Origin of the sequence: Bradyrhizobium denitrificans (assembly GCF_013179005.1) — a bacterium.
GTDB classification, from domain to species: domain Bacteria; phylum Pseudomonadota; class Alphaproteobacteria; order Rhizobiales; family Xanthobacteraceae; genus Bradyrhizobium; species Bradyrhizobium denitrificans.
In genome coordinates this window covers 1-229,148 of record NZ_JABFDP010000009.1, presented here as the reverse complement: position 1 = coordinate 229,148, position 229,148 = coordinate 1, and the positions used below count along the sequence as shown (strand labels likewise).

Below are 229,148 nucleotides of genomic sequence, written 5' to 3'. Positions count from 1 at the left end.
GCTGATCGTCGGATGCGCGATGAGGTCGTGGCTCAGGATGGGCTCCTGCGGCACGACCTAGCGGTCGCCATCGCCGTGGAGACGCGCTGGGGGCCCCGGACTCCGATCAGGACTGGCGGAAGGGGTGGGATTCGAACCCACGGTACCCTTGCGGGCACGCCGGTTTTCAAGACCGGTGCCTTAAACCACTCGGCCACCCTTCCATCCTGTGCTGGTCCGGAACAGCGCGATCGCATGCGTCGCCGCGCACCAGCCTGACCACGCTTGTTTAGGGTGTTGCCTTGCGGCTCGTCAACGGCGCTGCATCAGAGATGCGCGCCATCATGCGTTGCGGAATTCGTTCTGAACCAGGCCCGGTCGAGGCTGATGGCGACCGGGGGCGATCATTCGGCCGATGTCAGGCCGGCAGGGCATGGCGCCGCTCTCGCGCGGGCCGTACCGAGGCCTCCTCACCTGAACGCAAGGGCGACCAGGCCAGAGCACAGGATTGCCGTGCTCACCGCTGCCAGGGCGAGAAATCCGCCCGAAAGCATATCTTGATGTTGCATCCGCCACCGCCTGCGTTCTGCCGCTGTCACGCGCGCGCTCGGCGGCTGGAGAAAGGCAATGTGCAAACGGCCAACTTGCAGAACTGCTGCTTCAAGCCGTCTCTGAAGCAGCGCGGCCCGTTACGCGGGCCCGTTCGACATCAGGCCCGGAAACGCACGCCCTCAAAGGCGTGAGCGAGGAAGATCCCGGCGCCAACCAAGCCCATCACTGCGGTAACTGCTTCGATCATAGCGAACACATCCTGTTGCGCCCCGCGAGAAGGAAACGACGTGCAGCCCTGCACAGTCAAAATGATTCAGGTCCCGGAAAATGAGATCAGACTGAGCTGAGGATTTCGAGCAACATATGTGACCAAAAAGGTGCACTCGAAACACGATCGTGCTGTCTGGGTGGGGGACGAGAGCGGCCTTCTCGTCTCAGTTGCAGTCGGAAAGCTCCGGTTAACCACGGCGAGCCCACCCCATTTCCGCCGTGTTCGGGTTGCGTTATCCTTACTTGATGAGTTGCGGGGATGCGACTCGGGGACAAGCCGGGACGATTCGAGCCTGATCGCGTGTTCAGGCGCTGCCGGCGAAGTGGTAATTGGGGTCGATGGGGATTGGTCAAACACATCCGGTCGAGAGAGCGGTGCGTAGCGCTGTCGCCGTCCTCGCCTGCCTGATGGTCGCGAATTGCGCCTCGTCGAACAAATTCGCCAGCAAGGTCGATCCGAAATACGGCGTGTCGTCGAGCCCGCGCGTGGTCGGCTTCGGCGAGCCGGTGCCGAAGGGCGGCGGTGTCTACCGGGTCGGCAAGCCCTATACCGTCGCCGGCAAGACCTATGTGCCCGAAGAAGACACCAATTATCGCGCCGAAGGCATGGCATCCTGGTATGGCGATGACTTCCACGGGCGCCTGACCGCCAATGGCGAGGTGTTCGACATGGCCTCGCTGACGGCGGCGCATCCGACCCTGCCGATGCCGAGCTATGCCCGGGTCACCAACCTCGCCAATGGCAAATCACTCATCGTCCGCGTCAACGATCGCGGCCCGTATCATGCCAACCGGCTGATCGACGTCTCCAACAAGGCGGCTGACCTGCTCGAGTTCAAGGGCACCGGCGTCGCCCGCGTGCGCGTCGAATATGTCGGCCGCGCCCCCCTGGAGGGGTCCGACGACGTCCAGCTGATGGCGACCTTGCGCACGGGCATCCCGGCGCCGGCTCCGTCCCTGGTCCGCGTTGCCTCGGCCAAGCCGTTCGTGCCGGACGTCGGCGCGGGCCGGCCGATTCGCGGCGAGGTCCCGCTGCCGGAGGGCCGTCCCTATACGCTGGGCAACGGCTCGGCCGACCTGGCCTCGATCGCCGCAACGTCGGAAATGTCGGCGTCCAGCAGGACGCGGGGGCGGAGCCTCGATAATCCGCGCGCCGTCTCCTATGATCAGAACGGCCGCTACGCCGCGCAGGGCAGGGCAGAGGCCAATGATGGCGCCGACGAAGCCCGAGACATCATGAGCGGTCGCGGGCTGTACTGATTAAGGTCCGCTGACATCGACGAAGCGCCTCGCGTCGGCTGACGCGGCCGGCTTGGCGCGACCAGTTGCGCCCCCATTGTCGAGGACATCCGCTGTCGAGCGCGGCCAGGGATAAACCGGCAGGGATAAACCGGCTCGCAAAAGGCCAGGGCTTCGCCCGCGCGCTCGATCCGGGATTCGGTGTTACCGTGCCGGCCTTCAGGCCGCATCGGGAGGCTGTGCATTCGTCGCTGAGTTCCACCGTGACGGCCCGCAGTCGATGTCATGTCGACGGCCGGCAGTGGATCGGCTAGCTAGGCATCCGCGATAGTCGCGGATGCACCGGCGTGATTCGCCATTGTTCAAAAGCCATCGGCGACCCCGACAATGTTTTCGAGCACATTATCGACCTATATGAACCTCGTGCGCGGGATCGCAGCCATGGCTGTGGTGCTGTACCATATCCGCGACAACGGACTGAGCCCCGTCTGGCTCCGCCCGTGGCTCCCGCCGAACGGCCAGGCCTATGTGATGATCTTCTTCGTCATCAGCGGCTTCGTCATCGCGCATCTGGCCGACCGCAAGACCGCCTCGGAGTTCGTCACCGATCGAGCGGTTCGGATCTTTTCGGTTGCGCTGCCGACATTGGTGATCTGCGCGCTGCTGTCGGTTCTGCTTCCGGGCGCCTCAACGAAATATCCTGAAGCGCTCGCGCATCCTTTCGCAAGCTTTGCGCTATGCGCCGTATTCCTCAACGAATCGGTGGCATTGGACATTCATCCATTTCTGGATGGACCATATTGGTCGCTGTCGTTTGAAGTGTTCTACTACCTGATTTTTGGCCTGTGGATCTATGCGGACCGTTTCAAGCTGCCGTTGACTGCGCTGGCCTGTGCGGCCGCCGGTCCGAAGATCCTCTTGCTGTTTCCGTGTTGGCTCGCCGGCGTCGCCGTCCACCGCGCGACGCGGATCAGCAATGACAACGCGCTGCTGACCTGGACCGCCGTCATCGTCGTTCCGCTGCTCTTGCTGGCCCTGCTTGGCATCAGCAAGCAATCCTTGAACGTCGTGTCGCGCGACCTGGTCGGCTATGTCGAGCACTCCGGAGAATTCCTGCGCAATTGGCTGGTCGCTGCCGCCTTTGCCGTTCACCTGTGGGGCGTCTCGCGTCTGCATGCCCGCATCCCGGCGTTTCTTGCCGACGCCGCGAACCGCTTTGCGGGCATGTCGTTCAGCCTGTACCTGCTTCACCTGCCGATTCTGCTCGCGGTGTTCGCGCTGCTGAGGGATCAACAACAAGCCGACCAACCGGGCATCGGCGTCGTCCTGATCGCACTGTCGGCCGCCGTGGCGGGCTCATTCATGTTTTCACAGGTGACCGAGCAGCGTCGCCATGTCGTCCTTGCGTTCGTCCGTCGGCAGTTGGTGCGCGTGCGCGCGACGTACGCTGCCGTTCCGAGCGGGAGTTGAGATGCCCCAACGGTGGGACCGGCTCGCGCCCCCATGACGAGCGTTAGCTCTGCGGCGCCACCTCGCGCAGGAATGCGATCAGCGCCGCGTTCACTTCGTCGGGCCGTTCCTGCTGGATCCAATGCCCCGCGCCGGCGACGATCAGCTTGCGCCGGAGATCGGGAAGCACGCGCTCCATGTCCTGGACGCGCTTGGCGCCGATCAGTCCGGTCACGACCGCGTCCTCGCCGCCTGCGATGAACAGCGACGGTTGTCGGATCTGCGCATCCTGCCAGGGCGCGGTGAGCTCCCAATTGCGATCGATATTGCGGTACCAGTTGAGGCCGCCGCGAAAGCCGGAGGCGCGATAGGCGTCGACAAAATAGGCCAGGTCGTCCGCGCTGAGCCACGCCGGCAAGGGCAGGTCGGGATCGACCTCGCCGAGGAAGCCTTTATCTGGCGTGACGAACAGCGACTGCGGATCGGAGAAGCCGCGGGCCAGCATCGTGCGCATCGTCAGCGCGATGTCGCGTTCGAGCTCCGCCTCGGCGACACCGGGCGCCTGAAAATACTGCCAGTAGAAGGTTTCGATGCCACCAGCCCGCAGCATGTCGAGCGGCCGGGCGCGGCCGCGGAACGGGGGAGGGACGCTCAGGCCTGCCACGGCCTTGAACAGGTCCGGCCGGAACAAGGCGGCGTGCCAGGCCACCGGCGCGCCCCAATCATGGCCGATGATCACCGCGTCCTGCGCTCCGAGCGCGCCCACCAGCGCGACCATGTCGCCGACGATGTCGAAGATCGAATAGGCGCCGATCTCGGCCGGCGCCTGCGAACCGCCGAAGCCGCGCATGTCCGGGGCCACGACGCGATAGCCCGCGGCGGCGAGCGCCGGGATCTGATGCCGCCAGGAATAGGACAGTTCGGGCCAGCCGTGGCACAGCAGCACGAGCGCACCTTCGCCTTGCTCGCGCACGCAGAGTTCGATGCCGTTGGCCTTGATCATCCGCGTCGATGACATCGCTTCCCCTCTCGATTGATTGATTTTTGATCGCGCTCCCGGAATGCTATCGCACCCTGCGCGAGGCGGCGCAAATTCCGGGACAGCGGCCGCCTCCGCAGGACTGCCGTGTTGTTTGCGCCGCAGCCAGCTGTTAGAAACGGCCCGCGCGCTCCAGGGCTTGGCCGATGGCTTTCATGACCTCACCGTTCCGCCGCTCCGGTTTCATGACCGGGCGGACAACCCGCGCGATCGTGGCCTTGACAGCGGCCGTGGCGATCGGCTGGAGCGGGATGCTCTACGCCGCCAATCAGAGCGTGCAGGGCGCGCGCAAGGAGGAGGGCGGCTTCGACGGCGACGCGCCGACCGCGATCCTGATGGAGGCCAATAGCGGCAGCGTGCTGTTCGAGAAGAATGCCGACGAGCTGCGCGCGCCGTCCAGCATGATGAAGCTGATGACCGCGGAGGTGGTGTTCAACGCCGTCAAGGAAGGTACGATCAAGCTCAACGACGAATACCGGATCAGCGAGAATGCCTGGCGCCGGGGCGGCGCGCCGTCCGGCGGCTCGACGATGTTCGCGGCCCTCAACAGCAAGGTCTCGGTCAGCGACCTCCTGCATGGCGCGATCATCCAGAGCGGCAACGACGCGTGTATTGCGCTGGCCGAGGGCATGGCGGGCAACGAGAAGATCTTCGCCGCCGACTACATGACCAAGCGGGCGCGCGAGCTCGGTCTCACCAAATCGACCTTCGCCAATTCCAACGGGCTGCCGGATCCCGGCAACAAGATGACCGTCCGCGAGCTGGCGATGCTCGCCCGCCACATCATCCTCGACTTTCCCGAATTCTATAAGATCTTCGGCGAGAAGGAATTCACCTGGAACAAGATCCGGCAGCAGAATCGCAATCCGCTGCTGAATGCGATGGAAGGGGCCGACGGCCTGAAGACCGGCTTCACCAAGGAGGGCGGCTACGGCATGGTCGGCTCTGCCGTGCAGAACGGCACCCGGCTGATCGTCGTGGTCAATGGCCTCGAGGATCCCGAGGACCGCGCCACCGAGGCCAAGAAGATGCTGGAATGGGGGTTCCGCAATTTCGAGACCCGGACCCTGTTCGCCGCCGACCAGCCGATCGGCTATGCCAAGGTGTTTGGCGGTGAGAGCCGCTCGGTCAAGCTGTCGAGCCCGGTGCCCGTCAAGGTCATGGTGCAGAAGAATGGCGGCGACAAGCTGATCGCGCGCATCGTCTATAGCGGGCCGGTGCGCGCGCCGGTCGAGCCCGGACAGAAGGTCGGGGTTGTCAGGGTCTGGCGCGGCCCCAATATCGCCATGGAGGCGCCCGTCTATGCCGCGGAGGCGGTGGAGAGAGGATCGACGATGCGGCGCGCGATCGATGGGGCCAGCGAGCTCGTGATCGGCATGTTCCGCGCCGGGGCCGAGAAGCTTTAGAGAGATGGCGGATGTAGCTTTGAAACGTGGTCCTGGCCGCGGCCGATTCGTCACCTTCGAGGGCGGCGAGGGCGCCGGAAAGTCGACCCAGATCAAGATGTTGGCGGCCCGCTTGGAGAGCGAGGGGATGCGCGTCGTGCTGACCCGCGAGCCCGGCGGATCGCCCGGCGCCGAGATCATGCGACACCTCGTTTTGTCGGGCATGGGCAAGCTGCTGGGCGCGGAAGCGGAGACCCTGCTGTTCGCCGCCGCGCGCGACGACCACGTCCGCAACGTGATTCTCCCGGCGCTGAGCCAGGGCAGCTGGGTGCTGTGCGACCGCTTCTTCGACTCGACGAGGGCCTATCAGGGTAGCCTGGGCAAGGTCGCCCCCGACGTGCTCAATGCGATGCAGCGGGTTACGATCGGCGACCTCAAGCCGGACCTGACCCTCATCCTGGATGTGCCGGTCGAGGTCGGCCTGAAGCGGGCCGCGGCGCGGCGCGGCGCCGGAGCGCCGGACCGGTTCGAAGCCGAGGACATCAAGTTCCACAAAGGGCTGCGCGACGCCTTCCACAAGATCGCCGCCGACGATCCCAAGCGTTGCGTGCTGATCGATGCGACCGCCGGCCCGGACCCGGTGTCGCTGCTCGTCTGGGACGCGGTCCGCGAACGCCTGTTCACGGCCGTGGCGGCGGCGTCATGAGCGCGCGCAAGGTCGAAGCCGAGCTCGCGGTCCGCCATCCGCGCGAGACCACCGCACTGTTCGGCCACCGCGACGCCGAAGCCGCGCTGCTGGCGGCCTATCGCAGCGGCCGGATGGCACATGCCTGGCTGATCGGCGGCCCGCAGGGGATCGGCAAGGCGACCTTGGCCTACCGCATGGCGCGGTTCGTGCTGACGCATCGCGATCCCAGCTCGCCTGCGGTGCGCGCGGCCACTTCGCTGCATGTCGAACCGGATGACCATGTCGCCCGCCTGATCGCCTCGGAAGCCCATGGCGGGCTGCTCACCTTGGAGCGCTCGGCCAACGACAAGGGCGTGCTGCGGACCGTCATTACCGTCGACGAAACCCGCGAGACCATCTCGTTCTTCGGCTCGACCGCGGCGGTCGAGGGCTGGCGCGTGTGCATTGTCGACACCGTCGACGAGCTCAATCCGAATGCGGCGAATGCCTTGCTCAAGATCCTCGAGGAGCCGCCGCAGCAGTCCCTGTTCCTGCTGGTCAGCCACGCGCCGGCACGCGTACTCGCCACCATCAAGTCGCGCTGCCGGCGGCTTGCGCTGCGGGCGCTGTCGACCGACGATGTGATCAGCGCCGCCGCCGAGGCCACCGGCATGGCGGCTGGAGATCCCGCGCTCCGCGACGCCGCCCGGGCGTCCGAAGGCAGCGTCGCGCGCACCCTGATGCTGATGGGCGGCGACGGGCTGCAACTGCAAAGCCGGACGACGGCGCTGCTGGCGAGCTTGCCGCGAATAGACCCCGGCGAGCTGCATGCGCTCGGCGATGCGCTCGGCACCAGCGACCGTGTGGCGCTTGCAAGCTTCCTCGACAGCATCGAGCGCTGGGTCGCGGAGCGGCTCCGGACTTCAGATCCCAATGCGGAACTGCCGCGCCTTGCACGGCTGGCGGAGGTATGGGAAAAGATCGTCCGCGCCGCGCGCGACACCGAATCCTATAATCTGGAACGAAAACCGCTGGTTTTCTCGGTGTTCGGGATGCTCGCCGAAGCCACGCGGTAACCGCGCCGACCATCATCCCGGGATCGCCAGGATCAATCCGTCGACCGACGTCGTCAAAGAGGAATTTGCCGTGGCCAAGGCCAGCAAGACCACCGTGAAGAAGGGCAAGCCCGCGAGCGCCGCGAAGAACAAGGCTGCCGCCAAGTCGCCCGCAAAAGCCAAGTCGCCCGTGAAGGCCGGCGCCAAGACCAAGGCGAAGGACAAGGACGCCAAGGACAAGGCCACCAAAGCAAAGGCTGCCAAAGGCAAGGCGGCCAAGACGGCGCCGGCCAAGGCCAAGACCAAGGCCAAGAGCAAAGCCCCGAAGGCCAAGGCGACCAAAGTCGTCGCCAAGCCGGCCGCAACTGCAGCCAAGAAGCCGGCCGCAACGAGCAAAGCCGCGCCTGCGAAGAAGCCCGCGGCCAGCAGACAGCCGGCCGCGCCGAAGGCGGCTGCGCCGGCCGTTGCAGACGTGCCGAAGCCGCAGCGCGCCGCCAAGCCGAAAGCGCCGCGCAAGCCGAAGGTCGAAGCTGCCGAGACCGTTGAGATCGAGACCGTTGAGATTGAGGTTTTTGAGATCGAGGCCCCTGAGAGCGAGGCTGCCGAGGGCGAAATCGCTGAGACCAGCGCACCGGAGGAGGTGAGCGCCGCGGCGCCCGCCGCAGTCGCGCCCGCAGACAACAACACGTTCTACGTCACGACCGCGATCGCCTATCCGAACGGCAATCCGCATATCGGCCACGCCTATGAGGCGATCGCGACTGATGCGATCGCGCGCTTTGCGCGGCTCGATGGCAAGGACGTGTTCTTCCTGACCGGCACCGACGAGCACGGCCTGAAGATGGTGCAGACCGCGCAGAACGAGGGCCTGACGCCAGGTGAGCTCGCGACCCGCAATGCCGGCCGCTTCCGCGACATGGACGAGCGGCTGAATGTCTCGTTCGACCGCTTCATCCGCACCACCGAGCCGGCACACCACAAATCGGTGCAGGCGATCTGGAATCGCATGCTCGAGAACGGCGACATCTACGCCGACACCTATGCCGGCTGGTACTCGGTGCGCGACGAGGCCTATTACGCCGAGGACGAGACGGTCGTCGGCGAGGACAATGTCCGCCGCGGTCCGCAGGGCACGCCGGTCGAATGGGTCGAGGAGAAGAGCTACTTCTTCCGCCTGTCGGCCTATCAGGACAGGCTGCTGGCGCTGTATGAGAGCCAGCCGGACTTCATCGGTCCGGATGCGCGGCGCAACGAGATCATCAGCTTCGTCAAGGGCGGTCTGAAGGACCTGTCGATCTCGCGCACGACGTTCGACTGGGGCGTCCGCGTGCCCCATGACGACGAGCACGTGATGTATGTCTGGGTCGACGCGCTGACCAACTACATCACCGGCGTCGGCTTCCCCGACGAGAACGATGCGAACTGGAAATACTGGCCGGCCGACGTCCACGTCATCGGCAAGGACATCATCCGCTTTCACGCGGTGTACTGGCCGGCCTTCCTGATGTCGGCGGGCGTGCCCGTGCCGAAGCGGGTCTATGCCCACGGCTTCCTGTTCAACAGGGGCGAGAAGATGTCGAAATCGGTCGGCAATGTCGTCGATCCGTTCAATCTCGCCGACCAGTATGGCGTCGACCAGCTGCGCTATTTCTTCCTGCGCGAGGTGCCGTTCGGCCAGGACGGCAACTACAATCACGAGGCGATCGTCGCGCGCATCAATGCCGACCTTGCCAATGACCTCGGCAATCTCGCGCAGCGCTCGCTGTCGATGATCGCAAAGCAGCTCGGAGGCCAGCTGCCGGAGCCCGGTGAGTTCTCGGCCAACGACAGAGCGATCCTGGCGGAGGCCGATGCGATGATCGGCGCCGCGCGGAAAGCCATGGCGACGCAGCAGATCCACCAATGGCTCAACGCCGTCTGGTCGGTCGTGGCCGAGGCCAACCGCTATTTCGCCGGCGAGGCGCCGTGGGCGTTGGCCAAGACCGATCCGAAGCGCCAGCACACCGTGCTCTACGTCACCGCGGAGGTGATCCGGCAGGTCGCGATCCTGACCCAGCCGGTGATGCCGACCGCGTCCGCAAAGCTGCTCGACAGCCTCGGCATCCCCGAGGATGAGCGCAACTTCGCGCGGCTCGGCGGCGAGATCCGGATTGCCGCCGGCACGCAGTTGCCGGCACCACAGGCGGTGTTCCCGCGCTACATCGAGCCGACGGCGGCGTGATGCTGGTCGACTCTCACTGCCATCTGGATTTTCCGGATTTCGCTGAGGATCTGGATGGCATCGTCGCGCGCGCCGCCGCTGCCGGCGTCGGCCGCCTGGTGACGATCTCGACCCGGGTACGCCGGCTGCCCGAGTTGCTCGCGATCGCCGAGCGGTTCGAGAACGTGTTCTGCTCGGTCGGCACCCATCCGCACAATGCGGATGAGGAGGACGGCATCCCGGCCGCGGAGCTGATCGCGCTGACCCGGCATCCCAAGGTGGTCGCGCTCGGCGAGGCCGGGCTCGACAATTTCTACGACCACGGCTCCAGGGACGCCCAGGAACGCGGGTTCCGCGCGCATATCGCAGCCGCGCGCGAGACCGGCCTGCCGCTGGTGATCCACACCCGCGAGGCCGATGACCAATGCAGCCGCATCCTTGAGGAGGAAATGGCGCGCGGACCTTTCAAGGCCGTGCTGCATTGCTACACCGGCGGACGCGAGCTGGCGATGAAGGCGATCGATCTCGGACTGCACATCTCGTTCACGGGCATCGTGACGTTCAAGAAGTCGGAGGCTTTGCGCGCGCTCGCCGCCGAGGTGCCGGCCGACCGCATCATGGTCGAGACCGACGCGCCGTATCTGGCGCCGGGCAAGTTTCGCGGCAAGCGCAACGAGCCGGCCTATGTGGTGGAGACCGCGAAGGTGCTGGCGGAAACCCGCGGCGTCTCGCTCGATGAATTCTCGCGCCAGACCACCGAGACCTTCTTCAAGCTGTTCTCCAAGGTGCCGCCGCCAAAGGAGGCTGCATGACGCTGACGCTCACCATCCTCGGCTGCGGCTCCTCGGCCGGCGTACCGCGCCCGGCGCTGGGGTGGGGCGCCTGCGATCCCAACAATCCCAAGAATCGCCGCCGGCGCTGCTCGCTGCTGGCCGAGCGCCGCGCGGCGCATGGCGTGACGCGGGTGGTCATCGACACCTCGCCCGATCTGCGCGAGCAGCTGATCGACACCCAGGTCGATCACATCGATGCGGTATTTCTCACCCATGAGCATGCCGACCAGACCCATGGCATCGACGATCTGCGTTCTGTCGTCATGCACCAGCGGCGGCGCATTCCGGTCTATTTGAACCAGTCGACCGCCAAGGACATCATGCACCGGTTCTCCTACTGCTTTGTCTCGCCACCGGGCAGCGACTATCCGCCGATCCTGACCCAGCATGCGATCGAGGCCGGCGAGACCCAGGCGGTGGAAGGCAAGGGCGGCGAGTTGAAGCTGACGGCCTTCCTGGTCCAGCACGGCAACATCCCCGCGCTCGGCTACCGCATCGGCAATGCCGCCTACACGCCTGACCTCAACGACATTCCCGAGGAAAGCTGGGGCGCGCTGGAGGACCTCGATGTCTGGATCGTCGACGGGCTGCGCCCGGCGTCGCATCCGAGCCATTTCTCGGTCAACGACGCGCTCGCCTGGATCGAGCGTTTCAAGCCGAGGCGCGCCGTCATCACCAACATGACCGCCGATCTCGACTACGAGGTGCTGCGCCAGAGCCTGCCCGACGGCGTGGTGCCGGCGTATGACGGCATGCGGCTGGAAGTCGGATAGGGCATTCGTCCGTCGGTCGGCCAAGGCCGTCATTGCGAGGAGCCAAAGGCGACGAAGCAATCCAGAGTCGTCGGAATGACTCTGGATTGCTTCCACCTTCGCTCTACGAGCTACGGCGGACAAGTCGCCGCGCTCGCAATGACCATCATGCGCGGCCGGCTGCGATGGCCACCGCGTTTGAAGTTCAGCCGACGTCCAATAATACGGAGACGCTGCCATGCTGTCGCTGTTCTTCGAGGTCGAGGTCAAGCCGGGCCGGCTCGATCAGTATCTGCAGCTCGCCGCCGCGCTGCGGCCGGAGCTCGATGCGCTCGGCGGCTGCCTGTTCCTCGACCGTTTCCGGAGCCTATCGCGCGACAACCTGATCCTGTCCTATCAGATCTGGCAGGACGAGGGCGCCATGACCGCCTGGCGCGTCCACGCCCATCACCACGACATCCAGACGCTCGGCCGCGACAAGGTGTTCTCCGACTACCGCCTGCGCGTCGCCGAGATGGCCCACGAGGTAAAGCCAGGGCATGCGGCCTGGCAGCCGGAGCGGCGAGGCACCTACAATGATCCGAAGCGGCGTGCGCCGACCTATGTGCTGGCCGTCGAGACGGCGGCCCCGCAATTGAGCGGCGTGAAGGACCTGCCGGTCGCGAGCTTCTCCAGCGTCTACCGGGAAGGACGCTTCGCGCATCTCGTCGAATTGCCGGACGAGCCGACCGGCCTCGCGCTGAGCACGCAGCTGCTCGCCGAGCCCGACGTCGACAACATCCGCGTCGTCGAAGTCACCCGCGACTACGGCATGTACGACCGCCGCGAGGCGCCGCAATTTTATCCCGAGAAGAGCAGGGATATCTAATTTAGTCTCCGCCATTGCGAGCGCAGCGACTTGTCCGCCGTAGCTCGTAGAGCGACGGTGGAAGCAATCCAGGGGCTCAGCAAGGATTCTGGATTGCTTCGCTCCGCTCGCAATGACGGCTTGGCTGGTATCGCGCCCCGCTTAAGCCGAGATGGCCTTGGCCGAGTTCACTTCGTTGCGCAGCAGGAACTTCTGGATCTTGCCCGTCGACGTCTTCGGGATCGGGCCGAACACGACCACCTTCGGCGTCTTGAATCCGGACATGTGGCTGCGGCAATAGGCGATGATCTCGGCTTCGGTCGCTTGCGCGCCGTCCTTCAGCTCGATGAAGGCGCAGGGCACCTCGCCCCATTTCGGATCGGGTTTGGCGACGACGGCGGCGAACAGCACGGCGGGGTGCTTGTAGAGAATATCCTCGACCTCGACCGAGGAGATGTTCTCGCCGCCGGAGATGATGATGTCCTTGGAGCGGTCCTTGATGATGACGTAGCCGTGCGCGTCGAGCACGCCGAGATCGCCGGTGTGGAACCAGCCGCCGGCAAACGCGTCCTGCGTCGCCTTCTCATTCTTCAGATAGCCCTTCATGACGATGTTGCCGCGGAACATCACCTCGCCGATGGTCTCGCCGTCGCGCGGCACCTCCTGCATCGTCTCTGGATTGAGCACGGTGACGGCTTCCTGCAAGGGATAGGGCACGCCCTGGCGGCGCTTGAGCTGCGCGCGCTCGGCCGGCGGAAGATCATCCCAGCCAGGCTGCTCGGCGCAGACGGAGGCGGGGCCATAGACCTCGGTCAGGCCGTAGACATGGGTCAGCTTGATGCCGATGTCCTCGGCGCCTTCGAGCACCGCGACCGGCGGTGCGGCGCCGGCGATCAAGCCAATGACGGGGGTCTCGCGCTTGCCCTTGGGCGCATCGGGCGCGTTGATCAGCACGTTGTAGACGATCGGCGCGCCGCACATATGGGTCACGCCGTGGGTCTTGATCAGCTCGAAGATTTTCGTGGGGTCGACCTTGCGCAGGCAGACATTGATGCCGGCGGCGGCGGCCATGGTCCAGGGAAAGCACCAGCCGTTGCAGTGGAACATCGGCAGAGTCCAGAGATAGACCGGATGCTGACCGAGCCCTCCCGCAAGGATGTTGCTGACGGCGTTGAGATAGGCGCCGCGATGATGGGTGACGACGCCCTTGGGGTTGCCCGTGGTGCCGGACGTGTAGCTCATCGCGATCGCGTCCCACTCGTCAGCGGGACGGCGCGGCTCGAAGCCGGGATCGCCGGCGGCGACCGCGACCTCATATTCGATCTCGCCGATACGGCTGCCACCGGCATAGGAGGCATCGTCGACGTCGATGACGAACGGCTTGGGGCCGCTCATCAGCTTCAGCGCCTCGCTGATCACGCCGGAGAATTCCGGGTCGACCAGGATGATCTTGGCCTGGCCGTGATCGAGCTGGAACGCGATCGACGCCGCGTCGAGGCGGATGTTGAGCGTGTTGAGCACCGCGCCGGTCATCGGCACGGCAAAATGGGCCTCGTTCATCGCCGGGATGTTCGGCAGCATCGCCGCCACGGTGTCGCCCTCGCTGATGCCGCGGCCCGCGAGATAGGACGCGAAGCGCCGGCATCGCTCATAGGTCTGGCGCCAGGTGAAGCTGCGGCCCTCATAGACCGTGCTGACATGGTCCGGATAGACGGCCGCGCTGCGCGCCAGGAAGCTGAGCGGGGTCAGCGGCACGTAATTGGCCGCGTTCTTGTCGAGTCCGAGCTGATACTGGTTCGTGCTCATCGTCACCCTCCGTCATCGCCTGAAGAGTTTACAGGAACCCGATCGAAATCCACGGAAAAATCGCAACGATGATGAGGCCGATGAGAAGCGCCAGCAGGTAGCCCCAGATCGGGCGGATGCCCTCGGCGGGATCGACCCGGCCGATGGCGCAGGCGGCGTAATATCCGACCCCGAATGGCGGCGCGAACAGGCCGATTCCCATCGCCAGGATGATCACCATGGCATAATGCACCTCGTGTACGCCGACGGCCCGGGCGATCGGAAACAGCAGCGGCCCGAACAGCACGATCGCCGGAATGCCCTCCAGCACGCTGCCGAGGATGGTGAAGGCCACGATCGAGACCGCGATGAACGTCGCCGGGCCGCCCGGCAAGCCCGTCATGGCCGCTGCCAACGCGCGCGAGAAGCCGGACTGGGTCAGGCCCCAGGCCATGCCGGTCGCCGTGCCGATGATCAGCAGGATCGCGCCGGACAGCGCCGCCGTCTCGATCAGCATCGGCATCAGCCGACGCCAGTCGAAGCGGCGATAGACCAGGAGGCCGGCGAGCACGCCATAGACGATGCCGATGGTCGAGACTTCCGTCGCTGTGGCGATGCCCTCGACCACGGCGGCGCGGATCACGAAGGGCAGGGCCAGGGCAGGGAGCGAGATGATGAACGCCTTGCCGATCTCGGCGCCGGTCGCGCGGCGCACCCCGCTCATGTCCTCGTGGCGATAGCGCCACCACACCAGCGCGCACAGCGTGACGGCCAGAACCACGCCCGGCAGCAGGCCGCCGGTAAACAGCGCCGCGATCGACACGCCGGTGACCGAGCCGATCGTGATCAGCACCAGGCTCGGCGGAATCGTCTCGGTCTGCGCGCCGGTGGCCGCGAGCAGGGCGACGAGATCGCCGGGACGGGCGCCGCGCGCCTTCATCTCCGGAAACAGCACCGGCGCGACCGCCGCCATGTCGGCCGCCTTGGCGCCGGAAATCCCCGAGACGAGATACATCGCGCCGACCAGCACGTAGTGTAGCCCGCCGCGGACATGCCCCAGCAGGCTCGCCAGGAACGCGACCATCGCCCGCGCCATGCCGGTCATCTCGATCAACAGGCCCAGGAAGACGAACAGCGGCACCGACAGCAGGATGAGGTGACTCATGCCCTCGTCCATGCGCCCGACCAGCACCATCAGTGGCGTGCGCGTCGTCAGAGCCAGATAGCCGAAGATCGCGAGCCCGAAGGCAAAGGCGATCGGAACGCCGGCGAACACGCAGAAGCCGACCACGCCGACGAAGAAGATCACGAGATTGAGGTTGCCGAGCGGCTTCAGCACCGGCTGCGCCACCCAGAACAGCGCCACGATGGCCGCAATCGAAAACACCGCCAGCAGCATCGTGCTGGGACGCGCGGCGCGGGCGAGGCGGATCAGCGCGAACAGCGCCATCAACCCGACGCCGACCGGCAACGCCGCGGCGCGCCAGATGTTGGCGATCTGCAGCGCCGGCGTCGTGATGTAGCTTTCCTCGTAGGCATACTCCCATGACGGCCAGGCGATCATGACCAGGAAGGACAATGCGGCCGCCGTCGCGACGAGATCGAGAAAAGCGCGCAGGCCGGGACTCGCGCGCGCCACCAGTGCCGTCATGCGCATGTGCTCGCCGCGGCGGAACGCGACCGCCGCGCCGAGCATCGCGAGCCACAGGAACAGGATCGAGGCCAGTTCGTCCGACCAGATCAGCGGCTTGTGCAGCACATAGCGGGCAACGACGCCCGCGAACAGGATGACGATCTCGGCGACCACCAGCAGCGCGGCCGGAATCTCCACCAGGAGACCCAGCCCCGCCTCGAGCGTATCGAGAAAGGATCGGCGGCGAGGGGTCTCGATGACCACCTCGCTGATCGCAATTTCCGTGAACTCGGCATGCGCCATGACGTCACCCGAACGCGCCCTACGCAATCATTGTCCAGGTTACGACAGCTTGCCGACGGCCTTTTCGAGCAGCGCCCAGGCCTCGTCGCCATACTTGCCCTTCCACTCGGCGTAGAAGCCGGCGGTGCGCAGCTTGTCGCGGAATGGCGCCACGTTGGGCTGGTTGAAGGTCAGGCCCTTGGACGCGAGTTCCGCTTGCAGGCCGGCATTCAGCTTGGCGACGTCCTCGCGCTCCTTCACGGCGGCGGCGTTGATGTGTTTGGCGACGATCGCGCGCATGTCGGCCGGCACGGCCTCCCAGGCGCGACGGTTGGCCAGGAACCAGAAGCCGTCCCACATGTGGTTGGTCAGCGAGCAGTATTTCTGCACCTCGTAGAGCTTGGCGGTCGAGATGATCGCCAGCGGGTTTTCCTGGCCCTCGACGACCTTGGTCTGCAGCGCCGAATAGACCTCGCTGAAATTGATCGAGGCGGGCGCGGCCTCGAACGCCTTGAACATCGATGTCCACAGCGGCGAGACCGGCACGCGGATCTTGAAGCCCTTGAGATCGTCGGGACCATTGATCGGCTTGGTCGACGACGTCGTCTGGCGGAAGCCGTTGTCCCAGATCTTGTCCATGACCATCAGGCCGGCCTTGTTGATCTGGCCGCGCACATAGGCGCCGAGATCGCCGTCCATGGCCTTCCAGACCGTGTCGTAATCCGGGAAGGCGAAACCGATGCCGTTGATCGAAGCGGCCGGCACCAGCGTGGCCAGGATCAGCCCGGACAGCGTGAAGAACTCGACGCCGCCGGAGCGAATCTGGCTCAGCATGTCCGTGTCCGAGCCGAGCTGGTTGTTCGGGAAGATCTGCAGGTCGAACTTGCCGTTGGTCTCGGCCTTGATCGCTGCCGCCATTTCCTTGGCGCGGACGTTGAGCGGATGCGTGTCGGGCAGGTTGTTGGCGTATTTATAGGTGAACTCGGCGCTCTCAGCGCGCGCGACATGCGGGGCCGCAATCCCACCCAGGACGGCCGAAGCCGCTGACATCCTCAACAGCGCGCGTCGTGACAGGCTCATTCTCGTTTCTCCCTGAGAAGCTTCTTCTTGTTGCATCGGACGCCATGACAGCGCGGACGAATCCGGCGACGCTATCGACGTCATCTGCGCTTATTGCAGCGATGAGCCGCAGCAGCAATATCGGCGTTCGCTGCACGCGCTCCGGCACGGCCGTCCAGCGGGAGGGAGCAGCCGCATGGTCCGGGGCACAGGCCGCACCAACCTGAACCTGCCGCATATCCAATTCGCATAAGGTATATTATGGAATATTTATATGACCAGGAGAATCATGGGCTTGCGGCCAAATGTTCGGAATTCAATCCAGCCGTAAGCGTCCGGCCGCGAATCCAGCGCCATGCCGGCGGCGTCCCGGCCGCTGTGCCAAATCGCCTCTCGCTTGTCACCACCCAGTCTTGGTTTGGTCAAAGCCCTTGGGTCAAAGCGCTACCCGAGGTTTGGGCACGGGCGTATCGCGAATGGGACCGAGGACATGCCAGTTCAGTCGGCGCCGAAGGAAGTTGATCCGGGTGATGTCGCGCTGTCGCCCGATCATGAGATCTGCGAGGAGATCTATCAGCGCGTCCTGACCGAGGTGCGCGCCCGGATCGATCAGCGGATTGCCGATATCGAAGCCCAGGCGGTGTCGCTGCCCGTGGAAGCCGGCGATCCGGCCGAGGACGGCGAGCCCCGCGGCCTGCAACAGCCGCCCCGCCGACGGCCGTTGTTGCGAGCCGTCGTGACGCTGGTGGCGTCCGCCGGCCTGGTCGGGGCTGTCGTCACCTTGGCGCGAGACCATCGGGAGACCATCCATTCGGTCACCGAGCGGATCGATGCGGCTGTCCAGGCCGTGCGCGACAGCTTTCCCAAGGCGGCGTCAGGCGCCGGGCCGGAGGTCGCCACCAGCGCAACGACCGCCGCCGTCGTCGCGCAGCCGGCTGCGGTCGCGCTAGCACCATCGACAGCACCATCGACACCTGCCCCCGAGCCCCCGACGACGCGGTCGAGCGATCCATCCTCCGCGATGGCGGAGGCTCCTCCGGACCGAGACACGCCGCCTGCGCCGGAGCGCGATCTGGTGCCCCTGCTCGACAAGATCGCGCGTGACGTGACGGATCTGCAGACCGGGCTTCGCGAACTCAAGGCCAGCCAGGACCAGGCCAGCCGCGATCACAGCAAGGCGATCGAACAGCTGCAAGCCAGCCAGGATCAGCTCGCACGGGCGTTCCAGGCCGCGAAGAACGACGCCGTTGGTGCCGCGACCCCGGCACGCCTGCCACCGCGACCGCCTCCGCCGCGCTCGCCTCGATTTCCCTGAGGCCAGGGGCAGGGTGGCAGAGACTACCCTGCCCCCCTGGCCCGTCTCACTTGTCCTGCCTCACAGATAGGTCGCCGCGGCCTCGGCCTCGAACCGGTCTGGCGGCCCTTCCCAGACGATCTTGGCATGATCGAGCACGTAGACGCGGTCCGCGTGCGGCAGCGCGAAGGTGACGTTCTGCTCGCCGAGCAGCACCGTGATCTTGGTGGTCTCGCGCAGGCGATCGAGCGCCTTCGACAGCGTCTCCAGGATGACCGGCGCGAGGCCCAGCGTCGGCTCATCGAGGATCAACAGCTTCGGCTTCATCATCAGCGCCCGCGCGATCGCCAGCATCTGCTGCTCGCCGCCGGACAGCGTGCGCGCCAGTTGCGGCTGCCTGGTCCTGAGGATCGGAAACAGGCCGAACAGCCATTCGAGCCGCTCGGCGCGCTCGGCATCGGACAGCGCATTGCCGCCGAGCTCGAGATTTTCACGCACACTCATGTCGCCGAACAACTCGCGCGTCTCCGGGCATTGTACGATGCCCGCGCGCGCGATCGCCGCCGCCGTGCCGCCGGCGAGGCTGCGCCCTGCCCATTTCACGTCGCCTGAATAGGGCACGAGCCCGGAGATGGCGTTGAACAGCGTCGTCTTGCCGGCGCCGTTGAGGCCGACCACGGAGACGAACTCGCCCTCATGGACATGCAGCGAGACGTCCTGCAGCGCCTGCGCCTTGCCATAGAGCACGCCGACCTTGTCGACCTGCAGCGCCGGTGTCACGTCCTTGAAGCTCGCCTCGGGACGCGCGGTCGACACCAGGGCGCCGCCGAGATAGACGCGGCGCACCGTCTCGTCCTGCATCACCTCGCTCGCTTTGCCCTCGGCAATCCGTTCGCCGAGATACATTGCGAGCACGCGGTCGACCAGCGCCGACACGCTCTTGACGTTGTGGTCGACCAGCAGCACGGCGCGGCCGTCATCGCGGAATTCGCGGATCAGGTCGGAGAAGTCGGCGACTTCAGACGCCGTGAGGCCGGCGAAGGGCTCGTCGACCAGCACCAGTTTCGGGCTGCGCGCCACCGCCTTCGCAAGCTCGAGCCGGCGCAGATCGGCGAAGGCCAGCGTCGGCGGCCGCCGGTCGATCACGCCGCCGAGGCCTACGCGCTCGGCGATCGCCCGCGCTCTGGCGTCGACATCCTTGTCGGCGAACAGCCGCGTCAGCTTGTCCGGCAGCAGCGCGACCTTGATGTTCTCCAACACGGTCTGGCGCGCCAGCGGCCGCGAATGCTGAAACACGAGCCCGACGCCCATGCGTGCGATGCGGTGCGACGGCAGGCCGGCCAGCTCCACGCCGTCGAGCTTGACCGAGCCCGCGGTCGGCCGCTCCACGCCCATGACGCTTTTCATCGCCGTCGATTTGCCGGAGCCGTTCGGCCCGATCAGGCCGAGGATCTCGCCCGGCCGGATCGAGAAGCTCAGATTCTTCACGGCGACGAGGCCGCCGAAGCGCTTGGTGAGGCCGCTGACCTCCAGCATCGGCGCGCCGCTCATGGTCTCGCTCATGCTTTGGCCCCTCCCCTGATGATGCCGAGGAAACCGTCGGGGAAGAACAGGATGACCACGAGCGCGATCACCGACACGATCAGCGTGGCAAGCTCGCCGAGCGGCCGCAGCAGCTCGCCCATGCCGATCAGGAAGATGGCGCCGATCGCGGCGCCGATCACGGTGCGCCGGCCACCGAGCACCGCGGCGATGATGATCTGCACGCCGACGCCGACATCGACGAAGGTCGAGACCGAGGCGGTGCCCATGTAGAACACCATGAGCGCGCCGGCGAGGCCGGAGAAGAACGCGCTGACGACGAAGGCGGCGAGCTTGTGCTTCGTCACGTTGAAGCCGAGGGCGCCGGCCTGGATCTTGTCCTGCCCGCTCGCCTGCAGGATCAGGCCAATGGCGCTGCGCGACAGGCCGAACAGGATGGCTCCGCTCACCAGCATGAAGCCGAGCGCGATCCAGTAGTTGGTCTTGGCGTCGATCGAGATGACGTCAGGCACCGCGAGGCCGATCTCGCCGCCGGTCAGCCCTGCCGCGACGACGATGAAATTCTGCAGCATCAGCACCGCAACCAGGGTCGTCAGGCCGAAATACGGCCCGCTGACGCGGAGCGCTGGGAGCGCCAGCACGACACCGCCGACCACGGCCGCCAGCGCGCCGGCGGCGATGCACAGCCAGATCGACAGGCCCGGCGAGAAATGCGCGTCGAGAATGCCGGCCGTATAGGCGCCGACGCCGATCAGAAAGGTCGGCCCGAAATTGACCTCACCGGCAAAGCCGAACAGCAGGTCCCAGGACATCGCAAAGACGGCCGTGTAGTACGCGACCGTCAAGAGCCCCAGGACGTAGCCCGAGACGTAGGTCGGCAGCACCAAGGCGACGATCACGGTGAGAGCGCCGATCCAGAACAGCCGCGAGGTGACGAAGCTCGGCATGCTCACCTCCGCCCGAACAGCCCTTGCGGGCGCAGATACATGACGACCACGAGCAGCAGCAGCGCCGGGATCGTCCGGTAGGCCGGCGAGATCAGATAGGCCGTGCCGGTCTCGAGATAGCCCACCACATAGGCCGCGATCAGCGAGCCGGAGACGCTGCCGAGGCCGCCGAGCACGACGATCGAAAACGCGCTCGCCGTCAGCGGCCCGACGCTGTAGGAGCTGACGCCCAGGAACATCCCAAGCAGGATTCCCGCGACGCCGGCCAGCAGCCCGTAGATCGCCCAGACCGTGAGGTAGATCGACGACAATTCAATGCCGAGCAAGGTGACGCCACGTGGGTTCATCGAGGCGGCCATGACGGCCTTGCCGCGTCGCGTGCGGTTGACCAGGAACCACAACAGCCCGATCGCGACCCAGCAGATCACGGCGGTGAAGTACTCGTTCCGCGGCGTCCGCACCCCGAACACCGTGGTGACACCCTCGACGATCGGCAGCACGGTCTTGGCGTTGTTGGTGAACAGATAGGCGATCGCCTCCTGGATGATGATGCCCCAGAGCAGCGTCGCGGTCAGGATGAAGATCTCCTTCTCCGACTCGGCGATCGCCTTGGAGCGCTGGATCGGCCTGACGGCGATGAAGTAGGTGGCGAAGGCCAAGATGAAGCCGGCGAGGATGCCGATCAGCGCGCCGGTGTAGGGCCCGACGCCGAATTCGCTGGCGGCCGCCCAGGCTGCGACCGCGGCGCCCACCATGATGGCGCCGTGAGAGAGGTTGAGCACGCCCGAAACGCCGAAGATGAGCGTGAAGCCGGTCGCGCCGAGCGCATACAGCGCGCTGATGGCGAAGCCATCAATCAAGATCTGCCAGAACAGCATTGAAAACCCAAAACGTCGGACTGAGGCACCAGAAAAATGGGCCGCCCTTTCGAGCGGCCCCGCGATGCGTCAGTTGCTGGCCGCCTTGAGCTTGATGAAGGACGGCCAGGTGATCGTGCCGGCCGCGAGCTCCTTCGGCCAGACATTGACCTGCTTTCCGCTCTGCCATTGCAACATGAGACCGGTGATGTAGCCCTTGCCGGTGCGCAGCGCGTGCGGGTTTGGATCGCCCTTCGGCTTGAACGCGATGCGGCCGATCGTACCGACATAGTCGGTCGCCTCCATCGCCTCGACCATCTTGTCGGGATCGGTGCCGCCGGCCCGATGGATCGCGTCCGCAATCATGTAGACGTCATCATAGGACGTGTAGCCGGCATAGGACGGGAAGTTGCCGAACTTCTTCTGAAAGGCCTCGACGAAGGGCAGCGTCTTCGGCGTCACCGCAACGCCAGGGCCCGACACGGCATTGTAGAACACGCCTTCGACAGCGCCATTGGTGTCCTTCCAGAACGTCGAGTTGGTGGCCTGCGAGGAGATGCCGAACATCGGGATCGGCACTTGCTGGCTCTTCCATTGCACGGTCGGCTGGGTGCCGACATGGGAGATGCCGGTGATCATCACGTCCGGCTTCAGGCCCTCGATCTTGTTGAATATCGGCGTAAAGTCGGTGGTGTCGGGCGACATCCGGATGTGGTCGACGACCTTCAATCCGATCTCCGGCAGGCACTTCTCGTAGCCGGCATCGAGCGGCGTCGTCCATGCGGCGTCCTCGCTCATGATCACGGCTGTCTTCATCTTGTACGGCTCGACCAGCAGATCCTTGGCGGCGTCACAGACCAGTCCGGCCAGCGAGGTCGAGGTCAGATAGCCGTGGAAGGTGTATTTCAGCTGGTCGTAGTTCTTGGCGATGTTCTGGGTGATCACGTCGGACGCCGCACCCGGCGTGATCATCAGGGTCTTGAGGCGCCCTGCCCACGGCTCCAGCGCAAGCACGACTTCGGAGATGTAGCTGGCGATGACCGCATTGACCTTGTCTTCGCTCACCGCGCGCTGGAACGCACGCACCGATTCCGCCGAGGACGAATGATTGTCGTAGACGACGATCTCGATCTTGCGACCGTCGACACCGCCCTTGGCGTTGATCTCCTCAGCGGCGAGCTGCGCTGCAGGCGCGATCGACGAGCCGGCGACGGCTTGGGCCTCGGCGATGACCCCGATTTTGATCGGATCAGCAGCCCATGCGGCCGAAGACATGAGCGCAGTCGCGCAGCTCGCAAGCAAGAATGACTTGAGCGAAAACATGAGACCTCCCGATTCCTTATGCCTCTGACGGGCACCGGGACTTTGGTCTCCCACATGCCACGGAGCAAGGGCGCACTCCCACTCCTGCTCTGCGTTCAGTGCAATGTGATGGAGCGCCGCGCTCATGGCTGCATAAAGTCTCATGAGGCAGTGAGGTTCCTTGTTGCAACGCGTAACACACGCTGCATTGCAGCGGCACAGACACGCGCCTGCACTCATGCGTAGCATGCCAACTACGTCGAACTACGCGGAACCTGCTGAGGCTGGCGGTCGGCTGTGAGTCTTTGCGTTAGACAGCGCAGCTCGTCGTCATCAACGGATTGGCGGGAATCAGCGCGGCGCTGATCTTTCGACCCCGGTCGAGCAGTGGAATATTACCGCGAGCCCTCATCCCTCCAGCACGATCAAATCTGCGCCGGACGCTCGATCGCGGGCCGCGCCAACGGGGAAGATTGTCCGAAAAGGCCCCCTCCTCGTCACGACGCTGTCTTGCTTTCGGCCAAAGCGGCGGGTCGAGTCACGTTTGAAAATTCAAAGACAAAACAGCGTCGGCGGCGGGCGTTTAGGGTTTGGGGATCACCAATGCAGTCCACACAGAATGTGCAACAGATCGATCCGAGCGAAGTCGGTCTCGCCCCGGAGAAGCCGGGCAAGGCCAGCTACGATCAGCTGTATCGGCGGGTCCTGCGCGAGGTCCTGACACGGATCGACACGCGCTTGGCGGCGATCGAAAGGCCTGGCGTGGCGGCAGATGCTGCGGCGGCCGCCAGCACCGCGGAGGCGACCAGCGCCGAGGGCGGGCGCTGGGCCCGACTCAAGGTCAAGATTCCGCTGGGCAAGCTGCGCGGTCGCACCGGCGTGGGTCTCGCTCTGTTGGCCCTGTTGGTCGGCGGCTCCGTCGCGTGGTCGCAACGCGATGCCACCACGTCGTTGATGGATCGCTGGATGCCCTCCTCGGCCGAAGCCTCGCAGGATGAGGCCTCCGGCCAGGGCCATGAGGACGGTATGATGTCGAACGCCTCGTTGAGAGGATCGGATGACGGAGCCGCGAGCGGCGCGGGTGGCGCCACGATGATGCAACGCATGGCCCGCGACATCGCCGAGCTGCAGCAGGGCATCGAACAGATCAAGGCGACGCAGGACCAGGCCAGCCGAGACCACACCCGCGCCATCGAACAATTGCAGGCCGGCCAGGATCAACTGATGCGCCTGGTCTCGCGGATGTCGAACCAGGCCGCACAGGCGCGCGGCACGGCACCGCCGCAGCAGCAGATCATCGTCAACCCGCAGCGCACCACAACGGGGCTGGCGCGACCGCAGCCCGCTCAGCCGCAGCAGCAGGGATCGACGATCGGCACGTTCCTGACCCGCAACACGTCAGGCATCCAATCGCCGATGCCGCGCTGATCTGTCGACCAGTCGCGGCTGGCGACATCGCGCCACGATACGTCGCGCTATGAGCAGCTGTGGACGCGCCCGTCATAGCCGCGATAGGTGCCGCTCTCGGCATCATAGGTCCGGTAGGTCTTGCAGTTGCCGCTGCTCCGCCGCTTGCTGACGTGGTGCTTGCGCCGCGGGCGGTCGTCCTCATGCGCATGGTGCCGGTGCGCGTGAGCCTGTTTCTCGGGCTTGGCTTGGTCCCCGCCCGCTTTCGCGCTCGATTTGTCCTGCGCGGCAGCTGGCGCAGCGGCTGCAGCCGCCGGCTCGGTCGTCTTGGGCTCGGCGGGCGTCGGCTTCACGTCCGCCGCGGCGGGCGCGGCCATGGCAGGCTTGCTCTCGTCCGTCTTCCCTTCGGCCTTGTCCGGGGCCGGGGCGTCCTTGGCGACGACTGGCTGGGCCGCCGGCTCCGCTGGTTTCGTCTCGGTCACGGCCGGGGTCTGCGCCGCGGCGGCGTCGGACTTGGTGTCAGATTTCGCATCGGCCTTTGCCTCGGATTTGGCCTCCGATGGTGCGTCGGACGTCGCGCTCTCCTTGACCTCGGCCGGCTTGGTGTCGGCAGCCGGTTCCGCCGAAGCCTTGGCGGGGATCGCCGGCGTGTCCGGGGCCTGTGGCTTGGCCTCGGCTTCGCCCGGCTTGGCCTCCTCGGCGGCGGCAGGCTTCGGCTGGGGGTCGGCAGGCTTGTCGGCTGGCGCCGTGGCGGATTGTTCGGTGGCGGGCTTGGCCGCATCGCTTGCGGCGCTCTGGGCCCAGGCGCTTGGGCTCGCGATCGCGCCGACGACGCAGAACAGGATGCCGGCGCGCAGGACGACGGCAGACGGACGAACAACGAACAGGGGCATACGGAAGATCTCGATTGAGGGACCGGCAGATGGCCGTTTACGGCAAATCCCCGGGGCTTTCCGCTGCAAAACAGCGCGCGCGCAAAAGAGTCGCACGCGGTGTGCTTTCCTCACCATGCCCTTGCAATCGGCGGGTGAAGATCGGGCGAAATCAATCAAACCCGGCGCCGCATCCCACCACATCCGAGATCACGCACTCACGGCATTGCGCGTGATGACGTGACGATAATAGGACGCGCTGAGCTTGGGTGTACGCAGCTGGGTGTCGAAATCGACATGATAGACACCGAAGCGCTGCTTATAGCCGAACACCCATTCGAAATTGTCCATCAGGCTCCAGAGGAAATAGCCCTTCACCGGCACGCCTTCCGAGGTTGCGCGCTGCAGCTGCGCGAGATAGTTGCGCAGATACATCACGCGATCGAGGTCATGAACCTTGCCGTCCGCCGTCACCTTGTCATCCGACGAGGTGCCGTTCTCGGTAATGTAGATGGTCTTGAGGTTCCAGATCTTGGCCGCGAGCTTCGGCACCCAATAGGCGGTCTCGGGTCCGACCAGCAGCCAGGGCGAGCTCATATGCGGGAACGAGGACGGCATCGGCAACACGTCGAACCCCGGCGCGCGCTCAGACGCCACGACATAGGCCTGCGGCGCGTAGATGTTGAGGCCGACGAAATCGACCGGCGTGGAGATCGTCTTGAGTTCGTCCGCGGTGAATGTCGGCGCATCCTTGCCCGACCAGGCCAGGAACGCGTCGGTGTAGCGGCCCTCGAGGATCACGTTGAGGAAGCCCGCATTCATCTCGCGCGTGGCGATCTCGGCGGCACGGATGTTCTCCGGCGTATCGATCGCGGGCAGGCAGGCGGTGATGTTCTCGGCCATGCCGACGCGCGTACCTGCCCTCCCCTTGGCACGGATCGCCTGCACCGCGAGGCCATGCGCCAGCGCCACGTGATGGCGCGCCTGGTTGACCTCCTGCTGCGGCAGTTTCAGCCCGGGCGCATCGATGCCGAGACCATAGCCGAACGGAATGAACCGGCCGCATTCGTTGATCGTGAAGATGGTCTTGACCCGGTCGCTCAGAGTCTGGGCCACATATCCGGCATAATGCGCGAACGCCGCTGCGGTCTCCGCCGAGCGCCAGCCGCCGACGCGGTCCTGCAGCGCCTGCGGCAGATCCCAATGATACAATGTCGCATAGGGCTCGATGCCGTTCGCCAGGAGCTCGTCGACGAGGCGGCTGTAAAAGTCGAGCCCCTTCGGATTGGGGGTCAACCCGCCGTCGGGAAACAGCCGCGGCCACGCAATCGAGAAGCGATAGGCGCGGCAGCCAAGCTCCTTGATCAGCCGCACATCGTGCTTGTAGCGATCGTAATGATCGCAAGCGACGTCGCCGGTGCTGCCGTCCTCGATCTTGCCGGGGGTGTGGGTGAAGACATCCCAGATCGATGGTCCGCGGCCATCGGCGGTGGCGCCACCTTCGATCTGGTAGGACGAGGTGGCCGTCCCCCAAACGAAATCAGAGGGAAAACGACGCCCGGCATCATCCGTCACCGCAGCCTCCTCCGCGTGCGCGGGTCCGGCCGCCGCCCCCATGGCAGCCAGTCCGGCCAGCTTCGCAAGATCACGGCGGGAGACGTCGTTCGGCATTGATGGACCTCAATCATGTGGTGCTTTCGCCTCGCATTGGCAGGCGAGCGTCGCAGGGAACCATATCCGGGCGCCGATTTGAACAGGGGGAACCGGGCCGAATTGAAGCTCCGCCCAGGCCCACGCCGCGCCGTCCGCGGCCGGACCACACGCCTTGCTCGACAACCCCCCAGGGTCACCCTTATTTTGATCGGATGACCGACCACCACCACGATCATCATCACCACGATCACTCGGAATTGTCCGAGACCGACCTGCGCGTCCGCGCCCTCGAGAGCATCCTGACCGAAAAAGGGTATATCGATCCGGCCGCGCTCGACGTGCTGATCGAAACCTATGAAAGCAAGGTCGGCCCGCGCAACGGCGCCCGTGTCGTCGCGCGCGCCTGGACCGATCCGGCGTTCCGCGCGCGGCTGTTGTCCGACGCCACGCCCGCGATCGGCGAGCTCGGCTATGCCGGTCGCCAGGGCGAGCACATTGTCGCCGTCGAGAACACGCCGGAGCTGCACAACATGGTCGTGTGCACGCTGTGCTCCTGTTACCCCTGGCCCGTCCTCGGCCTCCCGCCGGTGTGGTACAAATCCGCGCCCTACCGCGCCAAGGCCGTCAAGGATCCGCGCGGCGTGCTGCAGGATTTCGGCTTTGCGCTGCCGGCGACGACAAAAATCCGGGTCTGGGATTCGACAGCCGAGATCCGCTATTTCGTGGTGCCGATGCGCCCCGACGGCACGGAAGGCTGGAGCGAGGATCAACTCGCCGAGTTGGTCACCCGCGACAGCATGATCGGCACTGGCCTGGCCAAGCGGCCCGACGAGGTGACGCGCTGATGGACGGAGCGCACGACATGGGCGGTGCCGCCGGATTCGGCCCGGTCCGTCCCGAGCCGAACGAGCCGGTGTTTCACGCGGCGTGGGAACGTCGTGCCTTGGCCATCACCTTGGCCATGGCGATGCCGGGCGGCTGGAACATCGACATGTCGCGCTTCGCGCGCGAGAATCGTCCGCCGGCCGACTATCTCGGCATGAGCTATTACCAGGTCTGGCTCGCCGGTCTGGAGCGCCTGATGCAGGAGCGTCATCTGGTCGAAGCGGATGAACTCGCCGCCGGCAATGCGCTGCATCCGGCCCGACCTGTCGCCAAGATCCTCACCGCCGACGGCGTCGCCCCGATGCTGCGCCGTGGCGGTCCGACCGAGCGAGCCCAGACCAGGCCGGCGCTGTTTGCGGTCGGCGATCGCGTGCGCGCCAAGACCATGCACCCGCCGACGCATACGCGACTGCCGCGCTATGTGCGCGGTCATGTCGGCCGCATTGACGCGATCAGGGGCATGCACGTGTTTCCCGACAGCAATGCGCATGGCCAGGGAGAAGACCCGCAATGGCTCTACACCGTGTCCTTCAGCGGCACGGAGCTGTGGGCCGATGCCCCCGATCCGCTCCTGGAAGTGACCGTCGATGCGTTCGAGCCGTATCTGGAGCGCGCATGACCGCTCCCGATCGGCACGCCGCCTTGGCAGCAACCCGCGCTTTGCCCGGCATTCCGGTCGACCAGGACGGGCCGGTGTTTCGCGAGCCTTGGGAAGCGCACGCCTTCGCGATGGCGGTGACGCTGCACGCGCGCGGCCTGTTCACCTGGCCCGAATGGGCGGCTGCGCTCGCCGAGGAGATTTCCCGCGCCCAGGAGGCAGGCGACGCGGATTGCGGCGACACCTATTACCGGCATTGGCTGGCGACATTAGAGCGGCTGGTGGCGGAAAAGGGCGTGACCACGCCGGCCCATCTCGCGCGCTACCGCGACGCCTGGGATCACGCCGCCGATCGCACCCCGCATGGCAAGCCGATCGAGCTGCGGCCTGAGGACTTCGGCGGTTGAGCGCCTGCGGCCAGTGACATCGTTAAATTCGCGTGACCGGTTTGCGAGGCATTCGATGATCCCGTCTTAACGGGCAGGTATTCATGATGCGAAGAGCCGTATTTGTTCGAAATTGAACGTTCATCAGTGCGCCCATAGCGTCCCGCATGCTTTCTGAGGAAGTTGAGGGGACGTCGTAATGCCTGCGCCTGAGTCTTTCGCTTCTATCGTCGACACGCTCGCCGGCGTGCGTCGGGACTATCACGAGAAGCTCAAATCGATCCCGCAATATGAGGCCTTCCTGCTGATCGAGAGCTCGACCGAGAAGGCCGCCGGCGCGCTGCACGGCACCGAGGCCTCAGGCTCCAGCATTGCCGCCGACGTGATCGACTCGCTGCAATATGCGCGCAACCGTTTCGAGCAGCACATGACCTCGATTCCGGAATACCGCGTGCTGATGGCCATCGACAAGGTGATCAAGGAGATCTCGCAGCATCTCGGACTGGCCACCAATGATGACGCGGCAGCCGAACCGAGCAGCGCGGCGGAATCGGAGTCACAAGCGCCGGAGACCGCGGCAGTCGCGCCCAGCGCACAAGCCGATGACGCCGAACTGGAGGCTCCGGCAGAAGAGCTCGCTTCCGCCGAGCCGGACATCGAGACCGCATCGGTGAGCGACGCGGACGCGGCCGTCGAGGCTGAGGTCGCGGATGAAGACGTCGCCGAGCCGGAAGAAGCTGGCGCACCGGCGCTGCGCGTCGTCGAAGCGGCCGTCGAGTCGCCCTCGATCGTTCCCGTCGATCATGACGCCGAGGCCGTCCATGACGATGACATCATCGTGCTCAACGCGCCGGCCTGGGAAAAGGCCGGCCGCGACGGCAATGACGACATCACGGCACGTCTCGCCGCGAAGGCCGCGTCCGCTGCTGCGAACGATGTCGACGATGGTCACGACGTTGCAGACAACGATCTCGTCATCGTCAGCCAGCGCGAGCCGTCGGACCACGAGGCAGCCTGAGTTCAACCGCCAATCACGCCTACGCTGGGCCTCCTGGCCCGCGTCGGGTCAGGACTGTGCGCTCCCTGCGATGTATTCGTGCCATCCTCTGGCGCGCAGATCGCAAGCGGGGCACGCACCGCAGCCATAGCCCCAATCGTGGCGCGCACCTCGCTCACCGAGATAGCAGGTGTGTGACTGATCCCGGATCAGGTCGACCAGATCTCTTCCGCCGAGATCATAGGCCAGCTGCCATGTCGCCGCCTTGGAGAGCCACATCAACGGCGTGTGCAGCTCGAAGGGGCGCGCCATGCCGAGGCTGAGCGCACCCTGCAGCGCCTTGATGGTCTCGTCGCGGCAGTCGGGATAGCCGGAATAATCCGTCTCGCACATGCCGCCGACAATGTGGCTGATGCCGCGCCGATAGGCCAAGGCGGCGGCGAAGGTCAGGAACACCAGGTTGCGGCCTGGGACGAACGTATTGGGCAGGCCATCGGCGCCCATCTCGATCGCGACATCGCGCGTCAGCGCGGTCTCGGAGATCGCTGACAGCGTTGGAATCTCCAGCGTGTGACCATCGCCGAGCTTACCGGCCCATTCCGGCCGCAGCTGCGCAAGTCCGTCCAGCAGACGGGCCCGGCAATCGAGCTCGATCGCATGGCGCTGACCGTAATCGAAGCCGATCGTCTCGATGCGTGCGAAGCGGTCGAGCGCCCAGGCCAGGCAGGTCGTGGAATCCTGCCCGCCCGAGAACAGCACCAGGGCCGTCATGTCATGCGTGTCGCTCATCTGCATCGCTTAGCACCATCGCCTGGTGCGGCCAACCCGCTGTCCTGCGGCGTTGCATCGCCTTTTCGCTGGGAGCTGCGGAAGGGTTGAGGCATACAGGAGCGGAACGACAGCTGCTTCAGGACCTGCCATGCCCCCTTCCCGCGACATCTCACGCCTGATCGAGATCATGGCGGCGCTGCGCACCCCCGTGACCGGCTGTCCATGGGACGTCGAGCAGACCTTCCAGACGATCGCACCCTACACGATCGAGGAAGCCTATGAGGTGGCGGACGCGATCACGCGCAACGATCTCGACGACCTCCGCGAGGAACTCGGCGACCTGCTGCTGCAGGTGGTCTATCACGCCCGCATCGCCGAGGAGCAAGGCGCGTTCGCGTTCGGCGACGTCGTCGAGGGCATCACCAAGAAGATGATCCGCCGCCATCCGCATGTCTTCCCGGACAAGGATGGCAACGTCACCCAACCGACCAAAGGCACCTGGGACCGCATCAAGGCCGAGGAGAAGGCCGAGCGCGCCGCGCGTCGGCCGCCCGAGGAGCAGACCGGCAAGGCCTCGCTGCTGTCGGGCATCAAGGCCGGACAGCCGGCGTTGGTGCGGGCGATGGAGCTGCAGCGCAAGGCGGCGACCGTCGGATTCGACTGGAAGGATCCGCGCGCCGTGCTGCAGAAGATCCGCGAGGAGGCCGACGAGATCGAGGCCGCGCTCGACAAGAGAGATGCGACGGAGCTGAGCGCAGAGACCGGTGATCTCCTGTTCGCCCTGGTCAATCTCGCCCGTCATGCCGACGTCGATCCCGAGACCGCCTTGCGGGGCACCAACGCCAAGTTCGAACGCCGCTTCGCCTTTATCGAGCAGACACTGGCCGCGAACGGCCGCACGCTGGAGGAAGCCTCGCTCGACGAGATGGACGAGCTGTGGAACGAGGCGAAGCGCCTGGAGACCTAGCGCCGCCGCTCCGCGGCGGCATCAGCCAGCCTTGTTCGAGAGGAGGTCTTTTGCGATCTCCACAAAGCGCTGTGCGGCCGGCGACAATCCAAAGTCGGCGCGGCTCAGCAAGGAGACGTGTCGATAGATCGTCGGCTGCGACAGGGGGACGGCGGCCAGCGTCGGGAATTGTGCCTTCGGCAGCATGTGCCCGGGCAGGATGCTGATGCCAGCCCCTTCGGCAGTGAGCGCCAGCGCGGTCGTGATCAGCGACACTTCCCACGCAGGCTTCAGCGCTCGCCCGGTCTGTGCCAGCGCCTCGTCGATCTGACGGCGGATTCGCGTGCCATGGCGCATCATGATCACGTCCGCGCTCATGATGCCGTCCCATGTCAGACGACGTTGCTGTTCGAACTCGCCATCCTTGATCCCGATGGCCGACAGCGGACTTCGCATCAGCGTTTCGACACGCGCCTCCGGCACCCCCTCGTCCTCGACGCTGCCGAGGCCGAATTCGGCACGCCCATCCATCACGACAGCGAGCAGTTCGTCGGGCGCGACGTCGAGCAGATCGATGCTGACCTCCGGATGGCGCGAGCGAAACGTCGAAAACACCCGGGGCAGCAGCGCCGAAGCGACGCCGGCTGATACGGCGATGGAAATCCGCCCGGCCTTGATCTCGGCAAGATCGCGCATCCTGCGCGACAATCCCTGCGCCCCCGCCAGGATGCGCTCGGCAGCCATGATCGCTTCCCGGCACGCTGCCGTCGGATGCAGGGCGCGCGTCGTCCGGTCGAACAGCTTGAGCTGAAAATTCTCCTCGATCTGCCGGATCAGCAGGCTGATGGCCGATTGCGTGACGCGCATTTCGGCGGCGGCCTTGGTGATGCTGCCGAGCCGATACACCAGGACCAGCGCCTCCAATTGCCGCAGGCTCGGGGGCATTAGCTTTCCTCATGAATGAATGAGAATTTTGTGGCTAATCGAAAGAGTTTGATCATGCAACATATTTGCAAAACCGCCTGTGCCGCGACGGGCGGGACGGTTGCAACAACAACGCAACGGGGGAGGAACACTTGACGCAAGGGATCAATCTCACGCGCTACGTCGACGAACGACCGCTGTCGGCATTTCAGATTCGTGTCGTCTGCCTGTGCGCGCTCGTGGTCGGGCTCGACGGCTTCGATGCCCAGGCGCTCGGCTTCGTCGCGCCCGCGCTCAGCAAGGACCTGCATCTCGCGCCGGGCGCGCTCGGTCCGGTGTTTGGCGCATCCCTGTTCGGCGTGATGATCGGCTCCTTGGTGTTCGGCGCCCTCGCCGACTATCTCGGGCGCAAATGGCTGGTGATCGCCGGCGTTCTCGTCTTCGCGCTCGGCTCGCTGGCGACGACCCAGGCGACCAGCGTGTCCGACCTCGTCATGATCAGGTTCGTCACCGGCATCGGGCTCGGCGGCGTCCTGCCCAATACGATCGCCCTGACCGGCGAGTATTCGCCGCAGCGTCGCCGGACCCTGTTGATCATGCTGATGTTCATGACGGTGTCGCTGGGGTCGGCGATCGGCGGCGCGGTGGCGGCCCGGCTCATCACCGCCTATGGCTGGCAGGTCATCTTCCTGATCGGCGGCGCTCTGCCACTCATTCTCTGTCCGATCCTGATCATCTGGCTTCCGGAATCGTTGTCGCTGCTCGCGCTCGACACCAGCAAGAGCGATCGCGTGCGCACCTTGCTGATGCGCATCGATCCGTCGGCAATGCTCCCCGCCGATGCGCGTTTCACGATCGTCGAAGAGAGCGGCAAGGGTTTTCTCCTGCCGCAGCTGTTCACCAAGCGGCGGCTGCTGCCGACCCTGCTGCTCTGGATCATGTTCTTCATGAACATGATGGACATCTATTTCCTCAACAGCTGGCTGCCGACGTTGACGCATGGTGTCGGGCTCGACGTCCAGGCGGCGATCGCCGTCGGCATCGCGTTCCAGCTCGGTGGGATGCTGGGCACGATCGGACTCGGCCTGCTGATCGAACGGTTCGGCTTCGATCGCGTGCTGTTCGCGACCTACGTCGCGGGCTTCCTCTCGATCGTCACCATTGGCATCGCGGGCGCATCATTGCCGATCCTCGTGCCGGCCGTCTTCATCGCCGGCGTGGCGGTGATCGGCGGACAGATCGGCTGCAACGCCTATGCCGCGCGCATCTACCCCACCTACATCCGCGGCACCGGCATCGGCTGGGCGCTGGGCATCGGCCGCTTTGGCTCCATCCTCGGCGTCACCCTGGGCGGCTTGATGCTCGCCGCGCATTGGGATGTTGCCGCGCTGTTCCAGGCCAGCGCGGTGCCGCAGCTATGTTCGGCGCTGGTGATCCTCGGCCTCGCCCTTCTCGGCATGCGCGGCCGTCTTCCATCCTCCGACGACGCGCAACCGGGTGTGCTCTCCACACCTGAGCGGGCCTAGATCCAAAGCAAGAGAGACTGACATGAAGACGATTCAAACCCAGGTCCTCATCGTGGGCGCCGGTCCGGTCGGACTGACCGCCGCCATGGACCTTGCCTCACGCGGCATCGACGTCGTGGTCGCCGAGATCAGGCGCGCCGGCGAGCCGCCCAACGTCAAATGCAACCACGTTTCCGCGCGTTCGATGGAAGTGTTCCGCCGTCTCGGCATCGTCCGGGAGGTCCGGGAGGGCGGCCTGCCGGCCGACTTTCCGAACGACTGTGCCTATCGCACCGCGGTCGTCGGCCGCGAACTGACGCGCATTCCGATCCCATCCCGCCAGGACCGCTACACGGCGACGGGAGGACCGGACACCGATTGGCCGACGCCGGAGCCGCCCCACCGCATCAACCAGATCTATCTCGAGCCCATCCTGTTCGCCTGTGCGCAGGCGCAACGCGAGATCCGAATTCTCAACCGGGTCCAGCTCGATCATTTCGACCAGCGCGACGACGGCGTGATCGCGCGGGCGCGCGATCTGGACGCCGATCAGGAGATCGTCATCGCCGCCGATTATCTGATCGGCTGCGATGGCGGCCGCTCCACCGTGCGCAAGCTGATCGGCTCACGCCTCAGCGGCACCGACGTGGTGCAGCGGGTGCAGTCGACCTACATTCACGCCCCGGCGCTCAAGGAGCTGATCACCCAGAAGCCGGCCTGGATGACGATGTCGCTCAATCCGCGTCGCTGCGGCACCACGGTCGCGATCGATGGCCGCGACAACTGGCTGATCCACAACCATCTCGCGGCGGAAGAGGTCGAGTTCGACAGCGTCGATCGCGATTGGGCGCTGCGCACCATCCTTGGCGTCGACGACCGCTTCCAATATGACATCATCAGCAAGGAGGACTGGATCGGCCGCCGCCTGGTCGCCGACCGCTTCCGGGATCGCCGCGCCTTCATCTGCGGCGATGCTGCACATCTGTGGATTCCCTATGCCGGCTACGGCATGAATGCCGGCATCGCCGATGCGGTCGATCTGTGCTGGATGCTCGCCGGCGTCATCAGCGGCTGGGCCAGCCCTGCCCTGCTCGACGCCTATGAAGCGGAGCGGCAGCCAATCACCGAACAGGTCTCGCATTTCGCGATGAACCACGCGCTCGCCGTCATGAGCCAGAGACGCTCCGTGCCGGCCGAAGTCGAGATCGATGGTCCGGTCGGCGATGCGGCGCGCAGCAAGGTCGGCCAGGCCGCCTATGATCTCAACGTGCAGCAATATTGCTGCGCCGGCTTGAACTTCGGCTACTACTACGACCGGTCACCGGCGATCTGCTACGACGGCGAAACGCCGCCGCCCTACGGCATGGGTCATTTCACCGCGTCGACGGCACCGGGCGCCCGCGCACCCCATGTCTGGCTGCCCGATGGGCGCTCGCTGCTGGACGCGCTGGGGCCGGCCTACACGCTGGTCCGGTTCGACCCGGCCGTCGATGTCGCAGGCCTGGTCGATGCGGCTGCCCGCCACGGCGTCCCGCTGGCGCTGGTCGACGTCGATCGCGCCAGAACTGGCTATGGCTTTGCGGAAAGCCTGCTCCTGATACGGCCGGATTCGCACATCGCCTGGCGCGGCATGACCGCACCGCATGCACCCGGACGCCTGTTCGATCGCCTGCGCGGCAATGCCAACGAACTGGGGACCACGCACCGTGACGAAGCTGCCCTTGCCTGATCCGCAGTCCCGCGCCACCACGCACCATCGCACCGCGCATTACTTCCTCGAAGCCCTCATCGATCTCGGCGTGGAGTACATCTTCGCCAATCTCGGCACCGATCATGTCTCGCTGATCGAGGAGATCGCGCGCTGGGACAGCGAAGGTCGACGGCACCCGGAGGTGATCCTGTGTCCTCATGAAGTGGTCGCGGTGCACATGGCGATGGGCTACGCGATGACGACCGGCCGCGGCCAGGCCGTCTTCGTTCACGTCGATGCCGGCACCGCGAATGCCTGCATGGCCATTCAGAATGCGTTCCGCTATCGGCTGCCGGTGCTGCTGATTGCGGGACGAGCCCCGTTCGCGATCCATGGCGAATTGCCGGGCGGACGCGACACCTATGTTCACTTCGTGCAGGACAGCTTCGACCAGGGCAGCATCGTGCGTCCCTACGTGAAGTGGGAGTACACGCTGCCCTCGGGCGTGGTCGTCAAGGAGGCGCTGACCCGCGCCGCCGCGTTCATGCACAGCGACCCGCCCGGGCCGGTCTCCATGATGCTGCCGCGCGAAGTGCTGGCCGAAGCCTGGGACGACGACGCGATGCCGGCCTATCCGCCCGCGCGCTATGGCAGCGTCAGGGCCGGCGGCGTGGAGCCGGAGCGCGCTCAGGCGATCGCTGACGCGCTCATGACTGCGGAGAACCCGATCGCCTTGACCGCCTATTTGGGCCGCAGCGCCGAAGCCGTTTCGGTACTGGATCGACTGGCGCTCGTCTGCGGCATTCGGGTCGTCGAGTTCAATCCCGTTACGATGAACATCTGCCAGGACTCGCCCTGCTTCGCCGGCTCCGACCCGGCGATGCTCGTCGCAGACGCCGACCTCGGGCTGCTTATCGACATCGACGTGCCGTTCATTCCACAGCTGCTGAAGTCAGCCGATCGGTTGCGCTGGATCCAGATCGACATCGACGCCCTCAAGGCCGACATCCCGATGTGGGGATTTGCGACCGACCTTCGCATTCAGGGCGATTCCGCGGTCATCCTGCGCCAAGTGCTGGAGATCGTCATCGCCCGAGGCAACGATTCCTACATGCGGAAGGTGCGTGATCGGATCGCCAGCTGGAGGCCTGCGCGCGAGGCCGCACAGGCCAAGCGGATGGCCGCCGCTGCAAACAAGGGATCCCCCGGCGCAATCAACCCGGCCTATCTGTTCGCGCGGCTGCAGGCATTGCTGTCGGAGGACGACATCGTGGTCAACGAGGCTGTCCGCAACGCGCCGGTGCTGCAACAGCAGCTGCGCCGCACCAAGCCCATGACCTATGTGGGCCTCGCCGGCGGCGGGCTCGGCTTCAGCGGCGGCATGGCGCTCGGATTGAAGCTCGCCAATCCCTCGCACCGCGTGGTGCAGATCGTCGGCGACGGCGCCTTCCATTTCGCTGCCCCGGATTCGGTTTATGCCGTGTCGCAGCAGTACCGGTTGCCGATCTTCTCCGTGATCCTCGACAACAAGGGTTGGCAGGCGGTGAAGGCGTCGGTGCAACGCGTCTATCCGGACGGCGTCGCGCAGCAGACGGATTCGTTCCTGTCCCGGCTCGCCACCGGCCGCCAGGACGAGCAGCGGCGGCTTGTCGACATCGCCCGCGCCTTCGGCGCCCATGGCGAGCGGGTCGACGATCCTGATGAGCTCGATGCTGCCATCCGGAGCTGCCTTGCAGCCTTGGACGATGGCCGCGCCGCGGTGCTGCACGTCAACATCACGCCGTTGTAGCTGCATCTGCAGGGAGAGCAGAAAAAAGGGCAGCTCACGCGACCCTGGGCACGCCGTGATAGCGCTCGACGACGATATCGCGCTTGGTCGCATCCACACGCACCGTCATGTCGTAATGCCCCTCGTGCAGCTCCTTGCTCAGCACCTCGGCGTTGCGATGGAGCCAGGAGATGCCGGCGCCGTCGGCGGCGTCGATGGTCAAATCGAGCGTGGTCCGGGCCGCGGCAAGCCGGTCCTCGATGGCCTGCAGCAGCGCGTCGACGCCCTCCCCGGTATGGGCAGACACCAGCAGGCATGGCCGCTCCGGCGGCCGGCGGCTCGCGATGTTGGCGAGGTTCTCGCGTGCCGCCTCGTCAAGCCGGTCGATCTTGTTCCAGACTTCGATGATGGTGTCGGTCGCTTCGGGATCGATGCCGAGCTGACCGAGCACCAGCTCGACATCATGCTGCTGCGCCTCGGCGTCCTCATGCGACATGTCGCGCACGTGCAGGATCACGTCGGCCTCCAGCACCTCCTCGAGCGTGGCGCGGAATGCCGCGACGAGCTGCGTCGGCAGATTCGAGATGAAGCCCACGGTGTCCGACAGCATCGCCTTGCCGCCATGGGGCAGCGTGATCGCCCGCAAGGTCGGATCGAGCGTTGCGAACAGCATGTCGGCGGCCTGCACGTCGGCGCGGGTGAGGCGGTTGAACAGCGTCGACTTGCCCGCATTGGTGTAGCCGACCAGCGCCACCACGCGATACGGCACGCGCTGCCGTCCGGCGCGGTGCAGCCGCCGCGTCGCTTGGACCTTCTTCAGCTCGTTCTCGAGCCGGGTGATGCGGTCGCCGATCAGCCGGCGGTCGGCCTCGATCTGGGTCTCGCCCGGACCGCCCATGAAGCCGAAACCGCCCCGCTGGCGTTCGAGATGGGTCCAGGACCGTACCAGGCGGCTGCGTTGATAGTTGAGATGCGCGAGCTCGACCTGCAGCGCGCCTTCTTTGGTCTTGGCGCGGCGGCCGAAGATCTCAAGGATCAGCCCGGTGCGATCGAGCACCTTGGTGTTCCAGGCCTTCTCCAGGTTGCGCTGCTGGATCGGCGACAGCGCGCAATCCATCACGACGAGCTCGGCCCCCTGCCCGGCGATCACGCCCGCGATCTCGTCAACCTTGCCTTTGCCGAGATAGGTCGCGGGGCGGATCTGTGCGATCGGCGCGAGGATCGCCTCCGTGACGGTGAGATCGATTGCTCGCGCCAGGCCGGCGGCCTCGTCGATTCGGGCTTCGAAATCACGCATGTCGGCGTGGCTCGCTTGCGCGCCATCGTCGCCGCGGCGCGCTCGCAAGTAAGGGCCGACCACGACGACCAGCCCGCTCCTCTTGTTGTCATCTGGCCTCGCGAGGCCGATGGTCCCTTCGCGATCGCGGGGTTCCAATCAGGTCACTCTCACGCAGAAGCGTCCTCGCCGCCCTCGAACAGCTGGATCGGCGCGCCGGGCATGATGGTGGAGATCGCATGCTTGTACACGAGCTGCGAGTGACCGTCGCGCCGGAGCAGCAGGCAGAAATTGTCGAACCATGTGACAATCCCCTGCAGTTTCACGCCATTGACCAGGAAGATCGTGAGCGGCGTCTTGGTTTTGCGAACATGGTTGAGAAAGGTGTCTTGAAGGTTCTGTGCGCGGTCTGCCGCCATCGTTGTTATCTCGCAGTCTTGTGCTTTTTCTTATTGATCCCATGACGCTCCGATTGCAGGTCTCGGAACCGCCGCGGTGGCCCATGATCCATTGAGATCCCCCTCGAGGGATCATGGGACGTTGGATTAGAAGACAGGCGAGCATATTAGGCAAGCCGAATGCAGGGAAACCGGTTCCAAAAGACCCGGATTCGTCCGTAAAACTTCGGGGCCGGACGATTTTTCCAACGTAAATTCGTCCCGCCCGGCAAGTTTGGCCGACCTGGAACCGTCAGCCCACCCCAAGGGCCTTGAGCTTGCGATGCAGCGCTGATCGCTCCATGCCCACGAACTCGGCAGTGCGCGAGATGTTGCCGGAGAACCGGCTGATCTGCGCGATCAGATAGTCGCGCTCGAACACTTCGCGCGCCTCACGCAGTGGAAGGCCCATAATGTGCTCGCCATTGTTGCTGGTGGGCATGGCCGGCACCATCGACCCCACATCCGGCGGCAGCATGTCGGCGGTGATGATCACCTCGGGCCCGCCGGCCGCGAGAATCATCACGCGCTCGACATTGTTGCGGAGCTGGCGGACATTGCCAGGCCAGACATGCGACTGCAGCACCGCCATCGCATCCTGGCCGATCTGCCGCTTCGGCAGTCCGGTCGTGACCGAAATCTGGTCCATGAAATAGTCGATCAGCTCGGGAATGTCCTCGCGCCGCTCGGACAGTGGCGGGACGCGGATCGGGACCACGGACAGGCGGTGATAGAGGTCCTCGCGGAAGCGGCCGGCGGCGATCTCCTCCTCGAGATTGCGCGCGGTCGACGAGATGATGCGCACGTCGACGTGCACTTTGGTGGTGCCGCCCGCACGCTGGAAGGTCTGGTCGACCAGCACGCGCAAGATCTTGTTCTGCGTCTCCCGCGGCATGTCGGCGATTTCGTCGACGAACAGCGTGCCGCCATGGGCTTCTTCGAGCGCGCCGGTCTTGCGCGACTGCTCGCCGTTCGACTGCTCGACGCCGAACAGCTCCTCCTCCATCCGCTCCGGCGTGATTGCCGCAGCGTTGATGACGACAAAGGGTCCCTCGGCGCGCGGCGATTGGGCATGCAACGTGCGCGCGGCGAGCTCCTTGCCGGAGCCGGGCGGACCGACGATCAGAATGCGGCTGTTGGCCTTCGCGGCGCGCTCGATGGTCTGGCGCAATTGGTTCATCGACGGCGAGCGGCCGGTCATCGTGCTCGCGGTCGGTGCCAGCTGCTTCAGCTCGCGCACCTCGCGCTTGAGCCGCGACGTCTCCAGCGCGCGTGTCGCGACCAGGATCAGGCGGTCGGACTTGAACGGCTTCTCGATGAAGTCATAGGCGCCGCGCTTGATCGCGGCGACTGCGGTCTCGATGTTGCCGTGACCCGAGATCATCACGACCGGCAGGTCCGGATGATCCTTCTTGATCTGCTCCAGCAGCTGCAGGCCGTCGAGCTTGGAGCCCTGCAGCCAGATGTCGAGAAACACGAGGTTGGGTCGGCGGCCGGCGATCTCGGCCAGTGCCGAATCGCTGTCGCGAGCGGTTCGCGTCGTGAAGCCCTCGTCATCCAGGATGCCGGCTACCAGCTCCCGGATATCGGCTTCATCGTCGACAATCAGAATATCACTCGCCATGGTCACGCCTGTCTCGTCAGCCGCGTGTTGCGGCCTGGATTTTTGGTTCGCTATTGGTCGTTTCAACCGGGCCCGCGGTTTCCCCCGCGGACTCATTTGTTGGTGCGCCGTCGGTTGCGGCGATTGCAGCGGGCTGCTCCTTGGCACCCGCCTTGGCGGCCTGTCCCGACACGGCAAAGCGCAGCCGCATCCACGCGCCGCGCTGGCCAGGACGGAAATCGGCGGCGTCCTTCAGCTCCAGCCGGCCGCCGTGATCCTCCAACACACGACCGACGATCGCGAGGCCGAGGCCGGTGCCCTTTGCCCGTGTCGTGACATAGGGCTCGAGCAAACGCTGCCGTGCCACTTTCGGCAGGCCGATGCCGTTGTCGATCACGTCGATCGTCACATCGTCGCCCTCGCGCGACGCGACGACGTCGATGCGGCCCTTGCCCAGCTCCTCTTCCGGCACCACCTCGATCGCCTCGGTCGCGTTCTTGATGATGTTGGTCAGAGCCTGCGAGATCAGGCGCCGATCGAATTGCGCGCGCAGCGGGTCCTGCTTGATCTCGGTCTCGATATCGATCTCGGGATGCGCGACCTTCATCAGGAAGACGGCCTGGCGCACCGTGTCGGCGACGTCCTCGCCCTCCATCACCGGCTTCGGCATCCGGGCGAAACGCGAGAACTCATCGACCATTCGCCTGATGTCGTCGACCTGCCGCACGATCGTCTCGGTGCACTGCTCGAATACGGCCTTGTCCTCGGTGATGACCTTGCCGAATTTGCGGCGAATCCGTTCTGCGGAAAGCTGAATTGGCGTGAGCGGATTCTTGATCTCATGGGCGATGCGCCGCGCGACGTCGCCCCAGGCGGACGTGCGCTGCGCCGAGACGAGTTCGGTGATGTCGTCGAGCGTGATGATATAGCTGTCGCGGGCCTGATTGGTCTGCTCGGCGGTGACACGCACCGACAGGTTCCGCTCATGGCCGTCCCGCTGGATGGTGATCTGCCCCTGCACCAGGCGCTGCTTGCCCTCGCGCGCGGTCTTCATCATGTCGTCGAGCTCGGGCAGCACCTCCGACAGCGGATGATCGAGCACCTCCTGCTCCGCATGTCCGATCAGCTTCTCGGCCGAGCGGTTGAGGATGCCGACACTGCCCGAGGCATCGACGCCGATGATGCCGGCCGAGGCCGACGACAGCACCGCCTCGATGAAGCGGCGCCGGCTGTCGATCAGCTCGCTGGCGCTGACCAGTTCGTCGCGCTGCGTGCGCAGCTCCTGCGTCATCTTGTTGAAGGTCTGGCCGAGCTGGGCGAGATCGCCTTCCGAGCGGTGCACGGGAACCTGGACGTTGAGATCGCCGGTCGAGATCACATGCGCGGCATTCATCAGCTGGCGAATCGGGGCGACCAGCCAATTGGCGAAGTTCAGGCCGATCAGCACCGAGGCCATCAGAATGGTCAGCGCGATCACCGCGAACATCAATGCGAAGGCGACCTGGATGCCGAACCGCCGCGCCTCGACCTGGGCATATTCGGCGACCGACAGCTCGGTCTGTTTGAGCTGGTCGACGACCTGCGGATCGAGCGGGCGCGCGACATAGAGGAAGGTATCGTTGAAGGCGCGCAGCCTGATCACCGCTGCGACGTAGTTGGACTCCGGCAGAACCGCGATCTCCGGCTCCTGCTCGCCGACATTGTTCAGGAATTCGGGCGCCGGCGGCGAATAAGCCAGCTGCACACCGCCGGTCTCCGCCCACACGATCGGGTTGGTGTTCTTGTCGATGATCATCGCGCCCGGCAGGTTGCGCGAGGCGGCGCTGGCGGTCAGCAGCTCGCGGAAGCTGGCGCGGTCCTGGTCGAACAGCGGCCGGGCCCGGGCGATGTCATTGGCCATGCCGAGAATGTCGCCGCGGATGAACTGCGCATGCTCCTGCATATAGGCGCGGGCGATGGTCAGCGAATTCTGGATCGCGACCTTGGCCGGCCCGGAAAACAGCCGATCCAGGCCGCGGTCGATGGTGACGTTGGCGACGACGGCGACCAGCACCGCCGGCAGCACGGCGATGACGGAGAACAGGCTGACGATCTGGACGTGCAGCCGCGCTGCCGCCCGGCCCCGCCGGCGGGCCTGCACGACCTGCCAGACCTCACGGATGATGATGCCGACCAGGATCAGGATCGTGCCGGCATCGATCAGATAGAAGGTTTTGACCACCTCGGTCGTCGGCTCGATCGGGCTCAAGCCCACCAGCACGATGAAGGTGAGGAAGCCTGAGGACAGCGCGACAGCCACCGCCACCGGCGCCAGCCAGGTGCGCCAGGTCCAGCGCCGCCCCTCAGGGGGCGAGGCATCGAAAGGGGTGGCCGAGGTGTCTGCGCTGGTCATTCCGGCAATTGGTGATGGTGGCACGTCCGAAGGAATCGGACTGATGCATTCCTACCACGCTGTTGCCAAATTGCGACAATTCCGCGGCGCACAGCCACGCCGCGGATTTGTCTACACAAATTCTCAAGTCCGGCGGTATCGCGGCCTGCCCGGAGGGCTATAATACCGCTCTAGCCGCCACTGCGGTAGACCTGGATATCGAGGTCGCGAATCTTCTTGCGCAGCGTATTGCGGTTCAGGCCAAGCAGATCGGCCGCGCGGATCTGATTGCCGCGGGTGGCCGCCAGGGCGGCCGTGAGCAGCGGGATCTCGATCTCCTTGAGAATGCGGTGATACAGGCCCGGCGGCGGCACGCCGTTCGGGAAGCCCTGGAAGTGCGAGGACAGATAGGCCTCCACGGCGCCGCCGAGATTGTCGATCGAGGTCGGCGTGCTGGACCCGGTCGTGACCGCCGGCGGCGCCAGCTCGCCATCGATCACCGAGGCCGTGATGACGTCCTGCGGATACAGCGCGGCGAGGCGGCGGGCGAGATTTTCCAGTTCGCGGACATTGCCCGGCCAACGGTGCTGCTTGAGCCGCTCGAGCGCGGCGGCGTCGAGCTTCTTGGGCGGCAGCCCGTCCTTCTCGGCGAGCGCGAAGAAGTGCCGGACCAGGTCCGGCAGGTCCTCGATGCGCTCGCGCAACGGCGGCAGCCGCAGCGGCACGACGTTGAGGCGGAAGAACAGGTCCTCGCGGAACAGCCCCTGCTGGATCAGGATGCGCAGGTCCTTGTTGGAGGCCGCGACGATGCGCACATCGGTCTTGATCGGGGTGCGGCCGCCCACGGTGGTGTATTCGCCCTGCTGCAGCACGCGCAGAAGCCGCGTCTGCGCCTCCATCGGCATGTCGCCGATCTCGTCCAGGAACAGGGTGCCGCCCTCGGCCTGCTCGAAGCGCCCGGAGGCTCTCGTGTTGGCGCCGGTGAAGGCGCCGCGTTCATGGCCGAACAGCTCGGATTCGATCAGGTCGCGCGGGATCGCCGCCATGTTGACCGCGACGAACGGGCCGTTGCGGCGCTTGCCGTAGTCGTGCAGCGCGCGCGCCACCAGCTCCTTGCCGGTGCCGCTCTCGCCCGAGATCATCACGGTGAGGTCGGTCTGCATCAGACGCGCCAGCACGCGGTAGATTTCCTGCATCGCCGGCGAGCGGCCGACCAGCGGGATCGATTCGAACTCGTTGTCGTCGGGTTGGCTCGCCGCCCGCTCCTTCGGCTCCGCCAAGGCGCGGCCGACGATCGCGATCAGCTCCTTCAGGTCGAACGGCTTCGGCAGATATTCATAGGCGCCACGCTCCGAGGCCCGGATCGCGGTCATGAAGGTGTTCTGCGCGCTCATGACGATGACCGGTAGGTTGGGCCGCATCTTCTTGATCCGCGGCAGCAGGTCGAACGCGTTCTCGTCCGGCATCACCACGTCGGTGATGACGAGATCGCCCTCGCCCTGACTCACCCAGCGCCACAGGGTGGCGGCATTGCCGGTCAGCCGCACCTCATAGCCGGCGCGTGACAGCGCCTGGTTCAGGACCGTGCGGATGGCCGTATCGTCGTCGGCAACGAGAATGCTACCTGCAGGCATAGATGGTCCTCAATTTGATCCCTGTGAGGCATGCAACGGCGTTCCCGAAACGTCATCGCCATGGCTGTTCTTTGGGCTTTGGTCTGGTTGTTTGGTTGCGCTGTACATCGGCATCAGCACCCGGAAGGTCGTCTTGCGCGGCTGCGACTCGCATTCGATGATCCCGCCATGGTCGCCGATGATCTTCGCGACCAATGCAAGACCGAGGCCGCTTCCGGTCGGCTTGGTGGTCACGAACGGATCGAACAGATTGGGCATCAGGTCTTCCGGCACGCCGGGGCCGTTATCCTTGACGCAGAACTCCAGCGGCAGCGATACGCGGGACTTCTTGCCGGGCACCGACAGCCGCACGCCCGGGCGGAACGCGGTGGTGAGCTGGATCTCGGCGTCGGCGCCGAGGTCGACGACCGCTTCCGCGGCGTTCTTGACCAGGTTCAGGAACACCTGAATCAGCTGATCCTGATTGGCGAGCACCGGCGGCAGCGACGGATCGTAATCCTCGATGAAGCGGATGTTGCGGGCAAAGCCGGACTGCGCCAGCCGCTTCACGTGATCGAGCACGGAATGGATATTGACCGGTCCGCGCGCCACCGGCCGGTCGTCGCCGAACACCTCCATGCGGTCGACCAGCGTGACGATGCGATCGGCCTCGTCGCAGATCAGCCGCGTGAGCATGCGGTCCTCGGAGGAGGCCTGTTGCTCAAGGAGCTGCGCGGCGCCGCGGATGCCCGACAGTGGGTTCTTGATCTCATGCGCGAGCATCGCGGCCAGCGCGATCACCGAGCGCGCGGCGCTGCGATGGGTCAGTTGGCGGTCCATCTTGTCGGCGATGGTGCGCTCCTGCAGCATCACGACGATGGCGCCGGGCCGTTCGGGAAGCGGAGCGACATGCAGGTCGACGAGGCGGTCGGCGCCGGTCCGCGGCGTCCCCAGGTCGACCTTGTACTCGTTGACCGGCGCGCTCGTGGTGCGGACCTGATCGATCAGCGCCAGCAGCGGCGAGCCGAACGGCACCAGCTTCTTGAGCGATTGCCGCTGCAGAAACTGGGTCGAGGAATCGAAGAACGATTCGGCCGCCATGTTGGCGTCCATGATCATGCCATCCGGGCCGATGACGAGGACCGGATTCGGCAAGGCGTTGAGGATGGCGTCGCCATCCGATGGAAGTCGCTTGCGCTGTTCTGCGGCTGAGCTCATGCGGCTGCACTCCAGGCAAAATCGTCGAACGCGTCTCGCAGCGCCCCCTGCACCAGAGCCGGCTGCTCCGACGTCAGGATACGCTCGCGCCAGGCCTTCAGTTTTTCAGCCGGCGCCTTGGCGTGCCGGGCGGCCACGTCCAGCCCCCAGCTGAGATGTTTGCGGGCGTGGCGCAGGCCGACACGCTCGCCATAGTGGCGGCAGATCTCGTCATAGAGGGCCGCCAAATAAGCGTGCTGCTGTGACAGCGCGGGCGCGCCCTCTTCCGCGCCGCCGTCGAGCCGACGGCCGATCTGGCCGGGCAGCCAGGGCTGCCCCTGCGCGCCGCGGCCGATCATGACGGCGTCAGCGCCGGAGGCGTCGAGCGCCTCGCGCGCATCCTCGTAGCTCGTGATGTCGCCATTGACGACGACCGGCAGGTCGACCGCCTGCTTGACGGCGCGCACCGCGCTCCAATCGGCCTCGCCCTTGTAGAACTGCTGCCGCGTGCGGCCATGCACCGTGATCAACTGCACCCCGGCCGCTTCCGCGCGGCGCGCCAGCTCCGGCGCGTTGAGGCTACGCTCGTCCCAGCCGAGGCGCATCTTCAAGGTCACCGGCACGTCGACAGCCTCGACCGTGGCCTCGATCAGCGCGAGCGCATGATCCAGGTCGCGCATCAGGGCCGAGCCGGACTGGCCGCCGGTGACGTGGCGCGCCGGGCAGCCCATATTGATGTCGATGACATCGGCGCCGCCATCCTCGGCGACCTTGGCACCCTCGGCCATCCAATGCGCCTCGCAGCCGGCCAGCTGAACCACATGCGGCCCGACGCCGCTGGCTTCGCAGCGCAAGCGAGATATCCACCGCCCTCTGACGAGATCGTCGCTCGCGGTCATCTCGGAGACGACGAGCCCGGCGCCGAGATCGGCTGCGAGTCGGCGGAACGGCGCGTCGGTGATCCCCGACATCGGCGCAAGAAGAGCCCGGTTGGCGAGAGAAACCTCACCTATTCTCAAGGACTTGGCGGTAGGCTTTACCGGACCGGTCACGGACGACTCATGATCTCATCAGACGCACCATTGCGCCGCCCTGCACTTTCGAGCACAATTCTTGGGCAGTCAAGCGTCATGCCTACACTTTAGACAAAACCGTCAACGTTTCAAGTGCAGTGCAGCAAAATATGCTTGTTCGGCAGTCATGGTAAACCCTTGAGCCGCTGGATTTTTGCATGGCTGAAGGCCGCGCGCCCCTGTCCCTCCCCGCTCTGTGGCGGATCGGCGCAGCGAGCCCCGGAGCGACGGGTTCTGCGACTGCGTCGGACTCGCGGTCACGATGCAAGCAACGTGTGATCCCGCTCGCTTAACCTTCGCTGCAGATGTAAGAAGCCGCCAAATCCCTCACCCGATCTTCTTCATCAGCATCGATACCCTGTTCCCATGACGATTTCTCAGCGGACTGCAGCCATTCTCGTCGCGGCCGGACGCGGCCTGCGCGCCGGCACCGGCGGTCCGAAGCAATATCGCGCGATCGGCGGCCGCACCGTCATCCACCGCGCGCTCGCCGCCTTTTCGGAGCATCCTGACGTCGCCGTCGTGCAGCCGGTGGTGAACCCCGATGACATCGACGTCTTCAATGCCGCGGTCAGTGGCCTGCGCCACGAGGTGCCCGCGCATGGCGGCGCGACACGGCAGGCGTCAGTGCTCGCAGGCCTGGAAGCGCTGGTGCCGCACCGACCGGACATCGTGCTGATCCACGACGCCGCGCGCCCGTTCGTGACATCGGCCGTGATCTCGCGCGCGATCCAAGCGGCCGGCAAGACCGGCGCGGCCATTCCCGTCGTGCCCGTCACCGACACGATCAAGGAGGTCACGGCGAGCGGCGACATCACCGCGACACCGGAGCGCGCGAAGCTGCGCATCGCGCAGACGCCGCAGACCTTCAAATTCGAGGTCATCCTGGAGGCGCATCGGCGCGCCGCGCGCGACGGCCTCACCGAGTTCACAGATGATGCGGCGATCGCCGAATGGGCGGGATTGACCGTCGCGACGTTTGAGGGCGATGTTGCCAATATGAAGCTCACCACACCCGAAGATTTCGTGCGCGAGGAAGCGCGGCTCGCCGCTCAGCTCGGCGACATCAGGACCGGCACCGGCTATGACGTGCATGCCTTCGGCGAGGGCGACCATGTCTGGCTGTGCGGCCTGCGCGTGCCGCATAGCAAGGGCTTCCTGGCCCACTCCGACGGCGACGTCGGATTGCACGCCCTGGTTGACGCAATTTTGGGCGCCCTGGCCGATGGTGACATCGGCTCGCATTTCCCGCCCTCGGACATGAAGTGGAAGGGCGCCTCGTCCGATCAGTTCCTGAAATACGCGATCGAGCGGGTCACGGCGCGCGGCGGACGGGTGGCCAATCTCGAGGTGACGATGATCTGCGAACGGCCGAAGATCGGTCCCCTGCGCGACCAGATGCGCGCACGCATCGCCGAGATGTCGGGAGTCGATATCTCGCGCATCGCGGTGAAAGCCACCACCAGCGAGCGCCTCGGCTTCACCGGCCGCGAGGAAGGCATCGCCGCGACCGCAAGCGCGACGATCAGGCTGCCGTGGGGCGCATGACGCCGGCGGCGTCGAGAATGTGAGATCGAAGCGATCGATACGCGAGGGGACGTCGACCGCTAAGTTGAAATACGAGATCGAACTGATCTCTGGAAGTTGGAATCGAGCTATCACCGCGAGCGCGGTGCGCTCCCTCGCCCCGCCTGCGGGGAGAGGGTTGGGATGAGGAGGACTCTCCACGAGCGCGGTGCGCGGAGAGTCCCCCTCACCCGGATTGCATCTTGCGATGCAATCCGGCCTCTCCCCGCGCGCGGGGGAGAGGCCGAGTTCGCGGCGCCATCTCGAACTCGTCAAAAGCCATCGCTTTGGTGGCGAATCCTGAAGTCTCGATCGGTATCGAGGGAACGCTGTTCATGGCGAGCGAACGTCAAATCGGCTCCACCAGCGCGCTGGCCCGCTCGCTGCTCGACCTCTGCCGGTCGCGCAAGCTGATGATCGCCACCGCCGAATCCTGCACCGGCGGCCTCGTCGCCGGCGCGCTGACCGAGATCCCCGGCTCCTCCGACGTCATCGACCGCGGCTTCGTCACCTATTCCAACGAGGCCAAGCGCGCGATGCTCGGCGTCGAAGCCTCGACCCTGCAGACCTTCGGCGCGGTGTCCAAGGAGACCGCGATCCAGATGGCGGTCGGCGCGCTGGAGCGGGCCGATGTCGACCTCGCGGTCGCCATCACCGGCATCGCCGGCCCCGGCGGCGCCACCCCCGGCAAGCCGGTCGGCCTGGTCCACTTCGCCGTCGCCGCCCGCGACGGCCGTATCACCCACCGCGAACACCGTTTTGGTGCCATCGGCCGCAGCGCCGTGCGCACGCGCTCCGTCCTCGAGGCCCTGCGCCTGCTGATGGAGCTGGCGCGGCCGCAAGGAGCCGTTAAGCCGAAGCGCGCCGCCGCGACGCGGCTGCGCCCGCGCGTCGCGCGGGCGCCCCGGCTGCATCCGGTGAAGCGCCCGAGGCGACCGCAGACGTAGTCGGAAGTGACGCGCGCGGCTCTCGCCGCATCGTCATCGCGAGCGCAGCGACACGATCCAGCCTCCTTCCAAAAAACGCGTTCTGGATTGCTTCGGCGCAACGGCGCCTCGCAATGACGGACGGATAGGTCTTGGTTCACTCCAAGACATGCAAACTACGCGCTATATGCTGCTTGGCATGACCGAGGCGAAGGACAAGCAGATGTCGCTGGCGCTCATCCCTTGCGCGCGCAGTTGCCACATTTTCCGCCGTCATCCCCGCGCATGCGGGGATCCATCACCACAGGGCGGCGCTGCACGGCACTTCGCGCCGCTCCAGCTTGCCCGGGACGACAGCGGTGGGTGCGACCGAGGCTTCTGTTTGGCCGCCGCGTTCGCTTCACGCTCGCCAGAACGGACGGCGGCACAGCCGGCGCGCCTCGTCGCGCGTGAGGCCGTAATCCGCCAGCACCTCATCGGCGATCCAGGGTAGCTCCCGGGCGAAACGGTGACGCTCGCGCCAGCGCTTCCACCACAGCCGCAGCAACGGCGTGGGCTTCGATTCGGCGTAGCGTCGGTCAGGGACCGAGCGCACCAAGTAGTAGACGTTCGCGCCGGGCTTGGACGGAATCGGATGGCTCGGGGAGCGTCCGCGCGCGAAGAGCCCAGGTGATCGCGAGGCGTCACGAAGTGTGCACGCCTCGATGGCGCTGATGCTCGGATCGTCGGTCGTGCTCGGCATATCGGGCTCCCCTGGAAACGAAGAACCTGCCGGCAACAAAAAAGCCGCCAGGTCCTGGCGGCTGTTCGGATCAGATGCTGCAAATCGTCAGATTGAGCGCGATCCTCCCGCCGCCAGCGAGCTACGGTGCGTGATGCGACCAAAACGATGAGTGGCGACGGTGATCATGGCCGGCTGTATAATCGATCCATCTGAGGTTGTCATCCGCAAACCGGGGCAGGCAAGCTCCATCCCCGAACCGATCAGGACGGAAAGGTCCCAACAGTTCGTGCGAGCTGCCGCGCCAACGGCCCGGGCAATGTCTGATCGAAGATGTGGCTCAGCGTGCGGTAGTACCAGATCGTGCCGTCCCGTCCGCCGCTGAAGCGCTGCCACACCGCATCGCCGATCTCATCATAGTCCTTCGCGATCGCCTCCGCATTGTCGACCTTGTCGGCGAGCGAGACCAGCAGCGACGTTGCTGGCTTGTGCGGCAGCTTGGCAAGGTAGGCGTCCTTGCGGGCCCGCCATGCCGGCTTCGGTTCGACCCAGGAATCCGTGCAGTCCGCCACGATCTCGGCAACGCCGTCGCCGAACCGCCGGCGGATCTCGTCCAGCGTGGCCTGTCCGCCCTGGTCCTCGGCGGCGTCGTGCAGCAGTCCGGCGATGGCCTGAACCTCGTTGCCGCCCGCCGTCAGCACGCGGCTGGAGACGCTGAGCAGATGCGCGATATAGGGCACCCGACTGCCCTTTCGCACCTGGCTCCGGTGCAGGTCCGCCGCATAGACCAGCGCTTCATCATAAAGAGAGGAGAGTGACATCGGCTTGCTTCCAAGCCGGCTGACCTGCGGTCACGCCGGCGACTTGTCATGAACTCAAGGGCATGATTCCGGACCCTGCGTCCGACATCGAGCGGCATGATAGCCGATCTCCTCGGCCGACCAGGCAGCAGGCGGCGCAACCGAGCGACCTTTTGCTATGCGGCGACGCCGGGGTCCGGAATTTTACGGGATTGAAAATTTACGTGGAGCTTAGAAACCGACTTTTAAGGTGCGGTGGTCCATCAGAAGCCGACACACAGCCGCGCGGGGACCATGCTGAACGAACTTCTCGTGATCGAAGATGCCGACGTTCATCTGTCGATCCTGCGCAAGATCGCCGTGCAGGCGGGCTTTGCGACGACCGGCGTGAACTCGGTGGACGGCGCCATCAACGTGCTGCGCCGGCGCAACTTCGAGTGCATCACCCTCGACCTCAACCTCGGTGAGCGCTCCGGCACGGAAGTGCTGCAGCTGCTGGCCGACATGAAATCCCGCACCCCCGTCCTGATCATCAGCGGGTCCGACGACCAGACCCGCGACGTCACGGTCCGTGCCGGCAAGATCCTCGGCCTGAACGTCTATCCGCCGTTCTGCAAACCGGTCGATCTCGCGCTGTTGCGCCAGACGCTGCGTCAGATCGCAGCCGACACCGACCGTCAGCGCCTCGTGAAGGCCAATATTCGCTAGCTGGCGTCTCCCACCTCGCCTCTGTGTACGCTCGCGTCCGGCAGCGCCACGCGGCCGCCATCGGCATTTCATCTTTGATGCAGATCAAGGCGGTGCGCTCCAGGCGACTATTGGCTGTGAGGCGCCCAGGGAAACGAGATGCGATGACGGCAGCCAATTCAGCCAGCGAAGCCCATTCAACCGACGCTATCGTGGTCGAAGCCACGCCATACGAGCTCATCGGCGGCGAAGCCGGCGTGCGGCGCCTCGCCGATCGGTTTTATGCGATCATGGACGAGGAGCCGGATGCCCGGAAGATCCGCGCCATGCACGATGCCGACCTCGGTCCGATCAGGCAATTGCTGTTCGAGTTCCTGAGCGGCTGGCTGGGCGGGCCTGCGCTCTATTTCGAGCGTGCCGAACATCGCTGCATCATGTCGGCGCACCGTCCCTATGCCATCGGAGACGCCGAGCGCGACGAGTGGATGACGTGCATGCGCCGGGCGATGTTCGATTGCGACATCACCGGCGACATGTACGATTTGCTGGATCGGGCGTTCCTGCGCATGGCGAACGCTTTCCGGACGCGTCCCGCAGGCTGAGCTGGGGGAGCCGGCAGCTCAGCGACGCTTTTCGGCGGCTTCGCGCGCCAAGCGCTCGGCCCGGAGTCGCTCGCGGTTTTTATAGAAGGCCCGCTGGGCCTCCTCATGTTCTCGCAAGGCCTGCTCGGCATCGGCCCTGCGCGTGGCATCGCGCGCCCGACGCTCTTCAGGCGTAAGGACGCGTGGCGGTCTGGCTGTGCTTTCGTAAGTCATGACCAGACAACGTCCGACCTCGCCAGATGTTCCACTTTCGGCTTCAATTACAGCCTGAATTGCAGGGCGTGAACGTCGGTGTCCCGATAAGATCATCGCTCGCGATGCCGGACAAGATCAGGGCGCGGCTCTCTGAACCGACATCTCGACCTAATCCGCTTTGCGCGGAAACAGACGGTCGCGAATATAGCGCGAGGTTGGTGTCAGGCTGAGCCCGTAGGGCTTTTGCCAGACGGCGCGGTCGATCTCATTTTTGTCGCCGATCTCCAGCCGCCCCCTGGCATTCTTGGCGATGAAGATCGCGTCGCTCATCTTGCGTCCCGACCGCTTGTTCTTCGCCGTGACTTCTTTCCACAGGCGAAGACGGCCGAGCTTGAGCTTCGGCAGCTCCTCCTTGATCTCGCGCTTCAGGCAGTCCTTCGCCGTCTCCCGTGCGCGTTTGCGGCCGCCCGGGAACATCCAGCGCCCGTCGATGCGGCGTCGGACCAGGAGGACTTTCCGCCCTTGGCGGCAACAAGCTTGGACGCCTTGGTCATCGCTCCAGAACTCTCACTGAGACCAGCACGGAAGAGGACCTTACCAGGATTCGTTCCAACTCCGGCTCCGGACCTTTGCGGAGCATCAATCGCAACGCACGGCCGGAGAGCGGAAACCCATGCACATCTCTGCGGACCGGCGTGAGCTAGTAACAGGAGCGCGGATCGACAGCGACATACTCTCCCGAGGGGTAACGGTAGTAGCAATTGCCCTGGGACAGATAATAGCCCGGCCGCGCCGCTGCCGTCGCACCGGCGATCGCGCCAGTCGCGCCGCCGATCACGGCCCCGGCGGCAGCGCCGCCCGCCTTGCCAGTCAGAATCCCGCCGAGCACGCCGCCGATGATGGCCCCGCCGAGCGCGCTGGCGCCTGGATCCGGGTCGGACGGCGGCGGTGGCGGAGCCGGCTCATAGGCGACCGGCGGCGGCGCCTGATAAGCAGCAGCCGGCGCGTAGACGACGTCGTCGGCGTAATCCTCGGAGACGTAGGTCGGCGGACCTTCCATCGGCTCAGGATAATAATACCAGACCCCGCCGACATCCCACCACCAGCCGGGCCGGCCATTGTGGACTTCGTGACGCCAGCGACCCCCTTCCCAGCCGACGCGGCCGCGATAACGCTGTCCGCCATAATCGCGCATTGCAATCGCGCCGCGGCTGTAGCGCGCGTCAGGCGCCCGGCCCGTGGCCGCAGGTCCGCGGTCATAGCCCGGTCCGGGCCCGCTTGGCTGTCCCGCAACCGGCCCCGACCCTTGGCGGGGGGGCTGAGCATGGGGCTGTCCGCCCGGTTGAACGGCGGCGGCCGGCGGCTGCCGGATGACGCTGGGCGGGCGCCCCTGCGGGGGGTGAGCGGCACCGGGACCAACCTGGTCCGGAGCCTGGGCCCGTACTTGGAGGGGCGAAGAGATCACCGACAAGACGGCCAGCGCCGGCAGCCAGAACCTGGTCTGATCGAACAATGCCATTCTCATCTTCCCCTCACTGGCCCGCCGTCCGCGCTGCCTACGGCCTTGGTCGGCGTGCGATGAAACCCGGTTCACTGGTCCCCACGATATGGCCAGAACGGGCATGAATTGCGGGACAGACTGGGACAAACCCGACAATTTTGCGGCACGCCAGCGACGCCCCGCAACATACAACCGAACGGCGGCGATTCGCCGCCATCATTCTTGCACCGCGATTCGCGGCGGAGCGTTGAGCGGATGACCCGCGGCCGGCCCCGGCGTCAGCGTGCGGGCTCGATCACGTTGCAATTGCTGCGGCCGGACATCAGGCAATCCTGCATCTTGCTCGCTGCCGTCAGGCTGTGGGCCAGCCACAGGCCGAAGCCGACCACGATCGCCGCAAACAGCAGCCCAGCAATCGCGCCTCTCCGGCCTTGGCCTGCGTCGCGCTCACTCATGAAACGGTGCCCCTAGACCGGCTGCGGATTTGCCGGGTCGTCGAAAGCCGGACCGAGGCGGCGGGAGGCCGGTGAAATCGGCGCGACACGCGTGCAGCTGGTCACCCAGAACAATTGACCGCACTCCCACTCCGAGCCGAGCAGCCGGCTCGGAGCCGCCGCCGGGTGGGCGAACACGGCAGTCATGACGAGCGCGCTCACGGCCGAGCCGAGAAGCACGAGCATGAGCGCAAGGCGTCCATGCCTCCGAAACACCGAGGTCATGCCGGTAAACTCCGCTGGAAGCAGGCCATCCTGGCCCGCCGATTCCCGCTGGTGTGAAGCAATTCACACCCGACTGACCTGTGTCAGCGTGGCGGGGGAGCTTACATAGCCAGCGGCGCGCGTCATGCAAGCGCCAAACGTGCGGCATGTGAAGGAATGGCGATAAAGCATTTGTCATCGACGCGTGCGATCCTATACACACGGCCTCGCGCTCGCCTCCGCCGATATTCACGACAACGTGGATGAATGTCGGGCAGCGCATGCAGCCTGATCGAACCACACCAATCCAAACCAGTAGCGAAGTGACGACGTCTCCATGAGAGGATTCAAGGAACCCGGATTTGCCGATCGGCAAAAGGCCGCGCAGCAGGCCCGCCAGGGCATTCTGCAGAAGTTCAAGGCGCAGCCGGGACCGGATGATCCCGAAGTCGTGAAGCGGCGGCAGGAGCGCGAAGCGGCCGCCGCCCGGCGCGAGCAGCAGCGTCTCGAGCGAGAGGCCGCCAAGGCCGAGCAGAAGCGCCTCGAGGAAGAGGCCAAGGCCGCCGAGGCCGCCCGGCTCGCCCGCGAGGCGGAAGAAGCAGCCGCTCGCCTGGCCGAGATGGAGGCCGAGCAGAAGGCCAAGCGCGATGCGCGTTATGCCGCGCGCAAGGCACGTGGCAAGAGGAAGTGATTGCTCCCGAGCGTCGCGTCCGCGCGACGACCTCGATGATCGCGCGATGATGTCATGAGATCTGCGACAGGGCGGCCTCGCCGCCCCATCGCATGACGACGATCAACGACGATAAGAAGCCTAGTTCTTCTTCATCATGCCGTCGTCCTTCTTCATCCCGTCCTTCGACATGGCATCGCCCTTCTTCATCTCGTCTTTGCCCATCGCGTCCTTCTTCATCGAGTCGTGGGACATCGCCCCCTTCTTCATCGCATCATCCTTGCCCATCTTGTCCTCGGCGAACGCCGCGGGCGCGATGGCGACGTTGAAGGCGAGAGCAGCGGCAGAGAGGCCGAGGACGAGACGATTACGATAGGTCATGATGATCGCTCCTTCGAGAGACGGGGTTGGACGGCGACCGATGCGCCGCTCCTCCATGTCGACGTTCCAATGAGGGAGATCGTTACGGCCCAACTGAAAATTTTCGGCTCGATCAAATTTGATTCGAGTTTTGCGGTGTTTGAACCTCGACACAATTTCGCCCGTCGGGCGAATGTTAGTACAACCCGCGCTAGGGATTCACAGGCATGTGCATCGCAGCAATATGTCGCGTCCCGTGCATTCGCCCTCGAACCAACTGTATTGTTCGGCTAGAGGTAATTCCTGCACTCCGGCTCCTATAAGGGCTGCTTACGAACCGGATCGGGAACCCAACCAGACGTTGTCCAGGGGAACTCTCATGCTTTCACGCCGCACTGTCCTCGCGTCCGCGCTCGCTGCGCCCGCCATTCTGCGTTTTGGAACCGGAACCGCTCGGGCGGCGACCACGCTGAAGATCTCCCATCAGTTCCCGGGGGGAACCATCGACAAGGGCGACTTCCGCGACCGGCTCTGCCGGATGTTCGCCGAGGAAGTGTCGAAGCGCTCTGGCGGCGAGATCGCGGCCGAGATCTATCCGAACTCGTCGCTGATCAAGACCGTTGCGCAGTTCTCGGCGATGCGGAAGGGCGCGCTCGACATCAGCCTCTATCCGATGCCCTATGCCGGCGGCGAGGTTCCCGAGACCAATATCGGACTGATGCCGGGCCTCGTCACCACGTACGATCAGGGCCTGCGCTGGAAGAACGAGCCGGTCGGCAAGGCGCTCAGCGACTTCCTCGCCGACAAGGGCATCATCCTGCTGACCTGGGTCTGGCAGGCCGGCGGCGTCGCCAGCCGCTCGCGGCCGCTGGTCACCCCCGACGACGCCAAGGGCATGAAGGTGCGCGGCGGCTCGCGCGAGATGGACATGGTGCTGCAGACCGCCGGTGCGTCGGTGCTGTCGGTGCCGTCGAACGAGATCTACACGGCGATGCAGACCGGGGCCTGCGATGCCGGCCTGACCTCCTCGACCAGCCTGATCTCGTTCCGCCTCGAAGAGGTCGCGAAGGCTCTGACCTCCGGCGCCAAGGCGTCCTATTGGTTCATGCTCGAGCCACTGATGATGTCGAAGGCGACGTTCGACAAGCTGCCGAAGAACCAGCAGGACGTCCTGCTCGCCGTCGGCGCCGAGCTCGAGGCCTTCGGGCGCAAGGGCGCGCAGGACGACGACATCGAGGTCGCCAAGGTCTATGAAAAGGCCGGCGCCAAGGTGGCCGAGCTCGACCTCGAGACCGTCAACAAGTGGCGCGACATTGCCCGTGATACCGCCTGGAAGGACTATGGCGGGAAGTCCGCGAACTGCGCCAAGCTCCTGAAGCTCGCCTCCGACGTGGCGGCCTGATTGATGCACGCGCCCGTCTCCGATAGCGAGGCCACGCCCACCGGCGCCAGCGGACCGCTGGCGCCGCTTCAGCGTGTGATCTCGATGCTCAACAGCATCATCGTCGTTCTCGCTGCGATCGCATTGATCGCGGCCTGTGTCATCCTCAGCTACAGCGTGGCGGGTCGCGCGCTGTTCAAGGCCGCCAACTACTGGCAGGACGAAGCCGCCGTGTTCCTGCTCGTCGGCGCCACCTTCATGACCGCCGCCTATGTGCAGGAGCATCGCGGCCACGTCAGCATCGAGGCCTTTGTCGGCCTGATGTCGCCCTTGGCGAACAAGATCAGGCTTTGGCTCGTCGACGTCGCCAGCTTTTTGTTTTGTGCCTTCTTCACCTGGAAATCCTGGACCCTCACCCATGAGGCCTGGGAGGACGGTCAGGTCTCGAACTCGATGTGGTCGCCACCGCTCGCCATTCCCTATGCCCTGATGGCCGCCGGCATGACCCTGCTCTGCCTGCAATTGCTGCTGCAGATCGTGGCGCCGCTGACCGGAGCGCGGCGATGAGCGTGTTCGGGATTGGGATTGCCTACGGGGCTGCCACCCTGTTTGCGATGTTCGCCGGCATGCCGATCGCGTTTGCGCTCGGCGCCGTCGCCGTGGTGTTCATGGCGATCTACATGCCCTCCGCGTCGCTCGATACGGTGACGCAGAACGTCTATGAGGAAATGGCGTCGATCACGCTGCTGTCGATCCCGCTGTTCATCCTCAAGGGCGCCGCGATCGGCCGCTCCCGCGCCGGCCAGGATCTCTACTCGGCGCTGCATGCCTGGCTGCATCGTGTGCCCGGGGGCCTCGGCGTCGCCAACGTGTTCGCCTGCGCGCTGTTCGCGGCGATGGCCGGCTCGTCGCCGGCGACCTGCTCGGCGATCGGCTCGGCCGGCATCCCGGAGATGCGCAAGCGCGGTTACTCCGGCGGGTTCGCCGCGGGCATCATCGCCGCCGGCGGCACGCTCGGCATCCTGCTGCCGCCCTCGATCACGATGATCCTGTTCGCGATCGCCGCGGAGAAGTCGCTCGGACGGCTGTTCCTGGCCGGGATCGGGCCGGGGCTGCTGCTGGTCACGCTGTTCGGCGTCTATGCGGTGGTGCGCTTCCGCCAGGAATACGCGCAGGCGAAAGCGGTCTACGAGAAGTCGGGCACCTGGTCGGACATCCTGATCAAGGACGAATACACGATGGCACAGCGCTTTTCGGTGCTGCCGCGCGTGATCCCGTTCGTGCTCTTGCTGACCGGCGTCATGGTGGCGCTCTATGGCGGGTTGGCGACGCCATCGGAGACCGCCGGTCTCGGGGGCATTCTCGCGCTCGCCTTGATCGCGCTCATCTACGGTGTCTGGCGTCCGACCGACCTCGCGCCGATCATGCGGGCGACCTTGCGTGAGTCGACGATGCTGATGCTGATCATCGGCATGTCGCTGCTCTACTCCTACGTGATGAGCTATCTGCACATCTCGCAGTCTGTCGCCGAATATATCGTGGCGATGCACCTGCCGCGCTGGGAGCTGCTGTTCGCGATCCTGCTGATGGTGGTCGTGCTCGGCTTCTTCCTGCCGCCGGTCTCGATCATCCTGATGACCGCGCCGATCATCCTGCCGCCGCTGCGTGCGGCGAATTTCGACATCATCTGGTTCGGCGTCGTCATGACGATCGTGATGGAGATGGGCCTGATCCACCCGCCGGTGGGCTTGAACATCTTCGTCATCCGCAACGTCGCACCGGACATCCCGCTGCGCGAGGTGATCTGGGGCACCCTGCCCTTCGTGCTGCTGATGATGGCCGCGGTGCTGCTGCTCTGCTTCGTGCCGCAGATCTCGACGGCGCTTCCGGACCTTGTGATGGGGCCGGATCTCAGCCGGTGACGCGGCGGCGAATAGACAATAGCGAGTTGCGAATAGGGATCCCGCGAATGGACCCCTACTCGCCATTTGCTACTCGCTATTCGCCCTCTTCGCTTTCGCATTCAGCGCGGCGGCAACGCGGCTGACCGGGGGGCGGCCGAGCAGCCGGCTGATCTCGTTGGTGGCCGCCAGCAGCCTGGTCATGTCGACGCCGGTGCGAATGCCCATGCCTTCGAGCATGTAGACGACATCCTCGGTCGCGACATTGCCGGTCGCGCCCGGCGCGAACGGGCAGCCGCCGAGACCGCCGGCGGCGGAATCGATGACGCGGACCCCCTCCTCCAGGCCGGCGTAGAGGTTCGCCAGCGCCTGCCCATAGGTGTCGTGAAAATGCATCGCCAGATGCGACACCGGCACGTCGTCGCAGACCGCGCGCAGCATCTGCTTGGCCTTGAGCGGCGTGCCGACGCCGATCGTATCGCCCAGCGAGACCTCGTAGCAGCCGAGATCCCACAGCGCCTTGGCCACGTCGGCCACCGCCTGCGGCTTGATCTCGCCCTCATAGGGACAGCCGAGAACGCAGGAGACGTAGCCGCGCACCTTGATGCCGTCGGTCCTGGCGTGCGCGACGACCGGCTTGAAGCGCTCCAGCGACTCCTCGATTCCGCAATTGATGTTGGCGCGGGAGAAGCTCTCCGAGGCCGCGGTGAACACCGAGATCACCTTGGCGCCGGCCGCGTGGGCGGCCTCGTAGCCCTTCACATTGGGCACCAGCACATGGAACTCGCCGGGCAGCGCGGCGACGCTGCGCATCACCTCATCCGAGCCCACCATTTGCGGGATCGCCTTGGGCGAGACGAACGCGCCGACCTCGACCGTGGTCAGGCCGGCCGCGACGAGCCCGCGGATGAAGGCGATGCGATCGGCGACGCTGACCTGGGTCTTCTCGTTCTGCAGGCCGTCGCGCGGGCCCATTTCGATGATGCGCACGCTCTCGCTCATGCTGCCCTCTGGGGTTGGAGGATCAGGCGGAGGGTTCGACTTCCGCCAGTTCGACACCTTCCTGCACGATGTCGCCGACCTTGCACTTGATCGCCTTGAGCACGCCCGCGAACGGCGCGCGCAGGGTCTGCTCCATCTTCATCACTTCCAGCGTCAGGATCGCCGCGCCCTTCTCGAGGACGGCGCCTTCCTGCGCCAGCAATGCCACCACGGTGCCCGGCAACGGCGCGACGATCTTGTCCTCGCCGGCCTGTTCCTCGTCATCGCCGCCGAACGGATCGATCCAATGCAGATCGAAGCGGCCGTTGCGGGAGCGCAGATACAGTTCGTGCCCCTCGATGACCGCCACCACATGGGATTTGACGCCGTCGCGCACAAGGTCGAAACCGCCATCCTCTGTCGGGATCGCCGAGAACGCCGTCACCCGGCCATCGATCGACAGCGTCTGCACGCCCGGTCCATAAGTCAGCGTCACCGTCCGCGGATCGCTGCTCCCGCTCTGGCGGAACGAGAAGACGCGCTCCCGCAAGCCGACCGGCATCCAGCCCTGGGCACGCCAGGGCGATCCCACCTCATGGGAAGCGGCCTTTTGCTCATCGATGAGGATGGCGGCGACCGCCGCGCAAAGCTCCACATCCCCGGCAGCAGCGCCCGCTTCTGTCAGACGCTCCAGATGGCGCTCGATGAAGCCGGTGTCGATGGCATTCGCCGCGACGTCGGGATGCGTCAACAGTGCCGACAGGAACGGAATGTTGCTGACGATGCCGCGGACATCCGTGTCCTCGAGGCCGCGGTTGAGCCGCTCGATGGCGACGTCGCGCGTCGGCGCCCAGGCGATCATCTTGGCCAGCATCGCGTCGTAATAGGGCGAGACGGCATCACCCTCGCGATAGCCGGCATCGATGCGCAGGCCGCCGGTCTCCGCCGGCAGCCGCCAGGTCTTGATCGTGCCGACCGAGGGCATGAAGTTCTTCGCGGGGTTTTCCGCGTAGACGCGTGCCTCGATCGCATGTCCATTGAGCTTGATCTGGTCCTGCGTCAGCGGCAGCGGTTCGCCGAAGGCGACACGCAGTTGCCATTCGACCAGGTCGACGCCGGTGATCAGCTCGGTGACGGGATGCTCGACCTGCAGGCGCGTGTTCATCTCGATGAAGAACACGTCGCGGCCGTCGGAGACGAACTCGATGGTGCCGGCGCCGACATAGTTGACCGCGCCCGCCGCGCGCCGCGCCGCGGCGCAGACCGTCTCGCGCTGGGCCGGCGACAGCGTCGGCGACGGCGCCTCCTCGATCACCTTCTGATGGCGGCGCTGCAGGGTGCATTCGCGCTCGAACAGCGAGACCAGATTGCCGTGGCTGTCGCCGACGATCTGCACCTCGATGTGGCGCGGATTCTCGACGAACTTCTCGATCAGCACGCGGTCGTCGCCGAACGCCGCCTTGGCCTCGCGCTTGGCGCTGGTGACGGCATCGGCGAGATCGCCGGCCGCATGGACCACGCGCATGCCGCGGCCGCCGCCGCCGGCGGAGGCCTTGATCAGCACGGGATAGCCGATCCGCGCCGCCTCATCGGCGAGCGTCGCCTCGTCCTGCGCCTCGCCGTGATAGCCGGGCACCAGCGGCACGCCGGCCTGCTCCATCAGGAATTTGGAGCCGGACTTCGAGCCCATCGCGGTGATCATCGCAGCCGTAGGGCCGACGAACACCAGCCCGGCATCGAGACAGGCCTGCGCAAACTCGGCGCTCTCAGACAGGAAGCCGTAGCCGGGATGCACCGCCTCGGCGCCGGTCTGCCGGGCGGCCTCGATCAGCCGTTCGATGTTGAGGTAGGAATCGCGGGCGCGCGCGGGGCCGAGCAGCACGGCTTCATCGGCGAGCGCGACATGCAGCGCATTGCGGTCGGCCTCGGAATAGACAGCGACGGTCTTCAATCCCATGGCCCGCGCAGTGCGGATGACACGCACGGCGATCTCGCCGCGGTTGGCGATCAGGAGCTTGCGAAAACGACGATACATTCCGGGATGGGCCATGATCACATCCTGAACAGGCCGAACTTGGTCGGCTCGACCGGGGCATTGGCGGCGGCGGACAATCCCAGCCCGAGCACGAGCCGGGTGTCGGCGGGGTCGATCACGCCGTCGTCCCATAGCCGCGCCGTCGCGTAATAGGGATTGCCCTGCGCCTCATATTGCGCGCGGATGGGGCTGCGGAATTTCTCTTCCTCTTCCGTCGACCAGCTCTCGCCCTTGGCCTCGATGCCGTCGCGGCGGACCTGGCTCAGCACCATCGCCGCCTGCTCGCCGCCCATCACCGAGATACGCGCATTCGGCCACATCCACAGGAAGCGCGGCGCATAGGCCCGGCCGCACATGCCGTAATTGCCGGCGCCGTAGGAGCCGCCGATCACGACGGTGAATTTCGGCACCGACGCGGTCGCGACCGCGGTCACCAGCTTGGCGCCGTCGCGAGCGATGCCGCCGGCCTCGTATTTCTTGCCGACCATGAAGCCGGTGATGTTCTGCAGGAACACCAGCGGAATGTTGCGCTGGCAGCACAGCTCGATGAAGTGCGCGCCCTTCAGCGAGCTCTCGCTGAACAGGATGCCGTTATTGGCGATGATGCCGACCGGATAGCCGAAGATGTGGGCGAAGCCGCACACCAGCGTCTGGCCGTACAGCTTCTTGAACTCGTCGAACTCCGAACCGTCGACCACGCGCGCAATGATGTCGCGCACGTCGAACGGCTTGCGGCCGTCGGCGGGCACCACGCCGTAGATCTCCTCCGCGGGATAGCGCGGCGCGCGGACCTCGCGCATGTTGAGCACCGCCCGCGCGCCGGGCGGCTTCAAGGTGCCGACAATGCGGCGCGCGATGCCGATCGCGTGCGCATCGTTCTGCGCGTAGTGGTCGGTGACGCCGGACTGCCGCGAATGCACGTCGGCGCCGCCGAGTTCCTCGGCACTGACGACCTCGCCGGTGGCGGCCTTCACCAGCGGCGGGCCGCCGAGGAAGATCGTGCCCTGATTGCGCACGATGATGCTCTCATCCGACATTGCCGGCACATAGGCACCGCCAGCGGTGCAGGAGCCCATCACGATCGCGATCTGCGGGATGCCTTGCGCCGACATCTGCGCCTGGTTGAAGAAGATGCGGCCGAAATGCCGTTCGTCCGGAAAGATCTCGTCCTGCAGCGGCAGGAACGCGCCGCCGGAATCGACCATGTAGACGCAGGGCAGATTGTTCTGCCGCGCGATGTCCTGGGCGCGCAGATGCTTCTTCACGGTCATCGGATAATAGGTGCCGCCCTTGATGGTCGCATCATTGGCGACGACCACGCATTCGCGGCCGGCGATGCGGCCGATGCCGGTGACGATGCTGGCCGAGTGCACGTCACCGCCGTACAGCCCGTGCGCCGCAAGCGGCGACAGCTCCAGGAACGCGGTGCCGGGGTCGAGCAGCAGATCGACCCGCTGACGCGCCAGCATCTTGCCGCGCGCGAGGTGGCGCTTGCGCGAGGCTTCGCCGCCGCCGGCAGCGACCTGCCCGAGCTTGGCCTTGAGATCTTCGACCAGCACGCGCATGGCCTCGGCGTTGCGCGCGAAATCGGCGGACGAGGGATCGATCGTGGAATGAAGCGTCATGATCGGCGTTTTCGTTGCTTGAGCCGGATGGGAAGCCGTGAACGCACGCGTCAGACCGCGCGCGGCCTGAGGAGCCGCGGCACAAGCGGGTGTATCATCTCTGCCGGCATGCTGTCCTCCCTGGCCGTTGGCAGCCTGGCGATATGGCCGCGTCCTTTGCTCTCGAATTAAACGATCATACGTTTTTAAATTCAATTCTCAAGCGGATTGTCGTACAGTTCGAAAGAGCGCCGTCCGCATTGAGAACATGACGCTTTCCGTGGTCCAGGGCGGTTGCTGGTGTCAGGTCGTCGGACCTGCAGCGTTCGGTGAGGATGAGATGGCGCGCACGATCGGGTCTCATGGTCCGACCACGATGGAGGCGATCCGCAAGGCCGGCTTGCGGCTGATCTTCGAGCATGGCTACGAGGCCATGAGCTTGCGCCAGCTGGCCGCCGAGGTCGGCATCCAGCCCGGCTCCCTCTATAATCACATCAACACCAAGCAGGAGCTGTTGTCGGACCTGATCCAGGACCACATCAACGATCTGCTGCGCGAGCTCGAAGAGGCGCTGCGCGACAAGCAAACTCCGGTGGAGCGGCTGCGGGCGTTCGTTGCCTTCCATGTCAGCTATCACATGACGCGGAAGCGCGAGGTGTTCATCGCCAATTCGGAGTTGCGCAGCCTGGAGCCGCGCAATTACGAAGCGGTCGTGGCCCTGCGCGGCGCCTATGAACGCCGGCTGGCCGACATTCTGAGCGACGGCATGTCAGACGGGGTGTTCGACGTGGTGGACCTCCAGGTCGCGACCTTTGCCATCATCGCGCTGCTGACCGGGTTGTGCAGCTGGTATCGTCCGGGGGGACGGCTGACCAAGGAGGCAATCATCGCGGCGCATGAGAAGCTCGTACTCTCCGGGGTGATGCCGCAGGGCGCGTCACCCGGCGGCGGCCATCCCGGCCAAGGTACAAGGGAATAGGGATCGCGGGGCCATGGCGGAGCGTCCCGACCTCGACGAGATCGACCGGAGGATCCTGGCGGAGTTGCAGGCAGACGGCCGAATCCGCGTCAATGAGCTCGCCGACCGGGTCGGCATCTCGCAACCAAACTGCCTGCGCCGGGTCCGCGCGCTGCGCAGCCGCGGCGTGATCAAATCGATCCGCGCCGCCATCGACGAGCGGGCGTTGGGCTATGAGGTGGTGTCGTTCGTCTCGATCCAGCTCGACAGCCAGCATCAGACGGCGCTGGAGGCGTTCGAGGCCGCGGTCATGCCGCTGCCCTGGGTCCAGCAATGCTGGCGGCTGTCGGGGGACGCGGATTTCCTGCTGAAATGCGTCTCGACCGGCGTGGACGGCATGAGCCGACAGCTCCGGCAGTTCGCGGCCCTGCCCGGCGTCCGGGCCATCCGCAGTTTTCCGGTGCTGGGCCTTTCGAAAGACGCGCCGCTCCCGATCCCCAGTGACCCGCGCGCCAACGGCTAGGTTCATGACCAGTCACCGTTCCTCGGCGGGGCCCGATCAAGGCCATCCGATCGGTGGACGCGATTCAAAGCGTCCGGATCAAGGCGTCCAGATCAATGCGTCCAAGGCTCGCCGCGGCGGAATGAGAAATTGTCGGCATAGGCGATCTGCCGCTTCACCGGCTCCTTCGGCTCGATCACCTGGTACGGAATGCCCTTGCGCTCGCAATAGGCGATGGCCTCTTCCTTCGAGTCGAAGCGCAAGGTGACCTGCTGCTTCATGTCCGACGAGGAGGTCCAGCCCATCAGCGGCTCGACCGCGCGGGGCTGCTCCGGCTCGTAATCCAGCTGCCAGTCCCGGGTCTTGGCCTTGCCCGATTGCATCGCGTTCTTGGCGGGCTTGAAAATGCGTGCGGTCATGGCTGAAAGAGCCCCTCGGAGCAGCGGTTCGTCATGCGTTTGGCGGAAACGGCCGGGATGGGGTACACGCACGCTTCAGCACGGAACGGTGATTCCCATCCTGGACATGACCGTCTATCGTGCACGGTATAGTCATTCTGCCGTCCCGTGACAATCTCGGTCGACTGCCACGGCGCCTTCCGCTCCCCGAACTTTCCTCATTCAAAAACAGTGCGTTGAAGCGGCCATGAAAATCAATGCGACGCTGCCCGAGAGAGGGCGCGACCTGCGGCTCGACCTGTTCCGCGGCATCGCCAATTGGGCGATATTTCTCGATCATATCCCCGACAATGTGGTGAACTGGATCACGACCCGGAATTACGGCTTCAGCGACGCCGCTGACCTGTTCGTGTTCATCTCCGGCTATACCGCGTCCTTCGTCTATGCCCGCATGATGATCGACCGCGGCTTCATCGTCGGCGCCACCCGCTTGTTCAAGCGGGTGTGGCAGCTCTACGTCGCTCACATCGTGCTGTTCGTCATATATATTGTGGCCATCAGCTATCTGGCGACACGCTTCGGCGTCTCCGAGATCATCGACGAGTTCAACGTTGCCGGACTGGTCGACCATGCCAGCGATACGCTGGCGCAGGGGCTCATCCTGAAGTTCAAGCCGGTCAATCTCGACGTGTTGCCGCTCTATATCGTGCTGATGGGTTTCTTTCCGCCGGTGCTGTGGCTCATGCTGCGGCAGCCGGATATCACGATGATCGCCTCGATCGTGCTGTGGCTCCTCGCGCGCCAGATGGGGTGGAATTTCGCCGCCTATCCGGCCGGCACTTGGTATTTCAATCCGTATTGCTGGCAGGTGCTGTTCGTGTTCGGCTCGTGGTGCGCGCTCGGCGGCGCGCGCCGCTCGATGGGCATCATCATGGCCCCGGCGACACTCTATTTCTGTCTGGGCTACCTGCTGCTCGCATTGATCATGACCATGGCCGGCCGCTTTCCGGACTATGGCACGATGTTGCCGCACTGGCTCTATTCGGCGTTCAATCCGAACGACAAGACCAATCTCGCGCCCTACCGTTTCCTGCATTTCGTGGTGATCGTCATCCTGGTGATCCGCTTCGTGCCGAAGGAATGGCCGGGCCTGGAATGGAAGGGCTTCGATCCGCTGGTGGTGTGCGGTCAGCAATCGCTCGCGGTATTCTGCGTCGGCGTCTTCCTGTCCTTCATCGGCCATTTCACGCTGATGCTGAGCTCGGGCTCGCTGCTGGCGCAGATCCTGGTGAGCGCCGCAGGGATCGCGATCATGACGACGGTGGCCTATTACATCTCGTGGTCGAAGCGCCAGGACAAGCCGCTGCCGAAGCCAGCCACACCCAAGACCGCCGCGGCGAAGTGAGGCGGTGCCGGGAGGCCGCCCGCACGCGGCGGCCTTCCCGTTGACCTGCATCAAGCCGGGCCTGGTCCGGGCTGGCTAAGGTCGTCAGCACAATGGTGCCGCGTGCCGCGGCGCGCGCTCCCTGAGCGCACGTGCCGCCTGCTCACGCGGCGATTTGCTGACAAGGACCAGATCATGCCGACTCATTTTCATGCCGTCGTGTGGCTCGATCACAGCGAGGCCAAGCTGTTCCATATCGGTCTCACCGGTTCCGACGAGCTGACGCTGCATCCGCATCTGCAGACCAAGCATCTGCACCACAAGGCGAACGCCATCGGCAGCGGCCATGCCGCGCCCGACAAGCATTTCCTGGAGGAGATCGCGGCCGCGCTCAACGATGCCGGCGAGATCCTGATCATCGGTCCAGCGAGCGCGAAGACGGAGCTTGCCAAGTACCTGCACGAGAAGCATCCTGCGGTCGGCAAGCGGATCGTCGCCGTCGAAGCCGCCGATCATCCAACCGATCGCCAGATCGTCGCCTATGCCAAGCAGCACTTCAAAATGGCGCCGCCTCGCGTTGCGACGGGCACCGCGGGCTGAATAGAAGCTGCCTTCCCGTCGCAGGGTCCAGTCGACCATGGACATGCTGACGCCGGATCGATCCAGCGCGATTGCCGCCAACCATCCACCTGCCCCGCCGGCCGCCGACCGCGGCCGGCGTCACTTTCCCTGGCCTGGCCTGCTCACGATGCTGCTGGCTCTCGCCGCGACGGCCGCGCTGGCGGCATGGTGGCTGCGCGGACCTGCGATCACGGTCGTTCGCATCACGCGCGGCACGGCCGCCGAGATCGTCTATGCCACCGGAGCGGTCGAGCCGGAGACATGGTCGCGCACCACGCCGCTGGTGCGCGGCCGCATCGTCGAGCGCTGTCGCTGCGAGGGCAAGGCGGTCAAGGCTGGTGACCTGCTGGCGCGGCTCGACGACAAGGAGGCGCTGGCCACCCTGAACGATCTGCGCGCGCAGGAGGAGTTTCAGCGGCACGAATTCGAGCGGCAGTCACAGCTGCTGGCGCGCGGCGCGTCCACGTCGCAGGCCTATCAGCGCTCCGAAAGCGACCTCGCCCGCATCCGCGCGCAGATCGCGGCGCAGAGCCAGCGCCTCGATTATTTCAGGCTGGTGTCGCCGATGGATGGCGTCGTGCTCAAGGAGGATGGCGAGGTCGGCGACATGGTCGACCCCGGCACCATCCTCTATCGCGTCGGCCTGGAGAAGCCGCTCTGGGTGATCGCCGACGTCAATGAAGAGGACATCCCCCGCGTCCAGGTCGGGCAGAAGGCGCTGCTGCGCAGCGATGCGTTCGGCAGCCAGGCGCTGCCCGGAACGGTGAAGCAGATCACGCCGGCGGGCGATCCCGTTGCCAAGACCTTCCGCGTCCGGATCGGCCTGCCCGACGACACGCCGCTGCGTGTCGGCATGAGCGTCGAGGCCAACATCGTCAGCCGCGAGAAGGCCGATGTGCTGCTCGTGCCGGCCAATGCCGTCGTGAATAACGGCCTGCTGGTCATTGACGACGGCCGTGTGCACCGTCGGAAGGTCCGCGTCGGCATCAGAGGCTCCGCGGCCGTGGAGATCCTCGAAGGCGCGCAGCAGGGCGAGATGGTGGCAGCCCCCGCGACTGCCGACATCAAAGACGGCGAACGGGTCCGGCCGATGGAGATCGAGACTGCAGCGCCATGAGCCTGGTCCTCACCATCGCCTGGACCCATGTGCGTCATCGCGCTCGGCAGACGCTGGTCGCGATCGCCGGGGTGATGACCGGCGTGGCGTTCTCGGTGATGATGGCGGCCATGATGGAGGGATCGCAGGACGATTTCATCCGCACCCTGGTCGACGCGCTGCCGCACATCTCGATCACCGACGAGCTGCGCGAGCCGAGCCGTCAACCGGCCGATCAGATCTACGCGGCCGCCGAATTCCACGGCCTGAAGCCGAATGTGCGGCGCCCCGGCATCAAGAACCCGATGGCGACGATCGCCTCACTGCAGGGCTGGGTGCCCGGTGCACTGACGGCGTCCGTGCAATCCAAGGCGGTGTTGCGCTTCGCCGGCCGCAATATCACCGTCGCGATCATCGGCATCGACCCGCGCACCGAAAGCGAGGTCTCGACCCTTGCCAGCCATATGCGCCAGGGCAGCCTCAATTCGCTGTATCGCTCGTCGCACGCAATCCTGCTCGGCGACCGGCTCACGGCCAAGCTCGGGGCGCGCGTGAACTCCAACATCACGCTCGCCTCCGCCCAGGGCATCAGCATGAACGCCACGGTCGTCGGCACCTTTCACTCCGGTTTCCGCGCCACCGACGAGACCACCGGCTATGTGCTGCTGCGCACCGCGCAGATCCTCGAGCGCCAGACCGGCATCATCAACGAGATCCGCATCCGGACCAACGATCCGATGCAGGCCCGGCTGATCAGCGAACGGATCGGAGAACAGACCGGCTACAAGGCGATCTCCTGGCAGGAGGCGCAGGAGGATCTGCTGTCGGCGATCACGCTGCGCAACGTGCTGATGTACACGATCGTCGGCGCCATCCTGCTGGTCGCGAGCTTCGGCACCTACAACATCATCTCGACGATCACGCATGAGAAGACCCGCGACATCGCGATCCTGAAATCGCTCGGCTTTCGCGACCGGACCATCCGCAGCATCTTCATCATCGAGGCGCTGTTCATCGGTCTGACCGGCGCGGCCTTCGGCTGGGTGCTCGGCTATCTCCTGACTCGCGGGCTTGCCTCGCTCGAGTTCAAGACGCCGTTCTCCGACTACAATCACCTGCCCGTCTTGTATTCGTTGAAGCACTATCTGCTCGCCACCGCCGTGGCGCTGCTGTCGAGCGTGGTGGCCGGCTACTTCCCGGCCGGCGCCGCGGCGCGGCTGCATCCCGTCGATATCATCCGGGGTGCGACGTGAGTCCGCCGCTGATCGAAGCGCGCCAGGTAACGAGGATCCTGCCCGGCGAGGTGCCGGTGACCCTGGTCGCCGACATCAACCTTGCGATCGGCGCGCGCGAATTTATCGCGATCACCGGCCCGTCCGGGTCGGGCAAATCCTCCCTGCTCTACCTTCTGGGTCTGCTCGATCTTCCAACCCGGGGCGACGTGCTGATCGATGGCCGCTCCACGACCGCCATGACCGAGGACGAACGCGCGGAGATGCGGCTGTCGCGTCTCGGCTTTGTCTTCCAGTTTCATTTCCTGCTGCCGGAATTTTCGATCACCGAGAATGTCGCGCTGCCGATGCGGGCACTGGGGCGGCTGTCGGCCCGGGGCATCACGCAGCGCGCCGAGGAGCTGCTCGCCTCGCTCGGCCTCGCCGACCATTTGCGCAAGACGCCGGACAAGCTGTCCGGCGGCCAGCGTCAGCGCGTGGCCGTGGCCCGTGCGCTCGCCAACGATCCACCGGTGATCCTCGCCGACGAGCCGACCGGCAGTCTCGACACCGCAGCGACGGCGCAGGTGTTCGGCATCCTGCGTGACCTCGTGATCATGCGCGGCAAGACGGTCGTCGCCGTGACCCACGACCTCAATCTCGCCGCGCAGATGCAGCGGCGCGTCCATATCGTGGACGGCCGCCTCGCGGACGATGCGCAGGCGCAACCGCCAGTGCGCTGACGGCCTGCGGCCGCCGGTCCGCCTGCCCTCTATGTATTTGATTTAGCGCAAAGACGCCCCAAGGCCTTTCCGCTGTTGTGCGGCTTGGCGGATGTTCCTTCCCCGGATTCACCCGCTCCACTTCGGATGCTCTCGAGTCTTGCCGCTGCGAGGGCATCCGAATTTTTTTTTGGGGGGGGGCGCCGCGCTCCGACGCGGCGAGCTCCGGCGCTTGCTCTGACGGGCATATCCGGATGAGGGAAACCCGGCGGCCGTACCGCCTGGGAAATGGTCGGGGCAGCTGGATTCGAACCAACGACCTGCAGTACCCAAAACTGCCGCGCTACCAGGCTGCGCTATACCCCGATCTCCTGGAAGGACCACGTCACTACACGCTCGCGGGCTCCGCAGCAAGACCGCGGACGGCCGGCTCCCGGCGGGCGGTCGAGAGACGGGTGGCCAAGACACGCTTCCGCAAGGCGCCGGCTGAGAACGCATCAGCCCCGGGAAGAGGTCTCCCCGGGGCTGCCGAATTCCGCAGTCGCTGCGTTCCGACCCTTGGCTCAGTGCGACGACAGCGCCGGAGAGCCAGTCTCGGGATGGATCTCTGCCGCCATCATGCCCTTGGAGCCCGGCCCATAGCGGACCAGCACCCACTGGCCGGGCCGCAGCTCGGTCATGCCGAAGCGGCGCAAGGTCTCCATATGGACGAAGATGTCCGGGGTCCCCTCGCCGCAGGTCACGAAGCCGAAGCCACGCAGCCGGTTGAACCATTTGACCTGCGCACGCTCCAACCCGCTGGTCGGCGTGACCGTCACATGGGTACGCGGCGGCAGCATCTGCGCCGGATGGATCGCGGTCGACTCGTCCATCGAGACGATGCGAAAGGCCTGGTAGCCCTTGGCGCGCTGAACGCACTCGACCACGAGTCGAGCGCCTTCATAAGCCGTCTGATAGCCGTCGCGCCTGAGCACCGTGACGTGCAGCAGCACGTCCGGCCAGCCATTGTCGGGAACGATGAAGCCGTATCCCTTCGACGCGTCGAACCATTTGATGACGCCGCTGATTTCGACGAGGTTCTCGCCAAGACCGGCTAGCGCATCGATCGCTGCGTCGCGCGCGACACCGCCTTGATAGTCTGCCCCGAGACGGTTGGGTGCGGACACACCAGCAACCGGTAACCCGAGCTTCTTGGACTCAAATCCGTCCGACCCCATAACCCCGGACCTCACAGATAAATTGTGAGCCGCCACCCCTGCAACGGCGTTCTTAACCGCATGATCACCACTTATACCCACGGCGAGCCACGCGAATCTCTCGAATCAAAGATAACATTCCCTCGTGCCGCGCATAGACAAAAATCGGTTTCAGTGAGGCATATGAACAGACATGCAGGCAAAAATGCATCAATTTCCGTTCAATTACGGAGGAACGGACCAAGCACTTCGCCGATGTCATCGTGAATGACGAGATCAGCAACGTCGTCCTGATCAGTCGGTTCCCGGTTGATGATGACAAGTCGTGCACCCGCCTGCTTTGCCATCAATGGAAAGCCCGCCGCCGGCCATACAACCAATGACGAGCCGATCGCGATGAAGAGATCGCAATGCTGCGCCAGCTCGGTCGCGCGCTGCATCTCCGCTTCCGGCATCGCCTGACCGAACGACACCGTCGCTGTCTTCACCGGCGCGGCACAGGCCGGGCAGTCGGGCGCAGCGTTGTCGGCGGCATAGCGCTGTTGCACCCAGCCGATCTCATAGCGTTGCCCGCATCCGATACAGCGCGCGTAAGTGGTGTTGCCGTGCAACTCGACGACGTGATCGGGGGCGAAGCCGGAGTCCTGGTGCAGATTGTCGATGTTCTGCGTGATCACCGCGGGGATCTTGCCGGCACGGTAGAGCGCGGCGAGTGCGCGGTGGCCCCGGCTTGGTCGCGCCGCCGCAAACGTTTCCTGCATCGCAAAGCGCCGGCGCCAAGCCTCATCGCGGGCATCCTGGCTGGCGACGAACTCCTGGAAGTCGATTGGCCGGTTGCGGGTCCATAGCCCTCCGGGCGAACGGAAGTCGGGGATGCCGGCCTCCGTCGAAATGCCGGCCCCCGTGAACGGCACGATCACCTTGGCGGCCGCGATCATATCGCCCAAGCGGTTCACGCCATCCTGCAGATCAGATCGGATCATCGCGGCTCACCCGAACCAGTCATTCATTGCTGCGAGTTTAGCACGGCCGGCGACCAAGTCTCATGCGCCCGAACCGAGGCTGGGTCGCCGCGATGCAAGCGATACGAGTCCGTGGCTGCGTGTTCTACTGGAGCCAGGCATGGCGGCGCTGCTGTCCCCAGCCAAATGGTGAGCGGGCATGTGATGGCGACCGGCGTCCGCAATCACGCCCCAATCGGGCACCCACATCACGACAGCGATTCGCCAGGAAGTTTGTCATGCGTCTCAGGGCGAGCCTCGTCGGATTTGACCAGAGCAGAGAACATCCGTGGGACACAAAGAGACGCAAGACGATCGGCGTGCGCAGGAGCGCGCCGAAATCACCGCCCGCATTGCGCGGTTCAGATCAACCCAGGAGAGGTTCGCGCGCGAACGCGAGGAATATGCGAGCCTTGCCTGGAAGCGAGCCGATCGCGGCGAAGCCGCCGAGTAGCGCGCTGCTGCACGGGCGCCGCTATCCCGCGCCGGGCCAAGGCCCGCGCCCACATCGCGCGCAAATCGAAGAGAGCCCGGGGGCCAGGCCTCCGGGCTCTCTCGCATTCATAGTTTTACCAATGGTGCCGCCAGTGGTGGTACCGATGGTAGTACGGTCCACCATAATAGGCGTAGGGACCGGGCCCGTAGACGTAGCGCGGGCCGTAATAGCCATAGCCCGGACCATAGTAGCCATAGCCTGGACCGTAATCATAAGCGCCGGAGGCTGCGAGCGCGCCTGCGGTCAGCGCGCCTGCGGCCAGACCGAATGCCAGACCAGGCCCGAGTCCACGCGCCTGCGCCGGGGCCGGCGCAGCGAGGGCGGTGGCGGCGACGGCGCCTGCAGTCGCCAGAGCGGCTAATGCGTTTCTCATCGTGTCCTCCAAATCATATGCGACCAAGCAACGCGGACGCCGGGACATTGGTTGCACTCCGCACACTGTCGTGAGGACCGGAACCCACGAGGCCGGTGGCAGGTTCACTCCCGGATATGGCCGGCCACGCGAACGCGGCCAAGGAATCTGAAATGGCAAGTTGGCTGGAACTTCTGTTCAACATCATCGGCTATGGCGGCTTCGTCGTGATCGCCTCCTGCCACCCAGGTGGCGAGCCGGCCGGCACAGAGAACGCCATCGACGACATCACGCGCCCGATCAATCGCTGAGCCGACCGCCCCAAGCCATCCACCGCTTGTCCGCAGCCTATCCACAAGGCTTGTCCGCAGCCTATCCACAAGCCCGGCTTGCCCGCATTGGCGCGCCGCTGGAACGGCTTGCTGCGCAGCATGCCACGATTTGTCCCCACCGGCCTGCGACCCTGCTGAGCTGCGGCGACGGACTGCCTCACGATGAGCCGTCAGCGTGTTGAACCTTTTGGCGGACCGCCGATACACATCAGCACTGGGGATTTCAGGGCCCAGTCTTCGAGGTGGCGCCAGGCGACGAAGATATTCCGTCGCGCTGGCGCTGCTGTCGTTCCGGCAGCACCGGCCATCGCGCGAGAAACCATCGCGCAACAAAAAGGCCCCCTTCTCAGGGGGCCTTGTCGCTCAGAATGTGGCGGGTCGGATCAGGCGACCGCATCCTTGGCGGCCTTGACCGGGCGCGCGCGCACGATCTTGCGGGCCGGCTTGGCCTTGAACATCATCTCTTCGCCGGTGAAGGGGTTGGTGCCCTTGCGCGCCTTCACGGCAGGCTTCTTGACGACGACGAACTTCGCGAAGCCCGGCACCAGGAACACGCCGTTCTTCTTCAGCTCCTTGTGGCCGACATCCGTGAGAGTCTCCATGACGTTCTTGACGTCACGCTTGGACAGCTCGGTGGTGGTCGCAATCTTCTCGATCAGCTGCGACTTCGAAAGTTGGGTAGCCATCGTATCTCCTTAGGATTGGTACCGGTGAATGACGAGACGACTGCGCGGCTATCAGCGCATTGCTGCGCAGACTGGTCGGGGCTTTCTGGCTGCATTGCACAGCCGTGACTTGAGTCGTCTGGTGGCGTATTACCCCGCGTTTTTTCGGGATTCTCCTGCATTTCAAGGGGCCCCGAAGCACCCACAGCGGCGCCAAAATTCCAACGGAGCGCCGAGAAGTCAAGCTGCGATGACGATCGAAGCGAGCGGTCGATTCATTTTCCCCTATATTTCCAGGCATTTTCGACCGTCATGCGTGATTTTGGCCGCACATCACAGCCAAAATGCCCTGAAATTCCTGGATATGGGCGCATCCCGCCCGTGCATCGCGGTCGCGAATCACTGCCAAAATAGGGATTCGCGGCGTGCCTGCCGGCGGCGCGAAACATCCTGCAACGAGCGCGATGCGCGGTGGTCGCGCGGAAGATCCGTGCGCAGTCGCAGCACCCACACGCCCTTGCCCTGCTGCGCCAGACAACGATTTGCTGCTATGGATCGACGTCCATGGGCGTTCGTTGAACATCCGCTTCAAGCTCGAAGGAGACCAGAACGATGCGTTATCTCCACACCATGCTGCGCGTGCGCAATCTCGACGCGGCGCTCAAATTCTATTCCGATGCGCTCGGCCTGAAGGAGGTGCGCCGGATCGACAACGACAAGGGACGATTCACCCTGGTGTTTCTCTGCGCGCCCGAGGATGAACACCTGCTGAAGAGCCTGCCGCCGACACGCGGCGCGCCGCTGGTCGAGCTCACCTATAATTGGGACGAAGAGAGCTATGGCGAGGATCGCTTCTTCGGCCATCTCGCTTATGAGGTCGACGACATCTATGCCACCTGCGATCGGCTGATGAAGCTCGGCATCACCATCAACCGTCCGCCGCGCGACGGCAACATGGCATTCGTCCGTTCGCCCGATCTGCACTCGATCGAGTTGTTGCAGAAGGGCGAGCCGAAGGCCCCTGCCGAGCCCTGGCTGTCGATGCCGAACACCGGGCATTGGTGACGCCCCCACTCGCTGAGGCCCCGCTCTGCGGCAGCCGCGCCACGCGCGGAACATCGCCGAGCCCCTCGCGTTGTCGCTTCGATTGACGAAGAGGACATGAGGAGGCCGAGATGGGTCGAGGAATTCTGCTGTGGCTGTTGGGCGTGCCGATCCCCGTGATCATTCTGCTGTGGCTGTTCTTCGGCCGCTGATCACCGCGCGCGACGCGCTCAACCGAAAAGCCCCGCCCGCAGCGGGGCTTTTTGCTTGAGATGCGCTATCAAGCTCGCCGACAGTGTCATGCGAGACAGGAGCCGATGATGCCCGCCGACAGCAAGCTCACCCTCTGGGGCCGCGCCAACTCGGTGAACGTCCAGAAGGTGCTGTGGTGCATGGCCGAGCTCGATCTCGCCTTCGAGCGGATCGATGCCGGCATGCAGTTCGGCCGCAACACCGAGGCGGACTATCTCGCCATGAATCCCAACGGCCGAATTCCCACCCTGCTCGATGGTGACCTCGTGCTCTGGGAGAGCAACGCGATCATGCGTTATCTCTGCCTGGCCTATGGCGGGACGACGCCGCTGTACCCGTCGCTGCCGCGCCAACGTGCGGCGGTCGAGCGCTGGCTGGATTGGACGCTGTCCACGGTGCAGCCGATCGAGCGTCCGCTGTTCTGGGGTCTCGTGCGCACCCCGCCGGCGCAGCGCGATATGATCGCGTTGCAGAAAGCCGCCGACGACGCCGCGGCGATGTGGCGCATCCTGGACGCCCATCTCGGCACGCGGAGCTATGTCGAGGCGGAGACGTTCACCCTCGCAGACATCGCGCTCGGTGCCTATGCGCGGCGGTGGTTCGGCGTCGAAGGCGTGGTCAAGCCGGAGCTGCCCCATCTCGACAGCTGGTATCAGCGGCTATCACAGCGTCCCGCCTTCATCCGCCACGTCGCGCCGCCGCTCTCGTAAGGCAGCCGCCAGATTCAACGGCCGAGTCCCGTGCCTGTCTCGACGCGCACGGCGCCGCCGACCTTCATGCACGTGTCGGTTCCCTCGATCCGCACGAAATTGGCGCCGTAGGACGCACAGGGATTGCGGCTGGCTTTGCTCGGCCGTGCTGCCGGCCGCTCCGCGTTGGGAACGCTCGGAGACAACAGGGACGGGCCGACGCTGCCGGCGCAGGCGACGGTCACCACCAGCATGGAGGTGATCGTTCCGCAAAGGATGGATCTGAACATGGCAGCTTGTTAGCGCATCTTCGCCGATTGCGCTGCGCGAAATCACCGCCCCCGCGCAGCCGCAATACGCTGGCTACTTGCCGATGAACTTGACGCCGACCGAGGCGCCGCGGCGCCACACCACCTGGCAGAGCCGGCCCGTGCGCGCATCGCGGGCAAAGGCGAGCCGGATCGTTCCCGGCAGGGCCGCCGCATCCTCAAGGGTCAGCTTGGCGCCGGCGCTGGAGATGTCTTGAACCAGGCAATGACGCACAGCGAAGCCACCATCCAGCGTGATCCACGCTGGCTGCTTCATCGACTTTCGGGCTTCCCGCTTCTTGGGCGCGGCCATCATCCTGCTCCTGCTTGCCCGCTGCAGTACGGCAAGGACCCTAATGGAGGGTTGACCGGATCGAACACAGCCAATGCGCCGATGGCCTGACAGGGCTGCGGGAGCCTCAAGGCCCACTGCGGGGAGGCACGAAACGATCGGAGGACAGATGCGGGGTGGCGCTCCCTAGCGAAGGAGCAGAATCTCTTTAAATCAGTGACTTAAATCCAACTTTGGGTTCGAGACGGAGCGTTGTCTCCAAATGTTTTTCCATCGCCTTCCCCAAACTGGCTCGAACTCGTTTGCGTGGAGACAGCCGTCGTGAATTGCTGGCTCGGCCCGCGGTTCTGGCCGCGAGAAGGGCCGCGATATGAACGTCGGGCAGCGTTCTTGGCGAGTCACCGACAATAAAGGCTTGAACTCGCTCTGGCCAAGAGCATTGAGACGGAGAGGCATTTTCTGCTTCGGATGGGCTTCAAGCCTTGCATACTCTCCGGGGTTGCGCAAAAGTCTTGAGACTCAACTGCCTTCACCTTAAGCATCCAGTTATGAATGCCCCAGAAATAGGCAGTAGTAATACTGGTATAACGTTTGCTTAACCATCGTGGGGGACGATTTTGTCCACGTCGGCTTCAATTGAGGCGTATGTCATTGGACTTGCGCAACACACGTACGTGCAGACCTCAGACGGTCGCTCATTCGCCTGCTTTGGGAGGCACCAAGGCGGCTCTTTTGTCGTCGGAGGCAGTGGAAGCGCTGATCAAGCGGACTGTATCGCTAATCACAAGATCGGGGGATCAGTTAAATGGCAAGGCATTGTGATTGGAACAATCGGAATGTCAGGAATTGTATATCTGATGAGTGGCGTCTGCCACCAAGCGGCAAACAGGATCTTGAGTGCCGCTGGCGCAGGCGTTCTCTTGCCATCGCAAGCATACCCGCTGATCAAGAGGAGCGTACAAAGCTACGGCGTATATGGCCTGGAGATTGATTGGCTGCCAATCGAAGCAAGTTGGCAGTTTCGTCAAGCCACCTGTTCAGCCCCGCTTCAGCGCGCGCCGTCTAATGTGGCGTCGCTGAACCTAAGCGGTGGAACGTACCGCTCTAGCGCCTGGATGAGCCAAATGCCCAAGTCTAACTTTGACCCAACACCTCAGCTAATCGAAGATCTTCATTTCCTGATTGATCAAGGCCTTGAGGGGAAACAGCTGGACGAACGAACCGTCCTACAACTTGCAGCGATCCAGCAGTCGCTACGGAACGATCAGCAGACTTTAGCGCTTCAGTATCGCATCGGAAAAATCGAGCGAGAAGATTACCTCCGCGGCATGAAAATGGCGATAAGGCGCGCCGACCAGGAGGGCGAAAAGCTGCTGGGCCCTGAAGACTACCACCGGATCTTTGGCGATCCAAGCACCGTCGATCAATTCGTAGACCAGTACTGCTCCAACGCTCGGCCCATATGAGTTTGCATGATGCCGAGGAGCAGTGAGCATCCCGCTGCCGGCCCAAATTATGCGAGCCGGCTATGTGGGCTTTTTTTGGCGGATCGCCGCATTTCGGAGCAAACGGGCTCAACTGGCTGAATAGCCGACGTAGCCGATCAGGAGCGCCGCGAGGCGACATTCAAGACGCCCACCTTTGACCGGAAGGAGTTGGCTCTAACCGGTCTCGTACCGCTGACCGAACTCTTGTTCTGGTGACCTTGCGCCTGGGGCGTAAGCCCTTGGTGACGGCCGCCTTGCGTCGGCAGTGAGGCTTCGCGAAGCCATAGGACTAGTCCTGGAGCTAGTCCTATGGCCAGAACGGAAGTGGAAGTGATCACGTCGGAGCGGCGACGGCGGCATTGGTCGCGGGCTGACAAGGAGCGCATCGTCGCTGCAGCGTTGCAGCCGGGTGCGACGATCCTGGGCGTGGCGCGCACCTTCGGGGTGCATTCCAGCCAGGTATTCCGCTGGCGCCAGGCTGTGCGGCAAGGAGGCTGCCGTGCCCGGCTTCGCCGCTGTGACGATTGCAGCCGATCCCGATCTTCATGCAGCGGCAGCTCCGCCTCAGGGGTTAATCGAGGTCGAGATCGGAACTGAGACCAAGATCCGGATCAGCGGCGCGGCGGATGCCGCGACGGTGACGGCGATGATCGCGGCGCTGCGGGCGGGCTCGCGATGACCATCCCGATCCCCTCCGGCACCCAGGTTTGGCTGGCGACCGGCCATACCGACATGCGCAAGGGCTTCGACGGTCTGGCGCTGCTGGTCCAGGAGACCTTGAAGCGCGATCCGCATGGCGGCCATCTGTTTGTGTTCCGCGGCCGCAGCGGCGGCCTGATCAAGGTGCTGTGGCACGACGGCCAGGGCATGTGCCTGTTCGCGAAGCGGCTGGAGCGCGGCCGCTTCATCTGGCCACAGGCTGTGGACGGAGCGGTGACGATAACGCCGGCCCAACTCGGCTATCTGCGTGAAGGCATCGACTGGCGGCATCCGCAGCGGACGTGGCGCCCGGAAGCTGTTGGTTGAGCGCTCGAACGTAACGGCACTGATGCGTGCCGGGCGGAGCTGTGATTCCATCCCTGTCGATGATCACAGCCGATTCGCTCCCCGATGATGTCGCAACGCTGAAGGCGCTGGTGCTCGCCGGCCAGGCGGCGCAGCTCGCGGCGGAAGCCAAGGCGCGCAATCTCGAAGCCGAGGTCCGCGCCCGCACGCTGCTGATCGAGCAGATGAAGTTCACGATCGCCAAGCTCAAGCACGAGCAATATGGGCCGTCGTCGGAGCGCGCCTCGGTGCTTGAACAGCTCGAGCTCGAACTCGCCGATCTCGAGGAGGATGCATCAGAGGCCGAAGCCGATGCGCAGCTGTCCGCCGAACGCGCCAAGGCCGCGAAGATGGACGTGCAGCCATTCGAGCGGCGGCGTCCGGCGCGGCGGCCGCTGCCCGAAGACCTGCTGCGAGAGCGCGTCGTGCATCCGGCGCCGACCAATTGCTCATGTTGCGGCGGCGACAGGCTGCGCAAGATCGGCGAGGACGTGACCGAGACGCTGGAGCTTGTGCCGCGGCAGTGGAAGGTGATCCAGCATGTCCGTGAGAAGTTCTCCTGCCGCGCCTGCGAGGCGATCACGCAGCCGCCGGCACCGTTCCATCCGACCTCACGCGGACGTGCCGGACCGCGTTTGCTGGCGCATATTCTGTTCGCCAAATACGGGCTGCATCTGCCGCTCAACCGACAGAGCACGACGTATGCGCATGATGGCGTGGCGCTCGACGTCTCGACGCTGGCCGACTGGGTTGGCGCGGCGGCTGCGACGTTGATGCCGCTGGTCGAGGCGATCAAGGCGCATGTCCTCGCTGCCGAGCGCATCCACGCCGACGACACCACCGTGCCGGTTCTGGCCAAGGGCAAAACGCGCACGGGGTGCGTCTGGACCTATGTCCGCGACGATCGTCCTTTCGCCGGGCACGCGCCGCCGGACGCCTTGTTCTTCTACTCGCCCGACCGCACCGGTGCGCATCTCGAGACGCATCTTGCCGGCTATGCCGGACCGATGCAGGCGGACGCCTATGCCGGCTTCAACCGCCTCTACGAGGCCGCGCGCAAGCCGGGCCCGATCATCGAGGTCGGCTGCTGGGCGCATGCACGGCGCAAGTTCTTCGAGATTGCACGGCTGAAGAAGGCACCGATCGCGATCGAGGCGATCGCGAAGATCGACGCCCTGTTTGCGATCGAGCGCGAGATCAACGGTCTGCCGGCCCACGAGCGCAAAGCCGCGCGCCATGCGCGCAGCCGCCCGCTGGTCGATGAGCTTCATGCCTTCCTGCACGAGCGCCGCGCCAAGCTCTCCGGCAAGAGCGAGACCGCCAAGGCGATCGACTACAGCCTCAAGCGCTGGCNCCGGCAAGAGCGAGACCGCCAAGGCGATCGACTACAGCCTCAAGCGCTGGCAGGTGTTCACGCGCTTCATCGACGATGGCCGGCTGTGCATGACCAACAACGCCGCCGAACGCGAGCTGCGCGCCGTGGCCGTCGGCCGCAAGAACTGGACCTTCGCCGGCTCCGACGAGGGCGGCCGCCGTGCCGCCGCCATCTACACACTGATCCAGACCGCCAAGCTCAACGACGTCGACCCGCAAGCATGGCTCGCCGAAGTCCTCGCCAGGCTGCCCGATCATCCGGCCAGCAGGATCGCAGACCTGCTGCCCTGGAGCTGGAAGCACACCGCCATCCCTGCCGCTGCCTGATCGCTCCGATCAAGCGTGCATCCGCGCGGGCCGCTCCGCCTGTGGTCTTCACCGGAAGCGTACCCTGGGGCCTAATCCATGAATGCGGTCAGCGATCACTCCAAGCGCGACCAAGCTTCGTCCTTTTGCGAGAGAGGATGATAGAAGACGAACTCAACGCGCTCGGGCGCGTAGACGAGATCGAGATAGACGAAACAGCTGCGGTTATCGTCGAGCAGATCGAGGACGAGATCACCGTCTCGATCGCGAGCGTTGTTTCTGTTTATCTTCAGCTCACGCCCGAACAGGCAATCAAGCTGTCCCGTGCTCTGGCCGTTGCAGCGGAGAGGGCTGCCGAATTCCTGGCATCAGGAGAGCCCTAGCTTCGCCATTGCCCCGCCGCCAACCAGACTTTTACACAACTGCATTGGTTGACTAACATGGGCAGGGCTTCGGCCCCCGCGCTTCTGTCATGCTGCCACTCAGGGACACGAAGCAAAATTTCTTGCGAAAAAGTACCGTCGGCTGGCTCTTCGGAGCTGTTCGTTGAGGAGTCCCATGGCGGCGCGATCTAGTCGTTGATGGGCGCTATTATTTACCAGCGCAAGCGTCGGGCTAACAGGAACGAACGCGTGATCAAACGGCCAATCGGGAACGACGAATTCGCCACCTGACGCATGAATCATCCCCCAATCAGCCGTTGGATTGATCTGGCGGAGGTGTCGACCCACGAGGGTTCGAATGGCCGCGCCGTTTATCATCCGAGCCGGGAAAACATTGCCTCGTGAAAAGGCATAGCCGTTTTTTTCCAGTCTCTCCTCTTGGTCCTTTGTCCGAGCTTCATCGGGCCAAATGCCCGGCATGACCTGATCTTGCTCGGGTTGCTCACGAATTTGAGCCCGGGCCAACCAGAGCGCATAGAAGGAGCTGATGACGTGCGTCATCTGTTGGCTAAAGCGCGTGACCAAGCCGCCGACGACCAATCCAGCCAGCCGTTGGAAATCATCTTCGATCCGCTTGCAAAACAGAGTCTCTGCGGCATGATCCCACAGCCGCCGTGCGCAAAAGATACTGTCAGTCGGCTTGGCCAACCGGACCGATCCATCAGCCTTCATTTGCAGCTGGATCCTTCCAGAAGCATCAGCAAACCTCGCTATGCTCCTGGCAGGGAACGTGTGCTGGTTGATCGCAAGCTGATGAGGGTTTCCCTTTTGTGGCTTGTCAAATTTTGTCATTCGGATTGGCTAGTTACCACACCGCTCTCCTCCTGACCACGCCTGGTCCAAATATTCATGGACCTCTGCCTGCGTCGGCCCACGCTCGGTCAGGGCCACCGTCTGGTGGGCTGGCGCCGAGCGGCCCAACGCGCTTGCCCTCCTCAAAGGCGACGACCTTGCTCGACAATGCCATCAAGGCAGGACCGCACCTCTGGCTGCGTCTAGCAGGTCGATGCATTAGCCCTCGAAAACGGTCACTGCGCCCAGCGGATCATCCCATTTTGAGTTGTCCGACGCAGCATCATTCCACGCGGCAGGCGGCTTCGCAATGACTTGGCTTTGTTTCAATTTCCTCAAGCCGTCCGTCTCCACGTGCTTAGATGCGTGCGCAACCTAATTTACTATCTGGAAATCGGCTGGCTGATGCTTAAAAGCATTCCGGCGCACTTGAGGAGCTCGGGGATTTTCTAGATAGTCAAATGCGTGCGCTATCACCACGCATTTGACGTCGGCGTGGCGCCGAGATGATGGATTGGCCTCAAACTCGATCAGCGTTGGCCTCACCATCTCGATCAGATACCGCTCAAGGTCTTCGATTCGTGCTTCGTCGGTCATGCGGTTGCCCAGCCGTGCGCATTGGCTACGATTGCACAATGACGGCCATCATCTCCGTGCCGACGAACGCGCACTTCGTCCCGGCCGCGTTCCCGGAGCGGCATCCTTGAGCCGGGCAATCAGGCGCCGGTGACACGGGTGCTGCCACAGCATAACGCATGAGGCTTAAGCGCAATCTTGGAGTCAGAGCCAATGGAAGCCGCGCGCCATCAGGCCCGCTAGCCCCAGAGCGACGGCGATGATCGCGCCAAATAGGATGCGAAAGTCAGTTCTAGCGTTATCTCGGAGCGTGCGAAGGTCAACCTTTATGTCGCTCGCATCCTTCTGGATGTGCTCGACTGCGGCTTCCAACTTTGCGACGCGAGGTTCCATGCCGCCTGATGTGCCATCGGAACCACCGGTTTTCAATGCCTCGCTCACGAGCTGGTTAAGCCGCGCCTTCAGAAACGCGTCGTCGCCCGAATTCGGATCAACCATTCGCCGACTCCGGACGTTTTACCGAGGCGATAAATTTGCGAATTTCCTTCTCATAAGAAGCGTGCGCATCATCAAACGATGTAAGCCATTCCTGGCATATTGCACGGGTTGCTTGATCCACCTGTGGCGACGCCAAGAGCACCTTCAACGCGCCGCGGAGATGTCTTGCCATCGACGCGACGTCGATCAACATGCTGGCGATCAACAGATCCGCCGAGGAAGCTTCTATATTTTCGTCTGCCATAGAGTTTGCCGGCCTAGTTTCGAACCGAAAACATATCTGGACGCTGCTTCTACCGAAAGTGGGCTTTGCGCTCTCTTGTAACTTCCGCGGAGCTTCAGGGCGACCAGGCGGCCTACGACATTCCTGCGCCGCGTGTCGAGGCGGCATCACCAAGCCTCTCCATGGATGTAATCCCTAATCTCCGCCTCTGTCGGCGGGCGATAGATCCACCGGCCGTTGGCGCCGCGCTTGCGCATTTGCGGCGGCACGAACATGCCGGTCTTGACCACGGGCTTCGAGCCGAATCGGCGGCAGATCAGCCGCGCAATGCGATCGGCTGACGCAAATTAGGCTGTCTCATCCCATGTCCGCTGAAGCTGGGAAATCTCGTCTAACTGGAGCTGCAGGCCTTCATCGTCCGCATCTGTCCAAGGCCGTATATTGGACGGTTGTTGGACACGATCTTGCGCAACTGAGCTAAGCGATTGATTTTGCTGGCGCTCCCTAGCGGAATCGAACCGCTCTCTCCACCGTGAAAGGGTGGCGTCCTAACCGATAGACGAAGGGAGCAAGACGCACGATGCAGCGAGACCATCGGCCCCGGCGTCATCGCCGTTTGCACGTTCTTGGCAAAACCTTCAGCAAATCAGCGGGTTAAGGCTGAGATCTGCGAGGCCGGCTGAACCATCGAGGATGATTCCGCGCCGCGCGCGCCGAACGTATAGAGGCGTTTGGTCGGCCGGGCAAGCGGCCCGTGCGCGTCGTCCCCGACCTGAACGGCGCGGCTCAGCGTGCGGCGAACGACGGAGAGATGCCATCGGTGTCGATATAGACCACCCCGTCCTCGACCTTGACCGGATAGGCAGCCAGCGCGCTTTCCTGCGGGTGCAGCGGCAGACCGGTCTGCGCATCCCAGGTCCAGTGATGCACAGGGCAGCTGAGCACACGGCCGTCAAAGCCGGCCTCGGCCATCGGCGCCGCCGTATGGGGGCACACGCCCTGGAACGCTTTGAGCTCACCATCGTCGGGCCAGGCGAGGATGATGAGGTGGGCATCGGCGATGACGAGACGCATCCCGCCTTCATCGATCGTGTCGGCCTTGCAGACCCGGGTGAACATGCGGGGCGAAGCTCCGTTGCCAATTGTCGAATCGCAAGCAGCCCCAGCAAGACTCGTTCCGGCGCGGTCGGAAGCCCGCAAGACGCTGATGTCATGGCACCCTTCTTGCTGCCCTCCTCTGCACGTCTCGCCGGCGCCCCAGCGATGTCAGAAAGCTGACATCGCAGCGGACAGGCCGGCGAGCGACAGCCACGGAGTGCGAGATGACCGACATGTCGGAGCTGCGAACGCGCAAGGAGCCGCTCAATCTCGCGATCGTGCATGTCGATCCCGAGGCCTTCATTGCCAACCTGATGGGTTGGCTCGAGATCACCGCCTTCATCAAGGCGCAGCGCGCCGGCGAGGCCACGGTGCCCGCAGATGGCAGCACGCCTGCTTTGTCCGCCGCACAGCTGAAGACCGGCGGCGTGCACGAGGTCGGCAATGACGCGCTGTTCGCCTTCGCCATGACGGCGTCATTGAAGGGCGACAAGGCTGCGCTCGACCAGGTCGAGACCGCGCTGCTCGCTCAGATGGGCACCGACTTCCCGGGCTCGTTCGCGCTGTGGCACTTCCGCGCCACGATCGATGCACCGACCACCTTGGATGACTTCGTCGGACAGGCCGGCAAGAAGATGCTGGCCGGCGACCTGCCGCCGCCCCCGCTCCGCGCCAAGGAGTATTGGAGCGCTGGCCTGCGCTTCTTCGAGAAGGCGCGCAAATCCAACTTCATCCATGAGGTCATGTACCCGCTGGCGAAATGGACGCGGGCGCGCTGGACCGAGACCGCAGAAAAAGGCGTCGCCTTCCTGCATCACATCGAGGACAACGTCCCGGTCCTCCGCGAGGTGCTGGAGGAGCCGCGCAACGACCAGGCCTTCATCGCGAATGCGCTGCTGAGACTGGCGCCCGCCGTCGACATGGAGCTGAACGAGGAATACCAGGGTTTTCTACGTTCGCTGGCACGGCGCAACTGAGCGCTTTGGCGATGGCCATGGCCGTTGCGTTGAGTTTGCCGATCGATCAGCAAAAAGGCCGGCGGGCGTTACGCCGCCGGCCTCTTGTCGCGACTGTCGGCTCCGGCCGTCCGATTCCGTCGCACTCCTGGGGGAGCATGCGAACAGGGTCGCGCGACCTGGTTAATGATGCGTTAACGCTGATGGCGTGAATGAAAACGATCTCACGCGCCGAGCACCGCAACCGAGATGCCGCCGGCACACCGTCACGTGGTGGCGGAGCGGCTTGGCCTCAGCTCAGCACCAAGTCAGCTCAGCACCAAGGCGCGCTTCTTCTCGCGCCGAAGCTTGAGCTCCTGGCAGCCGGACAGCCGGACAAGCTCCTGCGGATACATGTCATAGCCGTGGCTGCCGAACGCGTTCTGCCGCGACATCGGCATCTGCGCCGGTTTGGCGGCCGCATCCGCGGCGCCTCTGGCCATCGAGCTCCGGACCGGCTCGAGCCCAGTATTCAAAGCGGTCATAGCCAACTCCGAGAAGAGTGCCTTGCCCCATGGGCAACTATAATGGTCTGCCTGCCCGGCGCAATTGAGACAAAGCGCCGGTGAGACAGGATGTCACTTCAGGATGTCACTTGGCGGCCGCGAGGCGGGCCTGCTCGGCCTCCTGCTCCCAGCGCAATATGGTCCGTTCGAGGTTGTGGAATTTCTCCGCCACGTCGCCGTCGAACAGCGGATCCTTCTCGTCGGACATGCGGGCGTCGATGTCGGCCCAGTCCTCGGCCCGCAGCGCATGCAGGGCCGCCGGAAACAGCAGCGTCTCCTCCTTGCGCAGGTGCTCGCGCTGGCTGTCGATGAACTGGTGGACCGCGGCGTGGAAACTCTCGCGCAGGATCTCCTGGTCCGCCAGCACCGCGTTCACCGCATCGGCAAAGCCGCGCAACCGCTGCGCCTCGCTCTCATGCTCGTCGTCGACGTCGCCATAGGTCGCGGCCGCCGCCGGATCGCGCTCGCGCAGCCTGCTGAAGATCATCTCTTCCTTGGGATGGTGACAGCGCTGCGGATAGTCCTCGAAATAGGCGATGATGCTCTGCAATATGTCGTAATCCGGCCGCCGGTTGTGGTCGAACAGATCGAGCTCGTGCTCGAGCACCGCGAGCAGCTTCTCGATATTGCCGTGCTCTTCCAGCAGCGCTTCAATGATCTTGGCCATGGGCTGCCTCGCCTGTTTGCCGGCCGGGCCCGGCCGAGCCGGCTTGTTCCCCGATCACAAAAGACTACGCCCGCGCGAGCGCGGGCGGCATTGCGGCAGATCAAACTGACAGGGCTGCGTGACAGTCAGCTGGGACAGGCCTATTCGGCGGCCAGCGCCTGCGGCGCGCGGGCGAGACCGAGGCGGTCCCAGACGTCGACCAGCGCCTCGGCGAGCGCGTCGATCAGGCCGTCATCATGGTAGGGCGACGGGGTGATCCGCAGCCGCTCCAGCCCCCGTGGCACCGTGGGATAGTTGATCGGCTGAATGTAGATGCCGTGCTCGGAGAGCAGCAGGTCGGACGCCGTCTTGCACTTCTCGGGATCGCCGACATGCACCGGCACGATATGGGTGTCGGACGGCATCACCGGCAGGCCCGCGGCATTCAGCACGGCCTTGAGCCGGGCAGCCCGATCCTGGTGCCGGTCGCGCTCCCATTGCGACGTCTTGAGGTGGCGGATCGCCGCGGCCGCGGCGGCGCAGACCGGCGGCGGCAGCGCCGTGGTGAAGATGAAGCCGGGTGCATAGGACCGGACAGCGTCGATCAGATTGGCGTTGGCGGCGATGTAGCCGCCGAGGCAGCCGAACGCCTTGGCCAGCGTGCCCTCGAGAATGTCGATCCGGGCCATCGCGCCATCGCGCTCGGCAATGCCGCCGCCGCGCGGGCCGTACATGCCGACGGCATGGACCTCGTCGACATAGGTCAAGGCGCCGTAACGCTCGGCAAGATCGCAGATCCGATGCAGCGGCGCGACATCGCCATCCATCGAATACAGGCTTTCGCACACGATCAGCTTGGGACGGTCCGGATCGGCTGCCCGCAGCAGCTCTTCGAGATGCGCGATATCGTTATGCCGCCAGACCTGCTTCTCGGTGCCGGCCTTGCGCACGCCCTCGATCATCGAATTGTGGTTCAGCGCGTCCGAGAGCAGCAGGCAGTTCGGCAGCAGCTTGGCGATGGTCGAGATGCCGGTCTCGTTGGAGACATAGCCCGACGTGAACACCAGCGCCGCCTGCTTGCCGTGGAGGTCGGCGAGCTCGCGCTCCAGTTCGATCAACGGATGGTTGGTGCCGGCAATGTTGCGGGTGCCGCCGGCGCCGGTGCCCATGCGCGCGGCCACATCGACCATGGCGCCGATCACCTTCGGGTGCTGGCCCATGCCGAGATAGTCGTTGGAGCACCAGATCACGACGTCCTTGGGGCCGTCGGGTGCGTGCCAGATCGCGCGGGGAAAGCGGCCGGCGAGGCGCTCGAGATCGGCGAACACACGATAGCGGCGCTCCTGGTGCAACTGGTCGAGCGCGCGGTCGAAATAGCTGTCGTAGTTCATCACCTGATCGTCCTTCCCCTGCCCGCGGCGCAAAGACCGGAGTTTCCGCAAGCGTTCAATGGTCTGTTGCGAGGGCGGACCAAAGCCCAGTTCGGCCGGTCGTTCGTTGATCCAGATCAGGGATCTCGCACAAGGCCGGGCATTGGCGGTCCCCTAAGGTCGCCGTCGCGCCGCTTCGGCGCCCCCGGCGACTCCCGCCGCCCTTCAGTCACTTCGCGGATTGACGGCGTCGGGAATGGCGAGGCGGAGCGGCGCGCCGGTGTCGAGAAAAGCGGACAGCGCCGCGTCATAGGGGGCCGGATCGAGGCCGCGCGCCGCCAGCCATTGCGGATCGTAATAGGTCTGGCGGTAGCGCTCGCCAGAGTCGCAGATCAACGTCACGACCGATCCGATCACACCGGCCTCGCGCATCTCGGAGGCAAGCCGGCATAGCGCCAGGAAGTTGGTCCCGGTCGAGCCGCCGACCGGCCGGCGCAGCCGCCTTGTCAGCACGCTCATCGCCCCGATCGAGGCCGCGTCCGGCACCTTGATCATGCGGTCGACTACCCCCGGCACGAAGGACGGCTCGCAACGCGGCCGGCCGACGCCCTCGATCAGGGACGGCCTCTCGCAGGTCTGCCGGACATCGCCCGAGCAGAAGGCATCGAAAAAGGCGGAATGCTCGACGTCGGCGACGCAGAGCCGCGTGGGATAACGGCGATAGCGCAAATAACGGCCCATGGTCGCCGACGTGCCGCCGGTGCCGGCGCCCATCACGATCCATTCCGGCAGTGGACAGCGCTCGCCCTGCAGCTGGTTGAAGATCGATTCGGCGATATTGTTGTTGCCGCGCCAATCGGTGGCGCGCTCGGCGAAGGTGAACTGATCCATGTAATGACCACCGAGCCGCGCCGCGAGCGCAGCCGCCTCGGCATAGAGCGCCCAGCCATCATCGATCAGGTGGCAATTGCCGCCATAATGGGTGATCGCCGCGATCTTCTCAGGCGAGGTGGTGCGCGGCATCACCGCATAGAACGGCACGCCGATCATCTGCGCGAAATAGGCCTCCGACACCGCGGTCGACCCCGAGGACGCCTCGACCACCGGCGTGCCTTCGCGAATGTGACCATTGCAGAGCGCATAGAGAAATAGCGAGCGGGCGAGCCGATGCTTCAGGCTGCCGGTCGGATGCGTCGATTCGTCCTTCAGGTAAATGTCGATGCCCGCCAGCGCCGGCACGATGAGGCGGATCAGATGCGTATCAGCTGTCCGGCACTGATCAGCCTCGATCGCGGCCACGGCATCGTCGACCCAGACGCGGCGGTAGCGAGGCAGCGAGACTTGCGAAGCACGGGAGGCAGGCGGCGAGATCATCCCGGCAACCGACCACGATCCCTGCCTCACATCAAGACCGTCGAGTCCGCCCGCCTGCCTGCGAACAGCACCGCCGGATTACGCGCGATATTTGAATTTGCGCAAAAGCGCGCCTAAAAATTGCACGTTTTCGGGGCGAAATAAGGCGGGTATTGCCGATCCGCGCCACCGGCGCGATGCCTGCATGACGGGCTCCGCTGGAGCCGCTAGACGTAAGCGTAAACTGCGAGGGGCACGATGAAACTTCTTCCTATTGTCATGATTGCATGTGCGGTCGGCCAGTCTGCCTTTGCCGAAGGCCTCGAATGCAGGCGCGTCGCCGATCCGGTGCCGCGGCTGAGCTGTGTCGAGAAGCCGACGACGGCGGAAATCCCCCCGAGCAGCCGTTCCGATGCGACCGCAGGCGACAGCCAGCGCGAGCCGCCTTCCCGGCGGGAGGGGGACAGTCCCGCCCCGCGCACCACGCGCATCTGCCGCAATTGTTGAACCCTTCGCCGCGTGGCCGCGTCAAACCACGAACTCAGCCTGACGCGGGGCCCGGCGACGACCTGACAGCTGGCCATCTCGATCCGGCGGCCCCGCTGCCGCCGACCGTTGCCCGCCGCGCGCAGCTCACATCACCGTCCAGCTGCGCATGGGAACCGCGATTGGGTCCCCAGGCGGCATTGGATGTTCGGACAACACGGCCTATTTGCCATTTCAGATGAACCTGATTGAAGCCATTCCGACCGTCATTGGCACGGCTGCCATTGCCCCGGCGCTCCTGATCCTGTGGCTTGTGGTTGCCGCCGGCGACAATGCTGGACCGCCGCTCAAGATCTGGACCGCTTTCCTGCTGGGCGCGGCCAGCGTGCTGCTGCTCGGCATCGTCAGGGCGCCGTTTCGCGACGTTGGACTGCAGTTGGACAACCCGTGGATGGCGCAGCTGGTGCGGGCCATTTTCGGCGTGTCGATCCCCGAGGAGATTGCCAAGATCGCCGTGATCGCGGCGATGTCGTCGCGGCGCCGGCAGTTCGGCAATGCCATGGATACGGTGTTCTATGGCGCGGCGGTCGGCCTCGGCTTCGCCGCTTACGAAAACCTCGCTTATCTCGTCCAGCACGCCGAGATGTGGCGGTCCTTGGCCGTGCTGCGCAGCATCCTCACGGTGCCGTTCCATGGCGCACTCGGCATTATCGCCGGTGCGTATCTGGCGATCGCCCGCACCGGGACGGCGCTGGGCGCCCATCGCCACAACCGCGACTGGGCGCGGTGGTCGAGCTGGGTCCTGGTGCTGGCAGCGCCGGTGGCGCTGCATGCCGCGTTCGACTACCCGCTGCTGATGCTGCAACGAGGCTCGGGTCTCGACCCGACGGCGCGGCTGTGGCTCGGCGGCGTCAGCGTGCTGATCGGCTTTTCGTCGATCGCACTTGCCGTGCGGCTGGTGCGGCGGGTGGCCCGTCATCACACGCCGCGCACCGACGTCGCGCGCGCGCGGCTGAGCCAGTTGCGACGGATGTGGGCGCTGGTTCTGCTCGGCGGCGCCGCCGGCTTCATCGGGCTCGGCTTCGTCCTGACCTCGGTGCGGCACTGGCTGCTCAACCCCGACCGCAATGTCGCGGGTGTGCTCGTCCCGCTCGGACTGACCGCCATTCTGCTCGGAGCCGCGCTATTGATTGTCACAACGACGATCTACATTTTCGGCCGCAATCGGATCCGCACGACCGCCTGAGCCGGCATATCAGCCTCCCGGTTGCAACGAAATGCGCTTCGCGTGCTTGTCTGGGCGGCGGTTCCGCACCATGTCCGTGGCCGGAGCGTGCGGCATCGAGCGCGCCTGACCGGAGTTGAGACCATGACCCTGCCCCAGGACACGATCCCCCCCGAACTCGAACGCATGCGGTCGGAGATGGGAGCTGCAGTTCGCGCGCATTGGAAGGCGTTCCTCATCGAGGGCATTCTGCTCGCCGTTCTCGGCCTCCTCGCGATGATCCTGACACCGCTCGCAAGCCTCGCAGTCACCATCTTTCTGGGCTGGATGTTTCTGATCTCCGGCATCGCCGGCCTTGCGCTCACCTTCTGGGCGCGCGGGATGCCCGGCTTCTGGTGGTCGTTGCTGTCGGCCGCGCTGGCCATCATCGCTGGCTTTATTCTGGTGGCACAGCCGGTCCAGGGCACCGTGACGCTCACGGTCGTCATCGGCGTCTACTTCCTGGCCGAGGGCGTCGCGACCATCATGTACGCGCTGGAGCATCGGCGCGAATTGTCGGGACGCTGGTCGTGGCTGGCCATCTCCGGCATCGTCGACATCGCCATCGCCGGCATCATCATTTCCGGCCTGCCCGGCACCGCGTTGTGGGCGATCGGCCTCCTGGTCGGCATCAACCTGTTGTTCGGCGGCCTGTCGATGATCGGCATGGCACTCGCGGCACGCAACGGCTGAGACGCAGCGGCTGAGAACCTGCGGCTGGGACTCGGCGGTTGCGATTTTCGGGATGACAAGCCGCCGGCAGGACGCTATAGGGCTGGCATGATCACCCTCGCCACCAGCTATTATTGGTACTTTAGCTACGACAGCTCGCTGGCGGCGGGAGGATCGCGCTCAATCTGACACATTGCAGCAAGATATCCGAACAAGCCGCCAGACCTGGCGGCTTTTTTATTGCCGGCAGGTGCGCATCAAGACACGCAGGAGCCCGCCGTGCTGAGCACCACAGACGATCTTCGTATCAAGGAAATCAAGGAATTGAGCCTGCCGGTGGAGGTGATGGGTGAGATCCCGCGCACCCTCACCGCCACCCGCGTCGTGATGGCCGCGCGCAACGCGATCCACGCCATCCTGAACGGCACTGACGATCGCCTGCTGGTCATCGTCGGCCCCTGCTCCATTCACGATCCGAAGGCCGCGATCGATTATGCCGGCCGCCTCGCCGCCTTGCGCGAGCGTCTCAATGACCGGCTGGAAATCGTGATGCGGGTCTATTTCGAGAAGCCGCGCACCACGGTGGGCTGGAAGGGCCTGATCAACGACCCCGATCTCAACAATTCCTTCGACATCAACAAGGGCCTGCGGCTGGCGCGCAACGTGCTGTCCGCCGTCAACAATCTCGGCCTGCCCGCGGGATGCGAATTCCTCGACATGACAACGCCGCAATACATTGCCGACCTCGTCGCCTGGGCCGCGATCGGCGCGCGCACCACCGAGAGCCAGATCCATCGCGAGCTGGCCTCCGGCCTGTCCTGCCCGGTCGGCTTCAAGAACGGCACCGACGGCAACATCCGCATCGCCGCCGACGCGGTGAAATCAGCCGCCCATCCGCATCATTTCATGGCGGTCACCAAAGGCGGGCGCTCCGGCATCGCGGCCACCACCGGCAATGAAGACTGCCACATCATCCTGCGCGGCGGCAGCGGCCCGAACTACGACGCGGCCCATGTCGAGCAGGCTGCGAGCGAACTGGTCAAGGCCGGCCTGCCGGCGCGGCTGATGATCGACACCAGCCACGCCAATTCCAGCAAGAAGCCGGAGAACCAGCCGCTCGTCGCCGCCGATATCGCCGGCCAGCTCGCGGCCGGCGAGCAGCGCATCATGGGCGTGATGATCGAGAGCCATCTCGTCGCCGGTCGCCAGGACGTCAAGCCGGGCGTGCCGCTGACCTATGGCCAGAGCATCACCGACGGCTGTATCGGTTGGGACACGACGGTCGCGGTGCTGGAGCAACTCGCCGACGCCGTCACCACGCGGCGGACACGGCGCAACGAGTCCGTGCGCGAGCGCTCGGCGTAACGCGAACAGATGAACAAAGCGGCGCCATCCGGCGCCGCTTCCGGCGAGGTTGCCGATGCGCGCGACGGCTGCCCGGTTCGCATTCGACGCCCGACGTTCTCCTCTCGCGCTCACCACAGCCGGAGTACCCACGTGGTTGAATGCCTCGACCTGATCCCCTCATCGCGGCAGGAGATCGTACGCCACGCTCTCGCCGAAGCGTTCGGCGCTGGTCGCATGGCTGCTCGCTTCAGGCGTCTGAAAGGCGGCGTGTCGGGAGCGCTGATTTGTCGGGTCGATATCGGGGAACGGTGCTACGTCCTGCGCGTCGAGCCTGAGCGAACGGCCGTTCATCACCGTCGGCGCGGCTTTGCCTGCATGACGATTGCGGCAGCGGCAGGCGTAGCGCCCGCTGTGCATTATGCCGACCCGGTGGGTGGCGTCGCCATTATGGACTTCGTCGATCCGCGACCGCTGTCCGAGCATCCGGGGAATACAGCTGGACTGGTCCGAGAGCTCGGCGGTCTCGTCAACCGGCTGCAGTCGACGCCGACTTTCGTGCCGCTGGACCAGCCGGGCGACATCGTTGCCACGGTGCTCGCCACCTTGGACAGATCGGGCCTGCTTGCCCGCGGCCTATTGGATGGTCACAGAGAGAACCTCGCTCGCATCCGCGCTGCCATTCCCTGGACCCCATGCGGTCTGGTTTCGAGCCACAATGACCCCAACCCGCGAAACCTGATCTTCGATGGCAGGCGGCTGTGGCTGATCGACTGGGAGCTCGCAGCCTGCAACGATCCGCTGTTCGACTTAGCCATTGTGACCTTTGAATTGGCGGCGACCGAGGACCTTGCGAAGGTTCTCTGCGTCGCCGCCGGCAGGACGCCAAGCCGCAGCTTCTTGGCTCGGCTGGCCGTGACTCGTTTGCTGGCCCGGCTGTTCTACGGCGGCATTGCGCTGGAGGCGTTGGCCGCCGGCCCCGGCGCCGCGCCGGAACACACGATCGACGGTCTGACGCCCGCCGAATTCCACCGCGCCGTCCTCGAGGGACGCCTCGCCGTTGATGGGCCTGACATCGCCAGGGCATTCGGCATGATGTCGCTCGCCACCTTCATGCGAGGCGTGTCGGAGCCCGGCTTCGACGAAGTGCTCGCATGGGCTCGCGACGCCGAAGCACCATGATCCGCTCAGCCTGGCCACGGTCCACGATCGGCGCGCGGCAAGCTCGCCGTGCTCAGCAGCCGCGGCAGATGCTCTTGATTTTGCGATCGAGCTCGCGGTCTTCCTTGCTGACATTGCTCATCGAACTGTCCTCCGCGGCCTGCTCGGCCTTGGGCAGATCGCTCGGGCGCGGCTGACGGCGCTTCTTCTGCATCTGCATCGATGCATCGCTGTTTGCGCCGGTGCTCTGCGCCAACGTCGCGCCATCGGTCACGAGGATCAGGAGCCCCATCGCGATCGCAAGTCTCTTCATGTTGCTCCTCCGTGTCAGCGGAATCGGCCGGACACTTCACTCGGCCGCGGGCGGATAGAGATGCGCCTCGCCGCAATAGTCAATCACACGATAGCGGGTTTGCGTACCTGCGGCATGATCCTGCTCAACAAAATCCTCCGCAGTGAGGTATTGCGGCCCCACCGGGGCCTTGCCGTAGCCGCCGGGAATGTCGAGCACGTAATCGGGCTGGCACAGACCGGACACCCGGCCGCGCAATGCGCGAAGCAGCGACTGGCCATGCTCCAGGGTTGTGCGCAGATGCGCCGTCCCCGGCGCGAGATCACCGTGGTGGAGATAATAGGGCTTGATGCGCGTCTCGACGAAGGCGCGCATCAGAGCCTCCAGGGTGGCCACATCGTCATTGACCCCGCGCAGCAGCACGGATTGGCTGACCAGCGGAATTCCCGCGTCGATCAACCGGGCGCAGGCGCTCCGTACCGCGGCATTCAATTCGCGCGGATGATTGGCGTGCAGCGCCACCCAGGTCGCGGCGCCCTGCACCTTCAACGCATCGACCAGCGCCGCCGTGATGCGCTGGGGATCGGCAACCGGCAGGCGCGTATGGATGCGGATGATCCTGACGTGATCGATGGCGGCGAGATCGGCCATGATCTCCTTCAACCGCCGCGGCGACAGCATCAGCGGATCGCCGCCGGTCAGGATCACCTCCCAGATCTCGCCATGGGATCGGATGTAAGCGAGCGCGGCGCGATACGCCTCCTCGGACAGCGCATTGTCCTTGCCCGGCCCGACCATCTCGCGGCGGAAGCAGAAGCGGCAATACACGGCGCAGACATGCACGAGCTTGAGCAGCACGCGATCGGGATAACGGTGCACGATGCCCGGCACCGGCGCATGCGCATCGTCGCCGATCGGATCGCCGCGCTCGCCGGGATGCGCCTTCAACTCGTCCGCCGACGGCACGAATTGGCGGGCGATCGGATCGTCGGGATCGTCAGCGTCGATCAGGTCGGCGAGATGCGTCGTCACCGCGACGGCATAACGCTGCGCCACGCGCTCCAGCGTCGCCTCGTCGGACGGCGCAGCGAGGCCCTGCGCAACCAGGTCGGCAGCGCTGCGCAATGTCGTGGGCCGTTCAATTCTGTTCATCGCTCACCTGCCGGTGGCGTCCACACCACCTGATCGATTCTGGCAGCGCCCGACGCCAGCATCACCAGCCGGTCGAAGCCGAGCGCAACGCCGCTGGCTTGCGGCATCTCGGCGACCGCGGCCAGGAAATCCTCATCCAGCGGGTAGCGCTCGCCATAGCGCCGCTGCTTCTCGGTCATGTCCTGCTCGAACCGCCGGCGCTGCTCGGCTGCATCGGTCAGTTCGCCAAAGCCGTTGGCGAGCTCGACGCCGCAGGCATAGACCTCGAAGCGCTCGGCGACCTCAGGCTGCCCTGCCTTGACCCGCGCCAGCGCGGCTTCCGGGCTCGGATATTCATACAGCACCGTGAGGCGGCCCTGTCCGAGATGCGGCTCGACATGCTCGACCAGCAGCTTGCTGAACAGGTCCGACCAGGTGTCGTCGTCGCTGATCCGGATCTTGCCCGCCGCGGCCGCGGCCAGCGCCGCGCGGTCGCCCGTGCGGTTGCGGATCGTGGCCAGCAGATCGATGCCGGCGTAGCGCGCGAAGGCCGCAGCGACCGTCAGCAGCTCGGGCTCGGCGAACGGATCGGCGGTCCGGCCGCGGAACGAAAATTGTTGGATTCCGGTCGCCTGGGCGGCGTGAGCGATCAGGACGACGGCGTCGGCCATGATGGCATCATAAGGCGCCTCGGCCCGGTACCATTCCAGCATCGTGAATTCCGGCAGATGCAGGTCGCCGCGCTCGCGGTCGCGGAACACCCGGGCGAATTCGAAGATGCGGCGCTCCCCGGCGGCCAGGAGCTTCTTGCAGGCGAATTCCGGTGAGGTTCTGAGATACCTTTTCAAGCGGGTTCCGTCCGCCCCCGTGAGCTCGGTCGCCGGGGCGTGCAGATGGGTCTCGTTGCCCGGCGACACCTGCAGGATGCCGGTTTCGACCTCGGTGAACCCCTGCTCCGCGAACCAGGCCCGCACCGCGCGCATGATCGCGGCCCGCGCTTGCAGGAACGGCCGGACGTCGGCATGGCGCTGGGGCGACCACCACGGCGAGGGTTTGGGCTCCCCGGACATCATCGGATCTGTCGCCGGGGCTGTAAAAGACTGGCAAGGCCGGACAAAATCAGTATGTTGCGCCCCGAAACCGAACCCGGCGTCCGACCGCCGCCCGGCGCTGCCCGTTGCCGGGCCCCTAGATCAGGAAAAACAGCTTTGAAAGTCATCGCCAGCTCTATTCGCAAGGGTAACGTCATTGAGCAAGACGGCAAGCTCTACGTCGTCGTGACGGCCGAAAACATCCATCCCGGCAAGGGCACCCCGGTCAGCCAGATCGAAATGCGCCGAATCAGCGATGGCGTGAAGATCTCGGAGCGCTACAAGACCACCGACCAGGTCGAGAAGGTCACGATCGAGGAGCGCAACTACACTTATCTGTACGAGGATCCGGACGGCTTCCACTTCATGAACCCGGAGACCTACGACCAGGTGCTGGTGCCGAAGGACGTCGTCGGTTCGCAGGCGGCGTATCTCCAGGAGAACATGACCGTCAAGCTCTCGATGCACGACGTCGTCCCGGTGTCGATCGCGCTGCCCCAGCGCGTCACGCTCGAGGTCGTCGACACCGAGCCGGTCACCAAGGGCCAGACCGCGTCGTCGTCCTACAAGCCGGCGGTGCTGTCCAATGGCGTGCGCACCGGCGTGCCGCCGCACATCACGGTCGGCACCCGCATCGTCGTCATGACCGAAGACGGCTCGTATTGCGAGCGCGCCAAGGACTGAGGCCCGCACAGGGCATGGCTTGATCTGACGCCGGGGGGCGTGCGGGATTGGGGGCAAGCAGAGGGGCAAGACGCATCATCACGGTTGCCGTCCTGGCGGCGATCATGATGCTGGCCGCGCCGTCCGCAGGGCGCGCGGCCGACGGCTTCGCCTCGCCGGCCCGCACGGTCCATCGCACCGATTGGCGAGCCGCGTCGGACCAATTGCGCTCCGAGCTCAACGCGGCGCCCGAGGTCGCCGCCGACTTTGCCCTCAGCGCGCGCCGGCGCAGCGTCGGTCCGGATGACCCGCGCAGATGGCCTGCGCTGATCCAGCTCAACGGCGTGACCTCGGCGATCTTCACGGGGATCGGACGCAGTCCGGTCCCCGTTTTGCTGCCGTTCGATGCCACCGCCTATCTGGCGGCGCGCCGCCATGGCGCCAGCGCCGGGGCATCTCCGAAGGATGTCCAGGCCGATTTTCACACCGACCTGTTCGCCGCCGGCCCGTCCGGCTACGACGCGGTGTTCTCGCTGCCGGCGGAGACGACCGATGGCCTGCCGTCGCGGGTCTTCGCCAAACCGGTCGAGATCCAGATCACTGGCTCGGCCATCACCTACGACATCGCCGATCCGGCCGGCGGCAAGGGAGATCCGGTCAAGGCGCTGGCCGCATATTATCCTGACCTGCGCCGTTTCATCCGCGAAGGCTATGTGCGCTACGCCTTCACCCGCTTCGGCGTGCCCTATGTGGTCTCGATCCAATGCCTCGACAGTGCGCCGCGGCCGCGACGGCTGGCCTGCCGCGAGGCCTATCCGATCGCCGAGCGCTTCCTGAAGGCGCTGCGGGTGGCTGGCGGTCTGCCGGCCCGCCTCCCGCCCGCCATGACGCCGATGGCCGCCGAGCGGCCCGAGACCTTCTCGGCCGACTTCACCTACCGTCCGTCGGGCGACATCGTCGCCAATAGCGGCGCGCGCGGCCAGACCGGCCGGGCCGACCGCACCGCCTATGCGCAGATCCGCTTCCCGCTGGATGCGCCGGCCTATGTGCACTCGCAATCGTTCGGCCGCCGTCGCGCCAGCGACAAGCTCGAGCAGCCCTGGAGCCAGTATCCCTGGCGCGACAATTTCTGCGAGGCGCGCGATTTCAATGTCGGCCAATGCGCCAGCGGCCTCGGCCATCAGGGCCAGGACATCCGGCCCGGCGCCTGTCCCGCGCGGCGCGACGGCCCCGATGGCTGCGATCCGTGGCAGCAGCGCGTGCTCGCGGTGCGCGACGGCGTGGTGATCCGATCGGCCAAGCAGCAGGCGGTGACCGTGCAGGTCAACAGCGGCACCGAGCATATCCGCTTCCGCTACATGCACATGAACCCGATGGCGATGGACAAAGACGGCCTGCTCAACGGCCGGCCGTTGCGCGAAGGCGAACCGATCGGCGTGGTCTCGAACTATCTCGACCATCCCAACGGCACCACGCGCCATTTGCATTTCGACGTGCAATTGTTCACGCGCGACGGCTGGATCTGGGTCAATCCCTATACGACGCTGGTCGCCGCCTATGAGCGCCTGATCGGCGGCCGTGGCCGCGAGATCGGCCCGGAGACGACGCCACCGGCGCTGTCGTCAGCCGTCACGCCGGCGCCGGCGATGACCGGTGCGCTTCCGCCCGCCGCCGGCCCACAGGCCGATGCCGCCGCAGGGCGTGATCGGAACTGATCGCGCCGCGGCCCGGCTTGCCGGAACCGACCTCCCCGCCCGCGGGTTAGTGGTCGAAGGAGGATCGCGGATGGTGACAGACACGCCTCATCGCAGGACTGGGCTGGCGCTGGTGTCAGCGGCGATCGCGCTCCTCTGCGTCGGCGCGCTGACGATGCTGGTGCGCGACCGCTGGCATCCGCCGGAGATCAAATCCGCCGAGCAGGCGCGCCAATCGGCCACCGGACAGGTCGCGCGTGCTGCCGGCGCGCGCGTGATGCCGACCGACCCGAGGCTGGCCGTGGAGCCCAAGCCCGAAGGGCCCAAGCGCGCGCAGCCGGCGAATCCGTTCTGAGCTACGGCCGGCGGCCGCCGCATCGCCATGGCCGGACTTGATCCGGCCGTTCACGACTGCAAGCGGCCGATCTCACGCCGACCATTTGTCCTCTTCCCGGCGATGCTCCTCGGCATTGAGACGCTCGGCGATCTCGTGGGCCATCGCTTCGGTGTCGGTGCGCGCGATCGGCTTGCCGTCCTGGCGGCAGACGCGGCCCTTTTCCGCCTCGAGCGGGAAATCGTCCGGCTTGAGCGCCTCGTTCGGCTCGGTCATGTGCGCCTCCTCGTTTGAAGACACAACTCGCGCGGCTTGGCCGCGGTTCCCTGCAGCTCAGGTCATGGCGCGCGCCGGCCGCTCCGCCGGCGTCCAGCGGAAGGCGACGCCGTAGCGATTCCAGAGATTGATGACACCGATGGCCGAGGTCAGAAACACCAACTCCGTCTCGGAGAATTCGGCGCGCGCCAACCCATAGACCTCGTCGCTGACGCCGCCATCCAGCTTGGTCAATGCCTCGGTGAAGGCGAGCGCCGCGCGCTCCCGGGGCGAAAATTGCGGCGCTTCGCGCCAGGCGACGACGAGGTTGATCTTGTCGGCGGACACGCCGAGCTTCTCGGCCAGCAGCACGTGATGCTGCACGCAGAACGCACAGCCGTTGATCTGCGACGCCCGGATCTTGACCAGTTCGAGCAGTTGCTTGTCGAGACCGGCCTTGGCCGCCTGCTGGCTCACCGCGAGGATGGCATCGTAGAGCTCCGGCGCCTGGTTCCTGAAACTCGTGCAATCGCTGCGCGCGTGTGACATTTGACGTCTCTTATGTTATCAGCCTTCTGATAATTTATCAGAGCTCTGATACCATGCGCAAGGCAAGCTCTCGATCGACGAAGCGAAGGCCGCCGGGCCGTCCGTCCACGCTGCAGTCGCGCCCGCCTCGTGCGCGAACAGCGTCGGCCGGCCAAGCCCTGCCGTCGCCCGGTGAAGGCAAGCGCGGCGAGGACGGCCATCTCGCTTATCTGCTGCGCCAGGCCCAGGCTGCGGCGCGGCTATCGCTCGAGCGCGCGCTGGCTTCCACCGGCCTGACCCATCCGCAATTCGTGGTGCTGACCATGCTGAAGGCCTATCCCGGCCTGTCCGGCGCTGACTGCGCGCGCATGGCCCTGCTGACGCCGCAGACCGTCAACGTGATCATCGGCAATCTCGAGCGCGACGGCGCCATTCGCAGGGCTTCGCATCCGGTCCATGGCCGGATGCTGCAATGGACCCTGACCGCGCGCGGCCTCGCGCTGCTGGCCAAGGCGCGGCGCCGGGCGACCGCGCTGGAGCAGCGGCTGGCCGCCGGCCTGGGAAAACGCGATGTCGCGACCATCCGCCGCTGGCTGGCGCGCATCGCCGCCGAGTTCCACCCGGATTGAGCGCCACGCGGGGTCTGCCGTCCGTCCGCAGCAGCCGCTAGAATGCGGGCCATGACCCAGCCCGATTCCCCGACCCGCCGCACCCTGCTCCGTTCCGGCCTTGGTGCCGCCGCGCTGCTCGTTCCTGCCCTGCCTGCAGCCGCCGCGCCGGCCGAATTCGACGCCTGGCGCGACGGCTTCCGCGGCCGCGCGCTTGCCAAGGGCATCTCGCAGGCGACCTGGACGCGCGTGATGGCACGGCTCGAGCCGGACATGACCGTGTTCAAGGAGATGCGCAATCAGCCCGAGTTCAAGGAGCAGCTCTGGCAATACATCAACCGCCGCGTCTCCCACTGGCGCGTCATCAACGGCAAGGCGGCGCTAGCGAAGAACGAGGCGCTGTTCGCGCGCATCGAGAAGGATTTCGGCGTCGAGCGCGGCACCTTGCTGGCGCTGTGGGGCGTCGAGTCCGCGTTCGGCGATCCGCTGGTGCAGCAGAACCACATGCGGCCGGTGTTTCCCGCGCTCGCCGCGCTCGCCTGGAACGAGCCGCGCCGCAAGGCCTATTGGGAGACCGAGCTCACCAACGCGCTGAAAATCGTCGACCGCGGCTGGAGCACGCCGGAGGAGATGCGCGGCTCCTGGGCCGGCGCGATGGGCCACACACAATGGATGCCCGAGGTCTGGCTGAACGTCGGCTTCGACTATGACGGCGACGGCAAGATCTCGCCGTTCGGCCGTCCCGACGACGCGCTCGGTTCGACCGCGCGCTATCTCGTCAATCGCGGCAAATATCATCGCGGCGAGCACTGGGGCTACGAGGTGCGGGCACCCGGCAACATGTCGGGCAGCAGGACCTATGCGGCATGGCAGGCCGCCGGCGTCACCCGCGCCGACGGCCAGCCCTTCCCGCAGCCGAACGCGACCGCGCAGCTGTGGATCCCCGTCGAGGGCGGCCCCGCCTTCCTGCTCGGACCGAACTTCTACTCGGTGAAGTCCTACAATCCGGCGATGAGCTACGCGCTCGCGATTTGCCATCTCGGCGACCGCATCCTGGGGGCGCCGCCCTTCCTGCAGCCCTTCCCCGGCTCCGAGCGCGCGCTGACCTTGGCCGAGGTCCAGGAGATGCAGAAGCGCCTGACGGCGGCCGGCTTCGACACCGGCGGCACCGACGGCCGCGTCGGCAACGACACCATGAAGGCGATCCGCGACTTCCAGGCCAAGGCCGGCCTCACACCCGCCGACGGCTATGGCGGGCTGAAGGTGCTGGCGAAGCTGCGACAGGGCGGTTGAGCAGCCGATCAAGTCGCCTTGTTGGGCAGGCTTTGGGCGATCACATGTCCTCTCGCGTCATTGCGAGCGACGCGAGGCAATCCAGGCTGCACGAAGACTTGGGATCGCTTTGCTTCGCTCGCCGCGCCGGAGAGCCGGGTTGCCCGTCACACGCAGCGCTGCGCCGGAATATCACGGCTTGGCCGCCTCGCGGTGGCCCCTCGGCGCTCTCGCCCTGGGTTGCGGCGCGGTCGCCGCCTTGACGCGGATGCGCACCGAGCCACCGCCCTTCGACTGCTCCTCGATCTCGAAGCCTCCGGTCTTGCGGACGAGATCGCTCAGCTTGCGGCAGCCATAGGTACGCGGGTCGAAGTCGGACACCAGGTTGGAGAGCTGCTTGCCGACCTCGCCGAGCGCGACCCAGCCGTCCTCGCTCTCCATCTGCGTGATGACCTTCTTGATCATCGGCGTCGCCGCGCTGACCGGCAGCAGCGACTTCGGCACTGCCGCGCTGTCCGCGTCCTTGCTGCTCGCAGCGTCGCTGCGCAAGTTCTCCGTGTAGATGAACCGGCGGCAGGCCTGCCGGAAGCTCTCCGGCGTCTTCTGCTCGCCGAAGCCGAACACGTCGATGCCCTGTTCGCGGATGCGCGCGGCCAGCCGCGTGAAGTCGCTGTCCGACGACACCAGGCAGAAGCCGTCGAACCGCCCGCTATGCAGCAGGTCCATCGCGTCGATCACCAGCGTGATGTCGGAGGCATTCTTGCCGGTCGTATAGGCGAACTGCTGCTGCGGCACGATCGCATGTCGCGCCAGCGTATCGGCCCACGGCTTCGAGCGCGGGCTGGAGAAGTCGCCATAGATCCGGCGCACGCTGGCTTCGCCGATCTTGGCGATCTCCTCGAACAGCCCGTCGACGATCTTGGCCGAGGCATTGTCGGCGTCGATGAGCACGGCCAGACGCGGCGAGCGGGGTTCGGATGCCATTGCATGTCCTTGGAGATGACCTGATCAGATTCTCTTATACGCCGGGCCGCCGGCCGCCGTCCGGCTAATTTCATGCGATCGCGGATGATCGGCGCGCCGCCTGGCCAGTCGGGACGCAGGCAGCTGAGCGGCCAAACGGCTCACCATTTGTATACGAATAAATTGCCGGGTTCTCACCGGTTTCGGACGGCTGTTTTCACCTTCCTTTAATTTGCGATGCACAACGATGCCGCAGTCGATCGATGGGGGGCCACGCCCATGATAAAGGAAGGTACCTATTCCGCCTGGTTCAAGACCCCCAGGGGCCAGGGGACCGGGATCGTGCAATTGGCCGCGGGCAACGTCCGCGGCGGCGATGGCGTGCTGAGCTATAGCGGGAGCTACGAGGCCCGCGGCGATCGCTTCACAGCCATCATCAGAACGAAGCGGCACGCCCCAGGACAGCCATCGCTGTTCGGTCCCGACGAACTGACACTCAGCCTGGAAGGCTGCTGCCGCACAATTCCCTTCACCTGCTCCGGCCGCGCGGAGGAAGCGCCCGACGTGCCCTTCGAGGCGTTCCTGCTGTACTCCGCGCCGGACGATGCGCCTCCGCCCGCTCCCCGGCCAGCCCCCAAATTCAATCTCGAGCAGTTGCCGAAGCCGTTCTGGCGCTGAGCCCGGCCCCCATGCAAGCAAACTTGCTGAGACGTGATCGGATCTCAGGTTGAGCGCGATAGCCTTCGTATGCTCCCTCATGGCACCGACGCGCTGATCCTGCTCACCAGATCGAGAGCGCGTTGGGTTCGGACACCATGCGGGTTCGCGTCGAGATCGACCAGTTCGACGAGCACGAGGTGCTTCGACGGGACGACGACGACCAATTGGCCGCCATAGCCATTGGCGAAGAAGGCACTGAAGCCCGAATCCGACTTCGCATACGTCCACCAGAGATAGCCATAGCCGCGTTCCTGCTGCTCCGTGTCCGACAGTCGCGTGGTGGATTCCGTCACCCAATGCGCCGGCACCAGTTGCGCCCCGTTCCAGCGTCCGCCGTTGAGAAAGAGCACGCCGAATCGCGCCAGGTCGCGGGCGCTCATGTGAAACACGTAGGCCGGATGCGAGGACGAGTCCTCCTTCTGGTAATGACCATCCCTCGTCGAAAAATCCTCCATGCCCAGCGGGCGCGCGATCCGCGTCTCGAAGCTTTTGAACACGTCGCCCATGGATTGCCGATAGATCGTGCCGAGCGCGTTGAAATCCCAATTGTTGTAGTACCAGAAGCTGCCAGGCGGATGGCTTCCGCGCGCCGGCCGGAGCTGCTTCATCTGCGGCGTCTCGTAGGCCGCGAGATGATAGACGCCCGACCGCGCCATCAGCAATTGGCGAACCGTTGCGGTCTTCTCGGCCGGCGACAGGGCGTCGGGGCTATCGTCGATGGCGCGTTCGGCAAGGGTGCTGTCGAGGTTGATCCGGCCTTCCTCGACGGCAATGCCGTACAAGGCGCTGATGAGGCTCTTGCGCGCGGACCGGACATTGACCTTGGCGCTGATGTCGCCCGACGAGGCGATGATCTCATCGTCCCTGACCACCATGATCGCCGTCGGCTTCTGCTCGTCGGCGAACTGCTGAACCTCCCGCGAAATCGCCGCAGACCACGGCTTTTCGCTCGGGTTTGCCGTCTGCCAGTGCTTGCCCGGTTCAGCATGGGCCCACGACGAACCCACCAGCAGGGCCATGATCATGGCAGGCAGACGCCCCATCGAAGTGTCCTCATTCCGGTCGGTTCACTCGCTGCAAATTTAGACGAGGATGATCGGATGGTACAGAGGTACGCCCCGACGGCGTCCGCCGTCGCGTCGCCGCGCGATGGTCCGCGCAGCTGCGCGTAAACGTCATGAACCGCTGCGATGTCAGTGGGATGACCTCGACCGCAGACGCAAGCGAGATTTTGCTTGCCTTTATTCCGAAAATCAGAAATACTCTGCGCGTTCCGTCCTCATGAGAGGGACGCTTCGCGATCGTCACGAACGTGGAGGATGGGATGCGGTGGCCGCGATCTTGCCGCAGCGTGCTCTCGCAGCGCGCGGGCGAACGGCAGGTTGCGGACGTGAAATCGCGTGGTCCTGGCGCCCCGAAGCTGGCGCCAAGCCGGTGGGTGATGATGATCCCGCTGACGACGGTGGCTATCAGCCGGACACCGGGGAGATCGCGTATAAACGTTAAACCCATCGCGCAGGGAATGCCGGTTGATCGGCCTGACCTGTGGTGACTGCCGCCTGCTTTTTCGTTTGCAGGCGGGCCATGGGTGAGGTCTTCACCCGGCATTCCCTGCGCCCTCTCTCCTCCGATGAGGGCTTTGATCAGGCATCACTCGGGCGCGATGGCGCGGCGAGATCGAAGCGTCATGCGGGCCACGATGCGCGTCACACGCTCCACTGTCGTTCCGGCGTCCGCGACCTCGGGGATTGAGATCGAACGGGCTGTGTCAAATCAGAGCCTGCTGATGAGTTATTTCGTCTTGCCCGGACTTGCCCCGGCCATGACGACGGAGAGATGACTCGGGACGACAGCGGATGTGCGGACTGCTACCGGATCATCGCCGGACCGTGGTCCGGCACGGCGACATCGAGGACGCGCAGCTGCACGCGCTCAACGCCCTGGTAGCGATCGACGGTGAGCGTGCCGGCGACATGCAGGACCTGGCCGCGATGCTGAACCAGCGCATTGCCGAGCTTCTGGCCGACCGAGCGGAACGCAATGGCGTTGACGGTGGCGCCGTCACCGGACTTGAAGCGCAGCTTCAGATGCGCCTGCCCGACCTCGTCGGCATAGACCAGCTGATGCGACGGCAGTGCCACGATCGGCTCGGGATTGCCGCTGCCGAACGGACCCGCGCGATTGAGCGTCGCGACCAGCTCCGGCGTCGCGGCGCGCGCGCTGATCGCGCCATCGATCAGGATCTCGTTGACGTGGCGCGCCTCGGCCACGTCAGCCGCGAGCGCGCTTTCGAGATAAGCGCGGAATTCCGCCAGCCGTTCCTTGCGCAGGGTGACGCCGGCGGCCATGGCATGGCCGCCGCCCTTGATCAGGAGGCCCTGCTCCACGGCGTGGCGCACGGCCTTACCGAGATCGACGCCCGGTATCGAGCGGCCCGATCCGGTGCCGATGCCGCCGGGCTCGAGCGCGATCGCAAAGGCGGGCCGCGCGAACTTTTCCTTCAGCCTGGACGCGACCAGCCCGACCACGCCTGGATGCCAGCCTTCGGAGGCCGTCACGATGACAGCGCCCTTGTCTTCCAGGCCCAGCGACGCCAGCGCTTCCGCCTCGGCCTGTGCCTCGGCGTGCTGCTCGATGATGCGGCGCTCGCTGTTGAGCCGGTCGAGCTCGGCGGCGATCCGAGCGGCTTCGGAAACGTCGCTCTCCAACAGCAGCCGCACGCCGAGATCGGCGCGGCCGATGCGGCCGCCGGCATTGATGCGCGGCCCGAGCATGAAGCCGAGATGCCACGCCTCCGGCGGGCCGTTGAGACGCGCGACATCCATCAGCGCGGTATGGCCGACATGGTCGCGCCGGCGCATCGCGATCAGGCCCTTGGCGACAAAGGCGCGGTTGAGCGCGATCAACGGCGCGACGTCGGCGACGGTGCCGAGCGCGACGTGATGCAGCATGCTCAGGAGATCAGGCTCCGGCCGCGTCCCGCTCCAGAAGCCGCGGCCGCGCAGCTCCCTGTTGACTGCGACCAGAGTCACCAAGGTCAGCCCCACCGCAGCGAGATAGCCGAGGCCGGAGAGATCGTCGGGCCGGTTCGGGTTGACCAGTGCCTCGACCTCGGGCAGCTCCTCGCCGCATTGATGGTGGTCGATCACAACCACGGACATGCCGAGCCGCCTCGCCTCGGCCAACGGCTCCAGACTGGTCGTGCCGCAATCGACCGTGACGAGCAGGGTCGCGCCTTTGCCGGCGAGCGCGCGGATGGCTTCGACGTTGGGGCCATAGCCCTCGAAGATGCGGTCGGGAATGTGGATCAGCGGATCCAGCCCGCAATGGCGCAGATGCCAGGCGAGCAGCGCCGCCGAGGTGGCGCCGTCGACGTCATAGTCGCCGAAGATCGCGACCTTCTCTCCCCTGACCGCGGCATCCGCAATGCGCTTGGCCGCGGCTTCCATCTGCGTCACCGTGAACGGATCTGGCATCAGCTTGCGGATGGTGGGGTCGAGGAAGTCGTTGACGGCGTCGATGTCGACGTCGCGTCCGGCCAGGACCCGGGCCAGCATCTCCGGCAGCTGATAGCGCTGCACCATCGCCAGCGCCCGCGCTGCGCCGCGGGCATCCAGCCGGTCGCGCCACAATTTGTTGGTGAGCGACAGCCGCACGCCGAGGAACGCCTGGGGCGCACTCATCGGCAGGGCTGTGGCAAGCGGTGTCATGGGTCGCAAAGCCTCTTGCGCGGTGCGGCGATTCGCAGGCCGCGGCCGAATCTACAGCAACGACGCGCGGCGATCAGGTTCCAGGCCGGGAACCCCAGGGGTTTTGCCAGATATCCAACGAAGTCGATGCGATTTGCGGTACCTAATAACAGTTGCCTAAAATTACAGCTATGTCGAAGGGGGTGCATTAAACGGGCGTTAGGCGAACTCCCTACAATTTCAATCAAAAGAACCGTTTATTTTTTTGTTGGCGATCTCCGCGCCGGGAGAGACGTACAGCAACATGGAGTTCATCCGATGCTGACTGCGCCTGATTTGAAGTCGTCCCATTCCCTCGTTTCCCCGCAAGCGTCCCGTGCCGACGACGAGACCGACGTTTCCGCGCTGATCGCGCGGCTCACCGGCGAGGTCAATCAGATCGCCTGCGAGAAGACCAAGTCGATCCAGCAGATCACCAATCAGATGAAGATGCTGGCGCTGAACGCGCTGATCGAGAGTTCGCGCGTCGGCGCGCAGGGCGCCGGCTTTGCCGTCGTGGCGCAGGAGGTGCGCGCCGTCGGCCAGCAGGTCGAGACCATCGCCCGCGAGCTTGAAGGACAGCTGACGACACGCACCGGCAATCTCAAGAGCTCGATCGAGCGCATGACCGAGCGGGCGCGCGGCGAGCGCATGGTCGATCTCGCGCTGAACGCCATCGAGCTGATCGACCGCAATCTTTATGAGCGGACCTGTGACGTGCGCTGGTGGGCGACGGATTCGGCCGTGGTCGATTGTGCGGCTTCGCCCGATGCTGCCCGCGTCGTCCATGTGTCCGAACGGCTCGCGGTGATTCTCTCCGCCTACACGGTCTATCTCGATCTCTGGCTATGCGATCCCAGCGGCAAGGTCATCGCCAACGGCCGGGCGGACCGCTTCAACGTCGTCGGCCAGAGCGTGGCCGATACCAAATGGTTTCGCGAGGCGCGCGGCCTGCGCTCGGGCGACGACTATGTCGCTGGTGACGTCGAGTGCCAGCCGCTGCTCGGCAACGCCCAGGTCGCGACCTATTGCGCATCGGTGCGCGAGGACGGCAAGGCCCATGGCAAGCCGCTCGGGGTACTCGCGATCCATTTCGATTGGGAAGCACAGGCGCGCGCCATCGTGCAGGGCGTTCGCGTCAGCGAAAGCGACAAGGCCCGGGTGCTGCTGGTCGACTCCAACGGCCGTGTCATTGCTGCGTCGGACGGCCAGGGCATCCTCAGCGAGCGCGTTTCGCTCAGGCTCGACGGCAAGCCCAGCGGCTTCTATCAGGACGCATCGGGCCGCCTGGTCGCCTTTCACGCCACGCCCGGCTACGAGACCTACAAGGGTCTCGGCTGGTACGGCGTGATCATCTCTGGCGCGTGATGCAGACGGTTCAGCAGCCTAGGCGGCCGGCGATGCCGCCAAAGTCGGCGGCGACGATGTCCCAGGCGCCGGTGGCCTCGAAGTCGCGGCTCTGCAGCGGGCCGTATTCGGTGGGCCGCGCGACGAAGGCGGTCTTGAGGCCGTAGCGCTGGGCCGCTTCGAGATCATTGTTGTGCGCGGCGACCATCATGACCTCGCCGGGCGCAAGACCGAGCAGACGCGCGGCGCCGAGATAGGTCTCGGGGTCGGGCTTGTAGTGCTGAAACAGCTCGGCGGAGAGCACCAGGTCCCAGGGGAGACCGGCGAACTTCGCCATGTTGGTGAGCAGCGCGACATTGCCGTTGGAGAGCGGCGCGATGATGTATTTGCGTTTCAGCCGGGTCAGCCCAGCGACGCTATCGGCCCACGGATGCAACCGGTGCCAGCCGCGGGTGAGATGATCGAGATCGGCCTCGGTGAGGCCGCTGATGCCGAGCTGGGCGACGAGCGTCTCCAGCGAGCGGCGATGCAGCACGTCGAGGATGGCGTAGCCGCGCTCAGGATGCTTGCGGACCTCGTCCATCGAGCCGACATAGAGCCCGCGCCAGCCGTCGACCAGCGCGATCCAGTCGCCCTGGATGCCGCGGGTCTTCGACCAGGCGGTGAAGTCGTTGATCAGGCTGGTGCGCCAGTCGACGACGGTGCCGAACACGTCGAACACCAGCGCCTTGACCATCGAGAGATCGGACATCGCGGCACTCCGCCGTCAGTCGAGGTGGAATTTCTCCAGCTGACGGTGCTCGGCGCGGATGTAACGCACCGTGCCGGTCACCGAGCGCATCACCACGGTCTCGGTCTCGATGACGCCGTCCTTGCGGAACCTGACGCCCGACAGCAACGAGCCGGTGGTGACGCCGGTGGCCGCGAACAGGCAGTCGCCACGGGCCATGTCTTCGATGCCGTAGATCATCTTGGGATCGCCGACGCCCATCTTGGCTGCGCGCTCCCTCTTCTCCTCGGTGTCGAGGATCAGCCGGCACTGCATCTGGCCGCCGATGCAGCGCAGCGCCACTGCGGCCAGCACGCCTTCCGGCGCGCCGCCCGTGCCGAGATACATGTCGACGCCGGTGTTGTCGGGATCGGCGCAATGGATCACGCCGGCAACGTCGCCATCGGTGATCAGGCGCACAGCGGCACCGGTCGAGCGGACGCCCTGGATGATGTCGGCATGACGTGGACGATCCAGCACCAGCACCGTGATCGCGCTGGGGTCGACACCCTTGGCCTTGGCGAGGCGACGGACGTTGTCGGCCGGGGTGGCGTCGAGATCGACCACGCCCTTGGCATAGCCGGGACCAATCGCGAGCTTCTGCATGTAGACGTCGGGGGCATGCAGCAGGGTGCCGCCATCGGCCATCGCCATGGTCGCGATCGCGCCCGGCATGTTTTTGGCGCACAGCGTGGTGCCTTCGAGCGGGTCGACCGCGATGTCGACCTTGGGGCCGGCATTGAGGCCGACCTTCTCGCCGATATAGAGCATCGGCGCTTCGTCGCGCTCGCCCTCGCCGATCACGATGGTGCCTTCGATCGGCAGCTTGTTGAGCTCGCGGCGCATCGCGTCGACGGCCGCCTGGTCGGCCGGCTTCTCCTGGCCATGGCCGCGCAGCCGCGCCGCCGACACCGCAGCTCGCTCGGTCACGCGCACCAGCTCCAGCGTCAGAATGCGCTCGAGCAACAATTGCTGCGGGACAGAAATCTGCGTCGACATCGGCCAACTCCTCAAGACGTCTCGGCGGACACCCGCCATCAAAACCTATCGCTCAGACGCCGTCCGCAGGGGCGGCGTCGGGATCAGGCGGTCGGCAGCAATGGCCGGTCTCCGCCCAAGAACTTCCCCGGTTTGAGCATGAACCATCAACAAACGCCACGCGTTTGTTTGAGCAGGGACAAGCGGTTCCCTGGGTATCATGCGCTAATTCTTCTCGATTCGGATCACCTGAGGTTTGCCGCTGATGACCTTGTCGCGCTGCACAGCCTGCAGCGCCTTGTGCACAGCATCCTCGTGGGTCGCATAGGTGACCAGGATCACGGGGACGGGACTGCCCTTGCCGGCCGATGGCGGCGGCTCGCCGCCATTGGGATGGCGCTGCACGATCGATTCGATCGAGATCTTCTGCTCGGCCAGACGGGTCGCGATCGTGGCCGCGGTGCCCGCATGGTCGCGCGCCATCAGGCGGATGTAATAGCCGCCCTCATGCCGCTCCATCGGCGCCTTCTCGGTGGCCTGCAGCTTGTCGACCGGCCGGCCAAACGGCGCCGCCCGGATGCCGCGCGCGACGTCGGCGATATCAGCAACGACGGCCGACGCGGTCGCGGCGCCTCCTGCTCCGGGCCCGACCAACGTGATCGGCGGAATGCCCTCACCATCGATCGTGACCGCATTGGTCACCCCCATTACCTGGGCGATCGACGAGGATTTCGGCACCATCGTCGGGTGCACCCGCTGCTCGATTCCCTTGGCGGTCCGCACCGCGACGCCGAGCAGCTTGACGCGGTAGCCGAGTTCGGCCGCCGCGCGCAGGTCCTCCGGCGCGATCGAGGAGATGCCCTCGACATAGACCGAGTTCTGCGCAACCTGCGTGCCGAAGGCGAGGCTCGCCAGGATCGCCAGCTTCTGCGCGGTATCGTGGCCATGAATGTCGAACGACGGATCGGCTTCGGCATAGCCGAGACGCTGCGCATCCTTCAGACACTCGTCGAACGACAGTCCCTCCTGCTCCATGCGGGTCAGGATGTAGTTGCAGGTACCGTTGAGGATGCCATAGACGCGGCTGATATCAGTGCCGGCGAGCCCCTCGCGCAGGGTCTTGATCACCGGGATGGCGGCACCGACGGCGGCCTCGAAGTTCAATGCGCCGCCATGCTTCTCGGCGGCCTTCGCCAGCTTCAGGCCATGCTTGGCGATCAGCGCCTTGTTCGCCGTGACCACCGACTTGCCGGCCTTGAGCGCGGTATCGATCGCCGACAGCGCGGGATCGCCGGCACCGCCCATCAATTCGACCAGACAATCGACGTCCGGATCGCTTGCCAGCGCGAGCGCATCCTTGGCCCACTTGATACCGGACAGATCGATGCCGCGCTTCTTGGCCTTCGACCGCGCAGTGACCGCGACCACGCGCACGGGTCGTCCCGTCCGCTCGGTCAGCACGCGCCCCTGACGCTCAAGGAGACGAACGACCTCGACACCCACGGTGCCGAGGCCCGCGATGCCCACTCTCAGGGGTGCGACCATGGAATCAGAGAACCTGTCGATAGGAAAGCAGCAGAAGGTTTAGCGCCGATTGGCGATCGGCACGACGTTGTGCAACGTTTCGATGCCACTTTCAAGGAACCGACGGACGCCGCGCGCAGCCTGCCGGATGCGCTGCTCATTCTCGACCAGCGCGATGCGCACATAGCCCTCGCCGTGCTCACCGAAGCCGACGCCCGGCGACACCGCGACCCCCGACTTCTCCACCATGAGGGTCGCGAACTGCATGCTGCCGAGACCCTTGAAGGCTTCGGGCAAGGGCGCCCAGGCGAACATCGACGCCTCCGGCGACGGGATCTCCCAGCCGGCGCGGCCGAACGCCTCGACCAGCGTGTCACGGCGCTTGCGATAGGTCTCGCGCATCTCGCGAATGCAATCGTCGGGCCCGTTCAGCGCCGCTGTCGCCGCAACCTGCACTGGCGTGAACGCGCCGTAATCGAGATACGACTTGACCCGCGCCAGCGCCGCGATGATGCGCTCATTGCCCACGGCGAAGCCGATCCGCCAGCCGGCCATCGAATAGGTCTTGGACATCGAGGTGAACTCGACGGCGACATCCATCGCGCCCGGCACCTGCAAAACAGAGGGCGGCGGATTCTTGTCGTCGAAATAGACCTCGGCATAAGCGAGGTCCGACAGAATGAGGATTTCGTGCTTCTTCGCGAATGCAACCAAGTCGCGATAGAAATCCAGGCTCGCAACATAGGCGGTCGGGTTGCTCGGATAGCAGACGATCAGCGCGAGCGGCTTCGGGATCGAATGGATGATCGCGCGCTCGGCGGCCTCGAAGAATTGCGGCGTCGGTTCCGACGGCACCGAGCGGATCACGCCGCCCGCCATCAGGAAGCCGAAAGCGTGGATCGGATAGCTCGGGTTCGGACACAGAATGACATCGCCCGGCGCGGTGATCGCCTGCGCGACGTTGGCGAAACCTTCCTTCGAGCCGAGCGTGGCGACGATCTGGGTGTCAGGGTTGAGCTTCACCCCGAACCGGCGGTCGTAATAGGCCGCCTGCGCCCGGCGCAGCCCGACGATGCCGCGCGATGCCGAATAGCGGTCGGTGCGCGGCTTGCCGAGGGTTTCCTTGAGCTTCTCCAACACATGGGGCGGGGCCGGCAGATCCGGATTGCCCATGCCGAGATCGATGATGTCGGCGCCGGCGTTCCGCGCGGCCGCCTTGGCCCGGTTGACCTGCTCGAAGACGTAAGGCGGCAGACGGCGGATGCGATAGAAATCTTCCATGGGTCTCTCGGCTCCGGCAACCGGGGGCGATACAGCCAGCATCGCTGGCTCTGCGGCGGCGCGGGCGATGTACCGAAATTCGTGCTAAAACATAAACTTAGCACGACCTTACGGCTTAGCCGGCGACGACACGCTCAGGTGCGGTTGATTCCGGTGTTTTATCATGGACGCTGCGCCGCGCCAGAAAATTACGTGGGTCAAAGCCGTAACGTCGTCCCGGGCGGCGGCGGGTCAGCGGTCCTTGCCGGCCGTCCCTGCGGAGGCTTGGCGATCTCGCGCGGCCGCCAGCTCCTTTTCGATCTTGGCGCGCTCTTCGGGCGAGATGATCGGCGTCTCACGTTCACGCGGCACGTCGTTCACCGGGAGATATCCGCCCGGCTCCTTCGGCCGCACCACCGCATCGGAATCCAGGGACGGCATGTCGGCGATCGGGCTCGAGCAGCCGGACAGCGCCAACGCGGCATACGACAACACCACGCCCGCCGCGATGGCCTGCGTCCGCGTCGTCCAGCTCCGTCCCAACCACCTCAAACCAAGCCCCCACTCCCGCCACAAACCAGCCAATCGCAACGCGGCGCATTTTGCCGCAGCACAACCAATTGTCACCCCAAACGTTACAGGGTTGAACAAGAATCTCGGCTACGAACGCAATGGGTCAGAAACGCCAGACTTTTTCGCAACGCAACACGCAATAATCGAATTAACCGCAAACTCGCGGATTGTTGATCTCGCGCGGTGACGAACCGCTCCCGACGCGATAGTGTGATCAGGCCATGACCGACGTTTCGAACAGCACCACCCAATCAACAAAAACATTCGACGCCGAAGCCTTCGCGACGAATATCGCGAGAGCAATGGAGACGAGCGGCAAGGCTCTCGCAGCCTATTTGAAGCCGCGCGAAACCGGTGAAGTTCAGGACCGGCCGCCGACCGAGCTGGCCGAAGTCGTGAAGTCGTTCACGGCGGTCGCCGACTATTGGCTGTCCGACAAGGATCGCGCCAGCGATATCCAGACCAAGATCGCGAAGGGCTATCTCGACCTGTGGGGCTCGGCCTCACGTCGGCTCGCGGGCGAAGACGCGCCACCGGCGATTTCGCCGTCGCCGCGCGACAAGCGCTTCGCCGATCCGGAATGGAAGTCGAACCAGTTCTTCGACTTCGTCATGCAGGCCTATCTGCTGACGACACAATGGGCGCAGGATCTCGTCCACAATGCCGAAGGGCTCGATCCGCAGACACGCAAGAAGGCCGAGTTCTACGTCAACCAGATCACCAATGCGCTGGCGCCGTCCAACTTCGTCCTGACCAATCCGGAAGTGCTGCGGCAGACGCTGTCGTCGAGCGGCGACAATCTCGTGCGTGGCATGCAGATGCTTGCCGAGGACATCGAGGCCGGCAAGGGCACGCTGAAGATCCGCCAATCCGACCCGGCCAATCTCGAGGTCGGCGTCAACATGGCGATGACGCCGGGCAAGGTGATCTTCCAGAACGAGATGATGCAGCTGATCCAGTACGCGCCGTCGACGGAGAACGTGCTGCGCACGCCGCTGCTGATCATCCCGCCCTGGATCAACAAGTTCTACATCCTCGATCTGCGCCCGGAGAAATCCTTCATCAAATGGTGCGTCGATCAGGGCCTCACGGTATTCGTGATCTCCTGGGTCAATCCCGACAAGAAGCTCGGGACCAAGACCTGGGAGGACTACATGAAGGAAGGTCCGCTCACCGCGATGGACGTCATCGAGAAGGTGACGGGCGAGATGAAGGTGCACACGCTCGGCTATTGCGTCGGCGGCACCATGCTCGCGACCACGCTCGCCTGGCTCGCCGACAAGCGCCGCCAGCGCGTGACCTCTGCGACGTTCCTCGCCGCGCAGGTCGACTTCACGCATGCGGGCGACCTGCTGGTGTTCGTCGACGAGACGCAGATCTCGGCGCTGGAGCGCGACATGCAGGCCTCGGGCGTGCTCGAAGGCAGCAAGATGGCGATGGCCTTCAACATGCTCAGGTCGAACGACCTGATCTGGTCCTATGTCGTCAACAACTACCTCAAGGGCCAGCCGCCGGCGGCGTTCGACCTGCTGCACTGGAATTCGGACGCCACGCGGATGTCGGCGGCCAACCACTCCTATTACCTGCGCAACTGCTACCTGGAGAACCGGCTGACGCAGGGCACGATGGTGCTCGACAACACGCTGCTCGATCTCTCCAAGGTGAAGGTGCCGGTCTACAATCTGGCGACGCGCGAGGACCACATCGCGCCGGCGGATTCTGTTCTCTACGGCTCGCAGTTCTTCGGCGGCCCGGTGAAGTATGTGCTCTCGGGCTCGGGCCACATTGCCGGCGTGGTCAACCCGCCCTCCTCCGGCAAATACCAGTACTGGACCAACGACCAGATCCACGACATCTCGCTGAAGGACTGGATGAAGGGCGCGCAGGAGCACAAGGGGTCGTGGTGGCCGGACTGGCGCGCGTGGCTCGCCGAACTCGATCCGGAAGAGGTTCCCGCCCGCAGCGTCGGCAACGATGCCTATCCACCGATCGAGGACGCGCCGGGCTCGTATGTGCGCGTCCGCGCGTAGCGTGATCCGCGGCAATTGATTATAACGCCTCGGTCCCGCCGGGGCGGGACGGTAATCAGTTGAGGGGATCTCGATGACGCGCGAACTGTTCTGGCTGACGCTCACGGTCATTCTGACCGGGCTGCTCTGGGTTCCCTATATTCTGAACCGCTGCCAGGTCCGCGGCCTCACCGGCGCCATGGCCAACCCCTCCCGCAACGACAAGCCGCACGCGCCCTGGGCGACTCGGCTGATGTTCGCGCATGACAACGCGGTCGAGAACCTGATCATCTTCGCGCCGCTGGTGCTGATCCTCAATTCGATGGACTACTCGACCAAATGGACGGTGCTGGCCTGCGCCGTCTATTTCTGGTCGCGGGTCGCCCATGTGATCGTCTACACGCTCGGCCTGCCGCTGTTCCGAACGGTCGCCTTTCTGGTTGGCTTCGCCGCCCAGGCCGTGTTGGCGATCGCGATCTTCGGCTGGCTCTAGACCAGATGCGTTTCCACGAAAACGCATCATGCTCCCGGCCGCTCTGCTAGATCACGGCAGATTGTCGCGCAGAAAGATGTCGATGCGGATGCGCTCCTGATCGGGGCTGATCGGCTCGCCCGAACAATGCGCGAGCAGGACGCGCGCCGCGGAGCGGGCCTCGTGGCCCGGATCCTGGTTGATGATCGCGTCGAGCGTGCCGCGGACCAGGAACCGCCGCGTATGCTGGGTCAGCTCATGGGTGATCCAGACGACCTCGCGGGCCCGCCCCGACGCCTCCAGGGCGTCGGCGATGCCGCGGTTGCCGGCGCCGCAGCAATAGATGCCGCGCAGATCCGAATGGCGCGCCAGCAGCTCGGCCGTGAGCTGGCGCGTGAGCTCGCTGTCGTCGCGGCCCTCGATCGTCGGCAGCGCGCGAAGACTCGGGTACTCGCTGCACAGGATCTGGTTGAAGCCGAACTGCCGTTCGGCGTGATCGCGCAGCGACAACGACCCCGCGATCACCGCGACAGTCCCGTCACGGCCGCCAAGGAAACGCCCCATCAGCGTCGCCGCCGTCCGTCCCGCCGCCGGATTGTCGATGCCGACATAATGCAGGCGGCGCGAGCTCGGCGCGTCGGACACCAGAGTCACGACCGCGACCCCGCGGGAAGCAAGCTCGTCGATTGCGGCCCGCACCCTCGGATGGTCGAGCGCGATCACGGCGACGCCCTGATAGGCCGGCGACAAGGTCTCCAGCGTGCCGGCCAGCACATCCGGGTCGAACACGTCGACATGGAGGATGTCGATGAAGCCGCGCTGCCCGGCCAGCCATTCCGCCGTTCGCTGGACCTGCTCGGTCAAATTCGTCATGAAACTGTTGCCGCCGGTCGGCAGCACGAAGGCAAAGCGGAAGCTCTGGCCCCTGGCAAGACGCGCGGCAGCAATGTCGGCGCGGTAGCCGAGCTTAGCCACGGCGGCCTCGACACGCGCGACGGTCTTGGCCCGCACGCCCTCGCGGCGGTTGATGACGCGGTCGACGGTGGCGAGCGACACGCCCGCCGTCCGCGCGACGTCCTCGAGCGTGGCGCGGACGGGTGACGGCGTCGCTCCAACAGTCACTCGCGCGCCGCCCATAGCATCCCGCGGGTCATCAAGGTGCGGATCTCCGGAACGTCGAGCTCATAGGCGCGATGGCCAAGCGAGGAATAGAACACGCGGCCCGCGCCATATCGCTTCTTCCAAACCACCGGCATCACGACACCTTCGATCCAGGGTGCGTGCTCGCCGCTGAACGTCGTGGTCGCCAACACCTCGTTGGCCGGGTCGACATGCATGTAGTATTGCTCGGACCGGTGCTCGAAACTCTTCAAGCCCTTCATGATGGGATCGTCCGGTCTGGTCAAGTCGACCCGGTAATCGATGATATTGCCGGGATGTGCGACCCACTGCCCGCCGCACAGGAACTGGTAGTCCACCGAATCGCGGAAGGCGTCGCACATGCCACCATGATGCCCGGCGAGCCCGACGCCGCTGCGCACGGCCGCGCAGAGATTGAGTGCTTCCGCCTTCTCAATCTTAGACATGGTGTAGATCGGGATGATCAGCGACAGATCGTGAATCGCGGGGTCAGCGAAGGCGGCGGTCGTGATCTCGATCTGCACCTCGAACCCTTCGGCCTTGAGCCAGCCGCGGATCATCGAGGCACAGAGGTCCGGATCATGTCCCGGCCAGCCGCCCCATACAATCATTGCCTTGCGCATCGCTTTGTCCTCAATCGATCTGTCCGGTATCTTGCCCCGCGGGAAGCATCGCCGGCCGCTCCACGCGGCTCTCGATCACGACGCGCCGGCCCTCATTGGCGGAGGTCTGGAACGCCTCCATCACTTCCAGCACGTGAAAGGCCAGCGCGCCGCTGGCCCGATGCGGGCGGTCGTTCAGGATGGCCGTGGCCATGTCGGCGACGCCGATGGAGCGGAATTCGCCATCGACGTGACCGTGCGTCAGCGGCATCGTCTCCCATTCACCGCCGGTCTTGGCGACCTGCACCTCGCCGCCGAAACGGTTCGGATCCGGCACCAGCATGCTGCCCTTGTCGCCATAGATCTCGATCGGCGCGTGCCGGTGCTTCGGCACGTCGAAGCTCATCGTGACCGACACGACCGCCCCATTCTCGAATTCGAGCGTGCCCGCGACATGCGTGGCCACCTCGACCGGGATCAGCGTTCCGTTCATCGGCTGGCTGGTGACGAGGCGTTCGGAGCGTGGGCGTGCGGTCGAGCCCATCACGCTGGCGACGGGGCCGAGCAATTGCACGAGATCCGTGATGTAGTAAGGACCCATATCGAGCATCGGGCCGCCGCCGCGTAGATAATAGAAGCCCGGAGCCGGGTGCCAGCGTTCATGGCCGGGGCACCCGAAAAAGGCGCTGCCCGCGACAGGCGCACCGATCGCGCCGTCGTCAATCAGCTTGCGCGCGGTCTGGTGCCCGCCGCCGAGAAACGTATCCGGCGCGCAGCCGACCCGAAGGTTCTTCTGCGCGGCGAGTTCGATCACCTTGCGCGCTTCCGCGACATCGATCCCGAGCGGCTTCTCGGAGTGGACATGCTTGCCGGCATTCAGCACCGCGAGGCTGACGTCGGTGTGGGCCAGCGGCACGGTGAGGTTGATCACGATCTCGATGTCATCGCGCTTGAGCAGTTGGTCGACGCGCATGGCCGGTAGACCAAAGGCTGAGCCCTGACGCTCGGCCGCGTCGCTGCGCATATCGGCTAGTGCTTTGATGTCGAGCACGGGAAAGCGTTGTGCCGCCTTCAGATAGGCGGTGCTGATGTTGCCGCATCCGATGATGCCGATGCCTATTTTTCTCATGATGGTCTCCGTGAGATCGTGTTCATCCCTTGACCGCGCCCGATGTGAGGCCGGCGACGATGTGCTTCTGCGCCAGCAGAAAGAGGATGATCGTCGGAAGGATGGTCAGCGTGATGAAGGCGAGGATCAGGTGCCACTCCGAGGAATACTCGCCCTGATAGACCATGATGCCGAGCGGCCACGGATACAGCGCATCGGTGTTCAGCATCACGAGCGGCAACAGATAGGCGTTCCAGCTGTTGACGAAGGTAATGGTGCCGACCGTGGCCAGGATCGGTCGCGACAGCGGCAGCGTCACGTGGCGGAAGAACTTGACGTAGCTGCAGCCGTCGACCAGCGCCGCTTCAAGCAGCTCGTAGGGAAGGTCCTTGAAGAAACGCCGCAGCAGCAGCACGCTCATTGCGAGGCTGAAGGCGACCTGCGGCAGCGCGACGCCGAAATAGCTGTCGAGCAGCCCGAGATCGCGCACCTTGATGAACAGCGGCAACACCGCCGTGGCGGCCGGGAACAGCAGCCCCAGGGTGAGATAGCTCAGCAGCATCGAGCTGCCGAAAAACCGGACATGGGCAAAGGTGAACGCCGCCATCGACGCGACGATCAGGGTCAGGGTGACCGTCAAGGTCGAGATGATCAGCGAGTTGCGCAGCAGCTGCCAGTAGCGCCCCGAGAGCAGGATGTCGGCATAATTCTGCCATTCCCAATGCTGCGGCAGGCCAAAAGGATTGACGCGCAGTTCGCCGAGAGACTTGAAGCCACCGAGCAAGGTCGCGAGCAGGGGCACCAGCACGAAGATCGCGACGACGGCGAGGAACGCCGCCTTCAACAGCACGGCCGGATCGAACGGCGCCCTGGTGGGGTCGGCCCTATTCATCGCGCATGAACCATCGCTTGTAGGTGAACGCAAAGGTCACGCAGATCACGAACAGGATAACCCCGATGGCGCTGCCGTAACCGACGCGCATGCGGGAAATGCCGTTGTTGTAGAGAAAGCTGACCATCGTATTGGAGGAATCGGCGGGTCCGCCACGCGTCAGCGGCATGACCAGGTCGAACAGCTGCAACGACCCGATGATCGCAAAGAAGACGGAGAGCCGGATCGTCGGATAGAGCAAGGGGATGACGACATGACGCAAGCTCTGCGTCCGCGTCGCGCCGTCGATCCTGGCCGCCTCGATCAGGCTCTTGTCGATGCTCTGCAGCGCCGCAATGAACAGCATCATATGGAAGCCGAAATACTTCCAGACGATCACGATCAGCACCGCCAGCATGGCGGTGTCCGTCGACGCCAGAAGATGCGGTGGCTCGGCGCCGAAGCTGCGCCAGATCGAAGCGACAAGGCCGTAATCGCCGTCATAAACGAAGCTGAAAATCAGCCCGGTCGCGATCTCGGCGAGGATGTAGGGCATGAAGAACAGCATGCGCAGCGCCACCGCGCCGCGGAACCGTTCCGAGAGCATCAGGGCCAGCGTCAGCGCCAGCGGCAGCTGGACGCAGAGGGAGACCGCGATGATCAGACCATTGTTGCGCAGCGCGAGCCAGAATGCGCGCGTCTCCAGCACAAAGCGGTAGTTGTCCAGGCCGATCCAATTGGTCGGCCTGCCGAAGCCGTTCCAGTTAAAGGCCGAGTACCAGGCCGCCTCCCCGATCGGCAGCACCACGAACAGCGTGAACAACAGCAGCGCCGGCGGCAGGAACAGGATCAGGACGGTGTATCGTCCGTCCCAACTCGGTCCGCGGCTCGCTTGCGCGGCCAGCGGCGGCCGGGCGACGTGGATCGCCGACGAGCTCGCAATCTGACGGGCCATGTCAGTTGCCCTGTTTGCGGGCCGCTTCAATCGCCTTGGCTGCGTCCTGCGGACTCATGCTGCCGCCCGCGATCTCCGCCGAGACATCGTTGACGACGCGGCCGACCGAGGGGCCAAGGCTCTGGTCATAGAAGTTCTGATGATAGTTCGACTTCGCCAGGTTGGCCGCGATCAGCTTCATGAAGCCATTGTTGAGGCCGGCGTCGGCGCCCTGCACGACTGGGACGATGAAATTCCCGGCCGCCAACCGCGTCTGCACGTCCTTCGAAATGAAATACTTCAGGAAATCGACTGCTTCCTTCGGCGAGCCCTTGGTGACGAGCCAGCCGGTGATGCCGCCGAGCGTATCGGTCGGAGCCCCCTTGCCGCCGGCCACGGCCGGGAAATTGAACCAGCAGAGCTTATCCTCGCTCAAGCCGATCTTGTCGGCTGCGAGCGCCCGCTGCAGATGATAGGCGGAGCTGATGGCAAGGGTCATCGCCGCCTTGCCGTCGCCGAAATAGCCAACGGCCTGGGGGTTCTTGAAGCCGAGAAAGCCGTTCTGGAACGGCTGCAGATCGACGAGCTGCTTGAACAGCTCGCCGGATTTGACGAAGGTCTCTCCGGCAAAGCCGCCATTCTCGCCGCGCAGCGCCGCATCGAATGCCGGCTTGCCACCGATGCGAACCGCAAGGTGCGTCCAGTAGAAGTGCAGCGGCCATTTGTCGGCGCCGCCGACCACGATCGGGGTCACGCCCGCGGCCTTCAGCGTCTTCACGGCGCCAAGCAGATCGTCCCAGCTCTTGATGGCGGCCGGATCGATCTTGGCCTTGGCCATCAGCTCCTTGTTGCAGAGGAAACCGACCTGCGACAGCGCGATCGGCAGACCGTAGATGCGGCCATTGTCGGTGAATGCCGCAAGTGCCGCAGGCGTCAGGCTATCGCTGTAGCCCTTCACCTGATCGGTGATGTCGTCGAGGACGCCCGCCTCGATCTGCGCCTTCAGTACGCCGCCGGCCCAGCTGTAGATGATGTTCGGCCGGTCCTTTGATTGCAGAATGGTCGGCAGCTTGGCCTTGTAGGCCTCGTTCTCCAAGAACTGCATCTCGATCTTCACGCCCGGATGCGACGCCTCATAGGCGCGGGCCACCTCGTCCCAGATCTTGACCTGCGCCGGATTGACCTCGATGTGCAGCCATTTGACGGTGGTGTCGGCGTTCGCGGCGTTGGCCCCGATCAGGCATGCGGCAGCGGCGAGTCCCAGCTTCGCGAGCAGTCTCATCACGTCCTCCCAACCGGCTTCTTTGTTGGACGCAATGGTGTCCTCAAATATTGAGGTGCGCAACTAAAATTCTGACCTGATCAACCTCACAGGGATGTTTTGCGTTTGCGAACTCATACGCGATGAGTTCCGGGAGGATTGCTGTTCCGGAACACTCTACGCATTGCGCCGCACACGACTTTGCATTGCGAAATCCAAGCATGATGTGCGACGGCGTCAGCGTCCCCTCCTGCGCCACGCCGATCTCAGTCGGAGAACGCCGCGCGAAAGGCGCGTGGCGGACTCAGGTGCAACGCGCCTTGAAATTCGCTGCGGCGAGCTTGGCCATGACGTCGTTGAGATGCGCTTGATCGCGGGTCTCGATGACGAGTTCCAACAGCGTCGCCTTGGCTGGCAGGACCGAGAAGGTGCGCTGATGCGACACCTCGATGATGTTGGCGCCGGCGTCGCCCAGCAGGCTCGACACCGCCGCGAGCTGTCCCGGCCGATCGACGATGTCGATCGTCAGCTGCGTCAGCCGTCCCTCGCGCGCGAGCTCGCGGGTCAGAACCGACGCGATCAGCCTGGTGTCGATATTGCCGCCGCTCAGCACCAGTCCGACATGGCGGCCGGCGAATTCGCTGGGGTTGGCGAGCACCGCAGCCAGACCGGCGGCGCCGGCCCCTTCGACCACGGTCTTCTCGATCGAGATCAGCGTCGCCAAGGCTTGTTCGATCTGCGGCTCGGTCACGAGCAGAATGTCGTCGACGAGATGGCGGATGATCTCGGTCGTGATCCGTCCCGGCGATTTGACCGCAATGCCCTCAGCGAGGGTGTCGCCGCGCATCGGCAAGTCTCTGCCACTGATGGCGTTGTACATCGACGGATAAAGCTCGGCCTGAACGCCGATGATCCGCACCGACGGCTTGAGCGCGCGGGCGACCACCGCGATGCCCGAGATCAGCCCGCCGCCGCCGATCGGAACGACGAGCGTATCGAGCTCGGGCACCGCGGCGAGCATCTCCAGCGCGACCGTGCCCTGCCCCGCGATGATCAGCGGATCGTCGTAAGGGTGGATCAACGTCATGCCATGCGCCGCACCGTGGCTACGGGCGAATGCGCCCGCTTCTTCCAGATTTGTACCGGAGATGATGACTTCCGCGCCGTGGCGGCGCGTGTTCTCCACCTTCACCATCGGCGTCCCGACGGGCATCACGATGGTGGCAGGAATGCCGAGGCGCCGCGCATTATAGGCGACGCCCTGCGCATGATTGCCGGCGGACATCGCGATCACGCCGCGCGGCCTCTGCTCGGCGGTCAGCGCGTTGAGCCGGTTCAGCGCACCGCGATCCTTGAACGAGGACGTAAACTGCAGATTCTCGAACTTCAACCATAGATTGCATTTACAGATCTCGCCCAATGTGCGGCTCTGATTGCAGGCTGTCTCGAGCACAACGCCTTGGATCGTTGCTGCGGCGGCGCGCACGTCGTCAAGGGTGACGGGCAGCTTGCTGAGATCATAGGCGGTCATGGGTCTGCCCAACATTGGCGCGCGGCGTTGCGCGGCGGAGCCGGCATCATGCCGGCTCACGCATCATGTATCCGATGGAAGTGGCCGCGTCTGCGGTCGTAGCAATGTAGAGCGAACTCAGACGTCGGCAAGGCCGAGCATCAGCCGCATGTTTTGCACGGCAGCGCCCGACGCACCCTTGCCGAGATTGTCGAGCCGCGCCACCAGAACAGCCTGGCCATGCTTGTCGCTCGCGAACACGTAGAGCTCAAGCCTGTTGCTGCCGTTGAGCGCCTCGGGTTCGAGACGGCCGCTTCTGGCCGCATCGCCGTCGAGCGGCATCACCGACACATATTTGCTGCCCGCATAGTGCTTCGCCAGCGCGGATTGAAGATCCGCACCAGACGGCTTGCCGGGCAGCGTGTCGAGCTGCAGCGGCACCGACACCAGCATGCCCTGCCGATAGTTACCGACAGAGGGAATGAAGATTGGCCGCCGCGTCAGCTTCGAATAAAGCCGCAACTCGGGCAAATGCTTGTGTTCGAGGCCGAGGCCGTACAACTCAAAGTTGGGAGCCGTGCCATTCTCATAGGCCGCAATCATCGTCTTGCCGCCGCCGGAGTAGCCGCTGACCGCGTTCACGGTGACCGGATAATCCTGAGGCAGCAGGCCGGCGTCGACCAACGGCCTCAGCAGCGCGATGCCGCCGGTTGGATAGCAGCCGGGGTTGGAGACCTTGCGCGCATTGCGGATCTTGTCGGCCTGATCGGCCGTCAGCTCGGGAAAGCCATAGGCCCAGTCCGGAGCCACTCGAAACGCGGTCGACGCGTCCAGCACTTTCGGTGCCGAGGGACCCATTCCATCGATCAGCGCGACGGTCTCCTTGGCGGCGTCGTCGGGCAGGCAAAGAATCACGAGATCCACCTCGGCCATCAGCGCCTGTTTGGCGGCCGGATCCTTGCGCTTGTCCTCGGCGATCGTCTTCACGACGATATCGCTCTGATGGGCCAGCCGCTCGGCAATGCCGAGGCCCGTCGTGCCGGAGCCACCGTCGACGAACACGGAGCGGCTCGCGGCGCCAGCTGCGCTTTTGGCCTTCGGCGGATTGCTATCGATCACGGTCATGACACGCTCCTTCAGGTCTGGGTTTCGCCGGCAAAGGCCTGGGGCCGCGCCTGCCGCATGAGAGACGAAATCTGTTGCGAGCCGATGTCGGGCTGCTCGCCGAGCCTGGTCGCGATCGCCGCGTAGTCCGCCTCGGATTTGTGCTGGTTGAGCTTGAAGCTGCCTTCGACCTGGTCGATCGTCATGACGATGCCGACGATCGCCTTGCGCATCGCCTCGAGGCGTCCCGCCGTCATCTTGTCCGAGGTCCAGGGCTTCTTCGGCAGCAGCCGCTGCTCGAACTTGGCACTGACCTCATCGACCTGCCGCGCGAGCTCGGCCTCCGACAAGATCCGCGCCGTGCCGGTCAGATGCACCGCCTGATAGAGCCAGGTCGGAACCTGGTCGGACGACACGTACCAATCGGCCGAGACATAGGCATCGGCGCCGCTGACGGCGAGCAGCCAGGGCGTCGCGCCGTCGGCAACCTTTGCCAGCGGATTGTTGCGCGCGACATGAAAGAACGCCTGCGGCGTGCCGTCGTTCAACGCGCCCAGATGAAATGGCACCAGAGATGCGATCGGCTTGGAGCCATCCCACGCGCAGACCGTGCCGAAGCCGCGCGCGTCAGCGAAGCCGAGGCTCGCGGCGCGGTCGGGCTTGAAGGGCGGTGGCGTATACATCGGACACTCCTGCTTGACGAAGGAGCCGCCTGATCAATCGCGCTGCAAGGAGAAGGATTGCCGCGGGACTGGATCCGGCGGCAAGGGCTGTGATCTCAAACGCAGATCATCGCCCGTACCGCGGGGGTACGACGGCGCATTTCGGCGATCATGTTGGTCGCTGCGTTGATCATGGGCGCAGGCCTATAAGGCCGGCCGGTTCCTGCGTCAAGATCGCAACTCGCCGGGGACGTCGGATCCCAGCATCAAACCGCGCGCCAGAGCCATTCCATGATGCGGCCGATGATGTCGCCGAACAGCAGCAGCACCGCCGACCACACCAGCGCCGAGACGAAATTGGCAATCTGGAACATCATATAGGGCATCTCGAAGATGCCCGCGGCCAGCGGCACCGAGGCACGCAACGGCCCGAAGAACCGGCCGATGAAGATGCCCGGCACGCCCCAGTCGCGCACGAAGGCTTCCCCGCGCGGCAACAATTCGGGGTAGCGCGACAGCGGCCACATCTGGGCGACGCGGTCCTTGTAGCGATAGCCGAACCAATACGAGACCCAATCGCCGAGCGCGGCACCAATCCCTCCGGCCAGCCACACCGGCCAAAAGCTGATCCCGGTGGCGCCGATCAGGGCACCGATGGCCACCAGGGCACCCCAGGCTGGAATCAGCAGGGATATGAAAGCCAGCGACTCGCCAAAGGCGAGCAGCAGGACCACCGGTGCAGCCCAAGCCTGATGATCGCGCACGAAATCGGCAACCGCGCGACCAAAATCTTCCATCTGCTCGATGCCTTCCCGTGCTGATCGCTAAGTCTTTGATGGCTTTCGCGGTTCCCCTTGGTCGACTGGTACGCCACGGAGCCCGCCGACTTCAAGTCACAACAATCGGCTGTCGCGCGTGAACAGCGCGGTTTCCGCCGTCAATTGCGACAGCGGCCGCGCCGCGGCGGCAGGCGCGCGGTTTCCTGGGTCATTGTTTTATGCCGGTCCATGGCATAGTCAGGCTCAACGATTCGTTCCATCTTGCGCAAGCGCAACATCAAATTCCATGGGTAAGCCATTGAAATCAGCTGCAAAAGCCAAGGCCAAGGGCGTCGTCGACCCGCTGGCGGCGTTCGCCGCCAAGGGTAAGGCCCAGGCCAAGCCAGCCGCCCGCGCGGCAGGTTCCGAGGGCGAGTACACCGCGCGCGACATCGAGGTCCTGGAGGGCCTGGAGCCGGTGCGGCGGCGCCCGGGCATGTATATCGGCGGCACCGACGAGAAGGCGCTGCACCACCTGTTCGCCGAGGTCATCGACAATTCGATGGACGAGGCGCTGGCGGGTCACGCCACCTTCATCGAGGTCGAACTCGACGCCCAGGGCTTCCTCACGGTGACCGACAATGGCCGCGGCATCCCGGTCGATCCGCATCCGAAATTCCCGAAGAAGTCGGCGCTCGAAATCATCATGTGCACGCTGCACGCCGGCGGCAAGTTCGACTCCAAGGTCTACGAGACCTCGGGCGGCCTGCACGGCGTCGGCATCTCCGTGGTGAACGCACTCTCGACCCGGCTCGAGGTCGAGGTCGCGCGCAACCAGAAGCTCTACCGGATGATTTTCGAGCGCGGCCATCCCAAGGGCAAGCTCGAGGAGATCGGCAAGGTCGCCAACCGACGTGGCACCAAGGTCCGCTTCCAGCCCGACCCGACCATCTTCGGTGCCAAGGCGACGTTCAAGCCGCAACGCCTGTTCAAGATGGCCCGCTCCAAAGCCTATCTGTTCGGCGGTGTCGAGATCCGCTGGAAGTGCGATCCGTCGCTGTTGAAGGGCATCGAGGACGTCCAGCCCGAGGCGACCTTCCACTTCCCCGGCGGCCTGAAGGATTATCTGGCGGCGGCGATCCATGCCGACACGTTGGTCCATCCCGACATCTTCGCCGGCAAGTCAGGCCGCACCGGTGGCCATGGCGGCTGCGAATGGGCGGTGGCCTGGACCGCCGACGCCGACGGCTTCCTCTCGTCCTACTGCAACACCATCCCGACCCCCGACGGCGGCACGCACGAATCCGGCATCCGCAGCGCCCTGCTCCGCGGCCTGAAGGACCACGCCGAGCGCGTCGGCCAGGGCAAGCGCTCGGCCAACATCACCTCCGAGGACATCATGGCGGGTGCCGCCATCATGCTCTCGGTGTTCGTGCGCGAGCCGGAATTCCAGGGCCAGACCAAGGATCGCCTGGCGACGGCCGAGGCACAGCGCATCGTCGAGCAGGCGGTCAAGGATCCGTTCGATCACTGGCTGTCCGGCAATCCGGTGCAGGCCAATCGCCTGCTCGATTTCGTCATTGAGCGCGCAGAGGAGCGGATCCGCCGCCGCCAGGAAAAGGAGACAGCGCGCAAGACCGCGACCAAGAAGCTGCGCCTTCCCGGCAAGCTTGCCGACTGCACCGACGCCGGCACCGAGGGCTCCGAGCTGTTCATCGTCGAGGGCGATTCGGCCGGCGGCAGCGCCAAACAGGCGCGCGACCGCAAGAAGCAGGCGGTGCTGCCCCTGCGCGGCAAGATCCTCAACGTCGCCTCGGCCGGCAAGGACAAGCTCACCGCCAACGCCCAGCTCGCCGACCTCGTGATGGCCATCGGCGCCGGCACCGGCACGTCGTATCGCGAAGAGGATCTGCGTTACCAGCGTATCATCATCATGACCGACGCCGACGTCGACGGCGCCCACATCGCCTCTCTGTTGATCACCTTCTTCTACCGGCAGATGCCGCGGCTGATCGACGAGGGCCATCTCTATCTGGCAGTGCCGCCGCTTTACCGCCTGACCCACAACAGCAAGACCTTCTATGCCCGCGACGAGGCCCACCGGGACGAGATCCTGAAGCGCGAGTTCAACGCCAACGCCAAGGTCGACATCGGCCGCTTCAAAGGCCTGGGCGAAATGATGCCGGCGCAGCTGAAGGAGACCACGATGGATCCGGCCAAGCGGACCCTGTTGCGCGTCGTGCTGCTGGCCGACGATCGCGACGGCACCGCCGACTCGGTCGAGCGGTTGATGGGGACCAAAGCGGAGGCACGCTTCGCTTTTATTTCGGAAAAGGCGGAATTCGCCAGCGACGAGCTGCTCGACGTCTAGTTTTTGGCCGATTCTCCCGCGTTGATTGCAGGTTCCGCGCATTCGCGTGGGCCTGCTTTTACCTTTTTAAATCAGGCTCCTACCGGAACAACTGTCGTTCCGCACCGCACTTTCCCCTCTGGTGTGCTCAGCCGGCAACAGCATTTGGGCGCCATTCGGCTATAGTTCAGGCAGAAACGGCGAAGGAATCGCCGCTGCCAAATTGGTCTAGGCGACACGTCGATCTTGGGGAATTGAACATGAAGAAGCTTTTGCTCGCTGTGACCGCTATGGCGGCAATGACCGGTACCGCATCCGCCGCCGATTTGGCCGCCCGTCCCTATACCAAAGCTCCGATCGCTGCACCGCTCGCGCCGAGCTGGACCGGCTTCTACATTTTCGGCGGCGGCGGTGGCGGCCTCTGGAATGCGGACACGACGATCAACAGCACGGCCACTGGTGCGGCGCTGATCGGTCTCAACCAGAAGCAGGGCGGCGAAGGCTGGTTCGGCACGGTGGGTGCCGGTTACGACTGGCAAGTCAACCCGACCTGGGTGATTGGTGCATTCGCTGATGGCCAGTTTGGCAGCATCAAGGGCACTATCCAGGACCAGGGGGCGTTGATCGCTGGCAACATCAAGAACGACTACTCGTGGGCCGTCGGCGGACGCGTCGGTTATCTTGTCGCCCCGAACGTTCTCTCTTACGTCAATGCCGGCTACTCCAGCTCGCACTGGAAGGGCACGACGCTGTTGAGCACCGTCACGGGCGGTGCGTCGGGCCTTCACACCGATGGTTTCGATCGCAGCGGCTGGTTCATTGGCGGCGGCGTCGAGAACAACCTGAACATCTTCGGCATCTCGGCGCCGGGCTGGTTCATGAAGACCGAATATCGCTCGGCCTTCTACGACCGCAAGAACATCTCCGAGCGTGTCGACACAACGAACGCCCTTTTCGGTCGCGACATCACCTTCAAGCCGTGGGTGCAGACCATCAGCACCTCGCTGGTCTACCGCTTCAACTGGACCGGCCCGGCCGTCAAATACTGAGCCGCCTGGGTTCGGTATCTTCTTTACTGCGAAAAGCCCCGGTCAATCCGGGGCTTTTTGTTTTGTGCCCGAAAGCGGCTGGTCATCCGCCGCCTTGGCCGCTAGCTTCCTCGTCACAAATCTTCACAAAAATGACCGCAGCGGCGTCTTCGATGCTGTGAAGCGCGTCGATGAAGGAGGAACGGCCATGCGGAGAGTGTTGCTGATCGGCGGCTTGCTCCTGCTCGCCATCGGCCTGTTCTGGATCGGTCAGGGCACTGGCGTGGTGGCTTGGCCGCGGACGAGCTTCATGATCAACCAGCTGCAATGGGCCGGCTATGGTGTCGGCATGGGCGCGCTCGGCTTGGTGATGATCTGGCAAGGCACCTGCTGAACAAGGCACCTGCTGAAATACGCACCTGCTGAATCGGAATAGCCGGAAAGGATGCAGAATGACTGGACGATTCGATCTTCGCGGCAAGGTCGCGATCGTGACGGGGGGCAATGGTGGCATCGGCCTGGGCATGGCTCGCGGCCTGGCTGATTCCGGCGCCGATATCGCCGTGGTCGGCCGTAACGCGGCCAAGTCGAAGACCGCTGTCGCCGATCTCGCCGGCCGCGGCGTGCGTGCCATCGCCGTTACCGCCGATGTCAGCAACCAGTACGATGTGGCCGCCATGGTCGCGCAGGTCTCGCGCGAGCTCGGCCGCATCGACATCCTGATCAACAATGCCGGCATGAGCATCCGCAAGCCGCCCCATCTGCTGGAGCTCGAGGAGTGGCGCGAGGTGATCGACACCAATCTCACCAGCGCGTTTCTGTGTTCAAAGGCCGCCTACCCCGCGCTCAAGGCGAATGGCGGCGGCAAGATCATTAACATCGGCTCGATGCTGTCGATCTTCGGCGCCAGCTTTGCGCCGGCCTATGCCGCCAGCAAGGGCGGCATCGTGCAGTACACGCGCGCCTGTGCCTGCGCCTGGGCGCCTGACAACATCCAGGTCAATGCGATCCTGCCGGGCTGGATCGACACCGACCTCACCCGTGCCGCGCGCCAGCAGATCGACGGCCTGCATGACCGCGTGCTGGCGCGGACCCCCGCCGGCCGCTGGGGCGATATCGACGACTTTGCCGGCATCGCCACCTTCCTGAGCTCACCGGCGTCGGACTTCGTCACCGGCACAGCCATTCCAGTCGATGGCGGCTATTCGATCTCGGCCTGACGCGGCACCTCAGCGCCGGAAGCTCTTGATCTCCGAAACGCTGCCGTCGCGATAGGTGAGCTCGACCGAAACGAATTTCGTCGCGGGCGGCAGCTTCAGATAGGGCGTGGCATTCGAGGGAATCGCGATCGGGTCCTTCATGTCGCAACCCGGCATGCTCAACACCTTGTCGGGCACGGCGCTGTCGATGCCGATGCGCACCTCGCGGATGGCGCACCGATACGACATCAGGTGGGTGTAGTAGACGAGCAGGCCGTTGAACTCGCGGAACGACAGCCAGCTGGTCGCCGTCATGTCGAGGATCTTGCGCTGGTCACGCACCAGCGCCGCTTCCGGCTCGAAGCGGATCGGAAACGGCCCCTGCATCTCGCCACCCGCGTCAACATAGCGGACCTCGATCGTGCCGGCCGGCGCATCGGCGGGAAGCTGGATCGAGGGATTGGGCATGCGCTTGCGCGTGCGCGGATCCAGCACGTCCATGAAGCCGGTCTCGCGGAATTCCCCGGCTTCGCCCATGCGCCAGGAAATGCCGAGCGTCGGATCGGCGATCGAGAAGGTGACGGTCCAACCGCCATTGTGGCGCGAGAACATCGCGATCGGCGCGTTCAACGACTCGTTGGGCGGAGGAATGCGCGGGGCCGACACGGGCGGCAAGGCCGCGAGCTTCTGCTGCGGCTCGGCCGGCTTGTTGTCCGCTGCGGCCGATCCCTTGGCCATGCCGTTCAGGAAAACGTCGTCGACCATCTGGTCGAAATAGACCGGAATCTGCTTGTGCCGCACGGTCTCGGCCAGCTCGCTGACCACGCGGCGCGTGCGCTGCGCGACCTGAACGAGATTGACGCCGGGCTGCGTCAGCTCCTTGGCAAAGGTGCGTGTGAACACCGAGTTCGGATTGGCATCGTCGTTCGAGAGCCGGTCGAGCGCGGTCTGCCGGGGTCCTGCGGAGAACACCGAGAACACGCCCTCCGGCAACTGCGTCATCGGCGCCAACCCGCCGCCGCCGGCGACCGCGCGCGTGCCAGCGCGCTCGAACGGATTGTTGCGGCAGGCATCGAACACCAGGATCGACGTGCGCGCCTTCTTGTTCTGCAATCGCTCGATGATGCGGTCCGCCATGATCGAAGCATCGCGCACCAATTCCTCCTGCCCCTCTGTCGCCGCGGGCACGTCAGTGGGCAGCAGGAAGTTCTGTCCGGCAATCTCGAAGCCATGACCGGCATAGAAGAAGAACGCAGTGTCGCCCGCCTCGACAGCACTGTCGAAGGCCAGCAGCGCCTGGCTGAACTGCTGCCGATTGAGATTTTCCGCAACCATCACGTTGAAGCCGAGCTGCTTCAACGTATCGCCCATCGTGCGCGCGTCGTTCACGGCCTTCTGCAGCTTGGGAACAAATTTGTAGTCGTTGTTGCCGACGACCAGGGCGACGCGCTTCTCGGCCTGGGCGGCCGGCGCCAGAAGCAGGCTCAGCACGACCAGTCCGCAGGCCCACCACGTCCGCATCGATCTCATCATCAGTCCCTGCTCTGTTGTCCCGCCGTGACGTCGCCGACCACGTCCCGCTCTGCGATAGTCGGCCACCTCACGTCGCCGGTTCATGAGCGTCGATGCGCCCGCCCGCTGCTGCCGCCGGGTCAACGACAGGCCACAATTCCGACGACAATTCGACCGTCGGCCCTGCAGATGACTGCGGCGGTATTCGGAGAGCCCGAACTATGACGACTGGGCGGCGGTTTGCCTGCAAATAATGCAAAAACATTAAGGTTTTTCGGGACTTCTCTGGCCACCTCCATTGACTTTGGGCGATTTGACCCTATTTTCTCACTATCGCGGCTTGGAAACGCTACTCGATTCCACCAAGCACTGGCCGCGGGTCAGCGTCAGTCAGAGAGCCCCCAGCTTCGTTAGAGCATGCCGTTTCGGGGTTGAACGCGACCACAGCCTTTTACCCCTCGATTCCTAACGGCGGCGTCGAATAGAGGCCCCGTCGCCTATTGGCGCGTGACACAGAGGCTCGATGTCCTTTTCCAATCTCGGCTTGTCCGACAAGGTGCTGGCTGCAGTTGCAGCCACCGGTTACACCACTCCTACTCCTATTCAGGAACAGGCGATTCCTCACGTGCTGGCCCGTCGCGATGTGCTCGGCATCGCCCAGACCGGCACCGGCAAGACCGCAGCTTTCGTGCTGCCGATGCTCACCATTCTTGAAAAGGGCCGCGCCCGCGCACGAATGCCGCGCACCCTGATCCTGGAGCCGACCCGCGAGCTGGCCGCCCAGGTCAAGGAGAACTTCGATCGCTACGGTGCCGGCCAGAAACTCAACGTCGCATTGCTGATCGGCGGAGTCTCCTTCGGCGACCAGGACACCAAGCTCACCCGGGGCGTCGACGTCCTGATCGCGACGCCCGGCCGTCTGCTCGATCATACCGAGCGCGGCGGATTGCTGCTCACCGGCGTCGAGCTCCTCGTGATCGACGAAGCCGACCGCATGCTCGACATGGGTTTCATTCCCGACATCGAGCGAATTTGTAAGCTGGTGCCGTTTACGCGGCAGACCCTCTTTTTCACCGCGACCATGCCGCCGGAGATCCGGCGCGTCACCGAAACATTCCTGCACAATCCGCAGAAGGTCGAGGTGTCCCGGCCCGCCACGACCGCTGTGACGGTTACACAGCTCCAGGTGCCCGGTGGCCGCGAAGCGCATCAGAAGCGCGAAGTGCTGCGCAAGCTGCTGCGCGAGGCAAAGGACCTGAAGAACGCGATCATTTTCTGCAACCGCAAGCGTGACGTCGCCATTCTTCACAAGTCGCTGCAGAAGCACGGCTTCAGCGTCTGCGCGCTGCACGGCGACATGGACCAGTCTGCCCGCATGGCCGCGCTCGATCAGTTCCGCAAGGGCGAGCTACCGCTGCTGGTCGCCTCGGACGTGGCCGCACGCGGTCTCGACATCCCCGAAGTCAGCCACGTCTTCAATTTCGACGTGCCGCATCATTCCGACGACTATGTTCACCGGATCGGACGCACCGGCCGTGCGGGCCGCACTGGCACCGCAATCTCCATCGTGAGCCCGGCTGATCAGAAATCGATAACCGCAATCGAGAAGCTGATCGGTCAAAGCATTCCGAAGGCGGAAGGCGACTACGAGGTGGCCGCGTCAGCCGACGAGGACTCCCATGAACGGCGGCCGCGCGACGGTGCCCGCCGGAGCCGCGGCAAGGCACCTCGCGAGCGCGAGCCGCGCGAGATCCGCGAGACACGTCCGTCCGCTGCCGCGCCGCGGCCTGCGCAAGCGGCGACGCCGCGGCCCGCGCCGAGCCCCCGCAACGACCCTGCCCGGACCGAGCAGCCGCGCCACGAACCCCGGCGGCCGCGACGTGATCACGACAACGAGCCGGCCGATCACTCGCATCTCCCGGCCTTTCTGCTCCGCCCTGTACGCGCGCCGCTCCCCTAAGCGAGGTCCAAACTCACGTGTTGCGGCGGAACCTCGATCAACAAGTTCCGCCCATCATCAAGCGCGCCGACGGCGATCGTGCGTCCCGTTCACGCGACGTCAGTTCCGCCGCTCACGACGCGTCAGCCTGACCACCGGCTTATGCAGTACAACGAGCATATGAGATGACGAGCGTCCTGTAAGGGTAACTTGACGCTTATCCGGAACTCTACGGCCGTATTTACCCCTGGTTCACACACGTCCTTTAGCTTGTCCGGCATTGTTTATTCATTGCTGTGGCGACGGCGACGCGGGCGATTTGGGGAGAACCTGTTGTGGTCAATGCGCTTGACGAACACGAACGAACGATAGGCTTTGGCGAATTTGCGCTTGGCCAGATCAGAGCTCTGCGTCACTCGGCCAATCCTCGCAACTACGAGATTTGGTACGTCTATGCGACGGGCTATAACACGCAGCTGAACGAGATTCTCAACGAGACGATCGCGCGCAACGGCGAGCTTTCTCAAGCCGAACTCGACCAGCTCTACGAATCCTATCTGACGCACCTGAAGACGTCTGATCGCATCGACAAGGTCGGTGCGCGCGTCGTCGGCGAGATCGATGACTTGGTCGGCACGATCTCCGACGCTCTCGGCCGCACCGCCAGCTACGATGCGAGCCTTGCCGGCGCTGACCAGAAGCTTGCATCGGCGACGAGCCGTGAGCAGCTTGTCGACATCATCGAGGCTCTCGCGCACTCGACGAAGCAGATGCGGGAGACCAACCGGATGCTCGAGCAGCGTCTCACGCTGTCCAAGGACGAGATCAGCGGACTTCAGCAGAGCCTCGAGGCGATCCGTGCCGAGAGCCTGACCGATCCGCTCACCGGACTTGGCAATCGCAAATATTTCGATCGCATGATCGAGATGGCCGTTGAGGGTGGGCTGACGTCGAATCAGCCGCTCTCGCTGCTGATGTTCGACATCGATCACTTCAAATCATTCAACGATTCCTTCGGTCACCTGACCGGCGACCAGGTGCTGCGCCTCGTCGGGATGTCGCTGAAGAATGCGATCAAGGGACAGGATATTGCGGCGCGCTATGGCGGCGAGGAGTTCGCAGTGGTGCTGCCGAACACGCCGCTCCGACAGGCGCTGACCGTCGCCGACCAGATCCGCCGCGCGGTCACCGCGCGGGAGCTCAAGAAGAAGTCGACCGGGGAAATTCTCGGACGGGTCACGATCTCCGTAGGCGTTTCCATGCTCAGGCCCGGCGACGACACGGATGCGCTGATCGAGCGCGCGGATGCCTGCCTCTATGCCGCCAAGCGCAGCGGACGCAATCGCGTGATCTGCGAGAGCGATCCGGAATTCGCCGCGGCCACGCGCGGCCAAGTGGCCTGACGAATGCCCAGCACACGGGCGTCCATGTCAGCGCCGCGTCGATGACGTTTTGGGCCGTCTTGCACCTGTTGCGGTCTTGCGGGCCCGCTCGGAGGCAGGCGGCTGCGCTTTCTTTGCGGTCTTCTTGACCGTCTTCGGTGCCGCGAGAGGCTTGCTGTTCGTCACCGGTGTCTTGGCATTTGCGCGCCTGGCCGCACCCGTTGCCGTGGCCTTATCACGCCCAATCCGGGATGCCGCGCGCGTCTTGCTGCGCTTGCGCAGGGCCGCAGTTTGCGCCGCGACGAATGCCTCCCGGGCCCACAGCGTGAACTCATCGGCGTCATCGAACAGATGCGCCGGCACCTGCCAATAAGAGCGCACGGTCATCGTCCGCGCCCGCGTCTCGTAAGAGAACGGCTGGGACCCGGCGGCCTCGAACTTGGCGAAACTCGCTTCATCGGCGCGCAAATAAAGCCCGCTGCGCAACGCCAGCGCAAAGTTGATGCCGTCAGCGGAGATGCCGAAGCCGGAGAACATCCGGCGGATCGTGACCGGCCCGAAGCCGGCGAACAGCTCAGCGAGATAATCGCGATCCATCGCAGCGCCCTCCTGCCGAGACGATTCAGAAACGCTCGACGCGTTTGTCGTCCCGCTCAAGGCAGGCTGTCAATGTCGCGAACACGACAGGCGTTGTGAAAACGCCGGCGGAAAGCCGACGATCAGACCTCGGCAGGCTTCAGCTGCACCGACTCGCCGCAACCGCAGGCGCTGATCTGGTTGGGGTTGTTGAAGACGAACTGGGCCTGCATCCTGTCGGCCTGATAATCCATCTCGGTGCCGAGCAGGAACAGCACGGCCTTGGGATCGACCATGATCTTGACGCCCTTGTCCTCCACCACCTCGTCCGTCGGGCGGATGTCGTGAGCATATTCGACCGTGTAGGACTGGCCGGCGCAGCCGCCGTTCTTCACGCCGACCCGCAGGCCAATGATCTCCGACTCGGCCCGCTGCATCAGCTCGCGGATGCGCGTGGCAGCGGCGTCGGTCAAACGCATGACCTGCGGACGGGGCCGCGGCTTGGGCTTGCTGACGATGGGCGCTGGCGTATTGTTCATATCGGTCATCTGGTCAATCCCGGCGGTCAATCAATCCCGCCCACCATTCAAACTTCGTGCCTCACCACATATTGAGGACGAGACGCGCCTCGTCACTCATGCGGTCCGGCGTCCATTGCGGCTCCCACACGATATTGACGTTGACGACACCCACCCCCGGAACGCTGGCGATCGCGTTCTCCACCATGGTCGGCAGTTCGCCGGCCGCCGGACAGTTCGGGGTGGTCAAGGTCATCACCACATCGACGCTGCGGTCATCCTTGATGTCGACCTTGTAGATCAGGCCGAGCTCATAGATGTCCGCCGGAATTTCCGGATCGAACACCGTCTTGAGGGCCGCGATGATCTCGCTGGACAGCCGCTCGGTCTCCTCGGGCGGCAGCGCCGAATGGGTTTCGACGGACTGAGCTTTGACGTCTACCGTGTCGGTCATGCGAACAAATCCCGCGCCTTGATCAGAGCCTGTGCCAGCTGATCGACCTCTTCTCTCGTATTGTACATGCCAAACGAGGCTCGGCAGGTCGCAGTGACGTTGAATCTCTCCAAAAGCGGCATGACGCAATGCGTGCCCGCGCGCACCGCGACGCCCTGCCGGTCGATCACGGTCGCGATATCGTGGGCATGCGCGCCCTTCATCTCGAACGAGATCACCGGCCCCTTGCCTTTGGCCGTACCGATGATCCGCAACGCGTTGATCTCGCGCAGCCGCTCTTGCGCATAGGTCAGCAGGTCGTGCTCGTGAGCGGCAATGCGATCCTTGCCGACGGAATTCACGTAGTCGATCGCAGCACCCAGTCCGACCGCCTCGACGATCATCGGCGTGCCCGCCTCGAACCTATGCGGCGGATCGCCATAGGTGACCCAGTCGCGCGCGACCTCGCGGATCATCTCGCCGCCGCCATTGAAGGGACGCATCGCGGCGAGGCGATCATACTTGCCGTAGAGCACGCCGATCCCGGTCGGCCCATAGAGCTTGTGGCCGGTGAAGACGTAGAAATCACAGTCGATGTCCTGGACATCGATGGCAAGATGCACCGCTGCCTGGCTACCATCGATCAGCACAGGAATGCCGCGCGCATGCGCAATGCGCACGACCTCCTTCACCGGCACGAGCGTGCCGAGCATATTCGACATCTGCGTGATCGCGACCAGCTTGGTCTTGGCGGTCAGCAGCTTTTCGAACTCGTCGATCAGGAAATTGCCTTCATCGTCGACCGGCGCCCACTTGATCACCGCACCCTGGCGCTCGCGCAAGAAATGCCACGGCACGATGTTGGAATGGTGCTCCATGATCGAGAGCACGATCTCATCGCCCTCGCCGATATTCGGCCCGCCCCACGATGACGCCACGAGGTTGATCGCCTCGGTCGCGTTGCGGGTGAAGATGATCTCCTCGCTGCGCCTTGCATTGAGGAAGCGCGTCACCCGCTCGCGGCCGCCTTCATAGGCTTCGGTCGCGGCATTGGCGAGATAATGCAGGCCGCGATGCACGTTGGCGTATTCGCTGGTGTAGGCCTGCGTCATGCGGTCGAGCACCGCGCGCGGCTTCTGCGCCGAGGCGGCGTTGTCGAGATAGACGAGCGGCTTGCCATAGACCTGCAGCGCAAGTGCCGGGAAATCCTCGCGGATGCGGGCGACGTCATAGGTCCCGTTGGCGACTGCCGGATGCGTGCTCATGCGCGGGCCTCCAGCCAATCCTGGGCGGCGGCGATGACGCGTTCGCGCAAGTCGTCGTCCTCGATCGCCTCGATCGCCTCGCCGACGAAGGCCTGGATCAGCAGCGCCTGCGCCTGCTTTTCCGGCAGGCCGCGCGCCTGCAGATAGAACAGCAGGCTGTCGTCGAGCGCGCCGGCCGTGGCGCCATGGCCGCAGGAGACGTCGTCGGCGAAGATCTCGAGCTCCGGCTTGCTGTCGGCCTCGGCCTCGTCGGACAGCAGCAGCGCCCGCGTCATCATCTTGCCGTCGGTCTGCTGCGCGTCCTGGCGCACGATGATGCGCCCCTGGAACACCGAGTGCGCGCGATCGTCGAGCACCCCGCGGAAATTCTCGCGGCTGGTGCAGCCGGGCACCGCGTGGTCGACGACCAAGGTCATGTCGCCATGCTGCTTGTCACGCAGCAGGTTGACGCCGTTGACGATCAGCTCGCTGGCTTCGCCGGCGAGCGTGATGAAGGCCTGCAGCCGGCTGACCGCGCCGCCGCTGGTCATGTTGAACAGGCTGAGCTTCGATTTCGCGCCGACCGTGAACAGTTCGGACGAGACGTTCACGGCATCGGTTGCGTCCCGCATCAGCCGCACATGCGACAGCGCGGCCTCGTCGCCGACCCAGATCACCGCGGCATCATTGGCCTGATAGGCGGCAGCGCCCTCGGCGGCGATCGAATTCTCGACCAGCGCAGCGCGGGCGCCCTGCCCTATCAGCACATGAGAGCGGCTGGAGCGCGCCACCTTGGAGGCGGTGGCGACGTGAATGAGCTGCAGCGGCGACGACAGCTGCACGCCGTCCGCCACCGTGACCACGACGCCATCGGTCGCGAGCGCCGCGTTGAGCGACAGCATCGGATCGCTGGCCTTGGTCAGCAGCAGGTCGCCGCGGGACTCGTTGGACTGCTCGTCCAGCACGGCGCGCAGCGTGCGCACGGACACTCCGGACGGCAACGCCGCGAGATCGGACAGCTCGAGCGCAACCACACCATCGACCAGCACGATCTTGGTCGCCCCGTCGATCGCGACCGACGCGATCGCGGCCTTGGCGCGCGCCAACGCAGCCGCGTCGGGCGTACCGGCGAGCGGCAGCACCTCACGCACGAGGGCGCGCAAATCGGTGTACTTCCACTCCTCGATGCGCCGGTGCGGCAGGCCCGTGCGCTCGAAGGCAGCAAAGGCCTCGCGCCGGATATCCGCCACCTTGCCGGCGCCGGGCAGCCGGCCTTGCGCGGCAGCAAACACGCTGCTTGCCGCCGGACCGCTGTCGTTCTTGACCAAAGCTACGTTCATCACAGATCCATTCACGACAGCGATCAGGCCGCGTCTTCGAACTGGGCGTAACCGGACGCCTCCAGCTCGAGCGCGAGCTCCTTGCCGCCACTCTTCACGACGCGGCCCTTCGACATCACATGAACGACGTCGGGCACGATGTAGTTCAGCAGCCGCTGATAATGGGTGATCACGATCATCGAGCGCTCCGGCGAACGCAGCGCGTTGACGCCGTCGGCCGCGATCCGCAGCGCGTCGATGTCGAGGCCGGAATCCATCTCGTCGAGGATGCACAGCGAGGGCTGGAACAGCGCCATCTGCAGCACCTCGTTGCGCTTCTTCTCGCCGCCGGAGAAGCCGACATTGACGCCGCGCTTCAGCATGTCCTGCGGGATGTTGAGCTGCTTGGAGATCTCGCGCACCTTCTTGAGGAAGTCCGGCGTCGAATATTCCTCCTCGCCACGCGCCTTGCGCTGCGCGTTGAGCGCGGTGCGTAGGAAGGTCATGGTGGCGACGCCGGGGATCTCGACGGGATATTGGAACGCCAGGAACACGCCCTTGGCGGCGCGCTCGTCCGGCGCCATGGCGAGCAGATCCTCGCCCTTGAACAGGATCTCACCGCCGGTGACCTCGTAGCCCGGCTTGCCGGCGATGACGTGGGACAGCGTCGACTTGCCGGAGCCGTTCGGCCCCATGATCGCATGCACCTTGCCGGCGTCGATCGCCAGCGTCAGCCCGTGGAGAATCTCGCGCTCCTCGACGCGGACCTGCAGATTCTTGATTTCGAGTAGTGCCATTATCTCTTTCCGCTCAGCGCTTGCCCTGGAGCAACCGATCGACCGGGTCCGAGGGCGGATGATGTTTGATGTCAGCACGCGCAGGCCGCGCGACGGGCCCGCTCCGTGGCCTTAGCCAACCGAACCTTCGAGGCTGATCGAAATCAGCTTCTGCGCCTCGACCGCGAACTCCATCGGCAGTTGCTGAAGCACATCCTTGACGAAGCCGTTGACGACGAGCCCGACCGCTTCCTCTTGGCTCAGGCCACGCTGGATGCAGTAGAACAGCACGTCCTCGGAGATCTTGGACGTCGTCGCCTCATGCTCGAAGGTGGCCGAGGAATTCTTGGCCTCGATATAGGGCACGGTGTGCGCGCCGCAGCGGTCGCCGATCAGAAGCGAATCGCAGGCGGTGAAGTTGCGCGCGCCGGTCGCCTTGCGATGCGCCGTCACCAGGCCGCGATAGGTGTTCTGCGAACGGCCCGCCGCGATGCCCTTGGAGATGATCCGGCTCGACGTGTTCTTGCCGAGATGGATCATCTTGGTACCCGAGTCGACCTGCTGATAGCCGTTCGAGATCGCGATCGAGTAGAACTCGCCACGCGAATTGTCGCCGCGCAGGATGCAGCTCGGATATTTCCAGGTGATCGCCGATCCGGTCTCGACCTGGGTCCAGGAGATCTTCGAATTGTTGCCGCGGCAGTCACCACGCTTGGTGACGAAATTGTAGATGCCGCCGACACCTTCCGAATTGCCCGGGTACCAGTTCTGCACCGTCGAATACTTGATCTCGGCATCATCATGCGCGACCAGCTCGACGACAGCCGCGTGCAGCTGGTTCTCGTCGCGTTGCGGCGCCGTGCAGCCTTCGAGATAGGACACATAGGCGCCCTTGTCGGCGATGATCAGCGTGCGCTCGAACTGGCCGGTGTTGCGCTCGTTGATGCGGAAATAGGTCGACAGCTCCATCGGGCAGCGCACGCCCGGCGGCACGTAGACGAACGAGCCGTCGGAGAACACCGCCGAGTTCAACGTCGCATAGAAATTGTCGGAGGTCGGCACCACGCTGCCGAGATATTTCTGCACCAGCTCGGGATGCTCGCGGATGGCCTCGGAAATCGGCATGAAGATCACGCCGGCCTTCTTCAGCTCCTCCTTGAACGTCGTCGCCACCGACACCGAATCGAACACAGCGTCGACCGCGATCTTGCGCGTCTCGGGGCTGCCGGCACCGGGCTTCGGCTCGACGCCCTCGAGGATCGCAACCTCGCGCAAGGGGATACCGAGCTTCTCATAGGTCTTCAGGATCTCCGGATCGATCTCGTCGATCGAGGAGAGCTGCTTCTTCGGCTTCGGCGCCGAATAATAATAGAGATCCTGGAAATCGATCTTCGGATAGTCGACGCGCGCCCAGGTCGGCTCGGTCATGGTCAGCCAGCGGCGATAGGCCTCCAGGCGCCATTCGAACATCCAGGCGGGCTCGTTCTTCTTGCCCGAGATGTAGCGGATCGTGTCTTCGGAAAGCCCCTTGGGAGCCTTCTCGGATTCGATGACCGTCTCGAACCCATAGCGATATTGGTCAACGTCGATCCGCCTGACGCGGTCGACCGTCTCTTGTACGGCTGGCATTCCATCCTCCGCTCGCGGTTTCAAGGACCGCGGTGGACACGTTCTGGAACCGTCTTACGACGTTTCACGGACGAAATCACGCCCTTAGAATCGCTCAAGCACGGTTTCGTCGCTTCTCTTAAGTAGGGTCAACGACAGCTTTCGCCAAGCCTGCAGGCAGCGATCGACGTCCGCCTCTGTGGTGGACCAGCCCAGACTGAGGCGCACCGCTCCCTGGGCGACCGCGGGACCGACGCCCATGGCTTCGAGCACATGGGATGGCTGCACTTTGCCGGACGAACAGGCCGAGCCGGAGGACACCGCAATACCTTCCAGATCGAACCCGATCACTGCGGTCTCCGCCTTCATCCGGTCGGCAGTGAACAGCGTCGTGTTTGGCAGCCTCGGAACGCCACACGAGAATACCGTCACCTCCGCGACCTGCCGAAGGCCCGCTTCCAGCCGGTCGCGCAATTCCCCGAGCCGCGCCTGATCGCTCTCCAGCCCAGCCAGGGCCGCACCGGCAGCCGCGCCAAATCCCGCGATTCCCAGCACATTCTCGGTTCCCGCGCGACGGCCTCGCTCCTGGCCGCCGCCGCGCAGCACGGGGATCGGCTCCTCGACGCCACTCCCCAGCACCAGCGCGCCGACCCCCTTGGGGCCGCCGATCTTATGTGCAGAAAGCGACACAAGATCTGCGCCCATCTGGTTGATATCCAGCGGGATCTTTCCAAAAGCCTGGATCGCATCGACGTGCAGGACCCCACCAGCCCGCCGCACGAGCTCAGCGACCTCCGAAACCGGTTGAAGCACCCCAGTCTCGTTGTTGGCGGCCATCACGGAAACCAGCGCCGGCGGCCCGCCGGCCAGTAGCAGGTCCAGGCGGCCCAGATCGACCACGCCGGACGGGTCGACCGGGATGCTCTGGATCTTCGCGGGATCAAAACGGCCGCCAGCCAGGACCGACGCATGCTCGACAGCCGAAACCAGCAGGCGTTCGATCCGGCCGGCCGGCGCCTTGAGCCCTGGGCTCAGGGCCAGAACATTGGCCTCGGTGCCGCCGGACGTGAACACGACGCGGCGGGCCATGGCGCCGAGGCCGCGGGCGATGACCTCGCGCGCATCCTCTACCAGCCGCCGGGCTTTGCGGCCCTCAGCATGAACCGAGGAGGGATTGCCGAGATGATCGATGGCCGCGATCATCGCCGCGCGTGCTTCCGGGCGCAGCGGCGTCGTCGCATTCCAATCGAGGTACACCCTGTCAGCCATGGATCACTTCATATCAACTGGTGTCGTCAACGGCCACTGCAGCTCCGGCGACGACCCGCGACCGGTCGTCTGCGGCTGCCGCCGGGGCGAGACAATGGTAATGTCCGCTACGAGATGAGATGGCGAGTGCGGTCCCATGAACAAGCTCAGCAGTTTGATCCTGCGTCCGAACGATCGGACGTTCTATATGACGGCAGCCGTGCTTTCGGTCGGTGTCGGCCTCGTCAACGCCTTCTCATTGGCCCAGGACGCGGCCAGGCGGGGCACGCCCTACGATCTCGGAACGCCGCTGCTCGGCGAAATGACCAGCATCCTGGTCATCATCCTGTTGGCGCCATTGCTGGTCGCGACCGTCCGATCGATCCGCCCGGCGCCCTTTGCACCCCATAGCGCCGCACGCGCTGCATTGGCCATCGTCGCGTTCTCTGCGCTCCACATCATCGGCATGGTGGCACTGCGCAAGCTCCTGATGTGGGCCGCTGGCGTCAGCTATGACTTTCACCTCTCATGGCCCACAGTCATGTACGAGTTCCGCAAGGACATCATGACTGCGCTGCTGATCGGCACGACGCTCTGGCTCTATGACGGCTATCGCGACGGCGCCGCGCGCCAGGCCCCCCGCAACACGCCGGCTCCCGCGACCCTGTGGCTGCGCGACGGCGCCAGCCGCGTCCGAATTTCGCCGGCGGACATCCTGTGGGTCGCCTCGGCAGGCAATTACGTCGAATACGCCATGGCGGACGGCAGGCAGCACCTTATTCGCGGCACTCTCACCGCCGCCGAGAGCGAGCTTGCCCGGTTCGAACTGGTGCGGATCCACCGCGGCCGGCTGGTCAACATGGCCCGGGTAACCGCGCTTTCCTCTCTTCCCTCCGGAGACTTCACCCTAACGTTTGACACCGGGCAGACGGTCCAGGGCAGCCGACGCTATCGCAGCGCCGTTGCGCTTTCGGAGCAGACGCCAGCGACGGCGCCGGAAGCCGCCGGCAGGGAAAAAGAAAACTCCAGCGTTTTCAATTAACTGCCTGGAGCGCCTGCGGGGGCCAAGCGGCCACCGGAGGCCGCGCGCAGCAATCCGTCGCCGCAATCCACGCTCGGGGCCGCCATGGCCGGGCGTTGAAAAGCCTTGCTTTTTGCCCTGCGCTCCATGTTAGAAGGCCAACTTCCAGTCACGCATGCGCCGTCCTGTTCAAGTGAGCGGACGGTGCTCGATCACCACTTTTCCTGCTGATATCGTCGGCGAGGCGCCAGATGAAGCACGGACGGAGTCGGTCGATGCTCTGCCAAGGATTCTCTGATGCCTGAAGTCATCTTCAACGGTCCGGCCGGCCGCCTCGAAGGCCGTTACCATCCGGCGAAGCAGAAGAACGCGCCGATCGCGATGATCCTGCATCCGCATCCGCAGTTCCACGGCACGATGAACCACCAGATCGTGTATCAGTGCTACTACGCCTTCGCGCATCGCGGCTTTTCGGTGCTGCGCTTCAATTTCCGCGGCGTCGGCCGCAGCCAGGGCTCGTTCGACCATGGCACCGGCGAATTGTCCGATGCGGCGTCGGCGCTCGATTGGGCGCAGACCATCAACCCCGAAGCCCGTGCCTGCTGGGTCGCCGGTTTCTCCTTCGGCGCCTGGATCGGCATGCAGCTCCTGATGCGCCGTCCCGAGGTCGAGGGCTTCATTTCGATCGCCCCGCCCGCCAACCTCTACGACTTCTCCTTCCTGGCGCCCTGTCCGTCCTCGGGCCTGATCGTCCATGGCGAGAAGGACGCGGTCGTCCCGCCGAAGGACGTCAACACGCTGGTGGAGAAGCTCAAGACTCAAAAGGGCATCGTCATCGACCAGCAGATCATCCCCGGCGCCAACCACTTCTTCGACGGCAAGCTCGAGCCGCTGATGGAGACGATCACGGCTTATCTGGACATGCGCCTCGCCAACGTCCGCTGATGTCGCTGACGTCGGCGATCCTTCGGACGGACGCGCCTTGAAGCACTGCTGTCATCACCCGCGAGCGGGTGATCCAGTACGCCGCGACCTCTCGGCTGATCGTCGGCGCCTCGGACTACTGGATCGCCCGGTCAAGCCGGGCGATGACAGCGTGGGTGGCGTAAGCACCTGAGACGAGCGGCGCGGCTACGCCGCCTGCTTCAACAAATACGCATCGTGCCGCGCCAGAAACGCGCGGAGCAGCTCCGGATAGTCGGCGCCGACCGCCGTCTGCACACTCGGCCGCTGCGCGAGCTGATCGCGCCACGCTCGGACCTTCGGCGTAGCGGCAAAAATGCCGAGATCGCCGTAGGCATCGAACACATCGAAATAGCGGAAGACCGGCGCGAACACGGCGTCCACCAGGCTGAACTGCGCGCCGGCAAAATATGGCCCCTCGCCCAGCGCCGCTTCGACGCGGGCGAACTTCGCGGCCAGCGCGTCGCGCTTGGCCGCGAACGTCGCGGCGTCCTGCGTCGTCTCCAGGCCCCAGAGGTCGCCGAGGATCGCCGAGCCGAACTCCATCCAGGCGCGATGCTGGGCGCGGGTCAGCGGATCCGCCGGATGCAGCCGCGCGCCAGCCTGCGTCTCCTCAATATACTCGCAGATGACGTTGCTCTCGAATAGCGCCACCTCGCTTTCGGCTGAGCGCACCACCAGCACCGGCACCTTGCCGAGCGGCGAGAGCTTCAGGAACCAGTCCGGCTTGTTGGCGAGATCGATGTCGATCCGCTCGAACGCGACGCCCTTCTCCTTGAGCGCGATGACGGCGCGTTGCACATAGGGGCAGAGCTTGTGGCTGATCAGCTTCAGCGTCATGACATCCTCGGCAGTTCAATGCAGATGCATTAAACTAGATGCAGGTGCATCAAGCTGTCAAGGTTCATGCAACTGCATGAATCACGGACGCGCGATCACGCCGCCGGTCATCGGAAATGGCACGCCGGTCGTGGTCGGATAGCTCAGCGGCAGCCCCTTCATGCCGCGGACCGCCAGGAACCCGAACGCCTGGGCCTCGATCGCATCGGCCGACCAGCCGAGCGCGTCCGCCGATTCGACGCTCGCCGGCGCGAGCCGCGCCCGCAGCATCCGCATCATGGTATGGTTGCGGGCCCCCCCGCCACAGACAATCCAGCTCGCCGGCGGCTTCGGCAACAACGGAACGACGCGCGCGATGGCGGCAACCGTGAACGCCGTCAAGGTCGCCGCGCCGTCGGCCGGAATGGCCTGATCCAGCTTCAGCGCAGCGAAGTCGTTGCGGTCGAGCGATTTCGGCGGCGGCAGGGCAAAGAACGGGAGTTGCAGCGCCTGGGCGATCCAGGCTTCGTCCGGCCGCCCCTGCTCAGCCAGCCGACCATCCTGATCGAACGGTTGCCCGGTCGTCCGGGAGACGAAATCGTCGAGCAGCGCATTGCCCGGACCGGTATCGCAGGCGATCAGCACATCCTCGCCGTCGATATAAGTGATGTTGGCGACGCCGCCGATATTGACGACCGCGATCGGCCCGTCGCGTGACAGCGACTGGGTCAGCGCGCGATGATAGACCGGCACAAGCGGGGCACCTTGGCCGCCGAAATCGACGTCGGCGGCGCGGAAGTCGTGCATCACAGGCATGTGGACGGCCTTGGCCAGCGCCGCGGCGTCGCCGATCTGCACGGTCAGGCGCCGTTCCGGCCGGTGCAGCACGGTCTGCCCATGGAAGCCCACGATGTCGACGTCTTCGGGCATCAGCCGGTGCTGCGCCAGGAACGCCGCAATCGCCTCTGCATGCGCCAGCGTCACCGCCTGCTCGGCCTCCCGCACTCGCCCTGGCCGCTCCTCGCGCCGCTCGATCTGCACCGCATCTGCAAGCGCCTGGCGCAGCAGGCTGCGCTCGGCGGCGCTGTAGGGCCGGTAGCCGGAGGGACCCAGGCTCTTGATCTGCCGCCCATCCGTCTGGATCAAGGCCACGTCCACCCCGTCCAGCGAGGTGCCACTCATGAGGCCAAGTGCGGTCAGAATCATTGCAGTCGAACCTGAAAACCCTGCCCTGATTGCCAAGTGCGGCCGATTTGAGGTCCCACCGGAGCCGTGCACATGCTTGTACAAGCCCGGCGCATCTTATAATGCCACATCGCCCGGACCCCTGCCATCTGCCCTTCCGTGCCGGAGCCGCGACAAGCGGTCAACACCGTAAACAAATACTCAGAGTTGCCGAGAATGACTGGCTTCAAGTCCGACTTCCTGAACGTGCTGCAGAGCCGCGGCTTCATCCATCAGTGCTCCGATTTCGAGGGCCTGGATGCGCTCGCCGCCAAGGGCCAGGCGACTGCCTATGTCGGCTATGACTGCACCGCACGCTCGCTGCATATCGGCAACTTCCTGACCATGATGATGCTGTACTGGCTGCAGCAGACCGGGAACAAGCCGATCACCCTGATGGGCGGCGGCACCACCATGGTCGGCGACCCCTCCGGCAAGGACGAGACCCGCGCCATGCGCACGGTCGAGGAGATCGAGGCCAACAAGGCCTCGATCCGTGGCGTGTTCGCCAAGGTGCTGGCTTACGGCGACGGCGCCACCGACGCCATCATGCTCGACAATGCCGAATGGCTGACCAAGCTGAACTGGATCGAGATGCTGCGCGACATCGGCCGGCACTTCTCGGTCAACCGCATGCTGACCATGGACTCGGTCCGGCTCAGGCTCGAGCGCGAGCAGGAGATGAGCTTCATCGAGTTCAACTACATGGTCTGCCAGGCCTACGACTTCGTGGAGCTGTCGCGGCGCACCGGCTGCCGGCTGCAGATGGGCGGCTCGGACCAGTGGGGCAACATCGTCAACGGCGTCGAGCTCGGCCGCCGCATGGGCACCGAGCAGCTGTTCGCGCTGACCACGCCGCTGCTGACCACCGCCTCCGGCGCCAAGATGGGCAAGACCGCGCAAGGCGCGATCTGGCTGAATGCCGATCAGTGCAGCCCGTATGATTTCTGGCAGTACTGGCGCAACACCGAGGACGCCGACGTCGTCAAGTTCCTCAAGCTGTTCACCACCCTGCCGCTGTCCGAGATCGAGAAGCTCGGCGCGCTCCAGGGCGCCGAGATCAACGAGGCCAAGAAGGCGCTAGCGGATGCGGCCACCACTTTGCTGCATGGCGAAGAGGCCGCGCGCACCGCAGCCGAGACCGCGCGCCGCACCTTCGAGGAAGGCGCGATCGCTGAGAACCTGCCGACGGTGGAAGTTGCCCAGGCCGAGCTCGACGCCGGTCTCGGCGTGCTCAATGCCTTCGTCAAAGCAGGACTCGTGGCATCGAACGGCGAAGCCCGGCGGCAGATCAAGGGCGGCGGGCTGCGCGTCAACGACGTCGCCGTCACCGACGAGAAGATGGCGCTGACGGCGAAGGAACTGACCGCTGAAGGCGTGATCAAGCTGTCGCTCGGCAAGAAGCGCCATGTGCTGGTCAAGCCTGCATAGGGGCATTCGTTTTTGACTGCTTGTCAGGGAACGTCGAAACGCGCTCCCTGACAGCCATGACGATCAGCGCGCCGCAAGAGCCTGCGCAAGCCGAGGAAACCCCGCCTGCTCCGCCGCCTGCGAAGGCGGCACGGACGGCCTTGGTCGTGCTCGGCCTCTGCTTTGCGCTGTCCGTGCTCGGCCGGGGGCTCGGCGAAAGCTTCACCGTCTTTCTCAAGCCGATTTCCGACAGCTTCGGCTGGGACCGTGCCGAGGTGGTGTCGATCTATTCGCTGACGGCGCTGGCCGGCGGTCTCGCCGCCCCGCTGATCGGCCGGCTGTTCGACCATTCGGGGCCACGCGCGGTCTATGCGCTCGGGCTGCTGCTGCTCGGAACGGCGTTCACGGCGGCCGCGCATGCCCAGGCGCTGTGGCAGTTCCAGCTCAGCATCGGCCTGTGCGTCGGCAGCGGCATCGCGCTGATCGGCAACGTCCCGAACTCCATCCTGCTCGGACGCTGGTTCGGCAAGAAGCTGCCGACCGCCATGGCGGTGATCTACTCGGCCACCGGCGCCGGCGTGCTGCTGCTGCTGCCGGGCTCGCAGCTCTTGATCGATGCCATCGGCTGGCGCAGCGCCTATCAGTTGTTTGGCATCACGGCATTCGTCCTGCTGCTGCCGCTGGCCCTTCTGCCCTGGCGGCTGTTTGCGGCCGGCGCCCCCCACGTCACCAAACCGATCGCCGCAGACTTCACCGACGATGCCTGGACCTTGTCGCGCGCGCTGCGCCATCACGCCTTCTGGGCGCTGTTTGCGACCTTCTTCTTCACCGCGATCGGCATGTATGCGATCGCCCCGCAGGTCGTCGCCTATCTGATCGATGCCGGATTCGCGCCGCTGCAGGCGGCCACCGCCTGGGGCTTCTCCGGCGTCGTGCTGCTGTTCGGCATGCTCGGCGTCTCCGCGCTCGACGGGCTGATCGGCCGGCGTCCGTCAGTGCTGTTCTCTTATGCGGTCTCGATCGCCGGCATCCTGATGCTGTGGGCGCTGCAGGTCTGGCCCAACATCCTTCTGCTCACCGGCTTCGTCGTCTGCTTCGGCAGCATGATCGGCTCGCGCGGACCGCTGTTGTCGGCGACGGCGATGAAGATCTTCCGCGGCAAGCGGCTCGGCACGATCTACGGCACCATCACGATCGGCAGCGGGCTCGGCTCGGCGTTGGGATCATGGAGCGGCGGCGTCATCCACGATCTCACGCATGGCTACGACGCGGTCATCCTGCTGGCGCTCGTCAGCGTCATCATCGGCATGATCCCGTTCCTGGTCGTGCCGGCGCTGCGGAGCTGAGCAAGCCGCGCGCGTCGCGACCTGCTGCGCTCGCGCACCGGAAGCGACCCGGCTACCACGCGTAGCGAACGACGGCTTTGCCCGCATATGAGCGGGTCGTATCCGAAAACTCCCCTTCGAAGGTCGCTGCCGCCGACCAGCCGGCCATCCAATGCATCTCGACCGCGGCGCTGGTCAGCGCCGAATCTCTGGCTTGCGCCGCCCCATTGACGACAAAACTCGCCCCGGGCACCGCCTGGAATGTTGCGGCAGTCGCCCGGTCGGGATTGAAGTCATGCGCCCAGGCAAGGCGGCCACGAAGAGAGAGCACACCATTTGTCACCGCAAACGACTTGTCAGTACGGACGCCGAGCTCGCTGCGGGTGTCGGTCGGGCTCCTCGAAGCGTAATTCAAGGCGAAGCTTCCGGCACCGGAGACCACCTGCTCCGAATAGGACGGCAGGGCGATCGTGGTGACCTGCGCCGCTGCGTAGGGCGCGATGCCGACGCCACCGCTCCAAGGTCCGACAAAGCGGTAGCCACCTTCGACCCGGCCGGAATAGGCGTTCGCGTTGAACGCCGCGCGGAGATGATCGACGCCTGTGATCGTCACGTAGCGATCGGTCGTGATGTCCTGCCAACCATAAGCCGCCGCTGCCGAGACGTAGGCCGGTCCGTCCGTGTGGCGCATATACGCACCGACCTGAAAAAGATCAGAGCGTCCCGAACCGAGTCCGTTGATGCTGAAATTCGTGCCACCTCCGGCGAGCGAGAAGCCCGCCAGCGTATTCGGCGAAAACAGGTAGTCGGCCCCCGCAGCTGCACCGTAGATTCGGCTGGTCGTGTCACTCGATCCAACGCTCGCTTGCCCGTTGCTCGATTGCGACCCACCGAAGCCTGCGGTCCACACGTTCCAGTGCTGCACGAATGGCAGCGGAGGGGCTTTGGTGAACATCGCAAACGCGTCGGCCCGCCGATTTGCCTGGTTCGCCTCGCGCTCGCCCGCAAACCCTGCCCGGCCGGACCACGAAGCAGGCGCGGCCGTGCTTTGTATCAGTGGGTCGGTGAGTAGCCCGATGAACTGGCCCATTGCATCGAACGTCGTGTGCTGCGGCAACGTGCCAACCTCACCTGAGGCCTGCGTCAGCCCATTCGCCGTCAGCCCAGCATAGACGAACGGAATTCCACTGCCGGTGAACACGTTGATCAGCGTATTCCCGACTGCGGCCTGGTTGCCCTTGAGCCCACCGGGAAGTCCGTAATTGAGGATCAGATCAAGGTAGACATCCTTGGTGGTGTAGCTCAGCGCAGCATGAAAATTCGCGGGCAGGTTGGTCTCCACCAAGGTGGAGAACCTCGTGTCGTTAAGGCCGCCGGCCGCGGACAGGATCGTGTATCGCTTGGTCACATAGGCGGCGGGGTTGAAGACCGCATTCACCGTGCCCGACAATGCCGCCGTTCCCGACGCGACGATCTGATCGGATGCGGTGGGCGAGACCTTGACCAGATAGGTTCCGCCCGAATTCAGGATCAAATTGCCGCTGAGATTGGTCGTCTGGATCGCGGCGCTCCCGCCGGGAGCGAGCAATCCACTATTTGTCAGCGTCATTCCGTCCCCGAGCGCAATCCAAGCGCCCGGCGCGAACACGGCCCCTGCAAGATTGTTGAAGCTGTTGGTTCCGCGGCCGAGGTTGACGCTGCCAAGGATGGTGCCGGAATTGTTGACGACAATGTTGCCGGTATCGCCCAAAATCGCGCTTCCTGCGGTGCCCGCTGCGCTGGTGACCGTGCCATAATTCGTCAGGACGTTGGCGTTGCCTCCCTGCAGGTAGATGCCGGCGCCCGCTCCCGGCCCTCCGGAGATCGTACCTCCCAGGTTGGTCACGGTGGTGTTGCCTATACTGGACGTGATGGCATGGATTGCGTAGGAGCCGTCGCCGGACGCGGTGAGGTTGCCGTTCGAGCTGATGGAGCTGAGTTGGCCAAAGGATGTGGATCGCGCGAGGATGCCATCAGACCCGCTTCCGCTCGTGACGATATTGCCGATCGAATTGATGGCGATGTCCCTGCCGGACGCAGTGATTCCTGGAGCGCTGCTTCCCGATGTCGCCAGGTTGCCTTGCGACGAGATCCTCGCCAGGGAGCCGCTGCTGAATGCCGCAATGGCGGCCGAGCTGTCGCCTGCGGTCGTCACGTTTCCCTTCGACGTCACCGCGCTCGAGAAGGCGCCCGCCTGCGCGACAAGACCGTTGGAGCTGTTCCCATTCGTCGAGATGTCTCCCGTCGAGTCAAGAGTCACGCCCCCGCAGCAACTCGTGCCGGCGGTGATACCGGCCGCGCCGGCCCCGCGGGTCGAGATGTTTCCCGTCGAGCTGACACGGACATCGAAGCTCGGCTCACCACCGCTGTACGCAACGATCCCCGCACCCCCATTGGTGGAGATCGCCCCTTTGAATGTGAGATCTACGTTTCGCGCACTGATGAACCTCACCCCTCCAGCCCCGGAGGTGATGATTTGAAACGGCCCGAGATCGATCGTGCTGGAAATATCGGAGGTGAATTGCCCGGCCGAAACGCCGGCAGTCCCTGAGGTCGGCGTGATGCTGGTGGTCAGTGAATTGACCAGCAGCGTGGCCGCGGAGGGATCGACCGCAACACCCGCCGACACATCTCCAGTGCAGGTTTGAACCGTTCCGCCGATTGAGCAGCCGGCCCGGGCTGAATCCGGCGCGACGATCAGACCCAGCAGCGCAAAAACGCCGGCACGCAGTCCGACCAGGACAAGCGAGTGTTTCACAATGAACTCTCAGAAACAGTAAGAAACTACCGGAAATATAGTCGCAAGCCGACGCATGCCGCAATCTGATCTTGCACCATACGCGCATTGAATCCTGCAGGTGCACCGGCGGGCCCCCAAGAAGGTGTCTGCCGACGTGCCTCGACAATCGACGAGCTTGGACAGGGCGTCGCTTGTCTCGCGCGCCAACCACAACCAAGGGTATTCGTCAAGAAAGCGGCCTCAACGCCGACCGGCGCCGCCAGCCCCTCAATTGTTCGGCGGCAGCTCACCCGGCGGGTATTGCTGCTTGCCCGTGTTGAAATCCATGATCTTGCGCGTCACGCCCGGCAGCATCGCCGAGATCGGATTGATGCGCACCACCGGCTGGCTCGGCGTTCCCACGACCTCGTAGGTCACGCCAAACAGACCCTCATTGCTGCCGCCGAGGAACAGACCGACGATCGGAATCTGGTTGAACATGTTGTTCAGCCCATACAGCGGCACGATCGTGCCGGAGGCGCGGACCTGGTTGACGTTGTAGTCGATGCTGCCTTCGAGGGTGAGGCCGAGCGTCGGTCCCTTGACGACGCCGTCACGAACCGAGAGCAGCCCGTTCTGCCGTGTGAACTCCGCGCGCAACATCGTGAAGGCGATGCCTTGCGAGGCGCCCTGCACCGCGCCGGACGCGGCGCGATCGAGCGCCTGCTCGCCCCTGACGGTGAAATTGCGAACGATCGCCAGCCCCTCCTTCGGGCTGCTGTCGGCCGTCGGCGGCTCCATCGCGAGCTCCAGCTCGCCACCCGCCATCTTCGTATAGGTATCGGCAAAGCGCAGCAGCGCGCCGGCATCATTGGTCACGAGATAGATCACCTCGCGTCCCTGCCGGCGGGCGCGCGGATCGGAGCTCGGCGCCTCGCGGCCGACCCGAATATCCGCGGTGACCGGCGTATCGCGCCCGACCTTGCCGCTGAGATTGAAGCTCTTGAAGGCGCCGCCGCGCCTGGAGAGCTTGACATCGACGCTGCGCAGCGCCTCGCCATTGAAGCCGGCGACGGCTCCGAGCTTGACCTCGGCATCGAAATCGAGATTGGAACGCGCCTTGTTCTTCTCGGCATCCTTGTTGGTGCCCGAGATCGCCGATTTCAGGAAGCCGCGACCGTCGAACACGTCGCCGCGCATCGACAGCTTCAAAACGCCGTCCTGGCCGCGCTCGGCCTTCAGCTGCGTCTTGTCGCCCTCCGATGGCGAATAGGTCGGGAAGTTGGCGTTCATCAGGTCGCCGTTCTGGTCGACCTCAAGCGAGCCTTTGATCGCGACCCCGCCGCCTTCGACGTTGATGTCTTCGAAGCGGGTCGATTGCTGCTTGGCGACCACGTTGAAGGTCGCCTTGCCCGCCTTGCCCGGATTCTTGACCCAACCCGGCAGCAGATTGTCGAGCTTCAGCTTGGTCAGATCCGCTTCGACGCCGAGCCGGCTATCGCGATCGGGAGAGCCGGCGATCTTGCCGTTCAGCTTGAGCGGCACGTCACCGGTCACGGCCGTGCCAAGATCCATGCCGAGCCGCGCACGGCTGGCATCGTCGAGCACGGCCTGCATCTTGATGTCGGCGTCGCCCTCGGTCGGCTTGCGATAGTCGAGCGTCGCCGGTTGGCCGTTGATCTTGACGTCGCCCTTGACCTGATAGCCCGCGGTATTGGCGACGATCTTCAGCGTATTGGCCTCGAGCTTCTGGTTCATCACCAGCTTTTCGGCGGCGAAGCCGCTGAGGTCCGCCGTGACCGTATAATTGGTGTCGGCCTTGGTCAGCTCCCCCTTGACCGGCATCGCGAGCGTGACATTGGCCTGGAACGTGCCCTTGGTCTGGTTCGGATCGATCGGCACCGACGAGAGGTCGTTGAGCCGATCAGAGGCGAGAATCTCCGCTGCCGCGGCGACCTGCCCGTCGACGCGCATGCGCAGACGCGACGGCGACGGCTTCGGCGCCATGTCCGGCACTTCGAACACGACGTCGGAGAAGTTCAGCTTGCGCCCCGCGGGCGTGTCGGCCACGCCCTGCCCGATGGTCACCGTGGCGGTACGCCCCGTGACATGCGCCTTCATGTCGGCATCGCGCACCGACGGCAGGCCGTCGACGGGATGCACCGTGACATTGGTCGCCAAGATGTTGACGTCCAGTCCGTCATCCGGGATCGGCGGTCCCTTGCGCGGCAGGTTGCGGGTCGGCGAGTTCACCGCGACGTCGACGCGCTGCACGTTGCCGCGCTCGATCCGTTCGATGATCCAGGCCCGCACCTCCGGCACGATCAGCGCCGGCCAGATCCGCTTCAACGCCAGTGCCGGCATCGGCGTGGCGGCAAAGCCGAGCTTCAGCCGCGGCTCGCCGGCATATTCGACGCTGCCGGTCCCGGCGACACCGATCTCGCCGTTGGACACTTCGGCCTGCGTGAGCACCACGCGCTTGCCCTCGGTGTCGAAGCGGAAGTTGATCGAGATTCGGTTGAAGATCAGCGGCGCCTCGTTCTCGATCGCGCCGAGCAGGATGGTGCCGCCGCTCAGTCCGAGCCGCCAATCATTGACGGCGTCGTTGGGTGGCTCAAGATTGGCGTTCAGCGTGATCCGGTTGGCGCCCGAGATCACCTTGAACGGTGCGACCAGCACGCGGCGGCCGGCATCCCATTCCATACTCATCTCGGCGGAGTCGATCGCCATCGGATAATCCGGCGTATCGGTATCGATGATGTTGCCGGCGCCGATATTGATCTTGCCGCGCAGATAGGTCGGCAGCCCGTCACGGGCGAGCTCGCCCTTGATCTCGCCGGTCAGCGGCAGGTCGGCCATGTAGGTCAGGTCCTTCAGGCGCAGCGCCAGAAGGATGTTGCTGGTGGAGACCTTGTCGGCCTTGATGTCGATCGAGCGCACGCCGTTGGAGGGCGGTCCGACCAAAACCCGCAGCAGCCACGGCTTGGCGCCCTCCTCGCCCAGGCTCAGCGCGACGCCGCCGCCGGAGGGACGGCGCAGGCTGAGGCTGATATTTTCGAATGTCCATTTGTTGCCGCGCTGCTGGTCGTCGACGATCAGCACGCCGTTCTTCAAGCCGATCTCGTTGAGGTTCTGGCCATCGAGGCCAGTCAGGCTGAGGCTGTCGAGCCAGTCGAGACCGGCCAGCAGGCCGCTCTGGGCGCTCGCCGGCACCGCGGTCCCTGCGGCAGCCGGGTTCGCGGGCGCAGCTTGCTGGGTCGCCGCCTCGGGCGCGGTCGGCGGCGTGACGGGCTGGCCCGGCCGCGGGAAGGTCGGCGGCAGGCCTGCATCACGCTTGGAGGCAACGCCGGTGGCAAGCGGCTTGCTGGTCTCACCGGTGGAGACCGTGACCGTGCCGTCCGGGGTGATGCGGATCGCGAGCTCGGCATCGACCAGCTTCAGGCTTTCGGCCCGGAGCTGACCCATCAAAAGGGCAGCGCCGGACAGCCGCACCTCGGCCTTGGGCGCGCTGGCCACGATCGCCTGCTCCTGATCGCGAACGACAATGTCGCGAATCCGGACCGCGATCCGGATGCGGCCGGCGCGCTCGATCTGCGTGCCGCCGACCTCGACCGTATTGCCGTGACCGATATTGTCCGCGATCGCCGCGGCGAGCCAAGGCGTCGCAAGGTCGAGGCTGATCGGGCCGGCGCCGAGCCGCAGCCACAAGCCGCCGAACCCGATCGCCAGGATCAGGACCAGAGCGACCAGCGCAATGCCGATGCGCCGCGCCAGGCCGCCCTTGCGCGCCTTGCCGGACCGGCCCGACAGGGCAGCCGAGCCCGAATCGTCGCGCGACAGCAGCCTGCGGACGCGTTGGCCGGCGATCTCGTCATGCGCTGCATCCGCGTCGTGGGGGTGAGCCGTATCCCAATCGGCGTCATCCCACTGTTGGCCCTGGGTGTCCGCCTGCAGATGGGGCCGGTGGGGGGATGTCTGTCTTGCCATTGCCTCTCGGTGCTGGCCCCTGGTGTTGGATGCGTAGGTGACAATCTGGCCCGAGCCAGATTGGTCGCCGATGTTGCCCCGCCCGTTCACAGGCTGCGCGCTTCGATCGCCGGCATCGCCGCTTCCCCGCCCGTCCCACTGAAACGGGCCCAATCGAGCCGCCTGCTGTCGTCAATTCCGCGACGCGGAGAAGACGATGCACAAACTCCTCGTCACTATACCCTGCCGCCGTGAGGTTTGCCCACCCGCTCGTGCCGACGAAGCTGCGCTTCACCATGACCGGTCGGAATATGTGACGGGGACAGCTGATCCGGAGACGGTACGAGAGTCGTCATTGCTTTGGTACTCACGCGTGCTGGTATCCGTGATTTTCACGTCGTCGCAAGAGGCGTCGCCCCCCGCGTGCGCCGAAGCACGGATGCAAGATTTCCCGGGACACCGGACAAGGACCGAGACACTCTCATGATTGAGCTGCGGAAAGCGACGAAAGGAAGGCGTATGTCAAAGGAATCACGAAAGAAATCCTCCAATCCGGGAGTCCGCGATGGGATCGCGGGGAACCGGGCCGCAATGGCCGCCAAGAAGGCCGTCAAAAAGACCGCCAAGCCCGTGACGACGAAGCCTGCCAAGGCGACCAAGACGACAACAGCCAAGACGACCGTCGCCAAGAAGGCAGCCAAGCCCGCGACCAAGCCCTCGGCGAAGGCGAAGCCCGCATCGACCATCCCCGCTGCAGGCGGAATCGTACTGGCCGAGGGCGCCAAGGCCCCTGCCTTCAAGCTGCCGCGCGACGGCGGCGGAACCGTTTCGCTGGCCGACTATGCCGGACAAAAGCTGGTGTTGTTCTTCTATCCGAAAGCCAATACCCCCGGATGCACCAAGGAAGCGATCGACTTCACCCGCCTGACCAAGGAGTTTGCCGCCGCCGGCACCGCGGTGCTCGGCGTATCCGCCGATTCGGTCAAGGCGCAGGACAATTTCCGCGACAAGCACGATCTGGCCGTGCCGCTGATCTCCGACGAGACGCACGAGATGCTGGAGGCCTATGGCGCCTGGGGCGAGAAATCCCTCTATGGCCGCAAATTCCTCGGCATCATCCGGAGCACGGTGCTGATCGGCGCCGACGGCCGCGTCGCCAAAGTGTGGCGCAACGTCAAGGTCGACGGCCATGCCGACGCCGTGCTCACGGCGGCGCGCGAGCTCTGAGATTGCAACGCATGGTGTTGGGGAAAAATTAACCATGCAGGGGTCAAATCCCTCCCGTAAATGACGCCGCTGGAAACGATGAGCTCCGGCCGGCGCGGGAGTGTCGATGTCGCATCGTTCCGGCCAGTACGCCGAATATCCCCAGCACCATTCGCATGACCGCGGGCGCGCCGTGCAGCAGCGGCGCTCTCCGGTCGGTCACCCTGCCCCCGCTCCGGCCACCTCGCAGAGCGACTACACGCTGGTGCATGCCGGCCGCCAGGTCCGAATCGGCCCGGTCGTGTTCTGGATCGTCGTCGGCACCGTCAGCCTGCTCGGCCTGTGGTCGGCGGCGACCGCCACCTATTTCGCATTCCGCGACGACGTGCTGACGCGCCTGATCGCCCGTCAGGCCGAGATGCAATACGCCTATGAGGATCGGATCGCGGAGCTGCGCGCCAAGGTCGATCGCGCCACCAGCCGTCAATTGCTCGACCAGGAGCAGTTCGACCAGAAGCTCGACCAGATCCTGAAGCGCCAGACCGCGCTCGAGGGCCGCGCCACCGCGCTGGGCAGCATTCCCGATGTGACCGGCGCGATCCGTCCGCCGGCGCGCGGCCCCGCGATCGAGCCGTCCGCCGCGCCGGCCACGCCGAAGCCGTCGCCGATCAGCGATACCGTGATCTTCACGGCGCCGCCAGACCGTGAGGCGCGGCTGGAATCGCGCAGCCCCGTGCTGGCGAACGTGCAACCGAACCAGGCGACCAAGCTCGCCGGCGTCGACAATGTGCTGACGCGGCTGACGCGCTCGCTCGACCAGGTCGAAGCGCGGCAGCTGGCAATGCTGTCGTCGGCGGAAGAGACGCTCGAATCGAAGCTGCGCCGGATGCGCGGCGTGATCACCGATCTCGGCCTCGACATGGGCCAGCTCGAAGCTGCGGCCCCGAAGGGCGCGATGGGCGGCCCCTTCGTGCCGGTGAAGCTCGGCGCCGAATCCGGCCCGTTCGAGCGCCAGCTCTATCGCATCAACATCACCCGCGCGCAGGTCGAGAAGATGAACCGCACGCTGTCGCTGGTGCCCTATCGCAAGCCGGTCATCGGAGAGGTCGAGTTCACCTCCGGATTTGGCGTGCGCTCCGATCCGTTCCTCGGCCGGCCCGCGATGCACACGGGCCTCGATTTCCGTGCAGCCACAGGCGATCCGGTCCGCGTCACCGCCAATGGAAAGGTGGTCAATGCTGGCTGGTCAGGCGGCTATGGCCGCATGGTCGAGGTCGATCACGGCAACGGCCTGTCCACCCGTTATGGCCATCTCTCCGAGATCAACGTCAAGATCGGCCAGCAGGTGAAGATCGGCGACATCATCGGTGAGGTCGGCTCGACCGGCCGCTCGACCGGCCCGCATCTGCACTACGAAACGCGCATCGACGGCGAGGCGGTCGACCCGCAGAAATTCCTGCGCGCCGGCGTGCGGCTCAGCGCCGGTTGACGCGGCCATCTGCCGACACCGCTTCTCCCAAGTTTCGCCAATCTTGCAAGCCGCGTGATCGCGGGTAGCATCGCATTATCGCTTGGCCGGCAGCAGGAACACCTGACCCGGATAGATCAGGTCGGGACTGCGGATCTGCTCGCGATTGGCCTTGTAGATCACGGCGTAGCGCGTCCCACCGCCGAGCAGGCGCCGGCTGATGTGCCACAGGCTGTCGCCGCGGGCGACGGTGACGGTGATCATCTTCGGCTCACCTCCGCCGGCATGAGCGACCGTGTCCTGGGAACCACCCGCGGCTGCGAGCGCTGTGCGCTGAGCTGCCGGACTGCCGTTCGCCTTGCCTGCAGCTCCCGCGGCTGATGGCAGCGAGGCGGTCGTCGAGTCCTCCGGCAGACTTAACGGCACCTCGGCCCGGGCCTGAACCGATCCCGACTTCGGATCCACCTCGTCGAGCCGGATCCGGTCGTTGCTGGCGCGCGCCACGTCCTTGCCGATGGTGATGTTCAAACGTCCATCGGCGGCTGCGGTCGCCGAGGAGATCAGGCGATCATTCAGGTAAAGTCTCACGGTCGCCCCCGGCCGCGCGCGGCCGCTGACGCGGAGGATGCCGCTCGGCTCGACGTCGACCGCGTCCACCGCGAGCGCCTGCGGGATCGATCCCGAAGGCTTCGAGAGAACGCGGGTCGGTTCGCCGGGCGCGAGCAGGGCCACGGTCGCCGGCTGTCGGCCAGCCTCGACGATGACGGCAACGCTCTGTTTCGAGGACAGCTCTCGCCCATCCGCGAGCTTCGCCCGCAAGGTCAGATCGTAGGTCCCCGCAGGGAGCCGCCGTGGAACCATGGCAAACTGCCCGGAACGATCCGCAACGGTGCGATCGTGGACCTCGCCATTGCGCAGCAGTTCCACGGCGGCCCCAGGCGTCGCCCGGCCCGCGACGACGGCGTCACCCGATGGGTCGACATTGACCACGTCAAACGCCGGCAAATCGCTATCGGCACTCGGCTGAGGAACGAGCGGGCTCAGCACGTCTGCGAGACCACCCGCCTGCTGCTGCATCTTGGCGAGCGGGCTTGCAGCGCGATCCTGGTCCTGAGCGCCAGGAGTTTGCACGGCGACCCCGCCCGATCCGGACTGGGCCGGCGCCCCTGCGCCCGCTGCCGTCTTCTCCCTGGCGGAGGGCGGAAAATCAAAATTGATGGCTGGGTCGAACACGAAGATCAGCGCGACCGCCGTCACGGCGACGGCCACCACGCCGAGGACGATGCGGATCACCGCTTTGCCGCTGACGATCATGCGTCGCTCCATCCCTGGTCGATTTCGCTCGTGCTTGCGCCGAGCCATTACGAGCCCCCTCTATACACCATCGCGGCCAAGCCGGCACGATTCCGCAAAACTCCGGACCGCCGCGCCCGATGTGAGCCGCCACGAGGTTAACGAGCGCAGCTCAGCCGGACCCGAGCGCCGCAAGAAAGCGCGTGAGGTCCTCCCAGAGTTCGTTTGGCTCTTCGAGGCCGATGCTGAGCCGGACCAATCCCTCCACCGGATTCCAAGGGCGCACCGTGCGGCTGGCCGCGACGTCCATCGGCGCGATCAGGCTGTGGGTGCCGCCCCACGACGCGCCAATCGCGAACAACCGCAGATGTCCGAGCGCAACAGGGATCCGCGCCGTGAACTCCGGCCGGATCACGATGCTGAAAACGGCGCTCGCGCCGGTGTAATCGCGCGCAAAGATCTCGTGACCCGGACAGGACGGCAGCGCCGGATGCAGAACACGCGCAACCGCAGGCACGCTCTGCAGCCGTTCGGCAAAGTCACGCGCGACACGGCCGCTATGCGCGATGCGAACGCCCATCGTCTCGATACCACGCAAGGCCAGCGCCGCCTCGTCGGGCGAGACGCCGATGCCGAGTACGCCCAGCACCTGCTTGAGCGCGCTGTGCAGAGCCAGATCCTTGACCGTGATCGAGCCCAGCAGCAGGTCGGAATGGCCGCCGACATATTTCGTCAGCGCCTCGATCGCGAAATCGACGCCATGCGCCAGCGGCTTGAACAACAACGGACTGGCCCAGGTATTGTCGCAGCCCGTCAGCACGCCCCTCGCCTTCGCGACGGCAGCGATCGCCGCGACATCCTGCACCTCCATTGTTCCGGAGCCCGGCGACTCCAGCCATATGAGCTTCGTGCTGGCATCAATGAGGTCGGCAATACCGGCGCCGATCAGCGGATCATAGACCGCGTAAGAGATGCCGCGCGACGCGAGATAGTTCGCGCACAGGTCACGTACCGGTGGATAGACGTGATCCGGTATCAGCACCTTGTCGCCCGGCTTGAGCACCGCAATCATCGTCACCGCGACGGCCGCCTGCCCGGACGGAACCAACACGGTGCGTTCGCCGCCATGCAGCGCCGTCAGTTGCGCTTCCAAGGTCCGCGTCGTGGGCGTTCCATGCAGGCCGTAAGTGTAGCCGTCCAGGCCGCGCTCCGCGCGATGCGCGAACGCCTGCGGATCGCTATAGACAATGGTCGAGGCGCGAAAGGTCGGAACCGCGAGCGACGAAAAGCCGTCATGAGACACTGTGGGGTGCTGAACACAGCGGGTGAGATCGTGCATGAAAATCCTCGTGAGGAGACGTCGCAACGATCGTAGCCAAACGAGATCACGGATGCGAGCGCAGCGTCTGCAAGGTCCATTACGCTGGATTCCTTGCGTCATCGAACTGACTCGCGCCAGTGCGCCCACCAAATGGAAGGGGCGAGCCGCAGCCCGCCCCATTTGGTGCTCTATTCGAACTTGTTAACGGGAGGCCCTCAATCACCAGACCGCTACGTCGTTGGCAAAACCTCTATCCACGCATTCGACATAGATACCACCACCAGCATCTATTCCCCTTGAGGTTGTGTCAATCCGACACCTGGGGTGCAATCGAGAACAAAGCAGCCGGTCCTCAGAGTTGAATCAGCGCTGCGTCCATCGAACAATGACGGCTCGGTTGTCTGCTCCTTCCTCGGAGCAGGTTGAGTAATGAGTCATCATGAAGAGAACGAGTTTACGGGCCTACCGTCTGGGCGTGGATCTCGGCGCCAATTCGCTGGGATGGTTCGTGGTCTGGCTCGACGATCACGGACAGCCCGAGGGCCTTGGCCCGGGCGGCGTCAGGATTTTCCCCGACGGTCGTAACCCGCAATCCAAGCAATCCAATGCGGCCGGTCGCCGCCTCGCACGCAGTGCACGACGACGACGAGACCGCTATCTGCAGCGACGCGGAAAGCTGATGGGCTTGCTGGTCAAGCACGGCTTGATGCCCGCCGATGAGCCGGCCCGAAAGCGATTGAAATGCCTCGATCCCTATGGTCTCCGCGCGAAAGCGCTCGATGAAGTGCTGCCTTTGCATCATGTCGGCCGGGCGCTGTTTCACCTCAACCAGCGGCGCGGCCTGTTTGCCAATCGAGCGATCGAGCAAGGCGACAAGGACGCCAGCGCGATCAAGGCCGCGGCCGGCAGACTGCAGACATCGATGCAGGCGTGCGGCGCGCGCACGCTCGGCGAATTCCTCAACCGCCGTCATCAGCTCCGCGCCACAGTGCGCGCCCGCAGCCCTGTCGGCGGCGACGTCCAGGCGCGGTATGAATTCTATCCGACACGCGCGATGGTTGATGCGGAGTTCGAAGCCATCTGGGCGGCACAGGCACCGCATCACCCAACGATGACGGCCGAAGTGCATGACACGATCCGCGAGGCGATCTTCTCTCAACGCGCGATGAAGCGGCCGTCGATCGGGAAATGCTCGCTCGACCCCGCCACCAGCCAGGACGACGTCGACGGCTTTCGCTGCGCCTGGTCGCATCCCCTGGCGCAGCGTTTCCGCATCTGGCAGGACGTCCGCAATCTAGCCGTGGTGGAGACTGGCCCCACGTCTTCCAGGCTTGGCAAGGAGGATCAGGACAAGGTCGCACGGGCACTGCTACAGACCGACCAACTCAGCTTCGATGAGATCCGCCGCCTTCTCGGATTGCCGTCGGACGCGCGGTTCAACCTTGAAAGCGACCGGCGTGATCACCTCAAGGGCGACGCGACCGGCGCGATCCTGTCCGCCAGGAGGCATTTTGGCCCGGCATGGCATGACCGGTCCCTGGATCGTCAGATCGACATCGTCGCGCTGCTGGAGAGCGCGCTCGATGAAGCAGCGATCATCGCCTCGCTCGGGACAACTCACCGCCTTGATGAAGCAGCTGCGCAGCGGGCGTTGTCCGCCTTGCTGCCTGACGGATATTGCAGGCTTGGACTGAGGGCGATCAAGCGGGTCCTGCCGCTCATGGAAGCTGGCAGGACCTACGCGGAGGCCGCCAGCGCGGCCGGCTATGATCACGCTTTGCTGCCGAGCGGCAAGCTCTCTCCCACCGGCTACCTGCCCTATTATGGACAATGGCTGCAGAACGATGTCGTGGGCTCGGACGATGAGCGCGACACCAACGAACGGCGCTGGGGCCGCTTGCCGAATCCCACCGTTCACATCGGGATCGGCCAGTTGCGACGCGTCGTCAATGAGCTCATCAGACGGCATGGACCGCCGGCCGAGATCACCGTCGAGCTGACGCGTGACCTGAAGCTGTCGCCCCGACGGCTGGCGGAGCTCGAACGCGAGCAGGCCGAGAACCAGCGCAAGAACGACAGGCGTACCTCCCTATTGCGCAAGCTCGGGCTCCCCGCGAGCGCGCACAATCTCCTCAAGCTTCGGCTCTGGGACGAGCAAGGCGATGTTGCAAGCGAATGCCCCTATACGGGCGAGGCGATCGGCCTCGAACGTCTGGTCTCTGATGATGTGGATATCGATCACCTCATCCCATTCTCGATCAGCTGGGACGACAGCGCGGCCAACAAAGTGGTCTGCATGCGCTACGCCAATCGTGAGAAGGGCAATCGAACGCCGTTCGAGGCCTTTGGCCATCGCCAAGGCAGGCCTTACGATTGGGCGGACATTGCAGAACGCGCAGCGCGCCTGCCGCGCGGCAAGCGCTGGCGCTTCGGTCCAGGCGCGCGGGCGCAATTCGAGGAGCTCGGCGACTTTCAGGCACGCCTGCTCAACGAGACCAGCTGGCTGGCGCGCGTCGCCAAGCAATATCTCGCAGCGGTCACCCACCCGCACAGGATCCACGTTCTGCCGGGCCGGCTGACGGCGCTGCTCCGCGCAACATGGGAGCTCAACGATTTGCTGCCCGGAAGCGACGACAGAGCCGCGAAGAGCCGCAAGGACCACCGTCATCATGCCATCGACGCGCTGGTGGCCGCACTGACAGACCAGGCGCTGCTGCGCCGCATGGCGAGCGCGCATGACGATACGCGACGGACGATCGAAGTTCTCCTGCCCTGGCCGACGTTCCGGATCGATCTCGAGACCAGGCTGAAGGCGATGCTCGTATCGCACAAGCCCGATCACGGCCTCCAGGCCCGCCTGCATGAAGACACCGCCTATGGGACCGTCGAACACCCCGAAACCGAGGATGGTGCAAATCTGGTCTATCGGAAGACCTTCGTGGACATCAGCGAAAAGGAGATCGACCGCATTCGCGATCGCCGCTTGCGAGACCTCGTCAGAGCCCATGTGGCCGGCGAAAGGCAGCAGGGCAAGACGCTCAAAGCGGCGGTGCTGTCATTCGCGCAGCGCAGGGACATTGCTGGTCACCCGAATGGCATTCGCCATGTCCGCCTGACCAAATCGATCAAGCCGGACTATCTGGTACCGATCCGCGACAAAGCCGGCCGCATCTACAAGTCCTACAATACGGGCGAGAATGCCTTCGTCGACATCCTGCAAGCCGAGAGTGGCCGATGGATCGCGCGGGCCACGACCGTCTTTCAGGCCAATCAAGCCAATGAGTCGCATGACGCGCCAGCGGCGCAACCGATCATGCGGGTCTTCAAGGGCGACATGCTGCGCATCGATCACGCTGGCGCGGAGAAGTTCGTGAAGATCGTCAGGCTTTCGCCCTCGAACAACCTGCTCTACCTCGTCGAACATCATCAGGCGGGCGTGTTTCAGACCCGCCATAACGACCCGGAAGATTCCTTTCGGTGGCTCTTCGCCAGTTTTGACAAGCTTCGCGAATGGAACGCCGAGCTTGTCCGGATCGATACGCTGGGACAGCCCTGGCGGCGCAAGCGCGGCCCTGAAACAGGAAGCGAGGACGCCACTCGCATCGGCTGGACGCGACCAAAAAAATGGCCCTGAAGCCAGGGCCATGCACTGAGGCGAAGATAGCGGTCTGGTGATTGAGGGCCAACCGCAACTGTGCTCCACACCTTCAACGCGCCGGCGCATCATAGCGGTCTCGTGAACGAAAGCCACGCGCAACTTGGCCGTATCGCTGATCGCGCATGAAACCTCGCGCGCGGCTGCGCCGCCTCGATCTGCGGGAGAGGCGTCCCCGTGGTTGTCCGGCGGCTGAGACGCCCGGCGATTTCTTCCGCGCGCCTGCGCCACGAAGGTTTTGGTTAATTTTGTCCTGCTAGCTCTGATTCAATCTTCTCTGACAGTGGATTCGGGACCCCCCATGGCTTTCTTCTCCGGCAAGTCGGCTGATCGCGCGCACAACCTCTTGATGACCGAAGTCTTCGAACGCAATCGCGATGCCATTCTGGTGATGTCCGAGGGCAAGATCATCGCCTGCAACGAAACGGCAGTCCGTTTCGGCGGCTTCCGCAGCAAGCAGGACCTGCTGTCGCGCTCGCCCGCCACGATGGCGCCGGAGTTCCAGCCGAACGGCAAGCGGTCCGCCGACATGGTGCGCGAGATGGACGCCCAAGCCAGGCGCGAAGGCCATGCCAGCTTCGAGTGGACCACCAAGCGCGCCGACGGCAGCCCGGCCCTGGTGCAGATCACGCTGGTGCCGACGCAGGTCGAGGGCCAGACCTACGTCATGAGCTTCCGCCGCGATCTCTCGGATCTGGTCGCCGCCCGCGAGGAGAAGAAGCGCGCGCTGGACCGAATCGCCAAGGATTTCGAGACCAGCGTCGGCGCGATCGCCAATGCCATTTCCGGCGCCTCTCGCGAGGTGGAAACGACGGCCGCCTCGCTGACCGCGACTGCCGACCAGGCCGCGCAGCGCGTGGCGCTGGTGGCTTCGGCGTCCAACTCCGCCTCCTCCAACGTCCAGTCGGTCGCCGGCGCGACCGAGGAGCTGTCGAGCTCGGTCAGCGAGATCAACCGCCAAGTCGCGACCTCCTCGACGATCGCCTCAGAGGCGGTCGAGGCCTCGTCGCGGACCAACGACCTGGTCAACAGCCTGGCGGATGCCGCGGCCAAGATCGGCGCCGTGACCGACATGATCAACGCCATTGCGAGCCAGACCAACCTGCTGGCGCTGAACGCGACCATCGAGGCGGCGCGCGCCGGCGATGCCGGCCGCGGCTTCGCCGTGGTCGCCTCGGAGGTGAAGAGCCTGTCGAGCCAGACCGCGAAAGCAACCGACGAGATCTCGGCCCATATCAGCGCCATGCAGCGCGCGACCAGCGACACGGTCGCGGCGATCCAGGGCATCGGCGGGACCATCGGCCAGATCAGCGAGATCGCCAAGACGATCGCGACCGCCGTCGACCAGCAGGGCCACGCCACCCAGGAGATCGCGCGCTCGGTCAGCCAGGCCGCCAGCGGCACGCGCGAGGTCGCCACCAATATCGGCTCGGTCAGCCAGACGGTGGAATCCGCCGGCGGCGCCGCCCGGCAGATGCTGGGCGCGGCGGGCCAGCTCGCCAGGCACGCCGACGAGCTGCGCAGCAAGGTGAAGGACTTTTTGAACGCCGTGCAGGCGGCGTAGGGTTCGATCGTCCACGTATCACGTCGCGTCAAGCAGCGCTGCGGAGCTACGAGTTGGGAGGCGCCAGCTTCAAACGCGGTGTCGTCCCGGGCAAGCCACAGCGGCGCGAGGCGCCGCGCAGGCGCTGACCCGGGACCCATACGCCGCAGCAGATGTGGTAGAACGAGATCGGAGTCACCGGCGTGCCGCCACACGCGATCCTGTGGTGATGGATCCCCGCTTGCGCGGGGATGACGACTGAGGGTGAGGCGCCGACTGAGGTCGACAATCGGCGAGCGATGCGGCCTTACGTCGACGACACCGCCGGCTTGCGGCCGTAGATCGCATCGGCGCGCTTTTCGAACGCCGCCGACATGCGCGCGAAGATGGTGTCGAACATCGAGCCCATCAGCATCGCCAGCATGCGGCTCTTGAACTCATAGGCGATGAAGAACGTCACCTCGCAGGCGCCCTGCTCGCGCGGCTCGAAGCTCCAGCGGTTCTCGAGGCTCGAAAACGGCCCGCTGACATATTCGACCAGGATCTTGCGTCCCGCACGGTCGAGCGTGACGCGGCTGGTGAAGGTCTCCTTGACCAGCTTGAACGATACCGTCATGTCGGCGACGATCACCTCGAGACCATCGGGCTTCTGGCTGCGCTGCCGCACCACCAGCCGCTCGCACAGCGGCACGAATTCAGGGTAGCGCTCGACATCGGCGACGAGGTCGAACATCTGGTCGGCCGTGTGCGGCACGCGCCGCTTGTTGGAAAATCTCGGCATCTCGTCTCGATCAGCGCGCGAGCGCGTCGCGCGCGGCCTTCAGCTTGGCGAAGTCCTCGCCGGCATGATGCGACGAGCGCGTGAGCGGACTCGCCGACACCATCAGGAAGCCCTTGGTGTAGGCAACGGTCTCGTAGTTGGAAAACTCCTCCGGCGTGACATAGGCCATCACGGCTTGGTGTTTCTTGGTCGGCTGCAGATACTGCCCGATCGTCAGAAAATCGACTTCGGCCGAGCGCAGGTCATCCATCACCTGCAACACCTCGTGGCGCTGCTCGCCCAGGCCGACCATGATGCCGGATTTGGTGAAGATGGTGGGATCGATCTCCTTGACCCGCTGCAGCAGTCGGATCGAGTGGAAGTAGCGGGCGCCCGGACGAACCGAGAGATAGCGCGACGGCACGGTTTCGAGATTGTGGTTGAAGACGTCGGGCTTGGCCGCGACGACCTGCTCCAGCGCACCGTCCTTGCGGAGAAAGTCCGGAGTCAGCACCTCGATCGTGGTGGTCGGGCATGTCGCGCGAATGGCGCGGATGGTCGCGGCGATATGGGCGGCGCCGCCATCCGCGAGATCGTCGCGGTCGACCGAGGTGACGACGACATGGGCGAGGCCGAGCTTGAAGGTGGCTTCCGCAACGTGCTCAGGCTCACCGGCGTCGAGCGCGGCCGGCAGGCCGGTCTTGACGTTGCAGAAGGCGCAGGCCCGCGTGCAGGTGTCGCCCATGATCATGAAGGTGGCGTGCTTCTTGTCCCAGCACTCGCCGATGTTCGGGCAGCCCGCCTCCTCGCACACGGTCACGAGGCCGTTCTCGCGCACGATATTGCGGGTGTCGGCATAGCCGCGGGTGGTCGGCGCCTTGACGCGAATCCAGCTGGGTTTCGCCGGCGAGATGGAATCCGGCCGGTTCGCTTTTTCGGGGTGGCGCGGGCGCAGCGGCGTGTTCGAGAGCGTGTCGACGATGGTGACCATGGGGACCTGGCAAACCTCTGTTGCGCCCTAGCTATTCCGTGCCGGGGCGCGCCGCAACCGGCTGGCCGAGGATACCAGGGCATGGCAGATATGGGCAGCGCGGAACAGCGCTCATCGCGGCGGATTTTCTCGAGAATGGCGCAAAAACCGGCAAAATCCCCCGGAGTTTCACGGCCTCGGCCGATGGCCGCAGGCCAACGACTCACCCGGGCGTTCTTCGCCCGCGCCGTGCTGGAGGTCGCGCCGGAGCTGATCGGGGCGACGTTCCTGGTCGACGGCGTCGGGGGCGTGATCGTCGAGGTCGAGGCGTATCACCACACCGACCCGGCGGCGCATTCGTTCCGCGGGCCGACGCCGCGCAACCAGGTGATGTTCGGCCCGCCCGGCTTTGCCTATGTCTACCGCTCCTACGGCATTCACTGGTGCGTGAATTTCGTTTGCGAGGCCGAGGGCTCGGCCAGCGCGGTGTTGATCCGGGCGATCGAGCCGACGCTCGGCGTCGACGAGATGCAGCGGCGGCGCCGGCTGGAGGATGTCAGGGCGCTGTGCTCAGGGCCCGGCAAGCTGACGGAGGCGATGGGGATCACGATTGCGCACAACGGCCTGCCGCTGGATCGTCAACCGATCGAGCTGTTCGCGCGCCCGGCCGATGTCGAGGTCGTCACCGGCGTCCGCATCGGCATCACCAAGGCGGTCGAGCTGCCCTGGCGGTTCGGCCTGAAGGGCTCGCGCTTCCTGAGCAAGCCGTTTCCTCCGTCATCGCGAGGAGCGTAAGCAACGAAGCGATCCAGGGCTACGCGCGGGACCCTGGATTGCTTCGCTGCGCTCGCAATGACGACGGAGAGAGCGGAGCTACCCCACGCCCTGCAGCCGCGACAGCGCGTCCTGGAACTTGGCCTTGCGGGCCAGCGCCGCCTCGCGCTTTTCCTTCTCTTCCTCGACGAGCTCTTCCGGCGCGTTGGCGACGAACTTCTCGTTGCCAAGCTTCTTGTCGACCCGCTCGATATCGGCGTCGGCCTTGGCGATTTCCTTGGCCAAGCGGGTGCGCTCGGCGGCGAGATCGACGACGCCCTTGAGCGGCAGGGCCGCCACCTCGCCACGCACCACGAGTTGAGCAGCCCCCTCAGGCGCGGTGTCGGCGAACGAGATGTCCGAAAGGCGCGCAAGCCGTTTGATCACGTCGCTCCAGCGCGGCGCGCGCTCTTTCGTCTCGGCGGACGCACCGACCAGCGCCAGCGGCATCAGGGTCGCGGGCGGGATGTTCATCTCGGCCCGGACCGAGCGGATCGCCGTGACGAGATCGACCACCCAGCCGATCTCGGCCTCGGCCGCCTCGTCCTTGAAGCTGGCGGCGTTGAACGCGACCAGGACCGGCGGCACCAGCGGATCGCCGAAGCTCGCGGCCGACAGCGCGGCAATCTCGGCGACGGTCGGCACGTCCGTGCGATGCGGCCAGGGCGACAGGGTCAGCAGGCCGTCGCGCTTGGCGGTCGATTCCCACAGCGCCTCGGTGATGAAAGGCATGAAGGGATGCAGCAGCTTGAGGATCTCGTCGCGCGCCCAGGCGACCATGGCGCGGGTCTCGGCCTTGGCCGGGCTGTCCTCGCCGAGCAAAGTCGGCTTGGCGAGCTCGACATACCAGTCGCAATAGACGTCCCAGACAAAGCGGTAGATCGCGTTCGCCGCATCGTTGAAGCGATAGGCCTCCAAAGCTTCAGTGACCTCGCGCGTGGCAGCGGCGGCCTCATGGGCGATCCAGCGGTTGAGCGTCTCCTTGGCGGAGGCCGGATCGAAGCCCACCGGCACCGTGCAGCCGTTCATCTCGGCAAAGCGGCTGGCGTTCCAGAGCTTGTTGGCGAACTTGCGGTAGCCGTCGACGCGCTGGGTCGACAGCTTGATGTCGCGGCCTTGGGCGGCCATCGCCGCGAGCGTGAAGCGCAGCGCGTCGGCGCCGTGCTCGTCGATCAGTGCCAAGGGATCGATGACGTTGCCCTTCGACTTCGACATCTTGGCGCCCTTCTCGTCACGGACGAGCGCGTGGATGTAGACAGTCGAGAACGGCACCTCCTTCATGAAGTGCAGGCCCATCATCATCATGCGGGCGACCCAGAAGAAGATGATGTCGAAGCCGGTGACCAGCACGTTGGTCGGGTAGTAGCGCTTCACCTCCGGCGTATCGTCCGGCCAGCCAAGCGTCGAGAACGGCCACAGCGCCGAGGAGAACCAGGTGTCGAGAACATCTTCATCACGTGTGATGAAGCCCGCGCGCTTGTTGCGGTCGAGGGCCATTGCGCGGCCCTGCTCGGCCGTGATGACCTCCTGCTCGACATAGTACGCAATGGCGTGGCTGACGGCCTCCTCCTCGGTCTCAGCGACGAACACCTTGCCGTCGGGACCGTACCAGGCCGGGATCTGATGGCCCCACCACAGCTGGCGCGAGATGCACCAGGGCTGGATGTTCTCCATCCACTCGAAATAGGTCTTCTCCCAGTTGCGCGGCACGAACGTCGTCGCGCCTGACTTGACGGCGGCAATCGCCGGCTTTGCCAGCGTCTTGGCGTCGACATACCACTGGTCGGTGAGGTACGGCTCGATGACGACGCCGGAGCGGTCGCCATGCGGCACCATGTGGGTGTTGGGCTCGACGCGCTCGAGGAAGCCGAAGGTCTCCAGCCGCTCCAGGATCTTCTTGCGCGCGGCGAAGCGCTCGACGCCGTGGAACTCCCGCGCAAACTCCTCCGAGCCCTCGGGCAGCCCGCGCAGATAGTCCTCGTTGTCGACGAGGGCGATGCAACCCTCGCGGTCGAGAATGCTGATCTGCGGCAGGCCGTGGCGGCGGCCGACCTCGAAATCGTTGAAGTCATGCGCCGGCGTGATCTTGACCGCGCCGGTGCCCTTCTCCGGATCGGAATAGGTGTCGGCGACGATCGGGATCTCGCGGCCGACCAGCGGCAGGATCACGCGCTTGCCGACGAGATGCTGATAGCGCTCGTCATCCGGGTGCACGGCAACCGCGCTGTCGCCGAGCATCGTCTCGGGACGCGTGGTGGCCACGACGATGAAACTGGTCGGATCCTCGGGGTTGAAGGTTTTGCCCTCGATCGGATAGCGCAGGTACCAGAGGTTGCCCTTGACCTCGATCTGCTGCACCTCGAGATCCGAGATCGCCGTCAGCAGCTTCGGGTCCCAGTTGACCAGCCGCTTGTCCTTGTAGATGAGGCCGGCGCGGTGCAGCTCGACGAACACCTTCACGACGGCCTTCGACAGGCCCTCGTCCATGGTAAAGCGCTCGCGGCCCCAATCGCAGGAGGCGCCGAGGCGCTTGAGCTGGTTGATGATGGTCCCGCCGCTCTCGTCCTTCCACTGCCACACGCGTGCGAGGAACTTCTCGCGACCCATCTCGCGGCGGCCCGGCTGCTGGCGTTCCATCAGCTGGCGCTCGACCACCATCTGGGTGGCGATGCCCGCATGGTCGGTGCCCGGCTGCCACAGCACGTCCCGGCCGCGCATCCGCTCGAACCGGCACAGGATGTCCTGCAGCGTATTGTTGAGTGCGTGCCCCATGTGCAGCGAGCCGGTCACGTTGGGCGGCGGGATCACGATCGTAAAGGGATCGGCATCCCGGCGATCGGGACGGCCGGCGGAGAATGCGCGCGCATCCTCCCAGACCAGGGACATGCGGCCTTCGAGGTCGGCGGGCTGATAATTCTTGTCGATCATCACATTTCCAGCGGGCGCAGGGCCGGCCGTCCAATTCATCTATCGCGGAACTCGTCTTGGCCTTCGGTCGCGACCTGAAAAAGCTCACGCAAGCTGTTGGGACTTGGCTATTTTTCGACTGATGCCCGGTCCGGGATCGCGTTCTCGGGAGAGCACGCTGCGATCCGCCGGGCCTGCATCAGCTTGAACGGGCTAGAAAGCCGCCACGCGCCGCCAAGTCAACAGCGGCGGCGAACATTGATGGCAAACGGAGACAACGCCAGCCCTCTTGCGTGAGGAACCGGGTCGCGAAAACAGCCGGCCTGCGTCAGGAGACCGGCAGCCCGCGCGACAAGATCCGCCGCTAGCGGCCGCGCGAGACCCGCTCGATCTCCGCCTTGACGATGCGCTCGACCAGGGCCGGCAGATTGTCATCAAGCCACGATTTGAGCATCGGCCGCAGCATTTCCTTGACCAGATCCTCGAGCGTCCGGGCATTGTTGCTCAACACGGTATTGGCGAGCGCATTGAACGCGGACTCCACGGCGTTCACCGTGGACGGCGCAAGGATCGGCTGCTTCGGCGGCATGGCCTCGAAGGCCGATTCGAAAGCCGGGGCCGCTGCAGGCTGCGGCGCTTTACGGGCAAGACGTCCGGATTCAATGAACTCGATATCGTCCTGCGGCTCGACCTTGCGGAAGGAAGCCGCTGCGGGGGCTGGAGCGGGGGTCGGTGGGGCCACTGCCATGTCGTCCGTCAACTCAAGTACTTCAGGTTCGGGATCAGGCTCAGGTTCAGCCGGCGGAGCCTCGGCCGCCGGCGCAGTCGTTTCATCCAAACCCGCCAGCAATGCGTCAATGTCGTCCTGGCTGTTACTTGCGGGCGCCGGCGCGGGCGCAGGGGCCGGCGGAGTCACAGCCTTCGCCGGAGCCGCCGCCGCAATCTTCGACGGCGGAACGTCGTTCATCACAGGCTTCGGTGCCGGCGCAGCCGGCTTCTCGGCCTTGGGGGGCTCAGGTGCAGCAGCTTTTTCGGCTGCCGGGGGCTTGGCCTCATCATCGGCAATGATCCGCCGGATCGACGCCAGAATCTCCTCCATCGAGGGTTCTTGGACCTTTGCAGGCTGCGTCATTTCCGACTCCAAATCAGCGACGCCGCCGCACGCGTCGTCTTAGCGCGAATGCAAAAAGCGCCGGATCCAAGTGGCTCGGACTTCGCTGTGGTCATGCCGACTTGTCCCAGACGCGGCCTCAATCGATGCAAACAACGGAACGATACTGACCAGATCGGAGACTATTCTTAGAACAACATCCGACGCACTGCGAATCGTTCCGCGGCCATTTTGAGGCTATGTCATGGCAACATTTGAATGCAAGCAACGGCCGCCCGCAACCGGGGGAGCACGGAAATTGACGGAGAAGCGTCGCCCGCCGACCACAACCTGAGCATGTGCCACAAACGCAAATCCCTCGGCCAATGGCCGAGGGATCAAGAATCGAAGTTAAGATCCGACTAACGGCCGTCGGGAGTGCGGACGCCAGCCCAGCTGTCACGAATCTGCTGGTAGTGCACGGTTGGATCATACGTCGTCGTGGGCAGCCGCAGCACTTGCGGCGACAGGCGACCGACCGTCTGCAGCACGGTGTAGGATGCAACGACGCGGTCATGCTGGGCGTTCACAAGCGAGTTCCGCGCATTGACAAGCGCCTGCTGCGCGTTAAGGACGTCGAGCGTCGTACGCTGGCCGGCCTTGGCCTCCTCGCGAACGCCGTTCAGGGCGATTTCCGAGGCCGCCACCTGCGCCTGTGCCGACTGCACCTGCGCCTTGCCGGCGAGCAGCTTGCCCCAGGCCGAAACCACGTCGGACCGGACCTGGTCGCGGGTCTGCTCGAGCGCGAGACGTTGCTGCGCCAGCGTCTCCTTCGACTGCCGGATCAAGGCATATTCGCCGCCGCCCTGATAGATCGGCACAGTGAGCTGTGCGGCCGCGCCGGCGCTGAAGGAGCGATAGGAGGTCAGCTGCGATTCGTAGGCCTGCGTTGCCGAGGCCTGGACGGTCACGGTCGGCAGCAAGGCTCCTTCGTTGATCTTGACCTGCAGATATTGAACGTCGATGCCATACATCGCCGAGGTTACGCTGGGGCTCTCGGTCAGCGCCGTCTCGATCGACTGCTGCAGCGAGGGCGGCAGGTAACGATCGACGGGAGAGCCCGGCGCGAGGTTCTCGGGATCGTTGCCGATGATACGGCGGAAGTTCGAGCGCGTGGCCGTCAGATTGGATTCGGCCGTCAGTTGCTGCGTGCGGCCGGCTGCGAGTTGCGCTTCGGACTGCGCAACGTCGGTGCGCGTGACCTCGCCCACATTGAAGCGATCGCGCGTCTGTTTGAGCGTCTGTTCCAGAACCCGCGTATTGCTGCGCTGAACCTCGACGATCGCCGCATCGCGCAGATAATCCATATAGATGGTCGCAGCCTGCAGCAGCACCGACTGTTCGAGCACCCTGAGGGCCTCGCGCTGACCCGACACACTCGCCTCGGCCTTGCGGACGCCGTTCGCCGTCTGCTGGCCGTTGTAAAGCGTCTGGTTCACGGTCAGGCCGACGCTGCGGGGCCTCAATAGGCCATGGGCCGCCGCAGTCCCGGGCGCGACCTGCCCGTCCTGATACTGAACTCCACCCGATGCTTGAAGATTGACCTTCGGCCGGTAGCCCGAAAGTGCCTGCGGCACGCCTTCGTCGGTGGCGCGAACGAGAGCTCGCTGCGCGTTCAGCTGCGGGTTGCTCTGATAGGCGCGCACCAGCGCAGCCTCGATCGTGTCGGCCAACGCAGGCGTCGGGCCTGCGCAAGCCATCACGAGGACCGCAGCCGCCGCTGCGGTGACGACCTTCACCCCAAACATCCCTGTTCCATTCATTGTTGTTACCGGCTCGAACGCCAAAGCCGGGCCGTAAACCTGTTAGAGACTCCCGCGCACCTCACACCTTATTCCCCATGCCTGCGCAACGGAACCTCTCTGCCCGGAACCCATGCGGAAAACTGTCGACGTGCAGCATCCAAGCCACACTTCTGATTTGAAACAGATTTTCGCCGGCCCGCAGCCGTGAAGACGACCGAAAGCCACCGTGCCCTGAGCGGATCACAGCCCAATGCGGCTCGTCCCCAGGGAACCGCAGGAGTTAGAAAACGAACTCGGGGACCTGCTCGAGACCAGGAAGGATCGGTGCCGCAGCGTCGAACAGGGTCCTGCTGCCCACTTCACCATGGGATCGCGTAAAGATGATGGCACGGGCCGGCTTGGTCTTCGCGGAGACGCCGACCAGGCGACCGCCTTCCTTGAGCTGGCGGCACAGCCCATCGACCGCGATCTCGGTCGCCCCGTTGAGAAGAATCACGTCGAAGCGACCATCGGCCGGATCGCCCTGCACGGCAGGCGCGACGCGAACAGAGACACTCGCGATGCCGGCCAGCAGCTGCTTGGCGCGCCCCTCGAGAGCTGGGTCCGGATCGGTCGCGACCACGCTGGCCGCAAGCTTCGCCGCAAGCGCGGCAAGGTAGCCCGTCGCGCACCCGACCACGAGCACGTGATCGGTCGGCTTGATCTCGGCGGCCTGAAGCAGCTTACCCGTCAGCATGGGGGTGATCAGGAAGCGCTGGGCCGAGCCGGCTTCCGACACGTTGAGATTCTGGTCGAGATAGGCCAGCGCCTGCCGGTCCGACGGGACGAAGTTCTCGCGCGGCACCGTCAGCATCGCATCCAACACACGGTGGTCGGTAACGTCGTTGGTGCGCACCTGGCCATCGACCATTTTCTGACGCGCCGTCGCGAAGGGGAGCATGAGCAGACCTGCAAGCAAAGAGGATGAACCGCGAACGATCTGCGCACCCTTTTGGTACAAGGTCGGTGAAAACGCAACACGCGGATCGTCCGGATACACCGCGCACATCGTCAGACCATGGGTCAGACCTCAGGTCAGACGACGGCCTGGCGCCGCATCGGCATGGCGGCGCATGCAGCGCTTCGATTCGGACCGAGCGTCCGCCGGCTCATCGGCGAACGCCGCAATCGCGTGTCTTCGAGGTCGCGTCGGATTGGATCTCGGAGCACGCGGGGGCGCCGACTCAATGGATCGGTGGACCCGGGCGGACGCGGACCCGGCCGGAGAATGTCAGTCGTTTTGGCCGATCCTCTTGAGTCGAGGGTTACTCGATCACAACCGCTAGGCGGCCGAGCAGCTGCGCAACCTCATCCAGCCGCTCCGACTCACCGCGGCTGACGGCATGGACCAAGCGCGACAGGCACTCGTCGTCGGAGAGTCGCTCCATCGGGTCGGGAATCAGCGACGGTGACGACACGCTTTCGGCGGCTTGAAAGGGGGTGTTCGACATCTGAAACGGCTCCATGTCCGAGGCAGCGGCAAGTTCCGGCCTACTATCCGCAGCCGATTGCGCCGATTCTAGTGAAATTCCTGTCACCCAATTGTGGGCGACGGCTGCCCATCAAGCGTTCAGATCATGGATAAACCCATGATTTTCCGTGTTTTTGGCCTCGGCGCGACAATCGTCACAAAGATGCGATTTGGTTCTAGGCAAGGCCAAAAGGCTTTGTTATACGCACCCCGCTCGCGAGGCATTGCTTCGCCTGTTCCTCGGTAGCTCAGCGGTAGAGCATTCGACTGTTAATCGAATGGTCGCTGGTTCGAATCCAGCCCGGGGAGCCAATTCGGCCGATGCCGACTGGCTCGCTTAGACAATCCAACCCAAGATCATCTGACAGGTAGGCCGCTCGAACAGGCACGCGTGCGCTGCGCATCCCGTGCCGCAGGCAGACTGCTCGCAGCAAGACCCGGCCTCCCCAACTGCCTTGACGTCACCGATTCGGTCGGGCAAGCGACCAGTCCAGCTCCAAGGCAACGTCAGCCATGCCCATCTCCGATCACCTGAGAGCCGTCCGCAGCAAGGTCGGCCACGATCTGCTTGCGACCACGGCCGTCTCGATCTCGCTGTTCGATGACCAGGGTCGGATCCTGCTCGGCCGCGACGCGGAGACGGGCCATTGGACCCTGCCCGGCGGCGCCATCGATCCGAACGAGCATCCCGCCGACGCCGCGACGCGCGAATGCTTCGAGGAGACTGGTCTGCTCGTCCGTCCCCAGCGCCTGCTCGGCGTGTTTGGCGGCCCCGAATTCCTCATCCGCTATCCCAACGGAGATCTGACTTATTACACGGTGATCGCGTTCGAGGCAGCCGTCATCGGCGGTGCGCTCGCAGCCGATGGCGACGAGATCGCGGCGCTGCGCTTCGTCGACAGAACGGAGTGGGAAGCGCTCGATATCTCCCCCTCGAGCCGCATCATCTCGCGCCGGGCGTTCGAGCGCGATGCCGTCCCCTATTTCGCGCCGGCCTGCTGGCGGCCCGAGAGCTGATACCCGCGAGACCTTCGCCGTTGGACCCAATCGCCGCGCTTCTGATGCTGCTCGCCGGTCTGCTTCACGCAAGCTGGCACGCGATCGTCAAGAATGGCAGCGGCCTTTCCATCCTGGCCGGGATGGGTCTGGTCAGCAGCGTCGTGACGCTACCCTTCCTGTTCCTGGTCCCGATTCCCTCCCCCTCGACCTGGCCGATCATCCTGGCGTCGCTTGTGCTGCATGCGGCGTACAAAGCGAGCCTGGCGGTGACCTACGGGTCAGCCGAGTTCGGGCGCTCTTATCCCATCGCCCGCGGCTGCGTGCCGCTGTTCGCAGCGGTGTTCGCCTATCTGGCGCTCCAGCAGCCGCCGCAGATCGGACAGTTGATCGGCATCGCACTCATCAGCGTTGGGATCATCGGCCTCGCGCGAGATCGCGTCCATGGCTCGATCGATCGCCGCGCGTTTGCTGCGGCTGTCCTCGCTGCCGCGATGGTTGCTGCCTATTCGGTCGTTGATGCCGCCGGGACTCGCCAGGCGGCCGGATGGGCCTCGTTCACCGCTTGGATCATCGTGCTCGACAGCCTGGTGTTCCTCCTCGTCGCGGCGATACGACGCGGCCCGGTCCTCTTCGCCGAGATCCGAACGGCCTATGTTTCGGTCGTGATCGCCGGGCTGCTGGGTCTGACATCCTTCGCCGTGTTCCTCTGGGCGCTGAGCAGGAATCCGATCGCCAACGTCGTCGCGTTTCGCGAATGCAGCGTTCTGTTTGCCAGCCTGATCGGGATTGTCGTCCTGAAGGAAAAGGCCACGCTCTGGCGAGCAACCTGCGCTGCACTGATTGCGTCGGGCCTCGTATGGATCGCAATGCTCAAAACGTGATGAGCAGCACATCGACGCCAACGCTATCATGGCTCCATGTTCATCGTATCGTACACAACTTGAGGAACAACACGGTCGCAGTAGTGGCCCGTAAAACTCCTGGTTGCAAACTTGATACAACTAATTCAGTGTCAATTACTTATTCGTTTTGAGTCTTGATGCATTGTCTGTCGCGTGCGTGTCCTTCAGTCAGGCCGATACTGAGGTGGCCCATGCCTACTGTTCTCATTATCGATGATGATTCTGCGACGCGCGCGGCGCTTGAAACCCTGCTCAAAAAGAAGAAGTTCTGCGTCTTTCTCGCGCCCGACGGACCGACCGGTATTCGTTTGATCGGCAGCGTGTCATTCGACGCTGTCGTGATCGATATGTTCATGCCGGGCATGGACGGAATTGCGACCATTCGCGAATTGATCAAGATCGATCCGACCGTTCCGTTCATCGCAATCTCCGGCTACGCATTCACGGACAAGAAACAGGGAGCTCCCGACTTCCTCGGAATGGCGATCAAGCTCGGGGCGACGGCTGCGCTGCAGAAGCCGTTCGACCTCCTTGATCTGCTCGAAGCTGTGGATCGCGCCATCGAGGTCCGCCAGCGGCTTCTCGCCGACGCGCGCGGCAACCTCGCACCACACCGGCATCTGAGCGGAGAGCCTCATGACGAACATCCTGGTCGTTGATGACGAAGTTGGTGTCTGCTGTGTCATTCAGCATCTTCTAGTTCGTGAGGGATATGCGGTGACTGCCCTGACCGACGGACGCCAGGCTCTTGACGTTGTTGCCCGCAGCGATTTCGCCGCGGCCCTGATCGATCTCAATCTGGCCGACATCGACGGCAACGACGTCATACGAGCGGCACGTGCGGCGCGCCCGAACATGCCGATCGTCATGATGTCGGGCATGGTCCTCGAATCAGACCACGGAATGCCGGAGTCCCTGGGACTATCGGCGAGGGTTCAGAGACTTCATCGACTGGCCAAACCCTTCAAGCCGAAGGACCTCGCGCAATTGATGCGCGAGATTCTTACCCCCGATGAAGCGTTCGCCCCTGCCAGGATGCAGTGCCGGCAGTAATCACATCGGAACGCCAGTTCGGTGGTCGCGGCGTCTTCGCTTGCGAGGTCTGCGAATCGCCAGGGCAATGCCTCTGGCTGGCGGCTCCGAGCAATTGTCGACAGGTAAGATAATCTCGCCGCGAATGTGACGCAGTTCACATCGCGCCCGACCTGATTTGGCTACCGTCGTGAGGAACGAAAGATAACGGTAACCAATTAAGCCCTTCGTCCGCGATCCTTACAATTTTAGTGATCCGTTCAATTTGGACAGAGTGGAGCTTTGACATGGTGGCCGCGCAGATTGCGCGAGGGCCATGATGAGCGAAGCCGAGTATGAACTGTTGCTGGATGCTGTAAGATCGGCAGTTGCGCCTGAGCCCGAGATTGATTCGATGACCCGCCTATTCTCGATGTTGCGGTTTCCCCAAGCAGCTAACGACAATCAGGGCGCTTGGCCGCTGATCCCCTTCCCCGACGGCTGGTTTGCGGCCTGCTGACTGCATCCTGATCGGACATGTGTTCTGCCCGGCGGCAGGCTGAGCCGTCGTCGCGACACACCGAATCAACATCGCCGTATTGCAGCACCATGTTGCAGCGCAATGCAGCGGTGCTCACAAACGGTCAGGCGACGGCGTGCGGCCGTCGCCTGACCAACTGCGCTTCTACTTCTTGACGGCGAAGACCCAGACCACACCGCCCTGCGGGACATTGTCCTCCAATCCGGTGTTGCCCTTGGCAAGCGCATCCTGGATGCGCTGCGCATCGACGCCCCAGCCGGACTGCACCGCGATGTATTGCGTGCCGTCGACCTCATAAGCGACCGGCATGCCCATGATTCCCGAGTTGGTCTTCTGCTCCCACAACAGTTCGCCCGTTTTGGCGTGGAAGGCCCGGAACATCCGGTCATTGGTCCCGCCGACCAGAACCAGATCGCCGGCCGTCGCCGTCACCGAGCCGAACAGCTGTGACTTCGGGAAATTGTGCGACCAGACCTTTTTGCCCGAGGCCGGATCCCACGCCTGCAGCTCGCCGAAATGGTCCGCTCCCGGCCGCACCGTCAGCCCGATATCCTCCGCCTTGGTGCCGAGCCAGAGCTGTCCGGGAACGAGCGGCAGCTTCTCGCCGGTGAAGCCGCCGCAGAAATTCTCATTCGCCGGCACATAGACGAAGCGCGTCTTCTGGCTGTAGGCCGCCGATGGCCAGTCCTTGCCGCCCCATAGCGACGGACAGAAGTCGACGCGCTTGCCGAGCGTCGGCTTGTGCGCGGGATCGACGATCGGCCGTCCGGTCTCCGGCTCGATCCCCTTCCACACGTCGGTGTGAACGAAGGTCCAGCCATTGACGTAGTTGATGCGCTCCGGCGTGCGCTCGAGCACCCAGAAGATGGCGTCGCGCCCCGGATGAATCAGGCTCTTGAAGCTGCGGCCATCGCGCTGCAGGTCGACCAGCATCGGCGCATCGACCTCATCCCAGTCCCATGAATCGTTCTGGTGGTACTGGAAATGCGTCTTGATCTTGCCGGTGGCAGGGTCGAGCGCGATCACCGAGCTGGTATAGAGATTGTCACCCGGATGCAGGCCGCCGGGCCACGGCGCCGCGTTGCCGACGCCCCAATAGACGGTCTTGGTGTCCGTGTCGTAGGTGCCGGTCATCCAGGCGGAGCCGCCGCCACTCTTCCAGTCGTCACCGCTCCAGGTGTCATGCCCCGGCTCGCCCTCGCCGGGGATCGTGAAGGTGCGCCAGAGCTCCTTGCCGTCCTCGGCATCGTAGGCCACGACATAGCCGCGCACGCCGAACTCGCCGCCGGAGCCGCCGACGATGACCTTGCCGTCGACGATCAGCGGCATCAGCGTCAGATATTGTCCCTTCTTGTAGTCCTGGACCTTCTTGTCCCACAGCACCTTGCCGGTCTTGGCATCGAGCGCGACCAGGTGATCGTCGGTCGTGGCGAGATAGAGCTTGTCCTGCCACAAGCCGACGCCACGGTTCGTCGGATGCAATTGGAACAGATCCTCGGGCAGCTCGCGCTTGTAGCGCCAGTATTGATCGCCGGTCTTGGCATTCAGCGCGATCACCTGTCCCATCGGTGTGGTGATGAACATCACCCCGTTATTGACCAGCGGCGGCGCCTCATGGCCCTCGATCACGCCCGTGGCGAAGGTCCACACCGGCACCATATTCTTCACATTGGTGGTGTTGATCTGGTCGAGCGGGCTGTAGCCCTGGCCGTCATAGGTGCGGCGGTAGAGCATCCAATTGCCGGGCTCCGGATTCTCCAACCGTGCCGGCGTGACGGGACTGTAGTTCTCGATCGGACCGGCGAGCGCGGTTTGTGCGGCGACACAGGTGAACGCGACGGTGCTCGAGAGCAGCCATTGCTTGATGGTCTTCGACGTGATGGTCATGGACGAACCTCCCCTGCTTTCGTTTTTCGCTTCAATTGTCGTGACGTTTGACTGTCGAGACGATGCGAGTTCCGATAGGCACACGAGACCTCATCAGCCCTGCTGGCCACCTACCTTTCCGATGAAGGGGGCAGCGATCACGAGAGCGCCATCCTTGATGACGAGCGGCAGCGCAGCCAGCCTGCGCGGCGCCGGCCCGAACACCACCTGCGCGCCACGCCGCGGATCATATTCGGAGTTGTGACACATGCATTTGAAGACTTCGTCGTTGCCTTCCGTCGCCTTGATCCAGGCCGTCACTGGGCAGCCCGCATGCGAGCAGATCGCCGAATAAGCGACGATGCCGCCGGCCGCGCGCGGGCGCGTGTCCTCGTCGAGTTCGTTAGGATCGAGCCTGACGAGAAGCACCTCGTTCAAGCGCGACCCATCGCGCACGATCGCATTCGCTGCATCCTTCGGCCACGCGTGCACCGGCGGTTCGCCGACCTTCAAATCATCCGGCGTGATCGTCTGCCCCGCGCGCTCCCCTTCCGAGAACACGAGAAGGTCGCCCTTCTGCGGCCGCTTCTCCTTGCGCGGATCGTCCTCATCGCCGGCCGCTGCGCCCGTGACAGACGCGCATGCGACAAGCGTGCCGAGAACCACCGAGCGGCGTGTCGGATGATCGTTCATGATTGATCTTTGCGAGTGATGTCGTGCGTGATTCGAGAGAATGCTGCTCTGCCGCCCAGCGTCCCGCAGCGCACTCTATCATAGAACAATTACATCAACACAACCTGACAAAATCAAGGCGCGCTACGCGATTTCGCCGCGAAGTTATCAACTATCGTCGCTGCTGCGCGTCATTGCAGGTGCAGCACGCGATCCACGAGCGACATCTCGCATGCCGAATGCAGAACTCGCACAGCAAGCATCCGCATCCGAGCGGCGATAGCGATGTCCTGACGCTGCTCATTCCGGTCGAGCCCGCAAGACGGCGTAAAACTGATCTTTTTTGTATGTGAGACCTGGTCAGGAATTGCACGCAGCCAACTTCATCGACGAACGTCTGCTCACCAATGCACTGCGCAATGTTCGTTAGTCAGGATATCCCGACGTCGCTCGCGCCGCTTCGTGAGGATCGCGCTCCAACCTGGAGACCTCGACCGTCAGGGCTACGATCTATTCACACCAACGCGCCGTGCGACCCGACAAGATCATGACAACGGACCTGTTTCACGAGGCTGCTCCGGATGCGGACAGTGGTCTGAAAAGGATGCTCGGACGGGTCCACTGAGGTTCGCCCGCTGTTCGCAGGACGTCACCGACCAGACTTCGCCCTGGGCTTCTGCGGGACTCGGGCGAGTTCGGAAACGGGCTGCCGCGTGTCCGACCCGATCCAAGAGAGCGATCTCAGAACTGGTGGACGGAACGAAACAGGGCGGTTGCTTAAGCCGTTGATCTCCGGTATCGATCCGCCGTGTTGGGGCCACGTGGCGGAGTGGTTACGCAGCGGTCTGCAAAACCGTTTACACCAGTTCAATTCTGGTCGTGGCCTCCACTCAATCAAATCAAACGGTTAGCGTCGTCACTCGGTCGGATCTTCCGACCTAGACCGGCAGATCGTCGATCCCTCCGGGATAGGGCGCCTGTCCCCGCGGCCACGCCAGGATGGCGCAGCGCTGTCCTGTCCCGGAGCAGGTTGCGGATGGCTCCACTCCCGCGCGACTGACCCGCCGGCTCGCATAATCCCGGAATTGCACCACGTTCGACTTTTCGACGTCCTGCATAGCTCGCTTCCTCATGCTATGCTGCAATGCAAGAAGCGTACCTTTGGTTCCTAAACCCGGCGTTTACGGCCGCGCCGATCCGGCTTGCCGCGGGGCTTGGGCCGCGGGGTGAGCTCCGGATGCTCTTTTTCGACCTCCTGATACCGCGCCAGCATGCGCTCGAAGCTGGCGTCGAGGGCCGCGGCGATCTCCGGTCGGCGTTCCAGCGCCGCCATCAACAGGCCCGCCGCCTCGATGGTCGACAGCCCGTCGCGGCGCGGTTCCCGGCGCAGATGTCCATAGCGCGAGGGCCGGCGCGGCCCGAGGATCACGCGCTGGCATTTCAGCATCCAGGGATTCCGCCACCACAGCGCCTTGGCCTGGCTCCAGGTGCCGTCGAGCAGGATCACGCCATCGATCGATTTGAGGATCGCGCGCTGGTTCTCGGCGACCTCTCCCTTCCGCGTGAGGGCCAGCACCTCGCTGTCGGGGTCGAGATCGGCCGCCTTGGCCGACCCGAGATAAAGAATCGCCCAGCGCGCGGGGTCTGCGACGGCGCGGCCCAGCGCCTTGGCCAGACTCGGCCAGGACAGCCCGACCCTGACCACCGCGGTCTTGAAATGCTGCGCGGCGAGCCGCGCTGTGCCGAGCGCACGGTCCTGCTCCTGCGGATGCTGCAGGATCAGCAGTCCCAAGCGGCTCTCCAGCGGCGTGACGCTGTCGCAGATGCACAGCGGCAGCGGCTTCTGACAGTGCGGGCAATCGGGTGGCGCTTCCGCGAGCGGCGGATGATCGTGGGGCTGGTCTGACATAGCGCGGCCTATACGCGCCCGCGACCATCGCGACAACGCCTCATTCTGCCGGCGCGGCGAGCGGCTCCGGCGCCGAGCGGCGGCGCAGCCGGTCGATCAGGAGATAGATGACCGGCGTCGTGTAGAGCGTCAGGATCTGCGACACCAGCAGGCCGCCGATGATGGTGATGCCGAGCGGCCGGCGCAGCTCGGTCCCTGGCCCGGTCGCGAGCACCAGCGGCAGGCCGGCGAACAGCGCGGCCAAGGTCGTCATCAGGATAGGACGGAAGCGCACCCGGCAGGCCTCGAAGATCGCATCGGCCGACGACATGCCGCGCTGCCGCTCGGCCTCGAGCGCGAAGTCGACCAGCATGATGCCGTTCTTCTTGACGATGCCGATCAAGAGGATGATGCCGACGAAGGCGATCACGGTCAGCGGCGTATTGGTGACCTGCAAAGCGAGCAGCGCGCCGAGCCCCGCCGATGGCAAGGTCGAGATGATGGTCAGCGGATGCGCCAGGCTCTCATAGAGCACGCCGAGCACGATATACATCGCGACCAGCGCGGACAGGATCAGCAGCGGCTGCCGGCCGCTGCCCTTGTTGAAGTCGCCGGCATTGCCGTCGAAGCCGCCGCGGATGCCTTCCGGCATATGCAACTCGTCCACCGCCCGCTGGATGTTCGCCGTCGCGGTCTGCAGCGGCACGTCGGGCAGCAGGTTGAACGACACGGTGGTGGAGGGGAACGACTGCGAGTGAAACACCGCGAGCGGCGACAGGCCTCGCTCGGCCTTCACCAGCGCCGAGAGCGGAATCTGCGCGTCCCCTGCCCCCGCCACATAGATCCGATCGAGGTTCGACGGATCGGTCTGGAATTTCGGATCGATCTCCAGCACCACCATGTACTGGTTGCGCTGGCTGTAGACGATCGAGATCTGGCGCTGCGCGAAGGCGTTGTTCAGGGCGGTGTCGATGTCCTGGACGCGCACGCCAAGGCTCGCCGCCTTCTGCCGGTCGATCCGGAGCGCCAGCTGCAGGCCGCCGGGGTCGCGGTCGCTGGAAATGTCGGTGATGCCTTCCACCGTCTCCAGCCGCTTGGCGACGATCGGCGCCCATTTCTGCAGCAGATCGAGATCGGGACTGCTCAGCGTGTACTGATAGTCGGAATCGCTCTGCCGGCCGCCGGCGCGGACATCCTGTGCGGCGAACATGAAGAGACGGATGCCCGGCACCATCGCGAGGCTGCGCCTTAGACGGTTGATCACGAGCTCGGTCGAGACACCGTCCCGCTCCGCCGGCGGCTTGAGATTGATGAACATCGTGCCGCGGTTCGACGTCGCGCCGCCCGGCCCGCCACCGCCGCCGATGGTCGAGCCGATCCCTGCGACGGCCGGATCGGCCATCACGATGTCGGCGAGCCGCTGCTGCAGGCTCAGCATCGACTGGAACGAGATGTCGGCGGAGGCGCGGGTCGCGCCGATGATGAAGCCGGAATCGTCGGTCGGGAAGTAGCCCTTGGGCACCTTGATGTACAGCGTGACCGTCAGCGCGATGGTGGCGAAGAACACGATCAGGGTCAGAAACGGGTAGACCAGCACGCCGCGCAAGGTCCAGGCATAGAAGCGGACCATGCCCGACAGCGAGCCCTCGACGATGCGGTCGAAACAGCTGGCGCGGTCGGACAGCGTCTCCTTGATGTAGTGCGCACAGATCATCGGCGTGACGGTCAGCGACACCAGGGTCGACACCACGATCGCAAAGGTCAGCGTCAGCGAGAACTCGCGCAGCAGGCGGCCGACGACACCGTCCATGAAGATCAGCGGCACGAAGGCCGCAATCAGCGACAGGCTGATCGACAGCACGGTGAAGCCGATCTGGCGCGCGCCCTCGAGCGCGGCGCGCATCGGCGGCAGGCCGTGCTCGAGATTGCGGTACATGTTCTCGATCATGACGATGGCGTCGTCGACGACGAAGCCGACCGAGATCGCGAGCGCCATCAGCGAGAGATTGTCGATCGAGAAGCCGGCGAGCCACATCGCCGCACAGGTGCCGGCCAGCGCCAGCGGCACCGAGACGCCGGCCGCCACCGTCGGCACGAGACGGCGAAGAAACAGAAATACCACGACCATCACCAGCACGGCGGTCGCCAGCAAGGTCCATTGCATGTCTTCGACCGAGGCGCGGATCGTGCCGGTGCGATCGATCAGGGTCGAGATCTCTATGCCCGCGGGCAACCACTGCTTGAGCTCGGGGATCAGCGCCTTCACCCGGTCGACGGTCTCGATGACGTTGGCGTCACCCTGCTTGGCGATCTGGATCAGCACCGCCGGCTGCTTGTTGAACCAGGCGATCGAGCGCACATTGCGCACGGAATCCTCGACGTCGGCGACATCCGACAGCCGGACGAAGCTGCCATTGCTGCTCTTGATCAGGATGTCACGGAATTCGGCCGCGGTCCGCATCTGCCGGTTGATGGCGATGGTCTCGCTCTGCCGCCCCCCCTCGAAGATGCCGACCGGCCCGATCGGGTTGGCATTGATGATCGCGGTCCTGACGTCGTCGGTCGAGATTCCCGCATTGGCGAGCGAGACCGGATTGAGCGCGACCCGCACCGCCGGCTGGTCGGCGCCGCTGACGGTGACGTTGCCGACGCCTGGCACCTGGAACAGCCGCTGCGCCAGCACCGTATCGGCGACGTCGTACATCGCGCTCGGCGTCAACGTCTTCGAGGTCAGCGCCAGCACGAACACCGGTGCCGCGGCCGTATTGGCTTTGCGGAAGCGCGGCAGCGCCGGCAGATCACTCGGCAGGTCCGACAGCGAGGCGTTGATCGCGGCCTGCACGTCACGCGCGGCCTTGTCGATGTCGCGACCGATCGAGAACTGGATCTGGATATTGGTGGTGCCGAGCGAGCTGGTGGATGTGATCTGGTCGACGCCGGCGATCTCGCCGAGCCGCCGCTCCAGCGGTGCCGCGACGGTGCCCGCCATGACCGAGGGATCGGCGCCCGGGCGCGTAGCCGTGACGAAGATCGAGGGGAAGTCGACGTTCGGCACCGGCGCCACGGGCAGGAAGATGTAGGCGACGATCCCGACCAGGAACAGTCCGATCGAGAGCAGCGTGGTGCCGAACGGCCGGCGAATGAACGGCTCGGAGATCGAGAAGGCCATCACTGGATGCCTTCGGTGGCGCCCGCGATCGGCGGCGACGGCAGGTCGGGCGCCGGCGGCAGCGCCGTCTCGAAGCGGCGGTTGAGGCGGTCGAGCGCCAGATAGATCACCGGAGTCGTGTACAGCGTCAGCAACTGGCTCAGCAGCAGGCCACCGATGATGGAGATGCCGAGCGGAAAGCGCAGCTCCGAGCCGGTGCCGCTCTCGATCGCCAGCGGCAGCGCGCCGAATAGCGCGGCCAGCGTCGTCATCATGATCGGACGGAAGCGCAACAGGCACGCCTGCACGATGGCATCATACGGCGTGCGGTTCTCGTGCCGTTCAGCCTCCAGCGCGAAGTCGATCATCATGATCGCGTTCTTCTTGACGATGCCCATCAGCAGGATGATGCCGATCAGGCCGATGACCGAGAGATCCTGGCCGAACAGCATCAAGGCGAGGATGGCGCCGACGCCAGCCGACGGCAAGGTCGAGAGGATCGTGATCGGATGAATGTAGCTCTCATACAGCACGCCCAGCACGATATAGATCGTGATGACAGCCGCCAGCAGCAGCCAGGGCTGACCGGCGAGCGACTTGGCGAATTCGGCGGCATCGCCGGAGTAGACGCCGATGATGCTGCCGGGCATGCCGATGCGGTTCTCGGTGGCGTGAAGCGCGTCGACCGCCTCGCTCAGCGCCACGCCGGGCGCGAGGTTGAAGCTCAGCTGCACGGCCGGGAATTGCGCCTGATGCGAAATCGCCAGCGGCGCCGTGGTGCGCTTCAGACTTGCCACCGCCGACAGCGGCACCTGGCCGCCCGCGCCCGGCAGGTACAGCTTCGACAGGATGGAAGGGTCGCGCTGATACATCGGCATCGCCTCCAGCACCACGCGGTACTGGTTGGCCTGGCCGTAGATGGTCGAGATCTGGCGCTGCGCAAACGCATCGTTGAGCGTGTCGGTGACGCCCTGCAGGCTGACGCCGAGTTGGCCGGCGCGCTGGCGGTCGATGGTCAGTTCGGCGCGCAGCCCGCCCTCCTGGGCTTCCGATGAGACGTCGCGAAACAGCGGGTCGCGCCGCATCTCTGCCACCAGCTGTCCAGCCCATTTCGCGACGTCGCCGGCATCGGCGCCGGTCAGCGTGTACTGATATTGCGAGCGGCTCGCCTGGGTCGAGATCTGCACGTCCTGGACCGGCTGGAAGTACACGGTCATGCCCGGCACTCCGGCTGTCTTCTGCTTCAGCCGGTCGATCACCGCGGCGACGCCGTCCTGCCGCTCGCCGAGCGGCTTCAAGGTCATCACGAGGCGGCCGACATTGGTGGTCGGGTTGACCGATCCGGCCCCGATCACCGAGACGACGCCCACCACCTCCGGGTCCGCCTGGATCGCCGCCGCCACCTCCTGCTGCCGTCGCTGCATCTCGGCGAACGAGACGTCCGGGCCCGCCTCCGTCACCGCCGTGATCGAGCCGGTGTCCTGCAGCGGCAGAAATCCCTTGGGCGCGACGACGTAGAGCGCCAGGGTCGCTGCCAGCGTCGCGAAGGTGACGACCAGCGTTTCGGTCTGGCGGTCGAGCACCCAGAGCAGGCTGCGGTGATAGACGGCAACCGTGCGGTCGATGAAGCGGCTGATCGCGTTCAGCCCCGGCAGCACCCATTCCTCGCTGGCGTGCTTCAACAGCCGCGAACACATCATCGGCGTCAGGGTCAGCGACACGACCGCAGAGGTCACGACCGCGATCGTCAAGGTCAGCGCGAATTCGCGGAACATGCGGCCGACCAGGCCAGACATGAACAACAGCGGAATGAACACCGCGATCAGCGACACCGTCAGCGAGATCACCGTGAAGCCGATCTCACGGGCGCCACGCAGCGAGGCGTTCATCGCGCTCTCGCCGTTCTCCATATGGCGGACGATGTTCTCGATCATCACGATGGCGTCGTCGACGACGAAGCCGGTGCCGATGGTCAGCGCCATCAGCGACAGATTGTCGAGGCTGAAGCCGGCGAAATACATCACGCCGAAGCTCGTGATCAGCGACAGCGGCAGCGCCACGCCGGCAATGATCGTGGCGCGCAGCGAGCGCAGGAACAGGAGCACGACCAGCGTGACCAGCACCACGCTGAGCACCAGCGTGAACTGCACGTCATGCACCGAGGCGCGAATGGTCACCGTGCGGTCGCTGACGATGGCGAGCTTCACGCCGGCCGGAATCGTACGCTGCAGCTTGGGGATCTCGGCGCGGATCTGCCTGACGACCTCGATCACATTGGCGCCGGGCTGACGCTGGATATCGAGGATCACGGCCGGCACGCCCTGGTACCAGCCGCCAGTCCGATCGTTCTCGAGCCCGTCAACAATGGTGGCGACGTCGCCGATCGTCACCGGTGAGCCGTTGCGGTAGGCGATGATGATCGGCCGGTAGGCGTCTGCAGCGGCGATCTGATCATTGGCGGTGATCAGATAGGCCTGCTGCGCGCCATCCAACGATCCCTTCGGTCCGGAGACGTTGGCGCCGGCAATGGCGGCGCGCAGGTCCTCCATCGAAATGCCATAGGCAGCAAGCCGCGCCAGATCGGCCTGCACACGCACCGCGGGCTTCAATCCGCCGAGCACCGAGACGCGGCCGACGCCGGAGACCTGGCTGAGACGCTGGGCCAGGATCGTATCAGCCATGTCGCTCATCGCCCGCAGCGAGACGGTATCCGAGGTCAGCGCGAGCGTGATCACCGGCGCGTCGGCCGGATTGACCTTGGCGTAGGTCGGCGGATAAGGCAGCGATTTCGGCAGCACGCCGGCCGCGGCATTGATCGCCGCCTGCACGTCCTGCGTGGCGCCGTCGATATCGCGCCCGAGGTCGAACTGCAGCGAGATCTGGCTGACGCCGAACGAGCTTGTCGAATTCATCGCCGCCAGCGACGGGATCTGACCGAGCTGCCGCTCCAACGGCGCGGTGATCAGCGCGGCGATCACGTCGGGGCTGGCGCCCGGCAGCTGCGTGGTCACCTGCACCGTGGGAAAGTCGACCTGTGGCAGCGCCGAGACCGGCAGCGCGAGATAGCCGAGCAGGCCGCCGATCAAAAGCGCGACGCCGAGCAGCGAGGTCGCGATCGGGCGGCGAATGAAGGGTTCGGAGACGCTCATCGCGACCTGCCCGTCACGCTGTCATTGTCATGGCTGCGGCCTCGCGCCACGTCCCTGCTCACCACCCGCCTGAGGCGGCGGCGGCGCGCCGGCCGAGCCCGCCTGCCCGCTCTGGCCATCGCCTTGCGGCCTGCGCCTGTGCTCGCCGTCTTTGGCTGTGCCGTCGGGCGCAGCGCCGCCTTCCTTGGTTTGATCCTTGGTTTGATCCTTGGTTTGCGGGCTGCGGCCACGCTTGCGCGGCGCAAGATCGGCCTGCGGCGTCTGCTCGGCGCGCCCGATCACGACCTTCACGCCATCGGCGAGATTGGCGAATCCGGTCGTCACCACCCGGTCGGATGGGCTGAGCCCGCTCGCGATCACCGCCTCGCTCTCGTTCTGCTGCACGACCGTGACCGGATGCGCCGAAGCGACATCGCCTTCGCCGATCACGTAGCTGAACGTGCCGGCTGGCCCGCGCTGCACGGCCGATGTCGGCACGGTGATCGCCTGCGGCAGCGTCTCGACCTTGAGCCGCACATTGACGAACTGGCCTGGCCACAGCTGGAATCTGGCGTTTGGAAATTCTGCCTTCAGCTTCAGCGTGCCGGTGGTCTGATCGACCTGGTTGTCGATGCCCCGCAGGGTGCCGGTATCAATCACGGTGACGCCGTCATTGCCGAACACGTCGACCGCGAGCTGTCCCTTCGCCGCCGCGGCATTGACCCGCATGATCTGCTGCTGCGGCAGGCTGAACTGCACGGCGATCGGCTGCAGCTGGGTGATGACGACGAGGCCGGTGGCGTCCGACGCGCGGATGATGTTGCCCTGGTCGACCTGGCGCAGACCGGCCCGGCCCGAGATCGGCGCCACGATCTTGGTGTAGCTGAGCGTTGCCGCGGCATTGTCGATCGCCGCCTGGTCGGCCTTGATCAGCGCCTGCTGCTGCGCGACGACGGCGCGCTGCGTATCGGCCTGCTGCTTGGAGCCGGCGCTGCTGGCGGCGAGTTGCTCGTAACGGGCGAGATCGAGCTTCTGGTTGGCAAGCTGCGCCTCGTCCTGCGCCTTCTTGGCGACGGCCTGATCGTACTGGGCCTGATAGATGGCCGGATCGATCTCGGCGAGCACATCGCCCTGCTTGACGTCCTGCCCCTCGACGAAGTTGACGGCGATCAGCTTGCCGTCGACCTGCGATCGCACCGTCACCGTGTTCAGGGCGCGGACCGCGCCGACGCCGTCGAGATAGACCGGCACGTCCTTGATGACAGGCGAGGCCGCGAGCACCGGCACCGGAAGGTCGGGCCGGGCGAATCGGTTGCCCTGCTGCTGCTTCTGCTGCATGGCCATCCAGCCGATATAGCCAAGGCCGCCGAGGATCAGCAGCGTGATCGTGATCGACACCAGCCGCCGGGCCACGCTGGCCCGCGCCCGTTTCACGGCTCCTGCTCCCTTCTCGTCCGGTTTAAAGAGCATCGGCCGACTTCTCCATGCGCGGCTCCCAGCCGCCGCCCAGCGCCTGATACAGGCTGACGAACGCCTGCAGCCGCGCCAGCTGGGCCTGCCATAACGCGTCCTCCGCCTGGAACAGCGTCAATTGCGTGTTCAAGACGGTCACGATGTCGGCAGTACCTGCGCGCAGCTGCTGCTCCGACAATTCGAAGGCCCGCCGCGACGCGGCGACGACCTGACGCTGCAATTGCAATCGGATTGTCGTCTGCTTGATCGCGAACAACGCGTTGTTCACGTCGGTGAAGGCCTGGATGACGGTCTTGCGATAGGTTTGCAGCAGTTCATCCTGGCGCGCTTTTGCGTTCTCGAAATTGCCGAGAATCCGGCCGCCATCAAAGATCGGCTGGGTCAGGCTGCCCGCGAGGCTGAAAAATGCCGCGTGCGGCTGGAACAGCGAGACCAGTGCCGCGCTCTGGTAACCGCCATTGCCGGTCAGCTGGATGCTCGGAAAGAACTGCGCCCGCGCACTGCCGACATTGGCGGTCGCGGAGGCCAGCTGCGCTTCCTGACGGCGAATGTCCGGCCGCTGCGTCAGCAGTTCGGACGGGAGCCCCGGCGTCACCCGCGGCGTCTTGATCTGGTCGAGCGAGCCGCCACTGACGCGAATGCCCTCGGGCGATCTCGCCACCAGGACGGCGAGCGCATTGACGTTCTGGTCCAGCGTCTGCCGCAGCGGCGGGACCGCCGCCTTCTGGTTGGCAAGCACGCTCTCCTGCTGGGCAACGTCGAGGTCGTTGCCGGTGCCGGCCTTCTGGCGCTCGCGGATGGCGTCGAGCACGCGGGTGGCGCTGGCGATGTTGCGCTCGGCGGTGCGGATCCGATCCTGCGCCGCCAGCACCTGGAAATAGGCATTGGCGACGGTGGCCAGTGTCGTCAGCTGGGTGACGTCGCGGTCGAAGCGGTTGGCGACCGCCGTCTCCTCCGCGGCCTGCAGGGCGTCGCGGTTCTGGCCGAAGAAGTCGAGCTGATAGCTCGCCGACAGCGAGGCCTGATAATTGACGACCTCGCGGCCGCCATTGGTGAGCCCGCTCGAGCTCGAGCCTGACGTGCGCGAATAGGTCTCCTGCCCGGTCGCGGACAGGCTCGGCAACAGCGCCGCGCCGGCCTGCCGCGCCAGCGCATCAGCCTGCCGGAAGCGCGCCACGGCGGCGGCGATATCGAGGTTGACGCTTTGCGCCTCCTCCATCAGCTGAGTCAGCTCACGGGAGCCGAAGCCCCGCCACCAGTCGAGCGTCGGCGGCGCAGCCATGTCCGCGCCGGCGGCCGACTTGTACCGGTTGGGAATGTCGAGGGCCGGATCCGGAATGTCCTGCGTCAGCAGGCAGCCAGCGGCGTTGACCGCCAGACCGATCGCCGCGAACCAGCGGACGAAATGCCGCAGGCCCGCGGACACGCGGCTCTCCCGCTTCCCGGCAACGGTCCGCGTCTCAGCGGGCGCGCGGCGAGGCTCGTCGACGGCGATCTGCACGATGGACACTGGCGTGATGCTTCCCTGTCGTCTTACGACTCATTCTAGCCGCCCCCCACGGCGCCGGACAGCCCCGCGGGCCCCCTGTCCCGTTCCGCTACGACGGCGATCTGGACGGCCGGATCGACGAATCTCCCGCAAATCAGCGGGTTTTCTGCACGACAGGGTGCGAGTTCAGGGCGCGCGCCTTACCAAGATTTCATCTCTCGGATGGCATTTTGGACAAGTGTGACGCGCGGAGCGCAGGGTGAAACCCATTGGCGGGGGCTCCGTAACTTGCATGTGAACTTCAGGGGGCTCTTCATGCGAGTTGCGGTGGTTGGAACAGGTATTGCGGGGAATGCCGCAGCCTGGTCCTTGGCGAAGCGTTATCCGATCACCGTCTACGAGCGAGATCTCCGTCCGGGCGGCCATAGTCACACCATAACGATCGACTATGATGGCAGCCTTGTCGCTGTCGACATCGGCTTCATTGTCTACAATGAGCTGAATTATCCGGAATTGACCGCCATGTTCGATCATCTCGGGGTCGAGACGGTCGCCAGCAGCATGAGCTTCGCGGTGACGGCGGATGCGGGCCGCTTCGAGTGGAAGGGCGGCGGTGATAATTGGCTCGATACCGCCAAAGGACTGTTCGCCCAGCCGCGCAACCTGCTGTCCACGTCCTATCTGTGGATGCTGCGGGACATCCTGACCTTCAACGAGCAAAGCGTCGCCGACTTCAAGGCCGGCCGCCTGCAGGGGCTGACGCTCGGCGACTATTTCCGGCGCAATCATTTCGCGCCACGGCTGCTGACCGATTATCTGGCCCCCATGGGGGCGGCGATCTGGTCTGCGCCGGCATCCGAGATGCTGGATTTTCCCGCCGAGAATTTTGTAGCCTTCTTCAGCAATCACCGATTGCTGCAGTATGACCGTCCGGTCTGGCGAACCGTCAAGGGCGGCAGCCGCCAATATGTCGAGAAGCTGACGGCCTCCTATCGCAACCAGATCCGGCTAGGCAGCGCCGTCACCAGCATCGAGCGCAGCGGACAGGGCGTGGTCGTGGCGGACAGCAGCGGCCATCGCGACACCTTCGATCATGTCGTGATCGCCGCCCATAGCGATCAGGCGCTTGCGATGCTGGCCGATGCCGACGAGCAGGAGCGCAGCATTCTCGGCGCAATCAAATACTCGCCCAACACGATCTATCTGCATCGCGACGCCAGGCTGATGCCGAAGCGGCGCCGCGCCTGGGCTTCTTGGAATTTCCTGCGCTGGCAGCGCGAGGGCGTGCCGATGAACGACGTCGCGGTGACCTATTGGATGAACAATCTGCAGGGCATCGACCACGACAAGCCGCTGTTCGTGAGCCTCAACCCGCCCTTCGCTCCGGCGCCGGAGCTTACGTTTGGCAAATACGTCTGCGAGCACCCGCAATACACGGCGGCCGCCTTTGCGGCGCAGAAGCGTCTGGCGGCGATCCAGGGGCAACGCCACACCTGGTTCTGCGGGGCCTGGACGGGTTATGGTTTCCACGAGGATGGGCTGCGTTCGGGCCTCGCTGTGGCCGAGGCGCTCGGCGCGACCGTGCCCTGGCGGGGACTTCCGGCGGAGCTCGCCGAGGCCGCGGAATAGAGGCGACATGCAAACCGATCAGTCCGGATCACGCGATCGGCCGGCGGCGGCCACGCTCTATGTCGGCGACGTCATGCATGCGCGGATGCGGCCGGTCCCGCATCGCTTCCAATATCGCGTGATGAGCCTGCTGATCGACCTCGGCCGGCTCGGCGAAGCCGACCGGCAGTCGCCGCTGTTCGGGGTCAACCGGCGCGCGCTCTACAGCTTTCACGAACGCGACCATGGCCTGCGTGACGGCTCGCCGCTGCTCGCTTATGTCCAGGCGCGGGCGGCGGAGCACGGCATCGATCTCGCGGGCGGCCGCGTCCTGCTGCTGTGCTATCCGCGGCTGCTGGGTTACGTCTTCAATCCGCTCTCGGTCTATTTCTGCTATCGGAGCGAGGGCACCCTGGCGCTGATGATCTACGAGGTGCGCAACACCTTCGGCGAGATCAAGCCCTATGTGCTGCCGGTCGAGCCGGATCAATTGTCGACGGCCGGGCTGCGTCAGCAGCAGGACAAGACGTTCTATGTCTCGCCCTTCATCGACATGGCGATGCGCTATCATTTCCGGATCTCGCCCCCCGCCGAGAGCGTGAAGTTGCGAATTCTGGAAACCGACGGCAACGGCCCGTTGCTCGCGGCGACGTTCTTCGGCCAGCGGCGGGCTCTGACCACGAGCTCCCTGCTCGCGGCCTTGCTTTCGCTTCCGCTCGTGACCCTGAAGATCTTCGGCGCCATCCATTGGGAGGCGCTGCGGCTGTGGGCAAAGGGCGTCCGCCTCGTTCCGCGCGGCGAGATTGCGGCCGATGGAACCGATACCGGCTTGGCGGGAAACGACAGCCACGCTTATATATCTCGGCGCTGACTGGAAACCGTCGGCGCGCTCTGATCCCCTCCATCCAGGCGCGAACAGCTGCTGCGTCGGCCAGCCGCGCCTGAGGCGGGACCGCGGAGCCGTTTGCGTGAATGGACTTGCCATGCCGGACGTCATCCCTGTTACCCCCGACACCGTCGACAAGGTGCTTGCCGATCTTCCCCGCCTGCCCCGCCTGGCTCTGGGATTCGGCTCCCGACTGAGGAAAGGCACCCTCGACGTCACCCTGCCCGACGGTCGCATCATCCGGCTCGGCGGTGCGGAGCCGGGACCGGCGGCCGCGATGATCCTGGCCAATTACGGCTTCGCATCGCGCCTCATCAACGGCGGCGACATCGGAATTGCCGAGGCCTACCTGAACGGCGACTGGGATACGCCGGACCTGACGCAATTTCTGTATCTGTTCTGCGTGAACCAGCATTTGCTGCAATCGATGCTCGAGGACAAGCCGCTGATCCGGTTTGCCCAGCTGGTACGGCACTGGTTCAATCGCAACACCAAGCGCCAGGCGCGCCGCAACATCTACGCCCATTACGACATCGGCAATGCGTTCTATTCGGCCTGGCTCGACCCGAGCATGACCTATTCGTCGGCGCTGTTCGAGGAGCATACGACCGACCTCACGGCGGCGCAGACCAACAAATACAAGCGGCTCGCCGAGGCGATCGATCTTAAGCCCGGCCAGACGCTGCTCGAGATCGGCTGCGGCTGGGGCGGCTTCGCCGAATATGCCGCCAAGACGTTCGGCACCAAGGTGGTCGGCCTGACCATCAGCCAGCAGCAGCGTGATTTCGCGCAGCGCCGCATCCACGAAGCGGGCCTCGCCGACAAGGTCGAGATCCGCCTGCAGGATTATCGCGACGAGCGCGACCGCTATGACCGGATCGCCTCGATCGAAATGATCGAGGCGGTCGGCGAGCAGTTCTGGCCGAAATACTTTTCGCAGTTGCGAGATCGGTTGCTGCCCGGCGGTCTCGTTGGCGTCCAGGCGATCACCATCCAGGACAATCTGTTTCACCATTATCGGCGCGAGGTCGATTTCATCCAGCGCTACGTGTTTCCCGGCGGCATGCTGCCGACGCCGCAGATCCTGAAGTCGCTGGGTGAGCGATTTGGAATTCCCGTCATTCGCGAGCGCATCTTCGGGCAAGATTATGCCAAGACGCTCGCGATCTGGCGAAGTAATTTCCGCGCGGCTTGGCCGGACCTCACACCGTCCGGCTTCGATGAGCGCTTCCGGCGATTGTGGGAATATTATCTCTCCTATTGCGAGGCCGGTTTCCTTTCCGGGAACATCGACGTCAGACAGGTCGTTTTCGCCAAGTCAGGGTAGCAGAATGCACGGCTTACGCCGCACTGGAGACTAGGCTAGGGTCATCCTAGATCTGGTTGAGGAAAGCTGCCCAAGGTATTTTCGACATGGCCATAAGAAACGACGTCGTCGCGGCGATCGGCAACACGCCCCTGATCAAGCTGAAGCGTGCCTCGGAAGCGACCGGCTGCACCATTCTTGGCAAGGCCGAGTTCATGAATCCGGGCCAGTCGGTGAAGGACCGCGCCGGCAAATGGATGATCCTGGAGGCCGAGAAGCGCGGCGATCTCAAGCCCGGCGGCCTCGTGGTCGAGTCGACCGCCGGCAACACCGGCATCGGACTTGCCGTGGTCGCCAGCGCGCGCGGCTATCGCACCCTGATCGTGATCCCGGAGACGCAGAGCCAGGAAAAGAAGGACATGCTGCGGCTGTGCGGCGCCGATCTGATCGAGGTGCCGGCCCTGCCCTTCAACAATCCGAACAATTATGCCCATGTCGGCCGCCGGCTCGCCGACGAGCTGCGCAAGACCGAGCCGAACGGCGTGTTGTTCGCCGACCAGTGGAACAATCTCGACAACGCCAAGGCGCACTACGAATCGACCGGGCCCGAGATCTGGGAGCAGACCGGTGGCAAGGTCGACGGCTTCGTTTCCGCGGTGGGCACCGGCGGGACACTGGCCGGCACAAGCCGCTATCTGAAAGAGAAGAACAGCAGCATCGTCACCGCCTGTGCCGATCCGCATGGCTTCGCGATGTACAATTGGTTCAGGACCGGTGAAGTCAAATCCACGCCCGGCGATTCCATCACCGAGGGCATCGGCATCGCTCGCGTCACGCCGGTGATCGAGACCGCGAAGGTGGACACCGCCTTCCTGATTTCGGATGAGGACGCCGTCAACACCATCTACGACCTGCTGCAGCACGAAGGCCTGTGCCTCGGCGGCTCAAGCGGCGTCAACATCGCCGGCGCGGTGCAGCTTGCGAAGCAGCTCGGCCCGGGCCACACCATCGTGACCATCCTGTGCGACCCCGGCAATCGCTATCAGTCGAAGCTCTACAATCCGAGCTTCATGCGCGCGAAGAACCTGCCGGTGCCGGAATGGCTGGAGCGGCGCAGCGACATCAAGCCGCCATTCGTGTGAGGGCGAGTAGCGAGTAGCGAGTAGCGAGTAGCGAGTAGCGTCGCTCGATCTTGAGGTTTCACAACCCCTATTCGCTGCTCCCCATTCGCCCTGCGTCAATGCCGCAGGATCTGGCTCAGGAACAGCTTGCTGCGGGCGTGCTGCGGGTTGGCGAAGAACTCCTGCGGCGTATTGGACTCGATGATCTGGCCGGCGTCCATGAACACGACGCGGTTGGCGACCTCGCGGGCAAAGCCCATCTCGTGCGTCACCACCAGCATGGTCATGCCTTCCTGGGCGAGGTCGACCATGGTGTCGAGCACCTCCTTGACCATCTCGGGATCGAGCGCCGAGGTCGGCTCGTCGAACAGCATGACTTTCGGGTTCATGGACAGCGCCCGCGCGATGGCGACGCGCTGCTGCTGACCACCTGACATCTGCCCGGGATATTTCTGCGCCTGGTGCGGGATCTTGACCCGTTCCAGGAACTTCATCGCGGTCGCCTCGGCTTCCTTCTGCGGAACATTGCGCACCCAGATCGGTGCCAGGGTGCAGTTCTCCAGCACGGTCAGATGCGGGAACAGGTTGAAGCTCTGGAACACCATCCCGACCTCGCGCCGGACCTCGTCGACCCGCTTGAGATTCGGTCCGAGATCGATGCCATCGACATTGATGTCGCCTTCCTGAAACTCCTCCAGCGCGTTGATGCAGCGGATCAGGGTGGATTTGCCGGAGCCCGAGGGCCCGCAGATCACGATGCGCTCGCCCTTTGCGACGGCGAGATTGATGTCACGCAGGACGTGGAATTCGCCGTACCATTTGTTGAGGCCGGAAATGCTGACGATCGAATTTGCGGTCATTTGTATCTTGCTCGATGATCTCAATGACGCCGGTGCGCGTTCAGGCGGCGCTCGACCAGCAGGGAGTAGCGTGACATGCCGAAGCAGAAGACGAAGTAGATCAGCCCGGTGAAGGCGAACCCCGTGAACGCGGTGGTCGGCGTCGCCCAGACCGGATCGGCGAACGATGCCTTGAGGCTGCCGAGCAGGTCGAACAGCGCCACGATCGACACCAGCGAGGTGTCCTTGAACAGCGAGATGAAGCTGTTGACGATGCCCGGAATGACGTGGCGCAGCGCCTGCGGCAGCACGATGAAGCTCGTCGTCTTCCACCAGGACAGGCCGAGCGCGCTCGCCGCCTCCGCCTGCCCCCGCGGAATCGCCTGCAGGCCGCCGCGGATCACCTCCGCCATGTAGGCCCCGGAAAACAGCGCCACGCCGACCAGCGCCCGCACCAGTCCATCGATGCGCATGTTGCCGGGCAGGAACAGCGGCAGCATGTAGGTGGCGAAGAACAGCACCGTAATCAGCGGCACGCCGCGCACGAGCTCGATGAAGGCGATCGAGAACAGCCGGATCAACGGGATCGTCGAACGGCGGCCGAGCGCCAGCGCGATGCCGATCGGCATCGAGGCGACGATGCCGATCACCGAGACGACCAGGGTGACTAGCATGCCGCCCCAGAGCCGGGTGTCGACGATCGGAAGTCCGCCGCGATCGAGGCCCATGATGGCGATGACGAGAGCGATGCCGGCGAAGGTCGCGGCGGTGGCGACCACGCTGCGCAGCGCCCTGCTGCCGCCGCCGATGACGAACACCAGCGCCGTGACCACGATGGCGGTCAAAGCGAGATCGGTCCAGACCGGCTGATGCGAGGCCTGCAGCTGATCGCGAACCCAGACCAGTGGCCAGATCAGCAGCGACGCCAGCATGCCGATCAGAACGACGAGCTTGCCGAGCAGCCACATCAGCATGCCGACGACCGGCAGGTTGGCACCGCCGCGAACCAGGGCGTTGCCGGCGGTGTCGACGCTCTCCGCGAACAGTTGCAGCGTGGCCGCGGTCCAGCTCACGCCGAAGCCCGACAATCCCCCGCCATAGAGCAGGAAGAATGCGACCACCGGAAGCGCGAAAAAGAACAGGCCGGCGTTGAGCCCCTTGGCCGGCAGGCGCGGGATCAACAGCGGTACCAGCAGCACCACGGCCAGCCCATAGGTCAGGTTGACCCGCCAGCGCTCGGCGTCGGGATAGAACCCGTACATGAACTGGCCGAATTTCGCGGTGACATAGGGCCAGCACGCGCCGACGGCATGGCCGACGTTCTGCTCTAGACACGCCTCGCGATCCTTGCCGACCCAGACGGCATCCACCAGCAGGAACTTGAGCGCCGGGATCACCGTGAACCAGATCAACAAGGCGCTCACCAAAGTGAGCAGGATGTTGGTCGGCGAATTCAACAGCCGGGTGCGGACGAAGCCCGTGAACCCCGTGGTCTTGACCGGTGCCGGACGTTCGCCGGCCATGTCCTGGCGAATGAAGGTGGAGGCTGTGATATCGGTCATGCGCCAAATCTCTTCATGCACCAAGTCTCTTGCCAAGTCGCCAGCTGTAGAAGCTCATCATCGCGCTGGTGATCAGCGAAATCGCCAGATAGACGCCCATCGTGATCGCGATGATCTCGATGGCCTGGCCGGTCTGGCTCATCGTCGTGCCGGCAAACACCGAGACGAGATCGGGGTAGCCGATCGCGACGGCGAGCGACGAGTTCTTCGTCAAGTTGAGATATTGGTTGGTCAATGGCGGCAGGATCACCCGCAGCGCCTGCGGCACCACGATCAGGCGCAGCACCGTGCCGCGGCTAAGGCCCAGCGACAGGCCCGCTTCCATCTGCCCCTTGTGCACCGAGAGGATGCCGCCGCGCACCACCTCGGCGATGAACGAGGCCGTGTACATCGTCAGCGCCACGGTCAGCGCAACGAGCTCGGGGATGATGCGCGAGCCACCGGCGAAGTTGAAGCCTTTCAGCACCGGAACCTCGAAGGCAACGGGCACTCCGAACATCAGCATCGCCATCAGCGGCAGGCCGACCAGCAAGCCGAGCACGTAAGGCCAGATGCGCATCGCATGGCCGCGCACGAACAACTCACGCCGCGCATAATAACGCAGACCGAGGGAGACGACGATCGCGGCCCCGAGCGCGATCAGGAACGGCGTCAGGCCGGGCTCCTCGATCGGGCGCGGAACAATGAAACCGCGATTGTTCAGAAAGAAGGTCGAAAACAGCGAGATGCTCTGACGCGGCCCCGGCAGCGCCGACAGCACCGCGAGATACCAGAACAGGATCTGGAACAGCAAAGGCAGGTTCCGGATCAGCTCGACATAGGCGCCAGAAACCCGCGACAGCAGCACATTCGGCGACAACCGGCCGAGCGCGACCAGGAAGCCGAGGATGGTCGACAGGACGATGCCGATCACGGAGACCAGCAACGTATTGAGGATGCCGACCAGCAGCACGCGGCTATAGCTGTCAGAGCCAGAGTAGCTGATCAAGGCCTGGTTCACGTCGAACCCGGCCGTGTTGTTGAGAAATCCGAAGCCCGACGTGATGCGTTGGGCCGCGAGATTGCTGCGGGCGTTGGCTACGATCTCGTAGCCAACCCACACCAGGACTGCGACGAACAGAATCTGCAGGATGACGCCGTTCCATCCTGCCTTTCCTCCGAGCATGCGCTTCAACCGAAGCCCATATTGCGCAGGCGGTAGCCTCGCTTCGATACTCATTCGCCGCAGCCCCGATATCGTACAGCGATCAGCGGATCGGCGGCGCGTATTGCAGACCGCCCTTGTTCCACAGCTGGTTCAGTCCGCGGGCGATCTGCAGCTTGGAGCCGGCGCCGACATTGCGCTCGTACACCTCGCCATAATTGCCGACCGCCTTCACGATCCGGGAGAACCAGTCCTTGGTGAGGCCCAGCTGCTCACCGAGATTGCCATCGGTGCCGAAGGCGCGCTTGAACTCGGGCTTGTCCGACTTGGCCATCTCGTCGACGTTCGCCTGCGTAACGCCGAGTTCCTCGGCGGTGACCAGCGCAAACAAGGTCCATTTGACGATATCGAACCACTGATCGTCACCGTGACGGACCATCGGTCCGAGCGGCTCCTTCGAGATCACCTCCGGCAACACGACGTGGTCCGCCGGGTTGGCAAGCTTCAAACGCTCGGCATAGAGGCCCGAGACGTCCGTCGTGTACACGTCGCAGCGGCCGGACTCATAGGCCTTTATCGTCTCGTCGGCACCGGCGAACGCGATCACCTCGTACTTCATCTTGTTGGCCTTGAAGTAATCAGCGAGGTTCTGTTCGGTGGTGGTGCCGGTCTGCACGCAGACAGAGGCGCTGTTCAGCTCGAGCGCGGAATTGACCTTCAGCGCCTTCTTCACCATGAAGCCCTGGCCATCATAATAGGTGACGCCGGCGAAATTCGCTCCGAGCGAGGTGTCGCGCGACAAGGTCCAGGTCGTGTTGCGGGACAGCACGTCGATCTCGCCCGATTGCAGCGCGGTAAAGCGGTCCTTTGCGGACAGCGGCACGAACTTGATCTTGGTCGGATCGTTGAAGATCGCGGCAGCGACAGCGCGGCAGACGTCGACGTCGATCCCGGTCCAATTGCCCTTGTCGTCCGGCGACGAGAAGCCAGGGAGGCCCTGGCTGACGCCGCAGGCGAGCATGCCGCGATCCTTGACGGTCTTGAGCGTGTCGGCCTGAGCGCCGACGCTCGCCAGGATCGGGGCAAGAGCAAAAGTAAGAGCCAGAGTGACGCGTTTCATAAGCACAGCCTTTCGGGTCGTCCTTGGGGATCGATGAAATCTCCGCGCGCGGGTGGGCCGACCTGACTCCGCCAGTGCAAACGCCATACCAGAAATATGGCGAAGACCATGCACAACCAGGTCGTGCATGGCCAATAGAGCGGATAATCGCGGCAAGCCCCTCAACGTGCAGCGATCGAATAGCGCCAGTATCACAGAACGACTGGCGCTCCGGGTCAAGGGGTTGACGGCCCTGTTCTGCATTCTGTTATTAACGAACGCAGTCCTGGCCGATTTTCACGATTCCGGCAGGCTCAAATGAGAGCAGATACGCGACATGGCATCGAAGAACGACCCCGCTGCGGCGGTGCGACAAAATGTCGGAACACGGCTGATCACGGCGGGCAGAGACACGAAGGCGCAGCATGGATTCGTGAATCCTGCCGTCTTCCACGGCTCGACCGTTCTTTACCCCACAGCCGACGACCTGCACGCGCACCGCGGCGAATTCCAATATGGCCGCCACGGAACACCGACCACCAAGGCGCTGCAGCAGGTGCTGATGGAGCTGGAAGGCCCGCGATGCGCCGGCGTCGGCATCGCGCCGTCCGGTCTTGCTGCGATCTCGACGACGCTGCTGTCGGTGCTCAAGGCCGGCGACCACGTGCTCGTCTGCGACAGCATCTACCGTCCTACCCGCAATTTCTGCAACGGCATGCTGGCCCGTTATGGTGTCGAGACGACTTATTTCGACCCACTTGTCGGCTCAGGAATTGAGCAACTGCTCAAACCGAATACACGGGCAGTCGTCGTCGAGGCGCCGGGCTCGCAGTCCTTCGAGATGCCGGACATCCCGGCGATCGCGGCCGTGGCGCATGCCCATGGCGCGCTCGTCATCGACGACAACACCTGGGCCACGCCGCTCTATCACCGCTCGCTTGAGCAGGGCGTCGACATCAGCATGCAGGCGGCCACCAAATATATCGGTGGCCATTCCGACATCATGTTCGGAACGATTTCGGCAAACGAGAAGGCCTGGCCGTTGATTGTAGAGGGCATCCGCCTGCTCGGCGTCTGTGCCGGCCCCGACGATGTGTTCCTGGCGTTGCGCGGCGTTCGGACGCTTGGCGTGCGGCTGGCCCAGCATCATCGGTCGGGCCTGGAGATGGCGCGCTGGCTCGCCGCGCGTCCCGAGGTGATCGACGTGCTGCATCCGGCGCTGGAGAGCCATCCGGGACATGCGATCTGGAAGCGCGACTTCACCGGCGCCTCGGGCCTGTTCAGCATCGTGCTGCAACCAAGGCCGCAAGCGGCGGTTGATGCGATGCTCAACACGCTGACGCTGTTCGGCATGGGCTATTCCTGGGGTGGCTTCGAGAGTCTGGCGATCCCGTTCGACTGCGCGAGCTATCGGACTGCCACCCGCTGGGCGCCGGGCGGCCCGACTTTGCGCCTGCATATCGGCCTGGAGAACGTCGAGGATCTCAAGGCTGACCTGGAACGCGGCTTTGCGGCCTTCAACGCCGCCTGACCACAGTCTCGGCGGCAAACAAAACGCCCTGCGATAAGGCAGCGAGGGCCGCCAAAATAGCGTTGATCCGCGACCGATTGGGCGTAGCCTTCGCAGCGACGATCGCGGACACGAACGGGAATCATGGTTCTGCTCGATTTGATGGGCGGCGTAGCGCTGCTGCTGTGGGGCCTGCACATGGTCCACAGCGGCATCCTGCGCGCGTTTGGTCCGGATCTCCGGCTCCTGCTGTCGCGTGCGCTGCGAAACCGCTTCAGCGCCCTGGCGGCGGGACTGGGTCTCACCGCCCTGCTCCAGAGCAGCACGGCGACCGCGCTCATCACCACCTCCTTCGCGGCGGAGGGCCTCGTCGGCCTGATTCCGGCGCTCGCCATCATGCTCGGTGCCAATATCGGCACCACGCTGATCGTGCAGGTGCTGTCGTTCAACGTCGCCGCCGTGGCGCCAGTCCTGTTCGTGCTGGGGCTGGTGGCGTTCCGCAGCGGGCCGCGTTCGCGCATCAAGGATCTCGGTCGGGTCTCGATCGGCCTCGGCCTGATGCTGCTGTCCCTGCACATTCTGATCGACACCCTGGCACCGGCCGAGGAAGCGCCGGCCATGCGCGTGTTCATGCAGGCGATCACCGCCGATGTGACGCTGTGCATCGTCTTCGGCGCTGCAGTGACATGGATCGTGCACTCCAGCGTGGCCAGCGTGCTGCTGGTGATGTCGCTGGCCTACGCCCATTTCATCACGGCTGATGCGGCACTGGCGCTGGTGCTGGGAGCCAATCTCGGCAGCGCCGTCAATCCCGTGTTCGAGGGCGCCCACCGCGACAATCCGGCGAGCTATCGCCTCCCCGTCGGCAATCTCATCAACCGCATCGCCGGCGTCGCGCTGGTCGCACCTTTTCTGCAACCGCTCGCGACGCAATTGCAGTTGTGGCAGCCGGACCTGTCCAAGCTGACGGCGCAGTTCCATATGGCGTTCAATCTCGGCACCGCCATCATTTTCATCGGCCTGCTGGGCGGCCTGGAGAAACTGCTCGTCAAGCTGTTTCCGGATCGACGCGCCGAGATCGACCCCGCCAAGCCCCGTTATCTCGATGAAACGGCGCTCGAAACGCCCTCGCTCGCGCTCGCGGACGCCGCCCGCGAGGCGCTGCGCATGGGTGACATGGTGGAGACCATGCTGCGCAACGTCATGACCGCAATGATGACCAATGATCGCGGCCTCGTCGACCAGGTGTCGCGGATGGACAATGCCGTCGACCGGCTCGACGAAGCGATCAAGCTCTACATCACCAAGCTCGCGCGGGGCAGCCTGGACGAGCGCGAAGGCAAGCGCGCGATGGAGATCATCTCGCTCGCGATCAACCTCGAGCACATCGGCGATATCATCGACAAGAACCTGAGCGAGCTCGCCACCAAGAAGATCAAGCGCCGGTTCCAGTTCTCGACAGAAGGCGCCGACGAGCTGCAGGCCTTTCACCGCCAGATCATGGAGTCGCTGCGCATCGCCTTCGGCATCTTCATGTCCGGCGACGCGCAGCAGGCGCACCAGCTCCTGGATCAGAAAGCCGAGCTCCGCAACGCCGAACTCGCCGCCACCGAGCGACATCTCGAACGGCTGCGCGAGGGCCGTTCCGAGACGCTGGAAACCACGTCACTGCATCTCGACGTCCTGCGTGATCTCAGGCGCATCCACTCGCACATCTGCTCGGTCGCCTATCCGGTGCTGGATGCGGCCGGCGAGGTGGCGAGCCGCCGGAGTGAAAACGCAGACCGCGTGCCGGCCGTGGCCGCCCTGCCCGCATCGTCGGCCCAGCCTCTGCCGCGCTAGGCGTAGCGGCGCACCCCGCCAATGAATTGCTCGTCATGCCGTGACAAGCCCGGCCATGGCGAGGGAGACGTTGGGAACATGCACTGAGATGGGGATCGAACGATCAGCTGCCGTGCGAGAAGCGCTTTTGCAGTGTGAGATCGAGGACCCACAGGTCCGCTCAATTGCTCAGCGTCTGAGACTCGCGCTGGCGGCTCTTGAAGATCAGCATGACGTTGCGGACGTAGATGATGTTCGACAGCAACTGGCCGAAGATGATGACCGGCTCGCGCTTGACGAGGCCGTAGATCAGCGTCATCAGGCCGCCGCCGATCGAGAAGAACCAGAAGGCAAGCGGCACGACGCTCTTGCCCGCGCGCTCGCTCGCGATCCACTGCACCAGGAAGCGCGCGGCAAAAGCGAGCTGAGCCGCGAGGCCGAACACCAGCCAGAAATCGAACTTCGCGATGAAAATGTCGTAGAGATAGTTGCTGAACGCCTGCCCGAATTGAATCAGCATCATTTCACCTCGATCGCGACCGGCGTCGGCTTCTTGCGGCGGATCAGCCACCACACGCCGGCGAGATCCATGATCCCGATCCAGAGCCGGTCGAAGAACCCGTAGTTCGACACGCCCGAATGCCGGGGACGATCGATCACGTCGATATAGGCGATGTCGTAGCCCTCGCGCCGCACCAGGGCCGGCAGGAAGCGGTGCAGACCATCGAAATACGGCATCATCAGGAACACGTCGCGGCGAACGGCCTTGAGGCCGCAGCCGGTGTCGCGGGTGCCGTCATGCAGCACCGCGTTGCGGATCTTGTTGGCGAGCCGCGACTGCAGCTTCTTGAAGCCGGTATCCTTGCGGCCGACCCGCTGGCCCGCGACGAGGCCGACCCGCCCGCCGCCCTTTTCCAGCGCGGCGATCAGGTCCGGGAGGAAGGCGGGATTGTTCTGGCCGTCACCGTCGAGCGTCGCCACCATGGCGCCATGCGCGGCACGGATTCCGCTGCGGACCGCAGCGGACTGCCCCGTCGACCTCTCGTGGCGCAGAACGCGCAGGTTCGGCCGCCGCGCCATCTCCTCGGCGAGGCGCTGCGCGGTCTCGTCGGTCGAGCCGTCATTGACGTAGATGATCTCGTACGGCCACAGACCGTCGAGCGCGGCCGCGATCTCGGTGATCAGAGGCGTGATGTTGCCGGCCTCGTTGCGCACGGGAACGACGATGGAGACGGCAACGGGGGGTTCGGTCGACAAATCTGGGACTCGTGATGGCTTGATCAGACCGGTTCCTGCCCGGGCGCTCCGGCGGAGGCTTATTATGGGGCTTGGGGCCGGCTATCAACCCCCTTAGCGCGGTAAGATCCGGCCGTCCTTGCCGAAGCGGAAGCCCAGCCGCCGCGCTGCGAACCAGTAGCGGACCAGCATCGCGCAGACCAGGCCGACGACGGCCCCGGCCACCACGTCGCTCGGATGATGGGCAAGCAGGACGAGCCGGCTCGCGGCGATCGCCACCGCATAGATGTACATGGGAACGCGCAGTCGCGGCCAGACGGCCGCCACCGCGAAAGCCAGCGCGAAAGCGGTGACGGCATGCGCCGAGGGCATGCTGAAATAAGCCGGCGTACCGTTGAACGGCTCGAAGTTGAAGGCGTTCGCCTTGCCGCCGACGAACGGACGACCGCGCCCGATGACGTATTTCAAGACCTGGGCCGCAAGTACCGAGCTCAGGACCGCGAAAAACAGGTACTGAACATGGGTCGCGAAATTGAGCAGGCGGCTGCGCGTGGCCTCGGGCCAAAGCGGCGCGATCAGGATCGTCACGACGACACCGAGCGCCAACAGAGCCAGCACATATTCATCCTGGCCGAAATCGGTGAGGATGCGGACCGGCCACAGGCTCGGTGTGCCGCGCGCGGGCATCAGCCCGATCTCATAGGCATCGAAGGCAAACATCAGCACGAGGATCGCGCTGACGCCAATGCCTGCGACCAGGAGAAGCTGGCGCGACAGACGCTGCCAGCTCGGCGCATCAGGCACGGCTTGTGGACGACGGACGAGCCGGCCGAGCGAGAACTTCCCGACCAGCGCGAGCTGCGACAGATAGGTTGATGAAGGCGAAGGAGAGCCGGACGCCGACATCTATTCGGTGCCTTCCGAGCGGAAGATCGCGATCGAGACCGGCCGCCCCTGCGAGATGTTGTAGCCGTCGATGCGCTTGGCCACGTTGTAGCGCAGCCCGATCGCCTCGGCCCGCTGCACGAAGGCGCGCTCGGTCCGCTGCTCGACCAGCGCGAAGCGGCAGGTACCCTGGCTGAGGAAATCGGCGGCGCCTGAGCCGTCGGTCAGCTGGGTCGAGGTTCCCGTCATGAACACCAGGCTCGGCTCGTGGAAGCCGGCCGCCGCGGCCTTCGGACCGACACACACGACGTTGCGCAGCGCGCGCGCAATCTCTGCGCTCGGGAACAGCGGCGTCAGCGCCGGCAGCACTGCGCCGTAGACCACGAAGGCGAGGAACATTGCCGCAACCGCCGCATTCAGCAGCGAGCGCTCGGCCCGGCCGTCGTCATACAGCCACCAGGCGAACAGGCCGAAGATCAGCGATGCGGCGACGAACGGCCAAGCCAGGAACACCGGCTGGTGCGTGACGATGATGGCGCCGATCACGGCAACCACCGAGGTGATGGCAGGAATGGCAAACCACCAGGCGGCGCCACGGCGCAGCCAGGACCGTGACAACACCCGCCGCTCCAGGGCGCCGACGGTGAGGATCGCGATCGCGGGATAAAGCGGCAGCACGTAATGCGGCAGCTTGGTCAGGACGGCCTCGAACACGATCCAGGACGGCAGCAGCCAGGCCAGCAGGAACTGCGCGCCCGGCTCACGCCGCGCCCGCCACACCGCAGGCGCCGCCATCGCCGCCAGCGGAGCGCCGGGCCAGAAGGTGATGAACAGCAGCAGCAGATAGAGGCCCGGCGGCGCGCCATGCGACTCCTGGGCACCGATCTTGCTCAACATGTCGCCGCCGACGGAGTCGGCGAAGAAGGTGTCTCCGGCACGCAGGAAGATCAGCACGAACCAGGGCAGCACCAGCACCAGCATCCACATCAGCCCCCAGACGGGCCGCAGACGCCACAGCCACGCCGCGCCGCGATCCATGATGGCGAGAGCAATGATCGTGAGACCGGCAAACATCAGGATCAGCGGCCCCTTGATCAGGATGCCGCCGGCCAGCGCCGTCCAGAAGATCGCCGGCGGCCCCCAAGGGGGATGCTCAGGATCCTCGCCGCGCTGCCAGGACAGATAGACACGGGCCAGCGCGCCCATCGCGGCCACCACCGTGAACAGCAGCATGGCATCGGTCTTGGCGAGCCGCGCTTCAGCACCGAGCAACACCGAGCAGCATATCAAGAGCGCCGCGAACACCGCGCCACGCCGCGTGACAAAAGCGAGCGCGGTCCAATAGGTCAGCAGCACCGCGCCGATCGCGCCGATCAGCGAGGGAATGCGATACACCCAGATGCGCAGCTGTGCCCGCGGCAATCCGACCGCAGATGCGGTTTCAACCGCAGCCGACTGCAACCAGTAGATTCCGACCGGCTTCTTGTAGCGCACATCGTCCTGGAAGCGGATATCGACATAATCGCCGCTCTCGACCATCTGCTTGGTCGCCTGCGCGAACCGCGCCTCGTCGCGATCGATCGGCGGAATCGTGAAGAATCCCGGCAAAAACAGCAGCAGCCCGCAGACGAGCAAGAACGCAACAGCCCTGGCGTGGCTGATGGTGACGGCATCGATCATCCGCACCAGCCGATTGCCCGGATTCACCAGGTTCTTCGGCTCGCGCGGCTCTCCAAAACGGGGGCGGGCAAAGGTCTCAACCATGGGGTTCCGAATACGCCGAAACCACCATGCCGACAACCGCTTAGCGAACGGTCATTGGATTCTGACCACAACTGTGTCCGCCGCGCCCGTGGCGTCGATGACGGTCAGCCGGGCAAAGCCCGGCCCGGGCGGATCGATCAGGCGCTGGCGCCGGCTGTCGATCTCGCCGACCGGCAGGCCATTGACCAGCATGGTCAGCGGCAGCACGCCGCCGGAGACTTTCACCGGCATCACGGCGGCCTCCGGTCCCGCGGTACGATCGACATCGATGCGCGAGCCGTTGAGCGGGAACTGGATGTGCGGGGCCTGCTCGGCGCCGGTCCGTAGCAGTTCGCCGATCGGACGGAACCGGCGCAGCGGCAGTGGCAACTTTGAATTGCCGGCAATAAGCGCCCCCTTGGGCGGCTTGGGCAGGGCCGCCGGCAGCTTGCCGCTGCGCGCGAAGGCGTCGAACAGGATCGGCGCAGCGGCGACACGGCCGATCAGGCCCGGCACTGGCGCGCCGTCGGGACGACCGACCCAGACGCCGATCGTCATGCGGCCGTCAAAGCCCACGGACCAAGCGTCACGATAGCCGTAGCTGGTGCCGGTCTTGAAGGCGATGCGGTTGCGCGCGGCATTTTCCGGCGGCGGCGTGCCGAGCAGCACGTTGCCGACCTGCCAGGCGGCGGCCGGATCCATCAGCCGCATCGGTTCCCTGGTGTCGGCGTCCTCGGCCGTCAGGACCTCGGCCGTCATGATCTCGCGCAGCGGCTTGGTGGTGCCGAGTCGCGGAAATCCAGCATAGAGCTGTGCGAGGTCCTGCAGGGTCACGCCGACCCCGCCGAGTCCCATCGCCAGACCGGGCGCCTCGTCCTTCGGCAGCACCAGATTGCCGCCGGCCTGCTTGAGCCGCGACGACAGCCGGCTGGCGCCGACGCGGTCGAGCAGCACGATCGCCGGCACGTTCAGCGACAGCTGCAGCGCCTTGCGCACCGGCACTGTGCCCTGGAACGTCATGTCGAAATTCTCCGGCGCGTAGGAACCGAAGCGTACCGGGCGGTCCTCGATCAGGCTCTCCGGATGCACGAAGCCGTCCTCGAAGGCCAAGCCATAGATGAACGGCTTCAGGGTCGAGCCGGGCGAGCGCACCGCGCGCGTCATGTCGACCTGCCCGGCCCGCCGCTCGTCGAAATAATCCGCAGAACCGACATGGGCGAGCACGTCGCCACTGTCATTGTCGATCACGATGATGCCGACCGAGATGTTCGGCCCCAGCGCGGCGGCGCGGTCGCGCGCCAGCGGCTCCAGCACCTTCTGCAGCGATGCGTCCAATGTCAGCCGGATGATCGGCCGGTCCTTCACGACCGCCGTGGCCTGGTCGGCGGCATGCGGCGCCAGGATCGGCATCGGCTTGCGGAAGGCCGGCACCGGTTGCGCCTTCGCCTGCGCGGCGTCCTCGGCGGAGATGACGTTCTCCGACACCATGCGATCGAGCACGCGGTCGCGGCCGCGGCGCGCCGCCTCCGGATGGCGGTCGAGCCGGCGCGTCTCCGGCGACTGCGGCAGTGCGACCAGGAGCGCGGCCTCGGCCAGCGAGAGGCGCTTCGGCTCCTTGCCGAAATAGGCGATCGAGGCGGCGCGGATGCCTTCGAGATTGCCGCCATACGGCGCGAGCGTCAGATACAGATCGAGGATCTCGTCCTTGCCGAGCTTCCGCTCGAGCTCGAGCGCGCGCACGATCTGCCGGAGCTTGGCGTGCAGCGACCGCTGCCGCCGCGGCTCCAGCAACCGCGCCAGCTGCATCGTGATGGTCGAGCCGCCGGACACGATATGGCCGTGTGAGCCGAATTGAATCGCCGCCCGCGCCAGCGCGCGCGGATCGACGCCGTGGTGGTCATAGAAGCGCTGGTCCTCATAGGCGAACAGCAGCTTCAGATAGGTCGGGTCGACGTCCTTCTGCGCGCTGACCGGCAACCGCCAACGCCCATCCGCCATCGCATAGGCGCGCAGCAGCTTGCCGTGGCGATCGACCACCGTGGTGGACAGCGCTTTGGCGTCCTGCAGCGGCAGCGGGCCGAGGGAGATGGTGTAAGCGGTGAGAGCCGTCGCGACGACCACGATCAACGTCAACCCAATCGCCGCGAGACGTTTTGCAACTCGCCCCCTCCTCTCGTCATGCCCGGGCTTGACCCGGGCATCCACGCCGTTCTCGCATGCGGCCGTGGATGGCCGGGTCAAGCCCGGCAATGACGACGGAGTGTCTGGCTCCGTCATGCGTCCATTGCCGCTGGTCTGACCCTCGCTCATTTCGCCGCGCGGACCTCCACCGAGCCCGTTCCGGTCCGACCATAGCGCGACGGGTTGTACATGTCCTCGACATAGGCCTGCGGCAGCACGTATTTGCCGGGCGACACCGCGCGCACGACATAGGCCACGGTAAACACCGATTTGGAATCCGCGGCGCGGTCGAGCGCGGCGGTGAAGCGATCATCGCGGAACTCGGTGTTCACAGGCTCCTGGCCGTCCTCGATCCAGTCCAGGGTGCCGCTGTCGCCCGACGACACCAGATGCGGATTGTCGATCTCCAGCCCCGCCGGCAGATAATCGGACACCATGATGTGCCCATATTCCGGCTTGGCCTCGGTGACCTTCAGCACCACGGCGAAGCGGTCGTTCTGCTTCACCGTCTTGATGTCGACCGGCTTGCCGTCGAGCGTGTAGTAGCCGCGCTCGATCTTGAAGCCGTTCGACGCGGCCGGTTCCGGCGTCAGTGGCGAGCCGGACACCGAGACCACCGCCTGCACCGGCGCGTCGCCGGTGTTGGTGATCTTCAGCGGCTGACTGGTGAGCTCGGCCGCCTTGTAGCTGCGGTACATCGCCTGCTTCACCGCCTGGCCGTTGACATCCAGCGTCAGCGTCTCCTTGGCGAGCGCGCGCGCCGCCAGCACCATCCACGCATTCTCCTGCGTCGAGGTGTAGGGCGTCAGGCCACGCGCCGCCTCGACGCGGGCCACAGCCTGCGTGAGCGTGGCGCGCGGCGCATTGCCCTCGCCGGCCAGCGACACCAGCGCCGCGGCATCGCGCAGGTCGGAGCCGTAATCGGTGCGGCCAAACACCAGCACCGGCTTCGGCGCGAGGCTGTCGGCTGCCGCGGCATAGACCCGCTCGGCGCGGGCGCGGTCACCGACCAGCGCGAGCGCCGCGGCGAGCTGCGCCTTGGCGATCGGGGTGGCGAGATTGCCGAGCTTGGTGTCGGCGAGATAGCGCAGATCGCCGATCGGCGCCGCGCCGTTGCGCGCCAGCACGTAGAGGCCGTAAGCGAGATCGCGGCCGCCCGTTTTCTCCGGCTCCTCGGCATTGACCACCGCGTTCCTGACGCGGTCGAGCGCGCTCTTGAACAGCACGTCCGGCACCGCAAAGCCCTTTTCGCGGGCGCGGGTCAGGAAGTCCGTCACGTACGCATCGAGCCAGGGATCGTCGCCGCCGGCCGACCACAGCCCGAACGAGCCGTTCGAGCCCTGCCGCGCCAGGAGCCGGTCGATCGAGTCGCGGATGCGCTGGTCGACCTCGGTGTCCATCGCGAGATGGGCGCCGGCCGCGAGCTCGTTGACATAAAGCAGCGGCATTGCGCGGCTGGTGATCTGCTCCGAGCAGCCATGCGGATAGCGGTCGAGCGCCTTGAGGATGGTCGCCGCGTCGAGCGCGGTCGACAGCCCCGCCGACAACGACACCGTGCCGGTGCCCGCCACGAGATCGCTGAACATGTCCGACGTCAAGGTCAGGCTCTCGCCCTTGGCCAAGGTGCGGATCGAACGCCGCGCCAGCACCTGCGTCGCCGGCTTGACGTCGAGCTGATAGTGCCGCGCCAGGCTCAGCCCGTTCGGCCCCTTGATGTCGACATCGAGCTGCGCCTGGCCGGTGCCCGACGCATCCAGCGGCAGGGTGGACGAGGCCCGCTGCCTGGCCGCGAGCTTGAGCGTCACATTGGCGTTGCCGGACACCTTGACCGGGCCGCTCGCCTTGACGGCCACGACGTAGTCGCCGGGCGCGCCCTCGACATTGTCGACGTCGAAGGACAGCGTGCCGCGGTCGCCGCTCAGCAAGAAACGCGGCAAGGTCGCGGTCAGCACCACGGGGTCGCGCACGGTGACGTCGACGGTCGCGCGGCCGAGCTTGGTCGCGCTCCACGCCACCGCCATCACCCGCGCGGTGCCGGCGAACTCCGGAATGTCGAAAGCGACCTCCGCGGCGCCGTCGGGCCCGACGGTGACGATGCCCGAATACAGCGCCAGCGGCTTCTGCGTCGGCGGCGAGCCCTGCAGCTCGGCGCCGCCGCCATCACCGCCGGAGCGGATCTGGCCGCGCGTGCCCTGCATGCCGTCGATCAGCTGGCCATAGAGATCGCGGATCTCGGCCGAGAGCTGGCGCTGGCCGAGATAATAATCGTCCGGCGCCGGCGGCTTGTAGTTGGTGAGGTTGAGAATGCCGACATCGACCGCCGCGATCACGATCTTGGCGTCCTCGCCGGGATTGAGCCCGCCGATCTTGACCGGGATCTTCAAGCTGGAGCCCGGCCGCACCAGCGCCGGCGGCGTCAACGCGACATTGAGCGTGCGCACGGACTTGTCGATGCCGAACCAGGCCACGCCGAGCGCGCGGCCCGGCATGCGCTGCGCGGCGGCATCGAGCGGACGGCGCAGCGTCGTCACGACATAGGCGCCGGTGCCCCAGTCCTTGCCCACGCTGAGCCTGACCTGGTTGGTGCCTTCCTTGACCTCGGCGGTCTGCGTCGTCAGCAGCCGGTCGCCGAGCACGTTGACCGTCAGCTTGCCGGCGGTGCGCGCATTGACCGTCACCACCATCGTGTCACCCGACTGGTATTGCGGCTTGTCGAGCGAGGTCTCCAGGAGCTCCGGCGTGTCGGCGCTGCCGTCGGTGTACCAGCCGACATCGAACTGCAGCGAGGTCACCGGTCCATCGGCATCGGCCGATTTGACGTCGAGCCGGTAGCGCCCGGCCTCAGGCTGAAAGCTCAGCCGCGCCGGTTTGTTGGCTGATATCGTGAGGTCGCCATCGCCGACGCGGCGCGTCGACTTCACCGGCTCATACTCCCAATAGGAATTCTGCCGGTACCATTGATAGCGCGACTCGATCTTCAGCAGCTCATAGCGCAGGCCGTTGCGCGCCAGCGTCTTGCCCTCCGGTGACACGAACACGACGTCGAACTCGGCCTTCTCGCCCTCGCCGACGCTTTTTCCCGAGAAGGACGGCTTGATGCCGATCTGCGCCGCCTTGGGCGCCACCGGCAGCACCAGCTTGCGCTCGACAGCGCGGCCGCCGGTCTCGGCCATGCGCACGAAGATCTGCGCCTCCTGCGGCCGGCTTGAGGATGGCGGCTTGGCGAGGCTGACCGGGAAGGTCGCCATGCCCTTGTCATCGGTCTCGGGCAGCCCCTCGATCGGCGTTCGCTCGTTAGAGGCGCTCTCCTCGTCGGCGACGCCGAACTGATAGCCCGCAAAGCCCGGCCGCTCCGAGGCGGTGGTGACCAGCAGGTCGCCCTCGAGCTGCAGGCCGGACGCCGGCGCGCCGTACAGGAAATGGCCGTCGACCTTCACCTCCACCGGCGCGTCAGCCTTGATCTGCTTGTCCTTGGACGACAGGTCGAATTCCAGCCGCTCCGGGACGTAGTCCTCGACCATGAAGGTGGTCTCGCCGACCGCCGCCCCCTTGGGGTCGGTGAAGGCGCGCACGCGATAGGTCCCGGTCGGCACCGCCGCGTTCAGCGCCACGCTCAACGACCGACCGCCGGCCCCCTGGTCCGGCACCACAGCGCGGCGGAACTCGACGCCATCGGGACGCTCGACGACCAGCGTCAGCGGCGTGCCGGTCATGGCGTTGCCCTTGCCGTCGCGCAGCAGCGCGGTGAGATAGACCGTCTCGTTGGAGCGGTAGACGCCGCGCTCGGAATACACGAAGGCATCCGGCCCGGCCGGCGACGCGCGTCCGGCGACGCCGCGATCGGACAGGTCGAAGGCGGACGTTTTCAGGCTGAGGAAGGCGTAGTCGGTCTTCTCGCCGGACACCGTCAGCATCGCCGGCGACAGCCCGCCCTCGCCGCGCGACAGCCCGGCCTCGAACAGCACATGGCCGGCCTCGTCGGTCTTGCGCGTCGCCAGGATCTCGTTGTTGCGCGCCACCAGCCGCACCTCGGCGCGCGCCACCGGATCGGTCGACGCCAGCGAATTCACGAACACGTGGATGCCGTCATTGCCGGAGAACGCAGCGACGCCGAGATCGGAGACGATGAACCATTGCGTCGCGAGCTGGCCGCTGTCCTCGTCGCTGCCGCCGCTGGTCGGGCCCTTGGGCGCGGCGGTCATCACATAGACGCCGGGCTGCATGTCGCTGATCGCCTGGTCGACCGGGAAGGCGGTCGTCACGTCCTGGTTCAGGGTCATCGCGGTCGCGAGCTCGCCGCTCCACACCTTCATGCCGCGCTCATTGCCGAGGTCTGTCAGCTGGTAGCTCGATAGCGGACGCTGGAAGTCGCTATCGATGACCGTGTTGATCAGGTTGCGGTCGCCGATCCGGAACACGTTGACAGTGACCGCGGGGGTGTTGACGCTGACCAGCGGAATGCCCTTCTGCCCGGTGCGCGGCAGCACATAGGCCTTGCCGGTGAAGCGCACGAACGGCTTGCGGTCGCGGACATAGATGTTGAACTCGGCCGATTTCGGCAGGCTCTCCTTGACGCCGGACGGCAGCCCGGCGCGCAGATTGATGTTGTAGCGCTCGCCGTGCTTGAGGCCCTCGACGCAGAGCTGCTTGTCCTCCGACGTCAGCGCCGGCTTGTCATTGCCGGCCTGCGCCACGAAGGGCGAGAAGTCGGTGCGCTTGGCGAGATCCTCGGAGAACTGGAAGCAGGCGCGCGGGCTCGCCGAGTCCGAGTCGACGGTGTAGTCGAGCAGCCTGAAGCCGTGCTCGTCGCGCATCCGCTCATACTGCCCGCGGACATCGGCGACCTCGCGCAGTTCCAGCGACATCCTGAGCGTATCGAGCGCCGGCCGCCACAGCTTGCGTTCGGCCATGGTCTTGCCGAGCACGGCGAGCGCATCGGCCTCCTCGCCGGAATTGCCGGCGCGCTGATACGCGATATAGGCCGCCGTCGAGGCGCGCTCCAGCAGGAAGGTCTGCTCCGAGGAATTGATCGGCTTGATCTGGTTCAGCACCGTCCGGGCGAGCCGCAGCCAGTTGCCGGAATCCTCCGGCGCCGCGGTCGCGATCTGCCCGAGGATCTGCAGGCCGGTGCGCAGGTCGTTGCGGCGCAGCGCCGCGTCGGCATCGGTGCGCAAGGTCGCCAAAGGCTTATTCACCGCCCCTGCCTCGCTCTTGATCTGGGCCTCGAGCTTGATGGCGGCGTCCGCCAGATCGTCGCGCTTGAACGCCTTGTCGGCGGCAACAGCGGCAGAACCGGCGGACACGAGGCCGAGCGCCATAATGGCGCAGACGGCAGCGGCGCGAACCAGACCGATCATGGGACAACTCCTTGGGGCGGCTCTACGGGGCACATGAGACGATGCCCGTGTTTGGCCGATTCGTGGCGAGAATGGACGCGAAATGGTGACGGGCTGATGGCAGAGGTTGCATGCGCAGGACTCGCGGCCGGCTGCCAGGGCCCCTCCGCTGCGGCGCGCAGCGGGCCAGTCTTGGAATCAGCGGCAATTCACAGGGCATGTTCACCGGACACAGCATACGGCCAAGGGCCGCGGCGGCCGTTCATCCGGCGCTGCCGACCCGCGATCGGGGCGCTCTTGCCCCTCCTCCGCCTCCGCTTGGTCGCCCGGTCCCCGGTTCCGGTTCGGCCGGGCTTGGCGAAACCGACAATTTTTCATATGACCATGCTATGGATGACCAGCCGGCCGGGCCCCTCGCCCGCGGCTTTCACCCCGTGACCACGGTCCCATAGCTCAACTGGATAGAGTAGCGGATTTCTACTCCGCGGGTTGCAGGTTCGAGTCCTGCTGGGATCGCCAACGGCTTTTTCCTCCGCTGAGGTTATTCGGACGCCTGTTTTGGTGGGCCACATTGGGCGCTTGAGCCGTCGAAATCACACCAGCGGCCAGATCCCGCGCGGTTTTGACGCGCTCCGGTGACGGGCCGGTGACCAGGATCTCGACGAGGTCGGACCATGGACCAGCGATGTCGTCGCCGCCTCGATTGCATCGTTCGTGAAGACCTCGCGCGTGCCCGGTTCATCGTAACGTATGAGCCGATCGAGGATGCGAGACTCCTTGCGCTGCTCCGCATGTCGATCCTCGAGGATCATCACAGCCTGTGTGCGCCCTCTGATCGAGCCGTACGGCCACGCCGGCAAGTTGGTGCGTACACGTGAGATCGGCGTTTAGACATCTCCCGATTTCTTAACTGCAACTGTCCGCCGAAGCGCAGGCCACTTGAGATTCGCCGTCCAGACATCATCAGCAATTGCGAATGTGCGGCGCACTGTGGTCTCTCGGATTTGTACGTGCTCAAGACCTGCGCCGATCCGCAGGTTCCGCAAGGCGCGTCTTCGGGAAGACTGCATTCGTGGTGGGCGCGTTGCCCCGATGCCCATCGTTCGCAATTCGAAGCGGATTAGTTCAACCGGAGCTCCGCCCGTCCATGTTGATCACGACTGAGCCGCCGGGGACACCTCTCGAACCATTTCGCTTACGCCTCTGATGAGCATCACGCGGCTGGAACACGCAGCTGGACAATAAACCCGGAACGGCAACGATTGCGACGCCGCACTCGCCCTGAACTCTTGAGTTGCATCAAAGACACTCAGCAATTTGCGTGGCAGTCTAACACCGATGGGGTAGACGATCCTTCAACGATTAGGAGTTGACCATGGCTAGAAGTATTGCTGTCGGTCTTGTTATCCTCGCTGTCTCTACCTCTGCGGCCTTCGCCGGACATCGTACTCATCATGCAAAAGCCGGTGCGGTTCAGCAGGTTGGGTCGAGCAAAGGTGATCGCGACCAATATGGAAACATGCAGGTCAATCCCGGAACTCCGGGCCTGAGCGGCAGCAACGCTGCCCTTCATGCAAAAACGCATCGCGATTCCGGCTACAATCCGAAAAGTGACTACAACGCAAATGGAACCGTGCGGGTTGATAGCGGAACTGCGGGCGTAAGCGGCAGCAACGCCGCCCTCCATTCGAAAAATCACCGCGATTCCGGCTACAGCAACAAGAGTGACTACAACGCGGACGGGACCGTACGGGTGCACTAGTCGTCTCTTGCGACGACGTGATTGGCCCGGTGCGCTCAACGCACCGGGCTTTCACGTCCAAGATATAAATGGCCTCTGCATTGACCGGCAGCGTCAGGTCGATCTGCCTTCCCTCCCCGCCGTTCAGCGACAGCATGGAACGTTGTGCCAGGGAGCATAGTGAGCGAGCGCTCGTTATCCGTCCAATTCTGCCCGGTCACCTCTTCCATATCATCGGCTGTCGCGCGTTGCGCGCCATCGCGATCATGTGCCCGCCTGTCGAACAAGCCCGCTCGGTCATCGTGATCGGTAGGTAACAGTCGCGGAAAATACGTTCCTCCGAAAGTCATTGCGCCGGAGTTGCATAGCTGCCCCACTTGCCAACCTTAGGTAGCCTTGCTAACGTCTGCACTTTATGGGGAATATCAGTTGAACGATGCGTTTTCTGGGGCCCGCCGGGTCGACTATCTTGACGGCCTAAGAGGGGTGGCAGCACTGGTTGTGCTGCTTGGTCATTCCCTCCTCGTGTTCGTAGAGCCGATCATCACCTTGAATCCAAGCTTCACCGGACGACTGGCTGGTCTGGCGGTCGCGATTGGAAAATCGCCTTTCGGTTTCCTTTGGAACGGCAACTCGGCGGTTTGCATATTCTTCGTGTTGAGCGGTTTCGTGATGGCCGACTTTGCCCGGCAGACGTCCCTGAGTTTCCCCGCGCAGATCGTGCGTCGCTATATTCGCCTAGCGCTTCCAATCCTGCTCAGTTCCAGCTTCGCGTATCTGCTGCTGGGTTTCGGCTTGCTCCGCAACACTGAGGCCGCGCAGATCTCGGGCGGATGGTTAGGCCTATGGTATCAGTTCGCGCCATCGTGGCGGACCATGGCTTACGAGGCTTTGGCCGGAACCTTTCTCAACGGGTCCAACGCCTATAACCCGAACCTCTGGACCATGCATCCCGAGCTGCTCGGCTCGTTCTACATTCTGGCCATCGGACTGTTCCGCCGTTGGGGCGTTCTGAGACTGGCCCTCTATCTCGTGATGTCCCTCTATTACTGGAACGACTATCTGCCGCTTTTCGCAATCGGCGCTCTGCTTCGTGATGTCGGGCAGGTGCAGCCCTTGAGCGCACGCCCATCACTGTCGGTCGCGACATTCCTCATTGGTTGCTACATCTGCTCTCTGCCGGCCGCGGGGCCTGGCGTGTCCTTGCCTTGGCATTGGCCGCTGCCGGTGATCTTCGGCGCCGACAGCGTTCGCTATTGGCATTCGGCCGGTGCCGTCCTGATCGTGTTTGCCCTGCTTCACTCCCCTGTCCTGCAGCGCCCCTTCCAATCCGGGTACGCGCAGTTTCTGGGCCGCATCAGCTTCACGCTCTACCTCATGCACATACCGCTGCTCTGCAGCCTTGGCGCCTGGCTCATCATTCACCTCTCGTCGGTTGGCTATCTTGGCACAGCACTGATCGGCATGCCGATCAGTGTCATGGCTTGCTTATTGCTTTCGGCCATCGCCACACCAGCCGTTGACGGCCTCGGGATCCGTTCATCACGTTTCGTCGGCGCAAAACTCGATGGCGTGATCGGACTGTTGATGCCGGTGAGAGTCGCGACAGCGGGCGAAGGCAGCTGAGCAGCTGTAAAAAAGAGGCCGGGCGACCCCGGCCGGCACGCGAGATCATGATGGGCTTCTACGAAAACGCGTCATGATCTCATCTCCTTGTTCGAAGATGTTCTGTTCGGAACGCCGGCTTGCGCGATGTTTCGTCGTGCTCGACACCGCCGGACAGTTGCGGGATTATCCAGTCAACTCAGCTGAAGACGGCCGCTATCTCGCGTCACCAACGGCCTTTGCGGGATTGGAAGCGACGAAGGACCGAGACCATCGACGAAACGGTTCTTCGATCAATTTGAACGTGAGATAGGCAACCCCGATCACGATCGCGATCATCAGGATGACCGTGGAATCGGCGGCCAAAGGGATCTGGCTCGAAATGCTCTGAGCGCCCCCGGCTTCCTTTGAAATCGGCAACCACACATGCCTGCCGAGAAAGCCGATCACGTTCAACAGTCTCGCCTGAACAAATAGATGCGTCATGTAGATCGAATAGGACAGTGCCCCCACCATCACGATGCTGCGGTGCTTCAATGCAGCACTGATCAAACCGCTTTCGCTGGCGAAAACCAAGATGGTGACCACAAAGACCGGCGGGCAAAGAAAAGACAGCGGCCCGGCTCCCGCCACAGCGACGATCAGGAGTGAGGCGGCAACGACGGCGAGTTCGGTCAGCGTCGACGCTCTCGACGACATCACGGATCGGTCGCGGCGACGCCAAAACGCGAACGCCAAGGCCCCCATCGAGAAACCAAAGAGGCTGCGCAGCAAGGCGCCCTCGAAGCAGACGTCCAAATATCTGTCGCTGACCACCAGAAGCACCGGAGGCGCGACCACGATCGGCGCCGCCAGAACGTAGTAGAACAGACGACCCGGGATTCGGCATGCGAAAGCGAACACCAGATAGGTCCAGACCTCGGCCGAGATACTCCAGCTCGGCGGATTCCAGTTTCCCAGATTGCCGTCCGAGAATGCTTGCAGCAATGCCGCCGTGATCCACAAGCCAGACCAGGAATAGCCGCCCATCGCCGCGATCGGAAGGTAGAGGCAAATGACGAATAGATGCAGCGGATACAGCCGTCCCAACCGCAGAAACATGAACTGCGGAATTGGGAAACCTGTCCGCAGCTTGTCGCCATAGCTTGAGGCGATTACGAATCCGCTCAGCACAAAAAAGAAATCAACGAATAGAAATCCGTTCTTGATGAAGGGAAGCGCGGCCAGAATCGAATTCGAGCTGAAATGGTAGACGGCGACGATGATCGCGCAAATGCCACGTAGGCTATCAATAGCCACAAACCGTCGTGGCATCATCTGATAACCGTCCCGTAACGCAGCCAGGCCCCGCACGCGCTCCAATCGATCAATTTTCCGCGCCCCATGCGGACCGCTCAGCAAATTCATTTCGACAGAAAAGCCAATAGCTCCGCTGCACTGATGCGATCAGCTCGCGCAAATCTGAGCTTTAACCTAGCCGCGCGCAAGCCAAATCTCACCAACTACAGTGACAGCTGGGGACAATGGCTGTGGAGATATGAGCAGCCGATCTTCCAATCGAAACGCCATCTACGCCCGGCGACAATCACGCAGTCCGATCAGTTGGTGCCCTACCATGGTAGGATCGTCGGCATGACTTTTCGCCGGGCTTCGGCGGCCAGCCAGTACAAGGCTTCCCCCATTGAGCGCGGCCCGCCGTGGGTGCGGGCTCCGGGGATGCGATGGACGCCCCCGCGGGCCCGGGTTGGCAAGTGTCGCGCGGGCGAAACCAATTTCCCGGCCCCACGAAAACGTCCTGAAACAGAGCTCCGGCACACTGACCCCGATGAGATCGTCCAAGGGGAGCGACCCATGTCGGCATTGATGAATTTCATTTTCGAGTCCTATTGTTTGAGCTGCCAGGCCATGTTTCCCGAGCTCGCCTCCGCCAGCCAGAGCGACGTGGAATGACCGGCGGCACCCGACGGCCGGCGCGTTAAGCTTGCCTCTTCAGCTTAACGGCGGCTTCCATTTGACGTTTTCGGCTCCATCCGCCACCTCGGGGCATGGAGTCGTCGCATGTTTGAATTGGCTGTTTTGACCGCAATTTGTTGCATCGCCACCGCCACCAGCGTCACCATCTACCAGCGTCGGCAGGACGTCCTTTACGGCCCCTACATCGAGCGCTCGTGCAGGCAACCGTCGCCGCAGGATCGCGGCATTGAGGGCGAAGCGTCCTGAGACGCCGGTCTGGTGTCCTGCCGCGGTGACCCCCGCCGGCTTGCGCGCCCCGCCGCCGATCAATCCGCCAGCGAGGCCCGGGCGCGCTCTCGGTTCACAAGCGCATCAAGCTTGTCGGCGCTCATGATCTCGCCGCTCGGGGTGCGGATGCTGACCAGCGCGGCACCGAGGCGCAGATAGACATGGGCCGTCAACAGCGCGTCTTGCGCGCTGCGACAGCGCAGCGTCGCGACGGCATTGGCGCTTTCCGCCCTGACGGTGAATGGCATGACGCCCATTGCCGCGAGTCCGCTTGCGAATGACAATCGATCCGCAAAACCTACGCAGACAGGTCTCCGCGCGGCATTGAGCTGGATCAAACCACCGACGGGCTCCGCCGATCCGGTTTCGGCCAAACCCGCCTGGCCGGTTTCGGTCGCGAGAGCCGGCCTGCCCCGCTCTTCAGCCTAGCGGCGGCCGTCGGCCGCCCCTAACCGCGGTTCAACGACAGGCTGATGCGGGTGACGAGACCGTCCCAGGCGCGCTCCCAGGCCTGGGGGTAATTGATCAGGACGCAATGCACATGGGCGGCCGTGAAATTGCACCTGTTGTACCAGACATAGTCGCCCTTGGTGCTGGAGACAGCGAAGAACCGCGGCGTGATCCGCTTGTACTGGATGCTCGACGGCGGATTCTTCTTGGCAAGGAACTCGGCCGGCGTTTCGCGCCCGTCGCGGGCCGCCGACTGGACGGTCAGGCTGGCACGGCCATCGGCGGTTTGAAATCGCTGGCCGTATCCGTCCGGGCGGCCCGCCATCTCGCTGAAGATCGAGGTGGGAATATCCACCGAGGTGCCGGTCTCCGGAATCCGGTAGACTGTCCAGCGCACTGGCTCGGCGCCGACGCGCGCGCTGCAGCTCGCGACCGCCGCAACAATTGTCAGCGCCTTGATCATCACATGCATGTCTGTCGTCCTGAACGGTATCAAAAGCGGTGGTTGCAGCATTTTCGCGGCCCCGCGAAGGCAGCGACAGGGAACGCACGCGCCGCAGGAAGGTTCACGACGCCCGGCTCCGCCATGCCACACGATCGCTCGCAGACCGACCGGCTGGAAACGCCGCTGAGCGCGCTCCGGCGCGACAGGGCGCTCAAACCCCGCGGATCATTGCACCTGGGAGGGAACAAGGCTTGGCCGCGGCACGCTATCGCCCGCCATCAGCTCCTCCATGTCCGGCGAGCGCACGGTCTGCAGCCTGCCCAAGAATGCCTCCAGTTGCGGCTTGAGCTGGGCAACGACGAAGCGGGAGCCTTCCGGCGTCAGATGGACGATGTCCCATGTGATCGGCGTCTCCGGGTCGGCCATCAGCGGGCATTGCCTGCCGCGGCATATCGCCTGCAGGATCGAAACATACTGAACCGACGGGTATGAACGCGCGATCTCCCTCATGCGGTCATCCGCCTTGAACGCGCCTTCGATCGGCATGAACGACTTGCCGACCGGCAGATGACTTTGCTCATAGTTGAACAGGGTCGTCGCCAGTGGTGCCGGAAATTCGACGGACGGCCCCAGCAGCAGCACCGGAATGCCGACCTCTTCGGCCGCTGCGAGCAGCGACCGCAGATAGTCGTGGAAGCGCGGTGCGCCAGGTCGATCGTAGAACTCGGAATAGAAGCGCCAGTTTCCGGACAGAATGATGCCTGAGAACCGCCGCGCCTTGATCTGCGCACGCAGCAGCCGATTGGCCTGATTGCAGCTCTTCGCGGTTTCCTGCTTCAACTCGACAAAGGGAGCGCAGGCAGCCACCGTCAGCTGCAGCAGATGAACGGACTCCGACGGAAAATAGCTGCGCAAGCCCCAGTCATAGTGTGCAGCGGCACTGTCTCCTGCGAGCAGAACGTTGCGCTTGTTGGCCACCGGCCTCAGGCAGTCCTTCATGTCGAAGGCTGAGAGCGGCTCATCGGGCTGCAGGAAGCAGCTGTGCGCCCGGTAGAATGGCTCGACCGTCTGGCCATTGTAGCGGAGCATGCGGGCCTGCGACTGCGGAAAGCGCTGGGCATAACCGCCGTTCGAATAGCCGTGAGCCCCGATCGCAATCAGCAGGACGGCGGCGCAGGCGATGAGCCGCGCGCCAGGCACTCCACGCCATTCGATCCGGTCCCGCGCAGGACGCTCGATCAGGACATGAGAGAGCGAAGCGAGCAGCATCGTCAACAGCAGCAGCGCCGCCGTCGTGGAGGCCAAACCGGCGGTCTCCAGCGAGAGTGCAGCCCTGCCAAGCACGAACACCGGCCAATGCCAGAGATAAAGCGAGTAGGACAATCGGCCGAGCGACGCTCCAAACGTGCCAAATGGCAGCGACGGCCTGCCCTGCTCCTGGTTGAAGGCGATAATATAGAGCGCGGCGCCCAGACAAGGGATCAGCGCGCTGAACCCTGGAAAGCGCGTCTCCGGCCGGAACGCGACCACGGGAAGCAGCATGAACGCAAAGCCCAGCGAGGCAAGCAGAAGCCGCGTCGGCCGCCTGACCGGCGACCACCGATGTCCCAGAAAGACGATGCTTCCGACCAGGAACTCCCAGGCCCGCAATGGCGCGACGTAGAACGCCGCGGACGCCGATTGCTTGATCCAGAGCTCGTTCAGAACGCACAACGCCACCGTGCCGGCGACGACCAGCCCGAGTGATCGCCGCGACGTCGGATCTGCAAACCGCCTGCTCCAGAGCCAGGTCACCACCGGGAACAGGAAGTAGAACTGCTCTTCGACAGACAAGGACCAGGTGTGGATGAAAACCTTGCCGACGGTCGGAAGATCGAAATAGCCGGTGTGCAGCCAGAAGAAGATGTTGGACGAAAACAGCAGAGCGGAGACGGCGCTGCCGAAAAACATCCGGTAATCGTCTGGCGGAGCCACGAACCAGGCCGCCACACCGGTCGACAGGATCATCAGATAGAGCGCCGGAAGCAGGCGCCGCGCCCTTCGCTCATAGAAGCGCACGAAGAAGAATGATCCCGCACCGATCTCGGACCATATCAGCCGGGCAATGACATAGCCTGAGATGACGAAGAAGACATCGACGCCGACGAACCCGCCACCGAACCCTGGCAAGTCGTAGTGAAAACCAATGACCGCCACGACGGCCAGTGCGCGGAGATAATCAATGTCCGCGCGATACTCCAAACGCTTTTCACACGTCACGCTGTCAGTCCTGATGGGCGCGAAACGTACCGCCTATCCCATGACCCAAGTGACATCTCTGAACACGAACATCAACAAACAGAAACACTCATCATGCATTTTTCTCTTGTGTGTCACCGACGCGCATCACGCGAAATCGACACACAGAATTGCGGGACAGTCGAGACTTCGGCACCAACTTTGCTGAAACAGGATCTTTATGTGGCGTTCATGTGAACTATTCGCGGACATGCCGGCGCAACTGCAGCAGCGCAGCTCTGGCTCTTGCCCAAGACCGAGCTGGATCAATAATGACGTTCTGTTCTGTACTCACATGGGGAAGCGCCACCCGACATGTCAGGAGCGTCGCGGGTCTTGCCTCGTGCGCAGCACCATCAACCGCGCCCCCTGCGCGATCGGCGGCGAGACTGCTTGTCGGGCAAATCAGCTCCAATGACGGATCGGAAGCGCGCCCTCCCAGCCCGCTGGCCGACCGAAAGCGCCTGCGCGCAGAGACTAAAATCACTGACTCCCTCAAGTCGATTTGGCCTGTCCACTCGCTCGCGAAAAAATTCCTCCATTTCCTTTTTTTCGAAATTCGGTTTGACTGGCTGCGTCTCGCCTCGGCAGAGGGACGCATCGCGATCGTCACGAGCGTTGAGTGTGGGATGTGGCGGGCGCGGCGGGTTGCAGCATGGTGACCATGCGGACGAACAATCGCGCGGCGCACGGTCAAGTCGCGTGGTCCTGATATCCCGATGCTGATATCCCCGCGCAGTGCGTACGGAGCACATGTGCGCATGGTGGCCAGAACGCCCGGAGCACCAGGGAGCGCGCGAAGCAGCCGTTAACACCGTCGCGCAGGGAATGCAGGTTGATCGGCACCACCTGTGGTCACTGCCGCCTGCATCTTGTTCGCAGGCGGGCCATAGGTGAGGCCTTCACCCGGCATTCCCTGCCCCCTCGCGGCTTCGAGCGAGGGTCGTTCGACAGCAAAACTCGGGCATGCCGGCCGCGAGATCGCGGATCCGCGCCCCTTTGCGGCCCCTCGACAGTCTTCTCGACACCCGATGTGGGCTCGACCGGTGGCGACAGCGCGCGATGAGAGTATGGCTGATGTTAGAGGACTGCATCCACAATGAGACCTCGTGATCTGAGGCCGGAAAACTGGACCATTTTTGGCTAGAGT

Annotated in this window: 196 protein-coding genes, 6 tRNA genes and 3 pseudogenes; 90 read left to right on the top strand and 115 right to left on the bottom strand. The window is 64.9% G+C overall.

Translation table 11 applies throughout. From position 1 onward, the window contains the following. Window positions 1-113 precede the first annotated feature (113 nt). Window positions 114-203: transfer RNA gene (locus HL671_RS12180), tRNA-Ser, on the bottom strand. A 937-nt stretch (window positions 204-1,140) separates the two neighbouring features. On the opposite strand from HL671_RS12180, the gene HL671_RS39315 reads away from it, so the two are divergent. Next, a complete protein-coding gene (locus HL671_RS39315) occupies window positions 1,141-2,061 on the top strand; it encodes a septal ring lytic transglycosylase RlpA family protein (RefSeq protein WP_083780680.1) in 921 nt (306 codons plus the stop codon). Between the two features lie 366 nt (window positions 2,062-2,427). Further along, on the top strand, window positions 2,428-3,510 hold the full coding sequence (locus tag HL671_RS12170) for an acyltransferase family protein (protein WP_012044172.1): 1,083 nt from the start codon (window positions 2,428-2,430) through the stop codon (window positions 3,508-3,510). 43 nt (window positions 3,511-3,553) lie between these two features. On the opposite strand, the gene HL671_RS12165 is transcribed toward HL671_RS12170, so the two are convergent. Then, window positions 3,554-4,507 carry an alpha/beta fold hydrolase gene (locus HL671_RS12165; RefSeq protein WP_041750760.1) on the bottom strand — a complete coding sequence of 318 codons (954 nt, stop codon included), beginning with the start codon at window positions 4,505-4,507 and terminating at the stop codon, window positions 3,554-3,556. 167 nt (window positions 4,508-4,674) lie between these two features. On the opposite strand from HL671_RS12165, the gene HL671_RS12160 reads away from it, so the two are divergent. The 7 genes from HL671_RS12160 (at window position 4,675) to HL671_RS12130 (ending at window position 12,288) form a co-directional block, all read left to right on the top strand. Continuing rightward, window positions 4,675-5,934: a D-alanyl-D-alanine carboxypeptidase family protein gene (locus tag HL671_RS12160; RefSeq protein ID WP_172236519.1), complete on the top strand. Its 1,260-nt coding sequence runs from the start codon at window positions 4,675-4,677 to the stop codon at window positions 5,932-5,934. Between the two features lie 4 nt (window positions 5,935-5,938). Next, window positions 5,939-6,619, top strand: a complete 681-nt coding sequence (gene tmk / locus HL671_RS12155; protein WP_172236518.1) for a dTMP kinase — start codon at window positions 5,939-5,941, stop codon at window positions 6,617-6,619. Then, window positions 6,616-7,656 (top strand): DNA polymerase III subunit delta', encoded by a 1,041-nt coding sequence (locus HL671_RS12150; RefSeq protein WP_172236517.1) that lies wholly within the window; start codon window positions 6,616-6,618, stop codon window positions 7,654-7,656. The genes tmk and HL671_RS12150 overlap by 4 nt, the downstream gene beginning before the upstream one ends. A 70-nt stretch (window positions 7,657-7,726) precedes the next feature. Then, the gene (metG, locus tag HL671_RS12145; protein ID WP_172236516.1) at window positions 7,727-9,856 is read left to right on the top strand and encodes a methionine--tRNA ligase; all 2,130 of its coding nucleotides are present in this window, start codon (window positions 7,727-7,729) and stop codon (window positions 9,854-9,856) included. Then, complete coding sequence (locus HL671_RS12140; protein ID WP_012044166.1) at window positions 9,856-10,647, top strand: TatD family hydrolase; 792 nt, start codon at window positions 9,856-9,858, stop codon at window positions 10,645-10,647. The genes metG and HL671_RS12140 overlap by 1 nt, the downstream gene beginning before the upstream one ends. Continuing rightward, window positions 10,644-11,441 (top strand): MBL fold metallo-hydrolase, encoded by a 798-nt coding sequence (locus HL671_RS12135; protein WP_012044165.1) that lies wholly within the window; start codon window positions 10,644-10,646, stop codon window positions 11,439-11,441. Before HL671_RS12140 ends, HL671_RS12135 begins: the two co-directional genes overlap by 4 nt. 217 nt (window positions 11,442-11,658) lie before the next feature. Beyond that, window positions 11,659-12,288, top strand: coding sequence for an antibiotic biosynthesis monooxygenase family protein (locus HL671_RS12130; RefSeq protein ID WP_012044164.1), 630 nt, complete (start codon window positions 11,659-11,661; stop codon window positions 12,286-12,288). 141 nt (window positions 12,289-12,429) lie between these two features. Here HL671_RS12130 and HL671_RS12125 read toward each other — a convergent pair whose 3' ends face one another. Genes HL671_RS12125 through HL671_RS12115 form a run of 3 tightly spaced genes read right to left on the bottom strand, consistent with a single transcriptional unit; the run spans window position 12,430 to window position 17,047 of the window. Next, window positions 12,430-14,073: an acyl-CoA synthetase gene (locus HL671_RS12125; RefSeq protein ID WP_172236515.1), complete on the bottom strand. Its 1,644-nt coding sequence runs from the start codon at window positions 14,071-14,073 to the stop codon at window positions 12,430-12,432. Window positions 14,074-14,101: 28 nt separating this feature from the next. Continuing rightward, on the bottom strand, window positions 14,102-15,988 hold the full coding sequence (locus tag HL671_RS12120) for a TRAP transporter large permease (RefSeq protein ID WP_172236539.1): 1,887 nt from the start codon (window positions 15,986-15,988) through the stop codon (window positions 14,102-14,104). A gap of 39 nt (window positions 15,989-16,027) precedes the next feature. Next, on the bottom strand, window positions 16,028-17,047 hold the full coding sequence (locus tag HL671_RS12115) for a TRAP transporter substrate-binding protein (protein ID WP_172236514.1): 1,020 nt from the start codon (window positions 17,045-17,047) through the stop codon (window positions 16,028-16,030). A 469-nt stretch (window positions 17,048-17,516) separates the two neighbouring features. Here HL671_RS12115 and HL671_RS12110 point away from each other — a divergent pair, with 469 nt between their 5' ends. Beyond that, entirely contained in the window at window positions 17,517-18,341 is an 825-nt protein-coding gene (locus HL671_RS12110; protein ID WP_172236513.1) for a hypothetical protein, read from the top strand. A gap of 60 nt (window positions 18,342-18,401) precedes the next feature. Here HL671_RS12110 and HL671_RS12105 read toward each other — a convergent pair whose 3' ends face one another. From HL671_RS12105 to HL671_RS12090, 4 genes are all read right to left on the bottom strand, one after another. Beyond that, window positions 18,402-19,871, bottom strand: coding sequence for an ATP-binding cassette domain-containing protein (locus HL671_RS12105; protein ID WP_172236538.1), 1,470 nt, complete (start codon window positions 19,869-19,871; stop codon window positions 18,402-18,404). 8 nt (window positions 19,872-19,879) lie between these two features. Continuing rightward, on the bottom strand, window positions 19,880-20,809 hold the full coding sequence (locus HL671_RS12100) for a branched-chain amino acid ABC transporter permease (protein ID WP_172236512.1): 930 nt from the start codon (window positions 20,807-20,809) through the stop codon (window positions 19,880-19,882). A 2-nt stretch (window positions 20,810-20,811) separates the two neighbouring features. Then, window positions 20,812-21,687, bottom strand: coding sequence for a branched-chain amino acid ABC transporter permease (locus tag HL671_RS12095; RefSeq protein ID WP_172236511.1), 876 nt, complete (start codon window positions 21,685-21,687; stop codon window positions 20,812-20,814). Window positions 21,688-21,756: 69 nt separating this feature from the next. Further along, entirely contained in the window at window positions 21,757-23,043 is a 1,287-nt protein-coding gene (locus HL671_RS12090; protein WP_172236537.1) for an ABC transporter substrate-binding protein, read from the bottom strand. 528 nt (window positions 23,044-23,571) lie between these two features. On the opposite strand from HL671_RS12090, the gene HL671_RS12085 reads away from it, so the two are divergent. After that, a complete protein-coding gene (locus HL671_RS12085; RefSeq protein ID WP_172236510.1) occupies window positions 23,572-24,396 on the top strand; it encodes a hypothetical protein in 825 nt (274 codons plus the stop codon). Window positions 24,397-24,443: 47 nt separating this feature from the next. On the opposite strand, the gene HL671_RS12080 is transcribed toward HL671_RS12085, so the two are convergent. Together HL671_RS12080 and HL671_RS12075 are read right to left on the bottom strand one after the other, a co-directional pair. Next, entirely contained in the window at window positions 24,444-25,268 is an 825-nt protein-coding gene (locus tag HL671_RS12080) for a BA14K family protein (RefSeq protein WP_172236509.1), read from the bottom strand. 189 nt (window positions 25,269-25,457) lie between these two features. After that, window positions 25,458-26,918, bottom strand: a complete 1,461-nt coding sequence (locus HL671_RS12075; RefSeq protein WP_012044153.1) for a GH1 family beta-glucosidase — start codon at window positions 26,916-26,918, stop codon at window positions 25,458-25,460. A 194-nt stretch (window positions 26,919-27,112) separates the two neighbouring features. Here HL671_RS12075 and nthA point away from each other — a divergent pair, with 194 nt between their 5' ends. The 4 genes from nthA to HL671_RS12055 all read left to right on the top strand — a co-directional run bounded on the left by nthA (window position 27,113) and on the right by HL671_RS12055 (window position 29,787). Then, window positions 27,113-27,745, top strand: coding sequence for a nitrile hydratase subunit alpha (gene nthA, locus HL671_RS12070; RefSeq protein WP_012044152.1), 633 nt, complete (start codon window positions 27,113-27,115; stop codon window positions 27,743-27,745). Continuing rightward, window positions 27,745-28,404, top strand: a complete 660-nt coding sequence (nthB, locus tag HL671_RS12065; protein ID WP_172236508.1) for a nitrile hydratase subunit beta — start codon at window positions 27,745-27,747, stop codon at window positions 28,402-28,404. Before nthA ends, nthB begins: the two co-directional genes overlap by 1 nt. Next, a complete protein-coding gene (locus tag HL671_RS12060) occupies window positions 28,401-28,790 on the top strand; it encodes a nitrile hydratase accessory protein (protein ID WP_012044150.1) in 390 nt (129 codons plus the stop codon). Before nthB ends, HL671_RS12060 begins: the two co-directional genes overlap by 4 nt. A gap of 178 nt (window positions 28,791-28,968) precedes the next feature. Next, window positions 28,969-29,787 (top strand): hypothetical protein, encoded by an 819-nt coding sequence (locus HL671_RS12055; protein WP_012044149.1) that lies wholly within the window; start codon window positions 28,969-28,971, stop codon window positions 29,785-29,787. A gap of 48 nt (window positions 29,788-29,835) precedes the next feature. Here HL671_RS12055 and queC read toward each other — a convergent pair whose 3' ends face one another. Beyond that, a complete protein-coding gene (gene queC, locus HL671_RS12050; protein ID WP_041751522.1) occupies window positions 29,836-30,555 on the bottom strand; it encodes a 7-cyano-7-deazaguanine synthase QueC in 720 nt (239 codons plus the stop codon). 130 nt (window positions 30,556-30,685) lie between these two features. Here queC and mazG point away from each other — a divergent pair, with 130 nt between their 5' ends. Further along, on the top strand, window positions 30,686-31,504 hold the full coding sequence (gene mazG, locus HL671_RS12045) for a nucleoside triphosphate pyrophosphohydrolase (RefSeq protein WP_172236507.1): 819 nt from the start codon (window positions 30,686-30,688) through the stop codon (window positions 31,502-31,504). A gap of 21 nt (window positions 31,505-31,525) precedes the next feature. On the opposite strand, the gene HL671_RS12040 is transcribed toward mazG, so the two are convergent. Further along, entirely contained in the window at window positions 31,526-32,428 is a 903-nt protein-coding gene (locus tag HL671_RS12040; RefSeq protein ID WP_012044145.1) for a LysR family transcriptional regulator, read from the bottom strand. A 131-nt stretch (window positions 32,429-32,559) separates the two neighbouring features. On the opposite strand from HL671_RS12040, the gene HL671_RS12035 reads away from it, so the two are divergent. Genes HL671_RS12035 through HL671_RS12025 form a run of 3 tightly spaced genes read left to right on the top strand, consistent with a single transcriptional unit; the run spans window position 32,560 to window position 37,391 of the window. Further along, window positions 32,560-33,933 (top strand): MFS transporter, encoded by a 1,374-nt coding sequence (locus tag HL671_RS12035; protein WP_041750756.1) that lies wholly within the window; start codon window positions 32,560-32,562, stop codon window positions 33,931-33,933. 22 nt (window positions 33,934-33,955) lie between these two features. After that, window positions 33,956-35,641 carry an FAD-dependent oxidoreductase gene (locus tag HL671_RS12030; RefSeq protein ID WP_172236506.1) on the top strand — a complete coding sequence of 562 codons (1,686 nt, stop codon included), beginning with the start codon at window positions 33,956-33,958 and terminating at the stop codon, window positions 35,639-35,641. Then, window positions 35,556-37,391, top strand: coding sequence for a thiamine pyrophosphate-requiring protein (locus HL671_RS12025; protein ID WP_246579469.1), 1,836 nt, complete (start codon window positions 35,556-35,558; stop codon window positions 37,389-37,391). The genes HL671_RS12030 and HL671_RS12025 overlap by 86 nt, the downstream gene beginning before the upstream one ends. Before the next feature lie 34 nt (window positions 37,392-37,425). On the opposite strand, the gene hflX is transcribed toward HL671_RS12025, so the two are convergent. From hflX to dusB, 7 genes are all read right to left on the bottom strand, one after another. Further along, on the bottom strand, window positions 37,426-38,805 hold the full coding sequence (hflX, locus tag HL671_RS12020) for a GTPase HflX (protein ID WP_012044141.1): 1,380 nt from the start codon (window positions 38,803-38,805) through the stop codon (window positions 37,426-37,428). A gap of 11 nt (window positions 38,806-38,816) precedes the next feature. Then, a complete protein-coding gene (gene hfq / locus HL671_RS12015; RefSeq protein ID WP_006613906.1) occupies window positions 38,817-39,065 on the bottom strand; it encodes an RNA chaperone Hfq in 249 nt (82 codons plus the stop codon). Between the two features lie 271 nt (window positions 39,066-39,336). Then, window positions 39,337-40,707 carry a nitrogen assimilation response regulator NtrX gene (ntrX, locus tag HL671_RS12010; protein WP_012044140.1) on the bottom strand — a complete coding sequence of 457 codons (1,371 nt, stop codon included), beginning with the start codon at window positions 40,705-40,707 and terminating at the stop codon, window positions 39,337-39,339. 16 nt (window positions 40,708-40,723) lie between these two features. Next, a complete protein-coding gene (locus tag HL671_RS12005) occupies window positions 40,724-43,078 on the bottom strand; it encodes a sensor histidine kinase NtrY-like (protein ID WP_012044139.1) in 2,355 nt (784 codons plus the stop codon). A gap of 170 nt (window positions 43,079-43,248) precedes the next feature. Beyond that, window positions 43,249-44,691, bottom strand: coding sequence for a nitrogen regulation protein NR(I) (ntrC, locus tag HL671_RS12000; protein WP_012044138.1), 1,443 nt, complete (start codon window positions 44,689-44,691; stop codon window positions 43,249-43,251). Window positions 44,692-44,700: 9 nt separating this feature from the next. Continuing rightward, on the bottom strand, window positions 44,701-45,888 hold the full coding sequence (locus HL671_RS11995) for a two-component system sensor histidine kinase NtrB (RefSeq protein ID WP_012044137.1): 1,188 nt from the start codon (window positions 45,886-45,888) through the stop codon (window positions 44,701-44,703). Continuing rightward, window positions 45,885-46,838, bottom strand: coding sequence for a tRNA dihydrouridine synthase DusB (dusB, locus tag HL671_RS11990; protein ID WP_246579468.1), 954 nt, complete (start codon window positions 46,836-46,838; stop codon window positions 45,885-45,887). The genes HL671_RS11995 and dusB overlap by 4 nt, the downstream gene beginning before the upstream one ends. Before the next feature lie 468 nt (window positions 46,839-47,306). On the opposite strand from dusB, the gene HL671_RS11985 reads away from it, so the two are divergent. Beyond that, window positions 47,307-48,488 carry a bifunctional 2-C-methyl-D-erythritol 4-phosphate cytidylyltransferase/2-C-methyl-D-erythritol 2,4-cyclodiphosphate synthase gene (locus HL671_RS11985; protein ID WP_172236505.1) on the top strand — a complete coding sequence of 394 codons (1,182 nt, stop codon included), beginning with the start codon at window positions 47,307-47,309 and terminating at the stop codon, window positions 48,486-48,488. 353 nt (window positions 48,489-48,841) lie between these two features. Then, window positions 48,842-49,453, top strand: coding sequence for a CinA family protein (locus HL671_RS11980; RefSeq protein ID WP_012044134.1), 612 nt, complete (start codon window positions 48,842-48,844; stop codon window positions 49,451-49,453). A 379-nt stretch (window positions 49,454-49,832) separates the two neighbouring features. Here the strand turns inward: HL671_RS11980 and HL671_RS11975 are convergent, their stop codons facing one another. Further along, window positions 49,833-50,174 (bottom strand): DUF1127 domain-containing protein, encoded by a 342-nt coding sequence (locus tag HL671_RS11975; protein WP_172236504.1) that lies wholly within the window; start codon window positions 50,172-50,174, stop codon window positions 49,833-49,835. Window positions 50,175-50,416: 242 nt separating this feature from the next. After that, on the bottom strand, window positions 50,417-50,974 hold the full coding sequence (locus HL671_RS11970) for an HD domain-containing protein (protein ID WP_172236503.1): 558 nt from the start codon (window positions 50,972-50,974) through the stop codon (window positions 50,417-50,419). A 273-nt stretch (window positions 50,975-51,247) separates the two neighbouring features. Here HL671_RS11970 and HL671_RS11965 point away from each other — a divergent pair, with 273 nt between their 5' ends. Next, window positions 51,248-51,661: a response regulator gene (locus HL671_RS11965; protein ID WP_012044129.1), complete on the top strand. Its 414-nt coding sequence runs from the start codon at window positions 51,248-51,250 to the stop codon at window positions 51,659-51,661. Between the two features lie 143 nt (window positions 51,662-51,804). Beyond that, complete coding sequence (locus HL671_RS11960; RefSeq protein ID WP_012044128.1) at window positions 51,805-52,242, top strand: group II truncated hemoglobin; 438 nt, start codon at window positions 51,805-51,807, stop codon at window positions 52,240-52,242. 18 nt (window positions 52,243-52,260) lie between these two features. On the opposite strand, the gene HL671_RS38335 is transcribed toward HL671_RS11960, so the two are convergent. From HL671_RS38335 to HL671_RS11940, 5 genes and pseudogenes are all read right to left on the bottom strand, one after another. Continuing rightward, on the bottom strand, window positions 52,261-52,455 hold the full coding sequence (locus HL671_RS38335; protein WP_246579467.1) for a hypothetical protein: 195 nt from the start codon (window positions 52,453-52,455) through the stop codon (window positions 52,261-52,263). 150 nt (window positions 52,456-52,605) lie between these two features. Beyond that, window positions 52,606-52,991 (bottom strand): annotated as a pseudogene (locus HL671_RS11955) (NUDIX hydrolase). Window positions 52,992-53,137: 146 nt separating this feature from the next. Then, a complete protein-coding gene (locus HL671_RS11950) occupies window positions 53,138-53,956 on the bottom strand; it encodes a hypothetical protein (RefSeq protein ID WP_172236502.1) in 819 nt (272 codons plus the stop codon). A gap of 260 nt (window positions 53,957-54,216) precedes the next feature. Next, window positions 54,217-54,393 (bottom strand): hypothetical protein, encoded by a 177-nt coding sequence (locus tag HL671_RS11945; RefSeq protein ID WP_012044124.1) that lies wholly within the window; start codon window positions 54,391-54,393, stop codon window positions 54,217-54,219. Window positions 54,394-54,405: 12 nt separating this feature from the next. Further along, window positions 54,406-54,618, bottom strand: a complete 213-nt coding sequence (locus HL671_RS11940; protein ID WP_246579466.1) for a hypothetical protein — start codon at window positions 54,616-54,618, stop codon at window positions 54,406-54,408. A gap of 355 nt (window positions 54,619-54,973) precedes the next feature. Here HL671_RS11940 and HL671_RS11935 point away from each other — a divergent pair, with 355 nt between their 5' ends. Next, complete coding sequence (locus HL671_RS11935; RefSeq protein WP_012044122.1) at window positions 54,974-55,327, top strand: DUF6481 family protein; 354 nt, start codon at window positions 54,974-54,976, stop codon at window positions 55,325-55,327. Window positions 55,328-55,447: 120 nt separating this feature from the next. Here the strand turns inward: HL671_RS11935 and HL671_RS11930 are convergent, their stop codons facing one another. Further along, on the bottom strand, window positions 55,448-55,687 hold the full coding sequence (locus HL671_RS11930) for a pentapeptide MXKDX repeat protein (protein WP_041751518.1): 240 nt from the start codon (window positions 55,685-55,687) through the stop codon (window positions 55,448-55,450). Between the two features lie 358 nt (window positions 55,688-56,045). On the opposite strand from HL671_RS11930, the gene HL671_RS11925 reads away from it, so the two are divergent. The 3 genes from HL671_RS11925 to HL671_RS11915 are packed head-to-tail and all read left to right on the top strand — an operon-like array spanning window position 56,046 to window position 58,969. After that, window positions 56,046-57,068 (top strand): TRAP transporter substrate-binding protein, encoded by a 1,023-nt coding sequence (locus tag HL671_RS11925; RefSeq protein WP_012044120.1) that lies wholly within the window; start codon window positions 56,046-56,048, stop codon window positions 57,066-57,068. Window positions 57,069-57,071: 3 nt separating this feature from the next. Next, window positions 57,072-57,614: a TRAP transporter small permease gene (locus HL671_RS11920; RefSeq protein ID WP_012044119.1), complete on the top strand. Its 543-nt coding sequence runs from the start codon at window positions 57,072-57,074 to the stop codon at window positions 57,612-57,614. Continuing rightward, entirely contained in the window at window positions 57,611-58,969 is a 1,359-nt protein-coding gene (locus tag HL671_RS11915) for a TRAP transporter large permease (RefSeq protein WP_012044118.1), read from the top strand. Before HL671_RS11920 ends, HL671_RS11915 begins: the two co-directional genes overlap by 4 nt. Window positions 58,970-59,038: 69 nt before the next feature. Here the strand turns inward: HL671_RS11915 and HL671_RS11910 are convergent, their stop codons facing one another. The 3 genes from HL671_RS11910 to HL671_RS11900 are packed head-to-tail and all read right to left on the bottom strand — an operon-like array spanning window position 59,039 to window position 63,589. Beyond that, window positions 59,039-59,950 (bottom strand): hydroxymethylglutaryl-CoA lyase, encoded by a 912-nt coding sequence (locus HL671_RS11910; RefSeq protein WP_172236501.1) that lies wholly within the window; start codon window positions 59,948-59,950, stop codon window positions 59,039-59,041. A 22-nt stretch (window positions 59,951-59,972) separates the two neighbouring features. After that, window positions 59,973-61,979, bottom strand: coding sequence for an acetyl/propionyl/methylcrotonyl-CoA carboxylase subunit alpha (locus tag HL671_RS11905; protein WP_172236500.1), 2,007 nt, complete (start codon window positions 61,977-61,979; stop codon window positions 59,973-59,975). A 2-nt stretch (window positions 61,980-61,981) separates the two neighbouring features. Further along, entirely contained in the window at window positions 61,982-63,589 is a 1,608-nt protein-coding gene (locus HL671_RS11900) for a carboxyl transferase domain-containing protein (protein ID WP_012044115.1), read from the bottom strand. A gap of 319 nt (window positions 63,590-63,908) precedes the next feature. Between HL671_RS11900 and HL671_RS11895 the strand changes: the two genes are divergently transcribed. Together HL671_RS11895 and HL671_RS11890 are read left to right on the top strand one after the other, a co-directional pair. Continuing rightward, window positions 63,909-64,547 carry a TetR/AcrR family transcriptional regulator gene (locus HL671_RS11895; RefSeq protein ID WP_172236534.1) on the top strand — a complete coding sequence of 213 codons (639 nt, stop codon included), beginning with the start codon at window positions 63,909-63,911 and terminating at the stop codon, window positions 64,545-64,547. A gap of 13 nt (window positions 64,548-64,560) precedes the next feature. Further along, window positions 64,561-65,049 carry an Lrp/AsnC family transcriptional regulator gene (locus HL671_RS11890; protein ID WP_172236499.1) on the top strand — a complete coding sequence of 163 codons (489 nt, stop codon included), beginning with the start codon at window positions 64,561-64,563 and terminating at the stop codon, window positions 65,047-65,049. Between the two features lie 92 nt (window positions 65,050-65,141). On the opposite strand, the gene HL671_RS11885 is transcribed toward HL671_RS11890, so the two are convergent. Continuing rightward, window positions 65,142-65,447 carry an ETC complex I subunit gene (locus HL671_RS11885; RefSeq protein ID WP_172236498.1) on the bottom strand — a complete coding sequence of 102 codons (306 nt, stop codon included), beginning with the start codon at window positions 65,445-65,447 and terminating at the stop codon, window positions 65,142-65,144. Window positions 65,448-65,673: 226 nt separating this feature from the next. Here HL671_RS11885 and HL671_RS11880 point away from each other — a divergent pair, with 226 nt between their 5' ends. From HL671_RS11880 to HL671_RS11860, 5 genes are all read left to right on the top strand, one after another. Beyond that, complete coding sequence (locus HL671_RS11880; RefSeq protein ID WP_012044111.1) at window positions 65,674-66,831, top strand: OpgC domain-containing protein; 1,158 nt, start codon at window positions 65,674-65,676, stop codon at window positions 66,829-66,831. 174 nt (window positions 66,832-67,005) lie between these two features. Further along, entirely contained in the window at window positions 67,006-67,410 is a 405-nt protein-coding gene (locus HL671_RS11875) for a hypothetical protein (protein WP_012044110.1), read from the top strand. 37 nt (window positions 67,411-67,447) lie between these two features. Continuing rightward, complete coding sequence (locus HL671_RS11870; protein ID WP_172236497.1) at window positions 67,448-68,548, top strand: efflux RND transporter periplasmic adaptor subunit; 1,101 nt, start codon at window positions 67,448-67,450, stop codon at window positions 68,546-68,548. Continuing rightward, entirely contained in the window at window positions 68,545-69,780 is a 1,236-nt protein-coding gene (locus tag HL671_RS11865) for an ABC transporter permease (RefSeq protein WP_172236496.1), read from the top strand. The genes HL671_RS11870 and HL671_RS11865 overlap by 4 nt, the downstream gene beginning before the upstream one ends. Next, on the top strand, window positions 69,777-70,481 hold the full coding sequence (locus HL671_RS11860) for an ABC transporter ATP-binding protein (protein WP_172236495.1): 705 nt from the start codon (window positions 69,777-69,779) through the stop codon (window positions 70,479-70,481). The genes HL671_RS11865 and HL671_RS11860 overlap by 4 nt, the downstream gene beginning before the upstream one ends. Before the next feature lie 268 nt (window positions 70,482-70,749). Here the strand turns inward: HL671_RS11860 and HL671_RS11855 are convergent. From HL671_RS11855 to HL671_RS11840, 4 genes are all read right to left on the bottom strand, one after another. Then, window positions 70,750-70,826 (bottom strand) — tRNA-Pro (locus HL671_RS11855). A gap of 197 nt (window positions 70,827-71,023) precedes the next feature. Then, the gene (locus HL671_RS11850; protein ID WP_012044106.1) at window positions 71,024-71,677 is read right to left on the bottom strand and encodes a cold-shock protein; all 654 of its coding nucleotides are present in this window, start codon (window positions 71,675-71,677) and stop codon (window positions 71,024-71,026) included. Window positions 71,678-71,877: 200 nt separating this feature from the next. After that, window positions 71,878-72,639, bottom strand: coding sequence for an SIR2 family NAD-dependent protein deacylase (locus HL671_RS11845; protein ID WP_172236494.1), 762 nt, complete (start codon window positions 72,637-72,639; stop codon window positions 71,878-71,880). Window positions 72,640-73,226: 587 nt separating this feature from the next. Further along, window positions 73,227-73,526 (bottom strand): hypothetical protein, encoded by a 300-nt coding sequence (locus tag HL671_RS11840; RefSeq protein ID WP_172236493.1) that lies wholly within the window; start codon window positions 73,524-73,526, stop codon window positions 73,227-73,229. Window positions 73,527-73,678: 152 nt separating this feature from the next. Between HL671_RS11840 and HL671_RS11835 the strand changes: the two genes are divergently transcribed. Further along, window positions 73,679-73,816, top strand: a complete 138-nt coding sequence (locus HL671_RS11835) for a hypothetical protein (protein WP_172236492.1) — start codon at window positions 73,679-73,681, stop codon at window positions 73,814-73,816. 404 nt (window positions 73,817-74,220) lie between these two features. On the opposite strand, the gene HL671_RS11830 is transcribed toward HL671_RS11835, so the two are convergent. Further along, window positions 74,221-74,523 carry an HU family DNA-binding protein gene (locus HL671_RS11830; protein ID WP_006614754.1) on the bottom strand — a complete coding sequence of 101 codons (303 nt, stop codon included), beginning with the start codon at window positions 74,521-74,523 and terminating at the stop codon, window positions 74,221-74,223. 591 nt (window positions 74,524-75,114) lie between these two features. Here HL671_RS11830 and HL671_RS11825 point away from each other — a divergent pair. Both HL671_RS11825 and HL671_RS11820 read left to right on the top strand, forming a co-directional pair. Continuing rightward, window positions 75,115-75,567 carry a VOC family protein gene (locus HL671_RS11825; RefSeq protein WP_012044102.1) on the top strand — a complete coding sequence of 151 codons (453 nt, stop codon included), beginning with the start codon at window positions 75,115-75,117 and terminating at the stop codon, window positions 75,565-75,567. A gap of 299 nt (window positions 75,568-75,866) precedes the next feature. Beyond that, on the top strand, window positions 75,867-76,508 hold the full coding sequence (locus HL671_RS11820; RefSeq protein WP_172236491.1) for a glutathione S-transferase family protein: 642 nt from the start codon (window positions 75,867-75,869) through the stop codon (window positions 76,506-76,508). A gap of 14 nt (window positions 76,509-76,522) precedes the next feature. Here the strand turns inward: HL671_RS11820 and HL671_RS11815 are convergent, their stop codons facing one another. Continuing rightward, window positions 76,523-76,777 (bottom strand): porin, encoded by a 255-nt coding sequence (locus HL671_RS11815; protein ID WP_172236490.1) that lies wholly within the window; start codon window positions 76,775-76,777, stop codon window positions 76,523-76,525. A gap of 73 nt (window positions 76,778-76,850) precedes the next feature. Further along, window positions 76,851-77,108, bottom strand: a complete 258-nt coding sequence (locus HL671_RS11810) for a PilZ domain-containing protein (RefSeq protein ID WP_012044098.1) — start codon at window positions 77,106-77,108, stop codon at window positions 76,851-76,853. A gap of 815 nt (window positions 77,109-77,923) precedes the next feature. Here HL671_RS11810 and HL671_RS11805 point away from each other — a divergent pair. The 6 genes and pseudogenes from HL671_RS11805 to HL671_RS11785 all read left to right on the top strand — a co-directional run bounded on the left by HL671_RS11805 (window position 77,924) and on the right by HL671_RS11785 (window position 81,681). Next, the gene (locus HL671_RS11805; RefSeq protein ID WP_172236489.1) at window positions 77,924-78,553 is read left to right on the top strand and encodes a hypothetical protein; all 630 of its coding nucleotides are present in this window, start codon (window positions 77,924-77,926) and stop codon (window positions 78,551-78,553) included. A gap of 330 nt (window positions 78,554-78,883) precedes the next feature. Next, window positions 78,884-79,060, top strand: a pseudogene (locus HL671_RS39105) (transposase); the annotation flags it as partial. A 13-nt stretch (window positions 79,061-79,073) separates the two neighbouring features. Then, on the top strand, window positions 79,074-79,253 hold the full coding sequence (locus HL671_RS38330) for a hypothetical protein (RefSeq protein ID WP_246579465.1): 180 nt from the start codon (window positions 79,074-79,076) through the stop codon (window positions 79,251-79,253). Next, complete coding sequence (gene tnpB, locus HL671_RS11795; RefSeq protein WP_172236487.1) at window positions 79,250-79,600, top strand: IS66 family insertion sequence element accessory protein TnpB; 351 nt, start codon at window positions 79,250-79,252, stop codon at window positions 79,598-79,600. Before HL671_RS38330 ends, tnpB begins: the two co-directional genes overlap by 4 nt. A gap of 59 nt (window positions 79,601-79,659) precedes the next feature. Next, window positions 79,660-81,319: pseudogene (gene tnpC, locus HL671_RS11790) on the top strand (IS66 family transposase). 137 nt (window positions 81,320-81,456) lie between these two features. After that, window positions 81,457-81,681, top strand: coding sequence for a hypothetical protein (locus HL671_RS11785; RefSeq protein WP_172236486.1), 225 nt, complete (start codon window positions 81,457-81,459; stop codon window positions 81,679-81,681). Between the two features lie 99 nt (window positions 81,682-81,780). On the opposite strand, the gene HL671_RS11780 is transcribed toward HL671_RS11785, so the two are convergent. From HL671_RS11780 to HL671_RS11755, 6 genes are all read right to left on the bottom strand, one after another. Further along, entirely contained in the window at window positions 81,781-82,533 is a 753-nt protein-coding gene (locus HL671_RS11780) for a hypothetical protein (protein WP_172236485.1), read from the bottom strand. 375 nt (window positions 82,534-82,908) lie between these two features. Beyond that, the gene (locus tag HL671_RS11775) at window positions 82,909-83,130 is read right to left on the bottom strand and encodes a hypothetical protein (protein ID WP_172236484.1); all 222 of its coding nucleotides are present in this window, start codon (window positions 83,128-83,130) and stop codon (window positions 82,909-82,911) included. Window positions 83,131-83,313: 183 nt separating this feature from the next. Beyond that, window positions 83,314-83,607: a hypothetical protein gene (locus tag HL671_RS37990; protein WP_210263856.1), complete on the bottom strand. Its 294-nt coding sequence runs from the start codon at window positions 83,605-83,607 to the stop codon at window positions 83,314-83,316. Next, window positions 83,600-83,851, bottom strand: a complete 252-nt coding sequence (locus tag HL671_RS11765) for a hypothetical protein (protein WP_172236483.1) — start codon at window positions 83,849-83,851, stop codon at window positions 83,600-83,602. The genes HL671_RS37990 and HL671_RS11765 overlap by 8 nt, the downstream gene beginning before the upstream one ends. 474 nt (window positions 83,852-84,325) lie before the next feature. Next, window positions 84,326-84,400, bottom strand: a tRNA-Glu gene (locus HL671_RS11760). Window positions 84,401-84,616: 216 nt separating this feature from the next. Further along, window positions 84,617-84,949 carry a monooxygenase system ferredoxin subunit gene (locus tag HL671_RS11755; RefSeq protein ID WP_012044097.1) on the bottom strand — a complete coding sequence of 111 codons (333 nt, stop codon included), beginning with the start codon at window positions 84,947-84,949 and terminating at the stop codon, window positions 84,617-84,619. Window positions 84,950-85,152: 203 nt separating this feature from the next. Here HL671_RS11755 and HL671_RS11750 point away from each other — a divergent pair, with 203 nt between their 5' ends. Beyond that, on the top strand, window positions 85,153-85,905 hold the full coding sequence (locus HL671_RS11750) for a hypothetical protein (protein WP_172236482.1): 753 nt from the start codon (window positions 85,153-85,155) through the stop codon (window positions 85,903-85,905). Window positions 85,906-86,192: 287 nt separating this feature from the next. On the opposite strand, the gene HL671_RS11745 is transcribed toward HL671_RS11750, so the two are convergent. From HL671_RS11745 to HL671_RS11730, 4 genes are all read right to left on the bottom strand, one after another. Then, on the bottom strand, window positions 86,193-86,408 hold the full coding sequence (locus HL671_RS11745; RefSeq protein WP_172236481.1) for a hypothetical protein: 216 nt from the start codon (window positions 86,406-86,408) through the stop codon (window positions 86,193-86,195). A gap of 106 nt (window positions 86,409-86,514) precedes the next feature. Next, on the bottom strand, window positions 86,515-87,096 hold the full coding sequence (locus HL671_RS11740) for a hemerythrin domain-containing protein (RefSeq protein ID WP_012044094.1): 582 nt from the start codon (window positions 87,094-87,096) through the stop codon (window positions 86,515-86,517). 140 nt (window positions 87,097-87,236) lie between these two features. Next, on the bottom strand, window positions 87,237-88,466 hold the full coding sequence (hemA, locus tag HL671_RS11735) for a 5-aminolevulinate synthase (RefSeq protein WP_172236480.1): 1,230 nt from the start codon (window positions 88,464-88,466) through the stop codon (window positions 87,237-87,239). A 204-nt stretch (window positions 88,467-88,670) separates the two neighbouring features. Continuing rightward, window positions 88,671-89,819, bottom strand: a complete 1,149-nt coding sequence (locus tag HL671_RS11730) for a PLP-dependent cysteine synthase family protein (protein WP_172236479.1) — start codon at window positions 89,817-89,819, stop codon at window positions 88,671-88,673. 703 nt (window positions 89,820-90,522) lie between these two features. On the opposite strand from HL671_RS11730, the gene HL671_RS11725 reads away from it, so the two are divergent. The 4 genes from HL671_RS11725 to HL671_RS11710 all read left to right on the top strand — a co-directional run bounded on the left by HL671_RS11725 (window position 90,523) and on the right by HL671_RS11710 (window position 94,746). Further along, window positions 90,523-91,530: a PrsW family intramembrane metalloprotease gene (locus tag HL671_RS11725; protein ID WP_172236478.1), complete on the top strand. Its 1,008-nt coding sequence runs from the start codon at window positions 90,523-90,525 to the stop codon at window positions 91,528-91,530. A gap of 123 nt (window positions 91,531-91,653) precedes the next feature. Continuing rightward, the gene (locus tag HL671_RS11720) at window positions 91,654-92,241 is read left to right on the top strand and encodes an HdeD family acid-resistance protein (protein ID WP_012044089.1); all 588 of its coding nucleotides are present in this window, start codon (window positions 91,654-91,656) and stop codon (window positions 92,239-92,241) included. Window positions 92,242-92,499: 258 nt separating this feature from the next. Further along, window positions 92,500-93,585: a 3-deoxy-7-phosphoheptulonate synthase gene (locus HL671_RS11715; RefSeq protein ID WP_012044088.1), complete on the top strand. Its 1,086-nt coding sequence runs from the start codon at window positions 92,500-92,502 to the stop codon at window positions 93,583-93,585. Window positions 93,586-93,594: 9 nt separating this feature from the next. Then, complete coding sequence (locus tag HL671_RS11710; RefSeq protein WP_083780678.1) at window positions 93,595-94,746, top strand: phosphotransferase; 1,152 nt, start codon at window positions 93,595-93,597, stop codon at window positions 94,744-94,746. A 52-nt stretch (window positions 94,747-94,798) separates the two neighbouring features. Here the strand turns inward: HL671_RS11710 and HL671_RS11705 are convergent, their stop codons facing one another. From HL671_RS11705 to epmA, 3 genes are read right to left on the bottom strand one after another with little or no spacing between them, the layout of a single operon-like run. After that, window positions 94,799-95,038 carry a hypothetical protein gene (locus HL671_RS11705; protein ID WP_012044086.1) on the bottom strand — a complete coding sequence of 80 codons (240 nt, stop codon included), beginning with the start codon at window positions 95,036-95,038 and terminating at the stop codon, window positions 94,799-94,801. A gap of 36 nt (window positions 95,039-95,074) precedes the next feature. Next, on the bottom strand, window positions 95,075-96,169 hold the full coding sequence (locus HL671_RS11700; protein WP_012044085.1) for a lysine-2,3-aminomutase-like protein: 1,095 nt from the start codon (window positions 96,167-96,169) through the stop codon (window positions 95,075-95,077). Beyond that, the gene (gene epmA / locus HL671_RS11695) at window positions 96,166-97,221 is read right to left on the bottom strand and encodes an EF-P lysine aminoacylase EpmA (protein ID WP_012044084.1); all 1,056 of its coding nucleotides are present in this window, start codon (window positions 97,219-97,221) and stop codon (window positions 96,166-96,168) included. Before epmA ends, HL671_RS11700 begins: the two co-directional genes overlap by 4 nt. A gap of 135 nt (window positions 97,222-97,356) precedes the next feature. Here epmA and efp point away from each other — a divergent pair, with 135 nt between their 5' ends. The 3 genes from efp to HL671_RS11680 all read left to right on the top strand — a co-directional run bounded on the left by efp (window position 97,357) and on the right by HL671_RS11680 (window position 99,951). Further along, window positions 97,357-97,923, top strand: a complete 567-nt coding sequence (gene efp, locus HL671_RS11690; RefSeq protein ID WP_012044083.1) for an elongation factor P — start codon at window positions 97,357-97,359, stop codon at window positions 97,921-97,923. 104 nt (window positions 97,924-98,027) lie between these two features. Continuing rightward, the gene (locus HL671_RS11685; protein ID WP_210263855.1) at window positions 98,028-99,617 is read left to right on the top strand and encodes a M23 family metallopeptidase; all 1,590 of its coding nucleotides are present in this window, start codon (window positions 98,028-98,030) and stop codon (window positions 99,615-99,617) included. 70 nt (window positions 99,618-99,687) lie between these two features. Then, a complete protein-coding gene (locus HL671_RS11680; protein WP_012044081.1) occupies window positions 99,688-99,951 on the top strand; it encodes a hypothetical protein in 264 nt (87 codons plus the stop codon). A 72-nt stretch (window positions 99,952-100,023) separates the two neighbouring features. Here the strand turns inward: HL671_RS11680 and HL671_RS11675 are convergent, their stop codons facing one another. Together HL671_RS11675 and HL671_RS11670 are read right to left on the bottom strand one after the other, a co-directional pair. After that, entirely contained in the window at window positions 100,024-100,206 is a 183-nt protein-coding gene (locus tag HL671_RS11675; protein ID WP_012044080.1) for a hypothetical protein, read from the bottom strand. Between the two features lie 57 nt (window positions 100,207-100,263). Then, window positions 100,264-100,734, bottom strand: coding sequence for a carboxymuconolactone decarboxylase family protein (locus HL671_RS11670; protein WP_172236477.1), 471 nt, complete (start codon window positions 100,732-100,734; stop codon window positions 100,264-100,266). 53 nt (window positions 100,735-100,787) lie between these two features. Between HL671_RS11670 and HL671_RS11665 the strand changes: the two genes are divergently transcribed. After that, on the top strand, window positions 100,788-101,342 hold the full coding sequence (locus tag HL671_RS11665; RefSeq protein ID WP_172236476.1) for a MarR family winged helix-turn-helix transcriptional regulator: 555 nt from the start codon (window positions 100,788-100,790) through the stop codon (window positions 101,340-101,342). Window positions 101,343-101,393: 51 nt separating this feature from the next. Continuing rightward, window positions 101,394-102,614 carry a lytic murein transglycosylase gene (locus HL671_RS11660; protein ID WP_172236475.1) on the top strand — a complete coding sequence of 407 codons (1,221 nt, stop codon included), beginning with the start codon at window positions 101,394-101,396 and terminating at the stop codon, window positions 102,612-102,614. 171 nt (window positions 102,615-102,785) lie between these two features. Here the strand turns inward: HL671_RS11660 and HL671_RS11655 are convergent, their stop codons facing one another. Next, window positions 102,786-103,577: an NYN domain-containing protein gene (locus HL671_RS11655; RefSeq protein ID WP_012044076.1), complete on the bottom strand. Its 792-nt coding sequence runs from the start codon at window positions 103,575-103,577 to the stop codon at window positions 102,786-102,788. Between the two features lie 258 nt (window positions 103,578-103,835). Here HL671_RS11655 and HL671_RS11650 point away from each other — a divergent pair, with 258 nt between their 5' ends. Continuing rightward, a complete protein-coding gene (locus HL671_RS11650; RefSeq protein ID WP_012044075.1) occupies window positions 103,836-104,234 on the top strand; it encodes a hypothetical protein in 399 nt (132 codons plus the stop codon). A gap of 77 nt (window positions 104,235-104,311) precedes the next feature. Here the strand turns inward: HL671_RS11650 and HL671_RS11645 are convergent, their stop codons facing one another. Together HL671_RS11645 and recJ are read right to left on the bottom strand one after the other, a co-directional pair. Then, window positions 104,312-105,319 (bottom strand): serine hydrolase domain-containing protein, encoded by a 1,008-nt coding sequence (locus HL671_RS11645; RefSeq protein ID WP_172236474.1) that lies wholly within the window; start codon window positions 105,317-105,319, stop codon window positions 104,312-104,314. Between the two features lie 825 nt (window positions 105,320-106,144). Next, window positions 106,145-107,986: a single-stranded-DNA-specific exonuclease RecJ gene (recJ, locus tag HL671_RS11640; RefSeq protein ID WP_012044072.1), complete on the bottom strand. Its 1,842-nt coding sequence runs from the start codon at window positions 107,984-107,986 to the stop codon at window positions 106,145-106,147. A gap of 297 nt (window positions 107,987-108,283) precedes the next feature. Here recJ and HL671_RS11635 point away from each other — a divergent pair, with 297 nt between their 5' ends. Beyond that, a complete protein-coding gene (locus tag HL671_RS11635; protein ID WP_012044071.1) occupies window positions 108,284-109,372 on the top strand; it encodes a methyl-accepting chemotaxis protein in 1,089 nt (362 codons plus the stop codon). A 10-nt stretch (window positions 109,373-109,382) separates the two neighbouring features. On the opposite strand, the gene HL671_RS11630 is transcribed toward HL671_RS11635, so the two are convergent. The 5 genes from HL671_RS11630 to HL671_RS11610 form a co-directional block, all read right to left on the bottom strand. Further along, the gene (locus HL671_RS11630; protein ID WP_172236473.1) at window positions 109,383-110,102 is read right to left on the bottom strand and encodes a haloacid dehalogenase type II; all 720 of its coding nucleotides are present in this window, start codon (window positions 110,100-110,102) and stop codon (window positions 109,383-109,385) included. Window positions 110,103-110,117: 15 nt separating this feature from the next. Next, window positions 110,118-111,119 carry a class II fructose-bisphosphatase gene (gene glpX / locus HL671_RS11625; protein ID WP_012044069.1) on the bottom strand — a complete coding sequence of 334 codons (1,002 nt, stop codon included), beginning with the start codon at window positions 111,117-111,119 and terminating at the stop codon, window positions 110,118-110,120. Between the two features lie 204 nt (window positions 111,120-111,323). After that, window positions 111,324-112,643: a homoserine dehydrogenase gene (locus HL671_RS11620; RefSeq protein ID WP_012044068.1), complete on the bottom strand. Its 1,320-nt coding sequence runs from the start codon at window positions 112,641-112,643 to the stop codon at window positions 111,324-111,326. A 39-nt stretch (window positions 112,644-112,682) separates the two neighbouring features. Then, a complete protein-coding gene (locus HL671_RS11615; RefSeq protein WP_012044067.1) occupies window positions 112,683-113,903 on the bottom strand; it encodes an LL-diaminopimelate aminotransferase in 1,221 nt (406 codons plus the stop codon). Between the two features lie 231 nt (window positions 113,904-114,134). Then, window positions 114,135-114,434 carry a hypothetical protein gene (locus HL671_RS11610; RefSeq protein ID WP_012044066.1) on the bottom strand — a complete coding sequence of 100 codons (300 nt, stop codon included), beginning with the start codon at window positions 114,432-114,434 and terminating at the stop codon, window positions 114,135-114,137. Between HL671_RS11610 and HL671_RS11605 the strand changes: the two genes are divergently transcribed. The 3 genes from HL671_RS11605 (at window position 114,322) to HL671_RS11595 (ending at window position 116,957) form a co-directional block, all read left to right on the top strand. After that, entirely contained in the window at window positions 114,322-114,642 is a 321-nt protein-coding gene (locus tag HL671_RS11605; RefSeq protein ID WP_148221472.1) for a hypothetical protein, read from the top strand. The genes HL671_RS11610 and HL671_RS11605 overlap by 113 nt on opposite strands. 34 nt (window positions 114,643-114,676) lie before the next feature. Beyond that, window positions 114,677-116,485 carry a PHA/PHB synthase family protein gene (locus HL671_RS11600; RefSeq protein ID WP_172236472.1) on the top strand — a complete coding sequence of 603 codons (1,809 nt, stop codon included), beginning with the start codon at window positions 114,677-114,679 and terminating at the stop codon, window positions 116,483-116,485. 73 nt (window positions 116,486-116,558) lie between these two features. Continuing rightward, on the top strand, window positions 116,559-116,957 hold the full coding sequence (locus HL671_RS11595; RefSeq protein WP_012044064.1) for an MAPEG family protein: 399 nt from the start codon (window positions 116,559-116,561) through the stop codon (window positions 116,955-116,957). A gap of 51 nt (window positions 116,958-117,008) precedes the next feature. Here the strand turns inward: HL671_RS11595 and HL671_RS11590 are convergent, their stop codons facing one another. From HL671_RS11590 to HL671_RS11545, 10 genes are all read right to left on the bottom strand, one after another. Beyond that, a complete protein-coding gene (locus HL671_RS11590; RefSeq protein WP_172236471.1) occupies window positions 117,009-118,058 on the bottom strand; it encodes a LacI family DNA-binding transcriptional regulator in 1,050 nt (349 codons plus the stop codon). Next, window positions 118,055-118,699: a ThuA domain-containing protein gene (locus HL671_RS11585; protein WP_172236470.1), complete on the bottom strand. Its 645-nt coding sequence runs from the start codon at window positions 118,697-118,699 to the stop codon at window positions 118,055-118,057. Before HL671_RS11585 ends, HL671_RS11590 begins: the two co-directional genes overlap by 4 nt. Window positions 118,700-118,709: 10 nt before the next feature. Next, window positions 118,710-119,807, bottom strand: coding sequence for a Gfo/Idh/MocA family protein (locus HL671_RS11580; RefSeq protein WP_172236469.1), 1,098 nt, complete (start codon window positions 119,805-119,807; stop codon window positions 118,710-118,712). A 22-nt stretch (window positions 119,808-119,829) separates the two neighbouring features. Continuing rightward, window positions 119,830-120,678 carry a carbohydrate ABC transporter permease gene (locus tag HL671_RS11575; protein WP_012044060.1) on the bottom strand — a complete coding sequence of 283 codons (849 nt, stop codon included), beginning with the start codon at window positions 120,676-120,678 and terminating at the stop codon, window positions 119,830-119,832. Further along, on the bottom strand, window positions 120,671-121,612 hold the full coding sequence (locus HL671_RS11570; protein ID WP_012044059.1) for a carbohydrate ABC transporter permease: 942 nt from the start codon (window positions 121,610-121,612) through the stop codon (window positions 120,671-120,673). Before HL671_RS11570 ends, HL671_RS11575 begins: the two co-directional genes overlap by 8 nt. Before the next feature lies 1 nt (window position 121,613). After that, complete coding sequence (locus HL671_RS11565; RefSeq protein WP_172236468.1) at window positions 121,614-122,873, bottom strand: extracellular solute-binding protein; 1,260 nt, start codon at window positions 122,871-122,873, stop codon at window positions 121,614-121,616. A 283-nt stretch (window positions 122,874-123,156) separates the two neighbouring features. Then, window positions 123,157-124,383: a threonine ammonia-lyase gene (locus HL671_RS11560; RefSeq protein WP_172236467.1), complete on the bottom strand. Its 1,227-nt coding sequence runs from the start codon at window positions 124,381-124,383 to the stop codon at window positions 123,157-123,159. A 117-nt stretch (window positions 124,384-124,500) separates the two neighbouring features. After that, entirely contained in the window at window positions 124,501-125,487 is a 987-nt protein-coding gene (gene argC / locus HL671_RS11555; protein ID WP_172236466.1) for an N-acetyl-gamma-glutamyl-phosphate reductase, read from the bottom strand. Window positions 125,488-125,498: 11 nt separating this feature from the next. Then, complete coding sequence (locus HL671_RS11550; RefSeq protein ID WP_172236465.1) at window positions 125,499-126,149, bottom strand: FMN-binding negative transcriptional regulator; 651 nt, start codon at window positions 126,147-126,149, stop codon at window positions 125,499-125,501. A gap of 245 nt (window positions 126,150-126,394) precedes the next feature. Further along, window positions 126,395-126,925, bottom strand: coding sequence for a DedA family protein (locus tag HL671_RS11545; protein WP_012044054.1), 531 nt, complete (start codon window positions 126,923-126,925; stop codon window positions 126,395-126,397). Between the two features lie 268 nt (window positions 126,926-127,193). Here HL671_RS11545 and parE point away from each other — a divergent pair, with 268 nt between their 5' ends. From parE to HL671_RS11525, 4 genes are all read left to right on the top strand, one after another. After that, the gene (gene parE / locus HL671_RS11540; protein ID WP_172236464.1) at window positions 127,194-129,257 is read left to right on the top strand and encodes a DNA topoisomerase IV subunit B; all 2,064 of its coding nucleotides are present in this window, start codon (window positions 127,194-127,196) and stop codon (window positions 129,255-129,257) included. Between the two features lie 239 nt (window positions 129,258-129,496). Continuing rightward, window positions 129,497-130,285: an outer membrane protein gene (locus tag HL671_RS11535; protein WP_012044052.1), complete on the top strand. Its 789-nt coding sequence runs from the start codon at window positions 129,497-129,499 to the stop codon at window positions 130,283-130,285. A gap of 187 nt (window positions 130,286-130,472) precedes the next feature. Then, on the top strand, window positions 130,473-130,658 hold the full coding sequence (locus HL671_RS11530) for a hypothetical protein (RefSeq protein WP_012044051.1): 186 nt from the start codon (window positions 130,473-130,475) through the stop codon (window positions 130,656-130,658). 58 nt (window positions 130,659-130,716) lie between these two features. Then, a complete protein-coding gene (locus tag HL671_RS11525; RefSeq protein WP_012044050.1) occupies window positions 130,717-131,484 on the top strand; it encodes an SDR family NAD(P)-dependent oxidoreductase in 768 nt (255 codons plus the stop codon). Window positions 131,485-131,493: 9 nt separating this feature from the next. Here the strand turns inward: HL671_RS11525 and HL671_RS11520 are convergent, their stop codons facing one another. Next, window positions 131,494-132,996, bottom strand: coding sequence for a caspase family protein (locus HL671_RS11520; protein WP_012044049.1), 1,503 nt, complete (start codon window positions 132,994-132,996; stop codon window positions 131,494-131,496). A 502-nt stretch (window positions 132,997-133,498) separates the two neighbouring features. Here HL671_RS11520 and HL671_RS11515 point away from each other — a divergent pair. Continuing rightward, window positions 133,499-134,935, top strand: a complete 1,437-nt coding sequence (locus HL671_RS11515; RefSeq protein ID WP_012044048.1) for a DEAD/DEAH box helicase — start codon at window positions 133,499-133,501, stop codon at window positions 134,933-134,935. A 314-nt stretch (window positions 134,936-135,249) separates the two neighbouring features. Next, window positions 135,250-136,317: a GGDEF domain-containing protein gene (locus tag HL671_RS11510; RefSeq protein WP_012044047.1), complete on the top strand. Its 1,068-nt coding sequence runs from the start codon at window positions 135,250-135,252 to the stop codon at window positions 136,315-136,317. 27 nt (window positions 136,318-136,344) lie between these two features. Here HL671_RS11510 and HL671_RS11505 read toward each other — a convergent pair whose 3' ends face one another. The 8 genes from HL671_RS11505 to HL671_RS11470 all read right to left on the bottom strand — a co-directional run bounded on the left by HL671_RS11505 (window position 136,345) and on the right by HL671_RS11470 (window position 144,039). Further along, a complete protein-coding gene (locus tag HL671_RS11505) occupies window positions 136,345-136,893 on the bottom strand; it encodes a TfoX/Sxy family protein (RefSeq protein ID WP_172236463.1) in 549 nt (182 codons plus the stop codon). 122 nt (window positions 136,894-137,015) lie between these two features. Then, on the bottom strand, window positions 137,016-137,420 hold the full coding sequence (locus HL671_RS11500; protein ID WP_012044045.1) for a HesB/IscA family protein: 405 nt from the start codon (window positions 137,418-137,420) through the stop codon (window positions 137,016-137,018). A 52-nt stretch (window positions 137,421-137,472) separates the two neighbouring features. Further along, on the bottom strand, window positions 137,473-137,844 hold the full coding sequence (locus HL671_RS11495) for an SUF system Fe-S cluster assembly protein (RefSeq protein WP_012044044.1): 372 nt from the start codon (window positions 137,842-137,844) through the stop codon (window positions 137,473-137,475). Beyond that, window positions 137,841-139,088 carry a cysteine desulfurase gene (locus tag HL671_RS11490; protein ID WP_172236462.1) on the bottom strand — a complete coding sequence of 416 codons (1,248 nt, stop codon included), beginning with the start codon at window positions 139,086-139,088 and terminating at the stop codon, window positions 137,841-137,843. Before HL671_RS11490 ends, HL671_RS11495 begins: the two co-directional genes overlap by 4 nt. Next, window positions 139,085-140,407, bottom strand: a complete 1,323-nt coding sequence (sufD, locus tag HL671_RS11485; protein WP_172236461.1) for a Fe-S cluster assembly protein SufD — start codon at window positions 140,405-140,407, stop codon at window positions 139,085-139,087. The genes HL671_RS11490 and sufD overlap by 4 nt, the downstream gene beginning before the upstream one ends. Window positions 140,408-140,430: 23 nt before the next feature. Further along, a complete protein-coding gene (sufC, locus tag HL671_RS11480; RefSeq protein WP_172236460.1) occupies window positions 140,431-141,183 on the bottom strand; it encodes a Fe-S cluster assembly ATPase SufC in 753 nt (250 codons plus the stop codon). Between the two features lie 111 nt (window positions 141,184-141,294). Next, the gene (gene sufB, locus HL671_RS11475) at window positions 141,295-142,791 is read right to left on the bottom strand and encodes a Fe-S cluster assembly protein SufB (RefSeq protein WP_172236459.1); all 1,497 of its coding nucleotides are present in this window, start codon (window positions 142,789-142,791) and stop codon (window positions 141,295-141,297) included. 84 nt (window positions 142,792-142,875) lie between these two features. Next, window positions 142,876-144,039, bottom strand: coding sequence for a cysteine desulfurase family protein (locus HL671_RS11470; RefSeq protein ID WP_172236458.1), 1,164 nt, complete (start codon window positions 144,037-144,039; stop codon window positions 142,876-142,878). Between the two features lie 136 nt (window positions 144,040-144,175). Between HL671_RS11470 and HL671_RS11465 the strand changes: the two genes are divergently transcribed. Together HL671_RS11465 and HL671_RS11460 are read left to right on the top strand one after the other, a co-directional pair. After that, window positions 144,176-145,060, top strand: a complete 885-nt coding sequence (locus HL671_RS11465) for a LytTR family DNA-binding domain-containing protein (protein ID WP_172236457.1) — start codon at window positions 144,176-144,178, stop codon at window positions 145,058-145,060. 276 nt (window positions 145,061-145,336) lie between these two features. Then, entirely contained in the window at window positions 145,337-145,984 is a 648-nt protein-coding gene (locus tag HL671_RS11460) for an alpha/beta hydrolase (protein ID WP_012044037.1), read from the top strand. Between the two features lie 186 nt (window positions 145,985-146,170). Here the strand turns inward: HL671_RS11460 and HL671_RS11455 are convergent, their stop codons facing one another. Both HL671_RS11455 and HL671_RS11450 read right to left on the bottom strand, forming a co-directional pair. Beyond that, window positions 146,171-146,842, bottom strand: coding sequence for a glutathione S-transferase family protein (locus tag HL671_RS11455; protein ID WP_172236456.1), 672 nt, complete (start codon window positions 146,840-146,842; stop codon window positions 146,171-146,173). An 81-nt stretch (window positions 146,843-146,923) separates the two neighbouring features. Beyond that, a complete protein-coding gene (locus tag HL671_RS11450; protein WP_012044035.1) occupies window positions 146,924-148,027 on the bottom strand; it encodes an anhydro-N-acetylmuramic acid kinase in 1,104 nt (367 codons plus the stop codon). A 195-nt stretch (window positions 148,028-148,222) separates the two neighbouring features. On the opposite strand from HL671_RS11450, the gene tyrS reads away from it, so the two are divergent. Continuing rightward, a complete protein-coding gene (gene tyrS, locus HL671_RS11445; protein ID WP_012044034.1) occupies window positions 148,223-149,476 on the top strand; it encodes a tyrosine--tRNA ligase in 1,254 nt (417 codons plus the stop codon). 56 nt (window positions 149,477-149,532) lie between these two features. Beyond that, complete coding sequence (locus HL671_RS11440; RefSeq protein WP_012044033.1) at window positions 149,533-150,801, top strand: MFS transporter; 1,269 nt, start codon at window positions 149,533-149,535, stop codon at window positions 150,799-150,801. A 52-nt stretch (window positions 150,802-150,853) separates the two neighbouring features. On the opposite strand, the gene HL671_RS38325 is transcribed toward HL671_RS11440, so the two are convergent. Both HL671_RS38325 and HL671_RS11430 read right to left on the bottom strand, forming a co-directional pair. After that, a complete protein-coding gene (locus HL671_RS38325; RefSeq protein ID WP_307769034.1) occupies window positions 150,854-153,577 on the bottom strand; it encodes an autotransporter domain-containing protein in 2,724 nt (907 codons plus the stop codon). Between the two features lie 249 nt (window positions 153,578-153,826). Beyond that, window positions 153,827-157,525, bottom strand: coding sequence for a YhdP family protein (locus HL671_RS11430; RefSeq protein WP_012044031.1), 3,699 nt, complete (start codon window positions 157,523-157,525; stop codon window positions 153,827-153,829). Window positions 157,526-158,023: 498 nt separating this feature from the next. Between HL671_RS11430 and HL671_RS11425 the strand changes: the two genes are divergently transcribed. Further along, on the top strand, window positions 158,024-158,731 hold the full coding sequence (locus HL671_RS11425; RefSeq protein ID WP_012044030.1) for a peroxiredoxin: 708 nt from the start codon (window positions 158,024-158,026) through the stop codon (window positions 158,729-158,731). Between the two features lie 106 nt (window positions 158,732-158,837). Further along, window positions 158,838-160,199, top strand: coding sequence for a M23 family metallopeptidase (locus HL671_RS11420; protein WP_012044029.1), 1,362 nt, complete (start codon window positions 158,838-158,840; stop codon window positions 160,197-160,199). Between the two features lie 75 nt (window positions 160,200-160,274). Here the strand turns inward: HL671_RS11420 and HL671_RS11415 are convergent, their stop codons facing one another. Both HL671_RS11415 and HL671_RS11410 read right to left on the bottom strand, forming a co-directional pair. Then, complete coding sequence (locus HL671_RS11415; protein ID WP_172236455.1) at window positions 160,275-161,492, bottom strand: LysM peptidoglycan-binding domain-containing protein; 1,218 nt, start codon at window positions 161,490-161,492, stop codon at window positions 160,275-160,277. Between the two features lie 151 nt (window positions 161,493-161,643). Next, window positions 161,644-162,810 (bottom strand): trans-sulfuration enzyme family protein, encoded by a 1,167-nt coding sequence (locus tag HL671_RS11410; RefSeq protein ID WP_172236454.1) that lies wholly within the window; start codon window positions 162,808-162,810, stop codon window positions 161,644-161,646. Between the two features lie 421 nt (window positions 162,811-163,231). Here HL671_RS11410 and cas9 point away from each other — a divergent pair, with 421 nt between their 5' ends. Both cas9 and HL671_RS11400 read left to right on the top strand, forming a co-directional pair. Continuing rightward, window positions 163,232-166,426 carry a type II CRISPR RNA-guided endonuclease Cas9 gene (gene cas9 / locus HL671_RS11405; RefSeq protein WP_172236453.1) on the top strand — a complete coding sequence of 1,065 codons (3,195 nt, stop codon included), beginning with the start codon at window positions 163,232-163,234 and terminating at the stop codon, window positions 166,424-166,426. Between the two features lie 322 nt (window positions 166,427-166,748). Then, a complete protein-coding gene (locus tag HL671_RS11400) occupies window positions 166,749-168,011 on the top strand; it encodes a methyl-accepting chemotaxis protein (protein WP_012044025.1) in 1,263 nt (420 codons plus the stop codon). 286 nt (window positions 168,012-168,297) lie between these two features. Here HL671_RS11400 and HL671_RS11395 read toward each other — a convergent pair whose 3' ends face one another. Both HL671_RS11395 and lipA read right to left on the bottom strand, forming a co-directional pair. Next, a complete protein-coding gene (locus HL671_RS11395; protein ID WP_172236452.1) occupies window positions 168,298-168,771 on the bottom strand; it encodes a type II toxin-antitoxin system RatA family toxin in 474 nt (157 codons plus the stop codon). Between the two features lie 10 nt (window positions 168,772-168,781). Further along, complete coding sequence (gene lipA, locus HL671_RS11390) at window positions 168,782-169,741, bottom strand: lipoyl synthase (protein ID WP_172236451.1); 960 nt, start codon at window positions 169,739-169,741, stop codon at window positions 168,782-168,784. A gap of 183 nt (window positions 169,742-169,924) precedes the next feature. On the opposite strand from lipA, the gene HL671_RS11385 reads away from it, so the two are divergent. Beyond that, a complete protein-coding gene (locus tag HL671_RS11385; protein ID WP_012044022.1) occupies window positions 169,925-170,515 on the top strand; it encodes a DNA-3-methyladenine glycosylase in 591 nt (196 codons plus the stop codon). Window positions 170,516-170,593: 78 nt separating this feature from the next. Here HL671_RS11385 and HL671_RS11380 read toward each other — a convergent pair whose 3' ends face one another. From HL671_RS11380 to HL671_RS11360, 5 genes are all read right to left on the bottom strand, one after another. Beyond that, window positions 170,594-173,461 carry a valine--tRNA ligase gene (locus HL671_RS11380; protein ID WP_012044021.1) on the bottom strand — a complete coding sequence of 956 codons (2,868 nt, stop codon included), beginning with the start codon at window positions 173,459-173,461 and terminating at the stop codon, window positions 170,594-170,596. Between the two features lie 343 nt (window positions 173,462-173,804). Next, window positions 173,805-174,572, bottom strand: coding sequence for a PopZ family protein (locus HL671_RS11375; RefSeq protein WP_172236450.1), 768 nt, complete (start codon window positions 174,570-174,572; stop codon window positions 173,805-173,807). A 380-nt stretch (window positions 174,573-174,952) separates the two neighbouring features. Continuing rightward, window positions 174,953-176,338, bottom strand: a complete 1,386-nt coding sequence (locus HL671_RS11370) for a TolC family outer membrane protein (RefSeq protein ID WP_012044019.1) — start codon at window positions 176,336-176,338, stop codon at window positions 174,953-174,955. 277 nt (window positions 176,339-176,615) lie between these two features. Then, window positions 176,616-177,275 carry a protein-L-isoaspartate O-methyltransferase family protein gene (locus tag HL671_RS11365; RefSeq protein ID WP_012044018.1) on the bottom strand — a complete coding sequence of 220 codons (660 nt, stop codon included), beginning with the start codon at window positions 177,273-177,275 and terminating at the stop codon, window positions 176,616-176,618. A 364-nt stretch (window positions 177,276-177,639) separates the two neighbouring features. After that, window positions 177,640-177,825, bottom strand: coding sequence for a hypothetical protein (locus tag HL671_RS11360; RefSeq protein WP_012044017.1), 186 nt, complete (start codon window positions 177,823-177,825; stop codon window positions 177,640-177,642). Window positions 177,826-178,082: 257 nt separating this feature from the next. Here HL671_RS11360 and HL671_RS11355 point away from each other — a divergent pair. From HL671_RS11355 to HL671_RS11330, 6 genes are all read left to right on the top strand, one after another. Next, window positions 178,083-178,157: transfer RNA gene (locus HL671_RS11355), tRNA-Asn, on the top strand. A 201-nt stretch (window positions 178,158-178,358) separates the two neighbouring features. Next, a complete protein-coding gene (locus HL671_RS11350; RefSeq protein ID WP_012044016.1) occupies window positions 178,359-178,862 on the top strand; it encodes an NUDIX hydrolase in 504 nt (167 codons plus the stop codon). Between the two features lie 20 nt (window positions 178,863-178,882). Beyond that, the gene (locus HL671_RS11345) at window positions 178,883-179,725 is read left to right on the top strand and encodes an EamA family transporter (RefSeq protein WP_012044015.1); all 843 of its coding nucleotides are present in this window, start codon (window positions 178,883-178,885) and stop codon (window positions 179,723-179,725) included. A gap of 158 nt (window positions 179,726-179,883) precedes the next feature. After that, window positions 179,884-180,405 (top strand): response regulator, encoded by a 522-nt coding sequence (locus tag HL671_RS11340; protein ID WP_244424037.1) that lies wholly within the window; start codon window positions 179,884-179,886, stop codon window positions 180,403-180,405. After that, window positions 180,383-180,799, top strand: coding sequence for a response regulator (locus HL671_RS11335; protein WP_012044013.1), 417 nt, complete (start codon window positions 180,383-180,385; stop codon window positions 180,797-180,799). The genes HL671_RS11340 and HL671_RS11335 overlap by 23 nt, the downstream gene beginning before the upstream one ends. A gap of 298 nt (window positions 180,800-181,097) precedes the next feature. Beyond that, on the top strand, window positions 181,098-181,277 hold the full coding sequence (locus HL671_RS11330; RefSeq protein WP_012044012.1) for a hypothetical protein: 180 nt from the start codon (window positions 181,098-181,100) through the stop codon (window positions 181,275-181,277). Window positions 181,278-181,442: 165 nt separating this feature from the next. Here HL671_RS11330 and HL671_RS11325 read toward each other — a convergent pair whose 3' ends face one another. Both HL671_RS11325 and HL671_RS11320 read right to left on the bottom strand, forming a co-directional pair. Next, window positions 181,443-183,185 (bottom strand): methanol/ethanol family PQQ-dependent dehydrogenase, encoded by a 1,743-nt coding sequence (locus HL671_RS11325; RefSeq protein ID WP_172236449.1) that lies wholly within the window; start codon window positions 183,183-183,185, stop codon window positions 181,443-181,445. 93 nt (window positions 183,186-183,278) lie between these two features. Further along, window positions 183,279-183,857 carry a QcrA and Rieske domain-containing protein gene (locus HL671_RS11320; RefSeq protein WP_172236448.1) on the bottom strand — a complete coding sequence of 193 codons (579 nt, stop codon included), beginning with the start codon at window positions 183,855-183,857 and terminating at the stop codon, window positions 183,279-183,281. A gap of 794 nt (window positions 183,858-184,651) precedes the next feature. On the opposite strand from HL671_RS11320, the gene HL671_RS11315 reads away from it, so the two are divergent. Beyond that, window positions 184,652-184,725, top strand: a tRNA-Cys gene (locus tag HL671_RS11315). A 279-nt stretch (window positions 184,726-185,004) separates the two neighbouring features. On the opposite strand, the gene HL671_RS11310 is transcribed toward HL671_RS11315, so the two are convergent. Genes HL671_RS11310 through HL671_RS11290 form a run of 5 tightly spaced genes read right to left on the bottom strand, consistent with a single transcriptional unit; the run spans window position 185,005 to window position 194,983 of the window. Continuing rightward, window positions 185,005-185,745, bottom strand: a complete 741-nt coding sequence (locus tag HL671_RS11310; protein ID WP_172236447.1) for a tRNA-uridine aminocarboxypropyltransferase — start codon at window positions 185,743-185,745, stop codon at window positions 185,005-185,007. Window positions 185,746-185,785: 40 nt separating this feature from the next. Continuing rightward, window positions 185,786-188,893, bottom strand: a complete 3,108-nt coding sequence (locus HL671_RS11305; protein ID WP_172236446.1) for an efflux RND transporter permease subunit — start codon at window positions 188,891-188,893, stop codon at window positions 185,786-185,788. Further along, complete coding sequence (locus HL671_RS11300; RefSeq protein ID WP_172236445.1) at window positions 188,893-192,021, bottom strand: efflux RND transporter permease subunit; 3,129 nt, start codon at window positions 192,019-192,021, stop codon at window positions 188,893-188,895. Before HL671_RS11300 ends, HL671_RS11305 begins: the two co-directional genes overlap by 1 nt. 27 nt (window positions 192,022-192,048) lie before the next feature. Beyond that, a complete protein-coding gene (locus tag HL671_RS11295) occupies window positions 192,049-193,470 on the bottom strand; it encodes an efflux RND transporter periplasmic adaptor subunit (protein WP_172236444.1) in 1,422 nt (473 codons plus the stop codon). Continuing rightward, window positions 193,460-194,983 carry an efflux transporter outer membrane subunit gene (locus HL671_RS11290; RefSeq protein WP_172236443.1) on the bottom strand — a complete coding sequence of 508 codons (1,524 nt, stop codon included), beginning with the start codon at window positions 194,981-194,983 and terminating at the stop codon, window positions 193,460-193,462. The genes HL671_RS11295 and HL671_RS11290 overlap by 11 nt, the downstream gene beginning before the upstream one ends. A gap of 294 nt (window positions 194,984-195,277) precedes the next feature. On the opposite strand from HL671_RS11290, the gene HL671_RS11285 reads away from it, so the two are divergent. The 4 genes from HL671_RS11285 to HL671_RS11270 all read left to right on the top strand — a co-directional run bounded on the left by HL671_RS11285 (window position 195,278) and on the right by HL671_RS11270 (window position 199,904). Continuing rightward, window positions 195,278-196,591 carry an NAD(P)/FAD-dependent oxidoreductase gene (locus HL671_RS11285; RefSeq protein ID WP_012044004.1) on the top strand — a complete coding sequence of 438 codons (1,314 nt, stop codon included), beginning with the start codon at window positions 195,278-195,280 and terminating at the stop codon, window positions 196,589-196,591. Between the two features lie 7 nt (window positions 196,592-196,598). After that, the gene (locus HL671_RS11280; RefSeq protein WP_172236442.1) at window positions 196,599-197,441 is read left to right on the top strand and encodes a DUF1365 domain-containing protein; all 843 of its coding nucleotides are present in this window, start codon (window positions 196,599-196,601) and stop codon (window positions 197,439-197,441) included. A gap of 112 nt (window positions 197,442-197,553) precedes the next feature. After that, window positions 197,554-198,783: an SAM-dependent methyltransferase gene (locus HL671_RS11275; protein WP_012044002.1), complete on the top strand. Its 1,230-nt coding sequence runs from the start codon at window positions 197,554-197,556 to the stop codon at window positions 198,781-198,783. Between the two features lie 86 nt (window positions 198,784-198,869). Beyond that, a complete protein-coding gene (locus tag HL671_RS11270; RefSeq protein ID WP_012044001.1) occupies window positions 198,870-199,904 on the top strand; it encodes a cysteine synthase A in 1,035 nt (344 codons plus the stop codon). Window positions 199,905-199,999: 95 nt separating this feature from the next. Here HL671_RS11270 and HL671_RS11265 read toward each other — a convergent pair whose 3' ends face one another. The 4 genes from HL671_RS11265 to HL671_RS11250 are packed head-to-tail and all read right to left on the bottom strand — an operon-like array spanning window position 200,000 to window position 204,548. Then, window positions 200,000-200,743, bottom strand: coding sequence for an amino acid ABC transporter ATP-binding protein (locus HL671_RS11265; RefSeq protein WP_012044000.1), 744 nt, complete (start codon window positions 200,741-200,743; stop codon window positions 200,000-200,002). A gap of 20 nt (window positions 200,744-200,763) precedes the next feature. After that, window positions 200,764-202,284, bottom strand: coding sequence for an amino acid ABC transporter permease (locus tag HL671_RS11260; RefSeq protein WP_012043999.1), 1,521 nt, complete (start codon window positions 202,282-202,284; stop codon window positions 200,764-200,766). 13 nt (window positions 202,285-202,297) lie between these two features. After that, window positions 202,298-203,503, bottom strand: a complete 1,206-nt coding sequence (locus tag HL671_RS11255; protein WP_041750745.1) for an amino acid ABC transporter permease — start codon at window positions 203,501-203,503, stop codon at window positions 202,298-202,300. Between the two features lie 28 nt (window positions 203,504-203,531). Further along, window positions 203,532-204,548, bottom strand: a complete 1,017-nt coding sequence (locus tag HL671_RS11250) for an amino acid ABC transporter substrate-binding protein (RefSeq protein ID WP_172236441.1) — start codon at window positions 204,546-204,548, stop codon at window positions 203,532-203,534. Window positions 204,549-204,864: 316 nt separating this feature from the next. On the opposite strand from HL671_RS11250, the gene metC reads away from it, so the two are divergent. After that, entirely contained in the window at window positions 204,865-206,058 is a 1,194-nt protein-coding gene (gene metC / locus HL671_RS11245; RefSeq protein WP_172236440.1) for a cystathionine beta-lyase, read from the top strand. Between the two features lie 123 nt (window positions 206,059-206,181). Further along, the gene (locus HL671_RS11240; protein WP_172236439.1) at window positions 206,182-207,879 is read left to right on the top strand and encodes a Na/Pi cotransporter family protein; all 1,698 of its coding nucleotides are present in this window, start codon (window positions 206,182-206,184) and stop codon (window positions 207,877-207,879) included. Between the two features lie 160 nt (window positions 207,880-208,039). On the opposite strand, the gene HL671_RS11235 is transcribed toward HL671_RS11240, so the two are convergent. The 6 genes from HL671_RS11235 to HL671_RS11210 all read right to left on the bottom strand — a co-directional run bounded on the left by HL671_RS11235 (window position 208,040) and on the right by HL671_RS11210 (window position 219,260). After that, complete coding sequence (locus tag HL671_RS11235; protein ID WP_041751505.1) at window positions 208,040-208,378, bottom strand: lipid-A-disaccharide synthase N-terminal domain-containing protein; 339 nt, start codon at window positions 208,376-208,378, stop codon at window positions 208,040-208,042. Next, window positions 208,378-209,115: a glycosyltransferase family 2 protein gene (locus HL671_RS11230; RefSeq protein WP_172236438.1), complete on the bottom strand. Its 738-nt coding sequence runs from the start codon at window positions 209,113-209,115 to the stop codon at window positions 208,378-208,380. Before HL671_RS11230 ends, HL671_RS11235 begins: the two co-directional genes overlap by 1 nt. Before the next feature lie 93 nt (window positions 209,116-209,208). Beyond that, complete coding sequence (locus HL671_RS11225; protein ID WP_172236437.1) at window positions 209,209-210,000, bottom strand: phosphatase PAP2 family protein; 792 nt, start codon at window positions 209,998-210,000, stop codon at window positions 209,209-209,211. Further along, complete coding sequence (locus HL671_RS11220) at window positions 210,001-211,743, bottom strand: ArnT family glycosyltransferase (RefSeq protein WP_172236436.1); 1,743 nt, start codon at window positions 211,741-211,743, stop codon at window positions 210,001-210,003. It abuts the gene before it with no gap. Between the two features lie 51 nt (window positions 211,744-211,794). Continuing rightward, a complete protein-coding gene (pbpC, locus tag HL671_RS11215) occupies window positions 211,795-214,032 on the bottom strand; it encodes a penicillin-binding protein 1C (protein ID WP_172236435.1) in 2,238 nt (745 codons plus the stop codon). Further along, the gene (locus HL671_RS11210) at window positions 214,029-219,260 is read right to left on the bottom strand and encodes an alpha-2-macroglobulin family protein (RefSeq protein ID WP_172236434.1); all 5,232 of its coding nucleotides are present in this window, start codon (window positions 219,258-219,260) and stop codon (window positions 214,029-214,031) included. The genes pbpC and HL671_RS11210 overlap by 4 nt, the downstream gene beginning before the upstream one ends. A gap of 421 nt (window positions 219,261-219,681) precedes the next feature. Here HL671_RS11210 and HL671_RS11205 point away from each other — a divergent pair. The 3 genes from HL671_RS11205 to HL671_RS11195 all read left to right on the top strand — a co-directional run bounded on the left by HL671_RS11205 (window position 219,682) and on the right by HL671_RS11195 (window position 222,606). Next, window positions 219,682-219,758, top strand: a tRNA-Arg gene (locus HL671_RS11205). 856 nt (window positions 219,759-220,614) lie between these two features. Further along, entirely contained in the window at window positions 220,615-221,001 is a 387-nt protein-coding gene (locus HL671_RS11200) for a hypothetical protein (RefSeq protein WP_172236433.1), read from the top strand. Between the two features lie 408 nt (window positions 221,002-221,409). Beyond that, window positions 221,410-222,606: an acyltransferase family protein gene (locus HL671_RS11195; RefSeq protein ID WP_172236432.1), complete on the top strand. Its 1,197-nt coding sequence runs from the start codon at window positions 221,410-221,412 to the stop codon at window positions 222,604-222,606. 195 nt (window positions 222,607-222,801) lie between these two features. Here the strand turns inward: HL671_RS11195 and HL671_RS11190 are convergent, their stop codons facing one another. Beyond that, complete coding sequence (locus HL671_RS11190) at window positions 222,802-223,992, bottom strand: acyltransferase family protein (RefSeq protein WP_172236431.1); 1,191 nt, start codon at window positions 223,990-223,992, stop codon at window positions 222,802-222,804. Between the two features lie 651 nt (window positions 223,993-224,643). On the opposite strand from HL671_RS11190, the gene HL671_RS11185 reads away from it, so the two are divergent. Then, entirely contained in the window at window positions 224,644-224,805 is a 162-nt protein-coding gene (locus HL671_RS11185) for a hypothetical protein (RefSeq protein WP_012043981.1), read from the top strand. 59 nt (window positions 224,806-224,864) lie between these two features. Here the strand turns inward: HL671_RS11185 and HL671_RS11180 are convergent, their stop codons facing one another. From HL671_RS11180 to HL671_RS11170, 3 genes are all read right to left on the bottom strand, one after another. Continuing rightward, entirely contained in the window at window positions 224,865-225,083 is a 219-nt protein-coding gene (locus HL671_RS11180; protein WP_172236430.1) for a hypothetical protein, read from the bottom strand. 191 nt (window positions 225,084-225,274) lie between these two features. Continuing rightward, window positions 225,275-225,748 (bottom strand): hypothetical protein, encoded by a 474-nt coding sequence (locus HL671_RS11175; RefSeq protein WP_012043979.1) that lies wholly within the window; start codon window positions 225,746-225,748, stop codon window positions 225,275-225,277. A 198-nt stretch (window positions 225,749-225,946) separates the two neighbouring features. Beyond that, entirely contained in the window at window positions 225,947-227,980 is a 2,034-nt protein-coding gene (locus tag HL671_RS11170) for an acyltransferase family protein (RefSeq protein WP_172236429.1), read from the bottom strand. Between the last annotated feature and the right edge of the window lie 1,168 nt (window positions 227,981-229,148).

What these genes read in the sequence shown, in the direction of transcription:
- HL671_RS11490 (WP_172236462.1), bottom strand. Translation starts at nt 139,088, where the DNA reads ATGAGCACGCATCCGGCAGTCGCCAACGGGACCTATGACGTCGCCCGC.
- HL671_RS11825 (WP_012044102.1), top strand. Translation starts at nt 75,115, where the DNA reads ATGCGTTATCTCCACACCATGCTGCGCGTGCGCAATCTCGACGCGGCG.
- lipA (WP_172236451.1), bottom strand. Translation starts at nt 169,741, where the DNA reads ATGGTCACCATCGTCGACACGCTCTCGAACACGCCGCTGCGCCCGCGC.
- HL671_RS11325 (WP_172236449.1), bottom strand. Translation starts at nt 183,185, where the DNA reads ATGACCATCACGTCGAAGACCATCAAGCAATGGCTGCTCTCGAGCACC.
- pbpC (WP_172236435.1), bottom strand. Translation starts at nt 214,032, where the DNA reads ATGAGCGAGGGTCAGACCAGCGGCAATGGACGCATGACGGAGCCAGAC.
- HL671_RS11360 (WP_012044017.1), bottom strand. Translation starts at nt 177,825, where the DNA reads ATGTCGAACACCCCCTTTCAAGCCGCCGAAAGCGTGTCGTCACCGTCG.
- HL671_RS11700 (WP_012044085.1), bottom strand. Translation starts at nt 96,169, where the DNA reads ATGAACAGAATTGAACGGCCCACGACATTGCGCAGCGCTGCCGACCTG.
- ntrC (WP_012044138.1), bottom strand. Translation starts at nt 44,691, where the DNA reads ATGCCTGCAGGTAGCATTCTCGTTGCCGACGACGATACGGCCATCCGC.
- hfq (WP_006613906.1), bottom strand. Translation starts at nt 39,065, where the DNA reads ATGGCGGCAGACCGCGCACAGAACCTTCAAGACACCTTTCTCAACCAT.
- HL671_RS11595 (WP_012044064.1), top strand. Translation starts at nt 116,559, where the DNA reads ATGACGCGCGAACTGTTCTGGCTGACGCTCACGGTCATTCTGACCGGG.
- HL671_RS11565 (WP_172236468.1), bottom strand. Translation starts at nt 122,873, where the DNA reads ATGAGACTGCTCGCGAAGCTGGGACTCGCCGCTGCCGCATGCCTGATC.
- HL671_RS11635 (WP_012044071.1), top strand. Translation starts at nt 108,284, where the DNA reads ATGCTGACTGCGCCTGATTTGAAGTCGTCCCATTCCCTCGTTTCCCCG.
- HL671_RS11905 (WP_172236500.1), bottom strand. Translation starts at nt 61,979, where the DNA reads ATGGCCCATCCCGGAATGTATCGTCGTTTTCGCAAGCTCCTGATCGCC.
- HL671_RS11235 (WP_041751505.1), bottom strand. Translation starts at nt 208,378, where the DNA reads ATGCTGATTCAATTCGGGCAGGCGTTCAGCAACTATCTCTACGACATT.
- HL671_RS11420 (WP_012044029.1), top strand. Translation starts at nt 158,838, where the DNA reads ATGTCGCATCGTTCCGGCCAGTACGCCGAATATCCCCAGCACCATTCG.
- HL671_RS11340 (WP_244424037.1), top strand. Translation starts at nt 179,884, where the DNA reads ATGCATTGTCTGTCGCGTGCGTGTCCTTCAGTCAGGCCGATACTGAGG.
- HL671_RS11885 (WP_172236498.1), bottom strand. Translation starts at nt 65,447, where the DNA reads ATGACCGCACGCATTTTCAAGCCCGCCAAGAACGCGATGCAATCGGGC.
- HL671_RS11425 (WP_012044030.1), top strand. Translation starts at nt 158,024, where the DNA reads ATGTCAAAGGAATCACGAAAGAAATCCTCCAATCCGGGAGTCCGCGAT.
- HL671_RS11875 (WP_012044110.1), top strand. Translation starts at nt 67,006, where the DNA reads ATGCCGACTCATTTTCATGCCGTCGTGTGGCTCGATCACAGCGAGGCC.
- nthA (WP_012044152.1), top strand. Translation starts at nt 27,113, where the DNA reads ATGACCGACCACCACCACGATCATCATCACCACGATCACTCGGAATTG.
- HL671_RS11395 (WP_172236452.1), bottom strand. Translation starts at nt 168,771, where the DNA reads ATGCCGAGATTTTCCAACAAGCGGCGCGTGCCGCACACGGCCGACCAG.
- HL671_RS11670 (WP_172236477.1), bottom strand. Translation starts at nt 100,734, where the DNA reads ATGTCACACGCGCGCAGCGATTGCACGAGTTTCAGGAACCAGGCGCCG.
- HL671_RS12170 (WP_012044172.1), top strand. Translation starts at nt 2,428, where the DNA reads ATGTTTTCGAGCACATTATCGACCTATATGAACCTCGTGCGCGGGATC.
- HL671_RS11570 (WP_012044059.1), bottom strand. Translation starts at nt 121,612, where the DNA reads ATGGCCCGTCAGATTGCGAGCTCGTCGGCGATCCACGTCGCCCGGCCG.
- HL671_RS11605 (WP_148221472.1), top strand. Translation starts at nt 114,322, where the DNA reads ATGTCGGCGATCGGGCTCGAGCAGCCGGACAGCGCCAACGCGGCATAC.
- hemA (WP_172236480.1), bottom strand. Translation starts at nt 88,466, where the DNA reads ATGAACTACGACAGCTATTTCGACCGCGCGCTCGACCAGTTGCACCAG.
- HL671_RS11505 (WP_172236463.1), bottom strand. Translation starts at nt 136,893, where the DNA reads ATGGATCGCGATTATCTCGCTGAGCTGTTCGCCGGCTTCGGGCCGGTC.
- mazG (WP_172236507.1), top strand. Translation starts at nt 30,686, where the DNA reads ATGCCCCCTTCCCGCGACATCTCACGCCTGATCGAGATCATGGCGGCG.
- HL671_RS11890 (WP_172236499.1), top strand. Translation starts at nt 64,561, where the DNA reads ATGGCGGAGCGTCCCGACCTCGACGAGATCGACCGGAGGATCCTGGCG.
- HL671_RS11295 (WP_172236444.1), bottom strand. Translation starts at nt 193,470, where the DNA reads ATGCTCTTTAAACCGGACGAGAAGGGAGCAGGAGCCGTGAAACGGGCG.
- HL671_RS11495 (WP_012044044.1), bottom strand. Translation starts at nt 137,844, where the DNA reads ATGACCGACACGGTAGACGTCAAAGCTCAGTCCGTCGAAACCCATTCG.
- HL671_RS12080 (WP_172236509.1), bottom strand. Translation starts at nt 25,268, where the DNA reads ATGCCCCTGTTCGTTGTTCGTCCGTCTGCCGTCGTCCTGCGCGCCGGC.
- HL671_RS11960 (WP_012044128.1), top strand. Translation starts at nt 51,805, where the DNA reads ATGACGGCAGCCAATTCAGCCAGCGAAGCCCATTCAACCGACGCTATC.
- HL671_RS12140 (WP_012044166.1), top strand. Translation starts at nt 9,856, where the DNA reads ATGCTGGTCGACTCTCACTGCCATCTGGATTTTCCGGATTTCGCTGAG.
- HL671_RS11240 (WP_172236439.1), top strand. Translation starts at nt 206,182, where the DNA reads ATGGTTCTGCTCGATTTGATGGGCGGCGTAGCGCTGCTGCTGTGGGGC.
- HL671_RS11745 (WP_172236481.1), bottom strand. Translation starts at nt 86,408, where the DNA reads ATGACCGCTTTGAATACTGGGCTCGAGCCGGTCCGGAGCTCGATGGCC.
- tnpB (WP_172236487.1), top strand. Translation starts at nt 79,250, where the DNA reads ATGACCATCCCGATCCCCTCCGGCACCCAGGTTTGGCTGGCGACCGGC.
- HL671_RS12100 (WP_172236512.1), bottom strand. Translation starts at nt 20,809, where the DNA reads ATGCCGAGCTTCGTCACCTCGCGGCTGTTCTGGATCGGCGCTCTCACC.
- HL671_RS12055 (WP_012044149.1), top strand. Translation starts at nt 28,969, where the DNA reads ATGCCTGCGCCTGAGTCTTTCGCTTCTATCGTCGACACGCTCGCCGGC.
- HL671_RS11280 (WP_172236442.1), top strand. Translation starts at nt 196,599, where the DNA reads ATGCAAACCGATCAGTCCGGATCACGCGATCGGCCGGCGGCGGCCACG.
- HL671_RS12085 (WP_172236510.1), top strand. Translation starts at nt 23,572, where the DNA reads ATGCAGTCCACACAGAATGTGCAACAGATCGATCCGAGCGAAGTCGGT.
- HL671_RS11845 (WP_172236494.1), bottom strand. Translation starts at nt 72,639, where the DNA reads ATGATCCGATCTGATCTGCAGGATGGCGTGAACCGCTTGGGCGATATG.
- HL671_RS11255 (WP_041750745.1), bottom strand. Translation starts at nt 203,503, where the DNA reads ATGAGTATCGAAGCGAGGCTACCGCCTGCGCAATATGGGCTTCGGTTG.
- HL671_RS11600 (WP_172236472.1), top strand. Translation starts at nt 114,677, where the DNA reads ATGACCGACGTTTCGAACAGCACCACCCAATCAACAAAAACATTCGAC.
- HL671_RS12115 (WP_172236514.1), bottom strand. Translation starts at nt 17,047, where the DNA reads ATGAGCCTGTCACGACGCGCGCTGTTGAGGATGTCAGCGGCTTCGGCC.
- HL671_RS12160 (WP_172236519.1), top strand. Translation starts at nt 4,675, where the DNA reads ATGGCTTTCATGACCTCACCGTTCCGCCGCTCCGGTTTCATGACCGGG.
- HL671_RS11650 (WP_012044075.1), top strand. Translation starts at nt 103,836, where the DNA reads ATGATAAAGGAAGGTACCTATTCCGCCTGGTTCAAGACCCCCAGGGGC.
- HL671_RS11370 (WP_012044019.1), bottom strand. Translation starts at nt 176,338, where the DNA reads ATGTTTGGGGTGAAGGTCGTCACCGCAGCGGCGGCTGCGGTCCTCGTG.
- HL671_RS12165 (WP_041750760.1), bottom strand. Translation starts at nt 4,507, where the DNA reads ATGTCATCGACGCGGATGATCAAGGCCAACGGCATCGAACTCTGCGTG.
- HL671_RS38335 (WP_246579467.1), bottom strand. Translation starts at nt 52,455, where the DNA reads ATGACTTACGAAAGCACAGCCAGACCGCCACGCGTCCTTACGCCTGAA.
- HL671_RS11535 (WP_012044052.1), top strand. Translation starts at nt 129,497, where the DNA reads ATGAAGAAGCTTTTGCTCGCTGTGACCGCTATGGCGGCAATGACCGGT.
- HL671_RS11850 (WP_012044106.1), bottom strand. Translation starts at nt 71,677, where the DNA reads ATGGGGTCGGACGGATTTGAGTCCAAGAAGCTCGGGTTACCGGTTGCT.
- HL671_RS11460 (WP_012044037.1), top strand. Translation starts at nt 145,337, where the DNA reads ATGCCTGAAGTCATCTTCAACGGTCCGGCCGGCCGCCTCGAAGGCCGT.
- HL671_RS11840 (WP_172236493.1), bottom strand. Translation starts at nt 73,526, where the DNA reads ATGAGAAACGCATTAGCCGCTCTGGCGACTGCAGGCGCCGTCGCCGCC.
- HL671_RS11500 (WP_012044045.1), bottom strand. Translation starts at nt 137,420, where the DNA reads ATGACCGATATGAACAATACGCCAGCGCCCATCGTCAGCAAGCCCAAG.
- HL671_RS12110 (WP_172236513.1), top strand. Translation starts at nt 17,517, where the DNA reads ATGCCAGTTCAGTCGGCGCCGAAGGAAGTTGATCCGGGTGATGTCGCG.
- HL671_RS12060 (WP_012044150.1), top strand. Translation starts at nt 28,401, where the DNA reads ATGACCGCTCCCGATCGGCACGCCGCCTTGGCAGCAACCCGCGCTTTG.
- HL671_RS11210 (WP_172236434.1), bottom strand. Translation starts at nt 219,260, where the DNA reads ATGATCGGTCTGGTTCGCGCCGCTGCCGTCTGCGCCATTATGGCGCTC.
- HL671_RS11385 (WP_012044022.1), top strand. Translation starts at nt 169,925, where the DNA reads ATGGCCGCAGGCCAACGACTCACCCGGGCGTTCTTCGCCCGCGCCGTG.
- HL671_RS11970 (WP_172236503.1), bottom strand. Translation starts at nt 50,974, where the DNA reads ATGTCACTCTCCTCTCTTTATGATGAAGCGCTGGTCTATGCGGCGGAC.
- HL671_RS11320 (WP_172236448.1), bottom strand. Translation starts at nt 183,857, where the DNA reads ATGAACGATCATCCGACACGCCGCTCGGTGGTTCTCGGCACGCTTGTC.
- HL671_RS11580 (WP_172236469.1), bottom strand. Translation starts at nt 119,807, where the DNA reads ATGAGAAAAATAGGCATCGGCATCATCGGATGCGGCAACATCAGCACC.
- HL671_RS12125 (WP_172236515.1), bottom strand. Translation starts at nt 14,073, where the DNA reads ATGAGCACGAACCAGTATCAGCTCGGACTCGACAAGAACGCGGCCAAT.
- HL671_RS11945 (WP_012044124.1), bottom strand. Translation starts at nt 54,393, where the DNA reads ATGAGTGAGCGCGACGCAGGCCAAGGCCGGAGAGGCGCGATTGCTGGG.
- HL671_RS11950 (WP_172236502.1), bottom strand. Translation starts at nt 53,956, where the DNA reads ATGGCATTGTTCGATCAGACCAGGTTCTGGCTGCCGGCGCTGGCCGTC.
- HL671_RS12025 (WP_246579469.1), top strand. Translation starts at nt 35,556, where the DNA reads ATGCACCCGGACGCCTGTTCGATCGCCTGCGCGGCAATGCCAACGAAC.
- HL671_RS12120 (WP_172236539.1), bottom strand. Translation starts at nt 15,988, where the DNA reads ATGGCGCATGCCGAGTTCACGGAAATTGCGATCAGCGAGGTGGTCATC.
- HL671_RS12040 (WP_012044145.1), bottom strand. Translation starts at nt 32,428, where the DNA reads ATGCCCCCGAGCCTGCGGCAATTGGAGGCGCTGGTCCTGGTGTATCGG.
- HL671_RS12005 (WP_012044139.1), bottom strand. Translation starts at nt 43,078, where the DNA reads ATGACCAGCGCAGACACCTCGGCCACCCCTTTCGATGCCTCGCCCCCT.
- HL671_RS11940 (WP_246579466.1), bottom strand. Translation starts at nt 54,618, where the DNA reads ATGCTCGTGCTTCTCGGCTCGGCCGTGAGCGCGCTCGTCATGACTGCC.
- tyrS (WP_012044034.1), top strand. Translation starts at nt 148,223, where the DNA reads ATGACTGGCTTCAAGTCCGACTTCCTGAACGTGCTGCAGAGCCGCGGC.
- HL671_RS11930 (WP_041751518.1), bottom strand. Translation starts at nt 55,687, where the DNA reads ATGACCTATCGTAATCGTCTCGTCCTCGGCCTCTCTGCCGCTGCTCTC.
- HL671_RS11920 (WP_012044119.1), top strand. Translation starts at nt 57,072, where the DNA reads ATGCACGCGCCCGTCTCCGATAGCGAGGCCACGCCCACCGGCGCCAGC.
- HL671_RS11785 (WP_172236486.1), top strand. Translation starts at nt 81,457, where the DNA reads ATGATAGAAGACGAACTCAACGCGCTCGGGCGCGTAGACGAGATCGAG.
- HL671_RS11310 (WP_172236447.1), bottom strand. Translation starts at nt 185,745, where the DNA reads ATGTCAGACCAGCCCCACGATCATCCGCCGCTCGCGGAAGCGCCACCC.
- metC (WP_172236440.1), top strand. Translation starts at nt 204,865, where the DNA reads ATGGCATCGAAGAACGACCCCGCTGCGGCGGTGCGACAAAATGTCGGA.
- HL671_RS11365 (WP_012044018.1), bottom strand. Translation starts at nt 177,275, where the DNA reads ATGCTCCCCTTCGCGACGGCGCGTCAGAAAATGGTCGATGGCCAGGTG.
- HL671_RS12030 (WP_172236506.1), top strand. Translation starts at nt 33,956, where the DNA reads ATGAAGACGATTCAAACCCAGGTCCTCATCGTGGGCGCCGGTCCGGTC.
- HL671_RS11220 (WP_172236436.1), bottom strand. Translation starts at nt 211,743, where the DNA reads ATGGTTGAGACCTTTGCCCGCCCCCGTTTTGGAGAGCCGCGCGAGCCG.
- HL671_RS11980 (WP_012044134.1), top strand. Translation starts at nt 48,842, where the DNA reads ATGGCGAGCGAACGTCAAATCGGCTCCACCAGCGCGCTGGCCCGCTCG.
- HL671_RS39315 (WP_083780680.1), top strand. Translation starts at nt 1,141, where the DNA reads ATGGGGATTGGTCAAACACATCCGGTCGAGAGAGCGGTGCGTAGCGCT.
- recJ (WP_012044072.1), bottom strand. Translation starts at nt 107,986, where the DNA reads ATGACACCGCTTGCCACAGCCCTGCCGATGAGTGCGCCCCAGGCGTTC.
- sufD (WP_172236461.1), bottom strand. Translation starts at nt 140,407, where the DNA reads ATGAACGTAGCTTTGGTCAAGAACGACAGCGGTCCGGCGGCAAGCAGC.
- HL671_RS11470 (WP_172236458.1), bottom strand. Translation starts at nt 144,039, where the DNA reads ATGGCTGACAGGGTGTACCTCGATTGGAATGCGACGACGCCGCTGCGC.
- sufC (WP_172236460.1), bottom strand. Translation starts at nt 141,183, where the DNA reads ATGGCACTACTCGAAATCAAGAATCTGCAGGTCCGCGTCGAGGAGCGC.
- HL671_RS12150 (WP_172236517.1), top strand. Translation starts at nt 6,616, where the DNA reads ATGAGCGCGCGCAAGGTCGAAGCCGAGCTCGCGGTCCGCCATCCGCGC.
- HL671_RS11880 (WP_012044111.1), top strand. Translation starts at nt 65,674, where the DNA reads ATGAAAATCAATGCGACGCTGCCCGAGAGAGGGCGCGACCTGCGGCTC.
- HL671_RS11250 (WP_172236441.1), bottom strand. Translation starts at nt 204,548, where the DNA reads ATGAAACGCGTCACTCTGGCTCTTACTTTTGCTCTTGCCCCGATCCTG.
- HL671_RS12075 (WP_012044153.1), bottom strand. Translation starts at nt 26,918, where the DNA reads ATGCCGAACGACGTCTCCCGCCGTGATCTTGCGAAGCTGGCCGGACTG.
- HL671_RS11225 (WP_172236437.1), bottom strand. Translation starts at nt 210,000, where the DNA reads ATGTCGGCGTCCGGCTCTCCTTCGCCTTCATCAACCTATCTGTCGCAG.
- HL671_RS11455 (WP_172236456.1), bottom strand. Translation starts at nt 146,842, where the DNA reads ATGACGCTGAAGCTGATCAGCCACAAGCTCTGCCCCTATGTGCAACGC.
- HL671_RS11260 (WP_012043999.1), bottom strand. Translation starts at nt 202,284, where the DNA reads ATGACCGATATCACAGCCTCCACCTTCATTCGCCAGGACATGGCCGGC.
- HL671_RS11750 (WP_172236482.1), top strand. Translation starts at nt 85,153, where the DNA reads ATGACCGACATGTCGGAGCTGCGAACGCGCAAGGAGCCGCTCAATCTC.
- HL671_RS11180 (WP_172236430.1), bottom strand. Translation starts at nt 225,083, where the DNA reads ATGGGCGTCATGCCATTCACCGTCAGGGCGGAAAGCGCCAATGCCGTC.
- HL671_RS11305 (WP_172236446.1), bottom strand. Translation starts at nt 188,893, where the DNA reads ATGGCCTTCTCGATCTCCGAGCCGTTCATTCGCCGGCCGTTCGGCACC.
- HL671_RS11740 (WP_012044094.1), bottom strand. Translation starts at nt 87,096, where the DNA reads ATGGCCAAGATCATTGAAGCGCTGCTGGAAGAGCACGGCAATATCGAG.
- HL671_RS11915 (WP_012044118.1), top strand. Translation starts at nt 57,611, where the DNA reads ATGAGCGTGTTCGGGATTGGGATTGCCTACGGGGCTGCCACCCTGTTT.
- HL671_RS11560 (WP_172236467.1), bottom strand. Translation starts at nt 124,383, where the DNA reads ATGACCGCCTATGATCTCAGCAAGCTGCCCGTCACCCTTGACGACGTG.
- HL671_RS11995 (WP_012044137.1), bottom strand. Translation starts at nt 45,888, where the DNA reads ATGAGCTCAGCCGCAGAACAGCGCAAGCGACTTCCATCGGATGGCGAC.
- HL671_RS11375 (WP_172236450.1), bottom strand. Translation starts at nt 174,572, where the DNA reads ATGACGCAGCCTGCAAAGGTCCAAGAACCCTCGATGGAGGAGATTCTG.
- HL671_RS11765 (WP_172236483.1), bottom strand. Translation starts at nt 83,851, where the DNA reads ATGGCAGACGAAAATATAGAAGCTTCCTCGGCGGATCTGTTGATCGCC.
- HL671_RS11415 (WP_172236455.1), bottom strand. Translation starts at nt 161,492, where the DNA reads ATGATCGTCAGCGGCAAAGCGGTGATCCGCATCGTCCTCGGCGTGGTG.
- HL671_RS11725 (WP_172236478.1), top strand. Translation starts at nt 90,523, where the DNA reads ATGAACCTGATTGAAGCCATTCCGACCGTCATTGGCACGGCTGCCATT.
- HL671_RS12130 (WP_012044164.1), top strand. Translation starts at nt 11,659, where the DNA reads ATGCTGTCGCTGTTCTTCGAGGTCGAGGTCAAGCCGGGCCGGCTCGAT.
- HL671_RS11265 (WP_012044000.1), bottom strand. Translation starts at nt 200,743, where the DNA reads ATGACCGCAAATTCGATCGTCAGCATTTCCGGCCTCAACAAATGGTAC.
- HL671_RS11200 (WP_172236433.1), top strand. Translation starts at nt 220,615, where the DNA reads ATGGCTAGAAGTATTGCTGTCGGTCTTGTTATCCTCGCTGTCTCTACC.
- HL671_RS11775 (WP_172236484.1), bottom strand. Translation starts at nt 83,130, where the DNA reads ATGACCGACGAAGCACGAATCGAAGACCTTGAGCGGTATCTGATCGAG.
- HL671_RS12095 (WP_172236511.1), bottom strand. Translation starts at nt 21,687, where the DNA reads ATGCTGTTCTGGCAGATCTTGATTGATGGCTTCGCCATCAGCGCGCTG.
- HL671_RS11410 (WP_172236454.1), bottom strand. Translation starts at nt 162,810, where the DNA reads ATGCACGATCTCACCCGCTGTGTTCAGCACCCCACAGTGTCTCATGAC.
- dusB (WP_246579468.1), bottom strand. Translation starts at nt 46,838, where the DNA reads ATGTCGGGGATCACCGACGCGCCGTTCCGCCGACTCGCAGCCGATCTC.
- HL671_RS11910 (WP_172236501.1), bottom strand. Translation starts at nt 59,950, where the DNA reads ATGAGCGAGAGCGTGCGCATCATCGAAATGGGCCCGCGCGACGGCCTG.
- HL671_RS11655 (WP_012044076.1), bottom strand. Translation starts at nt 103,577, where the DNA reads ATGGCATCCGAACCCCGCTCGCCGCGTCTGGCCGTGCTCATCGACGCC.
- HL671_RS11520 (WP_012044049.1), bottom strand. Translation starts at nt 132,996, where the DNA reads ATGATGAGATCGATGCGGACGTGGTGGGCCTGCGGACTGGTCGTGCTG.
- HL671_RS11965 (WP_012044129.1), top strand. Translation starts at nt 51,248, where the DNA reads ATGCTGAACGAACTTCTCGTGATCGAAGATGCCGACGTTCATCTGTCG.
- HL671_RS11270 (WP_012044001.1), top strand. Translation starts at nt 198,870, where the DNA reads ATGGCCATAAGAAACGACGTCGTCGCGGCGATCGGCAACACGCCCCTG.
- HL671_RS11660 (WP_172236475.1), top strand. Translation starts at nt 101,394, where the DNA reads ATGACCCAGCCCGATTCCCCGACCCGCCGCACCCTGCTCCGTTCCGGC.
- HL671_RS11575 (WP_012044060.1), bottom strand. Translation starts at nt 120,678, where the DNA reads ATGAATAGGGCCGACCCCACCAGGGCGCCGTTCGATCCGGCCGTGCTG.
- HL671_RS11530 (WP_012044051.1), top strand. Translation starts at nt 130,473, where the DNA reads ATGCGGAGAGTGTTGCTGATCGGCGGCTTGCTCCTGCTCGCCATCGGC.
- HL671_RS11190 (WP_172236431.1), bottom strand. Translation starts at nt 223,992, where the DNA reads ATGAATTTGCTGAGCGGTCCGCATGGGGCGCGGAAAATTGATCGATTG.
- HL671_RS11525 (WP_012044050.1), top strand. Translation starts at nt 130,717, where the DNA reads ATGACTGGACGATTCGATCTTCGCGGCAAGGTCGCGATCGTGACGGGG.
- HL671_RS11730 (WP_172236479.1), bottom strand. Translation starts at nt 89,819, where the DNA reads ATGATCTCGCCGCCTGCCTCCCGTGCTTCGCAAGTCTCGCTGCCTCGC.
- HL671_RS12105 (WP_172236538.1), bottom strand. Translation starts at nt 19,871, where the DNA reads ATGAGCGGCGCGCCGATGCTGGAGGTCAGCGGCCTCACCAAGCGCTTC.
- HL671_RS11975 (WP_172236504.1), bottom strand. Translation starts at nt 50,174, where the DNA reads ATGCCGAGCACGACCGACGATCCGAGCATCAGCGCCATCGAGGCGTGC.
- HL671_RS11515 (WP_012044048.1), top strand. Translation starts at nt 133,499, where the DNA reads ATGTCCTTTTCCAATCTCGGCTTGTCCGACAAGGTGCTGGCTGCAGTT.
- HL671_RS11585 (WP_172236470.1), bottom strand. Translation starts at nt 118,699, where the DNA reads ATGCGCAAGGCAATGATTGTATGGGGCGGCTGGCCGGGACATGATCCG.
- HL671_RS11835 (WP_172236492.1), top strand. Translation starts at nt 73,679, where the DNA reads ATGGCAAGTTGGCTGGAACTTCTGTTCAACATCATCGGCTATGGCGGC.
- HL671_RS11440 (WP_012044033.1), top strand. Translation starts at nt 149,533, where the DNA reads ATGACGATCAGCGCGCCGCAAGAGCCTGCGCAAGCCGAGGAAACCCCG.
- tmk (WP_172236518.1), top strand. Translation starts at nt 5,939, where the DNA reads ATGGCGGATGTAGCTTTGAAACGTGGTCCTGGCCGCGGCCGATTCGTC.
- HL671_RS11620 (WP_012044068.1), bottom strand. Translation starts at nt 112,643, where the DNA reads ATGGTCGCACCCCTGAGAGTGGGCATCGCGGGCCTCGGCACCGTGGGT.
- HL671_RS11680 (WP_012044081.1), top strand. Translation starts at nt 99,688, where the DNA reads ATGGTGACAGACACGCCTCATCGCAGGACTGGGCTGGCGCTGGTGTCA.
- HL671_RS11810 (WP_012044098.1), bottom strand. Translation starts at nt 77,108, where the DNA reads ATGGCCGCGCCCAAGAAGCGGGAAGCCCGAAAGTCGATGAAGCAGCCA.
- HL671_RS11710 (WP_083780678.1), top strand. Translation starts at nt 93,595, where the DNA reads ATGAACAAAGCGGCGCCATCCGGCGCCGCTTCCGGCGAGGTTGCCGAT.
- HL671_RS11870 (WP_172236497.1), top strand. Translation starts at nt 67,448, where the DNA reads ATGGACATGCTGACGCCGGATCGATCCAGCGCGATTGCCGCCAACCAT.
- HL671_RS11185 (WP_012043981.1), top strand. Translation starts at nt 224,644, where the DNA reads ATGTTTGAATTGGCTGTTTTGACCGCAATTTGTTGCATCGCCACCGCC.
- HL671_RS11380 (WP_012044021.1), bottom strand. Translation starts at nt 173,461, where the DNA reads ATGATCGACAAGAATTATCAGCCCGCCGACCTCGAAGGCCGCATGTCC.
- argC (WP_172236466.1), bottom strand. Translation starts at nt 125,487, where the DNA reads ATGACCGTGATCGATAGCAATCCGCCGAAGGCCAAAAGCGCAGCTGGC.
- HL671_RS11935 (WP_012044122.1), top strand. Translation starts at nt 54,974, where the DNA reads ATGAGAGGATTCAAGGAACCCGGATTTGCCGATCGGCAAAAGGCCGCG.
- sufB (WP_172236459.1), bottom strand. Translation starts at nt 142,791, where the DNA reads ATGCCAGCCGTACAAGAGACGGTCGACCGCGTCAGGCGGATCGACGTT.
- HL671_RS11780 (WP_172236485.1), bottom strand. Translation starts at nt 82,533, where the DNA reads ATGACAAAATTTGACAAGCCACAAAAGGGAAACCCTCATCAGCTTGCG.
- ntrX (WP_012044140.1), bottom strand. Translation starts at nt 40,707, where the DNA reads ATGGCGAGTGATATTCTGATTGTCGACGATGAAGCCGATATCCGGGAG.
- HL671_RS11820 (WP_172236491.1), top strand. Translation starts at nt 75,867, where the DNA reads ATGCCCGCCGACAGCAAGCTCACCCTCTGGGGCCGCGCCAACTCGGTG.
- HL671_RS11175 (WP_012043979.1), bottom strand. Translation starts at nt 225,748, where the DNA reads ATGCATGTGATGATCAAGGCGCTGACAATTGTTGCGGCGGTCGCGAGC.
- HL671_RS11550 (WP_172236465.1), bottom strand. Translation starts at nt 126,149, where the DNA reads ATGTATACGCCACCGCCCTTCAAGCCCGACCGCGCCGCGAGCCTCGGC.
- HL671_RS11665 (WP_172236476.1), top strand. Translation starts at nt 100,788, where the DNA reads ATGCGCAAGGCAAGCTCTCGATCGACGAAGCGAAGGCCGCCGGGCCGT.
- parE (WP_172236464.1), top strand. Translation starts at nt 127,194, where the DNA reads ATGGGTAAGCCATTGAAATCAGCTGCAAAAGCCAAGGCCAAGGGCGTC.
- HL671_RS11400 (WP_012044025.1), top strand. Translation starts at nt 166,749, where the DNA reads ATGGCTTTCTTCTCCGGCAAGTCGGCTGATCGCGCGCACAACCTCTTG.
- HL671_RS11805 (WP_172236489.1), top strand. Translation starts at nt 77,924, where the DNA reads ATGTCAGGAATTGTATATCTGATGAGTGGCGTCTGCCACCAAGCGGCA.
- HL671_RS11330 (WP_012044012.1), top strand. Translation starts at nt 181,098, where the DNA reads ATGAGCGAAGCCGAGTATGAACTGTTGCTGGATGCTGTAAGATCGGCA.
- HL671_RS11985 (WP_172236505.1), top strand. Translation starts at nt 47,307, where the DNA reads ATGACGATTTCTCAGCGGACTGCAGCCATTCTCGTCGCGGCCGGACGC.
- HL671_RS11285 (WP_012044004.1), top strand. Translation starts at nt 195,278, where the DNA reads ATGCGAGTTGCGGTGGTTGGAACAGGTATTGCGGGGAATGCCGCAGCC.
- HL671_RS11900 (WP_012044115.1), bottom strand. Translation starts at nt 63,589, where the DNA reads ATGACGCTTCATTCCACGATCGATCCCTCGTCCGCCGATTTCGCGCGC.
- HL671_RS37990 (WP_210263856.1), bottom strand. Translation starts at nt 83,607, where the DNA reads ATGGTTGATCCGAATTCGGGCGACGACGCGTTTCTGAAGGCGCGGCTT.
- glpX (WP_012044069.1), bottom strand. Translation starts at nt 111,119, where the DNA reads ATGTCGACGCAGATTTCTGTCCCGCAGCAATTGTTGCTCGAGCGCATT.
- HL671_RS11630 (WP_172236473.1), bottom strand. Translation starts at nt 110,102, where the DNA reads ATGTCCGATCTCTCGATGGTCAAGGCGCTGGTGTTCGACGTGTTCGGC.
- HL671_RS11925 (WP_012044120.1), top strand. Translation starts at nt 56,046, where the DNA reads ATGCTTTCACGCCGCACTGTCCTCGCGTCCGCGCTCGCTGCGCCCGCC.
- HL671_RS11675 (WP_012044080.1), bottom strand. Translation starts at nt 100,206, where the DNA reads ATGACCGAGCCGAACGAGGCGCTCAAGCCGGACGATTTCCCGCTCGAG.
- HL671_RS12135 (WP_012044165.1), top strand. Translation starts at nt 10,644, where the DNA reads ATGACGCTGACGCTCACCATCCTCGGCTGCGGCTCCTCGGCCGGCGTA.
- HL671_RS11720 (WP_012044089.1), top strand. Translation starts at nt 91,654, where the DNA reads ATGACCCTGCCCCAGGACACGATCCCCCCCGAACTCGAACGCATGCGG.
- HL671_RS11865 (WP_172236496.1), top strand. Translation starts at nt 68,545, where the DNA reads ATGAGCCTGGTCCTCACCATCGCCTGGACCCATGTGCGTCATCGCGCT.
- HL671_RS11275 (WP_012044002.1), top strand. Translation starts at nt 197,554, where the DNA reads ATGCCGGACGTCATCCCTGTTACCCCCGACACCGTCGACAAGGTGCTT.
- epmA (WP_012044084.1), bottom strand. Translation starts at nt 97,221, where the DNA reads ATGATGTCCGGGGAGCCCAAACCCTCGCCGTGGTGGTCGCCCCAGCGC.
- HL671_RS11615 (WP_012044067.1), bottom strand. Translation starts at nt 113,903, where the DNA reads ATGGAAGATTTCTATCGCATCCGCCGTCTGCCGCCTTACGTCTTCGAG.
- HL671_RS11830 (WP_006614754.1), bottom strand. Translation starts at nt 74,523, where the DNA reads ATGGCTACCCAACTTTCGAAGTCGCAGCTGATCGAGAAGATTGCGACC.
- HL671_RS11450 (WP_012044035.1), bottom strand. Translation starts at nt 148,027, where the DNA reads ATGATTCTGACCGCACTTGGCCTCATGAGTGGCACCTCGCTGGACGGG.
- HL671_RS11685 (WP_210263855.1), top strand. Translation starts at nt 98,028, where the DNA reads ATGATGCTGGCCGCGCCGTCCGCAGGGCGCGCGGCCGACGGCTTCGCC.
- HL671_RS11545 (WP_012044054.1), bottom strand. Translation starts at nt 126,925, where the DNA reads ATGGAAGATTTTGGTCGCGCGGTTGCCGATTTCGTGCGCGATCATCAG.
- queC (WP_041751522.1), bottom strand. Translation starts at nt 30,555, where the DNA reads ATGAGCGACACGCATGACATGACGGCCCTGGTGCTGTTCTCGGGCGGG.
- HL671_RS11755 (WP_012044097.1), bottom strand. Translation starts at nt 84,949, where the DNA reads ATGTTCACCCGGGTCTGCAAGGCCGACACGATCGATGAAGGCGGGATG.
- HL671_RS11645 (WP_172236474.1), bottom strand. Translation starts at nt 105,319, where the DNA reads ATGGGGCGTCTGCCTGCCATGATCATGGCCCTGCTGGTGGGTTCGTCG.
- nthB (WP_172236508.1), top strand. Translation starts at nt 27,745, where the DNA reads ATGGACGGAGCGCACGACATGGGCGGTGCCGCCGGATTCGGCCCGGTC.
- HL671_RS11815 (WP_172236490.1), bottom strand. Translation starts at nt 76,777, where the DNA reads ATGTTCAGATCCATCCTTTGCGGAACGATCACCTCCATGCTGGTGGTG.
- HL671_RS11335 (WP_012044013.1), top strand. Translation starts at nt 180,383, where the DNA reads ATGACGAACATCCTGGTCGTTGATGACGAAGTTGGTGTCTGCTGTGTC.
- HL671_RS11300 (WP_172236445.1), bottom strand. Translation starts at nt 192,021, where the DNA reads ATGAGCGTCTCCGAACCCTTCATTCGCCGCCCGATCGCGACCTCGCTG.
- cas9 (WP_172236453.1), top strand. Translation starts at nt 163,232, where the DNA reads ATGAAGAGAACGAGTTTACGGGCCTACCGTCTGGGCGTGGATCTCGGC.
- HL671_RS11350 (WP_012044016.1), top strand. Translation starts at nt 178,359, where the DNA reads ATGCCCATCTCCGATCACCTGAGAGCCGTCCGCAGCAAGGTCGGCCAC.
- HL671_RS11430 (WP_012044031.1), bottom strand. Translation starts at nt 157,525, where the DNA reads ATGGCAAGACAGACATCCCCCCACCGGCCCCATCTGCAGGCGGACACC.
- HL671_RS11705 (WP_012044086.1), bottom strand. Translation starts at nt 95,038, where the DNA reads ATGAAGAGACTTGCGATCGCGATGGGGCTCCTGATCCTCGTGACCGAT.
- HL671_RS11895 (WP_172236534.1), top strand. Translation starts at nt 63,909, where the DNA reads ATGGCGCGCACGATCGGGTCTCATGGTCCGACCACGATGGAGGCGATC.
- HL671_RS11465 (WP_172236457.1), top strand. Translation starts at nt 144,176, where the DNA reads ATGAACAAGCTCAGCAGTTTGATCCTGCGTCCGAACGATCGGACGTTC.